General features: G+C 42.6%; 163 protein-coding genes. 64 read left to right on the top strand and 99 right to left on the bottom strand.

Going from position 1 to position 215,691, the window contains the following annotated elements; genetic code table 11:
• Positions 1-171: 171 nt before the first annotated feature.
• Together R2S57_RS05285 and R2S57_RS05280 are read right to left on the bottom strand one after the other, a co-directional pair.
• Positions 172-483 carry a YtxH domain-containing protein gene (locus R2S57_RS05285; RefSeq protein WP_316844018.1) on the bottom strand — a complete coding sequence of 104 codons (312 nt, stop codon included), beginning with the start codon at positions 481-483 and terminating at the stop codon, positions 172-174.
• A 575-nt stretch (positions 484-1,058) separates the two neighbouring features.
• A complete protein-coding gene (locus tag R2S57_RS05280; protein ID WP_316825994.1) occupies positions 1,059-1,439 on the bottom strand; it encodes a response regulator transcription factor in 381 nt (126 codons plus the stop codon).
• A gap of 227 nt (positions 1,440-1,666) precedes the next feature.
• Between R2S57_RS05280 and R2S57_RS05275 the strand changes: the two genes are divergently transcribed.
• Positions 1,667-1,930 (top strand): hypothetical protein, encoded by a 264-nt coding sequence (locus R2S57_RS05275; protein WP_316825993.1) that lies wholly within the window; start codon positions 1,667-1,669, stop codon positions 1,928-1,930.
• A 147-nt stretch (positions 1,931-2,077) separates the two neighbouring features.
• Here the strand turns inward: R2S57_RS05275 and R2S57_RS05270 are convergent, their stop codons facing one another.
• Positions 2,078-2,503, bottom strand: coding sequence for a DUF1810 domain-containing protein (locus tag R2S57_RS05270; RefSeq protein ID WP_316825992.1), 426 nt, complete (start codon positions 2,501-2,503; stop codon positions 2,078-2,080).
• Positions 2,504-3,196: 693 nt separating this feature from the next.
• On the opposite strand from R2S57_RS05270, the gene R2S57_RS05265 reads away from it, so the two are divergent.
• Together R2S57_RS05265 and R2S57_RS05260 are read left to right on the top strand one after the other, a co-directional pair.
• Entirely contained in the window at positions 3,197-4,300 is a 1,104-nt protein-coding gene (locus R2S57_RS05265; protein ID WP_316844017.1) for an ATP-binding protein, read from the top strand.
• Positions 4,301-4,382: 82 nt separating this feature from the next.
• The gene (locus R2S57_RS05260) at positions 4,383-6,359 is read left to right on the top strand and encodes an ATP-binding protein (RefSeq protein WP_316844016.1); all 1,977 of its coding nucleotides are present in this window, start codon (positions 4,383-4,385) and stop codon (positions 6,357-6,359) included.
• A gap of 598 nt (positions 6,360-6,957) precedes the next feature.
• On the opposite strand, the gene R2S57_RS05255 is transcribed toward R2S57_RS05260, so the two are convergent.
• From R2S57_RS05255 to R2S57_RS05245, 3 genes are all read right to left on the bottom strand, one after another.
• Positions 6,958-7,185, bottom strand: coding sequence for a hypothetical protein (locus R2S57_RS05255; protein ID WP_316844015.1), 228 nt, complete (start codon positions 7,183-7,185; stop codon positions 6,958-6,960).
• A gap of 335 nt (positions 7,186-7,520) precedes the next feature.
• On the bottom strand, positions 7,521-8,294 hold the full coding sequence (locus R2S57_RS05250) for a DNA-formamidopyrimidine glycosylase family protein (RefSeq protein WP_316825987.1): 774 nt from the start codon (positions 8,292-8,294) through the stop codon (positions 7,521-7,523).
• A 2-nt stretch (positions 8,295-8,296) separates the two neighbouring features.
• Entirely contained in the window at positions 8,297-8,728 is a 432-nt protein-coding gene (locus R2S57_RS05245; RefSeq protein ID WP_316844014.1) for a DUF3606 domain-containing protein, read from the bottom strand.
• Positions 8,729-8,810: 82 nt separating this feature from the next.
• On the opposite strand from R2S57_RS05245, the gene R2S57_RS05240 reads away from it, so the two are divergent.
• Positions 8,811-9,107 (top strand): hypothetical protein, encoded by a 297-nt coding sequence (locus R2S57_RS05240; RefSeq protein WP_316844013.1) that lies wholly within the window; start codon positions 8,811-8,813, stop codon positions 9,105-9,107.
• A gap of 95 nt (positions 9,108-9,202) precedes the next feature.
• Here R2S57_RS05240 and R2S57_RS05235 read toward each other — a convergent pair whose 3' ends face one another.
• The 5 genes from R2S57_RS05235 to dinB all read right to left on the bottom strand — a co-directional run bounded on the left by R2S57_RS05235 (position 9,203) and on the right by dinB (position 15,670).
• A complete protein-coding gene (locus R2S57_RS05235) occupies positions 9,203-9,832 on the bottom strand; it encodes a hypothetical protein (RefSeq protein WP_316844012.1) in 630 nt (209 codons plus the stop codon).
• Positions 9,833-10,149: 317 nt separating this feature from the next.
• Complete coding sequence (locus tag R2S57_RS05230; protein ID WP_316844011.1) at positions 10,150-10,764, bottom strand: hypothetical protein; 615 nt, start codon at positions 10,762-10,764, stop codon at positions 10,150-10,152.
• Positions 10,765-10,825: 61 nt separating this feature from the next.
• Entirely contained in the window at positions 10,826-11,374 is a 549-nt protein-coding gene (locus tag R2S57_RS05225; protein ID WP_316825982.1) for a hypothetical protein, read from the bottom strand.
• A 181-nt stretch (positions 11,375-11,555) separates the two neighbouring features.
• Complete coding sequence (locus R2S57_RS05220; protein ID WP_316825981.1) at positions 11,556-14,501, bottom strand: DNA polymerase III subunit alpha; 2,946 nt, start codon at positions 14,499-14,501, stop codon at positions 11,556-11,558.
• Between the two features lie 11 nt (positions 14,502-14,512).
• Positions 14,513-15,670, bottom strand: a complete 1,158-nt coding sequence (dinB, locus tag R2S57_RS05215; RefSeq protein WP_316825980.1) for a DNA polymerase IV — start codon at positions 15,668-15,670, stop codon at positions 14,513-14,515.
• Between the two features lie 282 nt (positions 15,671-15,952).
• Here dinB and R2S57_RS05210 point away from each other — a divergent pair, with 282 nt between their 5' ends.
• A complete protein-coding gene (locus R2S57_RS05210) occupies positions 15,953-16,405 on the top strand; it encodes a PA2169 family four-helix-bundle protein (protein ID WP_316844010.1) in 453 nt (150 codons plus the stop codon).
• A gap of 387 nt (positions 16,406-16,792) precedes the next feature.
• Here R2S57_RS05210 and R2S57_RS05205 read toward each other — a convergent pair whose 3' ends face one another.
• The 3 genes from R2S57_RS05205 to R2S57_RS05195 are packed head-to-tail and all read right to left on the bottom strand — an operon-like array spanning position 16,793 to position 19,153.
• Positions 16,793-17,473, bottom strand: a complete 681-nt coding sequence (locus R2S57_RS05205; RefSeq protein ID WP_316844009.1) for an SOS response-associated peptidase — start codon at positions 17,471-17,473, stop codon at positions 16,793-16,795.
• Positions 17,474-17,496: 23 nt separating this feature from the next.
• Positions 17,497-18,741, bottom strand: coding sequence for a Y-family DNA polymerase (locus tag R2S57_RS05200; RefSeq protein WP_316825977.1), 1,245 nt, complete (start codon positions 18,739-18,741; stop codon positions 17,497-17,499).
• Positions 18,725-19,153: a S24 family peptidase gene (locus R2S57_RS05195; RefSeq protein ID WP_316844008.1), complete on the bottom strand. Its 429-nt coding sequence runs from the start codon at positions 19,151-19,153 to the stop codon at positions 18,725-18,727. The genes R2S57_RS05200 and R2S57_RS05195 overlap by 17 nt, the downstream gene beginning before the upstream one ends.
• Before the next feature lie 168 nt (positions 19,154-19,321).
• Here R2S57_RS05195 and R2S57_RS05190 point away from each other — a divergent pair, with 168 nt between their 5' ends.
• Together R2S57_RS05190 and R2S57_RS05185 are read left to right on the top strand one after the other, a co-directional pair.
• Positions 19,322-19,474 (top strand): hypothetical protein, encoded by a 153-nt coding sequence (locus R2S57_RS05190; protein WP_316844007.1) that lies wholly within the window; start codon positions 19,322-19,324, stop codon positions 19,472-19,474.
• 117 nt (positions 19,475-19,591) lie between these two features.
• Positions 19,592-20,029, top strand: a complete 438-nt coding sequence (locus tag R2S57_RS05185) for a hypothetical protein (protein ID WP_316844006.1) — start codon at positions 19,592-19,594, stop codon at positions 20,027-20,029.
• Positions 20,030-20,189: 160 nt separating this feature from the next.
• On the opposite strand, the gene R2S57_RS05180 is transcribed toward R2S57_RS05185, so the two are convergent.
• The 3 genes from R2S57_RS05180 to R2S57_RS05170 form a co-directional block, all read right to left on the bottom strand.
• Complete coding sequence (locus R2S57_RS05180) at positions 20,190-20,576, bottom strand: hypothetical protein (protein WP_316844005.1); 387 nt, start codon at positions 20,574-20,576, stop codon at positions 20,190-20,192.
• 161 nt (positions 20,577-20,737) lie between these two features.
• Complete coding sequence (locus R2S57_RS05175) at positions 20,738-21,484, bottom strand: hypothetical protein (RefSeq protein WP_316844004.1); 747 nt, start codon at positions 21,482-21,484, stop codon at positions 20,738-20,740.
• A gap of 281 nt (positions 21,485-21,765) precedes the next feature.
• Entirely contained in the window at positions 21,766-22,542 is a 777-nt protein-coding gene (locus R2S57_RS05170; RefSeq protein ID WP_316825971.1) for a DUF3560 domain-containing protein, read from the bottom strand.
• Between the two features lie 578 nt (positions 22,543-23,120).
• On the opposite strand from R2S57_RS05170, the gene R2S57_RS05165 reads away from it, so the two are divergent.
• Complete coding sequence (locus R2S57_RS05165) at positions 23,121-23,564, top strand: RidA family protein (protein ID WP_316844003.1); 444 nt, start codon at positions 23,121-23,123, stop codon at positions 23,562-23,564.
• A gap of 110 nt (positions 23,565-23,674) precedes the next feature.
• On the opposite strand, the gene R2S57_RS05160 is transcribed toward R2S57_RS05165, so the two are convergent.
• The 7 genes from R2S57_RS05160 to R2S57_RS05130 form a co-directional block, all read right to left on the bottom strand.
• Positions 23,675-23,947 carry a hypothetical protein gene (locus R2S57_RS05160; RefSeq protein WP_316844002.1) on the bottom strand — a complete coding sequence of 91 codons (273 nt, stop codon included), beginning with the start codon at positions 23,945-23,947 and terminating at the stop codon, positions 23,675-23,677.
• 356 nt (positions 23,948-24,303) lie between these two features.
• Positions 24,304-25,449 (bottom strand): PepSY-associated TM helix domain-containing protein, encoded by a 1,146-nt coding sequence (locus R2S57_RS05155; protein WP_316844001.1) that lies wholly within the window; start codon positions 25,447-25,449, stop codon positions 24,304-24,306.
• Between the two features lie 4 nt (positions 25,450-25,453).
• Complete coding sequence (locus R2S57_RS05150; protein WP_316844000.1) at positions 25,454-26,665, bottom strand: DUF4374 domain-containing protein; 1,212 nt, start codon at positions 26,663-26,665, stop codon at positions 25,454-25,456.
• 37 nt (positions 26,666-26,702) lie between these two features.
• Positions 26,703-29,060: a TonB-dependent receptor gene (locus R2S57_RS05145; protein ID WP_316843999.1), complete on the bottom strand. Its 2,358-nt coding sequence runs from the start codon at positions 29,058-29,060 to the stop codon at positions 26,703-26,705.
• An 86-nt stretch (positions 29,061-29,146) separates the two neighbouring features.
• Positions 29,147-29,833: a hypothetical protein gene (locus R2S57_RS05140; protein WP_316843998.1), complete on the bottom strand. Its 687-nt coding sequence runs from the start codon at positions 29,831-29,833 to the stop codon at positions 29,147-29,149.
• Positions 29,834-29,955: 122 nt separating this feature from the next.
• On the bottom strand, positions 29,956-31,068 hold the full coding sequence (locus tag R2S57_RS05135; protein WP_316843997.1) for a hypothetical protein: 1,113 nt from the start codon (positions 31,066-31,068) through the stop codon (positions 29,956-29,958).
• Between the two features lie 80 nt (positions 31,069-31,148).
• On the bottom strand, positions 31,149-31,697 hold the full coding sequence (locus R2S57_RS05130; RefSeq protein WP_316825963.1) for a sigma-70 family RNA polymerase sigma factor: 549 nt from the start codon (positions 31,695-31,697) through the stop codon (positions 31,149-31,151).
• A gap of 814 nt (positions 31,698-32,511) precedes the next feature.
• Between R2S57_RS05130 and R2S57_RS05125 the strand changes: the two genes are divergently transcribed.
• Both R2S57_RS05125 and R2S57_RS05120 read left to right on the top strand, forming a co-directional pair.
• Positions 32,512-33,252 carry a LytTR family DNA-binding domain-containing protein gene (locus R2S57_RS05125; protein ID WP_316825962.1) on the top strand — a complete coding sequence of 247 codons (741 nt, stop codon included), beginning with the start codon at positions 32,512-32,514 and terminating at the stop codon, positions 33,250-33,252.
• A gap of 235 nt (positions 33,253-33,487) precedes the next feature.
• A complete protein-coding gene (locus R2S57_RS05120) occupies positions 33,488-34,573 on the top strand; it encodes a sensor histidine kinase (protein ID WP_316825961.1) in 1,086 nt (361 codons plus the stop codon).
• 281 nt (positions 34,574-34,854) lie between these two features.
• Here R2S57_RS05120 and R2S57_RS05115 read toward each other — a convergent pair whose 3' ends face one another.
• The 7 genes from R2S57_RS05115 to R2S57_RS05085 all read right to left on the bottom strand — a co-directional run bounded on the left by R2S57_RS05115 (position 34,855) and on the right by R2S57_RS05085 (position 47,620).
• Entirely contained in the window at positions 34,855-35,388 is a 534-nt protein-coding gene (locus tag R2S57_RS05115; protein ID WP_316843996.1) for a sigma-70 family RNA polymerase sigma factor, read from the bottom strand.
• A 340-nt stretch (positions 35,389-35,728) separates the two neighbouring features.
• The gene (locus R2S57_RS05110; protein ID WP_316825959.1) at positions 35,729-36,730 is read right to left on the bottom strand and encodes a hypothetical protein; all 1,002 of its coding nucleotides are present in this window, start codon (positions 36,728-36,730) and stop codon (positions 35,729-35,731) included.
• A 1,044-nt stretch (positions 36,731-37,774) separates the two neighbouring features.
• A complete protein-coding gene (locus R2S57_RS05105; RefSeq protein WP_316843995.1) occupies positions 37,775-40,441 on the bottom strand; it encodes a PQQ-dependent sugar dehydrogenase in 2,667 nt (888 codons plus the stop codon).
• Between the two features lie 25 nt (positions 40,442-40,466).
• Entirely contained in the window at positions 40,467-41,327 is an 861-nt protein-coding gene (locus tag R2S57_RS05100; protein WP_316825957.1) for a sugar phosphate isomerase/epimerase, read from the bottom strand.
• Positions 41,328-41,480: 153 nt separating this feature from the next.
• Complete coding sequence (locus R2S57_RS05095) at positions 41,481-42,944, bottom strand: RagB/SusD family nutrient uptake outer membrane protein (protein ID WP_316843994.1); 1,464 nt, start codon at positions 42,942-42,944, stop codon at positions 41,481-41,483.
• A 27-nt stretch (positions 42,945-42,971) separates the two neighbouring features.
• Positions 42,972-46,253 (bottom strand): TonB-dependent receptor, encoded by a 3,282-nt coding sequence (locus R2S57_RS05090; RefSeq protein ID WP_316825955.1) that lies wholly within the window; start codon positions 46,251-46,253, stop codon positions 42,972-42,974.
• 203 nt (positions 46,254-46,456) lie between these two features.
• The gene (locus R2S57_RS05085) at positions 46,457-47,620 is read right to left on the bottom strand and encodes a FecR family protein (protein ID WP_316843993.1); all 1,164 of its coding nucleotides are present in this window, start codon (positions 47,618-47,620) and stop codon (positions 46,457-46,459) included.
• 132 nt (positions 47,621-47,752) lie between these two features.
• On the opposite strand from R2S57_RS05085, the gene R2S57_RS05080 reads away from it, so the two are divergent.
• Positions 47,753-48,331, top strand: coding sequence for an RNA polymerase sigma-70 factor (locus R2S57_RS05080; RefSeq protein ID WP_316825953.1), 579 nt, complete (start codon positions 47,753-47,755; stop codon positions 48,329-48,331).
• 645 nt (positions 48,332-48,976) lie between these two features.
• Positions 48,977-51,253 (top strand): glycoside hydrolase family 3 N-terminal domain-containing protein, encoded by a 2,277-nt coding sequence (locus R2S57_RS05075; protein ID WP_316843992.1) that lies wholly within the window; start codon positions 48,977-48,979, stop codon positions 51,251-51,253.
• 287 nt (positions 51,254-51,540) lie between these two features.
• On the opposite strand, the gene R2S57_RS05070 is transcribed toward R2S57_RS05075, so the two are convergent.
• The 9 genes from R2S57_RS05070 to R2S57_RS05030 all read right to left on the bottom strand — a co-directional run bounded on the left by R2S57_RS05070 (position 51,541) and on the right by R2S57_RS05030 (position 66,406).
• A complete protein-coding gene (locus R2S57_RS05070) occupies positions 51,541-52,008 on the bottom strand; it encodes an Lrp/AsnC family transcriptional regulator (RefSeq protein WP_316825951.1) in 468 nt (155 codons plus the stop codon).
• Between the two features lie 774 nt (positions 52,009-52,782).
• Positions 52,783-55,584: a M16 family metallopeptidase gene (locus R2S57_RS05065; RefSeq protein ID WP_316843991.1), complete on the bottom strand. Its 2,802-nt coding sequence runs from the start codon at positions 55,582-55,584 to the stop codon at positions 52,783-52,785.
• A gap of 323 nt (positions 55,585-55,907) precedes the next feature.
• Positions 55,908-56,987 carry a TlpA disulfide reductase family protein gene (locus R2S57_RS05060; RefSeq protein ID WP_316843990.1) on the bottom strand — a complete coding sequence of 360 codons (1,080 nt, stop codon included), beginning with the start codon at positions 56,985-56,987 and terminating at the stop codon, positions 55,908-55,910.
• 8 nt (positions 56,988-56,995) lie between these two features.
• Complete coding sequence (locus R2S57_RS05055; protein ID WP_316843989.1) at positions 56,996-58,186, bottom strand: TlpA disulfide reductase family protein; 1,191 nt, start codon at positions 58,184-58,186, stop codon at positions 56,996-56,998.
• Between the two features lie 99 nt (positions 58,187-58,285).
• Entirely contained in the window at positions 58,286-59,767 is a 1,482-nt protein-coding gene (locus tag R2S57_RS05050; RefSeq protein ID WP_316843988.1) for a RagB/SusD family nutrient uptake outer membrane protein, read from the bottom strand.
• Positions 59,768-59,777: 10 nt separating this feature from the next.
• Complete coding sequence (locus R2S57_RS05045) at positions 59,778-63,068, bottom strand: SusC/RagA family TonB-linked outer membrane protein (RefSeq protein WP_316825946.1); 3,291 nt, start codon at positions 63,066-63,068, stop codon at positions 59,778-59,780.
• A 251-nt stretch (positions 63,069-63,319) separates the two neighbouring features.
• Positions 63,320-64,453, bottom strand: coding sequence for a FecR family protein (locus R2S57_RS05040; RefSeq protein ID WP_316843987.1), 1,134 nt, complete (start codon positions 64,451-64,453; stop codon positions 63,320-63,322).
• Positions 64,454-64,570: 117 nt separating this feature from the next.
• Positions 64,571-65,182, bottom strand: a complete 612-nt coding sequence (locus tag R2S57_RS05035) for an RNA polymerase sigma-70 factor (protein ID WP_316843986.1) — start codon at positions 65,180-65,182, stop codon at positions 64,571-64,573.
• A 366-nt stretch (positions 65,183-65,548) separates the two neighbouring features.
• Complete coding sequence (locus R2S57_RS05030; RefSeq protein ID WP_316843985.1) at positions 65,549-66,406, bottom strand: helix-turn-helix domain-containing protein; 858 nt, start codon at positions 66,404-66,406, stop codon at positions 65,549-65,551.
• 358 nt (positions 66,407-66,764) lie between these two features.
• Between R2S57_RS05030 and R2S57_RS05025 the strand changes: the two genes are divergently transcribed.
• The 10 genes from R2S57_RS05025 (at position 66,765) to R2S57_RS04980 (ending at position 76,678) form a co-directional block, all read left to right on the top strand.
• Complete coding sequence (locus tag R2S57_RS05025) at positions 66,765-67,931, top strand: 6-bladed beta-propeller (RefSeq protein WP_316843984.1); 1,167 nt, start codon at positions 66,765-66,767, stop codon at positions 67,929-67,931.
• 1,066 nt (positions 67,932-68,997) lie between these two features.
• A complete protein-coding gene (locus R2S57_RS05020) occupies positions 68,998-69,351 on the top strand; it encodes a hypothetical protein (protein WP_316843983.1) in 354 nt (117 codons plus the stop codon).
• A 55-nt stretch (positions 69,352-69,406) separates the two neighbouring features.
• Positions 69,407-69,949: a YceI family protein gene (locus tag R2S57_RS05015; RefSeq protein WP_316843982.1), complete on the top strand. Its 543-nt coding sequence runs from the start codon at positions 69,407-69,409 to the stop codon at positions 69,947-69,949.
• 6 nt (positions 69,950-69,955) lie between these two features.
• Entirely contained in the window at positions 69,956-70,903 is a 948-nt protein-coding gene (locus R2S57_RS05010) for a DUF5777 family beta-barrel protein (RefSeq protein WP_316843981.1), read from the top strand.
• A gap of 31 nt (positions 70,904-70,934) precedes the next feature.
• Positions 70,935-71,168, top strand: a complete 234-nt coding sequence (locus tag R2S57_RS05005) for a hypothetical protein (protein ID WP_316843980.1) — start codon at positions 70,935-70,937, stop codon at positions 71,166-71,168.
• A 918-nt stretch (positions 71,169-72,086) separates the two neighbouring features.
• On the top strand, positions 72,087-72,815 hold the full coding sequence (locus R2S57_RS05000) for an SDR family oxidoreductase (RefSeq protein ID WP_316825937.1): 729 nt from the start codon (positions 72,087-72,089) through the stop codon (positions 72,813-72,815).
• 49 nt (positions 72,816-72,864) lie between these two features.
• Positions 72,865-73,293 carry a hypothetical protein gene (locus R2S57_RS04995; protein WP_316843979.1) on the top strand — a complete coding sequence of 143 codons (429 nt, stop codon included), beginning with the start codon at positions 72,865-72,867 and terminating at the stop codon, positions 73,291-73,293.
• Between the two features lie 40 nt (positions 73,294-73,333).
• Positions 73,334-73,699 (top strand): hypothetical protein, encoded by a 366-nt coding sequence (locus R2S57_RS04990; RefSeq protein WP_316843978.1) that lies wholly within the window; start codon positions 73,334-73,336, stop codon positions 73,697-73,699.
• 77 nt (positions 73,700-73,776) lie between these two features.
• The gene (locus tag R2S57_RS04985) at positions 73,777-74,592 is read left to right on the top strand and encodes an AraC family transcriptional regulator (RefSeq protein WP_316843977.1); all 816 of its coding nucleotides are present in this window, start codon (positions 73,777-73,779) and stop codon (positions 74,590-74,592) included.
• A gap of 607 nt (positions 74,593-75,199) precedes the next feature.
• A complete protein-coding gene (locus R2S57_RS04980; protein ID WP_316843976.1) occupies positions 75,200-76,678 on the top strand; it encodes a hypothetical protein in 1,479 nt (492 codons plus the stop codon).
• Positions 76,679-76,815: 137 nt separating this feature from the next.
• On the opposite strand, the gene R2S57_RS04975 is transcribed toward R2S57_RS04980, so the two are convergent.
• Positions 76,816-79,200: a TonB-dependent receptor gene (locus tag R2S57_RS04975; protein WP_316843975.1), complete on the bottom strand. Its 2,385-nt coding sequence runs from the start codon at positions 79,198-79,200 to the stop codon at positions 76,816-76,818.
• Between the two features lie 434 nt (positions 79,201-79,634).
• Between R2S57_RS04975 and R2S57_RS04970 the strand changes: the two genes are divergently transcribed.
• The 6 genes from R2S57_RS04970 (at position 79,635) to R2S57_RS04945 (ending at position 87,244) form a co-directional block, all read left to right on the top strand.
• Positions 79,635-80,639 (top strand): hypothetical protein, encoded by a 1,005-nt coding sequence (locus R2S57_RS04970; protein WP_316843974.1) that lies wholly within the window; start codon positions 79,635-79,637, stop codon positions 80,637-80,639.
• A 128-nt stretch (positions 80,640-80,767) separates the two neighbouring features.
• Complete coding sequence (locus tag R2S57_RS04965) at positions 80,768-83,158, top strand: TonB-dependent receptor (RefSeq protein WP_410479064.1); 2,391 nt, start codon at positions 80,768-80,770, stop codon at positions 83,156-83,158.
• Between the two features lie 4 nt (positions 83,159-83,162).
• Complete coding sequence (locus R2S57_RS04960; RefSeq protein ID WP_316843973.1) at positions 83,163-83,966, top strand: DUF4249 domain-containing protein; 804 nt, start codon at positions 83,163-83,165, stop codon at positions 83,964-83,966.
• Positions 83,967-84,336: 370 nt separating this feature from the next.
• Positions 84,337-85,104, top strand: a complete 768-nt coding sequence (locus tag R2S57_RS04955; RefSeq protein WP_316843972.1) for a methyltransferase domain-containing protein — start codon at positions 84,337-84,339, stop codon at positions 85,102-85,104.
• Positions 85,105-85,677: 573 nt separating this feature from the next.
• Positions 85,678-86,697: an SDR family NAD(P)-dependent oxidoreductase gene (locus tag R2S57_RS04950; protein WP_316825925.1), complete on the top strand. Its 1,020-nt coding sequence runs from the start codon at positions 85,678-85,680 to the stop codon at positions 86,695-86,697.
• A 64-nt stretch (positions 86,698-86,761) separates the two neighbouring features.
• Positions 86,762-87,244, top strand: a complete 483-nt coding sequence (locus tag R2S57_RS04945) for a nuclear transport factor 2 family protein (RefSeq protein WP_316843971.1) — start codon at positions 86,762-86,764, stop codon at positions 87,242-87,244.
• 271 nt (positions 87,245-87,515) lie between these two features.
• On the opposite strand, the gene R2S57_RS04940 is transcribed toward R2S57_RS04945, so the two are convergent.
• Together R2S57_RS04940 and R2S57_RS04935 are read right to left on the bottom strand one after the other, a co-directional pair.
• Positions 87,516-88,346 (bottom strand): AraC family transcriptional regulator, encoded by an 831-nt coding sequence (locus tag R2S57_RS04940; protein WP_316843970.1) that lies wholly within the window; start codon positions 88,344-88,346, stop codon positions 87,516-87,518.
• Positions 88,347-88,415: 69 nt separating this feature from the next.
• A complete protein-coding gene (locus tag R2S57_RS04935) occupies positions 88,416-89,360 on the bottom strand; it encodes a metallophosphoesterase (protein WP_316843969.1) in 945 nt (314 codons plus the stop codon).
• A 15-nt stretch (positions 89,361-89,375) separates the two neighbouring features.
• Between R2S57_RS04935 and R2S57_RS04930 the strand changes: the two genes are divergently transcribed.
• Positions 89,376-89,639, top strand: a complete 264-nt coding sequence (locus R2S57_RS04930; RefSeq protein WP_316843968.1) for a hypothetical protein — start codon at positions 89,376-89,378, stop codon at positions 89,637-89,639.
• A 76-nt stretch (positions 89,640-89,715) separates the two neighbouring features.
• Here the strand turns inward: R2S57_RS04930 and R2S57_RS04925 are convergent, their stop codons facing one another.
• From R2S57_RS04925 to R2S57_RS04860, 14 genes are all read right to left on the bottom strand, one after another.
• A complete protein-coding gene (locus tag R2S57_RS04925) occupies positions 89,716-90,714 on the bottom strand; it encodes an alpha/beta hydrolase (RefSeq protein ID WP_316843967.1) in 999 nt (332 codons plus the stop codon).
• Between the two features lie 508 nt (positions 90,715-91,222).
• Positions 91,223-92,389, bottom strand: coding sequence for a TlpA disulfide reductase family protein (locus R2S57_RS04920; protein ID WP_316825920.1), 1,167 nt, complete (start codon positions 92,387-92,389; stop codon positions 91,223-91,225).
• A gap of 36 nt (positions 92,390-92,425) precedes the next feature.
• Positions 92,426-93,835: a RagB/SusD family nutrient uptake outer membrane protein gene (locus R2S57_RS04915; protein ID WP_316843966.1), complete on the bottom strand. Its 1,410-nt coding sequence runs from the start codon at positions 93,833-93,835 to the stop codon at positions 92,426-92,428.
• A gap of 9 nt (positions 93,836-93,844) precedes the next feature.
• Entirely contained in the window at positions 93,845-97,297 is a 3,453-nt protein-coding gene (locus R2S57_RS04910; protein ID WP_316843965.1) for a SusC/RagA family TonB-linked outer membrane protein, read from the bottom strand.
• Positions 97,298-97,637: 340 nt separating this feature from the next.
• Positions 97,638-98,768, bottom strand: a complete 1,131-nt coding sequence (locus tag R2S57_RS04905; RefSeq protein ID WP_316843964.1) for a FecR family protein — start codon at positions 98,766-98,768, stop codon at positions 97,638-97,640.
• Between the two features lie 507 nt (positions 98,769-99,275).
• On the bottom strand, positions 99,276-99,926 hold the full coding sequence (locus tag R2S57_RS04900; protein WP_316825916.1) for an RNA polymerase sigma-70 factor: 651 nt from the start codon (positions 99,924-99,926) through the stop codon (positions 99,276-99,278).
• A gap of 332 nt (positions 99,927-100,258) precedes the next feature.
• On the bottom strand, positions 100,259-101,422 hold the full coding sequence (locus R2S57_RS04895) for a TlpA disulfide reductase family protein (protein ID WP_316843963.1): 1,164 nt from the start codon (positions 101,420-101,422) through the stop codon (positions 100,259-100,261).
• Between the two features lie 247 nt (positions 101,423-101,669).
• The gene (locus R2S57_RS04890) at positions 101,670-102,971 is read right to left on the bottom strand and encodes a RagB/SusD family nutrient uptake outer membrane protein (protein WP_316843962.1); all 1,302 of its coding nucleotides are present in this window, start codon (positions 102,969-102,971) and stop codon (positions 101,670-101,672) included.
• A gap of 86 nt (positions 102,972-103,057) precedes the next feature.
• The gene (locus R2S57_RS04885; RefSeq protein ID WP_316843961.1) at positions 103,058-106,606 is read right to left on the bottom strand and encodes a SusC/RagA family TonB-linked outer membrane protein; all 3,549 of its coding nucleotides are present in this window, start codon (positions 106,604-106,606) and stop codon (positions 103,058-103,060) included.
• A gap of 364 nt (positions 106,607-106,970) precedes the next feature.
• Positions 106,971-108,086: a FecR family protein gene (locus tag R2S57_RS04880; RefSeq protein ID WP_316843960.1), complete on the bottom strand. Its 1,116-nt coding sequence runs from the start codon at positions 108,084-108,086 to the stop codon at positions 106,971-106,973.
• Positions 108,087-108,199: 113 nt separating this feature from the next.
• Positions 108,200-108,781, bottom strand: coding sequence for an RNA polymerase sigma-70 factor (locus R2S57_RS04875; RefSeq protein WP_316843959.1), 582 nt, complete (start codon positions 108,779-108,781; stop codon positions 108,200-108,202).
• A 271-nt stretch (positions 108,782-109,052) separates the two neighbouring features.
• Complete coding sequence (locus R2S57_RS04870) at positions 109,053-109,637, bottom strand: RNA polymerase sigma-70 factor (RefSeq protein WP_316843958.1); 585 nt, start codon at positions 109,635-109,637, stop codon at positions 109,053-109,055.
• Positions 109,638-110,029: 392 nt separating this feature from the next.
• A complete protein-coding gene (locus R2S57_RS04865; protein ID WP_316825909.1) occupies positions 110,030-110,278 on the bottom strand; it encodes a hypothetical protein in 249 nt (82 codons plus the stop codon).
• A 289-nt stretch (positions 110,279-110,567) separates the two neighbouring features.
• Positions 110,568-110,789 carry a hypothetical protein gene (locus tag R2S57_RS04860; RefSeq protein ID WP_316843957.1) on the bottom strand — a complete coding sequence of 74 codons (222 nt, stop codon included), beginning with the start codon at positions 110,787-110,789 and terminating at the stop codon, positions 110,568-110,570.
• A 273-nt stretch (positions 110,790-111,062) separates the two neighbouring features.
• Between R2S57_RS04860 and R2S57_RS04855 the strand changes: the two genes are divergently transcribed.
• From R2S57_RS04855 to R2S57_RS04820, 8 genes are all read left to right on the top strand, one after another.
• Positions 111,063-111,665, top strand: coding sequence for an RNA polymerase sigma-70 factor (locus R2S57_RS04855; RefSeq protein WP_316825907.1), 603 nt, complete (start codon positions 111,063-111,065; stop codon positions 111,663-111,665).
• An 89-nt stretch (positions 111,666-111,754) separates the two neighbouring features.
• Positions 111,755-113,008, top strand: a complete 1,254-nt coding sequence (locus R2S57_RS04850) for a FecR family protein (RefSeq protein ID WP_316843956.1) — start codon at positions 111,755-111,757, stop codon at positions 113,006-113,008.
• A gap of 314 nt (positions 113,009-113,322) precedes the next feature.
• A complete protein-coding gene (locus R2S57_RS04845) occupies positions 113,323-116,652 on the top strand; it encodes a SusC/RagA family TonB-linked outer membrane protein (RefSeq protein WP_316843955.1) in 3,330 nt (1,109 codons plus the stop codon).
• 10 nt (positions 116,653-116,662) lie between these two features.
• A complete protein-coding gene (locus R2S57_RS04840; RefSeq protein WP_316825904.1) occupies positions 116,663-118,060 on the top strand; it encodes a RagB/SusD family nutrient uptake outer membrane protein in 1,398 nt (465 codons plus the stop codon).
• An 87-nt stretch (positions 118,061-118,147) separates the two neighbouring features.
• On the top strand, positions 118,148-119,086 hold the full coding sequence (locus R2S57_RS04835) for an ABC transporter ATP-binding protein (RefSeq protein WP_316843954.1): 939 nt from the start codon (positions 118,148-118,150) through the stop codon (positions 119,084-119,086).
• Entirely contained in the window at positions 119,086-121,503 is a 2,418-nt protein-coding gene (locus R2S57_RS04830; protein WP_316843953.1) for a Gldg family protein, read from the top strand. Before R2S57_RS04835 ends, R2S57_RS04830 begins: the two co-directional genes overlap by 1 nt.
• 6 nt (positions 121,504-121,509) lie before the next feature.
• A complete protein-coding gene (locus tag R2S57_RS04825; protein ID WP_316843952.1) occupies positions 121,510-124,179 on the top strand; it encodes a MutS-related protein in 2,670 nt (889 codons plus the stop codon).
• Between the two features lie 61 nt (positions 124,180-124,240).
• Positions 124,241-127,066: a M16 family metallopeptidase gene (locus tag R2S57_RS04820; protein ID WP_316843951.1), complete on the top strand. Its 2,826-nt coding sequence runs from the start codon at positions 124,241-124,243 to the stop codon at positions 127,064-127,066.
• A 162-nt stretch (positions 127,067-127,228) separates the two neighbouring features.
• Here the strand turns inward: R2S57_RS04820 and R2S57_RS04815 are convergent, their stop codons facing one another.
• The 7 genes from R2S57_RS04815 to R2S57_RS04785 all read right to left on the bottom strand — a co-directional run bounded on the left by R2S57_RS04815 (position 127,229) and on the right by R2S57_RS04785 (position 139,554).
• Positions 127,229-127,411 carry a hypothetical protein gene (locus tag R2S57_RS04815; protein WP_316843950.1) on the bottom strand — a complete coding sequence of 61 codons (183 nt, stop codon included), beginning with the start codon at positions 127,409-127,411 and terminating at the stop codon, positions 127,229-127,231.
• A 693-nt stretch (positions 127,412-128,104) separates the two neighbouring features.
• Positions 128,105-128,983 (bottom strand): ROK family protein, encoded by an 879-nt coding sequence (locus tag R2S57_RS04810; protein ID WP_316843949.1) that lies wholly within the window; start codon positions 128,981-128,983, stop codon positions 128,105-128,107.
• A gap of 135 nt (positions 128,984-129,118) precedes the next feature.
• The gene (locus R2S57_RS04805; protein WP_316843948.1) at positions 129,119-131,302 is read right to left on the bottom strand and encodes an alpha-galactosidase; all 2,184 of its coding nucleotides are present in this window, start codon (positions 131,300-131,302) and stop codon (positions 129,119-129,121) included.
• Positions 131,303-131,895: 593 nt separating this feature from the next.
• Entirely contained in the window at positions 131,896-133,119 is a 1,224-nt protein-coding gene (locus R2S57_RS04800) for a DUF4998 domain-containing protein (protein ID WP_316825897.1), read from the bottom strand.
• A gap of 12 nt (positions 133,120-133,131) precedes the next feature.
• Positions 133,132-134,397, bottom strand: coding sequence for a DUF4959 domain-containing protein (locus R2S57_RS04795; protein ID WP_316843947.1), 1,266 nt, complete (start codon positions 134,395-134,397; stop codon positions 133,132-133,134).
• A gap of 16 nt (positions 134,398-134,413) precedes the next feature.
• Entirely contained in the window at positions 134,414-136,330 is a 1,917-nt protein-coding gene (locus tag R2S57_RS04790; protein ID WP_316825895.1) for a RagB/SusD family nutrient uptake outer membrane protein, read from the bottom strand.
• A gap of 17 nt (positions 136,331-136,347) precedes the next feature.
• Positions 136,348-139,554 (bottom strand): TonB-dependent receptor, encoded by a 3,207-nt coding sequence (locus R2S57_RS04785; RefSeq protein WP_316843946.1) that lies wholly within the window; start codon positions 139,552-139,554, stop codon positions 136,348-136,350.
• A gap of 335 nt (positions 139,555-139,889) precedes the next feature.
• Here R2S57_RS04785 and R2S57_RS04780 point away from each other — a divergent pair, with 335 nt between their 5' ends.
• The 5 genes from R2S57_RS04780 (at position 139,890) to R2S57_RS04760 (ending at position 145,356) form a co-directional block, all read left to right on the top strand.
• On the top strand, positions 139,890-140,807 hold the full coding sequence (locus R2S57_RS04780; protein ID WP_316825893.1) for an AraC family transcriptional regulator: 918 nt from the start codon (positions 139,890-139,892) through the stop codon (positions 140,805-140,807).
• Positions 140,808-140,896: 89 nt separating this feature from the next.
• Positions 140,897-141,547 carry a response regulator transcription factor gene (locus R2S57_RS04775; RefSeq protein WP_316825892.1) on the top strand — a complete coding sequence of 217 codons (651 nt, stop codon included), beginning with the start codon at positions 140,897-140,899 and terminating at the stop codon, positions 141,545-141,547.
• A 332-nt stretch (positions 141,548-141,879) separates the two neighbouring features.
• Positions 141,880-142,245, top strand: a complete 366-nt coding sequence (locus R2S57_RS04770; RefSeq protein WP_316825891.1) for a BlaI/MecI/CopY family transcriptional regulator — start codon at positions 141,880-141,882, stop codon at positions 142,243-142,245.
• 73 nt (positions 142,246-142,318) lie between these two features.
• On the top strand, positions 142,319-143,767 hold the full coding sequence (locus tag R2S57_RS04765) for a M56 family metallopeptidase (RefSeq protein WP_316843945.1): 1,449 nt from the start codon (positions 142,319-142,321) through the stop codon (positions 143,765-143,767).
• 5 nt (positions 143,768-143,772) lie between these two features.
• Complete coding sequence (locus R2S57_RS04760; protein ID WP_316825889.1) at positions 143,773-145,356, top strand: hypothetical protein; 1,584 nt, start codon at positions 143,773-143,775, stop codon at positions 145,354-145,356.
• Positions 145,357-145,896: 540 nt separating this feature from the next.
• Here the strand turns inward: R2S57_RS04760 and R2S57_RS04755 are convergent.
• Positions 145,897-146,388, bottom strand: a complete 492-nt coding sequence (locus tag R2S57_RS04755) for a hypothetical protein (protein WP_316825888.1) — start codon at positions 146,386-146,388, stop codon at positions 145,897-145,899.
• 161 nt (positions 146,389-146,549) lie between these two features.
• Positions 146,550-146,870, bottom strand: coding sequence for a hypothetical protein (locus R2S57_RS04750; protein WP_316825887.1), 321 nt, complete (start codon positions 146,868-146,870; stop codon positions 146,550-146,552).
• Positions 146,871-147,014: 144 nt separating this feature from the next.
• Here R2S57_RS04750 and R2S57_RS04745 point away from each other — a divergent pair, with 144 nt between their 5' ends.
• Positions 147,015-147,362 carry a hypothetical protein gene (locus R2S57_RS04745; RefSeq protein WP_316825886.1) on the top strand — a complete coding sequence of 116 codons (348 nt, stop codon included), beginning with the start codon at positions 147,015-147,017 and terminating at the stop codon, positions 147,360-147,362.
• 360 nt (positions 147,363-147,722) lie between these two features.
• Here the strand turns inward: R2S57_RS04745 and R2S57_RS04740 are convergent, their stop codons facing one another.
• From R2S57_RS04740 to R2S57_RS04705, 8 genes are all read right to left on the bottom strand, one after another.
• Positions 147,723-148,289, bottom strand: a complete 567-nt coding sequence (locus R2S57_RS04740) for a biliverdin-producing heme oxygenase (RefSeq protein ID WP_316825885.1) — start codon at positions 148,287-148,289, stop codon at positions 147,723-147,725.
• 27 nt (positions 148,290-148,316) lie between these two features.
• On the bottom strand, positions 148,317-150,677 hold the full coding sequence (locus R2S57_RS04735; RefSeq protein WP_316843944.1) for a TonB-dependent receptor: 2,361 nt from the start codon (positions 150,675-150,677) through the stop codon (positions 148,317-148,319).
• A gap of 45 nt (positions 150,678-150,722) precedes the next feature.
• Positions 150,723-151,952 carry a S41 family peptidase gene (locus tag R2S57_RS04730; RefSeq protein WP_316843943.1) on the bottom strand — a complete coding sequence of 410 codons (1,230 nt, stop codon included), beginning with the start codon at positions 151,950-151,952 and terminating at the stop codon, positions 150,723-150,725.
• 52 nt (positions 151,953-152,004) lie between these two features.
• On the bottom strand, positions 152,005-152,982 hold the full coding sequence (locus R2S57_RS04725) for a hypothetical protein (RefSeq protein ID WP_316829110.1): 978 nt from the start codon (positions 152,980-152,982) through the stop codon (positions 152,005-152,007).
• A gap of 160 nt (positions 152,983-153,142) precedes the next feature.
• Positions 153,143-153,736: a hypothetical protein gene (locus R2S57_RS04720; protein WP_316829111.1), complete on the bottom strand. Its 594-nt coding sequence runs from the start codon at positions 153,734-153,736 to the stop codon at positions 153,143-153,145.
• Between the two features lie 77 nt (positions 153,737-153,813).
• Positions 153,814-154,779: a hypothetical protein gene (locus R2S57_RS04715; protein WP_316829112.1), complete on the bottom strand. Its 966-nt coding sequence runs from the start codon at positions 154,777-154,779 to the stop codon at positions 153,814-153,816.
• 30 nt (positions 154,780-154,809) lie between these two features.
• The gene (locus R2S57_RS04710) at positions 154,810-155,568 is read right to left on the bottom strand and encodes an HmuY family protein (RefSeq protein WP_316843942.1); all 759 of its coding nucleotides are present in this window, start codon (positions 155,566-155,568) and stop codon (positions 154,810-154,812) included.
• A gap of 5 nt (positions 155,569-155,573) precedes the next feature.
• On the bottom strand, positions 155,574-156,302 hold the full coding sequence (locus tag R2S57_RS04705) for an HmuY family protein (RefSeq protein ID WP_316829114.1): 729 nt from the start codon (positions 156,300-156,302) through the stop codon (positions 155,574-155,576).
• 326 nt (positions 156,303-156,628) lie between these two features.
• Between R2S57_RS04705 and R2S57_RS04700 the strand changes: the two genes are divergently transcribed.
• The 4 genes from R2S57_RS04700 to R2S57_RS04685 are packed head-to-tail and all read left to right on the top strand — an operon-like array spanning position 156,629 to position 159,775.
• The gene (locus R2S57_RS04700; protein WP_316843941.1) at positions 156,629-157,471 is read left to right on the top strand and encodes a hemin ABC transporter substrate-binding protein; all 843 of its coding nucleotides are present in this window, start codon (positions 156,629-156,631) and stop codon (positions 157,469-157,471) included.
• Positions 157,471-158,514, top strand: a complete 1,044-nt coding sequence (locus tag R2S57_RS04695) for an iron ABC transporter permease (protein ID WP_316829116.1) — start codon at positions 157,471-157,473, stop codon at positions 158,512-158,514. Before R2S57_RS04700 ends, R2S57_RS04695 begins: the two co-directional genes overlap by 1 nt.
• Entirely contained in the window at positions 158,515-159,411 is an 897-nt protein-coding gene (locus R2S57_RS04690) for a heme ABC transporter ATP-binding protein (RefSeq protein WP_410479065.1), read from the top strand.
• 13 nt (positions 159,412-159,424) lie between these two features.
• Positions 159,425-159,775, top strand: a complete 351-nt coding sequence (locus tag R2S57_RS04685) for a transcriptional repressor (protein WP_316843940.1) — start codon at positions 159,425-159,427, stop codon at positions 159,773-159,775.
• Here R2S57_RS04685 and R2S57_RS04680 read toward each other — a convergent pair.
• Together R2S57_RS04680 and R2S57_RS04675 are read right to left on the bottom strand one after the other, a co-directional pair.
• Positions 159,756-160,736 (bottom strand): AraC family transcriptional regulator, encoded by a 981-nt coding sequence (locus tag R2S57_RS04680; RefSeq protein ID WP_316843939.1) that lies wholly within the window; start codon positions 160,734-160,736, stop codon positions 159,756-159,758. The genes R2S57_RS04685 and R2S57_RS04680 overlap by 20 nt on opposite strands.
• A gap of 1,060 nt (positions 160,737-161,796) precedes the next feature.
• Positions 161,797-162,513 carry a sulfite exporter TauE/SafE family protein gene (locus R2S57_RS04675; protein ID WP_316824172.1) on the bottom strand — a complete coding sequence of 239 codons (717 nt, stop codon included), beginning with the start codon at positions 162,511-162,513 and terminating at the stop codon, positions 161,797-161,799.
• 850 nt (positions 162,514-163,363) lie between these two features.
• Between R2S57_RS04675 and R2S57_RS04670 the strand changes: the two genes are divergently transcribed.
• From R2S57_RS04670 to R2S57_RS04655, 4 genes are all read left to right on the top strand, one after another.
• Positions 163,364-163,696, top strand: a complete 333-nt coding sequence (locus R2S57_RS04670) for a LytTR family DNA-binding domain-containing protein (RefSeq protein ID WP_316824171.1) — start codon at positions 163,364-163,366, stop codon at positions 163,694-163,696.
• A 268-nt stretch (positions 163,697-163,964) separates the two neighbouring features.
• On the top strand, positions 163,965-166,043 hold the full coding sequence (locus tag R2S57_RS04665; RefSeq protein ID WP_316824170.1) for a sugar-binding protein: 2,079 nt from the start codon (positions 163,965-163,967) through the stop codon (positions 166,041-166,043).
• 16 nt (positions 166,044-166,059) lie between these two features.
• Positions 166,060-168,111 (top strand): hypothetical protein, encoded by a 2,052-nt coding sequence (locus tag R2S57_RS04660; RefSeq protein WP_316824169.1) that lies wholly within the window; start codon positions 166,060-166,062, stop codon positions 168,109-168,111.
• A 52-nt stretch (positions 168,112-168,163) separates the two neighbouring features.
• Entirely contained in the window at positions 168,164-169,357 is a 1,194-nt protein-coding gene (locus tag R2S57_RS04655; RefSeq protein WP_316843938.1) for a DUF5000 domain-containing lipoprotein, read from the top strand.
• A gap of 266 nt (positions 169,358-169,623) precedes the next feature.
• On the opposite strand, the gene lepB is transcribed toward R2S57_RS04655, so the two are convergent.
• The 12 genes from lepB to R2S57_RS04595 all read right to left on the bottom strand — a co-directional run bounded on the left by lepB (position 169,624) and on the right by R2S57_RS04595 (position 184,090).
• Complete coding sequence (gene lepB, locus R2S57_RS04650; RefSeq protein WP_316843937.1) at positions 169,624-170,721, bottom strand: signal peptidase I; 1,098 nt, start codon at positions 170,719-170,721, stop codon at positions 169,624-169,626.
• A 70-nt stretch (positions 170,722-170,791) separates the two neighbouring features.
• Complete coding sequence (locus R2S57_RS04645; protein ID WP_316824167.1) at positions 170,792-172,681, bottom strand: O-antigen ligase family protein; 1,890 nt, start codon at positions 172,679-172,681, stop codon at positions 170,792-170,794.
• The gene (locus R2S57_RS04640; RefSeq protein ID WP_316824166.1) at positions 172,671-173,249 is read right to left on the bottom strand and encodes a hypothetical protein; all 579 of its coding nucleotides are present in this window, start codon (positions 173,247-173,249) and stop codon (positions 172,671-172,673) included. The genes R2S57_RS04645 and R2S57_RS04640 overlap by 11 nt, the downstream gene beginning before the upstream one ends.
• Positions 173,250-173,309: 60 nt before the next feature.
• A complete protein-coding gene (locus R2S57_RS04635; RefSeq protein WP_316824165.1) occupies positions 173,310-176,144 on the bottom strand; it encodes an outer membrane beta-barrel protein in 2,835 nt (944 codons plus the stop codon).
• Positions 176,144-177,394: a 6-bladed beta-propeller gene (locus R2S57_RS04630; protein WP_316824164.1), complete on the bottom strand. Its 1,251-nt coding sequence runs from the start codon at positions 177,392-177,394 to the stop codon at positions 176,144-176,146. The genes R2S57_RS04635 and R2S57_RS04630 overlap by 1 nt, the downstream gene beginning before the upstream one ends.
• Positions 177,395-177,507: 113 nt before the next feature.
• On the bottom strand, positions 177,508-178,644 hold the full coding sequence (locus R2S57_RS04625) for a 6-bladed beta-propeller (protein ID WP_316824163.1): 1,137 nt from the start codon (positions 178,642-178,644) through the stop codon (positions 177,508-177,510).
• A gap of 221 nt (positions 178,645-178,865) precedes the next feature.
• Positions 178,866-179,189 carry a hypothetical protein gene (locus R2S57_RS04620; RefSeq protein WP_316824162.1) on the bottom strand — a complete coding sequence of 108 codons (324 nt, stop codon included), beginning with the start codon at positions 179,187-179,189 and terminating at the stop codon, positions 178,866-178,868.
• 20 nt (positions 179,190-179,209) lie between these two features.
• Positions 179,210-179,530, bottom strand: coding sequence for a hypothetical protein (locus R2S57_RS04615; protein WP_316824161.1), 321 nt, complete (start codon positions 179,528-179,530; stop codon positions 179,210-179,212).
• Positions 179,531-180,495: 965 nt separating this feature from the next.
• Complete coding sequence (locus R2S57_RS04610; RefSeq protein ID WP_316843936.1) at positions 180,496-181,911, bottom strand: arabinose isomerase; 1,416 nt, start codon at positions 181,909-181,911, stop codon at positions 180,496-180,498.
• A gap of 215 nt (positions 181,912-182,126) precedes the next feature.
• Complete coding sequence (locus tag R2S57_RS04605) at positions 182,127-183,026, bottom strand: AraC family transcriptional regulator (RefSeq protein ID WP_316843935.1); 900 nt, start codon at positions 183,024-183,026, stop codon at positions 182,127-182,129.
• Positions 183,027-183,629: 603 nt separating this feature from the next.
• Positions 183,630-183,791: a hypothetical protein gene (locus R2S57_RS04600; RefSeq protein ID WP_316843934.1), complete on the bottom strand. Its 162-nt coding sequence runs from the start codon at positions 183,789-183,791 to the stop codon at positions 183,630-183,632.
• The gene (locus R2S57_RS04595) at positions 183,788-184,090 is read right to left on the bottom strand and encodes a hypothetical protein (protein ID WP_316843933.1); all 303 of its coding nucleotides are present in this window, start codon (positions 184,088-184,090) and stop codon (positions 183,788-183,790) included. The genes R2S57_RS04600 and R2S57_RS04595 overlap by 4 nt, the downstream gene beginning before the upstream one ends.
• Positions 184,091-184,261: 171 nt before the next feature.
• Here R2S57_RS04595 and R2S57_RS04590 point away from each other — a divergent pair, with 171 nt between their 5' ends.
• Together R2S57_RS04590 and R2S57_RS04585 are read left to right on the top strand one after the other, a co-directional pair.
• Complete coding sequence (locus tag R2S57_RS04590; protein WP_316843932.1) at positions 184,262-186,829, top strand: TlpA disulfide reductase family protein; 2,568 nt, start codon at positions 184,262-184,264, stop codon at positions 186,827-186,829.
• Positions 186,830-186,940: 111 nt separating this feature from the next.
• Complete coding sequence (locus R2S57_RS04585) at positions 186,941-187,381, top strand: VOC family protein (RefSeq protein WP_316843931.1); 441 nt, start codon at positions 186,941-186,943, stop codon at positions 187,379-187,381.
• A gap of 184 nt (positions 187,382-187,565) precedes the next feature.
• Here R2S57_RS04585 and R2S57_RS04580 read toward each other — a convergent pair whose 3' ends face one another.
• From R2S57_RS04580 to R2S57_RS04570, 3 genes are all read right to left on the bottom strand, one after another.
• Entirely contained in the window at positions 187,566-189,230 is a 1,665-nt protein-coding gene (locus R2S57_RS04580; protein WP_316843930.1) for a hypothetical protein, read from the bottom strand.
• A 194-nt stretch (positions 189,231-189,424) separates the two neighbouring features.
• A complete protein-coding gene (locus tag R2S57_RS04575) occupies positions 189,425-191,728 on the bottom strand; it encodes a histidine kinase dimerization/phosphoacceptor domain -containing protein (protein ID WP_316843929.1) in 2,304 nt (767 codons plus the stop codon).
• 186 nt (positions 191,729-191,914) lie between these two features.
• Positions 191,915-192,787, bottom strand: coding sequence for an alpha/beta fold hydrolase (locus R2S57_RS04570; RefSeq protein WP_316843928.1), 873 nt, complete (start codon positions 192,785-192,787; stop codon positions 191,915-191,917).
• A 483-nt stretch (positions 192,788-193,270) separates the two neighbouring features.
• On the opposite strand from R2S57_RS04570, the gene R2S57_RS04565 reads away from it, so the two are divergent.
• On the top strand, positions 193,271-193,414 hold the full coding sequence (locus R2S57_RS04565; protein ID WP_316843927.1) for a hypothetical protein: 144 nt from the start codon (positions 193,271-193,273) through the stop codon (positions 193,412-193,414).
• A gap of 4 nt (positions 193,415-193,418) precedes the next feature.
• Entirely contained in the window at positions 193,419-195,368 is a 1,950-nt protein-coding gene (locus R2S57_RS04560; protein ID WP_316843926.1) for a sigma 54-interacting response regulator, read from the top strand.
• A gap of 163 nt (positions 195,369-195,531) precedes the next feature.
• On the opposite strand, the gene R2S57_RS04555 is transcribed toward R2S57_RS04560, so the two are convergent.
• Entirely contained in the window at positions 195,532-196,902 is a 1,371-nt protein-coding gene (locus tag R2S57_RS04555; protein WP_316843925.1) for an alginate export family protein, read from the bottom strand.
• A gap of 334 nt (positions 196,903-197,236) precedes the next feature.
• Here R2S57_RS04555 and R2S57_RS04550 point away from each other — a divergent pair, with 334 nt between their 5' ends.
• Positions 197,237-197,518, top strand: coding sequence for a hypothetical protein (locus R2S57_RS04550; protein WP_316843924.1), 282 nt, complete (start codon positions 197,237-197,239; stop codon positions 197,516-197,518).
• Between the two features lie 7 nt (positions 197,519-197,525).
• On the top strand, positions 197,526-197,897 hold the full coding sequence (locus R2S57_RS04545) for a hypothetical protein (protein ID WP_316843923.1): 372 nt from the start codon (positions 197,526-197,528) through the stop codon (positions 197,895-197,897).
• Here R2S57_RS04545 and R2S57_RS04540 read toward each other — a convergent pair.
• The 3 genes from R2S57_RS04540 to R2S57_RS04530 form a co-directional block, all read right to left on the bottom strand.
• Positions 197,894-199,852 (bottom strand): sigma 54-interacting transcriptional regulator, encoded by a 1,959-nt coding sequence (locus R2S57_RS04540; RefSeq protein ID WP_316843922.1) that lies wholly within the window; start codon positions 199,850-199,852, stop codon positions 197,894-197,896. The genes R2S57_RS04545 and R2S57_RS04540 overlap by 4 nt on opposite strands.
• A 10-nt stretch (positions 199,853-199,862) precedes the next feature.
• On the bottom strand, positions 199,863-202,163 hold the full coding sequence (locus tag R2S57_RS04535) for a histidine kinase dimerization/phosphoacceptor domain -containing protein (protein WP_316843921.1): 2,301 nt from the start codon (positions 202,161-202,163) through the stop codon (positions 199,863-199,865).
• A gap of 124 nt (positions 202,164-202,287) precedes the next feature.
• Positions 202,288-203,304: a sensor histidine kinase gene (locus tag R2S57_RS04530; RefSeq protein WP_316843920.1), complete on the bottom strand. Its 1,017-nt coding sequence runs from the start codon at positions 203,302-203,304 to the stop codon at positions 202,288-202,290.
• Positions 203,305-203,769: 465 nt separating this feature from the next.
• On the opposite strand from R2S57_RS04530, the gene R2S57_RS04525 reads away from it, so the two are divergent.
• The 6 genes from R2S57_RS04525 (at position 203,770) to R2S57_RS04500 (ending at position 211,626) form a co-directional block, all read left to right on the top strand.
• Complete coding sequence (locus tag R2S57_RS04525; RefSeq protein ID WP_316843919.1) at positions 203,770-204,525, top strand: SDR family oxidoreductase; 756 nt, start codon at positions 203,770-203,772, stop codon at positions 204,523-204,525.
• A 9-nt stretch (positions 204,526-204,534) separates the two neighbouring features.
• The gene (locus tag R2S57_RS04520; protein WP_316843918.1) at positions 204,535-205,320 is read left to right on the top strand and encodes an alpha/beta hydrolase; all 786 of its coding nucleotides are present in this window, start codon (positions 204,535-204,537) and stop codon (positions 205,318-205,320) included.
• Positions 205,321-205,338: 18 nt separating this feature from the next.
• Positions 205,339-207,123 carry an amidohydrolase gene (locus R2S57_RS04515; protein ID WP_316843917.1) on the top strand — a complete coding sequence of 595 codons (1,785 nt, stop codon included), beginning with the start codon at positions 205,339-205,341 and terminating at the stop codon, positions 207,121-207,123.
• Between the two features lie 29 nt (positions 207,124-207,152).
• Complete coding sequence (locus R2S57_RS04510; protein ID WP_316843916.1) at positions 207,153-208,163, top strand: MBL fold metallo-hydrolase; 1,011 nt, start codon at positions 207,153-207,155, stop codon at positions 208,161-208,163.
• 29 nt (positions 208,164-208,192) lie between these two features.
• Entirely contained in the window at positions 208,193-209,119 is a 927-nt protein-coding gene (locus R2S57_RS04505) for an alpha/beta hydrolase (RefSeq protein ID WP_316843915.1), read from the top strand.
• A 278-nt stretch (positions 209,120-209,397) separates the two neighbouring features.
• On the top strand, positions 209,398-211,626 hold the full coding sequence (locus tag R2S57_RS04500) for a sensor histidine kinase (protein WP_316843914.1): 2,229 nt from the start codon (positions 209,398-209,400) through the stop codon (positions 211,624-211,626).
• 55 nt (positions 211,627-211,681) lie between these two features.
• On the opposite strand, the gene R2S57_RS04495 is transcribed toward R2S57_RS04500, so the two are convergent.
• The 4 genes from R2S57_RS04495 to R2S57_RS04480 all read right to left on the bottom strand — a co-directional run bounded on the left by R2S57_RS04495 (position 211,682) and on the right by R2S57_RS04480 (position 215,029).
• Positions 211,682-212,521, bottom strand: a complete 840-nt coding sequence (locus tag R2S57_RS04495) for an oxidoreductase (protein ID WP_316843913.1) — start codon at positions 212,519-212,521, stop codon at positions 211,682-211,684.
• 182 nt (positions 212,522-212,703) lie between these two features.
• Complete coding sequence (locus tag R2S57_RS04490; RefSeq protein ID WP_316843912.1) at positions 212,704-213,330, bottom strand: NAD(P)-dependent oxidoreductase; 627 nt, start codon at positions 213,328-213,330, stop codon at positions 212,704-212,706.
• A 5-nt stretch (positions 213,331-213,335) separates the two neighbouring features.
• Positions 213,336-214,151 (bottom strand): inositol monophosphatase family protein, encoded by an 816-nt coding sequence (locus R2S57_RS04485; RefSeq protein WP_316843911.1) that lies wholly within the window; start codon positions 214,149-214,151, stop codon positions 213,336-213,338.
• A gap of 74 nt (positions 214,152-214,225) precedes the next feature.
• Positions 214,226-215,029 (bottom strand): AraC family transcriptional regulator, encoded by an 804-nt coding sequence (locus R2S57_RS04480; protein WP_316843910.1) that lies wholly within the window; start codon positions 215,027-215,029, stop codon positions 214,226-214,228.
• A gap of 193 nt (positions 215,030-215,222) precedes the next feature.
• On the opposite strand from R2S57_RS04480, the gene R2S57_RS04475 reads away from it, so the two are divergent.
• Positions 215,223-215,691, top strand: a 469-nt coding sequence (locus R2S57_RS04475) for a PhzF family phenazine biosynthesis isomerase (protein ID WP_316843909.1), incomplete at its 3' end; no start/stop codon positions are given.

Here is a 215,691-nt window from a genome sequence, read left to right as displayed (position 1 = left end):
GCAGTTATCAGTTTAAACGATTGTCCCATCGCAGATTGCAAAACTCAATGATAAACTGGTTGAAGATATCCAAAAACCAGGTTAAAATATTACCACCTAAACAGAAAAAGCGGCTTATGCCGCTTTTCACTTTTAATTCTTAACTAATTCCGTGATAGCGCTAAATGCCCGCTAAGCCTGCCCGATGGTATTTATGGCCGAATCTTTAACTTCTTCTTTTACCGATGTAGCTTTGTCCCTAAGCTCATCTTTAGTCTCCTCAAAGGAATCAGCAGCCCTACTGGCATAATCTTTTCCGGTTTCCACAAGACGTTCCAATTCTTCTTTGGCACGGTCAATAACCCTGTCCTTAAGATCAGCTAGCGATCTGGAAAGCTTATCGACTGTTTCTTCTCCCTTATCCGGAGCAAATAAGATTCCCAATGCTGCCCCTGCTGCAAGTCCGGCAAGCAATGCAACAACTGTTTTTGAATTATCGTTCATAGTAGCGTGTATTATTTTTTCTTGTAGAACCTGTTATTCAAGGATTTGTTTGATTTTTTTTCTAAAAACCCCTTTATCCTAAATACCACCACACTTTCAGAAAACCAGGTGACTTTTTCAATTGGAGACAATGCGGGGCAATTGCAACCGAGGATCAGGAAAAAATATCTGAGCGCCATTACAGGATAGAAAACATGATCAGTAAAACCACCGCTGGATTTGTGATACGACTTTATACTGTGCTGAAATAATTAAGCTGCACAATGTCAGGATCCGGGTAGGCAGCGAAATGGGAAAGGCGCTGACTTTCATTCCAGTTTGCCATCCAACTCAGTTCAACCAAAACAATGTGAGCACCTGGCTAAAATCCCACTCCAGCGGCAATAATATATTGCCTTAACAAAATGTTGGATAACGTTTCATGTACAAAGCCAAACGAATAGTCTATAACGAAAAGCAAAAGAAACCAATGCGGCAGTATTCCGGCTAATCATCCGAAAGTAACGCAAAAATTCTCCACCGGCATCCTAAGGATTCAGCCAGATAACCCGGGATCTGTAATAGCAAGATAATGCCTATGATCCATAGCTGGCCAACCCCTTAAGGAGTTGATCAATGGTATTAAGCAGCGAACTGCCTTCATATGGCTTACCGATGATAGCATCAGCCTTGCAGTCAATCAGGGCAATCTCCTGATAGCTAAGACCGGTCAGTAATAAGATCGGAATACCTGAACTAGCGGATTTACCCTTTAACTCATCACATATTAATCTTCCATCAGCATCATTAAGTCTAATATCCATGATAATGAGATCCGGCTTAAACCCGGCAACCGCCTGATCGATACGCTCGGCACTTAATACTGTATGAGTCAGAAAATTTTCAAATATCAAAAAAGAATCGAGTGCGCCCAGCATCAGTTCATCATCGTCAATCACAAGAATTCTTTTTTGCATAGTAATGTAGTTAAAGAAATGTAGGGCGTAAATCTAAACGTTTTTATATGATAAAATTACAACCTACTGCTCTAAACAACACTTTGAAGCTTCTGAAAAACATATTAATGTCTTTTTCTGCTTAGCTTACATAATATCAAACAATTCCACTAGCAATCTTAGACCATTAAAGCTAAATCATTGAATACCAATATCAAAGTTCACAATAGCAATCTTTAAACTCAATTATGAAAGAAGCCGATCTATTCGTAGCACTGCAAAAACAGGTACTGGCAAAATGTGGCATAGCAATTATTGATATCAATGATTGCAGGAATATTTCAATCCAGATTTTCGAACAAAACAGAAACTATATTTCCGAAACTACAATCAAACGCTTTTTTGGATTTCCCAGCACCAACGATCAGTTCTCACCCTTCGTAATGGATAGCATCTCACAGTTTATAGGCTTTACAAATTGGGAGGAGTTCCAGCATAAACAGTCGGGATGATATTGTCACCACCCCCGTCCAGTTAAAAACGGCAAGACATTATAATTGAGAACTATCAAATGCAAGTACCGATCAAGATCTACAGCCCCCTGAGGATCATCAGCATACCATTAAACGATATACAATTCCTTAAGGCCTTTTTAAGTATCAATTTTTACCTAAAAAATCAAGCGTCAGTTCATCGCGCTGATCATCAAAATACTTACCCAAAACATTTCCGAACACAGGATCCGAATCATCTACTTTTGCGAAAAGGGTCATACAGGAGCGCAGCTTCAGATCGTCCGGGGAACCGAAGATCCCATAAGCGGTTCTCCCATCAAGAGATAAAACGGCCCGTGAAATTTCAACAAGATGTTTACCCAGAATGGGATGGCGGAGATATTCACCAGCCTCCCTGATATTATCAAGAGCATAATATTCTGATATCTCACTCTTACCCAATCCCTTTAACTGAGGAAATATATACCACATCCAGTGGCTGGCTTTTCTCCCGTCCATTATTTCTTCCAAGGCTTTAAGGTAAGCCTGGTTGTGGGCAGTTAAAAACCTGGTTATTTTATCGTGTTCCATTTGATTAAATTCAGTATAATACAACTTCTTCCACGAGCACTGGGCATCACTTATGTTTCGGCGGAACATGACGCCCAGAAACTACCGTTACCGGCCTTAAGCCGGTATATTATAATACTTCATAACACCAAAAACCTTTCTTACCCCTTCAGCCCATTGCCCGGTATGTTCATCCTAAAAGATTCGTCAAACATCTCAAAATCCAGTCCACCATCACTTATAAAAAAAAACCGCTCTGCCAGGGGTGCCCAAAGCCTGAGCTCCCCTCCCCCCGTTTCCGTTAAAATTTAATCCAATATTTCTTTTGCGTATGTTTATTTCCAATGATGGTTTTGAAAAAAACAAAAAAAATCGATCAAAGTTTTGGAACAATAATCCGGATACGTTAAGAGTCAGGAAAAATAAAATAGCTATCCTGATCGATTTGCCCTCCCTGGGGCAATAAAGGTGTTTAGAAATTGAAGTTACAAGGCTATTGCTTTAGTATGTTGGTAAAAGATTTTTCTTGTTGATACTAAGCAACATCGTTCGCAGATTCATCAATAAAATCTTATAAAAGCTATAAACGCGGTATAAATACGCAGTGTTTTACCCATAACTGCTTCCATGGCCAGATTGACAATTCATAAGCGGATTAATATATTTATCTTCACGGAGAATTTGCATGCAGACCAGCATAGAAGTGCCCTTGATATGGAAGATAGATTTGAACTTGTAGAACAGCTTGCCAAATACAAAAAAGAAAACGAAGAACTGAAGCTAAAAGTTGAGGAACTGACCGACTTTTTCGAAAATGCCTCCATTCCACTCCATTGGGTCGATGGAGATGGGATTATCATATGGGCCAACCAGGCCGAACTCGATGCACTGGGCTATCTGAAAGAGGAATACATCGGTTTTCCGATCAGTGACTTCCATGCAGATCAGAATGTGATCAACGATATTTTGGACCGCCTGATCAGGAATGAAACACTTTACGATTATTCTGCAAGCCTTAAATGCAAGGATGGTTCGGTCAAACACGTACTGATCAATTCAAATGTGCTTAGAAAAGATGGTAAATTCATCCACACCCGTTGCTTTACCCGGGACGTCACCGAAAAGAAATATGAGGAACAGCGGAAGAATGATTTTGTTGCAATGGTCAGCCACGAACTTAAAACCCCGTTAACTGCAATCACCTCATATGTTCAGCTTTTAATGAGAAAGTGGGGCAAGGATACAGATGGATTCAATATGCAGGTGCTATCCAGGATAGAGATCCAGGCCAAAAAAATGGTTGCGATGGCGCACGACTTTTTAAGCCTTGCCAAAATCGAAGATGGCAAGATCCATCTCCGCAGGGAAAAGTTTGACCTGGAATCCCTTGTAAGAGAAATCGTAGTGGATGCACAATTACTGACCACAAAACATAACATCCGATCTGGAGACTTTAAGGGAATCGAAATTGATGCCGACCGGGACAAGATCGGGCAGGTATTAAGCAATCTGGTAAGCAATGCAATCAAATACTCCCCAATGGGCGGAACCGTTACAGTCACATGCGAAAAGTGCCCGGGCGAGGTTAACATTTCCGTAGTTGACCAGGGCATTGGGATCAATAAGACAGATCAAAAAAGATTATTTGACCGCTATTACCGTATAAACGACAATAACCATAAAGAAGTATCCGGATTTGGCATAGGACTGTACCTGGTATCGGAAATCCTTAAATACCATCAGAGCGAAATCAAGGTTGAGAGCGAACAGAACCAGGGGTCAACTTTCCATTTTGCTTTACCGGCAGAATTTAAGTAAGCCATTTCCTCCAGGTTTCCATAAATTTCCAAGCAATATCCACCATAATTTTTATCCCAGTTTCCATATCTTTGGATTATTGATGAAGACTGAAGAAAGACCGCAGGAAAACAATTTTAGCGGAGAGCTGATTATCCAGGTCCTCCAGTTGTCCACTGAGCCCACCGCGATCTACAGCGGTGAAGATATGCGTATCCAGTTTGCGAACGATGGAATGCTCATACTGTGGGGCAGGGACAGCTCCGTAATCGGAAAACCACTGATAGAAGCAATTCCAGAATTAGAGGGCCAGCCCTTTTTACCCATACTCAGACAGGTTTGGCTTACTGGTATCAGTTACTCCGTAACAGAGGCACCGGCCCAGCTCATCAAGAACCGCATGCCGACCATCGGTTACTTTGATTATGAATATAAAGCAATACTAGGCAGTGACAACAAAACATACTGCATTCTAAATACCGCAAAAGACGTCACATCAAACAGGGCTTACCTTGAGCGCCTACAGCAAAAAGAAGAAAAAGAACAGGCCCTGATCGAAGAAATGGCTACCACCATGGAAGAGCTGACCTCCACAAACGAGGATCTGAACAGCTCACTGAAACTGCTGGGCGAAAGCCGGGAACATGTGAGGACCATTATCGAGCAGGCCCCTGTGGGAATCGCGATGCTGCAGGGCCCCGAACACATCATCGAAATCGCCAACCCCGAGATCCTTAAAATCTGGGGACGTGAAGGTATAGAAGTAATCGGACATCCCCACCATGCGGCCAGGCCCGAACTCCAGGGACAACCTGTCAATCTTTGGCTGGACAACGTTTACTCAACCGGCAAGCCAAAGGTCAATAAAGAGTTTCTGGTAAAGCTCCGCTATAAAGGAGGATTGAGAGAAGCAATCGTAAACTCCATCTACCAACCCATTGTCTCATCCGGCGAGGTCACCGGAGTGCTGGTCATCCTCGAAGAAATTACACAACAGGTGTTGGACCGGCGCAGTAGTGAAAAAGACCAGCAGATGCTTGCCCTTGCAATTGATGCCGGAGAACTGGCAACATTTTATTACGAACCCCAGAGCAACCTCTTTTCAGGCAACCACCTGCTGAAATCATGGTTCGGGCTTTCTGCAGAAGAAAACCTTGACCTGTCACTGGCACTCAGTACCATCCTTGATGAAGACAGGGGCCGCGTAACCGCTGCCATCAGCGAAGCACTCCGGGAGGGATCAAACGGCCAATATAATATTGAATACAGCATCAAAAACCCATCGGAAATAAACCTCAGGCTGGTTCATGCACAAGGAAGGGTATTTTATGGCTCTGACGGTAAAGCTGTGAGCCTGAACGGCACATTAAGGGACATCACCGAACAAAAAGAAGATGAACAGCGCAAAGACGACTTCATGGGCATGGTAAGCCATGAACTAAAAACCCCTTTAACTTCCCTGAATGCCTACCTACAGGTACTCCAACGGCAGGCCAACCTTGCCGGAGAGACCACCCAGCAAAGCGTTCTTGTCAAATCAGTCAGACAGGTACGGAACATGAACTCCATGATCAACGGCTTTCTTAATATCTCTAGGCTGGAGTCGGGAAAAATGGTGATCGAAAAAACACAAACCGATCTCAAGAAACTTCTTGCCGAGCTCGAAGAAGAAATGCTTTCCACGATCCATACACATATAATTGCATTCCAGCCCACAGAAAATCTGACGCTGAACGCAGACCGGGAAAAAATTTCACAGGTAATTCAAAACCTCGTGGGAAACGCGGTTAAATATTCACCAATGGGAACCAGGATCACAGTTGCCTACCAGCAGAGGGACCCAGGCAAAGTACAGTTATCCGTAAGGGATGAAGGCATAGAAATTGCAAAAGAAGACCATCAGAAGATTTTCGAACGCTATCACAGGGTACAAAACCCCCGGATCGGATCAATCGCGGGCTTCGGGATCGGACTATACCTCTGCCGCGAGATTATCGGGTTACACCAGGGCACAATCTGGGTGGAAAGCGGCGAAGGAAAGGGCACAACCTTCATTGTTGAACTTCCATTGGAAAATTGACAACAAAATATCAACCCTAATAATTCCAGAATAAGAATAATACAGTATCCCCCTTAGATCTATTCGCCTGCCTGTCTGCCTCTATGTTATAAATAATATCTGAAACTTTACACTCCGGCAAAAGACAAATATTAAGATATTTTTATATTAGCAGTCTAAAACACCAATTGCCCAATGAATTTTTACTACTGTTTGAGTTTCAGCGAAACTGTTGAGGGTTCATGCATGCTCTTTAAGAACCTCGCATGGATCTCCAGGGACGATGAAGATCAATGGTATCAAATTTCAATAGCGGAAAGGGAAATTAATGCAGGCAATATCCAATTCAACAACGGCATAACAAGGAGCGGAGAAATTTGAGAATGGGTAAAATCGGGCATTACAGAGAGTATAGGCCAATCCATTGAGGTACGGGATATTGAAATCGCACTCTACGGCCCAGACAAAATGCTTTTCATCTGGATGATCAAAGATGCCCGTCCCGTGTCATACCAGGCAGATGAAGCGCAATGGGAGGTGAAGCTCAACACCCTTGAATTTTCCTACAATGCACTCCTTAAGATATACCCGTAAGAAACCGGGCTTTTTTGAAGCCCAGCTAAAGCGTCCTGACTTCAAATGCACCATAGCTCACCATTTCTGCATTATGGGATACCTGAAGATTAAGTTTCAACTTTTCGATAAGCCCCTTGGCTGTTTCAATGGCTTCATGAATATTGTTCATACCCCTCACCTCTATGCCCGAACGCATTACCTTGAATTTATTCGGTTCAAACTTATCAATGAATTTCTGGAGGTCTTTAGAAAGAGTGTTTACCGTGCTCATAGTTTAGTATTTACCTTATAATCCCATATGCGCTACAATTGTTTTGCCATTCCCTGAAATTGCCACTCCAAAACAAAGTATCATTCCAATTTTGCTTCCCCTTGGATATTGCAAACAACTCTAAATCTCATTGGCAACCTACTGCCCATTCAAGTACCAACCAATTAGGGGCTCGAACAATACAGCATCTGATCATTGAGAGGGAAAACAAAAAAGACGGTATGCGCTAAAAAATATGCCATTTTAAGTCAAGGGCTGAATAAATAGGCGGATAATACAATAAAATGATGTGACCGAAGAAAGTAGATTAAATAAACAGATCGGTAAAGTGTCGATTATTCAAAAAGTTCCTGCCCTTTTGTATAGTAACTTTTACGTCCGCCGATCTTCTGCGATAAAATCTCCTCTCCTTTTGATGTCTCTTTCAAAGATGCGCCATGCACCTGCATAAAATCCCGAAGTTCACCGGTCAGCCCGTCCCCATTCTCTCTGGCAATCTGTTCAATTGCCCTGTTCAGTACTTTACCGATACTGGCATAAAGTATCTTTGCCATCTTTTCCGGGATGGCCTTAGCGATGGAAAAAGGAGAAATACCGGCATGGTAAAGTATCTCATCACCATAAGAATTACCTATCCCGCGCATCTGGTGCTGATCCATCAACAGCGTTTTGATGACCGTCTTTTTCTTAGTGAGTAAATCCAGAAAATATCCTTCATCCATACCGAGTGCGTCCGGAGTATCCACCGCTTCAGGATTAAGGGTCGTCGTGGCCTGCTTCTGAAGATCGATCAGTGCAAAGGCATCACCTCCCTCGAAATGAAAACCCAGGATCTGAAACCGCGGCGGCTCATCCTGGTCTATCAGCACTAGTTCACCCCTTAACATCAGGTGAAGCCCGAGGACCTGTGATCCAGAAAAAAAAAGCTGCAAGGTTTTTCCTGCCCTTTCCACTTTCATCAGTTCCCTTCCTTCCAACGCTTTTTTCAATTCCTTGCCCGTAACATTCAATTTTTTTGCTACGCTGATTTCAAGCGTTTCCAGCACTTTCCCTTTAAACCTGCGGGAAAGGATCTGGGCAAAGACGGTTAAATCCGGTAGTTCTGCCATAGTTACATCGATAAATATTTTTTGATTTCTGCAATACTGTCGCCCCGCAATAAAGCGGCAGCTTTTAGCTCAACAGTACTGATCTGGAACTGCTCCGCCCAGTAAGCCAGTTCATCCGGATCATTAAGGTTTATTGTCCCGGTATTGGCACCAAATTCCTGCGGTTCCAGGGTATCCCCGTCACTTTCTATTTCATGGCGGTCGATTGCCCTGTCAGTGTCCGGTAAGGATGCCCTTTGCGGTGTATCCCTACTTTCTTTAGCCTGACCTTCCTTTTCAAAATGCTCACGCGCGCGCTTTAATCCTGTAGTTATCGCAATACCCTCCTCCACGCCCTCCTGCAAGAGCGCATTCGCAATTTCCACTGCTTTTTCCCGGAGCTGCAAAGGCTGGTTTTTATATGATGGAGGATAGTCCCCGTTGTACCACGGCATAATCAAAGTATTTGTTCCAGTTTTAAAACAAGTCTTTGGACAACAATGTTTTGCTTAATAAACCACAATATATATGAGCTTTATGGAACAGATGAATGTCAGCGATGAGCAAAAGATAAGTTTTGATTTTAGCAGGTTCAGATTGCCACAATACGTCGGGGAATTCCGTCCACTTCTTTACAAACACGGAGACCGATTTTGTACGGTACTTGGCCCCGACCTACAAAGCGGCATCTTTGGCTGTGGTGATACGCCAGAGGATGCACTGATCAACTGGAACGATGAGCTCAGGGAAAACCTTCGCCATCCCGATCTGAAAAATCCGGTCATGCAGTTTGTTTTGGATACGATCAATACCAAAGCAAAGGATGTCTGGTAAATTGCTAACTGGTGCACGTATTAACCGTTCTTTTAAATCAAAGTAAAGGCTTCGGGATCTGCTCAGTTAAATTATAAAAGAGAATCCTAAATCAATCAGGAATTAAATACTTTGTCCCTTTTATCCTGGATTTCCCTTATTTTGGAAAGGATTATCTTAAACCTCGCGATATCTTCTTCAAAAAAAGACTTCGCATAGGTTTCAGTCTGCTTAGCATTAAACAAGGTCTTGTAACCGTCCTCATACCTGGTGACCTGATAAAAATCATTTTCGATCACCACCCTGTACACATCCGCATTTATGGAAAACTCGAACGGGAATTCTTCATTCATAATCACGATGAGCAAGGCCGTATTAAAAGTTGCAATTTCAATGGCAGATTTCCTGATCTCCGGTATGAGTTTATAGAAATCCGCATCCTCCTGAAGTTCTATTTCCAATACTGCAGAAGAGGGTTCTGTTATTTTAAGGATCTGGGGAAACCTGTCTTTTAACTTTCCGATAAAAAACTGTTTTTCATTTTTAAGCGCCCGTACCAGCTCAGGCTTGAGTTCATAATATGCCGTGTAATTATCATCAATATCTTCGTCCCATGTAAAAAAACCATATTGATCGTTATCAAACCACATCCCCGATCTAAGCCCATCAGAAGTGAAAGTCTGCCCGTTACTGATAACCCTAACATCCCTTCCCTTTACCGAGAGATCATAAATTACATTTTCCATTTAATCTTTATAATACTAATTATCCGTTGATTGTATGTCAGTAAAAGGTATATGGTTTAAGTCTAATTTACTTTAAGGATCCATTCCCGTAACCTTTACCAAACTGCCCGTTGTACTTTATGCCCAACCAGCCCCCAACCGAACCCTGCGTAGCTGAGCGGAATACTCCAGGGGCGGCAGATCTCCGTATTCAAAATGTGCGGAAGGTCCCAGGCTACTTAAAAAACCCCCAGCTGCTGACCATTCATATACCGCAACCGGCCCGCCATTTATCATCATCATCATAAAATACAAAATCTTTTCTACCAAGAAAAAGGCTAATTGATCCCGACAAGGACAAAATAGGCATTTCCAGCCTTTTTGACGACCAGGTCCAAATGCTCTTCGAAATCCACAAGGTTCAAAATTTCATCTTTCAAAAAAGTTGAAAAAACCTCAAGATCGGTCTCATCCGAAATAACCACCTCCAGGGTTTCACTGCCCTTCCACTCTGTGGAACGGATTTCGGGATAAGCCCCTTTGAGCAGGGAAGGAAAGCCTTTTCTGGAAAAAGCTCCTGAAAGCAGGTTTGAAATATCCCAGAGGTAAGGCTTAAGGTCTTCATCATGCGTATTCCACTTCATACCCCGTTCCTCGTCCCGCCACATAGTGCCGATGTAACGGCCATCAAATTTTACACTATAACATTCTCCACCGCTTTCAACCACTGCCTGAACCGGTCCATTGCCGGTAGGGATTTCAAAAACATATCTTTCCATATTCAAATTTGGTTCCTGGGAAACAGAGGTCCCCAACCTACGCTTTTTGCGCCCGAGCAGAAACGCCGCAGTCAGGGAAAAGCCTAAAATACCGCCCAGCAATAATTGACTGCGGTGGCTGAAGCCCCATTTTTCCATTGCCTTAAAATAATGCATAATTCCATTGCCTTCCATAACGATAAGAACAAGTCCTTTGAAGGATAGTTTTGTAAAACACAACACCGTATTTCATAAATCAGGTCACCTCAACCTTGAAATCATCAGAAAACGCTGCATTATATACACTAAAAACAACAGGCCACTCTTCTTCTACAAGTTCCGAAACAAAGGAACTGAAGATTAACCTAAAGCAATCAAACTCAATACCATCCCTACAGACCACCATATAACTGCTGTCATTCTCCATGATCACTTCCTTTACCTGCTCTTCCCAGTGAACCTTGATCTTGTCGGGCAGCAGGTTAAAGTGCTGGCTGTCTATAAACTTTCCGATTGCACTTATGCGTCCCCCATCGAGATTTTCTCCGTTTGCAGATATCCAGATCCCATCAACTTTACTTAAGCTTCCCAAAAGAAAACCATTATATAATACATTCCAGGGCTCGCCTTCCGCAAAGCGCACCAGTTGATAGGCATCCATAGCGTCGCCCTCACCAAAAAGATAATCGAGCACCACCGTTCTGGTGGTCGCTACAAGGTTCTGCTTAAATACGTTCGAATAATGCTCCATTTTGCCCGATACAATTGACCTTAATTTTTTGCCTATCAATTTCAAAATCTCCATTGATTTTTTCTACCCCATTTTAATTTCTGCAACATTTGCATCCGTAGATACGGCAACATTGATCATGTTTTCGCACACTCCGGGCACATCGGTTATCCGGCGTGAGGACACCGGTCTCCGCTGGGTTTTTCACCTTATTAATTTTGGTAGAATAACCAGTATATAGGGTATTTTGTTTGCTTTAATCCATCACCGGGTTTGAAAGGATCGGAAGTTTGGCAAACTGTCTTACCTCAATGCTCGGAAAACCGAAATCTTCTACCACAAGCCCCGAGATCAGATAACATCCATGACCCCGGAAAGGATAAGCTGGGGTAGAATTGGGAAAATGCGTGGTATCAAAAAAACTTCCCTCAGCATCCAGAAAGGTACCGAACCACATTTTTTTGTTGTTCTTGGTATGCACCGTTTTTTCGCATACATAATGACCTACAAGCTTGACCATCTTCCCCACATAAGATTTCAGGTCTGATACCCTAACCGCTCCACGGTATGCTGTTTTCAGTAGATCGAACATGGACATGGAAAGTGGAAAACCCAGCAGTTCAAGTTCATGATAAGCATTCTCGAGCGCTGTATTTACCAGCACCGGCATCGAATAGTTTTTCTTTTCAACCTCGAAGAGTTCCGATGCCGCACTGGGCCTGACCTTCTGCCCCATCATCAGGTGCACCTCCCATAAAAGTTCTTTTTTACTTTTTCCCGTAAACCGCAACGCCCCCACCCGGATCAGGATTACGACCTGCTCAATCCCCATACCTGTCCGTTTGATCAGGTCCTGTGCAGAGAGATAGTCTCCCTTCAGCCTGCGCTCTTCGGGAATGAGTTCCACATATTTCCCCTCCAGCCCCAAAATGCCGACAAAACCCAGAAAGGCATCATCCCCAAAAATCGAAACCGCCGAAAAAGAACGGTTCACGCAGGGCAGATGTACTTTGGCCCCTGATTTAGCCAGCTCATGAACATAAAGCCAGCGGGAATAAAAACCACCATAATTGTTGAGCACAGCAACCATGAATTCCCGTGGATAGTAAGTTTTCAAAAATAAACTTTGGTAACTCTCCACCGCAAAACTGGCCGAATGTGCCTTGGAAAAACTATAGCCTGCAAAACTGGAAACCTGCCTCCAGACTTCCGCTATGGTTTCTTCCGGCCGGCCCAGCTTTCGGGCTTCCTCAAAAAACCGTTCCACCAACCTGTCAAATTCACTTTTGGAGCGGTACTTCCCGCTCATGCCACGCCGAAGGATGTCGGCATCCGTCCCATCCATCCCTGCAAAATGGATACAGATCTTGATCACATCCTCCTGATACACCATTACCCCATAGGTTTCCCCGAGCATTTCCTCCATAACCGGGTGCAGGTACTGCACTTTAGAAGGATCATGGTGGTAGCGTATATAGGCCGGCATCATCCCGGAGCTGGCCACCCCCGGACGGATGATTGATGATGCAGCTACCAGTACCAGATAAGAGTCGCACCGCAGTTTGGTCAGCAGCTGCCGCATTGCAGGGGATTCAATATAAAAGCAGCCGATGGTATCACCGATCTTCAGTTTATTGTTCAGCAACGGATCATCCATGAATTTTCTCACCTGGTGGACATCCACCTTTTTCCCCAGGTTTTCTTCCACCAGCCTGACCGCTTCCTTGATATGGCCGATACCGCGCTGGGAAAGGATATCATACTTATCAAAGCCGATCTTCTCCGCCTCGTACATATCCCACTGTACAGTGGGCATCCCCTTTGGGGGTAGATCGAGCGCGGTATAATAGGTAATCGGCTCCTCAGAGATCAGCACCCCTCCGGCATGTATGCTGCGCTGATTGGGCATGTTCTGCATCATCTGATAAATTGCCATTATCTTTTTAAAGGTTTCATTGTCCCTGTTCACCGCAGCCCGGGCCGGATCGGTGAACCCGTCGATTTCCCCCTTGGGCAGGCCCATCACCTTTCCGATCTCGCGGATCACCGAGCGGTCCTTAAAGGTTGACATCGTGCCCAGCAGCGCAGTATGCGAAGATCCGTACCTTTTAAAGATATAATCCTGCACATCCTCCCTTTCGTCCCATGAAAAATCAAGGTCAAAATCCGGCGGCGAGGTGCGCTGTGCATTCAAAAACCTTTCAAAATACAGATCCAGTTCAATAGGATCCACATCCGTGATGCGAAGACAATAAGCAACCGTTGAATTTGCCCCTGATCCCCTGCCAACATGATAATAACCCCGCGAGGAGGCATAACGGATAATATCCCAGGTGATGAGAAAATAAGCACAGAAATCAAGCTCAAAAATCACTTTGAGTTCATGTTTCACTTTTTTAAACGCATCCTTATTGGTCTTTCCATATCTGTATTCCACCCCCCCGAGCGCCAGTTTTTGAAGGAGCTCCCGGTCATCCTCCTTATTACCGGTAAAAGTTTTCCTGTTCAGGTTCACCCTTCCCCCGGCATATTCCTCCATCGAACAGCTGTCCATCAGCGAACGGGTATTATCCAATATAAAAGCAAATTTGGAAAAGCGCGATTCAATCTCGCCCGGAGGCAAAAAACAGTCCGTAGGAGCGCACCTATCTTCATCCCCAACCATGGTGATCAGGGTATTGAGGTCTATCCCACGGAGATATTCATGCAGGCGGTACTCCAATCTGTTGCAGACAAAAACAGGCTGGAGCACCACAAGTTTTTGTTTAAGGTTTTTAAGCTCAACATTGAACAGACTGTGCAGCTCATCAAAACGGATACCCAGGTATTCATTATCCTTAAGTATCCCCTTATAACCAAAAGGATAGATCATATAAGCGTTTACCATCACCTCAGCCTCGTCCGGAAGTTCTTTTTGAGCCAGGTTATGGTGGCTCAGAAACTCATTGAGTTCACGCATGCCCTCCCTGTTCCTGGCGATGCCGATGTAAAGCAGTTTTTTGTCCCGCCTGAACTCCAGTCCGCCGATCGGCTTGATACCAGCCTCACGGCATCCGCGGATAAACTCCATCACACCCGTGGAGTTGTTGATGTCGGATAAAACCATCTGAGTTACGCCACGGGATGTGGCCTCTTCGATCAGCCTTGGAACCGGCATTGTGCCGTAACGCAGGGAATATTGGGAATGGACATTGATGTACATGATAAAAAATATTAAAGTTCAATGTTCATCGTAGATGCTATCGATATGGATTTGGAACCGAAACGGTGACGGATCTTATCAAGCGCCTGATAAAGAGAATACTGCTCTTCGCTCTGTGAATAAAGGTCGATCTGCTCAAAACCCGTCACCAGATTGGAAAGGCGTACCCCGACCAACCTGATGAGTTTCCTTTTCTGGAAAAGCTGGCGGAAGAGATCCTTTGCTTTGGCAATCAGCACCGAATCCAGCGCGGTATAGGGAATGGATGCCTGCCTGGTAACGTCTTCAAAATCCGAGTAACGGATGGTGAGGGTGATACAGGCGCAGAGTTTTTTTTGCTCCCGCAGCTGGAAAGCTATATCCATTACCATCGCGGTGAGCAGGTTGCCGATCATCGTTACATCGATTGAATCGGATTTAAATGTCGACTGTGTACCGATACTTTTAGCTTCAGAATAGGGAACCACAGGCGAATAATCGATCCCCTTGGATTTCTGCAACAGCGAGAGGCCGTTTTTCCCCAGTAAGGCATTCATGTGATCGGGTGAAACCTGCGAAAGGGTGTAGATTTTCTTGATACCCATATCGCTCAGCTTGATAAAGGTTTTCTCCCCCAGCCCCGGAATTTTACGGATCGACAACGGATTCAGGAAAGGAACAACGCCGGGCTGCTGGATATCGAGCTCCCCATTGGGCTTACACTCATTGGTAGCCATTTTGGAAACCGTTTTATTTACCGATAGACCAAATGATATCGGCAGCCCGGTCTCTTTGATCACTGTTGCCCTGAGCTCATGGGCGTATTTCATACATCCATGAAAACGGTCCATGCCTGTCATATCGATATAATGCTCATCAATACTTGCTTTTTCGATCAACGGCACCCGCTCCTTCAAAATATCGGTAATCTCATGCGAAGCCTTCGAATACTCATCCATATTGCCGCGCAGAAAAACCGCATGCGGACACAACTGTCTGGCCATCCGCGCCGGCATGGCTGAATGGACACCGAACTTCCGCGCCTCGTAACTACAGGACGCCACCACACCACGGTCAGAACTCCCACCGATAATGACCGCCTTTCCGATCAGGTCAGGGTTCTTGCGGACCTCAACAGATACAAAAAATGCATCCTGGTCCATATGGATGATGTGTTTATCGCTGTGCATATCTCAAAGTCTGAACAAAATTACTAATTAAATTAGTAATTAAAATCAATTAAAAGTTATCAACAACTGCAAAAACTAAAATTGTTAGTAATTTATTTCGAAATAACGCCTTCTTGTCTGTGGAAATTAAGTTTAATATCAAAACCTCAAACTACGGCAATGTGGATAACTTATAGTTTATTTATAACAAGAACCCACATCACCTGCCCCATTACTGTAAAGTTATTTCAAAACAATATGAACCAATTACCAGTTCTTTAAGGAAAAACAACTTATAAAAGCATGGAAATCAACAATAAAATCATCGGCGACCTGAAGGGTCTTATATCAATTGTAAACGACGGTAAAGAAGGATACGAGTCTGCGGCAGAGACCACCGAAAACCTGGAGCTCAAAGCTGTTTTTCTGAAATATGCCGCGGAGAGAAAAGCATATGAACTGGAATTGAAAGCCCATCTGGCATCACACGGCGGAGAATCCGATAACAGTGATGGCGGCATTCTGGGCAGCCTGCACCGTGCATGGATCGAGGTTAAAGAAGCATTGAGCAGTAAAGAAGATGCCGCAGTACTTGGCGCAGTTGAAACAGGCGAAAAGGCAGCGATCGAAAAATATGATGCAGTTCTTAAAGATCCATCCACACACGCGGACCATATTGACCTGTTGACCAGACAACGGGACGGGATACAGGGTGCTCTAACAGAAATTACCGCTTTGAAAGGCTCAAGGTCATAATTGAAGTTTATAAAACCTTCAAAAAAAGGAGTCAGGTTAAATACAACTAAGGGCTGCTATCAACAGATCAGCGGCCCTTATCATTATTGAGACAGGCCATCAATCCCATCCATCCCCAAAGATTATACTAGGTTGGCAATTTGATAAACAGCCCTGGCGATCCCACGACCGTATAGCAATAATCCGTAGCTTACATTTTAATGCCCGGCAAACTTTTGGGCTGTTTGCGTAATCCCGACCCTTCAGATCCCATCATGCAATACGTGATCGATACATCAATACCAAAGAACAGGGCATCTCATAAAACAGTTAGAGGCTTAGTAAAAGCGTTAAGCCCCTTCACCCAAACTACCGGTTAAAACACAAGTGATCTGCCATTAGTATAGGCTAGTCAAAAAGCGTCAAGTAAGGCCCGGAAGGATTGTTATTATTTTCATCCTTGTTACGGGCATTGTTTATCTTCGGATCCACCTGCCAGCCTTTTAGCAGTGTATTATCAACAGGATGAAGCGCCTTTAACCGCTGTTCAACCGGAAGTTCACGGTCCAGCCAGACAGCACTTTCGGCCTGCGACAGGATACACGGCATCCGGTCATGAATCTTTCCCACATAATCGTTTGCCTTCTGCATAATCATGGTACAGGAAGGAATCACAATACCTGTGCGTGGATCTTTCCAACTGTCCCAATACCCGGCCAATAACAGTATGCCACCATCTTTCCGTTCAAAAAAATAGGGCTGTCTGGCACCGCCACTCCTGTCCCATTCATAAAAACCCTCCACCACAAAAACACAGTGCCTCCTGCCGATCAGCGGACGGTAGGTCGGCAGGCTGAACATGGTTTCGATCCTGCAGTAAGTGGTTGAGAATTTAGGTACCTCTTTGGATCCCGATGGGATCAGTCCCCATTTAACATAATGCAACCTTCCCGGCCTCGCATCCAAAATCACGGGCATATCCGTTCCAGGGGGACGGTTTGTATCCTTTTCTCTGGTATCTCCGCCGAGGAGCAAACCTGCCTTTGCAGCCATTGCCAGACTTTCTCCGATCAGTGTTCTTCCGCACATATCTTTATTTCCTTTTTTATAAACTATACAACCTTGATGATATCGGCCCACCTGGTGGTGTAGCCTTTTGATAAATATTCATGTTTCAGCCGCCACTTTTTCTCAAAACCTTCCGTGGCCATACGCAGCGTACCCCTGCCGTAAGCAAGGTTCAGCTTATCAAGCACCCCGGATACCACATCTTTTTTCCCATTGTCATGGGGAGAAAATACATTCAGCTGCAGCTCACCCTCGGGAACCAATCCGGTGGCGATCACCCCGGCTTTTCTATATTTTATGCCGTATTTGAAAAGCATTGCAGATACCCGTACCGCTATGCTCACCAGATCGGTGGTACTGTTGCTTGCGATCAGCAGTTTATGGGTATGGCTGGGAAAATGCTGTGGATGGTCTTCCCTATTCTTATTGGTGTAAAGAAAAACCTGCAGGTATAAACACCGCAACTTTTCCGCCCTGAGTTTTTCAGCAAGCCTGCTCGCATATAAGGTCAGGGCCTCGGCAAGGATTTGGGGATGCTCGATATAGTTACGGAACGACCTGCTCACGGTAATCCCCTTTTTAACCTCCCTGACTGCATCCAGCGGAATCGCCGGCCTTCCCCAGAGTTCATTCCACATCCGCTGTCCCAGAACGGTCATATGCTGCTTGAACCACATCTCCGGCATTTCCCTCAACTGCCCCACAGTGGAGATGTTCAGCTCTTCAAACTTTTTGTAATATTGGCGTCCTACCCCCCAAAGATCATGCACAGGAAATTCCTTCACTGCGGCACTGATCTTTTCATCAGTATCCAAAACCATTACCCCTCCAGCTTTTTTAGAGAGTTTATTGGCCAGTTTGGCAAGGGTTTTAGTGGGCGCCACCCCTATGGATACCGGAATACCCGTATTACGGATAACCGAACCCCGGATCTTGGGCGTATAACTTTCCAGCTCGCCGATCCCGCCAAGCCAGCCAAATGCTTCATCAATACTGTAAACATCAAGCCGTGGGAACCAGCGGCCGAGGTTGTGCATTACCCGCTCGCTCATATCCCCATACAGGACATAATTGCTGGAAAAAACATGGATATCAAACTTTTTGATCAGGTCCCTCACCAAAAATTCAGGATCGCCCATTTTTATCCCACAGGCCTTCGCCTCCTCACTCCTGGCAATTACGCAACCGTCATTGTTGCTTAAGACAACCACAGGTTTACCGTTAAGCTCAGGGCGGAAAAGCCTTTCGGCCGAGGCATAAAAGTTATTGCAGTCACAAAGTGCAAACATTGCTGTACCTCCCCCTCCTTAATGATTTAGGCAATACGTTCCTGCATACCGAAGTGACAACGCCCCAGACCTGGAGCGTACCGATTTCCGTTTCGCTGACCGTACCAGAATCGTTTGCGAGCAGGCAAGAACCGTTCTCCTTCAAAAAAAGCCTACAGCTGAAACTCCCGGATATGAAAGCGATAATTATAGCACCGTGATGGGGCGACAATGAACGGTCGACGACCAGTAGATCAGCATCCGATATGCCATAAGCCAACATCGCATCCCCCTGCATCTGAAAATAAAAAGTGGAATGCGGATCTATGACCAGTTTTTCGGCAAGGTCAAGCCTGCCCTCCAAATAATCTGCCGCAGGGGACTGAAACCCCGAAATCTTCTGCTCTGCTCTTTTATCAAACGACCTGATCATAAACCCATTGCCTTAGTGCACACCAAAATTATACTAAAATTTTTAGTAATTAAAATCCTGTTCCAAACAAATCCACAACTGGTTGGAATAATATTTACGATATAATCAAAACCATTCCATCAAGGGCTTTGTCTTTATGGTAGATCGAAAGCACAAACAATATCAGCAATGGAAAAATTATCCTTATCGGAAAACGTGAAAAGATTTATGGACTATGCAATCGATACGGTCAAGGCAATGGATGGTGCACCCGAACACAGCGAAGAGGAAAAATCAGGAGTGTTAGGCAAGTTATCGAAACTAAATGGATACCTGAAATAAATGGAACAGTCCTATCTGGATAATACACCAGGAGAAGACCTTCCACAGCCCGTCAGAGAACATTGCCCAGGCAGGACACAGCTAAGACATCAGCCAGAAATATTATACTATTAAATCATGGGAAAAATTAAAAACCTCATTGCAGGGCTTGGAGGCGCAATAGTACTGAACATCCTCCACGAATCGTTAAAGAACAGTGGCAAAGATATGCCGCATATTGATGAGCTGGGTGAAGAAGCGCTGCAGAAATCGCTCGCTCATTTCGACTCACAGATTGAAAATAAGCAAACCCTTTACCTTACCACCCTGGCAGGGGATTTAGCTGGTAATGCGGTATATTATAGCCTTATCGGTGGAAGAAACAGCCTGATCTGGCCTAAAGCAGTGATTTTTGGCCTTTCAGCAGGGATCGGCGCGGTAAGACTGCCCAAACCTATGGGCCTGGATCCAAAGCACACGGCTGGAAATGATACAAAAGCAGCCATGACCATTACCTATTATCTCATCGGTGCGCTGGTGACAGGTGCTATATTAAAATCGTTGAAACGCGGTTAGGAAAGTTATTGATATATTTTGTTTCAAAAGCATATAATATCAAAGTCCTGGCATTTAAAAATTGTACGGCATATTAATGAGTCAACTAAGCCCCTCTCCTTAGGAGAGCAGCGCCCTAGCTTATTTACCACTTTTTTGACAGGACCAAAACCCCTCCATCTCACTTTATGGCCCTGACCGCCTTGTCGAAAGACAGCACCAAATTCTTCTGATCAATATCTTTTAACAGAACATCATGCACCCCATTGCCGCTCCCCGAGGTAAAATAAACTTCAGCCCTAACCCTCGCCCCTTTTTCGAGGCCTTCTTCAAATAGGGCGATACCGAACAACGTACTATCAACTTTTGAATAAGCGATTATGCTCACCGTACCCAGATCGTAACTCCCGTTATTTTTTAAGGTGACAACACCGTTTTTATAAGTATAACCCACCCCTTTGAGCGTTTTGAGATAGGTTTTATTTTTACTCGTGATAGCATTATAGGTCTGTGCATAACCTGAAAACCCAGCTATAGCCAGTAACAGCACCAAAATTATTTTCTTCATGATCTTAAAAAAATAAACATAATATAAATATTTAAAAAGCACCGGAAACCGTAAGCCCAGATCCACCGGAAACTCCGGCAGAACAATTGCCAGCTATCCGGAACCGGTAGCAGGCCAAAACTATGGGAGAAGAAAACACCGTAAAAATTTCAGCATAAAACTCAGTCGACTTTGGGAAAACACTGTGGCCCAACGGCACCACCCATAAATTCCAGAACGATATTTTTCTTGTAATAAATGTGGCTGCAGCCATCGTTATACCTACCGATCGTTGCCGCATCCAGATCATTTTTAAAGATCAGGTAAGAATATTTGGCCATACTGCTTCTTGAAAAACCGATCTCGGCAACCGTATCATTTTCAATGGAAACACAGTGCGCCCGGTCAAGCAACGTTTTAATGTTTTTTAAAGTCCCTTCCGTCCAGTTCAGCCGATCGCACATTTTTTTGAGTTTAACCGAACCGAATTCCATTCCCCAGTCCTGATCAGTCTCAAGGGAATTGAAATTATCGGGATTTCTGTGGCGGATCTGCATGTCCACGGATGCCGGGGCACTGATTACATTATTTGCCGGCTGAAACTCGATAGTGACAATATAGCCCTTGGGTACAATCTTACCATAACCGGTAATCAGGTCCAGCATAGCTCTATAATTGCTGTCGATATTGGCTACGAGTTCTTTCTTACTGCTGCTGGGCATACTGCCCATAAAAAGTAAAAATTCCTGGCCTTTCTGGTCCGCTGAATTGTAATAGCTTTTGAATTCATTGACACGTTCCACTGTCCCAAGCTTTTTGTAGATCGTCAACAAAAGCGAATCTTTATCGATTGCCTGATTAAAGTGCTGCGCATAAACGCAAAAGCTATAAAAATTGATTATTGCGAGCAATGAGAGAAAACGTTTCATGGGGATTCAGATTGTTTGGTGATAAAATATAAAATTGAACATTCTATCATTCTGCGATAAAGTTAAAAACTTCCTGTCAACTTGAGAAAGCAATCGCAAACTTAATCCCAGATCCTTAAGAGCTCACTAAAACACCAAGACACAAGCTTCAGGATTTTTTTTCCAGCAGACTTACCCACAAAATAACATACGATTGCAGCCAGGCCGTCAACAGCCCGGTTGCAATCGTATATTGTTCAACAGTCAAAGACTGACCCTAAACCCGATTTAAAACTAACAAATCAGACCCTCACCAACTCTGCGATCATCTTACCATAATATAGCGCATTATTACTGATGTGCCGCTGCCATGCCCCCTCAGACCTGCACCAACGGAAACCATGCCCTTTTAAGCGCGCCATCACCTCCTGCGCGGGCTTCCCCTCAAAAAACAGTTGCAAACGGTTAACCTCGCGGTTTTCAAAAACACGAACACCATTGATCAGCATATCGACCGCAGCAGTCAATCCCTGCGCTTTTAATACCTGCAAACGTTTATCAATGCGCCTGATATTGGCACTATTGTTTGTCAAGGTAAAATGGGCAAAGCCCTGCCCGCCAAACTTGGGCTGTATCAGCTCCTCCCACATCCGTTCATTCCCGAACTTCAGATTTAAAAAAGCATCCCTATCATTCTTTCTGATACAGGCATTGGATGCCTTCATAAATTCCTGCATTTCTTTTAAAGCAGCCAGCTTCTCTTCGAGTTTAAGCACAGCATCGGGATCATCCGAAAAAACCGCATCATTATTTTTGATACTTTCGGCCTTGCCTGCATAATAAGCCGCTTTATGATCCGCCTCGACAGACTTTCTCATTGTACCAGAAATCTTATCCCTGTATCTGCGGTCAGCTTTTTCAGAATGATGGCCGATCAGAATCGGCTGCCCCATCGGGATCGCATCCGCCATTTTTTTGCTCACCCCGAAGAGCCTGTCCGATTCAGCTTCATTTTTTAAAGCCCTACCTTGCGCACCTGCGATGCGGTTTTCCTTGCGTTGATGAAAATCATGTTTCATAATCCTAAATGCATTCTTTTGGCTGCACCAAACCTTTTAAAGTTAAAAATCATCTCAGTTCCCTTCTTCTCCATATTTTTCAAAAGATTTTCCAAAAGAAAAAAGGTCAAAAAAGAAAGCAATAAAAGCATGGTAGGAAATACCGCAGCGGTATAAACCCCGCAGGGCGGCGCAGCCGTTATGCCCGCACAGGTATTACCGGACATTAGCTTTGCTTTCCCTTTTTTGCCTTTTTCTTAAAATCGATCCAACTCACTACACCTAAAAGAAGAAGTACAAAAGGGAAGAACAGCGCTAAATTGTAAACCCATGATCCCTTATACCGCAGATATGATTTTTACAAAAAAATAACTGGTGACCCAGTTCAACATCATTGCATCCGTAAACTCTTGCAGTCCGTAAGAAACCCAAATTTTTACCGCCTAAATAAAAAAGTGCTGTAAGGTAATGCCCTAACCCGCGACTAAACACCAAAGAATACTAAGTGGCTAAGAATTTGCAAAAGGCCTTACACATTAAGCCGCGGACAGATCATCCTTAACAGTAAGAAACACTTAAAGAAAACATCATTTAAAAACATGAAAGAAGAAAATAAAACATCAAGCGAAGAAAACAAAAGGTACAGCCAACTTTCAAACACCATCCACGATATCGGCATTTCCGTTAAAGTCGGCTCCTATAGCGATGGGATCGAAGTGAGCCCCAATGCCCGCTGGCTCTATTTATCAGGAATGCTGGGCATGACCACAAATGGCGAAATCCCCGAGAATATAACCCAACAGTCAGTTCTGGCTTGGCAGAACATCATCAAACTCCTTGAATCCGCCAAAATGGATATCAGGAACATCGTAAAAATCACCCAATATATCACCATCCCAGAAAACATCCCCGCCTATTCCAAAATCAGAAGCGGATTTCTTGGAGATTTAAAACCAGCTTCTACATTGCTTTTAACTCCACAACTGGCCCTTGCGGAAATGTTGGTCGAGGTTGAAATCATCGCCGCTAGCCTTGCGGGATAACACCTCATAAATTGTCAGCTTCATCTGGACCGGGGCATTACAGGCATTTTGCAAGCGTGTTGAGAAACTTAAAACGGTTATGGACCATTGATCAATGAGATAAGGTATGATCAGGGATCACCCTGATCCGAACCGGCTTCGAGGATACACTGGATATTGTAGATCATATCCTCACTGGCCCAGCTCCAATCACCTTTAAGGATCAACCCGATCAATAATTCCTCAGCCCCGTAACCACCCAGAGGTTTTCTCTCAGGATCGTTGCGGTAAAACATCATGATACCGTCACCATCGTCGGTAAAAAAGATAAACTGACCGGTAATTAAAGAGCGATGGAAGATTTCTCCATATCCGGTTTCGATTGTCTGATCTAAAGTAGCCATATTTTTTTTTGCCCGGCAAAAACAGGACCGGCTTAAGATGTACAAGGAACCGTGGAATAAATAGCGCAGCGCTTATGCCGCGAAAGTCCTTTTACAGATTAACGGTCCTTTATATTTGCAATCAAAAAAAATAGGGCTACAGGCAATGGAAAAACCTGATGTGAAATCAGGATGGAAATCCGGAAAACAGCAATTTTAATCTTTATTCACCAGAAGAAAACCGGATTATGGATTTTTGCGTATAATTGCAATGTAGGGGGTGAGAGCCCTACATCCGGCGAAAGCCAGAGAGCGTTAATTTAGATGGGGGTAATCATGAATTTGATTATCCCTTTTTTTATTGCCTTTATATTAAACTATTCCCTTTTCTTCCCCTTTTTACCAAACTTACGATTATACCAGATGATAAATCCGGTGACGGGAAGCGACGCGCCGATCAGGCTGGCCAGGCAGGCGATAATTTTCCCGGGTAAACCAAGGATACGCCCCACATGGATATCATAGTTCATCCGCCTAAGTTTCAGCGCTGTGCCACTTTCAGCGAAACTGGCAGAGTAATACGCATCCCGCTTGATCTCCGTAGCGGTATAACGGTCGAAACAAAGGCTCTGGTTAGCGTAATAACTATTCAGTTTCGGGTAGACATCAATCTCAATTGCTGATTTCACATCTGCAGTATCGGGCATCCTGTAAAAATACCCCGCAGCGTCCGGAAAGCGTTTTTGCACCCTTTCTACCACGTTATCTAGCGCAGTTTCAAGCGAAAGCCCTCCCTTCACTCCTGTGCTGTCGGAAAGCGGCGCCGACCATTCGGGAACCGATCCACCGCCTGTAATTTTATAAAGGCCTTTATTATACCACTTGATACCATAGATCATGCCCGTGAGCGAAAGCAATAACAAAATCACTATGGCATAAAACCCAAGCACATTATGCAGGTCGATATTGATCCGTTTCCATTTTGCATCCCACTTGATCTTAAAGCTCTTATTTCGCGTAGACCTGTTCCATTTCTTGGGGTACCACCAGACGAGTCCCGTAATGAGCAGGACCACAAAGACCAAAGTACCATAATTGACCACTAGCCGACCGGTTTTAAAGGGCATCCAAAGGTTACGGTGCCCACTTTCTATCCAGTAAAAAAATAAGGTCAGACGGTCTTCCAACGGCCGCTGATAAATAACCCTGCCCGAATATGGATCTAAAAAAAGAAGAAGCGGATTTTTCCCCCACTTCTTCACCAGTACCTCTACCGCTGAACCGTTCTTATAAAAAACATTGTTCACCGGCTCTCCGGGATAAAGGCGTTGCACGATTTCTCCTATTTCAGAAGGGCTAATGATCCGCCCATTCTGATGCACAACAGTCATGGACGGGCCTGTCAGCTCCCTGATATCGTCTGCAAAGACCCAGACCGCCCCGGTCAGGCAGACCACGAGCATGATCAGTCCCGAGGTGAGTCCCAGCCATAGATGCAGCCAGTTATTTACTTTTCTGAACATCCGGTTAGTTAAACCTTGAAATATAGTTCACGTTATCCACCCCTTTGATCTCAAGGCCTTTGGTCAGGCTTCCGCTAGCAATATCGTAGGTATAGACAAAATTCCCGCTTGTTGAAGAAGCTACGGCAATGTAAGCTTTACCGTTTTCAACCAATACAGGTGATGCGTGCACCACTTTACTCAATGGCAGATCGAGTTTGGTTTTTGTTTTGGCTACAACATCCACCAGGTAATATTCAAATACATCTGTTGCAAAATAGTCTTCAAAAGTTTTTAATAGTTCTGCCTTGCCCATACGTGTGATCGCCTTGCCATTGCCCAGGTCCCAGAAGCCATAAAATTCCCTGTTGCCTGCACTGATTGCCGAAAGGTCAAAAAAGTAGCTGCTATCAAATGCATTCTCTCCAGCCTTAATTTTGTAAACAGCGCTAGGTTTATTTGGTGTTACCGCCCATCTGTCACCTGTGTTGGTCAACATATAAATATCACCGTTCAATAAAGCTGTTGAAGGGATCACACTTGAAAAAGATCCTGCGTAAGCAGAACGGGTATCAGAGCTGATCGTTAAATTGGTCATTGCCGGATAATCCACAGCAGCCAGGTAAGAAATATCATGTGAAGTCCACTCCGAGTTATAAACAGCATATGGGATATACAAACGGCTGCCCCTCAATATACATCCGCTCAGGTAGATTGCCTTATCCCCTGTTATCAGGCCGGTCAGGTTTAAACTTCCGCTTTTGGTTACCGACATATTGCCTGTATTTACAATATTGTAGCTCATCACATTATTAGGAGCAGAAGTGGTACCGTTCCATACGATCAGTGTTTCATCGTTTAACCAGTAAGAATATAAAGCACTTCCGGTAACTGCAACCTGCCCTGCGGAAGAAAGCAGACTGTTCTCATATTTATATTTGATCAGTGTTCCATTGGTAATGGTGTAATAATACCCCTTTTTGAAAAGGCGGGCCGCTCCGGTAATTTCCGCTCCCTTGCCCACGGCAGTAACAGAACCCGTGCCCAAAGTTCCAGCGGTAAGAAAATAAAGCGCTGATGGATTGGTCACCTCACCAACAATGGCAAAGGCATTCCCGTTCTGCGGCTCTCCCCCTGTTTCTTCCCCATCGGTGCTTTTTTTACAGGATGATACGGTTAAGGTTAGTGCAAGGGCGGCAAGGGCAAGTCGGTTTATGGCTTGAAATTTTGTTTTCATGATTAAAATTGATTGTTTGTATATGATAAGATTATAATTATTGGATGAAATAGCGCAGTTTGACCAGAAATGATCTTCCCGGTTTCTGCAGCCTGAAACTGTCATAGGCTGTCTGGTCAAAGATGTTGCGGCACTCCAGTGAAAGATTGTATCTTCCCTGATGGGTGGAATAAGTAAATGTCGCATTATGGATAAACTGTGTAGGGATACGGCTCTTACCGTCTGCAAAACCACGGCTCGGCCAGTTAAGATAGAACCAGTGGGTATACTGGCTGAACCAGTTGAACTGGATCCGGCTGTCTTTCCCCAAAATATCGTTTTTCCCTACGCCCAGATCGGCGTTTCCAAAAAGCCATGGCTGATTGGGAATGCGGTCTTCAAATACGGTGGAACTTTTGTCCGCGTTCAGGGCATCCATATAACTGGCATTGACCGTAAAAGAAAGCCAGTCTTTGTGACTGTACCTCAGCTCTCCATCAACACCGGAGATATTAACCTTTCCTATATTGGTGAAGGAAGAAAACACGCCCCCTGGCACAGCATTGATAAAATCAACAGCATTACGGTAAAAGCCCGATACCTCTGCAGAAATCCGGTGTTCGCCCATCTTATGGTTATAGTACAGGCCAAGGTTGATGTTATCGCTTTCTTCAGGTTTTAGCTGTGGATTGGCCAGTACGGTAATTCCATCGCCAAAGAGTTCTTCCACATCCGGCAGCCGGTAGGCATGTTCATAAGAGGCTTTGATGCCCGCATCCTCAGAAAACCGGTAGCGCGTAGCAATACCATAACCGTAATAGTTTTTGGTCTGGTCAGCTTCCTCTTTCGCATAGCCGCTACCATTGTAATATACCGCCGAGCGGATATAAGAGTGAATATTGTACTGCTTGGCAAAAACCGATGTAGTCAACCTGTCTCCAAAAAAACGGTTCTGGAAAGATAATCCCAGCACTCCCTTATCAAGTTTATTTGGAATATCCAGTGGATTTGAATCCTTATTTGCCCCGGTATAAGTATTGATCCCGGTCCTTTTACCGGCATTGAGCGAATAGTTCAGGCTCAATGCGTTCGAGGGATTGATGGAATAGGACAGATTCCCCCTGATGAGCGCAAACTCATTGGTATACTTAAAGATCGAAAAGGCACCCTGTTCGGCAAAATTCTTATCTACAGAGATCACATCGCCCAACCAGTTGTATTTTGCGGCAGAAGTATCGACTGTGGTCGATTTATCTTTTGCGTAGGAGGCAAAAAGGCTCAGGTCAAGCCCGTTGAAAAACAGGTCTTTTTTTCTGTATTTCAAGCTCGGCATCACAAAGTTGCCCGTAGAATTTACCCGGCCATAAACCAGGTCCTGTTGTGCACCGGTCTGCCTTTCTTTATACCCAGAAGAATAAAGCACACCAACAAGCAGCACATCGGCCCATTTTTTATCACGGAAACCAAACTCGGCCTGTCCCATTGCAGAACGATAAGCATCATGGAAGCGTCTGGCATCCCTGGTTACATTGCCTTCAGCCAGTCTGACCACCACGTCCTTCATCAGATAGTTGTTATCCGCATAATTATAAAATCCACTGGCATTAATGGTAAAACCAGATTTTGTATCGGTATAGCGCCCGCTTAATGCAGCCCTATGGGTATTAAAAGAACCAAAACCGTAACTGGCATCCAGATACTGTTTTACATGCTGATTGGTCACAATGTTCACCGCCCCGCCCAGTGCATCTGCGCCAAGCTCAACAGGAACAACCCCTTTGTACACTTCTATCCTTTCGGCTAAATTGACCGGGATATTGTTCAGCGACATCGAACTCCCAAAATTTTCCATCGGGATCCCGTCGATAAAAAACTTCACCTGTTTTCCCGATAGCCCATTGATCGAAAAATTAAAGTCAGACCCCAGTCCGCCGCTTTCCCTCACCCTGATCCCGGTACTCCTGCTCAAGACCTGGTTAAGGTCTGCGGTGGTATTGGCAAGAGCTTTGGTCTCGATTCCGGTCACATTGAATCCGCTCTCGGTGAGTTTCCTTTTTTCTGTTTTCCCGTTTACGTTCACCGTTTCCATGTCCCTGCTATCGCTGATGAGCACAACATCAAAAACATCCTGTCCGCCGGTGCCCTTAACTTCCACAGTCTGCTTTTTCAACTGATAACCTACCGCACTAACCTCGAGTGTGTAAAAACCGGCTTTATCAACCTTAAGCTCAAAGCTTCCGTCGGCAGCGCTGACTGTGCCGGCCTTTAACGAACGGATCATTATGGTAGCCCCTTCGATGGGCAACCGGTCATTTCCTTTTACTCTTCCGGGAATACGAAACTGGGTGCTTTGTGCATTGGAGAAGAAATTTACGGCACATAGAAGCCCCGTCAGCAGAATTTTATTAATTTGCATTGATTTTAATTGTCATACGTTAAAATTAACCCCGCCAGCGGGGACAGGCCGTACTGTTACCAGCAGTCCGGCCTATTTTATTTTCATTAGATCGACTTTAGGTCCTTATTAATCTGCATCGCAAGGTTCAAGGGCAAAAAGTCCTCCATATAGCGCTGGTCCACCACGATAATATCGGGCGAAATCCTGCTCATCTTCAAGGCCACATAAGTGACACCTTTCTTACATATAAAATTTTTGGGCGCCTTTCCGTTCTGTGAACAGTTGGAGGCAAAGTTCAGGCTGATATCCTTAACCGAATTGTTTTCGATCAGCATTACATCACAAAAAGTGACATTGCCCGATGAGTGTGCGATATTGGCGCTGATATTCCCTTTTGGAAGTGCGGTAAAAATAAGGCCGTCTATATTTTCCCTCTTCGAAACCCCTCCACTGAGGTTATTGATGAGCACCGTCCTTGAGCCGGCAGCATCAGGCTGGGCACCAAAATACAATGCTGCACAGATAAACAAAAGCGCAAAACCTCCGGCAACGACCAGACCGCTGTGCAACAGCCTTAATCTCCTGCGCTTTGAATCATGATGAACGGTCGATTGCTCGATAGCAGCCCAAAGTGACTGTTCCATTCTAAGCTCAGTCAATACATCATGAGAAAAAACAGGCTCTTCTTCGCCTTCTTCCAGCCAGGCTGCAACCGCAGCAGATTCCTCCGCTGTGCATTCGCCCAGGTGGTACCTGCGAAAAGTATCGTTATTTATCGGGTATCTGACCATCTATCTTAACAGTCGCTTGTGGAAAGGTTTACCCCTACGCCTTATTAAGATTCTTTTTAAATAAAATATAAGCTACTGATAATCTGAAAGTTTAATTTAAGATAGACCTTAAATTGATCATTTTAGGAAGGCTGGAGCATTAAAAAGGAAGATAGCGGGGAAACCGCCCCGCGGATGGCAGGTCCTTTTCTCAGATTCCCTTTTTTGACATCAAAAACGTATATCCTGGATTCTCCCTGTTTTTCATTGACAATGAAACTGGCGTGCACTCCATCATAAAAACCGCTCGTACCCCATACGAAGTTGGGCTGAAGTCGGTCTTTAAGCAAAAGTTTCAGTGTTTTTCTTTTCACGTCAGCCAGATAATAATCACCTTTCCCTGTACTGGGAAAAGCGGTCGTCGAGAGGATCACCTGATTTCCACCGGCCTGCGTGATACCCAATAGATGCACTCCCCCCAGTTTTGAAGAAAGATCGAAAAAATAACTTGGATCAAAGCCCGACCTGCCGGCACCAATGCGATAAAAAGCCGTAGGGGCGGTGGGATGGTTGCCATGATAAAACACAGGCGAGGTGAGTATATACATTGCCCCGTCACCACCTTGGAAATAGTTGAACAGGCCGTTTACCCCTGCACCGGGGAAGGCCGATCTAGTATCTTTGGCCAGTGAAATCCGCTTTAAAGAGGGATAATCCATCACAGCCAGATATGAGGTATCACTGCAATGGTCATAATCTTCACCGAAAGAACTATAACCCACATAAAACCGGTTCCCCTTTAAAACACCAAAGTTATCACTTGGATTTTGACCGCTGGCAACAGGCAATGCCAATTTCCCACGCCTGATTACCTTCATATCTTTGGTGTCCACCACTGCAAAAGAAGATATATTTTTCCTGCCACGCCCACTGATGTAAAGTTGATCGTGACCAATCATTGTGGTAAAAGAGATATATTCAAATTCTCCAAGTGTGAGCTTTCCCTTTTCGCTCAGCCCATCGAAAGAATAAGGATATTTCTCCAGCGTTCCGGTCTTTTTGTCCATACTGAGCAGAAAACTATCCTGCGGGATAACAGCTGATCCTAGACGCTCATTGATGGCCGTTCCCTGACCGGTATGCAACACAAGGGATGAATCCAGTGAATCAAACCAGATCATACTGTCATGTTCTCTGGAACCTTTTTCTCCATTGATCAGCAGCAGGTATTTTCCCTTTGTGGATTTCTTTTGCACGCCTGACCTACAGTTCACAATCAGGCTTGCAATCAGACATAAAAACAGAAGACGGTTACAATAACAGGATAGTCTGGGCTTCATTCATTTTTGTATTGGCCAAGCCTCTGGCGGATATAGGACATTGCCTTGGTGATCTGGCTCTCCACGGTTTTTTCTGAAACCAGTAAAGAAGCAGCGATCTCCCGGTTGTTCAACCCATCCTCACGGCTCAGCTTATAAATCAATCTGCAGCGCTCGGGCAACCGCTCTACCAGCACCTTAAGCTCTTGGGAGAGGAAACTGTAAGCAACCTGTTTTTCGGTTACCGATTCAGATTCCCGCACATAAAGCTGGGATTCCCCAAGGTTTCTCTCCTGCTGGATCTTTTCACGAAAGTAACCAGATATTTTGTATTTGATGGAACGGACCAGATATTTTTCAATGGAATCGGTAATGATGAGTTCTCCGCGCCTCTCCCATACCGAGCGAAAAAGGTCATGCACCAGGTCCTGCGCGATCTCACTGTCCCCGATCTTTTGATAGCAGAGATAATAAAGTTTTTTCCAGAACTGTTTATAAATCAGCTCGAAAGTGTCACCATTTACACGGAGCACCTGCTTTTGATCTATTTTCTCTGCTTCAGACAATTTCCTGGATATTGAGCGGCAAAGTTAAAATTATTTAGATCAATTCCAAATAAACAATTTATACATTCACAGACCAACAATTCATTCTTGTTCCCAATCCTACAGCACCTAACAAAAATAAAGTAGGATATCTAAAAATATTAATCTGAATATACAAATCTATAATCATGTAGTACTAACCTTCTTTATTTCTTCCTGCCAAGCCAGATCAGAAAATCTGTTAAGCTGGAGGAGCGCCTTTTAAAAGGGATCCAAAATGGAAGTGAGTGAGTAAAACTTTAAAGATCTGGCGGACCACACGGTCAGCTACCTATGGGCATGTTGCCAAAATTGCTATATTGATCTGCTTTTGTATTGCCACAAAAAAACAGGATAATATTCCATTAGTCAGAAATCTTCCCTGTCAGGGACAGACGCGGCATCCTTTTGGAACAAAAGATACAGCAGATGGCCCGGTCCGCAGGGGACAGCCAAAACAGATAACAAAATATAACTCGGCGGATCAATTATAAACAGCCTCAGTTATGCGCAGGCTATTACACAGGCTTAGACCCTTCCCAGCAACAAAATATCAGCCGGAAACTTAGCGCCAAAAAAAGTATAAATTTGAATTAGCTCCTTAAACAACCAGAATAACCTGGCTCCCAAATTCCTACACCGCATAAAATCCTCAAACCCTTCGTTAATCCTTTTGCCCATATTAATAACGATACGGATCGCATCATGCAAAAACTACATTCACATATCATTGTTATTACAAAAACATTCCCACAAAGAATAATGACTACATTAGCTAATACCTAAACTAACTTATATGAAAAAGATCATCCCCTGTATCATCGTTGACGATGAGCACGGAGCAATCCGTACCATTGGAGACTATATCGGCAGGATGCCGAGGCTGGAACTCACCAACACCTATACCGATCCATTGGAAGCCCTGGCAGAAATGTCACAGCAAAAAATCCCGCACCTGATCTATTCCGACATTGACATGCCGTCATTCACAGGCATAAACCTTGCCGAAAGCCTGAGGGATAGCCCGCACCACATCATCTTTACCACCTCATACCCTGACTACGCCGTAAATGCTTTTGGCCTAAGGGTAAAAAACTACCTGCTCAAACCTTTTGACCTACCTGAATTTGCCAAAGGAACAGAAGCCGTGCTCAAGGAATTCTTCTCCCCGATCACGCTAGAGGAGGAAACAGATGATTCCTTCTTCCTGCGCACCGATCCCGAGAAGACCACACTCACCAGGGTTTTAAAAGATGACATCACCTACATCCAGGGGGCCAACAACAATGTTTACATCTATACGCAGGAAAACTATTACTCCGTCTACATGACCTTTACCGAAATTGAACAGAAACTCGCGGACAGTATAAACTTTTACCGTATCCAACGCTCCTACATTATCAACTCCGGCCATGTAAAAGCCATTTCGGGGAACATGGTAAATGCTGGCAAATACAACGTGCTCATGTCCCCCAATTACAACGCCAAGTTCTTGGACTGGGTCAACCGCATCTGGCTAAAGACGAAAAGAAAGTAACGCTACTGAACACCCGACTGGCTGGTATGAGAAGTCGTTATCAAGGTGATCGTCGTTGTAGTAGGATCTGTTGTAAGACGTTTACTACCTGAATTGGAGCGAAAAATAAACACTGTTTTTTTGCTCAGTCTGGGGCTGTTTTTTGTTTTCATGAAAGGAAACTAGCCCCCTAAAAACCCCTAAGAGACCGCCCGTGGCCAAATGAGGAATCCCCGTGGCCAAATCCCGAACCGACATGGAAAAAATAAAAAAATATATCCATCGTTACCGTCTGCACGTGATATTCTGGTTATGCTTTATAACCTATGAAACCCTTGCACTCTGGACGCTTACCGGAAAGTTTTCCAATAAGGGAAACTATATATTTCACTACATTATCAACATCGCATTATCATACCTTATCGCCGGTTGCATCCTACCCTGCACCGCGGGTGGAAACAAAAAAAAATATCCGATACTGCTACTGCTTATCTCGGCCGCAATGTTAACTTTTCTGACAATAAGCAATTTTACCGACCGGGTACTCGGAATGATGGCCGGCAAAGCTTTTTTTGGAGAATTTAAACTGGACCAGATCTTCGTTGGTGCCACAGTGTGGCGCGGAATATATTTCATGGGTATAGGTACTGCCCTGTTTTTTTACCGGAACAGCAAAAAAGCCGACAAGAAAGCCATTAAATTTGAGAAAGAAGCTATCCAGAAGGAGCTCAACGAACAGCAGCTTGCCCTGGAACTTGCGGTAGCCAAGAACGCCTACCTACGCGCCCAGATCAACCCGCACTTCATGCTAAGCACGCTAAGCTATATCCATGATCGCACCAGGCTCTCAGAGCCTAAGGCTGCACTGGCAGTCCTTTATCTGTCCAAACTGCTGCGTTATGCGCTTGCAAGCGAACGCGGACCAGAAAAAATACCGCTGCACATTGAAATAGAACAGGTCGGAAACCTGCTGAACCTTACCAGGATCAGGAAATCACAGACGCATATCAGTTTCATTTATGATCACAAAAACAGCGGAGCAGAAGTCATTCCCTTCATACTGTTGTCACTGGCAGAAAACATGCTCAAGCATGGCAACCTTAGCTTACCAGATGATCCAGGAGAGATAAAAGTATCAGCCCAAGGCAACACCCTACTGATCGAAACCAAAAACCTGATCAGTGCCGGCATCAATGATACCGGACTTCATACCGGACTTTCCAGCATAGAGCAAAGGTTGCAGCACAGTTATGGCAACCGCGCATCTTTTAGGTACGGAAGAGATGAAGGGGGGCATTTCATTACAACGGCAAACCTGCCATTGTATAATTTAGATACCTGATGCGCTCAGGGAGTATGCTTTTATATCCATTTTTCCCTATGTATAAATAAATAAACCTGGGGCAGTGGTGTTCATAGTTCCTGTCACAGCCTGACCAGCGTGTACATGGATCGCCTGATTTTCAAAACAAGTATCCAGCAATGTAATACCCTTCATCAAATTGAGTTCATAATCCATTTTTATCTGGCCCGGACATGACCAATTTTAGGATGTAACCTAAAAACAAGCTTCTAAACCGATAGGGCAGTTTGATAAAGTTTAACCAGATATGGCCTACCGGATTATTTATCTGCTCCATTAATCATATCCTTAAGCTTTTTCCTTGCTTTGTGCAGGTTGGATTTAGACGTTCCTACACTGATATTTAGACATTCTGCAACCTCTTCATGTGAATACCCATCAATTGCGAATAGATTAAATACGGCCTGGTATGCCCTTGGAAGCTTCCTGACCATCTCCAATAGATCAGAATAGTTTAAATTACTTTCACACTGGTTTACCTCATAAATATCATTGACCTGATCCAGTTCGAGAAAATAAACGGAGTTGATATTTGCCCTATAATTATCGATGGAAACATTTATCATGATCCGTCTCAGCCATGTCCTAAAGCTCCTGGTATGATCAAACCGGTTGATATTGGTAAATATTTTTAGAAAGCCCAGATTGAGTACAGCGACCGCTTCCTCACGATTTTTGGTGTAGCGCTGACATATGCCAAGAGCGTAGCTATAAAAGTTTTTATAAATATATTGTTGTGATTTCCTCTCATTATTTTGGCATTTCTTAATAAACAACAATAATTCTTCTTCCATATTTGACTATTACAGTTTTACCCTTTTTACCATTGCGGACAAAACCTGTCAAAAGCAACCTCCCTTTATTATTTTTTATAAAGAACCATTGCCATCCAACTTTTATTTGCCAGGCAAATCCATTATCCCGCTTATTATTTTTTTTGCAATCGGAGGAAATGGAATTTCATCAGATATTCCACAAAAGAAATTATAGGTATGGCATCTTTTTCAAACGGGCGATTAAAGTGTTTACCTTATTTCCGGCCCTAAAGAAATGATGCCTGTTTTATAATTTTAAAACAGGCACCATTCTCACCAAAAAAAATAGAGCCCTGCCCCTGGATCAGGTATCCATTCTTTATCTATAACTGTTGAGCAGACTATTTTCTGCAGAACTTGTACGGTTAAACAAATATTCTTCGACAATTTTTCCGTTTCTCCATTTCGCAATGGTAACCAATGCACCGATGGTCTTCGCCGAGGTAGCTGCATTCGTGCTTGAGGTTAACCCGATTACCGCAGTCCAGTCTCCCTGGGCAATTTTAACGGGATGGGAGGTTACACCATCACCGGGCTGCAGAAAAGTAAAGACACGTTCCGCGTCAGCAGTATGTTTGTTCAGGCTGGTCGCGTTATTACCGCTCCATTCCACATAAACATTTTCGTCATGTGCACTATTGAACACCGACAGGTTACGCTGTGTCCAGCCTATAAAATCGAGGTTGTCAAAAGTCGTTAAATTTCTCTTCTCCGAATCATCCATGGCAATATAGGCTGCCAACCGCTCCCGGTCGGTTCCGGTTGGAGAAGTATAATTGGCAGAAGTATAGTTATTGGTAGTTGAATAAGATTTAAGGCGGCTGCTATCTGCCCCATCAGTCCGGCTAAATAAATATTCTTCGGTAATCTTGCCGTTTTTCCATTTCGCCACGGTAACCAGTGCAGTAAGCCTTTTGGTAAAACTACCTGCTACAGTTGATTGCGAAAGGGCCACAACAGCAGTCCACTGTCCATTTGCAATTCTAATAGGGTGCGCAATAACGCCATCCCCAATTGCGAGATAATTATAATAATTAAGTAGATCAGACTCGTGCTTGGCTAAATTATCAGCGTCAAAACCGCTCCATTCCACATGTACCTGGGCATCATGCATAGCTTCAAAGACGGGAAGGTTTCTTCCTGTAAAACCGACATAATCAAGTGAATCGAATTTTAACAGGTTGGAATTTTCTATTTTTTCTTCATCAAGATAGACTTTAAGGTCAGCATCTACTTCAGTCTGGTTAGATCTGTTTTTCTTGCAACCACTGATACAAACAATCAGTAGGACAATAACGGCGAGATTTGTTTTATTAATCATAAGTTCAGGTTTTTGTTTCCAATACTGCAAAGAACAAGAACTTTTCGCAGGTTGATTTAGCACTTTTCGTGCAATTTTTAATACTTTTATCGTACTTCAATATTGAAATATCTGCAACAGTGAAATAAAACCGATATGATTCCGCTGTTGGAAACGATAGCTGATTTCTTTAGGGCTTATGATATTTAAAGGAGGGACTGCCCACATCAGAGTAGAAGATCAAAAAGTAAAATTGAATCATATCTCCCCGAGCAGTACAAACTTCTACCGAAGCATCCATGCCGGCTCAGCTCCACCTTATCCACATCGAAAGAGGACAAAAAAAGTAACAGTTGGGTTCCTTTTTATCAGGATTACAAAAACAAGCGGCAAAAGAGAGAAGCAATGGTCAGAAGAACGAGAATGGTGGTGATATTGTTGTTATCAATCATAAGTACGGTTTTTTGTTTTCGCAATCGCAAAGAACACAAATTTTCAACAGATTGATTTAGCACTTTTCATGCATTTTCTGACACTTTTATTCTACTTAAACTTCTGAAATAATGCCGCGGTGAAAGTAAAATCTGCTATTTCATTGCGGAACAATATCTTGCTTCAATAAAACCTACGGTATTGATATTAGACTTGAAAGGGATTTCGCTGGACCAGAGCAGAAGATCAAAAAGGTAAAAAGAGGCAGGATCCGATCTATGGGACACCTACAGTCTGGTGTCGAAAACACCCTATTGATAAGTCTTTCGAAAGAACAATGCTTAATCCTATACTTTTCCACCAATATGGGCAATCTTAAGGTCCGGATTATCCTGTAACGTCAATACCCGCTTTGGTTACAGCTATAGGATCAGGGACACCGGAATTTCGCTTGTTGTTCCAGTAATTGATGCCTAAGATTTAAAGACAAATAGTTTGGCAACAAACTATGATTGACAAGTCCAATCAGGAGAAATGGCAACAGTTTGTTTTCTACTGCCATTTCCCTGGATATGGAAAAGATCTGTGATTTATCGGAATATGATCCGTTTCACGCGATCCTGTTTTCAGGAGTTATTTAATATCAAAATTGATCCCCTTGAGGTTGGACCCTTTCTCTAAAAAAACAAAGTAAATATCAAATACCCCTTTAATGTTGTCAAGACCGATAATATTTTCACCTTTCTTTTCAACTGTTGTACGCCCCAGTATTTTTCCCTGGGGTGAACCGGTGCGGATTTCCACTATACCATTCACATCACCCAGGATTTCAGCAGTTTTAAGTCCTGTGAGATCGAGTTTCCGCAAGAGCAGGTAAGCTCCATTCTCTGATGAAGTTGCTACAGACCTGTCGTTATTAAAGGTAAAGCCACTGTTGCCATTGCTTTCGTTTACAGGGACATAAGGGTTACGCAGCACCACAATGTTTTCAGAGAATTGCGGGGCAAGCTTTCCAACTCCTTTATCCCTATATGCTGCCCTGAAAATAAAACTGCCTTTATTGGCCGCATTGGCCGGAACATTTGTGGTATATGAACCTTTGACCGGCAGGTTATCTGGGGCAGTCTGTTTGTCTCCCAGGCTTAGGATATATTTTACAATCGCATTGACCTCGCTTGGGGGCAAAGTGGCATGCGCGGGCATCATTGCATCTCCCCAGACACCCGATCCACCGTTGATTACTTTTTTTACCAGGCGCTCCTGTGCCCCTTTGTCACCTTTATACTTTATGGCAACCTGGGTAAATGGCGGGCCTAAAGATTTCGCGGTAAGATCATGACAGGCGCTACAGGTACTTTTTTTCATCAAAGCCCTTCCAATCTCAAACTGTGCAGCAGCATCAAAACGTTGCTGGTGCTGCGCGATCGTGGTCATGTCGTAACCCTCTGAGAGGTAATTTATGGATACTGAAACCTGCGAGGGGACAATCCGTTTATCTGCTAAACTTCCATCTTCCTTATCGCTTACCCCTACGGCATAAGAAATGGTGTTTCCCGGAAAGTAAAAGCTTGAATTTCCCTTTACAAAACCGAACTTCACTACAGGGGCTGCGTTACCGGCAGAAATTTCCACCGATTTACTGTTTTTTGCCCCCGAAGGATCGGTAACCGTTAATGTTGCCTTATAAACACCCGCAGCGGTAAGCTGTAATTCGGGATTTGCAGTTTTAAATACTGATTTAAGCCCTTTATCTTTCGTAATACGCCATTCGTATTTTAAAACATCACCGTCGTAGTCTTTTGTTCCGGCTGACGACAATTTAACTTTTAATGGTAAAGCGCCTGAAACTTTATCGGCAGCCACCTGAACAACAGGCTTGCGGTTTCCGCCGTTATATTCTATTTTGATCAGTTCGGCTTCGGGGTTATCTTTAAAATAGCCATTGCCATATTCGAGTATATATAGACTTCCGTCAGGACCGAATTTCATATCAATAGGCCCCTTAAGGGTAAGTTCAGGCATAAAATGTTCCATAGACCTGTAATTCCCCTCCTCATCCATGGTGATAGCCAGGATCCACCCGCGGACCCAGTCGGTAATGAACCATTTGCCTTCGTAATAAACAGGAAAAACATTCCCGGCTCCTTTAAAATCGTTCTGATGGAATATCGGACCGCCCACGGCACTTCTACCGCCACTGCCCATTAAGGGAAAATACTCACTAGCACCATAGGGATACCATACCAAAGAGGTTTCGGTTGGAGGTAGAACGGTCAGGCCGGTATTGTTGGGAGAGTTGTTCACCGGGCGGAGGGGATCGTAAAGATCGCCGGATTTTTTCGTCGCAAAATCATAATACCGGTACGGCAGGTTGTTACCGATAAAATAAGGCCAGCCAAAATTCCCTGCTTTTTTTGCCCTGTTAAATTCATCGTAAGATGCCGGTCCCCTCGATTCTGATGCGTTCGATCCATCAGGCCCCACTTCTCCCCAGTACAGCCAGTTGGTTTTGCTATCCAGGCTCATGCGCCAGGGGTTCCTGTTTCCCATTGTATATATTTCCGGTCTGGTTTTAGCGGTTCCCTTTGGAAAAAGGTTGCCCTCAGGGATCGTGTAAGTGCCGTCCGGTTCAGGGTGGATCCTTAAGATTTTGCCTCTCAGGTCATTCGTGTTCGAGGAAGACTTCTGTGCATCGCGCGCACTTTCACCCGCACGCTCATCGATAGGGGTAAAACCGTCAGAAGATCTTGAAAAAGTATTATCGCCCGTACTCAGCAGCAGGTTATTGTCTTTATCAAACAACATCCCCCCTCCCACATGGCAGCATTCCTCCCTTTGTACGGGTACTTTTAAAACCACCTTTGCCGATCCCATATCCAGTTTGGCACCGGCCCAGGTGTACCTGACCAAATTGTTGACCGATTCACTGCCCTTAACTGAATAATAGGTATATACCCAGCGGTTTTTAGCAAAATTGGGATCCAGTATAAGCCCCTGAAGCCCATCTTCCCCTTCTTCCCTTTTCCCGTTCTTATCTACATATTCTGTGCTCACCGGTATTTCGGCAATGATATCAAGATTTTTCGTGGTAGGATTGTAAACCTTTATTTTCCCTTTCCGCTCTGCATATAATACCCTGCCATCTTTTAATACCTGAAACTGCATCGGCTCCTCAAGCTTTTGTGCCAATACTATTTTGGTGAACCTGTTCATCTCCGGGCCGTGTCCGCTCTGCGCCCGGGCAGCAGAAGAGACAACTGTAATAGAGACAGCGAGCAGGAGGAATCTTTTAAAATTCATTGAAAACATTTTTTATTTTTTATGGTTAGGGTTTTTGGACAGACTGACGGAAGTAAGCTACACTCTTTGCGACATCATCCGTGTTATTATCCCAGTTGTATTCATATTCTGCAGAAATTATACCTTTAAATTTCTGTCTTTTTAATTCTTTTATCACTGCATCAATGTTGGTGGCACCGGTTCCCCAGTGTACATCATGTGCGTTTTCATCTGTTCCGTTCAGGTCTTTGAGGTGCAGGTGCAATACATGGCCTTCCGCTTTTTTGATACACTCGAGCGGATCGAGGCCTGAATGTACCCAATGGCCAAGATCGGCACAAAGCCCCAGGCGTTTGCTTTTCCCTTTTATGGCATTTAAGATAATATCGGGGTTCCAATATCTGGAAGGCTTTGCGTGGTTGTGGATGGCCACATTGATTTTATATTTATCGCATAGATCAGAAAGCAACTGCATATCTTTTTCGTTGGGCTCGGCAGTAATGGTTTCAAGCCCCATTGCCTTGCCAAATTCGAATATCTTGATCCATTCCGCTTCACTATCTGCACCGATCACCCCAAATGCAGCCATTTTAACGTGGTGTTTGTTGAGCAGCTGAAGGACCTGTTTCCTTTTTGCAGGTTCCATATGGTAATCCATTTTCCCTTCAATGCCTCCGCCTATTTCCTGTCCGGGATAGGCTTCAATATAATCCAGTTTGCAACTGGCGGTTTTGTCTACTGCCTCAAAAAAAGTAAAACGGTTAAAGGTAAAAGCCTGCGTACCGAGTTTCCAGCCAAAACGCTCTTCGGGACGGTCGGCTTTGGTGCTGTAGCCCACCGCAATGGTAAGCAAGATAAACCCCAGGCTGTAAACCAATAGGGACAGTTTGTTTCTGTAAAAATTCATGTTGTTTAGTTTGTGTGTTTAAAGATGATTATTAATTATTAGTTTTTTACTGGATTAGGGCAAACAGGAAATTAACCTATTACCCTAACCAAAATATATAAATCAATCTGTCCAGAGGTACAAAACCCTCAAACAGATTCAGGATGACTTCCTTTAATATCCCGGATTCTGCACCAGAACACCGCCGCTTAACTGAATTTCGGTCAGAGGGATCGGTATGTGTTCATTTTTTCCCGCCGTGAAATTGGGCAGCAGGGCCGCGGCCCTTCCCGTTCTAACCAGTTCATAAAACCTGCGGTGTTCGCCGAGCGCGGTTTCCACCCGCATCTCGTGGTAAATATTGTTAAGCGTAACCGTACTGTAAGTGGGAAGTACCGTCTGATCGGTATTGCCGCCACTGTTTCTTGCCCTGGTCCTGATCTGGTTCACCAGATCTGTGGCATGCGGTATTGCGGCATTGTGGAAAGAAGCTTCTGCGGTCCATAACATGACCTGTGCCAGCCCGAATACCCTGTCGTTGGTCGGACCATCTCCTGCACCGCCCCCATTATTTGTGGGGATCTCACTAAGGGCCAGCCAGTATTTCCTGTTCCAGTAACCCGTTTCACTGCCACTTGTATTGGCCGTGGTTCCATCTGGCATGACCTGATTGTTAACAATGACCGTGGCTCCAAACCTTGGATCACCTCTTTCAAATTCATCTACAAGGGATTTGGAAGGCACGGTAAATCCATAACCCCAGGTATTCCTCGGTGCATTGAACAAATTAAGCAGATTACCAACATTCCTGCCCGGAATTGTTGCATTATTTACCTCAAATATAGACTCAGGGCCAAATTCACCAGCCAGTGTCCAGATTTTCGTAACATCATCAGTCAGGTGGTACTCACCGGAAGAAATAATCTGATCCCCCAAAAGCTGGGCTTCAGGCCATTTTTTCTGCCACATGTAAGTTTCCAGTAGTAAGGCCTGGGCTGCTCCCTTAGTTGCCCTTCCTTTGTCTGCCGAAGCCTGTTTGCTATTTTCGGGCAGGTCGTTAATGGCAAGATTTAAATCTTTTTCGATCAATGCCAGAATATCCTTTTCTTCAGACTGTTTAATATTATATTCTCCATTGTCTATCGGCTCGGTAACCATGGGAATCCTGCCGAAAAGCCTCACCAGGTGCAGATAGTAATATGCGCGCAGAAAATAAGCCTCTGCAAGCAATCTGCTTTTCAAACTTTGGTCCATCTCAATCGAAGGCACTTTCTGTAATACCAGGTTCGCGAGATAAACCCCTTTATAATTATCCCTCCAGGCATTGAACACATATCCGTTATCGGCCCTGGCCGTAAATAGCTTAAGATCCTGGATCAGCCCCTGGTCAGAAGCACCGCCTCCGCCCTTGTTTGCATCATCGGCCATGATATCCCCAAAAGAAGTTGGTGAATATCCACCATATGCCTGGTCTTTCAGCTGCCTATAGGCATCATTCACCGCACGCACGGCATCATCACTGGTTTTATAAAAGTTACCCGTTGATAGGTGAGCAGTTGGTGTCTCATCAAGAAACTTCTTACATCCACCGAGGCTGAACATTAATACAGCACTCAGGATTAAATAGTAATATTTCATATTTCTTTATTCAAAATTGAATTTCTATTAAAATGATAGGTTAAGGCCTGCAGAAATCGTTCTGCTCTGTGGATAATTGCCACCATCTATACCGATATCCCGGGTACCACCGGCGCCACTGTACTGCTGCCCCACTTCGGGATCATATCCGGTATACTTTGTGAAGGTAAGCAGGTTCTGTGCCGATAAATAAAAGCGCAGATTTTTGATATTCAGTTTATCCAGCACTGTTTTAGGCAGGGTATAACCCAGTACCACATTCTGCAGGCGCAGGTAAGAACCGCTCTGCAGGTAAAAACTGGACACCCTTGAGTTGTTGTTCGGATCGCTTGCGATCAGGCGCGGAAGGGTATTGCTTGTTCCCGGCCCCGTCCATCTGCCCAGCGCTTCTGTTTCCATGTTATAGTTGGAAATGAAGAACCCGTCTGTATAATACTTGTAAGCAGCATTGATCTTATTGCCATAAACACCAGAGAAAAAGGCTTTAAAGTCAAATCCTTTATAACTTGCCCCTATATTGAAGCCATAGGTAAGTTTGGGTATCGGTGAACCCAGAAAAGTCTGGTCATTCTGGTCTATCACCCCATCGCCGTTCAGGTCTGCGAAACGGATATCCCCCGGGGCAGTGCCCGTTTGTTGTCTGGCATGGCTATCCACCTCCTGCTGGTTCTGGAAGATACCATCAGCGACATAACCATAAAAGGAAGCTACCGACTGGCCTACCTGGGTAAGTTCGGTCTGGCCGGGCTTGATATTCCCACTATAGAGTTTTATACCTGTCTGGTTCAGCTCAAGTACCCTGTTTTTGATCGTTGCAAAAAAGAAGCCGGCATCAAGGTTAAGATCATCGTTAAGCTTGCCATTGTAATCCATCGAAAATTCAATCCCGGAATTCTGCATAACACCTGCATTGCGCGGAGGGCTCTGGGTAAAACCTGAAACAGACAATATGTTCAGGTTTAAAAGCATGTCCTTGGTTGTTTTGTCATAATAGTCGAATGAACCGCTGACATGGTCACCAAAAAGACGGTAATCGAATCCTGCATTCCATTGTTTTACCTGTTCCCATTTGAGATCCGGATTTTCCAGGCCGCCGGGGCCTGCCGTTGGCTGCGAAGTGGCCGGTATACCGAAAGCATAATAGCTGGTATTGACCCTGGCCGAATAATCATAATATCCAACAGGGGCCTGATTTCCTACTACTCCCCATCCTCCCCTAAGTTTCAGGTAGCCAAGGACATTGTTTTTTGGAAAAAAGGATTCGTTTGTTAAAAGCCACCCTACCGATCCGGATGGAAAATTACCATATTTGTTGTTTGCACCAAATTTTGAAGAACCGTCACGGCGGAAGGTAGCGGTCAAGAAATATTTCCCGCTGTAATTATAATTCAGACGGCTCAGATATGAGAGCAGGTCCCAACGCTGCTGGCTCCCGCCAACTACCTGGTTACTTATACCGCCATCCAGATATTGCAGATAAGGGTCATTTCCCGGCTGTCCCTGATTGGACCCATTAAGGTAATTGTAGGTAAACTGCTGTGCTGAGATACCCCCAAGCAGATCAAAATGATGGTCTTTGTTCAGTGTAAACTCATAAGCTACGGTGTTGTCCCATGTCCAGTTGGTAGCCTGGTCTTTCTGCTGGTAAACGCTGGGATTGGGGTTGTTAAAATTTGGCGCCACATTATAGCTTGGGGTAAAGCGCTTATTATCACTGAATTTCAGGTCAACACTGTATGATGATTTCAAGGTCAACCCCTTAATAGGTTTGAACTGAGCATAAACACTGCCCAGTAAACCATACTGATTGTAAGGGTTATTATCGGATATATAATGGATCCTGGCCAACGGATTGATAATGTCCGAATATTTGGTTGCCGTAAAGTTGCCGTTCGCATCTTTCACAGGTATTGTTGGATCGAGTGCAAGCGCGTCATTTACAATATTCGCTCCAAAATCGGTGGCAACATTATGTGACCTTGATTTATTGAAGGCCAGGCTTTCCCCAAACTCAAGACCTGGTTTTGGATTAAAAGTGAGGTTATTGGATAAGTTTACCCTTTTATAATCCGATCCAATGATAGTCCCATCCTGGTCCAAATAGCCACCACTAACCCTGTAGGTGGAGTTTTTACTGCCACCACTGATTGCCACATTGTAATTTTGCATACGGGCGGTACGGAACAGTTCTTTCTGCCAGTCGGTGGTCGAGGTGTAGCTTGAAGGCGGACCTTCAAAAGGCGATGTACGGCCTGCATTGGTATAGGCCTCATTATTTAGCATTACGTAATCCGAAGCACTTACCATGTCCAATGTTTTGCGTACCTGGGTTACACCCTGATAGGAACTTAAAGTAATCAATGCTTCACCGTCCCTGCCCTTTTTGGTTTTAACGAGGATCACACCGTTTGCTCCCCTGGAACCGTAAATGGCCTGGGCAGAAGCATCCTTCAGGATATCGATCGATTCGATATTTGCAGGATCAATGATGTTGATATCATTTGAGGTAAGGGGAATCCCGTCGACCACGTATAAAGGATCTGAGTTATTGATCGAAGTCAGCCCGCGTATGCGCACCTGGGCAACGGCACCCGGGGCGCCGGAGTTTTGGGTGATCTGGACGCCGGCCGTTTTTCCCTGTAGTGCACCCTGAAGGTTGACTACCGACTGGTCTTTTAACTTATCGGCAGAAACAGAAGATATTGCCCCTGTAATGTCGCCTTTGCGCTGCGTTCCATAGCCGATTACAACAACCTCATCAAGTGCAGAGGGCTGGGCAAGTAAAACAATGTTCAGCTCCGAACGGCCGTTCAGCTCCACTTCCTGACTTGCAAAGCCCAGATAGCTGAAAATCAGCACAGCATCCGCATCGTTTAATTTTAATGAGAAGGAACCATCGGTAGCGGTAACCGTTCCGGTATTGCTTCCTTTTACCTTTATGGTCACCCCGGGCAGCCCAACGCCTGCCTGATCGCTGACCTTTCCTTTTACAGTCACTTCGCGTGCTGCAGGAATGGGCCTTAATTTCACAATTACGGTATTCTGATTGATGGTATAAGTCAGCAACTGGTTTTCGAAGCACTTTTCAAGTACTTCTGACACAGGAGCGTTCTGGAGCGAAAGACTTACCGGATTAGCCCTGTCCAGCATATCGCTGTCGTAAAGGAAATTATAATTGCTCTGCTTCCTCAATTTCTTAAAGATGCTTTTCAATGAAGCATCTTTTACGGAAATATTGATTTTTTGTGCGTATCCAGACGCACTTACCTGCAAAAACGAGGCAGTCAACAATATGACTATCAATTTCATAATGAGCAACAATTTATAGAATGAACGGAAATTCCGTGTGCACGAAAATGCACCAATATTTTTATACATTTGGTTAAGGATAAATTTATGATTGATTGTTCGAACTATTGATTATGTTTTCCTTATGCCCTTAAGGCTATAGACCGGATGCAATTCCACTGCATTCGGTCTTGATAAGGACAACATGATAACCTAAATGATATTTATGGCATCACAATTATCCTCCTTTCCTTAATTTGAAAATGAACGGAACCTGTCAGTTCCAGGGATTTTAAAACCTGGGCAACATCCTTAAAGCGGGAAACCGTCCCACCGAAATTTGCCCTTTTAAAGTTTTGCGGAAATACCACTTCTACATCGTACCATCTTGCGATGCGCTTCATGATGGTGTGGATATCTTCATTATCGAAAACAAAATACCCCTCTTTCCAGGCGACAGCTTCTTCGGCATCAACCCCACGGACATCTATTGATGTCGCACCATAACTGAGCATACCTTGTTGACCGGGTTTTAACATAACCTGCCTGTTGCCTGTGCTTAACTGGACCGAGCCTTCCAGCAAGGTTGTTCTGATCGCATTTTCGTCCTTATAGGCCATCACATTGAAGTGGGTTCCGAGAACCTTGACATCAAGATCATCCACACTGACCTTAAAGGGTTTTGCCTTATCCTTTGCCACCTCGAAATAGGCCTCGCCCGTCAGCCGGACGATACGCTCGTTTTTAGCAAAACTTACCGGATATTTTAGCGTAGAAGCAGAATTCATCCATACTTTGGTCCCGTCTGAAAGTACCAGCTGATACTGCCCACCCCGGGGAATGGTTATGGTATGGTAGTCAACTGCATCGCCATTATTGGCAACAACTGCAGCCTTGTTATACCGGATCAGTCCATCATTTATTTTATTGACCTCTATTCCGTTCTGTAAAGAAATTCTTCCGTTTTTAAGACCGTCCAGGGTGATCACGCTACCGTCTGCTGTTGTCAGATAGGCTTTATTTCCACCTGGAATAATTTTTGAACCTTTGTTTTTTACCACCTGAACGGCTTTGGTATCAGTAGCAGGTTTTTGCAGCACCATGAAGGATATCGCGGCAGCTATAATGACAAGGATTACTGCAGCAATTTTTAACAGCCTGAACCTGCCGCGTAAAACAAAGGCCTGCTGATCGGGAATACTGTTCCGGATTTTTTCCTTTAAGATATAATAGAGCCTGTCTGTATCACTTGGATCTGAAAGCAGATCATCACCTGTGAAGGGAATTTCTTCATCATGATGGGATTGCAATGTGTCAATTTCTTCAGCTGTACACTTTCCATCTAAAAACTTTTCATACAGTGCAACAAACTCTTCTTTGTTCATCATTCAGATAAATATTTGGTCCTAATATATAAGTACCAAAAAGATCTTCATACACCCATACTTTTATGATTTTTTTTTTAAATCTTTAATAGCCTGTAATTTTTCAATTATTTTTATAGTTTTAGCCGACCAAATATGCGCCTGTCTAATAAAACTGATTCTGATCTCTGGCTAGCCGTCCAAAACAATGATGGAAAAGCATTTAATGTGCTTTTCGACAGGTATTGGCTAATGCTCTATAAGGTAGCGCTACAGCAGTTAAAGGATGAGGAGAGCAGCTTGGAAATAGTCCACAATGTTTTTGTCAGTTTATGGAGCAGGCGGAAAGAACTGCAGATAACCGCTCTGAAAAATTTCTTGTTTACATCCATCAAATATCAGGTATACAAAAGCCTGAGACCAAAAAAACTCTCGATAGTCTATAAGGCAGATATTAGCGAAGATAATTTTTCTACCGAAATCAACCTTGGGGATTTAAAGATCCGGGACTCCGAGCTTCAACAAAGACTAAATAGCTCCCTAAGCCAGTTACCGGGGCGATGCCATCAGATATTCCGTTTGAGCAGGATAGAACATTTTTCCAATAAAGAGATTGCTGACCGCCTGGGCATCAGCCAAAAATCGGTGGAAAACCAGCTGACCATAGCCTTAAAACATCTACGGGCATCCTTTAAAGATATTGCTTTTCTGCTCTTCATCTTCCACTACCTGTAAGCAGTTATTCAATTTAATATGTATATCCTTTAGCGGCACATCAGAAGCAAATTTTAAAGTCTGCCCGGAAAACTGAACCCGGAACGGGAAACCTCAAGGTCATTTAAAGTGAAAGGATCCCGGGAGGACATTATTTTACATGAATGGATTATCCATCTTTTTGCGCATTGTGTCTATTTCCGGCTTGGGTCAATCAGCGTAATTTAGGCTCCCGTACCCTACCCTGTGCTGGGTGGCTGACCAGATACAACAAATAATTGAGTCTAAGTCCTGATGCACTATGTCAGTTCCCACTAACTGACGGAAAGCATCATTAAGCTCATGAAAAATCCAATGTTTACCATGAAACAAGTTAAATTTTTATTTCAGGATTATTTAAGGACCGGAAAGTATTTTTGCTTTTCAAAAAAAAATATGGGGCTAGTCTGTTCCTCAGGCAGCTGAACACTAATAGCAATCCCCGATACTGGCGCAGGAGAACAGCTCCACAATTGACCCCTTCCGCTTGGCCTCCAAAAAAACAGGTATAAACAACTGTGAAACCTGACCGTGCCGGAGCATCGCTGAACTGAATTTACAGGATAATAAGACCGTAAGAAAATTATTTTTTTTAAAACATACAAGAACAACACCAGGAACAATCAAATGAGAAAAACGTTTTTTACCTCAATAGGCCTATTGCTGATCACATGCAGCAGCTATGCGGTTAATAATCCCAGCACCGATACTTTGCTCTATAAAAATAGTAAAGCCCCTATCCCTGCCCGCGTGGAGGATTTATTGAGGCGTATGACACTTAAAGAAAAGATGTTGCAGTTACAAAACCGGGGATCTGGAAAAATAGACGAGGTCGAACGGATTTTTAATGGACAAAGTTATGGATGTACCCATGAAATGAATATGACGGCCCAGAAATGTGCGGATATGTACCAGGAGCTACAGACCTATATGCGAAAGAAAACCCGGTTGGGCATTCCCATACTTACCGCTGCTGAAGGTATTGAGGGCATCTTACAGAACAACTGTACAATCTTCCCCCAGGCCCTGGCACAGGGCAGTACATTCAATCCGCAGCTGATACAAAAAATGACAAATGCGGCCGGTAGTGAGGCACAGGTAATCGGCATCCACCAGATCCTTTCCCCTGTGCTGGATATTGCAAGGGAACTCCGCTGGGGAAGAGTGGAGGAAACCTTCGGTGAGGACCCGTTTTTGATCGCGGAGATGGGCACTTCATTCATCAGGGGGTACCAGCAGTATAATATTACCTGTACCCCTAAACATTTTGTTGCCCATGGCAGTCCTTCGGGCGGTCTCAACTGTGCGAATGTAAGCGGCGGCGAGCGTGAGCTGCGGAGCCTTTACCTCTACCCTTTTGCCAAGGTGATTGCCAATACTACCCCATTATCCCTGATGTCGTGCTATAGTAGCTATGATGGGGTAGCGGTGAGTGGGTCGTCTTATTACATGACCGAGATATTGCGTGGCGAACTGGGTTTCAAAGGATACGTATACTCAGACTGGGGTTCTGTCGAGCGGCTACAGACGTTTCACCATGCGGTGAACTCAAGAGAGGAAGCAGCGGTGAGGTCATTGGAAGCAGGTGTTGACCTGGATGTCGACGGTGCTTATGAAACCCTGGAAAAAATGGTTGGAGAGGGCAAGCTTGATATGAAATATGTAGATCAGGCGGTACGCCGTGTGTTGAGCGTAAAATTCACCCTTGGCCTCTTTGAGAACCCATTCGGTGACCCTTCCAGAGTAGAAAAAATCGTGCACAGCGCCAAGAATGTCGCTATCTCCAAAGAAGTAGCGGACGAAAGCGCGATATTGCTTAAAAACGACAACAATATTTTACCCTTGAACCTGTCAAAATATAAATCGATCGCGGTGGTCGGCCCCAATGCGGACCAGACCGTATTTGGAGATTATGCCTGGACCGGGCGGGACACCAAGGAAGGCATCACCCTGTTACAGGGGCTCAAAGATGTGGCAGGTAATAAAGTAAAATTCAATTATGCAGAAGGATGTGACTGGTGGAGCAAAGACAGATCAAAGATCGATGAGGCGGTAAAAGCTGCTCAGTCCAGTGACCTTACAATTGTAGCCATCGGTACACGGAGCACCTTTTTGGGCCGCAGTCCGAAATATTCCACTTCAGGAGAGGGTTTTGACCTCAGTTCACTGGAACTTCCCGGAGTACAGGAAGACCTTTTGAAAGCGGTCAAAGCAACAGGCAAACCATTTATCGTTGTTTTTATAGCTGGTAAACCCCTTGCGATGCCATGGGTGAAAGATAATGCAAATGCGGTGATCTGCCAATGGTACGGGGGCGAAATGCAGGGCAGGACATTGGCCGATATCATTACCGGGGCGGTCAATCCATCCGGTAAACTGAATGTGTCCTTTCCGCGTAGCACAGGAAATTCACCGAGTTATTATAACCATTTTGTGACCGATCGCAACGAACCTTTTGATAGCCCCGGCAGTCCCGAGGATCCAAAAGGCCATTATATTTTTGACAGACCGGACCCGCTTTGGAGCTTTGGACACGGCTTGAGTTATTCCAGCTTTAAATATATGGGCTGTAGGTTGGCCGACTCTGTACTTACCTCAAAAGATATCATAAAAATTGATGTTGACATCGAAAATACAAGTGGAATTGACGGACAGGAAGTGGTACAGCTTTATGTCCATGACAAGGTCAGTTCTGTCGCAACCCCGATAAAGCAGCTTAAGGCATTCAAAAAAGAATGGATCAAAAAAGGAAAACAAAAGACTGTGCACCTGGAGATCCCTGTTTGCGAACTTGGTCTGTACAATGTAAGGATGCAATATGTGATTGAACCCGGCGAATTCGAATTACAGATCGGCAGCGCCGCAGACAACATCCACTTCAAAAAAACAGTTACCGTAAGATAATCAAACAATAAGTTGGACCGCCCTTGCAGTTTGCGGAAGACGCTCTTCCAGAAGCTATGGGGCGGCCCATCTTTTCTAAAAAGACAGATAATAAACCAGCTATGGCGGATCTGTTTTTAAACCAGGATCTCGATAAAACCACCTTTTCTAGTCCCCCTTTCATCGCTCCCGCAACCTTCACAGTTATCTCACCCAACAGTACAAAATAGTTCTTTAAGATAAAAAAAAGAAATTTTTGCTCCCATCCCCTTCTCTATAAAACGCGTTTGAACTCAAGTGGTGCGCATTTAAACCGGAATAGCTGTTTCGTGTTTTGTCTGGACAATTACAATTGAAGAGTTCATTGCGCCAACATTATTCAGAAGTCCAAGTTTTTGGGTGAGGAACTCATTATAGGTATTCATATTCCTGGTCAGGATTTTAAGGATAAAATCATAAGAGCCAGTGCAGTGACAACAGTCAACAACTTCGGTAAAACCACAAATTCCCTGTTGAAATTCAGAGATAGCTGCTACAGAGTGATCTGTAATCTGGACATGCAGATAAGCCATCATACAGTCCGGTATTTTACGGTAATCCACGAGTGCCACATAAGATTTGATATAGCCGTACTTTTCCAGCTTCTCTATGCGTTCTTTGATCGGGGTCTGGGACCGGTGAAGTCTGGCAGCTAACTCTTTGTATGTTAAATGTGCATCTTGCTGTAGTAGCTTTAAAATACCAAAATCAGTCTGGTCGGGGCGGAAAGATTCCATTATATTTATTTGGTTTTATGAAAAATTTAGTTAGGTATAATGGTTATCAAATATAGCGGATTTCCTTCCCAAAAGCAAGGTTAACCAACTAAAAAAGAAGATTTTACAAAATAAAATTCGGCCAATCAGAAGCATTTAACGGGGATCAAAATATAATTCCGCAAAAACACCTCAAAACAGAGAAATTCTCTAAAAAGCGGGGTGTTCTCTCATTAAATGGAACTCTTACCGATATTTGTGATAGGTTATCCAGAACATTACGGATGACGGCATAAACGTTTCAAGGTTCGCCTGTAACTGATGCACTTACCAAAGCCCTATAATCAGATTGTAGAAGCTGATTTTTTCATAGGTGGGACAACCTTTAGGCGGATGCCAAGAGGAAGTTTAGGATTAATTAGTTTTTGTAAGACAGTATTTTTTAAGCGGAGTTAGTCCCGATTTTTTGTACTGTTCATTGAAGATGTGAAGGCCGGTAAGTTACCGGCCTTCCTTCTGAAACACCAATTATCAAAAACTATTTTAACACATCCCTTCCACAGTCAGTTCCCACTTAATAAAAAATCAGCAAAACAACAACTGCTCAAGAAAGCCTGTATAATTCCACACATATACCACCAACTAACTGAATATCAATGTATTACCATTAGCACTTTTGCTTATCCCCTGATAAATATAATTACCATACCGCTACCGGACTTTAAACTGGCATCCGCCAAAAAAAACAGGCACCATCGCTAAGACAGCACCTGTTTTTGAGGCAGAAACATTATTTTAATTTTTAGTCTGTCCGGGTAGCAGGATAAATTTGATCAGGTTCTTTTGATCAAAAAAGATTTTTGAGGCCTGCTGAAGGTTTTCTGCATTGATCTTGTCCAGTATAACCGAATGGTCGAGGACTTCAGGCAGGGGCTCGTTATTTTCGATCTGACCTGCCAGATAGTTAAGCCAAAAGCTGTTGTCCTTTAGGGCGAGTTCTACATTCTTGGCGTAAGAGGCCTTAAATTTCTGTATATCAACTTCTGTTATCCCGCCTTTTAAAACCTTATCCATTTCTTCCGAAATACCAGTGATCAGATGGTCCACATTCTTCGGCGCACATCCAAAAACCACGTTGATCGAGAAACGGTTTTGTGGATACTTAACATAGCTGGCCTGGACAGAGGGGCTGTAGACTTCACTTTCAGCTTCACGCAGGCGTTCCAGTACCTTTACGTGAAGGATATCGGCCAATGCTTTCAAAAATAAATTGTTTTGCGGGCTGTATGGATAATCCCCGCTGTATACAAGGCGGACAGAGGCTTTGTTTTCGCTCCCGAGGTAAACTTTCTTGGTGATCCGGCCTTCCGGGATATGTATCCCAAGATCTTTGGCCCTGTGTTTTTGCTTCAGGTCCGGCAAGGCGCCAAGATATTGCGCCAATAAAGGTTTTATTTTTTCAGGGTCAAAATTGCCGACAAAAACAAAGGTGAATCCCGAAGCGTCAGCGAAACGCTCCCTGTAAATTTTCCAGACCTGCTGAAGGTTGATTTTATCCAGGCGCTCAGGCGTTGAGGGCATAGCACGGTAAACATAATTCCCCAGGACAGCATTTATGGTATCGGTAAAATTTGTCACCGGATCAGTCTGGTGGGCCCTGAGATTTTCCTTCGCGCTGCTGATGATGTTTTTAAATAACACTGAATCCACGCGGGGTTTGGTCATCTGGAGGTAAGCCACCTGCATCGCGGTTTCAAAATCTGCAACAGAGCTGCTTCCGGTAACTACTTCTGATCTGGACAGGATATTGGAAACTACATTAACCGAGCGGCCGTTGAGTAATTCCTTTAGCTGGTTGGGATTAAAAGATGCGAGCCCAAAGCGGCTGATCAATGCACCTGCATTGAAGGCATCATCAAATTGTTCATCATCATACAGCGAAGTACCACCGGCTTTAAACCCTTTGAATAAAATCTGGTCATTCTTAAAGGTGGTCGGTTTGAGGATAATACTGATACCATTCTGAAGTTTGAGCTGGGTAATCCCCATTTCCGGCAAGCGCTTTTCAGCGGTTATCTTTCCAGCTTTCGGCAGAACGGCCAATAGCTTGGCATTGACCTGTTCATTTACAAACGGCTGAACTTTCATATTTCCAGCCTCTTTTATCCATGCGTCCACAGTGGCCGAATCGGGTAAAGTAGACTGGTCTTTTTCCGGGGCCAGAACCAGCACGTCCACGTCCGCACTGTTCAGGTACTCATTTAGAATCGCCATAATGTCGCTGAGCTGCACCTCAGGGATATGGCGCTTCACAAAATCTGCTTCCCATTGTATACCCGGGGCGGCGGTACCATGGAGAAAATGTTCTTTATATTCGTTAACAAAGTTTACTGAAGCGGTTTTATCCTGCTCCCTTAAAGTATTCTCAAAGTTTAGCAGGTAGCTCTGTTTCGCCTGGTCAAATTCCTTTTGGGTAAAGCCAAACCTTTTTATTTTCTCCAGAAAACCGAATCCCTGACTGAAGGCCTGTTGAACTTGGCCCTGCTTTGCACTCACCTCAAAAACAAACATATCCAGCCCGCCCATAAAGCTTTGTATACCGATGCTCATATTGTTATATGCCGGATTATCCTGGCGGCTAATTTCCATATAACGCCTTGAGGAGATCAACTGGGAGAGCAGCGATCTTTTGATAAGCTTCAGATAGTCCGCCTCGGTCTTAAGTTCAGCTGCCTGGTGTTTATAAATGATTTCCAGCGTCGTACCGGCCATTTCTTTATCGGTTACGGCCATATACTGTTTTTTTCCTGTTAAGGGTATTTTATAATTGATTCGCTCGCGCTTTGGGCTTAAAGCCTTAAGGTCTGAAAAACTGGCTTTGATCTGGCTTTCCACCTGATCGGGATCAACATCGCCCACAACTATCAGCGCCTGGAGATCCGGGCGGTACCAATCCTGCAAAAAGCGCCTGATTACCGGTTCCTGGAATTTGGTAAGTACCTCATAAGTGCCAATGGGAAAACGCAGGGCATAACGGGAGTTATTGAGCATCATAGGCATATATTTTTTTGACATGCGCTCACTTGCCCCTTTTCTAAGGCGGTCCTCTTCAAGGATAACGCCACGTTCCTTATCGATCTCTTCGGGATCAAGTGTCGCTTCCTGAGCCCAGTCCCTCATAATTTTAATGCCGTTCAAAAGTAATCCAGGATCATCGGTAGAAAGGGGCAGCTGATATACGGTTTCATCGAAACCGGTATGGGCATTCAGGTCTGCACCGAATCTGACCCCTGATTTCTGAAGGTAATCAACAAGCTGGTTTTTGGGGAAATTTTTCGTTCCGTTAAAATTCATATGCTCCATAAAATGGGCGAGCCCCTGCTGGTCATCATCTTCGAGAATTGATCCGATGTTATTGACCAGGTAAAGCTGCACGCGTTTGGCAGGTTCAGTATTTTTCTTGATATAGTAGGTAAACCCGTTTGGCAAAACGCCGGTTTTAACGGATTGATCCAGTGGGATAATTTGTGCTTCTGATGGGCTGCCCAGACATAAAAAGGCAAGAAAACCTAAAAAGCAGTTTCTGTAGAATTTCATTTTTAATTTTTATTTACCGGTTTTTTTTATGTGTTTTTCCGGGTTTCCATTAATCAGGCTGATAACCAGCCAAACAATTAACAGGATGAATAGAAGAATTAAGGAAACGGCACCTAAAGCCCATATGACAGGGCTTAGCTGACTACCGGTATGGTTAAATTTCAGATAAAATGACAAGGGCATCAACACCAACTCTGAGAACAGTAGTATCAGGATGCCTTTTCGAAGGTCATTGGTTTTCATTCGCATAATTCATTGGATTTACTTTCTTGATATTGATTTGCAGCTTTAAGTGATAAAAAAGCAACCGCAGCAGCGGGACATCAGTTTTCGAAAATTTTGGCCAGTTCTTTTTCCAGTGCACCTCCCCTTAAGCTCATGGCAACGATCTTACCACTTGGGTCAATAAGAAAGTTCTGGGGAATGCCCTGTACACCATAAAGCTCCACGGCTTTGTTGGTCACGCTTTGCAGATCAGCAATATGCGTCCATGCGCCAATCCCGTCATCATGTATTGCCTTTAACCATTTCTTTTTGGCTGCAGCAACATCGAGGGAAACGCTTAAAATCTCAAATCCTTTGGGTTTGTATTTGGAGTAAGCCGATTTCAGGTGGGGATTATCTTCCCTGCAGGGGGCACACCAGCTCGCCCAAAAATCAAGCAGCACATATTTCCCCCTGTATGCTGATAAGCTTACCGTTTTCCCTGAGGTATCGGGAAGCGAAAAATCCTTCGCCATACTTCCAATGGAGCTGTTGAGCAGGAACGTTTTGGTATAGCGGATCTGTTTGGCCATTGCTTCACCTTCGTAAGAATTTTGGACTGACTTTGGCAAAAGCCTGAATAAAGGTTCGGCCCTGGCAACATCAATACCATGTCCGGTACTGGCATACCGGGTCAAGGCGTACAAAGCTAATGGGGAGCCGGGATTTTTTTTGATATAACCGGCATATAGATATTCCATTTTTTCTTCTTCCAGCGCTTTTATAGCAACCTCACCGGTTAACAGTTTTGCTTTTTGGGCATACTGCTTTTCCATGGATTTCATATTTTCAAAATCCGACTGGGTTTTTGAACCACTTATAACCGTACTTGAAAGACTTCCCTCATGCGATATTATATACTGTTCTGGTGCCAGAACAACCAGTGCCATGCCCTGGGCCATATCTTTTGTTTTTAGCGTTGCAAAGGTTGCATTCCCCACCCTTCCTTTGAAGGCGTATTTTCCGTCGATAACCTCCGCACTATCGTTAACCATGGGGGCATTAACCATCCCTGTTGAATAGTTCAGGTAAATCCTTTTGAGGTCAAAATTCCGTACCGTACCCGAAATTTTATATTCCTTCTGGCCCATTACCACCATCGGTAAAAATGCGAAGGCTATTAGTATATACTTTTTCATAAGCTGGATTATTTAAAAACTTCAGCGAGCTTGATGTTAAGTGCTTCCCCCCTTAGGTTTTTAGCGATGATAACGCCATTGGGATCAATCAAAAAATTTTGGGGAATGGCAACCACATTATATAGTTTAGCGGCCTGGTTTCCAAATCCCTTCAGGTCAGAAAGCTGGGTCCACTGCAGGTTATCCTTTTCGATGGCGGCGAGCCACGCGGCTTTTTGTGAGGCCGCATCCAGCGAAATGCCCAGGACGTTGAAACCTTTTGCCTTATACTTTTGGTAAGCTTTCACCAGATTGGGGTTTTCCTCGCGGCAGGGTTTGCACCAGCTTGCCCAGAAGTCAATCAGAACATACTTGCCTTTATAGGAAGAGAGGCTCACCGGTGCACCTTTTGTATCATTCATTGAAAACTCAAGTGCCTTACTGCCCAGGGGGATTTTATCGTCCAGCTCTTTTCGCTTTGCAGCTTCCTCAAGACTTGCTTCCGTCCGTTTTTTAAGCACTTCATTAATCCCTTTTCCGATGCTGGAGGTTTTTATTTTTTCTGGGAGGACCATCAGCAGTGTATCGGTCATGGCCGGGGTAACAAAGCCGGACGAAACCAAAGTATATGTTAGAAATGGGGATATAGATGAGTTCGGGTTTTTGCGGATGTAAACAATCATATTGCTCAAAGCGTTTCCAAGAAGATTAGAACTTCTGGTCTGCACTTCTTTTTTCAGGGAATCGTTAGTACTGTAAGATGGGTCCTTGACAATTTTTCCGATTGCCTCGGATTCCTGTCGTGAAAAAGCGCTTATTTTCTGGAGTTCTTCCTGCGCTGAAGCACCGTTACCGGTAGCTTCTGTATTTGACAAACTTGTTATAGAACGGAGTTCTATGGTACCGTTGTCTGGAACCAGGGTAAAATGGTCTTTATCTTTTTTTATGGGTTCATTTTTATTTAGCGCCAGGGTTATGGGAAAGGAAACATCCAGGCTGCCCTTGATGGTATATTTCCCATTGGATACCGAAGCACTGTCTGCTGTTTTTCCAAAGACTTTATCATAGAGTACATAAATTTTTGTGGGCATGGGGTTCAGGTTTTCCAGTTGGCCATTGATCACAAAGTTTTTATTGTCCTGGGCGGTGGCGCTTTTCGAGGCCAGCAATGCCGTCAGAGCGAAGGCGGGCATCAGCATTTTAAGGTTTAACTTTTTCATTCTTTTTGCTATTTTATTAAAGATTAGGGAAAAGAATCCCATTACCAGCGGAACAGTGGCAGCCGGTCCGCTGGTTTAAGGAAGGAATATTCAAGTATTTTAGTATCCCGGATTCTGGACGATTGCGGGGTTCGCCCGGATATCGTCACTGTTGATCGGCCAAAGCGCTTTATTGCTGTTCCATACAATGCCGCCTCCTTTAAGGGCTACTTCTGCACTCATGACCGCATCAATGCTGGCGGTCCTTTTAAGATCAAAAAAGCGGTGACCACATTCTGAAAAAAGTTCTATACGGCGTTCCTGCATTACAGCGCTGAGCAGATCTCCCTGAGTGGAAGCACTGGTCGGGCTTAAACCTGCACGGTCCCTGATCCTGTTCAGGTCAGATTTGGCACCATCCAGGTTATTTAACCTTGCCCTGGCTTCTGACCTGATTAAAAACTGTTCTGCCAGGCGAAAGAGTACAATGTATTCAGTACCGCTGACCGATGATTTATACTTAAATGGAAAATAACCTGTTTCTGCAGATGCAGGCGGGGTGGCCGGTCTGGTCGATGTTCTTGTCCAAAACGTTTTCCTTCTGTCATCGGCCCCGGTTACCGGATTCACCTCGAAGGAACCATAGAGAGATGGGCTCATAGAGGCATTTACGCCATAAGTGAGAAACGATGATGTTGCGGGGATTGTGGCGGGCATGGTATTGGTATAGACCAGATAATCCTTTTCCGGGGATACACCGACCGGAACTAAGGCGAATATTGTCTCAGCACTTGCGGCCAAAAATACTTTATCAATATCCACAGCAGGAAGCAAGATATAAGCAGTGTTTGCGATAACAGCTGTTGCCTGCTCCTCTGCTTTTGCCCACTCACCTGTATAAAGATAAACCCTTGCCAACAAAGATTGGGCGGTAAATTTATTGGGCCTTCCTTTCAGTGTTGTGATAGCGCCTGCACCGTCCCGATATTCAGGGGTCAGAAGGGACTGTGCCTGGGTGAGGTCACTGACGATACTTTGATAAACCTGGGCCCGCGGACTTCGCGGCAACCTGTTACTGATCAAAAAGTCACTTGTCAAGCTCAAAGGAACATCTCCGTACAGATTGACCAGATAAAAATACAGATAAGCCCTTAAGAAATAAGCTTCTCCAAGCCACTGGTTTTTTCTGTTGAGTGTTTCTGAAGCGGTGATCCCCTCAATGGCCAGGTTGGCATTATAGATCTGTTTGTAAAGCTGGATCCATAACTGACCGGCATCTACCGGCTGGAGCAGGTTTGTATAGTAAGGCTGGTTAACCGCGCTTGCGCTGTTAAGGTTCTGAAGCTCGTCAGTGTACAGGCCAGATTTATAGGCTATGCCGGTCCCATCAAACATGGCATTATTGGAGAGATTGCCCAGGATGTTATTTATTGTTGCAGCTGAGGATCTATCGGTAGAATAGGCTGCCTCATTTGCGATACTGCTTGCGGGCAATGGTATTTCTAGAAACTTTTTACAGCCCGAAGTAGATAACAGGGATAACAATCCGATAAAGAAAAAGCTACGGATCAGTTTTTTATTGTTTATATCGTGAATTTTCATGTTCCAGATTTTAAAGGGTTAAGTTAAGTCCAGCGGTAAAAAACCTTAAAGGTGCCATGCCCGCACCCAGGTTTTCAGGATCCAGGTCGCCGTATTTCGAAATGGTGAAAAGGTTAGAACCCTGCAAAGTCAGGTTAAGGCCCTTGATGCGTATTTTTTGCAGAAATGCAGTCGGAAGTGCATAGGAAAGACTCAGGCTATTCAACCTTAAATAAGTGGCATCACTATAGGCACCCGTACTGCTGATGAAATTATTCTGACTGAATAGCGCACCAAGACCGGCAGATGCTTTTGGCACCCCGGTAACATCGCCCGGATTTTGCCAACGCTCCAGGGCAATGACAGAAGTATTGTTCCTTTGCCCGGGGCTGAACTGCTGTGAGCCCAGGAAGTTTTTTCCCATCCTGCTGGTAAGGGAAAAATTAAAATCGAGGGAAATATTTTTGTACCGTAGGGTGTTCTGGAGCCCTGCAAAAAAATTAGGTGTGAGGTCGATAAATTCCGTACGGTCAAGATTTGGATCCAGGGAAACCGGATCGACCAGGGGCCTGAATGTTCCACGGACACCGTTACGGTTGATAAAATTATATAGGCCGGTATTGGGATCTACGCCATCAAAATTAAAAACCTTAATTCCGTTGATCGATTTGCCGATTTCATAATTAAAATTTGTTACAGCCGTTTCTATTCCGGGGTAGGCAAGCAAATTGTTTTTCTGAAAGCTGATGTTAAAAGTCGTCGCCCATGAAAAATCCTTTCCATTGATGTTTTTAGAATTCAGTACAAACTCATAGCCTGTATTTCTGACCTCTGCCGGCGAATTAATCAACCTGGAGTTAAATCCGGTGACTGATGACAAAGGCTGACTGGTCAGCTGGTCTGAAGCGCGGTTGCGGTAATAGGTCGCATCGAAATACAGCCTGCCTTTAAAAAATTCTATCGAAACGCCTACCTCGCCTTTTGTATTGCGCTCCCAGTGCAGTTCGCGGTTGGCCAGGGCATCTGCCTGGAGCCCAAGATTGCCCTGGTAAAGCAGTCCAGACCTGCTATAGGTTGTTAGGTAGCCATAGTTTGGAATATTATCTCCGCCCTGGTTACCATAACTTCCCCTGATTTTCGCAAACGAAACAAATGGAAGGGCATTTTTAAACCACTCCTCCTCGCTGATAATATATGAAGCGCCAAATGACCCGAACCAGCCGAACTGTTTGTTTTCACCGAATTTGGTAGAGCCATCATATCGGGCACTTACGTTAAGGATATATTTGTTCGCCCAGTTATAATTCAGGTTACCAAAGAAGCCAATATACTTATTGGGGGTCTGGTTGTAAACCGTCGTTATATTAGGCTGACCGGTTGCTGTGAGGGCATCTGCAAATGATGGATTATAAACCATATCATCGGAAAGAAAATTGTTTCCGGTCACTTGATTGGAATAAGTCAACTGGTCCTGCAGGGTAAACCCTGTTTTAGCTGAAAGTTTTCCTTTGCCCAGGGCGATTTCGTAACTTACATTGGGATCCACGGTAAAAGTTCTTACCGTATAGAGGTTCATTGTACTGGTGGTAATATAGTTGGTCGATGGATTGTAATAAGCCGATGGCTGTGCCCGGAGTTCTTTTCCTGAGATGTTGTTGTAGCCCACTGTCGCATTAAAGGCCAATCCATTGATAGGTTTATAGGACAGTTGAGCGCTTGAAATCAGGTTATTGGAAACACTTTTATAGATGATGTTCGTTGCCGCGGCAGGGTTCTGGTTGGTCTCCCAGTTCAATCTACCGTTAGGCAAAAAAAGAGGCGGTGCATTGGGGGCCAGTGTGCTGCTGGCACCCTGACTGAAATCAAAAGGTACCGCATCATCGGTAGTCGAATTGTAAGAGGCATTCACGTTGAGTGAAAATTTCTTATCGGGAGTGGTTGTTCCCAGGCTAACATTGATGCCCCCATCACGCGTCGAGCCGCTACCGATCTGGATGCTGTTCTGTTTGCGGTAATTTCCGCTAACCAGGAAATTGATATTCTCGCTGCCACCTGAATAGGAAGCATTTGCACGGTTTACATTTGCATAATTTCCCGAAAATTCTTTAACCCAGTCCGTGTAACGGTCCGTTGGCCATGTGGTCAGGTCCAGGTCCAGGGCCGGATTGGGATTAGTGCCATCGTTCCTCAGCGCCTCGCGTCTAAGCATCAGGTAATCCTGGGTATTGAGCATTTCCGGGGACGATCCGCGGACAGTCAGCCCGGAGGAAACGTTCACGTTCAAAACCGGTTTACCGGCCTTACCTTTTTTGGTAGTGATCAAAATCACACCATAGGCACCGCGGGACCCATAAATGGAGGTCGCATCGGCATCTTTTAAAATATCTATACTTTCTATGATTGAGGGATCGATATAATCAAGTGCATTACCGCCCCTTAATATACTCCCCACGCCTTCGTTTCCGCCAGATATGTAATACTTGGGCAGGTTTCCCGATGGATAGGTAACCCCATCGACAACGATAAGCGGCTGACTGTCCCCGAAAGTGCTCTTTCCGCGGATCAAAACATTGAACGGACTTCCTGGAAGCCCGCTCTGTTGCTGGACAAACAGTCCGGGAACCTGCCCCTGGATGATCTCCAGAACATTTCTTGACGGACTTTTGGCAATATCCTCTGCTTTGAGGGTATACACATTACCAGTGCTGGTCCTTCTGGAGGTTGTCCCATAAGCAAGCACCTGTACCTGGTCAAGGTTACTGATACTCACCTTTAGCTTCACCAATACCGGATTCTTGAGTCCCACTATACTAATTTCCTTCGTTTCATAGCCAACAAAGCTGAACTGCAGGATCTGTTTATCCGGAACAGGTACAATAATGGTATATTCCCCTGCATTATTGGTGAGGGTCGCAATGTTGCTTTCTTTGATGCGCACACTTACCCCTGGCATAGGTTTATCGTTTTCATCGGTTACCCTGCCCAGGAATGCACTGGGGATGTGCTTTATTTCGGATACCTTAATTACTTCTGCGGGCTTTATGACCACTGTATTTCCGACTATTTTATAATAAAGCGGCAGGCCCTGCAGACTTTTATCCATCGCCTGTTGGATGGTCGCATCCCTAAGCTCAACATTAATGACCGATAAGGATTTAATTAGGGCCTTTTTATAAAAAAAGGTATAGCCGCTCTGGCTTTCCAGGGCGTCCAGCAGTTTTTCAAGTTTAATGCTCTTTTCGCTGACATTGATATTCTGACTGAATACTGCCGCGTTTAGGTGCATACAGCCGATGATCATGATGACAGTTGTCAATTTCATTATCATAAATAGTTTTTTGAACCGCACATAATGCGGTTGATACAAAGTAGAAATTTGCATACTTTTGGTTAGTTTGGGTTTACTTGTTTGGTTGAATGATAAGACTGTAATGAGGTTTGCCTAAGCTTTTAGCCGGATCGTGTTGGTAGCACTTTCCGGTTTTTCTGACAGACCGGGTTGTGGTTGTCCCACAACAGGATTAGCTCTGTTTTTTAACGATATTGGTGTTCTCCTTTCAAAATGGGTTAGGTTTAATTAACTATAATTTTTTTGCCTTCGATATCGAACTTAACTCCACCGACTTCTAAAATCTCCAGCACCTGGGAAAGGTTCACATTTCTGGAAATCTTACCCCTGAAGGTATCTTCAGAAATATTTCCCCGGTACTCTACTTCCACATTATACCACCTTTCGAGCTGCCTCATAATGGTTGCGATATCTGCATCCTCAAACTGAAAAATACCCTTTTTCCAGGCGATCGATTCTTCACCATTGGTTCGGGATATCAAAAATTTACCTGAACTGAAAGCGGCCTCTTCTCCTGGTTTCAAAGCCCTGGATACCGCCCCTTTTGCATTTAGGCGAACTGCGCCCTCGAATAGCGTTGTTTTGATCTGTTTTTCATTCGCATAGGCATTTACATTGAAATGTGTACCCAAAACCGTTATTTCCTGCCTGTTACATTCCACTTTAAAGGGTTTTAAGGCGTTTTTGGCGACCTCAAAATAAGCCTCCCCCTGGAGATCTACTTTACGTTCGCTGGATGGAAAGTTTGCAGGGAATTTTAACGAGGAGCCGGCATTAAGCCACACCCTGGTCCCATCGGGAAGTTCAATCTGATAAGCCCCACCCTTTGGGGTGCTGATGGTATTGAAGGTAGGCAGGCCAGATGAATGGGTATCGGCAACGCTGTAAAGCAGTCTTCCCTCGGCTGTTTTTGTGATCCTGACCCCAGATTGGATGGCAAGCTGTCCGTTGGATGCATCATCAAGAACAATTTCACTTCCGTCCCCAAGGGTAAGCAGGGCCCGGTTTCCACCAGGTCTGATGTCATTTTTAAAATGTTTATCTGATGAGGCGATCTGGTTATCCACTTTAGTCCTGTTGAGATAAAAATAAAGACCGAAACTGCACAAAACCAACAGTATTGCCGCCGCAGCGAGGCGCGGAAAAGATAGTAATTTTCTTTTTACAGGCTGGGAATGATTTACCGACAAGCGGTCCCAGACCCGGTCCAGGTTATCTTCAAACCCCGCCTCCTCGATAATCAGGTCTTCCTGAGCGGCAGTTCTAAGATACCAGGTATCCAGGATGGCCATCTCCTCAGGGCTTAACATTCCTGATCTGTACTTTTCCAGTAATTCCTTTGCTTTTGTGGTAGACATATAGGGAAGGTATTTTATTACCTTATAATAGCAATACGGATAAGTATGTCCCTGGTAGTAGTTTTATTTTAAAAAAAAATTAACATTATCTTAAAGCAGGATAAAAGCGTCCCCCCTTTATAAAAAGAAATTAAAAAACACATATAAATCAAGCCTATTGCGAAGGATTTTTATGGCATTGTTAATCTGTTTTTTTACCGTTTTATCAGAAATATTCAGTTCGGCCGCGATCAGCGCGTGTGATAGGTTCTGGTTTCTGCTCATCTCAAAGATTTCGCGCATTTTCTTTGGCAACAGCGTGATTTCCCTTTCAATCAGTTTACCAAGTTCCTTTTCCCTGATGGTATTGTCGGTAATATAGGAACCGCTTTCTATAATTTCCTGCAGCGATTCCATGTGCTTGTTTTGAACTTTTTTGTGCGCGAACACATCCAGGACCCGGTTTTTCACCGACCGGTACAGATAGTAGTTCAATGGGGTTTCTATATTGTACTTTTCAGCACGGGTCCACAGCGCCGAAAAGAGATCATGAACGAGGTCTTCGGCCTCGAGGTCATCCTTCAGCATCCTTAAAGAATGCAGGAACAGAACAGCCTTATAACGGTTATAAATTTCTGTAAAAGCCGACCTGTCCTTATTGCTAAGCAGAACAGCAAGCTCTTTATCACTAAGCTTGTCATAGAAAATCATAGTACTATTGGGATCACTATACTTTTTAGATAATTCCACTGAAATTTTATCATTATAAATTTAAGTGCTGAGTAAAAACCGGAAGTGCAGGCTAAATTTAGCAAAATTAGCACCGACATCTGTAAAACGCTATAAATTAAAAGAAAAATAATGGCATTTCACGCAAATAGTCGATCAATAAGGATTTATTGCCGGAATATAAACGCTGGAATATATGTTATGAAGTCCCTACCCAGCCTGAATACAGTAAACACGGATCGAATCTGTTGTCAATTCATAAATCACTTAATTTTAAACCGTTTTCACTGAAACAGGTGCTCTTATCTTTCTTAACACCTCAGGAAACAGACGGAGACATTTCTATCTCGGGAAAGCCTAAAAGGCGCTTCAAAGCTTATCTGCGCACTATGATATAGCGTGCTGCCGGAACAGTGTAGGTGTAATCCCAGTGAATTTTTTAAAAAACCTGTTGAAATAGGACAGATTCTCAAAACCAAGTTTATAGGCGATTTCCGACACCTGGAATGAGGTATTCAGTAAATAGGTCTTGGCATCCTTCAATACTTTTTCCTGTATTACCGAGGAAGTTGTCTGCTGCCTGATTTCCATAATATTTTTATTAAGCCGGTTAGGGGTAACATTAAGTAGTTCCGCTAACAATGATGCCGAGGGCATGACCTGCTTTTCACCTGCTGCCAACTGTCTCATGTAACACTCTAAAACTTCCAGGAACTGGGTATATAAATATTGGTTTTTATTCCCGGGCGACGAGCAGTCCTCCGCGATGGCAAGATGTATGCGCTTTATCTTTAGCAGATAAATGGCAAGCAACTTTTTAGCCATTTCAAATTTATCGGGCCTGTTGGAGCGCATCTCCAGTATCATCTCATCCACGATAAATTTTAATCCTGCTGCCTCTGGGGGCTGTAAGCCGAGAGGGACAGATTTTAGCGGGTCAAAGAACGGGAAACTGTCAAAATATTTTGGATGGCTGACATCCATGTCAATGAAATTCCTGGTAAAATAGATGACAGTCCCTTTTAATTTCCCAGTCCTCGACCAGGATTCGAGTTTCCCCGGGTAGCTGAAAATTAACCTATTAAGCCCTACTTTTACTTTTTTGTCTCCCTCAATGTGAATTAGGTGGGATGATTCCAGATGGATGATGCGGTAGAAATTTGTCCTGCTTAAGGGCATATGTTTCAACTTTTCACCCTTTTGATCCTCCAATCTGATGCAGGCAAACTCCCCTTCCAGTTCCATATCAATACCATAAGCCTTAAAGAAATCAGCTATCGTTTCCAGTAAAGGAACCATATCGGAGTGTGTTTTCATCGCTGAGGGCATTTCAAATGTTGATGTATGATAAAAGTATTAAAAATTACACGGAAAGTACTAAATCAACCTTAGAAAAGTTTGTGTTATTTGGAAAATAAATAAGACTTTTTCGAATGTTCAACTGATGGAACTGGCGTCGCTTTAAAGCTAGTACTGTTGGAATGATGAACATTTTCAATACATACAGAATGTATTATATAAAGATAAGCTGATAAATAAACAATCCAGGATAGGCAATTTAAATTTTATAATTGAATTAACCTGCCCGGTTTAAAACTTGAAGATGAATAATAATTTAATTAAGATCTGCGGAATACTGTTTTTTTTCTTTGTTCTTGCCTGTTCCAGAAGTCCCAAGAATGAAAAAAGGATAGATAAAGGCTCAAAAATAAACCATGGGGTTATTTCAATACCAGATGTTTTAAAATCTGATATTATAGCGGATGACTTTCTGCTTGACTTTAAATGTGTTGAATTGAAGGGGTACCAAGCTAAGGAAAATACTATAGATTTCAAGCATGTGAAAATTACAGGCAATCACATTTATCTTTTGGATGTAATCCAGAATAAATTTTACTGCTTTAGCCAGGAAGGTACTTTACGGTATGTGGTAGATTTATCCAAATATAAGACAGAGGATAACCTAGTCCTAGAGGCGAGCAGTTTTTTTATAGCGCATGATGAAATCACATTTATAGACACTGGAAATAGAATTGTCGCAACATTCAAAAAAAATAAATTAAAAGACATTAAAAAAACATCATTTTGGGCGTCAGAGGGTGAATTTGTTAAAAAAAATGCTATTGTTATTTATCAGGGCTATGTGAACAGTGATTTTGGTACGCCATATTATTTCGTTCAGACCGATAGCAACTTTAAAGTGGAGAAGCGGTACTTGCCGGTTGCTAAAGATGAAAATGAGGCAAGTCTCAGAACTGGTACGGTTGCAAACCATATTTTTAAAACGGATAATTCATGTAACCTGTTGATTGATCAGGAAAATGCCATTTATAAGTATCCTGATTTCAGTAAGCCAGCATATAAAGTGGATTTTGCCAAATACAACTTTAACCTTCTAAAAGCAATTTCGCAAAACCTGCCTTCACCAAGTAATTATAATTTCGCAAGGATCAGTACGTTTTGGGAAAGCAACGAAAATATTGTTTTTTCCTATTTTCTACAGAAGGAAATGTGTTATACAGTCTACAACAAGAAAAGCAAGCAAGTTCTCAATAGGTTTGGTGTCAGAAATTTCACAGATTTTATGTTATATGGTATTCACGGTAATCACCAGGACTTTTTTTATTTATTAGTCGAGCCAGACCAGTTGAATGTTATACTAAAAAGTAATCAAACAAGTTTCTTGGAATCCTTTACGAAACAATTGCCAGGTTATAATGCATACAGCAAAAACGCTGTTCTGGTATTGTTTAAATTAAGAAATTTTTGACCGTAGGATACCCCGAAAAATACAGCTACTTAAAAAAAAAGAAGTTGCCCATGGCATTTTTTCTTTTTTTGTACGGGATTATTGCATACCCAAAAACCAGTCGAAGCCCATCCATTATTATGAATGCGGCCCATATATCTTTTTTAAAGTTAAACAGGGCGAATTTACCTTAACCCTTACTGACTTAGCCTTTAAAGCAAAATTTTAAAAATATCTGGTGCGCTAAATGTATTATCGATCCCAAAATAGGCTTTCACGAGTAAATTCATAATACTAATTATTATGTGAGGTCACTTAATAACCAAAAATGGCAACAACATGGAAACGTGCAGCGGATTTCCGCCGATGTCAGTATTTTAGTTAATGAGCCTTGCGGTCCTGGGGAAGGGGCCGCTCATAATTAAAGGGTGGTCTTTAGCTTAGCCCTTTATCTAACCGGTCGGTGTGCACCATTGCTCTCCCCTCAGGCAAAGCGCAAACAGAACATGTTGACACTGACTAAGGTTTATCTTTTAAAAGACAGGAGCACGGCCTCTGCTGGCAGAAGTAAATAAACCGGTCTTCCACATTCAACTGTCTGAGCGGGTGATGTCTTTTTTTTAGCCACTCCCATATTACTATCAATCAAATGAGCCAATCGAGCTTCTGCCGTCATTAAAGACATCCAAGTTGCTCCGATTTAAAAGCCGGAGCTTTAAAGCTTACACAAAAGCCATATCAACGCAAACACGGAAAGGTTTTTATACTTTTTTTTTCAATTTTAAGGCAACCAAACCAAAAAAAACCGCGTATTCATTTAAGATTAACACGGATTCTATTTAAAAAGCCACAACTGACGACAAATCGACATGGCTTTTTGGATAAACAAAGAATAAACAACAAAAAAAAAACCGGACATGACTGATAAAAAACAAGTTATCGCGATTCATCCACTGTATTTACGATATTTTATGCACATCACCGATAGCACAAAACAATCCCCCCAAAAACCAAAATCCAGCTGCTCACCGTACAAACAGTATATAATTTAAAAAATGAACCGACTCCCAATTTTAATTAAGCAACTATGAAAAAACAAACTTCAATCTTCCTACTGGCCGCGTTTACTGTCTTACTTTTTGCCTGTTCAAAGAAGCAGGCAGAAGAAATGATACCCGAGGATCCAAGTGCGGTAACCACAGAAAACGTGACCTATTCCAACTTTGCCGGTGCACTTTTCCAAAACAAGTGTTCCAGCTGTCATGCGCCCAACAGCTCTATGAGCAGTATCTGGACACTTAACGGCTTAGCCTCCATAAAGAACGATGCGCGCGTGGCCAATGCAGTTCTGGTTACCAGGACAATGCCGCAAGGGGGCAGTTTAACTACAAATGAAAGGACGTTATTACAGGCCTGGGTTGACAAAGGCATGCCGCAATAATACAGGTCCAATAGCGAAACCAAAATATCCATTAAAAACTTAAACAGATATACCGATGCAAAAATTATTTTTCATGTTAACAGCCCTGTTTGTATGCACAGGCGTAAAAGCACAGATATTGGTAAGTAAAACTGTTACCTCTACATTTTTTTCTTCAACACCAATAGAGGATATAGACGCCTCCAGCAAGGGCGGGGCATCGGCCATAAACACCAAGACCAACGAGATCATTTTCAAGGTCAGTAACAGTTCATTTCAATTTAAGAAAAAATTGATGCAGGAACATTTTAACGAAAACTACATGGAAAGCGATAAGTACCTAACTTCGGATTTTAAGGGTAAAATTGTGGAACCGATCGATTTTTCGAAACCGGGCACCTACCCTATTACAATAAAGGGCAATTTACAGATCCATGGGGTTACCAAAGCATACCAGGTAAAGGGATCGCTGGTCATTACCGGTGAAGAAATAAAGGCTGCCTCAGCCTTTAATGTAAAGCTCGTCGATCATAATATTAAAGTTCCAACTCTTGTTTTCAAACAGATAGCAGAAACCATACAGGTAAAAATGACCGCTGTTTATCAAATTAAAAAATAACACCTTATGAAGTATCATTTAAAATCGCTTTTATACCTGTTTATCCTTTGCTCACCGATGGCTGCTTCTGCACAGGATCCGCTAGAAAATTTCCTGCAGATGCCGGCCGAAAAAAAGAATGTCAAGGCCACCTTTAAAGCCACCAAACTCATTAACATACAGACCAATGAGACCATTTACAAAAATGAAATGGATTTCAGGGTAGATCACCGGTTTGGAGATATTGCTGGCAATGGCGGTGGAATTAAGAACTTTTTTGGACTGGACCAATCAACGGATATCCGCATCGGTTTTGATTATGGTATCAGCGACAGGCTATCGATAGGTTTAGCCAGGGCAAAGGGCGCAGGCATAGTTACACAGTTGTACGAGGGCAATATAAAATACCGGTTATTGGAGCAGACTGCGGAAGAAAAAACACCAGTATCTGTAACGCTATTTGGCAGTACCACCATTGCTGCCGTAAAGGCATCAACCGATCCGACTGCGGTGAATGCCTACAGCGAATTTCAGGACCGGCTGGTATACGTGGTGCAGGGGGTGATCGCAAGAAAATTCAGTACAGATTTCTCAGTGTTGGTAATGCCCTCGTATATCCACCGCAATTTTACGGTGTTCGGGGACCAGAACGATCTGTTTGCGGTATCGGTTGGCGGCCGCATCAAGATTACTAAAAGGATGGCTTTTGTTGCCGATTATACCATTCCTTTCAGGGACAAAGATAAAAAGGCTTATCTGGAAAGTACCTATGGAAATCAATTCTATAACACGCTTGGCGCCGGACTGGAATTCGAAACCGGTGGGCACATTTTCCACCTCAACTTTACCAATGCGACGGCCATACAGGAGTCGCAGTTTATTACCGATACCAATACTTCCTGGCTGAAGGGCCAGTACCGTTGGGGATTTAGCATTGCCCGCAGATTTTCTTTTGATAAGAAGAAAGCAAAGTAGATCAATCAAAGAACAAACAAACGAAACAACCATGCAAAGAACCGAATTTATCAATTCTCCGGGCCTGGGCATTGCCCAGGCCTGCACGCAAACCTGCTTTTCGGCACGTGGCAAAAAAGCGGTTCACCGGAACCCGGCAGACCAGTGGTGGCGTTGCTCCTTTTGGAACTGTGCCTGGTGCAGAACTCAGCTCCCGTTCATTAACCATAGAAACTTCTATTATGATAAACAGCAGTTTACAGGCATGGCTTCCAAGCGAGATTAAGTTCGCTCTGGTTTCCTTTCTTTTTCCCGCGTAAATTTTTCTTCAACTGCAGGGGAAGACACCCTCTTTCCCCTGCAGCTATTTCCCGGTATTTAGTTATCTGAAACAATAAGAGCTTAGCGGGCTGTGATTTTACACTCATTATCGGCCCTACCTTTTCGGCACTGACATGTTTGATTACCTGGGTTTTTATAACGCTTTGCTTCTGCTGCAATTGAACAGTTACAGTTCTGGATATGTAAGTGGAACATTTCGATTTTGACATGTTGATCAGGGCGATAGGCATCCAGGAAAATATGGCACTGGCATTTAAAAGAATCGGACTGCTAGTCGGATAAATTTAAAAGGACCATTGACCGGGATGAATGTTCTCACCGGTATTTACGCATGAGATTGCCTTACGGGCCCAGCTCTCCTAGGTGAAACAAGTTTCAAAAACCTTAAGGCGAAAACCGGACAGACCTGTTATTACCATTAACATTTTACAGCCCAGTAATACGCGGTAAGGGAAAATGATCCATTTTTTAATTCTTTAAGATACCCTATACTACAATTTCCTGATTTACATACGACCTGATGATACGCTGAACAAAAAAAATGACTGTATGAACAAAACAAATTGACATTCTCAACAAAACCCTCCCTGATTGATCTCCCTAAATTTGTACTATACATTTAAACACCAGCAAATGGGACGTAATAATTATCTGGATATTAAAATATCGTTTACAAGTATGGGAAACCCTGGAAATTTAGCACTTCACCCCCACACCGGCTGATAAACTGAATATAAAATGCGTACTGGAGGCGAGCAAAGACATGTTGACATCGACCCCCTGGCCGAAAAATTTTCACAAAACAAACCATACGGGCGATTGGAAGCTACTGTGGGATAAAAATAATTGAGAAAAAAAGAAAATGAAAATCTTAGAAGGAAAAACCGCCGTGATTACAGGCGGGAACAGCGGCATCGGATATGCTACGGCAAAGGAACTTAAAGAAAACGGTGCAGAGGTGATCATCACCGGAAGAAGAAGAGATGCTGTTGAAAAAGCAGCCAGGGAACTGGGCGTAACCGGTATTGTAGCAGATCAGTCAAACCTGGAAGATATAAAGGCACTGGTAAGCGAAGTTACGGGAAAGTCTGGCAAAATAGATATCCTACTGGTAAATGCAGGGATCAGCAAATTCTCACTTATTGAGTTTATGCCTGAAAATATATTTGATGAGATTATGGATGTAAATTTCAAAGGAGCCTATTTTACGCTGAGCAAGTTCATTCCGATTTTAAACGAAGGTGCCTCGGTGATACTGTTGTCTTCAACGTCCGCACATATTTCACCACAACAGGCATCTGTGTATGCTGCAAGCAAGGCAGCATTAAATGCGGTCATGAAAATTGCTGCGCTTGAACTTGCGGGCCGTAGGATAAGGGTAAACGCAGTGAGTCCCGGGCCCATTTCTACAGAGATTATGGAAAAAATAGGCCTTAATCAAAATCTGGAAGATCACATGATCAGCACCATACCGCTGGCAAGGTTTGGAAAACCGCAAGAAGTGGCAAAACTGGTGGCCTTTCTCTCCAGTGGGGATTCCTCTTTCATTACCGGATCGGAGTATCTGATCGACGGCGGCCAGTGCGTATAGTTGAAGATAAAAGGTTCGCCAGTCTCAAACAACACCTGAACATAATAAAATGAAAAACTACAAAAACAGATCAGCAGCAGGGTTACTAACCGATTTTCTTGCCAGCGTATCCGCCGGTGACCCGAAGAAGACAGCATCGCATTTCGATCCTGAAGGCTACCTTGAAGCACCATATGTGGAGTCTCTGGGCCTTCCCTCCAGGATCGATGGACGGGGACCCGTAGAGGCTACGATCTTAAATATATTCAAGATTGCGACACGGTTCCGGTTCAGCAACATCAAAATTGTACTGGAATCACCAACGGAGGTTGTTGCAGAGTATGAAAGTGAAGCACTTTTGCGCAGTGGAAGAATATATAAACAACTGCACATGTGCCACTTAACAGCAAGAGATGGACAGATATTAAGCCAACGGGAGTTTTTGAATACGCTCCTTTTTGCAGATGCCTTTTTCCCGAACCATCTGTTCAGTTATTAGTAGGAATTTATTTTTCAGCAGCAAATAAATATATAAGACAATGGTTATAGTTAAATTCATAATTGCCCCGCTGCTAACCTGTATTTTATTATGCATTGACTGGTACGTCTGGAAAGCGGTAAAAGCGGCCCTCAAAAACAGGGGCACCAGGACAAGGGAAAGCGTAACATACCTGTTCTGGGGAGTGACCTTTGTTGCACTGCGGTTCCTTTGGGGCTATATTTTTATAGATGAGAATCTTTTAAGTGCCGATGCCCGGCTGGTAATGTTAATGGTGGTAATAGCGGTCTACCCTGCCAAACTGTTTTCACTGGCCCTTATCACCTGTACCGATCTGCTCAATCCCCCGAAAGGGATAAAGGAAAAAGCAGTTCGGAAAAAGGCATTGCCGATGCCAAAAAACTGAAAGCAGCCGACTGTACACAAAAACAATAAACGGGTTTCTCTTTGAGAAACCGATCAAAAACAGATAACTTTAATACAATGGAACACATATCGAAATACCTCACCAAGGACATCAAACTTTCCAGTTATGAGGACAAGCTGTTCAAGTCTGAACTGATGTTTGAAGACCACATGCTGATCTGGTTTATTTCAGGTGAAACAAAGATCATCCAGGCTGACCGGACATTTTTTTTCAAGACGGGGGACATTTTCCTGATCCCGCGCAACCAGTTGGCCACGGTCATCAACTACCCAAAAAACGGCCTTCCGCACAAAACTGTGGTTATGCACCTTTCTACCGAACGGCTTAAACGTTTCTATGATAAAATAGACATTACAAGGAGGAGCCAGCCCGAGGAAAAAATTTACAGTTTCCAGAACCATCCGTTCCTGGAAAGCTGCCTGGCCTCATTGATCCCCTATTTCAATATCGAGGGGGAATTTCCGGAGGCGCTTGCCTCATTAAAGATATCCGAGGCAATCAGTATCCTGCGCGCTATAGATCCCGAGGTTGACAATGTACTGGCCAATTTTGATGCGCCGGGAAAAATCGATCTCATCAGTTTTATGCAACGTAACTTTATGTTCAATATGTCGCTGGAAAAATTGGGTTATCTGACCGGGCGAAGCCTGTCGACCTTTAACCGGGACTTCAAAAAACTCTTCAATACCACACCTCAAAAATGGCTCACCGATAAAAGGCTTGAACTTGCCTACCACCATCTGGCGGAAAAAAAGAAAAAACCCACAGAGGTTTACCTGGAAGTTGGTTTTGAGGATCTCTCCCACTTCTCTTTTACATTTAAAAAGAAATATGGGGTATCTCCGAACCAGCTTCCGATGAATGCATATTAATAAATACAGTCCATGGGCTAAAGTCCGTAAAACCTTATCAGACTTAATCAAGGCCTGCCCCTTCCTGCAGAGACAGAACGCTGCCGATCACACCAGCCTGTCACTACAGGAAGCCGGGGGAAGAATCGAACAGCCCTACCAAAAAAGACCCGCTGTAAAAGCAAAAAGCAACTGGCCATATCGGCAGCGTTTGTGAAACACTGAAGCAGGCAACAGCCAACGAGGGACCGCTGTTCAGGAAAAGCATGGCAAACTACCTGGAAGTGACCGCCGCCGGGTGCAACGCACTGCAGAGCGAACTGGATCTGGCCAAACTGAAATGCGATGGGTTTATTGCGGCCCCTGACCTGTACCCTCCATTAGGGGCGGCTGGAACTGAAGTCCAGGCCCTGGGCATTCTATGCAGCTATTATCCAAGGGGATATTCCCGTCATTAAAAACTATATGGATAGGGCGTTAAAATATGGCTTCTGTACAGGCTTAAAATTACCAAATCACCTTATGTCAATGGCACCTTTATCCTGTCAACCTGTATTTTAAAACCTGTCATGGCAAAGCTGCTTTTATTTTATCCAGTTTTGTATACTCACCACAAATAAATAAGAATATGAATATCTGTTATCAATGCGGCCACACCATGGTGAGCGAGGAACATTATCTGGCGCACAAGGGTGAATTTACCGTCGAGCCGAAATTTAACCATTACGAACATATTATACAGAACGCCCTTTACGGACGCCTTAAGCCGAACAACATCCTATGCAAACAGTGTGGGGGCAGTTTCAGCTCTGGTACGGACAAAGATTTTGTCAGTCTTTTCCAGATTATCACAGAAACGTCCCAGCACAGGTTCATAAAAAAGGACCATGGCAAGGGCAGCATCAACACACTCAGCGGTTTTCTCTTCGATAAGGCCGATGAGCGCAAGAAAAAGGATGTCCGGATCCGTGAAAATATCGTTACGCCTAAAGACCCTTTTTATGACTATGACTCGGAGGAGCAGGTTGTTTATCTATATGCAAACAGGGTACGCTCAAAGCAGTACGAGCCTGTAGTCAGGAAAGAACTAGAAAGAAAAGGCATTAATACAGCGGAGCTCACCTTTAAAGTTGTGGAAGATGTAACGGAAATGGGTGTGCTAGGGATATTTTTTTCACAGGGTGTAGAGGATTTCCACCAGAAGTTCACAATGGGGTTCTGCAAGATCGCGGTGGGCTTTGCCACTTACCATAAAGTGGATAGAAACAACCTGAAAAACGTCCTCAAAATAGATGCATCGGGAATGGGCATGCTGGTCAACAAGGGCAATATTTTTCCATTTTTCCCAGTAGGTATGGTAGATGCCCAACTGGAACTTATCCGTCCGGATATCGAGAGGCACTACCCGAGCCATACCCTTATTCTGTTTTCTCAGAAATTCGACGGGGGCAAAAAGCACCTGTACTGTTATATCGATCTGTTCAGCACATTTCAATATTATGTACTTTTAAACGATGATTATACCGGACCGGACATTTACCATAACTACTACCAGGCGGTTGCGAAGGAGGATATAAAGGAACCTGTGGATGTGAGGAAGATCAGGCACAAATACCTCAACATTGTGGTGAGCGATTATAAGATCGACACCAAAAAATTCAAAGGGGCGGATTCTGACATGGAAGCCTATCTCGATTTCCTCCAGGCAGAAATCAAAAACTATAGTTTTGCGCCGGCCCTGGACCTTGAAAAAGAACTGTACGACAGGCTGGAGTTTTTGATGAGCAGTTATGTCGCTGCTGAATCGGGCCTTTTCGTGACAGAAGCTTCCGGAATCATAAACAGGCTTTCTGCAGGGGAAAAACGTGCATTGCTTTTTGAACTGCAGTATTATTTAAGCCGTCCGGACGGGGGCATCGAATTTTACCGTAAAAACTTTCTGGAGGATGACGGATCTGGGAAATTCGAAACGATGTCGACCCCGGTTGAATGTGGGACTGATCTGTCGATAAATAAAGTCAGGAGCATATACTGTACCGGAAAGTTTGAACAGATGAGTAAATGGATTTTTGAAAACAGGCTCATAAAAGACGACCAGCAAGATTAGCCTGAGCACAGGCCTTCCGGCAAGTACTAAACCGGCCTGAGTGCACACCATGCGGATAGCCGGACCTTTCATAAAGCCAAAAAAAATGGCCCGGGCCCGGAACTACCGGGATCGGGCCAAAAAGAAAAGCGCTAATACTAAAATTTCAGGGTAATGTTGCCCGTCACCCTGGTCGGCATCTGAGCGGCAAGGCGGTATGACCAATATTTTTCATCGGTAAGGTTGTCGACCTTCAGGCCGATCCTATATCTTGTTCTATCATAAAAAATGGCTGCATCAAGCACGGTATATGAAGGTATGCTAAATTTAAAAGCAGTGGTATTGGTCTGGTAATATTCACTACCATAAATACCCCCGAACCCGATACCCAATCCCTGCGCAGGACCGGAAATGAGCCTATAGCTGACCCAAAAATTCGCTGTCGTCGGTGAACCTGCAGTGGTAGGGCGCAGCCCCTCAACAGTTGCGTTCGCTTTTTTATATCGGCTGTTGTTATAGGTATAACCAGCTACAATGTTCAGCCCGGGAAGGGGATTGGCGATAAACTCTGCTTCAAAGCCTTTACTGACCTGGCTTCCGTCCTGGATCTGGAAGTTTGCATGATCCGGGTCATCCCGGGTAACATTAGTCACATCGATATCGTAATAGCTAAAGGTGGCGCTGAACTTGTTGAGGTCAAGCTTGATCCCTGCTTCGAACTGGTTGGCCTGGTTTGGCCTGAAGGTTGTACCGTTAAAATCCGAACCACTGACGTTGCTGAAACCGTTCATATAATTACCGAAAAGAGCAACCTTATCTTTTACGACCTGGTACACCATACCGAACCTTGGTGAAAATGCGGTCTGGTTATAGGCACCGGAGGTAGAATCCCTATTTGCGTAATAAACCCCCTTATTGAAATAGCGGTCTATGCGTACACCAGCCATCACAAGCAGCCGGCTTGTCACATTGAGCACATCGGAAACATATCCGCTATAGGTCTGCTCGTTATTGGAAACAAAATTAACAAAGGTAGCGGTATTGAATAAAGGGGCTACCTTGGCAATATTAAAATTATTGTAGGCAGCACCCGGTTTTTTGAAGTTGATAGCAGGCATATTCACGGTAGCATCATTGCGGGTAGCTCTAAGGCTGTAAAAATCAAACCCGGCCACTACCCGGTTTTTAAGTTTGCCGATGTTGAACTTACCGGTGAAGTTCTGCTGTATATCTGTTCCATAGTATGGGTACTCCTGATTGGTTACCGCCTGTCTGAGCGTTGAATCGGTGAGTGCGGTCAGTGCGACCACATATCCGTCAGAAGAGGATCTTGTGCGGGAAACTATAGTCTGAGAAGTCCATGCATCCGACATTTTATATTTTAGCTGGGCAAAGATATTATACTGCTGGCTGGTATAGTTTACGGTATTGTTGGCAAAGGAGAGCTCGTATGGTATCCCCAGTTCTGTGATGCTGGTTGCACTCCCCCTTGTGAAAGGGCTCAATCTGGTTGGTGAGGTGCCTTTATAACCGCTCAGTTCGGCATCAAGTAGTAATGTCAGCCTGTCATTAAGTGTATATGAAAAGCTGGGTGCGATCAAAAAGCTTTTATTGAATCCCGCATCCTGAAAACTGCGCTCGCTGTGCAGTGCGGTATTGATCCTGATAAGCGCAGTTTTTTCTTCATTGACCGGGGTATTGATGTCGGCTGTCAAACGGTTGAGGTCATAACCCCCACCAGAGTAGGACACCTCGCCCTTAAATGAATCGAAAGGCCTTTTGGTCACCCGGTTGAACAGTCCCCCAAAAGAAGATATTGTGCTTCCAAACAGCGTTGCTGACGGCCCTTTTATCACTTCGATACGTTCAAGGTTGGCAGGATCGATGGTCGTAAAGGTAAAACTTCCAACCCCGTTCCTTACCAGTTGAGGTGTTGGGAATCCCCTGGAAATATTGGTTGTCCTGCCCTGGTTCCTTACTTCGGCGATTCCGGCCCCCGGAACATTCTTAAAGGCACTGTTGTAGTCGGTAATGATCTGTTCCTTCATAAGCTCTTTACTGACGATGGTATAAACCTGTGGGTTTTCGATATTCCTGAGCGGCATTTTGGAAACGTCTTCACTTTCTTTCCTTGAAAAACGGTTACCTCCGCCACTGACCACAACCTCTTCAAGCTTTTCAGAAGAGTAATCTATCTTTAGATCAATATCAGCTATAGGGTCTGCCTGGCTGACCTCAAAAGTTGATCTGGCGGATTCAAAGCCGACCATGACCATCTCTATGGTATATTTTCCGAACGGCAGGTTTTTGATCTCAAACTTCCCGGATGAGTTGGTGGAAGTTGATTTTTTAATTTCCCTGATCCTAACGGTCACGCCTTGCGCGGGATTTCCGTCCTGTGATGTAACTGTTCCCCTGACCACCCCTTTTTCTACCCGGGAAAGCTGGGCATCAGCCGGAATAAAAAAGAACATGAAAATCAGGCTGGCCAAGCAGATTTTAGCAAACAGACAATAGCGTGTTAAAGTTGATGATAAGGACATTTAGTAAGATTAATTTTATTTAGACTGATTATAATTTACGCCAAAGAAAAGAATATTTTCATTCAAAACAATAGGTTGAGTAGCCTTTAAATAACTTTTTTTGCTTCTTCTGCGCACTTGACATGCTCAACAAAAAGAAATGACCTGCTGAACAAAACCGCTTTGTTTTGATCGCATTAATTTTGACCGCGTCAGTAATCAGGGACCTTGAGCAGGATGAGGAACGATCAAGCTGCAGGGAAGAAACCGGCAGTCTGCGGACCGTACACATAATGATAGGCGGGTGGGTACCTGCGGAGCAGGCTATATCTTCAAAGTTGGGATATGGAAAACTGGCTATTGACTGTGGGCCGCTCAATGGCAAGTGTTGGGGGGCAAATCCAAAAAGTGAAACCCTTTGGGAATCATAAACACCATTAATAAAAATCAAGGCAATGGCAAACTTAAAAAATTACGACAAAAAGATCATCCTGGCTGTACTCCTATGTTTTATCTTCGGATCAGCTGCATTGAATTCATGCAAAAAGGACAGTACAACAAGCGAAGACATTCCTACGGTGGATTTCAGTACCAGGCTTTCCGCATATAATATCTATCAGGGAACGCTAAGCGACCTGGTACCCCGGATGGAGTACCATCCCGTTTCACTCGCCACTACGCTATACACGGATTATGCCGAGAAACAGCGCCTGATCAGCTTGCCAGCAGGGACGCAAATGATCAGGTCAGGCGACGGGCTACCTTCCTTCCCTGATGGTACCATTATGGTAAAAACGTTTTATTATTACACCGATCTAAGGGATCTGACAAGGGGAAAAAGAATACTGGAGACCAGGCTGCTGATCAAGCGGCTGGACCGCTGGAACCTGGCGACCTATGTATGGAACGATGCGCAGTCCGAGGCTTTTCTCCAGGAAGGCGGTTCAGTGACCAATGTGTCCTGGATCACCGTTGGAGGCAGTGCGATGGCTGTAAATTACCGCATACCCAGCGCAGCAGAATGTAATACCTGTCACAACAGTAACGGGACCGTTATTCCCATAGGGCCAAAACTGAGCAACCTGAGTGTTACACTTAGTAACAACGGGCAGAATGAAAACCAACTGGCTTTTTTTCAGTCCCAGGGTATCCTCAACCGTTTTGCTGTTGACCAGGTTGCCCCGCTTCCCGGCGCATTTGACAGTAGGTTCACGCTTGTGGAACGGGCAAGGGCCTATATTGATGTCAACTGTGCACACTGCCACAACCCAAATGGGATTGCAGGTTTGACCAATCTTCATATGTCCTTTAACCTTCCCCTTGACCGGACAGGCATCAGTGAAAGAAAAACCCGTATCCTGGAAAGGGTAACGGCAGGAGAAATGCCCCTGCTTGGCAAAACGGTAGTCCATCAGGAGGGTTTACAACTGATCAGGGACTATATCGCGACGCTTCCATAGTTTTGGGAAATTCAGTTAGTTAACGAATACTTTCAGAAAAAAGCCCACAGACTCACATCAAAACACTGACTTGCGTGAACATAATGCAGGGTAGAATTATCTAGAACAAAAGACCACAGAGAACTGCTATGATATCAAAAAACCAGATGCGCCATAAATATTTTTCCAGGCAGGGCAATAGAAGACACTTAAGACTTACCGGTTACATTTTCACCGGAATAATGATGTTCACCACATTTAGCTGCCTGGGCCAAAAGCGCTTCACCCTGAGTGGAACAGTAAAGGATGCCCAGACCGGCGAGACGCTGATCGGTGCATCCGTGCGTTTTGAGGAACTCGGGACAGCGGGTTCCCCAACTAACAGTTACGGTTTCTTTTCACTTCATGCGCCTGCAGGAGTATACCGTATCATCTGTAGCTATATCGGTTACCAAGCAGCTACCCAAAAAATCTCCCTGTACAATAACCAGGTGATGAACTTTGAGCTGGGGTCCAAATCCGATCTGGATGAGGTTGTGATCAGCATGAACAGACCGGGCAACGGTCAGATCACGTCCCCACAGATGGGCCTAGAGAAACTGAACATGGCCCAGATCAATATGGTCCCGGTGGTGCTCGGTGAGCGGGACATACTGAAAACGATCACACTGATGCCAGGGATCAAAGGCGGAGGAGAAGGCAACACAGGTTTTTATGTACGCGGCGGGGCTTCAGACCAAAACCTGATTATTCTTGATGAGGCAACGGTTTACAATGCCTCCCACCTACTGGGTTTCTTTTCCACCTTCAATTCCGATGCAATCAAGGAAGTCAGTATTTATAAAGGCGGAATGGGTGCAGAGTATGGGGGGCGGCTTTCCTCGGTCCTGGATGTAAAGATGAACGAGGGAAACAGTAAACAGTTCACCCTCCAGGGCGGCATCGGCCTGATCGCCTCAAGGCTTAAGATGGAGGGACCTATTGTGAAGGACAGGGGCTCGTTTATGATCAGCGGCCGCAGAACCTATGTTGACCAGTTTTTCAGGTTTGCTTCAGATCCGGCCATCAATAACAGTCAGCTATATTTTTATGACCTGAATGCCAAGGCCAATTACCGTTTCAACGACCGCAATGCAATTTACTTCTCGGGCTATCTCGGCCGTGATGTGTTAGGCCTGCGGGATATTTTCGCTACCGACTGGGGAAATGCGACAGCTACATTGCGGTTCAACCATGTATTCAGCAACAGGCTGTTTTCCAACACCTCACTGATTGCAAGCAATTACAATTACGTTATCCAGAGTTTCGACAACGTAGACGAATTTAGGGTTGCCTCCCGCATCACCGATATCAATCTAAAGCAGGATTTCCAGTATATGCCCGGTGGGGATCATAACCTGAAATTTGGGATCAACCTGATCCGGCACCGTATCTCGCCCGGCGATGTCACCACGGGAGCGAGTTCGAGTTTTAATGATACCCATGTCGAACTGCGCCATGGTTACGAGACAGCGGCCTATTTCAGCGATGAATGGAAGGCAAATGGCAGGCTGACACTTCTATACGGCTTTCGTTTAAGCGGGTCGCTGATCGTGGGGCCGGGAACATTCAGGACTTATGACAGCAACGGGATCCCCCTCAGCTCGCAAACTTACGGTTCAGGGGCATTGGTGAAATCATATATCAATCTGGAACCCCGGCTGTCGGTATCCTATGCTTTCAATGGTGCAAACTCGCTGAAATTTTCATACAACCGGAATACACAGAACATCCACCTGCTGAGCAATTCTACAAGCAACACCCCCACAGATCTTTATGTAATGAGTACCAACAACATCAGGCCGGAAATTGCAGACCAGGTTTCTGCCGGCTATTTCCGCAATTTTAAAGATAATACATATGAATTTTCTGCAGAGATATATTACAAATGGATGCAGAACCAGATTGATTATAGAAACGGCGCACAGCTACTGGTCAACCAGGAAGTGGAGTCCCTGCTCACTTATGGAGTCGGCCGGGCTTATGGGCTGGAACTGTTCCTTAAAAAAAGATATGGCCGGTTCAACGGCTGGATGGGCTATACCTATTCGAGGACAGAGCGGAAATTTGATGCGGTGAACGGCGGCACGTATTATCCTGCAAGACAGGACCGCCCACATGACTTCTCATTGGTTGGCATCTATGAGCTGAACAAACGGTGGTCCTTATCGGGAACATTCATCTATGCAACGGGCAACGCGGTTACCTTTCCAACAGGCAGGTATACCGTTGACGGTACAACGGCCCTCTCTTATTCGGAAAGGAACGGTTACCGCCAACCTCCGACACACAGGCTTGATCTCGGTGCAACCTTTGAAGGCAGGGTACACAAGCGTTTCCATTCGAGCTGGACCTTCAGCATCTACAATATATACGGACGCCGTGACCCATATGCGATTGCTTTCAGAGATAGCGAAACCATGCCCGGTAGTACCGAGGCGGTGATGACCAGTATTTTCCCTAACCCCATTCCATCAGTTAGCTGGAACTTTAAATTTTAACACCATGATAAAAAAGATAAGATTTACTATATTTTCCGTTCTCCTGTGTGCACTTTCTGGCTGCGAAAAGGTCGTAGAGCTTGATCTGCGCAATGATATCGGACAGCTGGTCATCGAGGGCAATATCAATAACCTGTCTGAACGGCAAACGGTAAGGCTGAGTACCAACGTTTCTTTTTCGGGCGGGCAAAGCACTGACCCTGTAAGCGGTGCCGAGGTAACGGTAAGCGAGGGTACCCAGAGCGATCATATCTTCCGGGAAACCACAGCAGGAACCTACATCGCCGACGGGTTCAGGGGGACACCCGGACGCAGTTATACCCTACGCGTTATAAATGGGGGAACAACCTATACCGCGGTTTCTGTGATGCCTGCTGTAGTGGAACTGGATTCTGTAAGTTCCAGGATAGATGACTTTGATATACAGGGAAACGACAGACAGGTCAGTGTTCACTACCGGGATCCGGTGGACGGGTCTAACCAATACCGCTTTGTTTTCTATATAGACGGTGTGATGGTCAGACGGCCGTTTGTCAACAACGACATGCTCAGCAACGGCCGCAATGTGCGTTTTGACCTTAGGCTGCTCTCGGAAGATCCCGAAGTCCGTCCAGGGGCCAACGTTAGGGTGGAGATGCAATGTGTTGATCTTCCGGTTTATACCTATTGGTTCAGCTTACGCCAGCAGGGGCTTAATGGTGCCGGAGGAGGCGTCACCCCTTCCAATCCGCCCAATAATATTTCCCCAACTGCACTTGGGTATTTCAGTGCCCATACCGCTCAGATAAAAAGTACAACAGTGAGGTAATAACACCCTGCTTCGCAGCTTACGCATACGTCCAGGCGCTTTTTTAAGGCCCGTTACCATCCCTTGCCGGCTAGCTGACAGTTAGTATGGTCCGCCCGGATCAACAACGGCGTTTTTAATCGATATCTACAGATGCAAAAAAATATCCCCTCTAAGCATTTCCATAGTAATCTTCGGTCGATGATGGAATCCCGTTTTTCCTGTCAATGACAGTTTCAACGTCCTGACAGACATATACAGTTACTTTTGCCCCCTGCAGAAAAACGAAGAAAATTATTAGCATGTTTTTTGCTGTTCGCTTACCAGTATTTTTTTTAACCATACCGCCAAGCGTTAAACAGCAGGGCGGGAAAAATTAAAGCCGAATTTTATGCCATGGAACCCACAGATTTACGACAAATTCAAAAACATCCGTTATCAGCCATTTTATGATCTGGCAGCGCTTGTCAAACCAGCTGCGAACAGCATGGCAATAGACCTTGGGTGTGGCACTGGCGAGCAGACGGCGATACTTGCCGAGAGGTTCAGGGATACGGTGTTCCTGGGGGTCGACTCTTCTGCAGAAATGCTGGAATCATCAAAAAAGCTGGAAAGCGGCAACCTTAGCTTTCTCAGCAATACGACAGAAGAGATTATTGCTTCGGGTAAAAAATGGGATCTTGTTTTCAGCAATGCGGCACTGCAATGGTCTGAAAACCATGTAGAACTTTTCCCGCAGCTACTTGTGCTGGTTAACCCTGGCGGACAGTTTGCTGTACAGATGCCTGTCCAAAAAGAAAACCTGCTCAATAGGATCCTTCTTGAACTGGTGAAGGAAAAACCTTTCTCTGATTTTCTCGGTGGATGGAAACGGGGTTCTCCAGTGCTTTCAATCGATGAATATGCGCAGATTCTCTTTGATGGCGGGCTGGAGGATATCCAGATTGTACAAAAAGTCTACCCCATCATTGCCCATGATTATGAAACGCTTTATAATTTTATTTCCGGATCTTCATTAATCCCCTATTTGGAGCGTCTGGAAGGAGGAGAAAAAGAGCTTTTTATCGCAACATTCAAAGAAAGGATTGCAAAAAACTTTCAGAAGCTTCCCGCGATCTATGCCTTTAAAAGGCTGTTGCTTTATGGAAGAAAACCATAAACGAAGCTTTCCGGACAGATCCCAAAATAATCATCAGATCCCCCGAAGATAAACCCTGCTTCTGCCCTGCATACCGGCGGCAGACCGCGGTCAATCTGAGGGGATTATGTGCTTTGGCTGAAAGGGAAGCATTCTGTTTATGCGGGATTTGTGAATACTCTCCGACCAGGGACGATGTGTATATTTTTCCCCAGGAACCCCTTTTTTCACAAAGAATATAATCTCTTCGATTGTATCTGTTCAATGCCCCTCGATATGCCATTCGGTGCCCTTAACGGACGGTACATGGATTGATCCGAAATACCATGCCCATTGAGCACCGATAATCCCAGAAAACAGCATAAACAATTTATTCAGAAACAATATAGCCGCGGGACCAATGCAGATCACTCCTATTTCATCCCTACTGGTTTCAAAAAGCTTTGTATGGCCCATTAAGGTTGGTGTTTCCGCTGTAGCTTGACATGTTCAACAAACAAACTGACTTTCAAAACAAAAAAAATTGACTCGCTGAACAAAACCCATCCATCTGGATCTACCTAAATTTGTTATATACATTTAAATAAAGACAAAATGGAAAATAATAATTATCAAGGCGCGTTACAGCAGCCGATCGGTTCAGGTTTCAATGCCAGATCAACCGCAAGCGAAGTGATCAGTGGTATTGACCTAAGTGGAAAAATAGCCATCGTAACTGGAGGAAATTCTGGCATCGGTCTGGAGACCGTTAAAGTTCTAGCATCAGCGGGTGCAACGGTGATCGTACCGGCGAGGGATGTTGAGAAAGCAGAGAAGAACCTTCAGGGAATTCCAAACGTGGAAATCGAGGCGATGGACCTGAGCCATTCCGAAACAATAGATATTTTTGCTGAAAAATTTCTTGCCTCAGGCAGGCCACTGCACTTATTGATCAATAATGCAGGTATCATGTGGGTACCATTGCAAAGAGACAGCCGCGGCATCGAATCACAACTGGTAACCAATTATCTTGGGCAGTATCAATTGGTTGCGAGATTATGGCCTGCATTGAAAGCAGCCAATGGATCCCGTGTAGTAAATGTTTCCTCACTTGGACACCACATGGCCCCATTCAATTTCGACGATCCCAATTTCGAACAAAGAGAGTACCAGACACTACAGGGCTACGGACAGTCGAAAACCGCCAGCAACCTCTTTGCACTTGAACTTGACAACCGCGCCAAGGCATTTAATGTAAGGGCTTATTCACTGCACCCGGGTTCAATCGCCGGAACTGAGCTGGCCAGGGACGCCGATATTGAACTGTTCAAACAGATGGGCTTCTTCGATGAAAACGGAAATCTGCGTCCGGAAATTCTTGCTGGGCTAAAAACCATTCCACAGGGCGCTGCAACTACCGTATGGGCCGCAACCAGCCCATTGCTAGATAATATTGGAGGCGTCTATTGCGAAGATGGGGATATTGCCGAGCTTCTCTCGGAAGATCCCAATGTTGAAACCAATGCCAAACTTCATCAGAGCGGCGTACAGGAATATTCCCTGGATGAGCAAAATGCAAAAAAGCTATGGAACCTTAGCATAGAGATGACAGGTATTAAATTCGATGTTAATTAGGGTTGATGCCTTCCATCAGCCCATTTATTAAAATAGATATGAATTACATATTAAAAAACAAATGATGAAAAATCTGATTATCACACTATTATTAACAGGTACGGCACTTACCGCTTCCGCCCAGCGGGCAAAGAAGGCATCCCTTATCTTTTCAGAATATCTGGCAGCGGTTAGCTCTGGAAATCCTAAGGCAGCAGCCTCTTTCTTTACTGAAGATGGTTATATGGAGGCTCCCTATGTAGCGGCTTTTGGGATGCCAGCCAAGTTTCAGGGACATGATGTGATCGAGGCGACAATGGCGGGACTGCTAAAGCTTGCGCCCAACTTCCATTTTACGGGGATGAAGGTTGTCTCTGAAACGCCAAACCAGCTTGTTGCCGAGTACGAAAGTGAAGCCACTACTGCCACGGGCAGACCATATAAGATGCAGTATATCGGGGTGATCACCTTAAAAAACGGAAAGATCTTTTCCCACAAAGAATACCTCAATACAGTTCCCTTTGTAGAGGCACTGTTCCCAAATGGACTTAAGGATCTGATCAAATAGTCTTTAGGGCAACCTTAAAAAAGAAAACTGTTATTATTGCCCGGGGACTGCATCAACATGCAGTCCCTATTTTTACCGGCAACCGCCGGGCCGGGAAAACAGGAAGCCGCAAAGGCTAAGATACACCCAGGGCATCCATATGGTAGGAACCAGAATCCATTTGGCAAAAACAGGCTTTTATTTCAGCAAATTTCCAGGCTGTCAGCAATAGGGGCTTGAAAAACCCTTCTATTCCCTCCAGAAATACCCCGCATAAGGAATCATAAAACATTTACACAACAGGCTTTATCCCAGCGCTACGGCCGCACAGTTCTGTTGGTGCATAGCCAAACTGTTTTTTAAAAATATATGAAAAATGGGACAGGTTTTCAAACCCGGCTTCCAAGAGCACTTCCGCTGGTTTTCTGTGCTCTCGGGCGATCATAAAATGCGCAAGTTCCAAGCGCTTTTGGGTAAGCCATTTCCGGGGCGTAACCTTATATGCTTTTTTAAAATCACGTTTAAAGGTTGTAAGGCTCCTACCGGTAAGATATCCGAATTTCTCTATGGTCATATTGAACATATAATTTTTCTCCATAAACCCGATCAGGTCAGCTTTGCCAGGTTCTTCAAAGTTTGCCAGCACACCATCTATTTCCGGATGAACGGCCCTGATTACGGCGATGGCCTCGATAATCTTTCCAAGTGCAATATGCTTTGGAAGATCCTCTAGCTCAAAATACGGGACTAGGGAATCCAGGCAGCTGGTGAGCAACGGGTGTTTGTCTAAACTGCGGATATGGGGAACCGGCCTGAGGTGGATGGACACCTTCAGATCTGCATAAAACTCACGGAGTATTTCCGCAGTCAGCACCATCACCACAGTCCTATGGGGCAGGCCATCTTTGGGATAATTGAGGACCGTGGACGGATGGTCCTTCGGGATCAGGAATATATCGCCGGTCTTAAAAATCTGGCTGGCTTGTGCCTGAACAATTTTCGTTTCACCTGAAATTAGCCAGATCAGCATGTGGTCATTAAAAACGACCCCGGACTTGAACAGTCTGTCTTTATAACAGGAAAGCTTGATACCGGGGGAAATGTATCTTGAGATATGTCCCATTTTAAATCTAATTTTGGTTCAAAAACTAAGCAATCTACAAATGGGCTCTTTGAGCAGTGAGCGGCTGTTTTAAGAGCCTGAAAGTTCAAAAATGGTTATTTCCGGCGGCATCCCTACCCTGCCTGGATAGCCGAGATAACCAAATCCACGGTTCACATATAACTGCTGGGCACCTTTTTGATATAGTCCAGCCCATTGTTCATAACTGAGCTGTGCAGGAGAATAGCATTCCCCGCCGATTGTCACTCCAAACTGCGTACCGTGGGTATGCCCGCTGAACATCACATCAATATCTGTAAAACCGCTGTTCACTTCCTTGTCCCAATGTGTAGGGTCATGGCTTAAAAGCAGCTTTACGGGCGCATCCTCTGTTCCCTTTTTCGCTTTGGCAAGGTCGCCATTCCCATAAAAAATGGATTCTTTGGCAGAGATATTGTGAACCCCGATGATCGCCAGTTTCTCTCCGTTCAGGGTGATTGTCCTGTTCTGGTCCTGGAGGAGCTCGTAACCCAGTAACTTGTGGGCATGTATGACCGCATCGAGGTTCTTTCTTTTTGCCTGTGGGCTCGCCCATCCCTTATAGGCACCATAGTCATGGTTACCAAGGGTACTATATACGCCAAGGGGCGCCCTTATCTTATCAAAGATATCAATGTAGTCTTTAACCTCTTCTGCGCGGTCATTGACCAGGTCGCCTGTAAAGAAAACCATGTCTGCTTTTTCCCTCAACAGCATCTCCACCCCCCCTTTAACCGCAGTGCGGTTAAAAAACGATCCGGTATGGATATCGGAAATCTGTCCGATAGTCATCCCCTGGAAAGCCTTGGGAAGGTTCCTGATCACTAAGCGTACCCGTCTGAGATGGTAATCGTGTGCCCCGGAAAGAATCCCCCAGGTGAGGGCAACTGCGGGGACCGAGGCAGCGATCAGGGCAGTTTTCATCAGAAAATCCGAACGGCTTATTCCAGTACCTTCTTTATCAACACTTTCAACAGCTCCGTTGGTATTGAACATTTTGAACCTGAGCGATTGAAAAAGTCTCAGTATATCATCGGTCAGGATGAAAATTATGGAAAACAGCTTGGAAAAATAGATGACAAACAGACTGCCAAGTATAAGGGTGCGCATCCTGACCCCCAATACATCCGGATCCACAAAATTATAAGCCCACAAACCAGCGAGTATGACGATTGTCAAACTCCAGAACAGGTATCTCACAATCGTTTGAACCTGCGCCGGGGAATGCTGGAAGACAGCTTTTACCGCCTGCCATACATACCAGTCAATGAGTAAGAGGATGCAGGTAAGAATGGGGATTACAATAAATTTACTGGCTGTCATGATCTATATTTTTTATATTGAGACTATATTATTTGTGCAGGATAAGTTTAGTGGGTAAGAATGGGGAATAAACATATGCATCCAGGTATTTGCAATAGGAAGACAAAAGAAACGACCAGGCCTCTTTGCTCACTTCAAGTTTTGGAAAAAGTACTTCGAAGGCATGAATGCAGCCTTCGAATATGCGGAACTCCACAGCAATACCCTCATCAAGAAGCCTGTCCACGTATTCAAGGGTTTCATCCCTAAAAGGCTCTATGTCCCCAACGAAAGTGATGGTTGGAGGGAGTTTTGAAAAGTCCCGGGCCCTTGCGGCAGCGGCGTACGGCGGGATTTCCTCACCTCTTTCCATTAACCCCTGAAGATAAGCTGACCAGCCCATCTTGTTCGACTGAGCGTTCCATCCGGGAGCGTTATTTTCTTTTGCCGAGAGTGAGTTTTGCCTATCATCGATCATCGGATAGATAGGCATCTGAAAGGCGATCTTTACTTCTCCAGTATCAGTTGCCTTTAAAGTGACAGCAGCTGCCAGCCCACCTCCTGCACTGTGTCCGGCGACGATGAGTTTATTGGGCATGATACCCAAAGTCCCTGCATATTTGTCCATCCACAAAAGGGTATCGTAACAGTCATTAAAGGCCGCGGGGTATGGAGCATCCGGGGCCTTGCGGTAATCCGGGGCGATAATGACACATGGGCTTTTATCGATAAACCTTTTAACGATATCCAGATAGTCCTCGGGATTCCCCATCATCAGGCCACCGCCATGGATATAAAGCATCCCCGGCAAATCCCCTGTATAGTGCAATGGCCTGAAAATACGCAGCCTGATAGCCGGACCTCCGGAGTTACTGGAAATCGACGTTTCCCCACACTGCAGACCTTCAATATCCTTACCTTTGGATCTTGCGCTGATCCGGTTTATCATTTTTATGCCTACCCTGTTCATGAGCAGTTTTGAGGACAACTTCAGTGCCCAATAACTTGACTGCAACTCTTTGTGCAGCATATCCCTGGTTACTTTCATACTTATTTTTTAATTGATTATCTTGGTTTCATTGTCAGTACATTTTATAATCCCAACATCTGTTGAAGACAAAGTAACTGTTACCCCGGAGGCCATGAGCTTACTGTTTTGTCCGATGCCTGCAGCCCCCCATAAGGTTCACAATCTTTGCGTTAAGGAAATTCACCTTAAAGCCCAGTTAACAGTGATCTAACATTAACGGCTGGATCCATTGACTGCTGTAGTTCGCTTTTATAATTCTCCGTTGATACAAAAATAAATGGATCAGATCTTTTCAGTTTTGTTTTAAAGGTCTATTTACTTTGTTTTAAATGCCACAAAATTGTAGCTGTCCCCCGGTGTAACGACTTGGGACAGATATCCTGTTACCTGGCCCGTCATATTCGCTGCCATTAATAAAAAAGCGGCAATCAGTTGGGAAAACTGATGGCCGCTTTTTCCTTATCAAACACCAGCAAGGGATTATCCCCAATTTTACGCTGGTATCGGTCAGATAACCACAGGAGATTTATTTTAAAAATTTCTCAAGTGCCTGCTCCAAAGCCTCTCCTCGGAGATTCGTTGCGATAATCTGGCCCTTTGGATCAATAAGGAAATTTTGTGGTATAGCAGTAACCGCAAAAAGTTTGGCAGCTTCATTTTTCCAGCCTTTAAGGTCTGAGACCTGGGGCCAGGTCAGCCCATCGCTCTTAATTGCGGCATTCCAGGCATTTTTTGCAGATTCACTATCAAGTGAAACGCCTAAAATCTCGAAATTTTTGTTATGATATTTCGCATAAGCTTTAACAACATTTGGATTTTCTGCACGGCATGGGGCGCACCAACTTGCCCAAAAATCAACCAGTACATATTTACCCCGGAACGAAGAGAGTTTGATCGCGTTGCCGTTCACATCATTCTGCGAAAAATCAGGGGCCGGTTTTCCGGCTGATGTTGCCAGTTTTGCCGCAAGTTCTTTCGATTTGTCCTGAAGCTTTGTCAATGTGGCTGTTCTCACCTTGCTTTTTATAGTTGTAGCTGATAAAATCTCAATCAGGGAATCCGCTTTTTGTTTAACTTTTATGATATTCAATAAATTGAATGCCAGCTCAGGCACCAACGGTGATTTAGGATGCTGCACAATAAAGTTGTAATGATCATCAAAATAATTTTTGGTGTCATTTTGATATTTTTTTACATAGCTGGTTCTCATAGCTTCGCGGGTGCGATAGCCAAAGCTGTTTCTTTGTTCCGAAAATACTATACCGGGATTCGTATATTTCCAGTACAGCTCACGGTACTGGTCAAAAAGCTGCCCCGCGGCTCCAGTTTCGACATAGTTGTACAACACCCTGTCCGAAACGATTTTAGTTTCACCCGCGGTAACGATCACCCTGGCCTGGAGATCGAATATGGAAGACATCATGTCCAGCTCGGGGCCGAGCGCTATCTGTAAAGGAAGTGCATCTTCTTCTATCTCGCCTACAAATTTATAAGTTCCGTTTACCACATCTGAACTATCCGGTTTTTTACCTTCATACGCCGGATAGATCAGAAAGACCTTATCGGGCACTGTCTTAAAGTTTTTTAAAACACCGTTGATCACAAATTTGGAGGATTGTTGCGCCAAAGCTGAGCTATACAATATGGCTGAAAGCGTTAAAGTAAATGCGATTCTTTTAATAAAATTTTTCATTTTAAATAATTTATTGAGTTTATTGAGTTTAATGTTCTATTGGTTTTGTGGCATGTCAGGATTGTACCCTAAAATATTTAAAGGTATTTTCAAGACATATCTTGGATCATTGGGCTGCAGGGTTTCAAATACATTGCCATTAGCATCATACCTGTTCACAGCGGGCATTTTGCCTTCTGATGACAAACGGCGCATATCCAGCCAGCGTACCCCTCCGAACGGCAGTTCAAAAAGCCTTTCGTCTGTAATTTTTTGTAGTATGGCCGCCTGGTCTCCGGACTGAAATGCAGCATAACCTGTAGGGGAAAATCTATTTTTGCGTACATCATCCAGTTGCTGCAAAGCGGTTGTAAGATCACCCGAACGTACAGCCCCTTCCGCAATGATCAGTTTCATCTCTGCAACTGAAGTCCCTATGTTGGCATTACCGGCCATGTTCGGGCTGGTGGTCGAAGCAAGATAGGCATAGCAGTAATTTATAGTTCCCCGTTTAGGGTTAGCAGATAAAGTCGACTTATTGATATCTTTAATAAAGTAGGATCTCAGATCACCCGCAGCAAAGGATTGCGCAAAAGAAAGTGTTACGGGCACCGTTGCAACATTTGACATAGCACCTGCCCCACGTGCATAGATTACGTCTTTACGTGTAACCAGGGCTGGCCAGTTGGGAAATCCCGTAGAAGTGATGACGCCTGCATTATAATCCAGCATCATTAGGCTAGGGGCCTGCAAGGAAAGCTCTGCATATTTGCGGGCATTTGCATAATCACGCATATAGAAATAGACGCGGGCAAGCATGCTGTTAGCGGCCGCCACTGAACCCCGGAAGCGGTTGGTGGCATTATCGGCCGGCAGGGATGCCAAAGCCATGTTCAGGTCAGCGATGATATTTTCATATGCCTGTTTTACAGTACTTCTGGGCGGGGTTATGGTAACGATGTCCGAAGAGGATACGAAAGGAACACTCAGATCCTGGTCTGCAGTAGACGGGTTATAAATTTTACCATATAAATTAACCAGGTAAAAGTATTCGTGGGCCCGGCCCAGAAGCGCCTCAGCTTTGAGTTTCTGTTTTTCCTGTGCGCTACCACCCTGGGCATTATCAATGCCGTTTATCACCGCATTATAGTAATAAATAATATTGTAAAAATTAGACCATATACTCGGAGTAAGTGTCGGGTCCTCAAATTGAAGTGCCCAGCGGTACTGCAGATCGGTAACGGTGATGCTATTGAGGTTATAAGGATGGATGTCATAGAGATCCGAAAAACGATAAAGGGTATAAACATGAGTTTCATAGGTTAAGGTCTGACTGTTTAGCCACAGGTCATAGTCCTTTACGGTTTGTAGCAATTGCTTTCCTTTTGGTTCTACATCCAAAAACTTATCGCAACCTGTTACCAGGATTATGGCCAGTACTGCGATGTATTGATATATATATTTCATGGTTGTGAATTAAAAATTAGTAAATATCCCAATGGTATAGGTAGGCGTCAAATAGTTTTTAGTGAATGAACCTGTCGCCTGACTCCAGTTATACCGGTTAAAACCAGTTGTATAAACATTAGTGGCCTGCAGTTTAACTTCAAAAGTGTTGAATCCGAGATTTTTAATAAACTTTGTACTTGCCAGGTTATAGGAGGCGGTCAGATCGCCTAAGGTTAAATAAGCACCGTTAACGGTATAAGAATCCAAATAAGGTGTTACATATAAATAATTAACAGCTAATATTCCGGTGCCGGTACCCATTACTGCATTTGGATTGAGTTCATCACCCGGCTTTTGCCAAAAATTTTCGGCTCCTGTTATTGGACGTACAACACCTGGCGTAGGGTAAGGCACCCGTACATTGAAACCGCTGTAAAAATTTACCATGGCATAGAAATAAAAATTACCGATATCTACCCTGTTGCTCAGCCCACAATTATATTTGGGAATATAACTGCCCTGATCTGTAAAATAATTCAGGCCGGGATTGATATTGGTGTTGAGCCGCACGGCATTACCATTGGCATCATAAACTAAGGGGACGCCCGCATTGTCAAGACCTGCAGAACGAAGACTGAACAGCTGGCCTAAAGGATAACCTTTTATATAACCAGCGGCCATTTGGTTAAGCAGTACCGGGGATGAACCACTGCTATAAGAAGCGCTTTGGTAAATATCAAGTACTTTACTGGTATTACGGGCCAATGAAAACCCGGTATTCCAGTTGAAGTTTGCTGAACTCATCCAATCTGCGTTCAAGTTAAACTCTATACCCTTATTCCGAACACTGGCCTGATTGATTAAAGCACTGGCAACGCCTCGCGTCGCATCTATTTGTGTATTGCCCAAAAGATCCTCACTTGTTTTGATATAATAGTCGATACTGCCATTGATCCTGCTTAAAAAGCTATAATCCACTCCTACATTAAAGTTATTTGTCTTTTCCCAGCGCAGGCCGCTATTGGCCGGGGTCAACAAATTAAGCGCACTCGAGGGAGGTGTGGTTAACTGATTAATTGCCGCTGCTGCAACAATCTGCGGTAAACTGGTTTTCGCAATATTGCCGCTAAGACCTTCTGCTATTCTTAATTTCAATGAGGTGATCCAATCTAAGTTCTGCATGAAATTTTCCTTGTCAATGTTCCATGCAGCACCAATCGACCAGAGTGGCTTATACCGGTATTTGGGATCCTGGCCAAACAGGTTTGACTGATCCATCCTGATACTCCCCGTCACTGAGTATCTGTCCATAAAAGCATATACCATGTTGAAGTAACCTGATACAAAACGGTCGTCGGTATACTGCTGGCTAAAAAGCTGCGCATAGGTTAAACTTGGATTAAGGAGAAAGGCGCCTGAATTGTAGGTAACTACTTTATTGTAATCTACCGGCTGGGAGATGAGTGTTTGATCGTTATAGCCAAAAAACGGTGCAGATGAAGACTGGTTAACTAAACGTCTTAATTCAAAACCTGCTATTGCATTAATAGAATGGTTGCTTCCAATGCGCTTGTTATAATCCAACTGGGCACGTGCGGTAAAGCTTGTCAGGCGTGAATCTGTTTCCTGAAGATAGCCACCGATTGGAATATTGAGCGTTAAAGGATTGGTACCAGCATTTGCATATTTATTAATGTACTGCCTTACCACCGAGGAGTTGGATGAGGCAAGGTACCGCTGGTTGGTAACAGACCTTTCATACACGCTGCCAATACCTAAATTAAAACCACTCCCTAACACATATTTAAAATTAGCAGTGATCCGGTTGTCTATCGTATGCGTATTTGTTTCAATTTCATTCATATCTACCAATGGATAATATTTGTTATCCAAGTAACCCAGCGCTTTTTGATTGTTATTGTGCACTTCATTTGTGTTTGAGCCTGTATATGTTGAAACGGGGTTATTATTAGCATCCTCAAAACGTTCAAATGGATAAAACTGGTTAATATCCGGCACCGGTGCACTCTTAGCGGACCTGTCAAGATATTCTGTTGTCAGCTCGAGTGAGAGTTTTTTAGTAAAGTTAAAAGTGGTACGCCCGCTTAACTGCAATTGTCTGTTACTATTGTTTTTCTGGTTAAGTTCATTACCAAGATAATTACCTGTAAAATAATACAAAGCCTTATCTGTACCCCCGCTTATATTCATATTATACTGATGGGCAAACGCATTCCTGGTAAATAAACGTTCATAATCTTCTGTGTTATTATAGGAGTTTAACTCCAAAAGCTGTTGTTCCATCTGACTTTGGGTAATGGTACCTGCATCTCTCTGAAAAATAATCGCCATGACTGGATTTATGCCAATACCATATTGATAATAAGAAGCTTGGCTACTTGCGGATGTGGGTGCAAGAAGCTTTGCATAATTTGAATAAGTATCTGTAGGCGCCCAGCGGTACCCACTATAGTCTTCTTTTGGCTTCATGCTAACGGTGCTGCGAAAAGCAAAACGGGTATTTCCCAAGTTAGCCTGCTTACGTTGTATAACAATAACCCCATTGGCAGCACGCACACCGTATATTGCCGCTGCAGCCGCATCTTTCAGGATGGTTACTGAGCCAATTTCATTAGGGTTGATATCGCTTAAGGATAGTTCTGTAGGGTACCCGTCAAGTACAATAAGGGGGTTCTGGTTCCCTGTAATCGTTGAAATCCCCCGGATGTTGAACATGCCGTTTTTACTCGTTACGTTATAGGTACTGCTGGTAAATTTCACATCGGGATTAATGACAAGTCCCGGCATTTTATTAACTAAACCTGATAAGAAATCTGTACTGATACGGGATTCATATTCCTTAGTCGAAATTGTATTTGTAGCCCCTGTGACCTGAGTGGGCTTAATGCGTTGATATCCCGTAGATATAGCCACTTCTTTGAGATCACTGATGACCGTACTCAACTTGATCTCTAATGGCATGACTGCATCTTTCAAGCTGACTTCCGAAGATATATATCCGATGTAGGAGATTATCAATACGGCGTTTTCATCCACATCGGCCAAAAAGAATTCACCCTTTTCATTGCACCTGGCTGTTTTGTTAGTCCCCTTAATCTTTATGGTCGCTCCGGCCAGTATTTCGTTATTCTCTCCAATGACCTTCCCCCTGATATCGACTGCGTTGATCCGCGTAATAAGATTTTCGAGAAAGGTGGGTTTCTCTTTTCTGGTAATGGACACTGTTTTACCATCTATATCATATTTAAGGGCAAGCCCTTTAAAGACATTGTTCAAAGCTTCTTCGAGCGTCACATCTGTAACTGCGACAGACACCCGTTGGTTATTCAGTATGATCCTGTTATCATAGAAAATATCATAGCCGCTCTGCTTTCTGATCTCTTTAAGCACCGCTTTAACAGAAGCATCTGGAAGGTTTAGGGTAATGCGCTGGCCAAAGGTGGATGCGCTGACCTGCATAAGGGATGCTATTAATATAACGGTAGTTAAGCGCATAATTAGCAATATTTTATAGTATAGCCAATTTGGCATACTGAATTTCTTCGTATAAATTGTATACATTTACGTAAAGTTTGGTTCTGTGCATCCTGCCTCTAGCGGTCGAAAACTTGTGGCATGCTGCGGTTAAATAGTTGATATTTATATTGATTGTCCAAACACAAACCAGGGGTGCTTCACTTCTGGTTTGTTTGTATTTTAGGTTTCCTGTTATAGCTGTCCTGTTATCTCCTTAAATGGGTTAATGGTAAACAAATCGGTTAATTCTGTTTTTATAGGAGATGATATTTTCGCATAAAGATTATCGGGACACATATAGTTTTTTCCCTTCCAATTTGAAATGTACAAAACCTGATTTCTCAATCAGCTTCAGTACATCTGACAATTTATTATCCCTGGAAATCCAGCCTCCGGTTTCTACACCATCAGGTACGCCACTTTCATAAATGACTTCGAGATCATACCACCGGCCGATCTTGCGCATAGCCTGCCTGAAGTCCAATCCTTCCAGGTTAAAGTCTCCGTCTTTCCAATCGATGATATTCTCGATATTGGCCTTAGCTACCTTAATTGTGGAACCATTACTGACAGCCTGAAAACCCGGTTTGAGTATCTGCTGGCTTCCTCCAGAACTGATCTTAACTGAACCTTCCACCAAAGTGGTAGCAATAGCAGCCTCATCCGGGTAGGCGTTGATGTTAAAATGTGTCCCCAAAACCTCTACCTCCTGTTTTTTCGTGATGACAATAAAGGGATGTGACTTATCCTTGGCAATTTCAAAATATCCTTCGCCCGTTAAGGAAACGCGCCTGATTTCTGCTTTGGCAAAACTGGTAGGATACTTTAACGAAGATGCTGCATTCAAAAACACGGTAGAGCCGTCAGGTAGGCGCACCTGTGTATGCTCACCTCGTGCAGTAGTCAGGGTATTAAATTCCTGGGAGGCAGTTTGAGTATCAGTCACCTGATAGATAATCTGCCCATCTTTGTCTTTGAATATCTTTACGCCGGATTGGCTGGCAATCTTTCCAGCTAAAGCATCTTTAATCAAGATCCTTTCTCCATTTGCCAATGTCAATGTAGCCCCCAGTTTTCCAGGGTCGATGTCATTTGTGTATTTACTGATGAACTGCTGATCCTTTCCAGCAGTATTGAAGCTGTAGTAAAAAAGACCGGCACTGATGATAAGGATCACGGCAGCGGCGGCAACCAACCGGGGCCACCGGAAAATCTGTGCAGGCGCAGCGGGTATCATCAAAGGCAGGTCCAAACGGATGCGCTGAGAGATCATTTCAACCTCATCCTCGGTCAGTCTTGGTTTTTCTGCAGCGGATTCCCTTAGGTACCAGGTTTCCAGCAATGCGGTTTCCTCCAGGGTCAGCCTCCCCTTTTTGTATTTATCTAATAATGCGGTTACCTGCTGTTGATTCATTCGCTTGTAAGCAAAGATTTTTATCCTTCACATACACATGACGGTTATGATATGCCTGCGTTATAGATTTTTTATAAAAAAAGTAAATAAGATGGTTTTTACATGCCAGTAGCCATTTTTACATTGCCTGATGCACATAGCTTTGTTTTCGTTGAATACCTAAAAAGATTTTTTGCCACATGATAGATGGGCTAACAAATGCACGTCCCTAACTTTGCCATTCGCAAGAATACACAGCATCCCTATTACAATTTGGCAATTTACACCGACAGTACCAAAGTCCAAATGCACTAAGTAGCATAAAGCATTCAAAACCATCAAAATTTCGGGCGACCTTTAAAAACATTAGGGCAGCGCTAGTTTGTTTAAGCGGTGGCGGACAGTCTTTTCTGTGGTGATGGCATAATCTATTGAAACAATGACAGATCTGTTTGATAACGGTATCCTATAAAAATCAAATGGCTCTTTCTCCGCGCCGGACACCCAACCCCTATGATGTGGCGGTAATCAGAGCAGCCAAAAAACGTGCAGATAGGAAGCAATTTTCAGCTTCAGGATTTTAATGGCGTTATGTACCTGGAGCTTTGCTGTCTGATCGGATATGTTCAGACGCTCACCGATTTCCTTATAACCCAGTTCATCCTTACGGCTCAAGAGAAAAACCTCGCGCATCTTCCTTGGTAAAGCTGCGATCTCCCTTTCAATCAGCTCGGCGAGCTCTCGTTCACGCAGGCCCGCATCCGAAATGCTATGGCCCTCCTCCATAAAGCGCCCAATTGCATCGGTATAGCGGGCAACGACCTTTTGATGGGATAGCAGGTCGAAGACACGGTTTCTTACCGCAGTATAGAGGTAAGCAGAGAGGGAAGATTTAAAAACCAAACCCGACCGTTTTTGCCACAGGATCAGGAAAATATCCTGGACCAGGTCGCCTGCCTCATCACTGGACTGTAAAAGATGGAAGGCATGTTTGATCAGTAGTTTGTTGTAACGCTCAAAAATCTCGGTATAGGCTTGCTGATCTCCGTCACGAAGCATTTCTGCCAGTTGCCGGTCAGTTAAATTGTTATATATAGCACTGCCCGTACCCATTTGAGCTATTATAAAATGTAAGTTAGCAAGGAATTGATTTAATATAAAGTTAACAAACTTTGGCATAAAAAACCTTTTTTTTTGCGCCCCTGATAACAGATCGACAGAATCAAAACCGCGATGCCTAATTACTTCCCAAGGCGATAGTAATAAAAATGACTTCCCGGAACGCTGTATATATGAAAAGGACCAGGTTTTTAAAGTATCAATGATACCCACACGACGCCATCCTGTCTGCTACCATAAAAAAAAGCGGCCTATCAGTCCGGGAAACTGATAAGCCGCTTTGCTAAATAATCAATACTGCCTGAGGGTGCCTTTATCCCTCACAACCTGCCTATATAGAGGAATCTCTACAGACAAGCCGCTCTGACCTCAGTCAATAATCACGGACAAATTTAATTTAAGAATTTCTCAAGTGCTTTATTCAAAGCTTCTCCGCGGAGGTTAGTTGCTATAATCTGGCCTTTGGGGTCAATCAGGAAATTTTGTGGTATCCCAGTAACCGCATAAAGTTTGGCAGCTTCATTTTTCCAGCCTTTGAGGTCTGAGACCTGTGGCCAGATCAGCCCATCTTTCTTAATCGCTTCGTTCCAGGCATTTTTTGCAGATTCATTATCAAGTGAAACGCCTAAAATTTCAAAATTTTTGTCATGGTATTTCGCATAAGCTTTAACGACATTTGGATTTTCTGCGCGGCACGGGGCACACCAGCTTGCCCAGAAATCAATCAGTACGTACTTACCCCTAAACGAAGAGAGTTTCACTGGATTGCCGTTCACATCATTCTGTGAAAAATCAGGGGCTGGTTTACCTGCTGATACAACCATTTCCTTAGCAAGCTGATCAGATTTTGTCTGTAGTTTGGTTAATGCCTCTGTTCTTATCGTACTCTTTTCATTTACGCTACTAAGTATGGTAATCAATGAGTCTGTTCTACCTTTGTCAACTGATCTATTGCTTGAAAGGTTGTTGGCTAGCAATGGTGTCAATGGTGAGGTAGGATGCTGTTTAATAAACGTATAATAGGCATCCGGTAAATATGCAGCTTCCTGCTGGTATTTTTTATTCGCCTGGATCCTAACGGAATTGCGTGTAAGGAAAAACGGCGATTTTGCTGTTTCCAACCAATCTCTCATTGCCCGGCTACTTTTTTCAGCGAGCTGCTTATATTGACGATCCGCCTCAGCTGATGCCCCGGTTTCAGTAACGTTATACATGAAACCATCAGAAACCACATTGGTTTCCCCCTTGACAATGATCAGGTCCGCCTGAATGTCAAGGTGTTGCCGAGCTGCCATCATCTCGGGTTCCGGTCCGAAGGCTAAGGTAAACGGAATAGCATCATTGCCTATTTCACCTGTAAACTTATAAACCCCATTGACCACATCTGAACTGTCCACTTTTTTACTTTCATATTTTGGATATATCAAAAACACCTTATCTGGCATAGGTTTAACGTTTTTCAAAACACCGTTGATAACAAATCTGGATACATTCTGTGCGGATACAGCATTGCAGGACACTACAAGGAGAGCGAGCGCAATGGATAGTTTTTTCATCGTACTTTTCATTTTACTTTTATTTAGTTTTAAGATTTTATTGATTAACATACTGGTTATGGAAAAACCAGTGGGTTTACGAGAAAGGAAATCACTTTTATTGCCCTGCTGCCAATAGCTGTAGGGGCGACAGACGCTTAAAAAAAGCGTCTCCTTTCTATGACATTGTTTACCCCCGTTTATCGGTATGGTTCGCAACATCCATTTATTCTGCCAGGTTTTTTTAACACGGTTTTTCCTTAGGGATCTAACGTGTGTTCTGCCAGCCGGGATTAAAATAACGCACCTCCTCGGGTATCTGCAGCGTATATTTTACACTCTTCGGCGGTAAAGTAGCAATCACCCTATTCGCTGCATCATAGCGGTTTACCGTTGGCATACGGCCCTCTTTATCGAGCCTGCGCATATCAAACCACCGCATACCGTTAAAGGTCAGTTCAAATTTTCTTTCCGTCAATATCTTTTCGAGGACCTCTTCCTGGTCGCCCGACTGGAATGCCTGGTAAACGGCAGTCGGGAAACGGCGCTTCCGGATGGCGTCAAGCTGCTGCAGCGCGGTAGCAAGATCTCCGCTCCGGGCTGCGGCTTCCGCAATAATTAAGCGCATTTCGCCAACAGAAGTACCCCAATTGGCATAGGCAGTCGCGGATGGCACACCGGCTGGGCGAAACGTTACCTGGTTCCTGGCTGTTGGATTATTGTTGCCTGACGGACTGAAAAAGTATTTTAGACGCAGATCATTTTTATCGAATGACTTGACAAATTCAACAGTAGGTATTTCGGTTGTACCAAACGATACAGCTATTCTGGCATAGAGTGCATCAGGGCGGATCACCAGATAGGAAAAGTTCGCTGAGCTGGTAATGGTATTGTAGTCGATCATTTCGCGGCCGGCCCTATCCAGCGCAATCTGCGCATACTTTGCCGCCTCGCTATAATTACGCATGTAGAAGTACACACGGGCAAGTACGCTATAACCCGCTGCCACTGAACCCCTGTAGCGGTTGGTGGGATTATCGGCCGGCAGATTAGGAAGGGCGGCATTCAAATCCGCGAAGATGTGGTCATAGATAACCTTCACCGTGCTCGGGTCGGGTACCTGGTCGGATACGTCGTTTGACAGGGTGAACGGAACAGCAATATCACTGGCAGCGGTAAGCGCATCATATGGCTTGCCATACAAATTTACCAGGTAAAAGTACTCGAACGCCCGGCCAAGTAGTGCTTCTGCTTTCAATGTTGCTTTTTGCTGTTCGGTACCGCCAGTCGCCTGGTCGATACCCAGTAGTACCGTATTAAAATAGTTAATGGACTGATAATGGTTTTTCCAGATCAGCGGATCGGCGTTTACTGTCGTTGGATTAAACTGATCGGCCCAGGTGTAGATGTTATCGTTAACCGATACCACTGGATCGGGAATAACGGGATTGTCTACGTTGTCGGCCAGCAGATTGATTTCCCGCGCCAATGAGCCTTCCAGTAGTACATTATTCAGCCACTTATCGTAGTCTGTAACCGTAGAGAGCAATTGTACACCCCTAGGCTCCACCTCCAGGAACTTGTTACAGGCCATCACTGGTAACAATAACAAAAGAACCAGTATATATTGATTAAATCGTTTCATATTAAAATTGATTAAAAATTGGTAAATAGGGCAATAGCATAAGTAGGGGTAATATAACCTTTGGCATACGACCCCATTGCAGCACTGTAGTTATACCTGTTCATGGCAACGGTATACAGGTTGGACGCCTGCAGCTTGATTTCGAAATTACTGAAGCCGGCTTTTTTTATCCAGGGGCTGTTGCGTAAATTGTAAGATACTGTTACATCGCCCAGCGTAAAATAATCGCCATCAACAATATACTGATCAGAAAAAGCCAGAACAGTTGCTGTCAAAGCTGATGCTGCAATGGAAGGCAGCATACCGGGTATGTTTTCATCACCGGGCTGTTTCCAGTAGTTAGCAGCCCCTTCCAGTGGGCGCGGGTCGGTCATACTTGGAGCAGGTACCCGTACTTTAAATCCACCATAGTAGTTGATCATGCAATACGCATAGAAATTACCTATATCTACACGGTTACTAAGGCCGGCACTTATGGCTGGAATAGAGCTTCCGGCAAATTCTAAATCGTTAATTCCTCCATTCGGCGTTCCGGGACGTTTGGCATTACCGTTGATATCATAAATAAGCGGATAACCCTGCGCGTCAAGGCCTGCATAACGGTAATTGAAAACCGCGTTTACCGGATAACCTTTCAGGTAAGCTACATTGCTGCCCGCAAGGTAATTCCCAGCGGAACTGGCAGGTGTAAGGGCGCTGTACACTTCCAGCACCCTACTCTTATTTTGCGAGAGTACCAGCCCGGTGTTCCAGTTGAAACTGCGCCGTGAAATCCAGTCCGCCTGAAGGTCAAATTCCATACCTTTATTTCGGAGCGAACCCTGGTTGATCATCGCCACTGTACCTCCCCTGGTAGCATCAATCCTGGTATTCGCCAGAAGATCAGTACTGTACTTCTCATAATAATCAATGTGGCCGGTAATGCCGCGAAACAGGCTGTAATCAATACCAAAGTTGTGGTTGCGCGTCTGTTCCCATCTTAACTGCCCATTGGCATATGAGAACAGGCTTAATGACACAATGTTGGGTACAATGAAATTATTCAAACTGGACTGGGCAATGGTCTGCGGCAATGCATTCCTGGCTACATTGCCGTTAAAACCGGTGGCCGCGCGCAGTTTCAAACTCTTTATCCAGGTAATGTCACGGATAAACGATTCCCTATCCATGTTCCAGGCTGCGCCTACCGACCACAGTGGTTTATAACGGTATTTGGGATCGGTACCAAACAGGTTTGACTGATCGACCCGGATACTGCCTGTCAGGGAATATCTACTCCTAAAGGAATAAACCAGATTGGAATAGCCCGACACATACCGGTTATCAGTGGAAGTCTGTTTGAAGAGATTGGCAGGACTTAATCCAACATTGGCCCTTCCAAATTCCGGAACAGCGGTGCTGCTCAAGAACTGCAGATTAACCGACTGCTGCAGTAAATTCTGATCATTGTAGCCGAAATAGGCTGAGGAGCTTGACTGATCTGTTAAGCGGCGCACTTCGGTGCCCAAAATCACGTTCAACATATGGTCTTTAGCGATCCTGTTATCATAATTCAACTGAGCTCGTCCGGTAATGCTAAGGGTTCGGCCAAAGCTTTGCTGCAAAAAGTCACCGGCAGGAACATTAAATACAATTTTGCCGTCAGAACCGGTCGTTGCATAGCGGTTCATAGCCTGGCGTACCTCGGCAGACTGCTCAGTGGCATAATGCCGGTGCTGTAGCTGGGTGTTTTCATAGATACCACCAAATGTAACATTGAAGCCATGACCAAGCACATATTTAAAATTAGTTGTGAACCGGTTGATCACCGACCTGTCCTTATCGCTCACCTCGTTCAGCTCCTGCAAGGGATAATACATGTTATCTTTTGCTCCCCTTGCCATTTCCATGACGTTTCCTTCTGAAATATTCCTAGATAAAGTAGCTGTAAAAAGTGGTGCACCGGTACTGCTGTCCTGGAACCGCTCATAAGAGTAGAATGAGTTAAGATCGGTTACAGGTGCGGTATTGGTATGCACCTGCTGATAATCCGTAGTTAGTTCCAATGAGAACCGGGGCGAGAAATTAAAAGTGGAGCGGGCAGATAACATCATCCGGTCGTTGTCGTTGTTTTTTTTCGCTAGTGAACTATTGTTGTAATTGGCTGTAATGTAATAGAGTGCCTTTTCTGTACCACCTGAAAAATTAAAATTATAGGCCTTTGTGGTAGGGTTCTGCAGGAACAGTCTTCCGTAATCCTCGGCATTGTTGTAAGCAGCATAGTCCGCAAACTGCTGGTTAGCCTGCTCTGCTGTGATGATACCCGCACCCTGTTTTGCCAAGGTAATTCCAACAGGAGGTACGCCATATAATAAATACCCAAGCCCACTGGGTATATATGCTGACCAGGTTGTCGAACTTGCTGCATATGATCTGTAATTATACCGTTGATAATCCACAGTCGTATTCGATGCTTTTTCCCAGCGGTAACGGCTATAGTCATCTTTGGGCGTTAGCGATGTCGTTGCCCGGAAGGTGAACTGCGTTTTACCCACCATGGCCTGCTTGCGTTCGATCACAATTACGCCGTTAGATGCCCGCACACCGTAAACAGTGGCGGCCGCTGCATCCTTTAATACCGTAACGGTTTTGATCTCGTTGGGATCGATCATATCCAGGGTAAGATCCGTCGGATAACCATCCACCACGATCAGCGGGCTTTTATTCCCGTTGATGGTGGAAAGTCCTCTGATCTGAAACAGGTTGTTCCCTTCAAACTGGATGTCGTTATTGATCATCACCCCGGGCAGTCTGTTCGCCAGGCCGGATAAAAAATTGGTACTGATGCGCGATTCATAATCTTTAGTGGTAATTACCGATATCGCACCGGTAGTCTGTTCCGGCCGGATTCGCTGATAACCCGTATTGATCGACACCCCTACTTCCTCCAAATCGCCCACGGCAACTTCCATCAGGACACTCCCGAGATTTTTTGAAGCCTTAACCTCTTTTGCTGCATATCCGGTATAGGTAAGCACCAAAATGCTTCCCTCTTCCACATTGGCTAAAATAAATTCCCCATTGGCATTGGTCTTAACAGACCTGTTCTTTCCTTTAACTACTATTGTAGCTCCTTCCAGCGGCACGCCCTTCTCATCTAATATTTTTCCACGGACATCAATATCCACGAACGCAGATATTAACCTATCTATAAAGGATGATTCCTTCTGTTTTACAATAACCACTTTGTTATTGATCTCATAAGAAAATGGCTGTCCCCCGAAAATCTGCTCCAACACATCTTCGACTTCAGCACTCTTGACGCTAATACTCACCAGCTTGGCGTTCTTGAGCAGATCATCTTTGTAAATAAAATTATAACCACTTTGGGATTTAATCGCCCTTAATACAGTGCTCAGCGTTGCATTTGTTTTGGACAGGCTGATCTTTTGTGCAAAGCCGGTGGCACTGACCTGCATGATGGCACTTATTAATAGCACGGTAGTTAATCGCATAATCAGCCATATTTTATGGATAAGACCTTTCGGTATACCCGGTTTGTTTGTTTGTTTGTTAAACATTTCATTTAGTTTGCGACAAAGACTTAGCAGCCAAATGAGTGACCGTCAATATTGCTTTCATGGGCAAGATTGCCTAAGTTTGTTTGTCTGGTTCATTGCAGTATGCCTTTGGTGTCCAAGCTGTGGGCATCTGCGGTTCAGTTGATTTTAGTATCAAGGCCAGTTATACCATTTCCCGACTACAATCGGGATCTGGTTTTTCGCTCTAACCTCTAACATCAGTACTCCAGAGGCCGATCTATGTAATCTCACCTCAGGTAAATTCAGCCTTAGCTTTTCTGTCGTATTGCTTTTCCCATATGTTTTTTTTAGTTAATAATCAATTAATTACACCTCGTAAATGAGTATTTTTATCGGCTGAATATTATTTTGATACATAAATTTTCCGTCCTTCAATCTTGAAATGGGCTGCGCCGGACTGCTCTAAAATCTGTAGCACCTTCGACACCCTGTCAAACCGCGATACACTGCCCGTATAGGTATCAGTGGTTTTTTCCATATTGTAGATTATCTCAACATCATACCAGCGTTCAACCATTTTCATGATGTTTTCGATATTTTGTTCGTGAAACATAAACTCATTGTTTTTCCAGGCCACTGCAAGTTGTGTATCTGCTTTGTCAACAGTTATTTTTCCATTATCCAAGGCCACTGACCGCTCACCTGGCCTGATCAGCTTAAAATCCAAAACATTTGAGACTTTTAAACTTCCTTCCAGCAAGGTCGTTTCAATGGCTTCACCCGGATAAGCATTTACATTAAAATGCGTTCCCAATACCTCCAGTTGCTGACCGTTGCTCTCCACGATAAAAGGATGTGCTTTGTCTTTGGCAATTTCAAAATAAGCTTCACCCGTCAAAGTCACATGCCGGATTGCCGTTTTCACAAAGCTTGTCGGATATTTCAGCGAAGAGGCAGCATTAAGAAAAACCAGGGAGCCATCAGGCAGGCGTACCTGGATCTGTTCTCCGCGCGAAGTAGATAGCGTATTGTACTCCAGCCCCCCGGATCCGGCTACCGTTACCTCATAAATGAGCTGTCCGTCAGCATTTTTTGAAATCTTTACGCCCAGCTGATGGGCAATGGTTCCAGACTGCAGCTCACTGATCAATATTTTTTGACCATTTGCAAGGGTCAGCGTAGCGCCCTGTTTTCCGGGAGCAACATCATTGGCGTATCTACTGCTTTCCTGTAGATCGCTTTCCGATGTTTTCATCTTATAAAAAAGACCTGCACCCAGTATGATGACCGCGACAGCCGCTGCCATCAATCGGGGCCGGAAGCTGAACTTTTTATAGTGCAGCGGCAAACCTGCTCTTAATTTTGCAGAAAGCTCGGTTATTTCCTTTTGGCTTAGCCTGTTTTTCTCAACTGCAGCTTCGTTATTGTACCATTGTTCAAGCCTGAGTTTTTCGTGGGAACTGAGTGTACCGTTATTGTATTTTTCGATCAGTTCGCCAGCCTTTTGTGCGTTCATCATGTAGGTTCTGTTTAATGCTTTTGATGTACACATGACACCTTAAGCCATAGGGCGTTATAGATTTTAAATCAGCTACAACAAAAAATAATCATAATCAACTGATTATAAGTAAATTAAAATAAAACCAAAATATGCAGATAATAACTCATTTTGATCCTCAAAGTTTTTACTGCATTATGTACCTGAAGTTTTGCTGTTTGGTCAGAGATGCCCAGACGTTCTGCAATTTCTTTATAACTCAGTTCGTCTTTCCTTCTAAGCAAAAATATTTCGCGCATTTTTGCAGGCAGATTATGAATTTCTTTTTCGATCAAGACGGTCAGTTCCTTCTCGATCATCTGTTCATCGGCTACCGGATGATTTTTTTTCATGAAACCTGCAAGGCTGTCGGCATAACGATTAGCGACCTTTTGATGGGACAAGCGGTTAAAGACACGGTTCCTGGTTGCGGTGTACATATAGGCTGAAAGTGAAGTACTAAATACCAGCGTTTCCCTTCTTTGCCACAGCGATAAGAAAACATCCTGCACCAGGTCCAGCGCTTCGTCTTTATCCTGAAGGAGTTGAAAAGTATGCCGTAAGAGCAATCCATGGTAACGCTCAAAAATTTCAGTATAGGCAAACTGATCCCCGCCAAGAAACATTTCCGTTAGTTGCCGGTCCGTTAAGCAGCTATACTTGTTACCAGTACCCATTTGAACTATTTATAAATCTGGAAGTTAGATAAGGGAATGCATTCATCTAGATTTTATCATTTCTAACATCAGCGTATAAATTATTTAACATACCATGAATAACAGGATATGTATATTTGGGCTGTTTTTTCACTTCTCTTATCTGTTCTCCGTTAGTCATCTATGCGGGTTTAGTGTTTTTGATATACACATGACATCTTTAAGCTGATAGCGTTATAGATTTTAAATCATTTTTATTGCATATTTAAACAAAGAACTGATTATCAACATTTTAAAATAAAACAAAAGCATGTAAATATGAGCTGATTTTAACCCTTAAAATTTTTAATGCATTATGCACCTGGAGTTTTGCAGTTTTGCCGGAGATGCCCAACCGTTCAGCAATTTCATTGTAACTCAGTTCTTCTTTCCTTCTGAGCAGAAATATTTCACGCATTTTTGAGGGCAGATTATGGATTTCCTTTTCTATTAAAAAAGCCAGCTCTTTCCCGATCATCTGTTCATCTGCAATCGGCTGACTTTTTTCCATGAAACAGGAAAGGCTTTCGGCATAGCGGCCGACAACTTTTTGATGGGACAGGCGGTTAAAAACACGGTTCCTTGTCGCGGTGTAGATATAGGCTGAAAGTGAGGTGCTGAATACGAGCGTTTCCCTTTTTTGCCAAAGCGATAGGAAAACATCCTGCACCAGGTCCAGCGCTTCATTTTTATCCTGAAGAAGCTGATAAGCATGTTTCAACAGCAATTCATGGTAACGCTCAAAAATTTCAGTATAGGCCGACTGATCCCCCGTAAGTAACATTTCCGATAATTCCCGGTCAGTAAGGCTGCTATATGTAGTGACGCACGTAGCCATTTGAGCTATCTATAATCTGTATTGGTTAAGAATATATTCATTTAAAATCGATCATTTCTTTATCGGTGCGTATAAACGCTTTCCTAAACGCTGAATAAATCTATGCCGTTCAGATTTCATTCCTGGACCTGGCCAACCGGTATAGTGTGATTTCATTATAATAACATGTTGTCTTTAAAGACAATATATTAAGCGGATTTTGCAGCGAAAACGGATGACCGGAATAGAATAGATTTGGGCTGTTGAACAGATTTAAATGTGCCGTAATCTGTCCCATTGGCAAGGCCAGATAAAAACCCCACGACAACTTTGTCTTTTTCTCTCACTTAGCATATTTACTGACGCAGAGCAGATTCTGGTGAACTATTGCAATCATCTTAGCCCCCACACTTTTAATTTCCAACCTCGCCATCAGTCCATTCAACATGCACCCAGGAATCATGCATTTCCTCAAAAAAAACAGGGTTTCTTTGCGAATAACTGCTATGATAAGGTAAACCCGGTTTTAATAAATTGGAATTTTCCGTTTTCCCTTGTTCAAGATCAGCACCGACTTTAACCCGGCCAGGCCTTTTTTTCTTGCAAATACCAACGCAGGCAATCAGGATGATAATAAGTATGACATTGGTTTTATTGGTCATCAATCATTTTTCGTTTTTCACTATCGCAAAGAACACAAATTTTCAAAAGGCTGATTAGTACTTTTCGTGCAATTTTTAACACTTTTATCTATTTATGGCCGATATATACATAATAAATTTATCGTTCGGTTTGATGAAAGCCTAAAAAGTTATAAGTCGCAGTATTTACATTATCAGGGAATACCCAGTTCAAAATCAGTGTGCTGCTTTATGGACGTGTATTTTGCAATAGTTCCCAAAAAGATAGTTATCCTGAACCTACCATTTATATGCCTGTGGGATATCTCATCTATTCATTCTGCTTTGACCGCACACTATCCCCCGGACTGATTTGGTGGCGATAGTCTGCCACCGGCACTTTAACACAAGCTATGCCTACTGCATCTGGGCCCAGGCAGCCGGAAGATGTCCTATATTCATCTTCAGTCTGGTTAAATGATGAGATGAGGTCAAATCCTGCAAGGATTACTGATGCAACAATGAGAACCGTTCTTTTTGTTAATTCGTTCATGGGTATTATTAATTAAGTTCTTTATAAAGAACACAAACTTTCAATCAGTTCAATTAATACTTTTCGTGCAATTTTTAACACTTTTTAGCATACATTAATATTTTAAATGGCACACGGGCCGGGAATGTGACAATATCCTATTTAACAAATAAGATATTGGAAACTTCATACACGTACCAATATAATGGGAGCAGGCATTCGTTTCACCGAAATACATACTTTGTCCTTTCAATAAATAATATGATATTGCGCTGGGAATTTAACGCGCATAAAATGGCAGCCAATGATTTATGGGAAGAGAGCAACTGGATGGCATCCCTGGCAAAGGGTGATGAATCGGCGCTGTCTTATTTTTTTAAACTTCACCAAAAATCTTTAGGATATTTCGCATCAAGGATGATCGGTGACGAGGCTGAAGCCGAAGACATTGTTGCCGGATGCTTTGTTAAACTCTGGGAACGCAGATCTGATTTTGAAAATGCCCATAAGCTCAAAAGTTTTTTATATGTAAGTTGCCGGAATGCATGCCTGAACCACCTCCGGCATCTTAAGGTAAAATCGGCCGCCCAGCAGGCCTACCATCAGGAACTCGAAGATTCATCGGAAGATATCTTATATAAAATTGTTGAATCCGAAGTACTGCAGGCAATGCACCGGGAGATTGAACTGCTTCCCGAAAATTACCGCGAAGTATTTAAGCGGATTTATTTCGAGCAGCAAAAAACCGATGAAATAGCTTTGGAACTGGGCATAAACGTACAAACAGTGCGTAATTACAAAACCAGATCGGTAGAATTGCTTAAAACGGCGCTGTTAAAAAAAGGTATTTCCTCTGCCCTTACACTGGCCCTTTTGCTACTCGACCGAAGGTTGTAAAAAATATTTTTTATTTCATGGGTTGTTTGCCTGGGTGAGCGTGTTCTACTATTTAAAAAACCATCACTAACAAACCTGACTTCACACTAATGGCCGAAAACCCCTTCCATATTGCGGAACTGATCACTGCATACCTTCAGGATTCCCTTTCTGCTGAGCAGCGCACAGCGCTGGACAAATGGCTTGAGGTCGACGCAAACAGGCTATTTCTTACAGATTTTTCTAAAAAGGACGAGTTACGTGATAAGCTTTCCAGATTTGGAAATATTGATGCAGATGCAACCTGGAAAAAAACGTTAACGGGTCTGGCAAAACTGAACAGTTCGCCTACGGAGAAAGAAACAAAAGTACCGGTTGTAATCAACATCATAAACTACAAGTGGATCGCGGGCCTGGCCGCCGTCCTAATTGTCAGTATCGGAATATATTTTTTCAACTCTTTGCATAACAGCAGTCCCTCGTCAGGTTCTGTGAACCTGATCGTGAATGATATCGCTCCGGGAAGAAAAGGTGCGACCTTAACAATGGCTGATGGTAGAACAATTGAGCTGGACGGCAAAAAAAGTGAAGTGATAACTAGCAATTCGGAGATCATTTATAGCGACGGTACCGCCATAAAAACTACTCAGCAGGATAAAAATCAAAATCCTTCTAATGGAACCCAAATGCTGACGGCATCAACTGCTAATGGCAGGAGCTATATTTTCACCTTACCTGACGGCACCAGAGTATGGCTGAATGCCGCCTCAACCATTAAATTCCCCATGCATTTCGCCGGCAACAGCCGGACAGTAGAGATCAGTGGAGAGGCCTATCTGGAGGTTTACAAAGACCGCGACCACCCTTTTGTTGTCAGGTCAAAAGATCAGCAGCTTGAGGTTCTGGGCACTCATTTCAATATCAGGAGTTATGCGGAAGAAAGCCGTACAAAAACAACCCTTCTGGAAGGATCTGTCAAAATTGCTCCCCTTTCAGGCCAGTTCTCTAGCCCTTCAACATCATCGCCGGGCAGTCAAACGGCTGTTGTGCTGAGACCAAATGAGCAGTCTGTTTTGAAACAGGGAAAAATAAATATATTCCCTGCAGATACAGATATGGAGACCGCATGGATAAGAAATGATTTCCAATTCCGTGGTGAAACAATGGAAAACGTGTTGAAGGATGTTGCACGCTGGTACGATGTTAAAATCATATACCAGAGCAATGATGAAAGATCAACGCCTCTAATCGGTCAGATTTCAAGGGACAGACCTTTGTCGGCAGTTCTTGAAAGGATTGCCTCAGCCAGCCATAGCCGGTTTAAGATCGAAGGAAAGCTGGTCACCGTAATGCCTTACAACTAAAAAAAACAAAATCAACTAAATATCAACCAAACCAAACTCAGAAGAACCATGACAACAAACTTACGACAGGAAAGCTAGGGCTTAAAGGCAGGCTTTAAAGCAGGAAGGCAGTGCTACTAACACCGCCCTCCAAAGTTTGAGCTAACCATCCCACCAAAGGCGGGAAAAATTATTTACTCAACAACCTTATCAACTCAAACCACTACAAAAGTATGAATAAATATGCTTTTAACCTAGGTATGCCCAAACTGCGGCTACCGCACAAATTGTTATTGATTATGAAGCTAGTCATAATAATTCTATTCACCTCTCTAATGCAGGTATCTGCTACGAGTTTTGCACAGTATGTAACCTTAAAGGAAAAAAACGCACCATTAGAATCGGTAATTTCAAAGATCCGGAGCCAGACAGGTTATGATTTCGTTTTTGATTTCCGCTTGCTTGAAAAATCAAAACGGGTCAGTGTGAACTTAAACAAGGAGAACCTCGAATCCGCCCTAAAAATTGTATTCAAAGACCAGGACCTGGACTTTACAATAAAAGACAAAATAATTGTAATCAAAGCCAGGGAGATTTCATTTATGGACCAATTGGAAGCACGTGTCAAATCTGCACTCGCATTCAATCAGAATGTTAATGGAACCGTAAGCGATACATTGGGAAACAAGTTAATCGGAGCATCAGTGTCATTGAGAGGAGCTAAATCCTATAATGCCACCTCTGATAATACAGGGCGGTTTGAATTTCCATCCATACCCGAGGGAAACTATAAGATCAGTGTCACATATGTTGGTTATAAAAAGCTTGAGGAGACTGTAAATGTGAGACAGGGAATGAATTCTTTATTGTACATACTTAAGCAGGGAACCTCCGATTTGGATCAGGTTCAGGTTATCGCATATGGAACTACAACAAAGCGATTTAACGTAGGCGCTGTAACCACAGTGACTGCTGCCGACATCGAAAAGCATCCGGTTTCAAACGTTCTTCTTGCATTGCAGGGTCAAGTGCCGGGAATGGCCTTGACGACCAGCTCGGGTGCTCCTGGTGCAGCCGTGAGAGTTCAAATCAGGGGGCAGAATACCCTGCGTAATGGAGACTCAGGGATCAGTCCTTATGATCAGCCCCTATTCATTGTCGATGGGATACCAATGGCCGCTCAAAATAACAATATAAATACCCTTCCTGGCTTTCTGAGCCCAGGTACCGAAAATTCAACTGGCCTAAGCCCTTTCAGCACGATCAACCCTTCGGATATTGAAAGTGTAACCGTGCTTAAGGATGCGGATGCGACATCTATCTACGGCAGCCAGGGTGCGAACGGCGTCGTTTTGATCACCACCAAAAAAGGAAAAGCGGGCAAGCCACAACTCTCTTTATCTATGAGAACGGGTATAGATATGTCAACCAGTACAGTGACTATGCTGAATACCCAGCAATACAGAGCGATGAGGCTGGAAGCATTTGCAAACGATGGCATAAATATTAACGACCTGCAGGGCACAAACCCCTTTTCATCAACAACTTATGCTCCTGACCTTACTGTGTTCGACCAGAATAAGAATACAGACTGGTATAATTACCTTTTGAGAAACAACCCCATTAACACTAATGTTCACAGTAGTTTTTCTGGCGGAAGCAACAATATGAATTTCATAGTATCTGGAGGGTTAAACCGTCAGGGCTACAATTTCCCAGGCAACCTTTCTAACAGCGTTTATACTTTTCACTCAGGATTTAATTATAACAGTCCCGATGGAAAGCTTGCTGTGGGGATAATTTCGGATTTAGCTTACCAGGATAATCAGGCATCATCTGCGGCATCCGTTGTTCGTAATATTCTAACGCCGCCTAATTACCCGGACTTGTTAGATGCGCAAGGCAGATTAGTTTGGGATTACCGAGGCGTAAGTCTCGACGATTTCCAAACGCTTGGAAAACTGAACAAGGTGGACCGGACCCAATCCACCAACATGAATAACTCTATAGCGATATCTTACGAGTTTTTCCGAAATTTTAAGGCTAATGTCAATGTTGGCTATAACCGAAATAATACGTCGGAATTACAGCAAGATCCGTTATCATCCCAGTCTCCTACTTCAGGAAGGTCTTCGGCGGGTTTTGGCAATAATAATTCCCAGACCATAAATATAGAGCCTCAGCTGAACTATAAGAATAGAATTGGCAAGGGCGACCTTTCTGTGTTAATAGGCGGAACCTACAAAAAGAATGTCCAGGATAGATCGACAATTCTGGGAAATGATTATGCCAACGATGCCTTATTAGGATCTGTAGCAGGAGCAGCTTCTGTCCTTGTTATTCCTGATGACGGCCGGATTTACAAATATACTGGTGTATTTGGCAGAATAGGCTATATCTGGGACCAGAAGTACATCGCGAGCGTTACCGGCAGAAGGGATGGATCGAGTAATTTTGGCCCTAGCAAGAAGTTCGGGAATTTTGGTTCTGCCGGACTTGGATGGATTTTTTCAGAGGAAAAACCAGTAAAAAACTTTCTATCGTTTCTAAGCTATGGAAAACTATCTGCCAGTTTCGGAACAACCGGAACGGATGCGGTAGACCCTTACAGGTACCAAACATTCTGGGAAGCGGCAGATTTTGGAGCGCTATTCCAGGGAACCAGGCCTTATCAACCGGCAAACCTCTATAACCCGAATTACAGTTGGGACCTTAAAAAAACCCTGAATACCAGCATCGACCTTGGATTTCTGAATGACCGTATATTGCTGAATGCTACCTGGTATCAAAGTCGTATCGGAAATCAGCTCATCAATGCACGTCTGCCAGCTCAAACTGGAAAGTCTGTAGTTATAGAAAACTCGCCGGCAACTTTGCAGAATAGAGGCTTAGAGTTCACCTTGAGCACGACCAATATCAAAACCCCAAACTTCAAATGGACGACCAACTTCAATATATCAGGTAATCGCAACAAATTGTTGGCTTTTCCTGATTTGGCAAATTCGGCTTATTTCGGAGAATATGAAATTGGAAAGCCCATTACGACAAAGCCTGCCTTTAGATACAAGGGGGTGAACCCGCAAACAGGTCTATTCGAGTTCTATACAAAAAATGGTGGGACTACATCAGACCCTGGGCAGAACGATCGGGAACTTTTGGTCGATATCACGCCTGAGTTCTTCGGGGGATTGGGAAACACGGTGACCTACAAAAACTATAGTTTGTCTTTCCTGTTTCAATTTTCAAAGGGAATGACTACCAACTGGCTGGCGACTTTATATACCCAGTCCGCTATTCCAGGTCAAATGAGCAATCTTCCTGTGCAAGCATTGTCACGCTGGCAAAAACCAGGCGACATTTCTGAATTACAGAAATTTACCACAAACCCGGTAGCGCAGTATGATGGCCCAGCGCTAAAATTTGTTGGCTCAACTGGAGCCTATACCGAATCGACATACGCAAGACTAAAGATGGTAAGCCTATCTTACTCTCTTCCTAGCGGTTTGCTGAAGAAAATCGGAGTTAAAGGTTTACAGGTTTATGTCAATGCCGAGAACTTATTCGTGATCAGCAATTTTGAGGTTGGAGATCCGGAATCTGTCACGAGTCTATTTACCCAGCCACTTCAAAGGACGATTGTTGGTGGCCTTTCCATTAATCTATAATAATCAGGACATGAAAATACATTATATAAAATCTGCGGCCATCCTCTGTATGGTGTCTGCATATCTAAGCTCTTGTACAAAACTAATTGAAATCCCACCCAATCCAGCGAGTCAAATCCCTGGAACGGTGCTGTTTGCCGACAGCGCTGGTGTTATGAACGCATGGGCGAGCATTTATACCGGCTTTGGACCTAGCACCATGAACTTTTACAGCGGTAGCATTACCATCGCTACTGGGCTAACGGGTGATGAACTTAGTACATCTCCAAGTGCATTCCCTACCGATTTGGCTGTTCAGACGAACAACATGACCGCTATGGACGGACGATCTACTGCGCTATGGAGCGATGCGTACTCGAACCTTTTTCGGATAAATTCATGTTTAGAGAATATCGAGGGCACTCAAGTAATCAGTGCAAAGCTCAAAAATCAGCTGATCGGTGAGGCGAAATTCACAAGGGCATATACCTATTTTTATCTGGTAAACCTATTTGGTGGGGTTCCGATAATCACCACTACCGACTATGAGCGGAATAGACGTGAGCCGCGGGCATCCGTTGATGCAGTTTACGCTCAGATCATGAGCGATCTTACAGACGCTAAACGCCTGGTGATGGATGACTATCCTTCAGCGGGCAGGGCAAGACCGAATAAGATGGTCGTGAACGCATTTTTAGCCAGAGTCTACTTATATCGTGGTCAATGGAACAACGCGGAGGTTGCAGCAACAGATGTTATCTCTTCGGGCGTTTACAGCATGGCTCCCCTAGCCTCAATTTTTCTTAAGGATAGTAGAGAAGCAATCTGGCAGCTACCGTCAAATGCTACCTTTGCCCAAACCGGGGAAGCATTCAATTTTATACCGATAAGCCCTACCAATAGCAGGTACCCAAATTACATTGTCTCACCATTGATGATAAATTCATTTGAAACCGGGGATTTGCGTAAAACGCAGTGGTTAGGGTCAAAAACTGTTTTAGGAAATGCCTACATCTATCCCGCGAAATATAAGCAGAGAACTGTTGACGGAAGCCCGGCGGAAGATTATATATTATTCAGGCTATCTGAAATGTATTTTATAAGAGCGGAAGCATTTGCCCGCCAGGAGAAAAATACCGACGCCATAACTGATTTAGGAAGGATCCGGAATCTTGCACGGGTAGGGCTTGCACCTTATAGTGGCCCGGTAAATTCGGCCGCTATTATAACAGCAATTCTGAAGGAGCGCAGGGTAGAATTTTTCTGTGAAAATAGCCACAGGTGGTACGACCTAAAAAGGACAGGGACAATCGATCAGGTTTTAGGAACCGAAAAACCAGCTTTCTGGCAAAGTACGGATGCCTTATTCCCAATTCCGCAAAGTCAACGAGATTTTAACCCGTTTCTAACTCAGAATCCAGGCTATTAATAATGATATAGTTGCAGTTATGGTGCACCAGGATTTGGTGCGCCCTGACTTGCTATGCAGAATCCCATTTTAAAAAAACATCAACAAATGAAAGAATCAATTGTAAAGATTGAAAATCTGTCGCATCGCTATGCCCTATCCTGGGCGGTACGCGACATCAACATGGAAATTCCTCGAACTGGCATAGTGGGACTACTGGGCTCAAACGGCGCGGGAAAGTCCACTATTATGAACATCCTCTGCGGTGCACTCAACCAAACGGAAGGTCAAATCTACATTGATGGCATCAGCATGCGAGAACAGCCACAAGAAGCCAAGAAACAAATTGGTTTCCTTCCTCAAAATCCGCCCCTTTATATGGATCTAACTGTAGATGAGTACCTGAACTATTGTGCCGGTCTGAGGCTGATGCCCAGCGGGACAATTAAGGAGGCAGTAAAAGAGGCTAAAATTCGATGCAACATCGACCATTTCAGCAAGCGCCTTATCCGCAATCTTTCCGGAGGATACCGCCAGCGGGTGGGGATTGCCCAGGCTATTGTTCATAAACCTAAGCTCGTCGTTTTAGACGAACCTACCAATGGCCTGGATCCAAATCAGATCACCGAGGTTAGGGCTTTAATAAAAGATATTGCAACCGACAGAGCCGTAATTTTCTCTTCACACATCCTATCTGAGGTCGAAGTCCTATGTAGGGACATTGTTATGATCGAGGACGGACAGATTGTATTTTCGGACACTATGGATGCTTTCAATAATTACGTCGAGCCGCATAGCATGCTGATTACTTTGGAGAACCCGCCAGCTCCGGCTGAGTTACTAAAAATAAATGGAGTTACCAACGTGGATTCACTGACTCCGAGAACGTTCCGTGTCTATTTTAATGGAGATCAGGACATAACTGAGGCTGTAGTAACTGCAAGCGTAAACAACGGATGGCGACTTCGGGAGTTAACGCTCGATAAAAGTGCTCTCGATGAAATATTTAAACAACTATCCAACAAATCAAATCAACTTAAGAATTAATGAAAACGATTTTCAGAATAGCCAAAACAGAATTACGTTACTTATTTTACTCCCCTATTGCATGGTTCATCATGATCGTATTTCTGATCCAATGTGCAGTAACCTATACTGGACAACTGGAATATATAGCAAAAATTCAGGAAATGGGCGGAGATTTGAGCTGGATCCGAAGTTTAACAGCTAGCGTTTTTCTTGGTCAGCGCGGGTTATTTACCGGCGTTATAGAGAATTTATACCTATATATACCTCTTCTCACTATGGGCTTGATCAGCCGCGAGACCAGCAGCGGTACGATCAAGCTGCTGTATTCTTCGCCAGTACAGGTTCATGAGATTGTCTTCGGTAAATTCCTGGCCATGATGATTTACAGCCTTTTGCTTGTAGGCATTGTGGGCATATTTATTGCATCTGGTTCGATTCAGATACAATCTGCGGAAACGGGAATGCTTTTAACCGGAGCACTAGGCTTCTTCCTTTTGCTGTGTGCTTATTCGGCTGTAGGTTTGTTTATGTCTTCTCTTACTACTTATCAGGTGGTGGCAGCAGTCTGTACATTTCTGATGATAGGCATTTTATATTATGTAGGAAGGTTATGGCAAGGTATTGATTTCATAAGGGAGCTAACTTACTTCCTTTCCATTGCAGGGCGGACCGAAAAAATGCTAAACGGACTGCTGACGACAAAGGATGTGATTTACTTTGTTGTGATCGTATACATCTTCCTTGGCCTCACCATCTTTAAACTAAAAGGCGGAATGGAATCCAAACCAGTAGTGATAAAATCGGCCCGTTATATTGGCGTTATCATTTCTGCGCTAATCATTGGATATGTGAGCTCTATTCCCAGTCTGATCGGTTATTACGACTCAACGTCCAACAAGGCCAGAACACTTACTGTTGGGGCACAGAAAATTTTAAAAAACATGGGAGATGAGCCATTGGAGATCACAGCCTATCCAAATCTTTTATCAAGGTTTTGGTATCTGGGTGATTTCACCACCTATAATTATAACCTGGCGCGATGGGAACCCTACATGCGTTTCAAAAACAACATAATAATCAATACGGTTCGGTATTATGACACTCCTTTCGATGATCCAACAACATTGACCCCCTATCCAGGAAAAAGTTTAAGGGAGGTTGCCACTATTCATGCTAAATTTTCGGATACAAAAATAGCACGGTTGAAAACACCCGAAGAGATTAAAAAAATTATCGACCTAAAGCCGGAGTTGAATCGTTATGTGATGCAATTGAAATACAAGGGCAAAACCACTTTCCTGCGTGTTTTCAATGACCAGGAGACCTGGCCGAGTGAAACAGAAGTTTCAGCAGCCCTACTCCGACTATTGCCTACCAAAATGCCCAAAATTGCTTTTCTTACCGGCAATCTGGAGCGGGATATAAATAAAGTTGGCGAACGTGAATATAAGATTCTGAACAACGAGCGTACATTCCGTTATTCTTTGATGAATCAAGGCTTCGACGTTACTGAAGTATCGCTGGAAAACCAGGATATTCCTGCCAGCGTCACTACTCTGGTAATCGCCGATCCAAAAATTGAATTTGATCCGGATGCACTTATCAAACTACAGAACTATATTGACAAGGGCGGAAACCTGCTTATCGCTGGAGAACCTGGCAAGCAGAACATAATCAACCCAGTGTTAAAAAAGTTAGGGGTTCAACTGATGGATGGAACACTTATACAGCAGAGCAAGGATTTCGCTCCTAACCTGATAACGCCTTACCTTACAAAATTCGCAGGTGGATTTTCAAAAGCTGTTGCAAAAAATATGAAAGACAGTTTGATTGTTTCTATGCCTGGAACGGCGGGATTAAGCTATAGTAACGAAAGTGGCTTTGATATACAGCCACTGCTGGTTACCAATGGGAAGCTTACCTGGAACAGAAAACGTAAACTAGACCTGGAAACAATGACTTCCGCTGATACCTCAGCTGCCCAGGAAAAAACTCAGGTTCCTCAGGAACAAGGCGACAACACCAACAGCGATCTAGCGGAGCGTAGAAAGAAGGCTCTTGCAATTGGTAGGATAACATACTCACCGGCAGAAGGCGATCTTCGTGGCCCAATTACCACAGTAGTTAGCCTGACACGAAAAATCAACGGAAAGGAGCAGCGAATCATAGTGGCCGGAGATGCAGATTTTCTTAGTAATTCAGAACTTCAGCGAAATAATATGAGAACTGGAAATTTTGTGTTTAACACTTCCCTTTTCAGCTGGCTTAACTACGGAGAGTTTCCGATTGATAGTACAAGACCTGATGTCAAAGACAAAAGCGTTAAGGTTTCGATCGAACAGGTCGGAATGCTGAAGATTTTGTACATATATGCGATGCCCGCAGTATTGTTTTTATTCGGGTTGATTTTATTATTGAGACGCAAGAGAAAATAATTACTGATGACATTCAACACAGACAAGCAAACATTGGACGACCTGAACATTTTTGGCAGGCATGGAAGTAATTCAATCTTCAGCATTTTTAATGTTTGCGCAACAAGAGGCGGTGCATCGGTATTAGAAAAGATGTTCCAATATCCCCTATCCGATGCTGAAGAGATCAACAATCGGACAGAGATTATCAGGCAGTATTCTGATAGCAGTTTGAGCTTTCCCGTTCAAAGTTCCGTTCTCGATGCGGTTCAGGTTTATATGGAGAACACAGATGTGCGCACCAAACTGACTGCTGAAGACGATACTGTTGCCAAAAAGTTTTCGAATGCCCTAGCCAGGGACCTGATGACTACGCAGATTAAAAATGGAATAGAGGGTATTTTTACATTATTAAACCTGACCCAGGAGTTTCTTGGCAAGCTACCGCAGAAAGGTAATAACCAGTATAATCGTGAGCTGGAGGCTACAAAGGCGTTGCTTTCACAGCCAGTTTTTCTGTCTTTACTTGAGAATAAGGCAAAGTTCACATTTGGTGCATTAGTTAAGTTCGACGACCTGCTTCGTTTTCGCAACCGCGACGCCGTTGATAGACTATTAAATTACCTTTATCATGCGGATGTGTACCTCACTGTTGGAAGGGTGGCACGCGAAGGTAACTTCAGTTATCCGACTGCATTGCCCCAAGATGTGCGCATGACATGCATAAACGGCTTGTATCATCCACAGGTTGAACATGCTATACCTAACGATATCCGGATATCGCCAGAAGGAAATGTTATTTTTCTGACGGGAGCAAATATGGCTGGCAAGTCGACTTTCATGAAATCGCTCAGTGTCGCTATGTTCCTAGCCCATATGGGATTTCCGGTTGCAGCAGCGAAGATGGAGTTTGCGGTAATGGGCGGTATTTATACCACAATAAACTTACCGGATGATCTAGGCATGGGTGCCAGTCATTTTTACGCCGAGGTATTGAGGGTTAAAAAGATTTCTCAGGAATTGAAGAACCGGAGACTGTTTGTCGTTTTTGATGAGATGTTCCGTGGAACAAATGTCAAAGATGCAGCAGAAGCAACAATTGCTTTTACGGAAGCTTTTGCGAGGAATCGAAATAGTGTATTTGTGATCTCGACACACATTGTTGAAGCCGGCGATACGCTTAGAGAACGATGCCCAAATATTAATTTTGTGTATTTGCCAACCATCATGAACGGGACAAAGCCAGTTTACACTTACAAATTAGAAGCAGGCATAACCGAAGACCGCCATGGCATGATTATTATCAACAATGAGAAAATTCTTGAAACCCTGCGAGATGGGCTTGAGGGGAACCTCGAGGCAACAACAGAACAAGAAAATGAGGGTTTTATCGCTGACAAGCAAACCCTTCAGGACCTAAACCTGCTGGGTAAATATAAATCAAATTCTATTTATAACCTTTTCAATCAGGTTCAGACAAAAGGTGGCGGCCGGTTGCTCGAACAAATGTTTCACAAGCCCCTAACTGGTCACGAAGAAATAAATTCCCGCAGTAATCTTTTCCGGTTCTTTACGGATCTAAGTTTTAAATTTCCAGTTGACAAGGAAGTATTTAAAATAGCAGAAGCATATCTGAATTCGGGTACGGCGGGTATTTACTCAGTTGCATTGGCTAGATTAATAGTTAAAAAATTCCAACATTCATTTCTGCGGGATCCTGAATTCAATCTAATCGAACAGGGCCTGCTTGCAACTGTGGAGGTTTTGAATTGTTTCCGGGACTTTCTCATTGAAATAAAAAAACAGGACACTAATCCATATACAGTAGAGTTACAAAAGTTGCTAGAAGTATTTGCCGACCCACGGCTGGAGTGGATCACAGCAGAACGGAAAGTAAAACATTTCAGCTTGATGAAAGTCGCTGCCTACGACCATCTGTTGAAAAACACGCTCCACAATCAGATGGAAACCGTTCTAAATAGTCTTTATCGATTGGAAGTTTATATCTCTGTAAGCGGTATTGCAAATGAACGGGGGCTTTCTTATGCAAGCGCGTTACCCAAAAACCATAATAAAATGAAGACTAGTGCTTTATGGCATCCTTCATTGATAAATGGCACAACAAATCCCGTAACCTTTGACGGCCAAAAGAACATGATCTTTTTGACAGGGGCAAATATGGCGGGAAAATCAACCCTGATGAAAGCATTGGGCGTCGCGGTTTACCTTGCCCACATGGGCTTCCCGGTTGCAGCAAAAGACATGGAATTCTCTGTCCGCGAGGGGCTTTACTCCTCCATCAATGTTCATGATGATCTGAACATGGGATACAGTCACTTTTATGCCGAAGTGTTAAGGGTTAAAACTGTTGCAGAGCAGGTTAGCAAAGGAAAAAATCTTATAGTACTCTTTGATGAACTCTTCAAAGGCACCAATGTGAAGGATGCTTATGATGGAACACTGTCGGTGACAGCAGCATTTGCCAGGTACAAAAAGTGTTTTTATATCGTATCCACCCATATTATCGAAGTTGGCGATGCGCTGGATCAAACTGATGAAAACATACAGTTTGCCTATTTACCTACGGTGATGGAAGGAAAGATACCCCGCTATACCTATCAGCTAAAAGAGGGCATCACCTCCGACCGGCAGGGAATGATGATCATTGAAAATGAGGGGATATTGGAAATGCTCTAAGAACAACCCCGGATATTATATTAGAATACCGGAAAAAAAACTTTCTTAAAAAACATGCAAAATGAAAATATATAGAACCTTTAAGCGGCAGGAGCTGCTAACCATATTACTCCTATGGGCGGGCGGCCTAAGTAGCTTTGCTCAAACAGGTCCAATGCAACTGGACCCTGCAGTACGTACAGGCAAACTGGCCAACGGATTCACTTACTATATCAGGCACAATACCGAACCCAAAAACAGGGCAGTATTTTATCTGGCCAATAAAGTCGGATCTATTTTGGAGACTGAGCAGCAAAGGGGGCTTGCCCACTTTTTGGAACACATGAGTTTCAACGGAACTGCCCATTTCCCTAAAAACAGGCTAATCGACTATCTGCAAAAAGCGGGTGTCAGGTTCGGCGCAGACATCAATGCCTATACAAGTTTTGATGAGACGGTATACCAGCTGCCTTTGCCAACCGATGATCCTGAAATTGTTAAAAACGGATTGCAGATCCTGCGCGACTGGGCTCAGGACCTTACGCTGGAAACTTCAGAAATCGATAAGGAAAGAGGTGTCATCCTGGAGGAGAAAAGACTTGGCAAAGGGGCCAAGGAGCGGATGCAGAACGAATATTTTCCTAAGCTGCTTAATGGGTCAAAGTATGCCAGCAGAATGCCGATTGGAACCGACGAGGTGCTGAAGACCTTTAGTCCGGACACTTTACGCTCCTTTTACAAAGACTGGTACAGACCTGATCTTCAGGCAGTAATTATTGTTGGGGATATCGATGTAGATGCGATGGAAAGGGAAATCAGGGCAAAATTCTCCGATCTTAAAAATCCAATTCATGAAAAACAGAGAATAAAATACAGCGGAACGCTCAGTGGCAAAAACCAGGTTATTGCTGTCAGCGATAAAGAGATGACTGCTACCATCGTTCAGGTGATGGTGAAACATACAGCTTCAGAGCTGAAAACTGCTGAAGATTTTAGGCTATCGATCGGGCGCTCGCTGGTAAACCAGATGCTTGCTGGCCGTTATAACGAATTATCCCGTAAACCGGAACCCGAATTCCTCCAGGGAAGTGCAAGCATCGGTCCCCTGTTCGCTGGATTCGATGTCTTTGCTGTCAATGTGATTTCCAAACCAGGGCGGGACAATCTCGAAAAAGGATTTAAATCTGTTTGGAGGGAAAGTCTTAGGGCAAAAAAATTCGGTTTTACCCAAGGGGAGCTTTCCCGGGCAAAAATGAACTACAATAGCCGGATTGAGGCAGTCTATAAGGAAAAAGACAAAATGCCATCACAAAGCTATGTAGATGCTTATCTGCAACACTTTTTAAAAGGACAGGCAACCCCGGGACTGGAAGCCGAAAACAGGTTGATAAAAGAGCTGTTACCGGGAATTTCCCTGCAAGAGCTTAATAGTCTCGCCAAAAACTACATTAAAGATACAGATAGGGACATTTTAATAATGAGCCCCGACAAAGATAAGACTGAGGTACCCGATGAGGCCACCTTAAATCAATGGATCGCCTCGGTTGAATCGGAAACCCTCACTCCATACACCGAAGAAGCGAACTCAAAAAGCCTGTTGGCCGGCAAGCGGACCGGAGGAAAAATAATATCAGAAAAAAAAGACATTAAGATGGGCTTTACCAGTTTAAAGCTGAGTAATGGCGTCAGTATCGTACTCAAACCGACCCAATACAAAACAAATGAAATTTCATTCAGCGGGTTTTCTTCAGGGGGAAGTTCACTTTATCCGGATGCTGATTATCAGTCAGCAGCAAATTCATCCGCTCTGATCAACGGTTTCGGGGTAGGAAATTACAACGCGACCGATCTGGGCAGATTCCTCACAGGACGAAATCTATCTGTCCGTACGGGTATCAGTGAACGCAACCAAACAGTAACCGGTTATGCTGTTCCCCAGGACCTGCCAATGGCGATGGAACTGTTATATGGCTACTTTACAGAGCCACGAAAGGACAGGGCACAATTTGAAAGTATCATCACCCGCTCAAAGGCATCACTTGCAAACCGTGGCGATGACCCCGGCAGCGTATTCCAGGATACCATTTCTGCAGTAATGGGCGGCAACAATATACGCCGTACCGGTCCAAGCATTGCGAAGATCGAACAGATCAACCTTGACAGGGCTTATGAAATCTACAAGGAACGTTTCGCAGACGCAGGCGGGTTTACCTTTACTTTTGTGGGCAGTTTTAATGTGGACAGCATCAAGCCATTGCTCGCAGAATACCTTGGGGCTTTGCCATCCACAAACAAAACAGTCCGCGCAAAAGACCTGAACATCGCCATTCCGAGCGGCCAAATATCAAAAACAGTCTATAAGGGCAGTGAACCAAAGGCTACAGTGGAACTGATCTTTTCAGGCCCTTATGAGTACAATTTAAAAAACAACATCAGCTTAAGCGCACTTAAAGAAGTATTGAGCATCAGGCTGACAGAAAGACTTCGGGAAGAAGAAGGCGGTGTTTATTCACCATCAGCAAGCTATTCGGTTGGAAAATTCCCTAAGCCGACCTATACCTTCGGAATTTCCTTTGGCTGTTCACCTGAAAACGTAGATAAATTAATTGCATCTGCCCTGGATGAGGTCAAAAAACTCAGAACAGAGGGGCCGCCGATCGTGAATGTCGAAAAGTTTGTTGCTGAAGAGCGCAGACAATGGGAAACCTCTGTGAATACCAACAGTTATTGGTTAAACTATCTGACCAACTGCTTACAGACCGGTGAAAATTTCGATGTTAACAATAGCTATAGCAGTTTGTTGGGTAAAATAACGCCGGACAACATCAAAGCTACCGCAAATAAATATCTGAGTGGGGACAACCTGATCAAATTTATTTTGCTTCCATCGGTAAACTCCGGTAAATAAATAAGATGCTTTTACGCATGAATTCAATTCAGGTAATAGTTAGTGATGACTCAGCGGGCGGTGGATGCTGCCCGCTGTTTTTTCAATGGTAAAGGTGGCAACAGGCATGGAGCCCATATATGCTCAGTTTAATAATCCAGATAAATATCGATTACGCAATTATCAAGATGTTACCGCCACATCTTGTGTGATATTTCCACTATCATTTCCCAAATACATAATGGCAAAACATATACCAAAACCTTCATAAGCATAGGGATCAGTACCTGCATTGATGATATCATTAAAAAACCGGTATTTCCCAGGATCCCGTTCAAGGAACTCAAGACTAATCCTTATATTCATATTTCACGCGGGAGTAGATCAGGTAAGCGATCGGACCGAAAAAGGGTATAAATATTATAATCATCACCCCTATAAAATGGCGCATCCGATCAACCACATGTTGGCTTAAATCAAACAGGGCCTGCCAGAGGCATAAGAATAATAATGCTTAAAATAATGATTTCTGTTTTTCCCATATCTAAATATAATCCTTTATTCTCTCATCTCACCCCTGAAAACCAACGTTTTTATACCCTCCAGCCTGTCGGATAATAAAATGATCCCTTTTGCTGACTACTTTCCTATTCTTACTGTCATCACTCTCTGCATAAACCAAGTATCCATTCTTACTGTTCTGATTGGCCAGTTTCGGTATGACAGCTGCATTATATCACCTCTTAACAATTTTAAAATCAAAGCTTTCCAGAATGCAGATGACAGCTAAAGCCATCCCCGGAAAAACCTATCCCCTGTAAGGGGACTATATATGAACATTTCCCCGGGCAGACTCCCAAGTTTTCTTTTTGCACTTCGCAAAACTCAGATATGTTAAAAGTAAAATTTCAGGTGGATAGAAATAACGGTTAAATAATTGGCAATATGAAATGAATCAAGTTTACAATATCCCTGAAATAATCTAAGAACATGATAATGGTAAAAATGATCTCAGGGATTCCTGAAAAGGCCCCTGGAGACAATCCATATCCCACATGATCAGTTGCGTCCCGCTGGTGAGCGCGCAGCTCCTGCGCCGATCAACGCAGCCCCTTCCCCTAACAATGTATGCTGAACAGGGAAACTGTATCCCATCATTTCCTTTAACTGTTTTCTTGTATCTTCCAGAAAATACTCTTGGGCAAGTGCAATATTTCCACCGATCACCGCTGCAGTCGTATTTTTTTTTCTGATGAACTTATAAAGGAACAGGGAAAGATTATAACTGAACTCAGCGAATATCTCAGTAAAATGAGGAGAACCGATCTGCTCAGAGACAAGTTCTTTCAGATCCCTGACCACTGTCCCACTCAGCTCAAAGTAACGTTTAACGAACCACCTTGTGGAAAGGTAGTCTTCCGCTATTCCCTCCAGAAAAGGCATCTGCCATAGTCCTGCATCCTCGACCTCACCATTGACAGTATATGCGCTTCCAAGTCCGGTGCCCAGGGTAAGCCCGACTGTATCCTCAAATCCTACAAGGCTGCCACTGAAAATCTCCCCTTTAAGAAAACAGGCAGCATCATTCTTAAAATAAATAGAGGACGGGAGGATTCCCAGGCGTTCTGCAAGCATCGTTTTGAGATGAAGCCCGTAGAGCGTCCTATATTTATCCTGATCTTTGATGTAACATATCCCCCTATCATAATCCATGGGGCCTGGCATGGCAATGCCGATCTCAAGTAGTTTGGATGGGGCAAAGCCTATCGATTTCCGCATTACAGCGGCCCAGGCATCCAGTATGGCCCCGGCCCCAGCGCCGGAATCCACACGGTCTCGTGCATGGCTTTCAGGAATCTCTTTTTTGGCATCCAGGTCAATGAGTGAGGAGGTAATGTGTGAACCTCCGATATCAACACCTAAAACAATATTTTTCACAACTTATCTCTTTTAAACTGGTTTACATGTTTTATCTGACAAGAGTCTGTCTGACTCCCGTTTTTTCTTTTTATGATGGATGTGGACGCTCATAAAACTTCCCTAATCCACGCTGTTTATTTCCTTTAAAACAGACTATTTCACTTCAACAAGCCTGATTATGGCACTGGTCCTGGATGAGCTGATATCCGGGTTAAATCCTACCTTCATCAGAAAATCCCCAGAATAAACCTTCTGGGCATCTATGGTTGAACCCGTCCCTGGAAAAAGGTTTGTTTCAATGAATCTATAACGTTTACCGGCATCAAGCCCCAACAGTTTGACCGGAAAACGGCTCCCTTCCCCGTACCGGCTGTTCACCAGAAAGCTGAATATGACACCGGAAGATTTATCCGGGCTGAGATAGAGCATGGAAGCCACGCTAGCAGACCTTGGGTCAGAAAGCCGGTACTGGTCGCCCTGATAAATAATGGACTTAAGTTCATTGTAGTTCTTAACCGCATCCTGACAGAATTTGAGATCCTTTTCATTTAGGTTGGCGATTACGATATCAAAGCCAAGTTTTCCCATCATTGCCACATCAGTCCTAAACTTTATAGGCTGCTTGCCCCAGTCGGTAACATGGTTGGAGCTGGCCATAGCCGGATAGAAATATGAATATTCCCACTGCATAAAAATCCTTTCGAGTGGATCAGTATTGTCACTGGGCCAGAATTCCGTAAAATATTTCAGGGCTGCATAGTCTACCCGTCCTCCACCGCCTGAGCAAAGCATCATCGGAACCCTTGGATATTTGTTTCTGATTTTTTCAAGCACCGCATAAAGGCCCCTCATGTATTCGATATAAAAGTGCGACTGGTTTTTCAGATGGGCGGAATAGGCGTTATATATAACTGCATTACAGTCCCATTTGATATAGGCCAGTTTTGGGTTTTTGGAGAACAGCCCGTCAACCACACCAAATACAAAATCCTGTACAGCGGGATTGGAAAGGTCAAGCACGAGTTGGTTACGGAAGTAGAACTCCTCCCGGTTAGGCTGTTTAACCACCCAATCCGGATGTCTGCCATAGAGTTCACTTTTGGGGTTTACCATTTCAGGCTCTATCCAGATCCCGAACTTAACACCGTTTGCACCGGCTTCCCTGACTAGGGAGGCAATACCGTTGGGCAATTTTTTTCTGTTTTCCTCCCAGTCACCCAGGCCTGCAGTATCGCCGTTCCGGGGAAACTTGTTTGCGAACCATCCGTCATCAAGCAGGAACATATCCACGCCAAGCTTTTTGGTATCCCGGAGCAGTACAGAAAGTTTCTGTTCATCAAAATCAAAATAGGTAGCCTCCCAGTTGTTCAGCAGCGCCAGCCTGTCACCTTTACCGTCCAGGAGCTTATAATTCCTTGCCCAGGACTGCAGGTTCCTGCTTGCCTCTCCTTTCCCCTTTGATGATAAGGTATAAAGGAATACCGGGGTATCAAAACGCTCACCCGGCTTAAGCGAATAAGTAGAAGCATAGTTGTTGATCCCGGAGATAATCCTAAGATTATCCTGATGGTCAAGCTCAAGATCAGTCCTGAAATTGCCACTGTATTCTGTGGCAGCAAAAAGCACAGTACCTTCATTTTCTGTAGCAGGGCTGCCCATGGATACCATAAATACCGAGGGCTGAAAAAGATTTGTACGTGTGCCTAGTTTTGAGTCGAGTGTTTTGATCCCGTGGGTAATCCTGGATTCCTCAGGCTGCATCTCCCGGGCCCAGTCCCCATGGTACTGGGTGAGGTAAAATCGCTCTGATTTAAGGTGGAGGTTGGCAGAAGCAAATTTTTCAAGCAGTACATCTCCTTTTTCCCCATGCCTGATGGTGCTCCACTGCTCGATTACGTTATCCTTAAAATACGATTTATAAAACAGTTGCACTTCGAAATCATAAATAGGGTCCCTGAGCAGGACAGTAAGCAGGCTCACATCACTGTTCTCTTTCTCTACCGTATGTCTGACGTATCTTAAATCAAGAGAACTGTTCCCGTCGGCATGTTTAACGGTAATGGCCGGCTCGGCAAGGTTTCTTGAACCTGAAGCTGTATAGGCAGCATCAAGCACCCCCGAATAATCCGTTGCCTGTTTAAAAACGCTGGTTGTTTGAATATATTCGTCGCTGAACATCAGCTTCGGGCCAAAGTAGATCATTGCGAGATTTTTATCCCTATCAGCCCGGAGCACCACTGCATTGTCCCTGGTCTCAATGGGAATGGTAACTTCCTGTGCCGTGGCAATAGTTGCAATACACATAAGAAAAGAGGTTATCGGTATTGTGAATTTCATATATTGTTCGTCGGTTAAAGTAATTGGATCTGTGAAACTCTGGATACTGCAACCTCAAGCATAATCAAGATCTTTGCATTAGATATGGCCTTGACTGGCACGGTTGACAGAGGGGTAGACTGATATGCTTATTTTTTCATCTTCATGCCCTTTCCTCTTCTGCGCAGACCTTCAAAGCATCCCATATTCATGTTCATTTATATATCCCCTTTGCGATTGACACCACAAAACCCCGGAAAATCCCATCACATTTTTGGGGGTGTATATAGGTTTGTGACAGTCAAAAAATATGGCCAGGACAGACTTTGCCAGCCCTTTATATCTGTTGCCAAAACGGGTGCTTTTCCAAACCACTGTTAAACTAAGGACAAACGCGGACCTCCAAAAATGGCTTTGAACAACCCTGGTTATATAGTCCACCCTACCGGGCATCTCGGTCCAACCATCCAAACCAGGATCCCGGTGTTTCCTATATGGAGACTCCGGGAGCTGGTTCCTGTAGTTCAGGAAATGGACAGACTTAGAAACGTTAAAATAATAAGGATAAATCGAATAACGTTTAAAGCCATATTTATTGGTATTTCAGTCAATCATTATAAGCTACGGAGCTTAACGCTTTTGAACTGGATGTAGGTGAATACATCGGAACTGGCCACCCAGCCCAGCACAACAGTCGTACTCTGTGTCAGTGTAAAGTTGAGGGTATGGGTGCCACCCAAATTCCCGTTATTCCCCTGAAACCTTGCTAGCACGCCACCCAGGTTGGTGATATCGGGCATTACGGTTCCCTGGGCCACTACGATATTAACATTAAATGTTCCACCATAACCTTGTGTAAGACAGTCAAATGCATAAGATCCTGGCGGCAAGGTAACCGACTGATACACCTTTGCATTGTCCAGTCCGGCATCTCCCCAGTTTTTTGATTCAAGATGGATTACCCCACCCCCATCAGTTGACCATCCCCCGCCTGTATCATTATTCTGGTTGACCGCATTGGCATTATACTGCCAGTCTTTGGGAAGTCCCCATTTTCCGGTACCGTTATCACTTCTTAAAAACGGCGCACCTGGATTCTTGATATAGAAAGAGGTAACGTCACCTATCCTTCTCACTTCCGGATAAGTACTTGGGGCCGACACGGTAAAGATGTCTATCCCCCCCCTAAGTGGGATATAGGATGATTGATAGGTAATAGAAGTCCCAAAACCAAAATCCTTCAATGTGATCTGGTTACTATCAGGGCTGAGCACAACAGATTTTACTGCGCCCGTGTTTTCGGTATAGGAAATGGTGGTCCCCAGGTTGATTGAATCGGGCCTGTTGAATTTCAGTTGGACCGAACCGTTTGCAAGGTTAACCACATATGGGGTATCTGCATTGTATCCACGGTTAAAAATCCCGCTCTGGTATATCGGTCCGAAAACACGGACACCATTGATGTTTATGGGTATGGACACATGTCCGTTCTTGTCATGGGAATAAACGGTAAAAGAATAAGTACCCTCCCTTAAATTAGGCACGATCACTTTGACAGTATCGGTACTGGCGAGCCTGGTAGCAGGTACAACGAGTGAATCGAGGTTATTGTTCCAATAGATGACATAACGCTGGATATTCGGATCCGGGCTGGGGTTCCATACCAGCTGGGTCCTTAAGTTCCCGGCGCGGAAATCAGGCTTGGCTATCACGCCCGGATACACAATTTCGCCATCTCCCAAAAGCTCTTTATATTTCTGGTCCTTATCAGAACATCCTGCCCCAAAAATGGCCGTCAGTAGCCATAGTGACAATATATTTTTCAATTTAGCATTCATTTCTTTAAATATTTATTGTGCAATACCATAAAAAGATAATTCCATCATGTGTGCATAATCCGTTCCTCCCCAGGTATCCTTGATGACAAAGCGGATGTATTTTGTTGACGGGCTGTTGAACGGAACATTGAAGTCTACGCCGTTATTGATAAACTGTGCATCAGCTGCGTTGGTATTGCCGGGCAAAAGTCCCGACGGTGGGTTAGGGAAATGATAATCCCCAAGCACTACCCAGTCACCTGAAACTGTCCCCACAGCACTTCCCCCTGGTGTTACCGCATCCTGCGGATTATCTTTTGAGGATCCCCAAACCGTAAAATCCCGCGGATTTCCATACCCATATGAAGCACTGGGCCTCGCCCATAGCATAAAATGGCTAAGCTTATATAATTTACCCACCGCAAATGTTACCTGCATCGCTTTTGGAAGCGGACCAACGGTGGTATGCCATCCCTTGGTGCCCCCGGCTTCGGTAGTCAGTCCGTCCCACAAAAAGGGAACTTCCCATCCATAACCGATGGTAGCATCTGTAAACTGGCGATACACCGAGAACCTGCTTTTATCCAACAGTTCCTCATGAAGCGGGGTAAGATCGACAAACAGGGTATCAGAGACATTCCCGAACTGATCGGTAACGGCAACACCGAATTTTTTCTCTACCGCTTCATAGCCCCTGATTGAATAATCGATACTGGCACTATTGAGAAAAGTCTGGTTTTGGATTTCCAGTCTGTTATTTGCCGGTTCAATGGCAATCATATTGAGACCGACCGAACGTCTTGCCGGATTATCTGCCTTAATGTTGATGCCCCCAAAATCCGGGGTGATCCGGAGTGAATTTCTGATCAGCTGAAAATAAGGAATGTCCGGATGTACGGTAACAACAACAGGGTCTGACTTGACCTCTGCCCTGCTGACTGCATGAAGTGTTACGGTGTAGTCCTGACTTCTCTGGAAACCCTCAACACGGATAGTGTCGAGAAAAAAGCTCGATTTAGTCTGCCTGACAACAGTATTGTTGATTTTATACTCCGCCATCACATACAGTAAGTTGTTTGTACTTGGAAGGGCATAGCTGATCACTGCGCCTCCATTAAAATTTTTAACCGTTACGTTGCTGACCGGTCCGGGTTTCGCGGTATCGGATGACAGCGGTTCCCTATCCCCGTCGCTTTTTTTGCAGGAAAGCAGGCAGGATGCTGTAATGACCAGTATCCAGATCAGGAGCTGAAACGGGCGAACGGCGCGGCACCGTTTAATATCTTCTAAATAATTCATATGTATTGATTTATAACTACCAAAAAGGGTTTTGAACTAAATTGTTATTGACTACCAGCGATGTGCTTGATATAGGAAAAAGATAATCCCTGGTATTGAATACCGGAGTGAGGATATTTCTGGCCCTGTAATAATTGACTGCCTGATCCTCGTATATGCTCCATCCCTTGAGCGGTACGCTCAGCACTTCCTGGAGTTCTTTCCACCGCCTCAGGTCCCATCCGCTCTGTGCCTCAAAACATAGTTCTATCCTTCTTTCCTGGTGTATGATACTTCTGAGTCCTTCTTTGGTTGAAGGTTTGGATGGATTTCTGGAGTTCAGCCTCCATGAATCAACTACCCCATCCAGACCTGCGCGTGCCCTGATCTTATCGATCAGCGCTATTCCTTCTGCATTCGGCCCGTTCACTTCATTGAGTGCCTCAGCATATAGCAGATAAAGCCCGCCCATGCGCATTATCGGCATGGAAAAATCCACCCACTGGAAGCCGTCATCGAAAACAGTCAGGTAATTGGCCAGTTTTTTTGGCCAATAGCCGGTAAGGTTACGTTTTTGATTGGTTTTTGGTCCTGCAAGTGAAAAAACACCCCTTGCCTCTACACCTCTTGACAACTTTGCATCGAGCACCCCGTTACCGAACCAGATCCCGCCATCAAAGCCCAAATCTGCATAATATCTCGGTTCCCTGTCAAAATTGGCCTTCACGGTCTGATATCCCTGGGCGATATACCAATGGTTTGCAGCATCTCCGGTACGCAGTTGATTGCGATTGGCAAAATCCCAGTTGATGTCCTCATTGATCGGCACACCTTTGTTGCTGTAAAAAAGTTCAGTGGTGTTGATGGGAACGGCAAAGTAGGCCGGGTTCTGTGAATCGTTCTGATTGGCGCGCTGTGTCATTCTTGGGATCACATATTCCTGTCCATGCCATATATTGCTCAGCGACCAGATCAGTTCAGGATTGGTATCCCAAGTCTGGGTAAGTGCATTTTGCGTGGTAAGCACTCTTTTGAGCGAATCCGGAAGGTTGGATACATTCGGTGCGGGAACAAAATTATCATTCAATCTTAATCCAGCAGACTCACAGGCATCGATTGCAGCCTTACAGGCTACCGCTGCCTTTTGCCATTTACTGGCGTCGTAAGCGGCAGGAAAAAGCTGCACACCGTTTTTGTCCCTAAAATTTGCATAATCCGGATTTCCGTTAAAGAGCGGACTGGCCATGGTCATCAGTAGTTCTGCCTTTATCGCCAGTGCTGCCGGCTGGGTCACCCTTCCTAGTTCACGGGCCTGGTTTTCAATAGACCTTGGAAGATCCGGTATGGCTTCGTCAAGAAGTCTAACAATATAGGCGCTTACCTCATCAACAGAGGAGCGTCTCACCCTTACTTCATCGGGACTGGCCTCCACGGGGAGGTTTACATCTACAATGGGAATAGGCCCGTACAATCTCAACAGGTAATAATTAAAGTAAGCTTTAAGGAATTTTGTCTCAGCTATCCACCTGGCCTTTTCAGTTGCAGAGAGATCGATAGGTTTATCGATATTCTCCAACATCGTATTGCATTTTCTTATGGCCTTGAACATTCCGACGCCGTTATTGGTACCATCCCAGAAGTTCAGTCCGGGATTCCCGCTGCTCTGTGTTCCTGTAATCAGGTTAAACCCTGTCTCATCGAAAGGATGACTCTGGAGATCAAGCGGATAAATGATTTCCGAAGAGCTTGTAAAAGCCGGGCTCCTGGAAAGGTCATTAAGCAACTGTAATGAATTATAGCAGGTAAAAAGGTAATTTTCTGCCTCGTTCCTGTTTCTGAACGCATAGTCAAGGGTACCCACATTGTTGGGTGTAACATCCAGGTATTTTTTGCAGGAAGCAGAGCAGACTAATGTCAAAACTGCCAGGCCGATCTGTTTATATTGTAGTTTCATGATCTTTATCTTTTGGTTTATAGATTGATGTTCAGTCCAACATTGAAGACACGCTGTATAGGGTAATTAAATCCATTGCCCAGAAGTTCCGGGTCCCAAAGTTTAAATGAGCTCCAGGTAACCAGGTTCAGTCCATTAAAATAAACCCGACAGCTTCTCAGCCTAAGTTTTCTGGTCAGTTCAGTGGGGAGAGTATAACCGATTTCAGCTGATTTTAACCTAAGGAACGAACCGCTCCTCAACCACCAGGTACTTGCCTGGAGATTGTTCTCTATATCAGCACGGTTTATGCCCATACGGGGATAAAGGGCATACAGGTCCTGGTTTCCTTCGGACCAATGGCTATCTGCGAACTGCTGTATAAGCTGTGTATTTCCATATATATATGCTTCTGTGCTCTGTACAAAGGGGCTGACCGCATTGGGATTGATAAAAAAGGATACCCTTGCCTGTCCCTGAAAAAATGCGGAAAGATCAAAATTCTTGTAACGGGCAGATATTCCGTAGCCGTAAACGATCTCTGGAACCTGCGGGTAGCCAAGAAAAGTCTGATCAAGGTTATCTATGCGCCCGTCCCCGTTGAGATCCCGGTACTTGATATCCCCGCCTTTAGGCGCCTTGCCATTGGTGGAGAATATCTGGGTTGGAGAAGATTGTGCTTCTGCATCATCGACAAAAAGACGCTCGGCGACCAGGCCATAACCGATGCGTATCGGCTGGCCTGTAAACTGTCTCCAGGGCTCTGCGTAAGTCGGCTCCTCATAAAATGTATATTTGTCGGTCGCCAGTGTAAAATTACCCCTGCCGGTAATGGACAGGTTGCGACCGAAATTCTGCTTATAGTCAGCCGAAAGGTCGATACCTTTGGAGTTCGCTTTTCCAAGATTGGCATAAATGTCCGATTCAAGACCCACTGTGGTAGGTATATAAGAACGTCTCTGAAGGATATTATAACGGTTATAATTGTAAGCCTCCGCTGTTATGTTCAAGCTTTTTAAAACGGTAAATTCCAGTGCTACGTTTGCCTGTCTGGATGTTTCCCAGGTAACATTCGGATCCGCGTAGTTACGGATAAATACCCCGTTTTTGCTATAGCCCCCATTGGTACCGAAAGCTGCATAGGCCCCTCCATTGAGGTCCACATCAGACAGGTAGAAAAAGCGTCTGTCACTGATGGCATCATTGCCCACCAGGCCGTAACTTCCCCTCAGCTTGAAGCGTGAAAAAATTCCGGAAAGCGGTTTAAAGAATTTTTCGTTAGAGACCAGCCATCCTGCCCCGATAGTGGGAAAGAAGCCATACCGGTGATCATCCGAAAACCTTTCTGAACCATTGTATCCGAAATTGAATTCAGCAAAATATTTACTACCGTAATTATAGGCCAATCTTCCGGCGAGTCCCATGTTTCTATGGGGAAGTGCATCAACAAGCAGGTTTGCATTTGAATAAACGGTCTGTTGCCTTGTAAATATAGCTGTTGCAGAGACGTTATGGTCACCAAACTGCCTGTTATAGTCAAGATTTCCCTGCATGTATACCTGATTACTGATGGTCGGATTTCCCTTAAAATATTCAAGGTATTCGATAGCATCGCCCGGTGTCTGGTTGAGCCATGTCAGGGTATAGGTATTTGCCCGTTTGTCGTAATTGGCAATATTGTAATAGAATGGCTTATAGGCCAGGCTGGATTCAAAATAAGAAAACCGGTTGGTACTGAAAATACCGTGAAAGGCAAGTCCCGGGGTCAGAAATTCCAGCTTTTGATTGAGCTCGACCTGGGCCAGCATTCTTGATTCTGAAGAGCTTTTGTTCCCCCTTAGCAAAAGAGCATAGGGATTGTTGTAAGCCACCCCGATCTCAGAGGGTGCACCGAAGAGGATATGCTGGGTATTGGCATTTGCGGCATCCGGGGCAAAAAAAGCGGGAAAAAGCACGGGGCTTGTATGGGTTGCTATTTTGTAAACATCGGAGCTGAACGAATTGTCAGCAGTCAATGGCCCAGTATATTCACTGAAAGTCCCTGAAAACCTCAATACCACTTCGGTGGTCTTGGTCAGGTCCAGATTAACATTGGAGCGCAACTGATAATTCTGGAACTTTACGTTGCTGTTATTATTGTTTGCATCATCCTCTGCAAGGTTTCCATGATCCAGATTATAGGATCCGGCAATATAATAGCGCGCAAAAGGTGTACCGCCACTGATACTCATATTTGCCCTTTGGGTAGTCGTACGTTTCTTCAGCAGTAAATCAAGCCAGTCCACTGCAGGATATACGTATGGATTGTATCCAGGAGCTCTATTAATAGTATTTATGGTATTGTTGATCTTGTCCTGGTTGAAGGGTACTGGCAAAAGCGGATCTCTGGAAAGGGATGCCTGATTGTACAGGTTCATGTAGGTAATCGGATCAGCAAGTTTTAGGGTCTGGGCAGATTCAGAAATTGAATTTTCCAGCCTGACATTAATGGTCGGCTTACCGATCTTGCCCTGCTTAGTGGTCACCAGGATTACTCCGTTGGCACCCCTTGCACCATACAGCGCGGTTGCGCTGGCATCCTTAAGAATGGAAAAACTGGCCAGGTCATCGACCTGCAGCCTAGCCAGGTCATTAGTGGTAAGTTCAATGTTATCGATAAGGATCAAGGGATCCACTTTATAACCAAAAGTAGTAACCCCACGGATAAAGAAACTGGAATTATCCTGTCCGGGCTGTCCCGAACTCTGATAGGCAATAATACCTGATGCCTGCCCTGCGAGTGAATTGGTCAGGTTACTGGAGGGGATCTTCATGTCCCCTACCCTTATTGTGGTTACCGAACCTACAACTGATTCTCTGCGCTGTTTTTGTCCGAGCGCAGTGATGACCACCTCTTCGGCCAACAGATTGGCCTCGATGAGTTTAAGATTAACCGATTCGGTCGATGCACTTACGGTGATCCGCTGTTCTGTGTAACCCACATAGGATACCTTCAAGACTGAGCCGACAGTCACCTCAAGCAAAAACCGACCGTTCATATCTGTCTGGGTGCCAACTTTGGCCTGCGATTCACTAATGATGCTTACCCCTGGAATCGGACGGCCGGCAGTATCGGTGATCTTACCGGTTATCACTTTTTTCACCGGTGACTGACAAAAAGTCATATTTGCAGAAAGCAAAAAAAGCATAGATAGTAAGGGCAGGCAAAAATACCTCCCTTTAAGCGATGAGTAGATTTCTTTCATTGAACCGGTATTAAATGTGGGATAAAGGATAATTGGGCGTTGCAGCCTGTGGAATTTTTTAGATACACATGTGGCGCAAGAATCCGGGAACTACCGGAAAACCGGTTACAGTCGGGCCTGTACCTTGGCATCAGCCTTTTAGGGCTGGTTGGGATGACAATCATAATAACTTAGTTTATAATTTGGTTCTGTAAACTTATCGGTAAAACCTTTTTCTAAAAATGGATAAATTCCAAAAAATGATGGACTATCCCGCCATATCTTCATAACTGTAATTAAAATTTATATGTTTAAAAACAGAGTAAATTAACTTTTTAGACATAATTAAAATTTTCATGGATAATTTGATGGACGATGGTACACATGCGAGCCGAAGAGGTATTAAGGAAGGCTTTGTAGGCCAGCGAATGGTTGTACTCCCGCCCAATATCAAGCACAGGATCAAGTCCAATCCCGTAATCAGCCATCTTTTCATCACCGCTATCGGTTACTTCCCAAAGGCAAAACAACATGACCGGACCAGAAAAAGCGGAAGTTCACAATATATACTGATCTACTGTGTGGAAGGTATAGGCTACATTTATCTGGGAGAGATCTGCTATACGCTTTTCCCGAACACTTACTTTATTATCCCCAGAAATACCGGTCACCGCTACTATAGTGACACTGTAAATCCATGGAGTATATATTGGCTACACTTTACAGGGGAGGTTGCTGACCAGATCTTTAGCCGGTTTTCACCCAACGGGAGGCTTGAGGTGCAGAGTATCCCCTATGATGAGAACAGGATAAAAGTTTTTGAACAGAACTATTCCATTCTCGAACACAGTTTTGAGGACAAGGAACTGGAGGTCATGAATGTCAGTCTTCTGCATTTCATCTGCTCGCTTATCTATTACCGGGAGATCAATCCCGAAGCCTTCAATACCGATCAGGTAAACCGTTCAATTTCCTATATGAAAAAAAACATAGAAACCAAGTTCAGGGTAGAGGATCTCGCCAACCAGCAGCATATTTCGGTTTCACATTATTCCAGGCTGTTCAAACAGAAAACCGGCGCTTCACCGATCAATTATTTTAACCAGTTGAAAATACAGAAAGCCTGTCAGTTCCTCTATTTCACTGAGTACAGTATTAAAGAAATCTGTGCCCAGTTGGGTTTTGATGATCCATATTATTTTTCCAGGCTCTTTAAAGAAATTATCGGCTCTGCCCCTTCCCAATACAAAAAGAGGCACAAGAGACATCTTTAATGTTCGCAGGCCTATCCGGAAAATCAAGCACAACAGAAATCCCCAAACGAGTCACATTTTAAACCTACTTCCAAAATAATCAATAAACAATGAAAGCAAAAAAATCCTCAAGAAGCTTAACCGTCCTTGTTGCCGACGACCATCAAATCATACGGCGCGCTTTAAAGTCGCTGATTTCAGAGTTATGGCCCAGTGTTGAAATCATCCACGCACCGACATTTGAGCAGATGCTAAAAGGGGTTGAAAAGCAGCCCGACCTCATCATTATCGATGTAAATTTACCGGGAGGCCAGAACACAGGAACGATCGGTCAAGTTAAACTGATCCAGCCAAATGCAAAAATTCTGGTATTTTCATCTTTGAACGAGAATATTTATGCTGTACCATACCTAAAAGCAGGTGCGTCAGGCTATCTGACAAAGACCTCAGATGAATCCGAAATCGTCGTGGCTATAACCACAATTCTCGCCGGTGGCCGCTATTCAAGCAGAAATGTCAAAGAGAGTCTGCTTGACAGCATTATAAGCAGTAAAACCGACGATCCTTTTATCAGGCTTTCAGACAGGGAGTTGCAGGTAGCAGAACTGCTGATAAAAGGTATTGGGGTGCAGGGCATTTCTGATAAGCTCAATCTGCAGATGGCAACAGTAAGTACATATAAACTGCGGATGTTTGGGAAGTTAAAGATTAAAAGTATTATAGAGCTATCTGAAAAAATGAATATATACGAAAGAAAATGAGCCTCCACTTCATGACAGGTAAGACCCTAAATTCATTATAAAGATGGTCATTCCAAAAATGTTTACTGGCATTGGAAATAATCTTTTCGTAAGAGAATAGCAAACATTGGCATTTCCGACATTTTCAGTCTGCCATTAAAACTTATATACACAGTCATCCTACACAAGGAATACCTTTATATAGGCTATCCATCATTCAGTTAAAAATAAAAAGAATAAATACCTAGAAATCAGCTAATTAAAAACAAAACTACAAAAAATAGTTATAAAACTATAAAATATAGTTGCAAAACTAGATCATATAGTTACATTTACATAAAATAAACTGAACCATGAATAAATTAACAGCGAAAGAAGAAGAAGTAATGGGATATTTCTGGGAACACGGCCCATTGTTCGTTAAACAGCTACAAGAGTTATACAACGAACCAAAACCCCATTTCAATACCCTATCCACCATGGCGCGTTCTTTACAGGAAAAAGGTTTTCTGGGTTACAAAGCCTTTGGGTCAAGCCATGAATATCATCCGGCTATTTCTTTGGAGGGATATAACCGTGGTACGCTCCAGAGCGTTGTAAGTAAATATTTTAACAGCTCATATAAACGGGTGGTATCAGCATTGATCGAAGAGGAGAACATCAGCATTGAAGAACTGAAAAAACTAATTGAAGAGGTAGAAAAAAAACAAAAAAAATAAGATTATGGGCCTATTCTTTATTCACATCATCAAGTCCTCCTTTTGCCTGATCGCATTTTACCTAGCTTACAAAATGTTCCTCAGCAGGGAGACCTTCCACCGCGTAAACCGTTTTATCCTGTTAAGCATCATTGTAGCTTCCATGATCATTCCGGCCATGCAGCTAACCATATCTTCACCCAGTGTAGCGGCATTGCCTGTCCGTGTACAAAATTTCGAGCAGTTATTGTTCAAACAGCCAAAGCAACCGGGGGGACTTACCAACGGGCTTGCCGACATCATTTATCCAGTGCTGTTCTGCATCTATTTTATAGGTTTTCTGGTACAGTTGATCGTCAGCGGCATAAATTTTATCCGTATATATAAATTGGCAAACGGAGCAAAACACGTCCCCTTCGGTAATTACATCATTGCCGTTACCTCCCAGGAACACCCTGCATTTAGTTGGGGCAGGTATATCGTTCTTTCGGAAAAAGAGTATGCCGGTAACCCTGAGATCATTATACAACATGAACTCATCCATCTTGAAAGACGCCATTCGTTAGATCTTTTACTCACCGAAATAACCATCATCTTATTCTGGTTCAATCCGGCGGTCCGGTTATTGACCCAAGAATTAAAGGACACTCACGAATTCGAAGTCGACAGTGCACTGATCAGCCAGGGGGTTGATGCCAAAGCATATCAGCTACTGCTCATCAGAAAGGCTGCGGGCGAAAAAATATATTCCATCGCCAACACCTTTAACCAGAGCAAACTCGGTGTACGGATCAAAATGATGCTCAGACAGCCTTCAGCCCCATGGGCCACATTGAAATACCTCTGCATTGTTGTACTTAGCACTTTTTCAATAATTGCTTTTGCAAAACCTGGCATAGCAGAAAAAATTCAGGCGATGTCAACAGAGAAACTGGGCAGTTTTATAAAAAAACAGGTTAGTAATATATCTGATCCCGTTAAGGAAGAACTTCCTGTTAAAAGTGAAAAACAGCTACTGAAAAAGGCTTTGGCGCCTTTAACCGTTTCAGATGACACCCCCAAAAGCCCTGCTCCCGCGACAGATCAACAGGAAATCATTAACGGTAAAGAAGGCACGCCGATATGCATAGTTGATGGTAAACCAATCACTTGTGCAGACTTTAAACTCATCAACCCTGATGATATAAAAACTGTAACGGTATTAAAGGAAAAAGAAGCCAGGGATGCCTTTGGAGAAAAAGGAAAAAGTGGTGCCATTGTTATCTCACTGTTCAAAGACCGCCAGCCGACCGCCAGCAACAATGCAGAATCACTGCTGAAATTTATGTTGTCATCGGCCAATAAACCTAAATGTATATTTTTCCTGAAGGGAACCAAACTCAGTGACGAACAACAGGTAGTGCTCAATAGAGTCCTGCCCTCAATGGCCAATATCAACAATTTCATCGAAAGCATCGTCACCATTACAGGCAAAGAGGCCTCGAGTAAATATGGTGACCAGGGCATTAACGGAGTTTTAGAAATCCACCTAAAAAGTAGATAAATCACATGAAAAAAATTATGGTATGCATAGCGTGTATTACGCTTGCCCTGGCCTGCCATGGCCAAAAAAACAACGTAATAGAATTAAATGGCAACTGGAGCTTTAAAAAAGGTGACAACCTTAAATGGGCAAAAACTAAAGTAAACACCGTAGCCTGGGACAATAGGATATTGCCAATTTGGGATTGGGACCTAAACTACCTGGGATACGGTTGGTACAGAAAAGAGGTTACCTTAAAAGAGCAGGAAACTTACTTTTTTAACCTCGGACAGGCAGATGATGATTGCGAAGTTTTCTTTAACGGCGAACCGCTTAAACTATACATCAGCAAACGGCCAGGCAATGATAATGCCGATACAAGCAAATGGAACCAGTGGAAGAAATACCGTTCTTACTATATCCCTGCAAAACTGATAAAACCCAATCAAAAAAACTCCGTCGCCATAAGGGTATGGAACACTCTCGGTGCGCAGGGCGGCATCCGCTATGGCAATATATTTATCGGCAATACAGTCTTTTACAACCGGTTACCAGTAGAAATGCAAGGCAACTGGTTAAAAACCGACGGTAGCAACGAATGGCTGATCGGCATTTACAACAACAGAATTGCCTACAAAGGTAAAGTTTGGGAATACGGCAATATTAAAAAAGAAAACGACGGTTTCGCCATCAGCATGAGTAATGCAGGAAAAACAGAAACCATTTTTGCAAAAATGGATGCGGCTACAGGAAACTTTTTCCTGGGCCCGGACATTAAAAGTTTGGAACTTTGCAATCTTAGCGAAACCACAAAACCGTTGTCAGAAAACGGGAAACTGCAGCATTACATACAGGCAGATACCACCTCCGGAACCGCATATTTCAGTGGATATGTAAAGGACTTTGTTCCTGCAAAAGGATTTGATGCCGTGATAGAATTAAGGGCATTAAATGGCCGGCAATCAGTTGAAAAACGGATGCCAGTTAACGCAGATGGTACTTTCAGTATGGATATTCCACTTCATGGCGCACATCAGCTTTTACTTCGCCTGCCCAACATATCCGAAACGATCCCCGCCTACGTGGCACCGGGCAAAAAAACTTTTGTAAGTATTGACCCGGAAGAATTTAAGATCAGGGTTACCAATGATTATTATAACCGCGACCGGCCGACCCTCTACATGGGAGATTTCGTTTTACAGAATAAACTTATACTGCAAACAACCTGGTTGAATGGCCTGGCTGAGAATGATAAAAAAATATGGGACAAATTTATTTACACAGCAGGACAGTATGCAGCAGCCGGTTATGCAGATGAACAGCTGAATGATATCGCAGCCTATATCGGCAGGAATTATAGCAAATACGGAGATACTGCTGCACTAAAAACCGCAAAGCTGTGGTCGGCACGTACCCTGATCTCCTCACCTGAAAACGCAACCTTTAACAGTACTTTTAACCTGATATTACAAAATCTCGGAGAACACCTTGAAGGTTTGCAGTATCTGGTAAAAGCCTTAAGGATAGCCGAGAAAACCAACAATGCCGAACAGGTAAGTGCATATAAACAACAGATCAAGAAATACGTATCTGATATCATCAAAAATTAATCTTTTTTAAAGGAATATTCAAAAGAAACAGGCAAATAAAGTTGTATCAATAAGTGCAGGTAACATTTAATACAAATATCGCCCACCTTTCCAATAAATTATCGCCGACCTCTCCTATGTCCCGTTCAGCCACAGTTTATCAATCAGGCAGAACGGGACTATTTTATCTTCAAAAGCAAAAACATCCAGTATTTTTTCGCTGAAAAATATTTCCGTTGGTATTCAGATTGATATTGGTATTACGGTACTAATCGTTCTACCCCCTTTTTTGATGGAGTATGCAGCCCAAATGCTTCCCTTTGAATATATCAGGTGACCAAATTCCAACCTAAACAGATAATCCAAAAATGGATAAAAAAGATTGGAAATAATGAGAACCATTCATTCTCTGATTCATTTGGCCGATCCCAGATTTCACCTCAGGATTGACCAATAATCATAAATAAAATCTGTAGGCATTTTTATCAAGGACTTACGGTTAAAGAAGTGACAACGAAGCATTGTTAATGAAATATACAATCAACAGTCAATAATCCCAGGCTAGTATAAGATGCCTGTCAGCTTTCTTTTTTCCCGTAGACCATTGACATCAAGGTTATAAGTAAAATCCTGTGAAAAATCATGGCTGTAGACCTTGAGATTTATTTTTACATCTTCTTTAAACAGCTGCGATACATGTCTGCAAAAAATAGGCTTAAATGATATAAGATTTACCTGTGCAGTACAAACTACTATTACCTCTCCATCAGAAGTCTTCTCTGCCTTGGTAATGAGTCTTGGCCAGCGCTGCTTGATCCTTAACGGGATAGATTCATAATAGTTCTTTTCAATATATGTCCCCGCACCAGCTATCAACCCTTTTGGAATTATTTCGCCCGACAGCTGTTTCCATGTGCCATAAATCCTTGAAATCCTGGCCATGGTAATTTCTCCATCACAGATCAGCCAGAAATCTAGCGACTCATCCTGGATCAGACGTAAAAAGGTCTGGTTTCCGTAAATATCCTTAAAGTGATAGTCTAGTTCGGTCATAAAATTATCTTAAATGCGAAAATACAGATCGGCAGATAGAGCGGCGATTAATATCCATCCACAAAAGAAATGTAAATATTGTTGATCAGTTTGGTTGTCTCAAACGACAAACAAGACATCCGGTCAATCAGATGACAACCTCTGATTATCCTAGGGGTAAATTAAAGCCCGTGATTCTCGCTGGATACCCCTACGGCATTGGCCTTCCAGAGAATGTAACCCAATCTGCCGCAGCATTCCGCTACCATGTATTCAATATCTGCCGGCACATCATTTACAATCCGGAAACGGATTTTATATTTTGGATTATAACTGAGATAGATAACCAGATCTTCAGCGGAAAAGCCTCTGCCTGAAAGTGATTTCAGATGGTTATCCCTAAGCTCTTTGGCAGCTCTCTGCAAGCGCTCATTCATCACCTTGGCAAGTGCCTTTTCAGGCTTAAAATCTGTCTCTAATATAGCCAGTACTGTTACAGTCATAAAACAAATTTAATCTCACAGCCCGGAACCACAAACCTAAAAACATAAGCTACTGATGCTCAGGGAGAATATTTTTGAACTTCCGAAGGACGATGTGGATAATTATATATCAATATAAGGTGGGCCATTGTTATTTTTGTAGCGATGCCAACACAATACAAATTAGTTTATCTCTTCGAAAATGCACAAACCTTGATTATGGAAATCAAGCTTATCGGTGTTTCTTCAGAAAATGACCTTTCCAACCCCCAACATTGGTTATATTTTGACAAACTATCATCTTCACTGGTTAAATTGTGGTTCCGTTCTTCAGATTCCTCTGCCGAAATAGAAGAACGTTACTTTGAGCAGGGCTATCTCAAGTTCAGCAGTACTGAGGCTACCTTTATAGAAAAATTTAATTCATCCCAGCATAAATTGATTAATTATACCAAAAGGGCAGTAAGCCCCCATACCCATACGCTTATTACCGGATACCTCAAACAACCATAAAAAACCAACGCATTAATACATCCAGTATATAACCTAAATCAAAGCAACTGATAAAAATCTTGCTGAATGTCAAATACTGAATTCATCAGTGAATGCCATATCTGCTACCGTAATAATATACAAACCATTTCAAAAAAAATGTATTTACGTTGTTACCGTATGTCTATGGGAAAGGTTTCTGTCAACATGTATTTTTAACCGCTTCCCTTTACGGCTTTACCAAAAACTAGACGACAGGACATCCAGGGTCAGTTCAGATGATGAACTTAAGGTTGCTGCTATAATTTCTTAAAAAAAGTCTTAATCTATACCAGTTTTGTGCCTCAGCAACTGGCATAGATCATTTTACCTTACCGAAGTTTAGACAGGTTGCACATTCACTTTCTCAAACACATAAGCAAAATGTTTGAACGTTTCGTTTGCAGCTTCAATGGCTTGTTCTTCATTCTGTTCCGTTTTGGCCTGTGCATTTAAAACCGTTACAAAATTGCCCCACATCATTCCAGTGGCTTCGCCGTAACCCGAAAAGAAAGAAACGCCGTTGGTTACCCCGCCTTTTTCGAGCATTTTCACAATAATGCTTCCACCCATAATCGAACCCTCCAATACATATAAGGCACCTAATGCCTCTACAGCATTTTCAATTTTTGGTACAGTGGTATATGGCAGATCGGTGATATCGCCACCCAGTTCTAAAATATCAGCTTTAATAAAGCTGGAGTTTCTGCGTTGGGCATAATCAGGCAGGATAGATTCGGTAATGTATGGTTTTATGCTTGCTTCAATATGGCTGAAATAAGCATAAAAATGTTTTAACAGATCGGCATAATCTGCATTGCTTCTGATGGCTTTTAGTTTTAAAACAATCTGTTTCTCCAGGTTCTGGTGCTCGGCTTTTGTAGCCTCTTTAATATTAGTACTTAACATGTTTTGTAATTTATGGTGATTGAATAATTAATCTTTATATAAACGATAGGTTAATCCGGCCAGCAGTACACGCCCCGGCTGACCGGGCATTAACCGGTCGGTATAATTTAAAATATTGTCGGCCGTAAGCCTGATACTTAAATGCTGTTTCATCAGTTTTTTTTCGAAAGCGGCATTGAGCATAAAAAAGCCATTTACAAAGGTGTCGTAACGATCGATAAACTGGTTTCCGTTACGGTCGCCGAATGGATATTTGCCCCTATAATTTACGCGGATGTTTAAACTGGCATCCCATGGGCGATAGTTATAAAATGCCTTAAAATTAGCCATGTGACGTGATCGGTTTTCAATTCCCCAATAATCTGAAGGTTTTGGCGCATAAGAATTTCCTGTTGCCGGATCGTGGATATTTTGGTTATAAGGATAATGACCAGCCTTAATGCTGTCGATTACGCTGAGGTCTTTCGCAATCAGGTATTGATAACCCGCACTTAATTCTAAATTTTTAAGCGGACTCACGGCAAACGATACATCTATACCTTTATTTACCGCTTCAGGAAGATTTTGATAAGTATAAATATTCCGGTTTCCACTACCTGTTGCCACTTGGATGCTGTTGATCTGGTTGCGTAAGCTGTGGTGAAATACGCCTGCCTCTACTTTTACATTATCTTTAGGTTTCCACTCGAAACTTAAATTTAACGAAGTGCTCCGTTCTGCCTGCAAATTCTGATCGAGCTGATTCAATAAAAACTGTCTGATCTCGCTGATCTGCCCCTGCTGATCCAGCTGGTTTAGCGTTTGTCTTAACACTTCGTTACCAATGACCAGGTAATTGGCGGCCGGATTATAAAAAACAAGGTACCTCGTTTTAAAATCTGGCGCTTTAAATCCAGTTCCGGCTCCCGCTTTAAAGGTTAAACCAGGTACAATTTTATACTGTAAACCTAAACTAGGGTTCAGTTTGCTACCGTAGGCATTGGTTAAATCGTAACGCAGGCCCGCAACCAATCCCAATTGTTTGTTCAGCTGCCAATCACCTTGCAAAAAGGCAAAACCGGTACTTACCGAACCCGGATTAGTGAGTGACACATCATTCATGGTTTCGATACTGCCACCTAAACCGCCCGTAAATTTAAGTTCATCGCTGATACCATAAGCAAATTGCTGTTCGAAACGGTGCAGGTTCTGCACAAAAACATCTTTGGTAATGCTGCTGTTCGTTTGCTGCCAGTCTACACTTTGATCGGACCGGAAATTGGTAAAATAATAACGGCTCATGCTGCGCAATCCCGAATTGAAATTATGATCAAAAGTGGCCGAAAGGTTTAAATCCTGCTCATCCTGACTATCGCCGGAAATAATGCCCAAACCAAAATCTTTAGCCATAAACGATTTCCTCAACCCATACCTGCCGCTAAAACCAAGTGTACTTGTTGGTGTTAAACGGTACCTCAGCCTGCCTTGCAATGCATAATTATCGTAAGGTGGTGCTGTTGTCCCCTGCTGAATGTATTTTGGATTGGTATTAAAACCATCCGTGCGATAATAATTGGCAGAAATATTGGCCGATCCCCTTTGTGAAGCGAATGGTGTTTCGCCTTCGAGGGTAATATCGGCAATGTTTAAACTCCCGTAATTTGCTGCGATAAGTGCCTGTGGCTGTAAAGCGCCATAGCGGGTAACGATGTTAATCGCCCCGCCGAGCGCCTCGCTTCCGAAGAGACAGGAAGATGCACCTTTAATAATTTCGATCCGTTCGATATTGGAAACGCTGATCCTGGATAAATCAAAATTTCCGCTGTTGCGACCAACCATGGGTTGCCCGTCAATTAAAATCATCACGTATTCGCTGCTAAAACCCTGCATCTGCACACCTACTGACCGGGCACCACCGCCAATGTTATTTACAATCGCAATCCCGGTTTGTTCTTTCAATACCTCATCAAGCCTTCTGCTACCCATCAGTTCGATGGTGCGCCTGCTGATTACGGTAACAGGCATGGCGCTGCGCTCTAATTTCATCAGGTTATCCGGGGCAGCACGGTTTTCGGATACGGCAACCTCGTTAAGTTCGAGTTCATCGCCTGATAATTTAATGATCAGGTTATTGGCAGCTATACCAATTTTAATATTATTCTGGTAACTGGCCTTACCAACCATGGTTACCGTAATACTGTAACTACCTGCAAATATCTTGTTGAAAACAAAATTACCTTTGGCATCAGTTTCAGTGGTATGTCCGTCAGGTTCCAGGCGTATGGTTGCACCGCGTAAAGCTTTACCCTGTTCATCGCTAACCGTGCCTTTTAAACTTCCATAATCCTGTGCGGTAACGTTTAGATGAAAAAATGCAAGGAAAAATATGATAGCGGATAGTTTAAACATGTTTACTTTTATTGCTTCAGAATCAGGCTTTTAACCTTTTTCCTATTATCTTCTTAATCTTAATCTGTTTTCAAACATGATACTTTCTACACCTGTTAGCAGAAGAAGATCTGTTTTATTGACTGTAATTTTATCTGTTGTGGCCAGTTTGCTTACAGCCAGTTTTTTTGTTCCATTGATGAGTTCCAAGGCTGCACTGAGGCAACTTTCGGTTGGATCCCCCAGAACCGGGTTATCTACACCTTTTACGGCAACATCAGGCTGCATGCCCGTAAAATAATCCGACCAGCCATTGGCATTTTTAATTAAAAAACTGCTCAGGTAAACACTGTACTGATCGATGTTGATGCCGAAAAAGCCTACAGGTTTGCCATAGGTTTTCTCTCCGATGAGTTTGACATCGAAATAGGGTTTCAAGCTACTGATCAGCATTTCGCTGGCCGACGCGGTATTACCCGAAACGATGAAATAAACGGATTCAATAGTCTGTAAACTTCCTTTTTTATTGAATTTATAGGTATTGCCCGCTATGGTATAATCTACATCGGCCATGGTGGCATTACGCCCATTGTAAACAGCCATTTTCCCATTGGCATCTAAATAAGGTTGATGCTTTAGTATAGCAGCAGTACCGTTCTGCATGGCCGGGTTAAATACCTCGCTGTACATCACCTTACCATTCAAACTGGCTGGTATAATTAAATCCGCCACATATTCTGCAGTTTCTAGATAACCACCGCCGTTGCCCCGCAGGTCGATTACAATAGCTTTTGGATTGGCAGTTGCGAGTTCGGCAAAGGCCTGATCTAATACCGCTTTACTACTGCTTAATGAAGGGAATGAACCCAATGCCAGATAAGCGACAGTCTTATTTCCACTTGGAATTATTTTACTGGTAAGCACGGCTGTACTCGGGATTCCTACCCCTGCGGTACTTCCGGGAATACTTCTCCCCAACTGCAGATTAGAATATTTTGGATTTTCGAAATAAACAGGCAATTCGTAGGGGCTCCCGGTAGCTGCGTTTATTTTAAGTTGCGAAATATCGAATAGCTCCTTCCTAAAAGTAGTAATATCGGAACCGATCCCTACATATTTTTGCCTTGGGTTAAACTCGGCATAACCTGGCAACGCATCATTCCATAGGTATACCTGTTTCGCATACAAAAAGATAGAATCGAGCGTAAACTGACTGCGTGTGCCCGTTGTTGGCGAAATAATTTCGTCCGCATCATCAACAGAAACCTGTGCCTTTTTACAAGCAGAGGTTCCCATTAGAATCAGCGTTAAGAGCGTGGTATATATTTTTAAGTTGTGCTTCACTTCCTTAATTTGTGATCGTAATCAGCTCATCAAAGTAGCCAAAAGCTGAGCCTGCCGCATAATACTCTCCACCAGGGAAATTGTAGATATAAAGGTCGTACTGACCGGTAGGCAAGTTTTCTGGTACTTTTAAAGTTAATTGACCTGTTTTCGCCTCTTTAATCGGAAGTTCGTAAATCTGTTGATTATCCAGATTCCGGATGGTAAACTTAGTGAGCTGTTCAATCCTGTTTGTGCCGTTTAATGTAAATTCTTCCCCGAGTTTAAAGGTTTTCTTTAAAACAGCTATTTCTTCCAGGCTTACACGCGGGAAACCAGAAGATATGCCAAAAGTGCGTTCTATAATAACAGTTCGTTGTCCGGAAACAACCTTCAATTTATAAATGCCATCCGGTGTTGTGCTGCCCAAAGTTACATTTATGGCAATTGGGGTAATTGTTCCGATGGCAAGCTCTTTTTCAGTATTATCGGCTGTATTGATCAGGTAAACCTTTGTCTGATTCTTATCAGCAATGATATTATCACCACCAATAGCGATGTTATTCCCCCTTAACGCGTAATTTTTTGTATTGTAAACTAAAACCCCGCCGGTTACATTTATTTTAAGTAACGGCTGATTGATTACCTTTTTAATCAGATATTCTTTAGTGGCACCATTCTGCGCAGTTACCACAAATTTGGTTGTTTCTTTAAAAGCTATGCTTTGTCCTGAAGCCGGACTAACCGTTGCCCTTTCAGATAATACAATATCTGGCACAATATTATCTGGCACTGCCTGGTTGGATGGCCAGTATATAATGAGGTTCTTTTCGTCTATTACCGCTTTCAACGGATTTCCGGCTGCATCTTTTATTGTAAAGCTTACAATGTCGGTATAAGGAAAATCTTCGTATTCCTTTTTACAGGAACTAAATATGCTTAATAAGCATAAAAGAAAAAGATAATATGAACTGGCAGAGAAGCGTTTATATATTGTATTCATAATCTATTATTGTTAGGTTTGCATTTTTAAAGCCCGCAAATATGGTCTTACCAAAGGCTGATATTTTTAAAACGATTCGGGGATTATCCCCTTAATTTGGGTATTTATGATTTATAGAGCGGTATTAGTGGTATCGCTCTTTTTTTAACTGAAGGTTTGTTTATTTCAATCTTTTGATGTGGAAATTAACAGTGGTATTGTAAGTACCAGAAGTGGTTACCCCATCAAGCTGAACTGCATAAAGTTGTGTTGAGGCAGAAACAGAAGTGTTATTACCTACAAGTGCATATCTTTTAGCAACAGGTGTAATGGTGCGGAAAGTTCTGTCGTAATCGTACCAACCCGTTACAGCCGGAACAGAATTGTTGATTCCTAAAGTACTGATACCTCCTAGTGTAACACTTGCAACATCTGTTAATGTAATGTTCGCTACATCGGTGATGGTTGCAGAATCATAGTAACCCAATTGGTAGGTTCCAACCACAGTGATGTTTCCATCAAAGTTATTGTCGAAGTTTACCTGATTAGTAGTACTTGATGGTGCATTATTTAACAAATCGTAGCCAACTGCTGTCCAGGATGTTGGAGAAGTAGACGAATTGGTTACTACGCCTGCCTGTGTACCGCCTACAGGTATAACTGCCTGGGTATTCTGTAAAGCAAGTTTATTGTCTGGTTGAGCAGCATCTTTTTTACAGGCGGTTCCTAATATGGCTAAAGTTGCAATTGCAAACGTAAGTTTTAAAAATTTCATTTTCATTTTTTTAAGATTTATGATTTTTTATATAAATGGGAATAATCTCCCGAATCGTTTTTCAATGGTATAGGTTGTTATTTAGCAGTTACGGTAACGGCCCAGTTTAGTGTGAGCAATGGCCAGGTACCAAATGCTGCTGTTGGTGTATATACGCCTGGCGGCACAGTTTCAGGAATCCGGATTACCGCCTCTATTCTGTTGTAGGATACAATTGGTAAAAGCGTTTTCTGCCCGTTTACCATGATGTAGAACTCTTTAAAATCGTTAAATACAGTTGTGGTGGTTACAATTTTAAAGGTTTCACCCTGTTTAGCGGTTACCGGACCATAGTTTATCCCTGATCTGCCAAAAACTACATTTACAGGATTCTTCATTTCTGCAGTTAAAGCCTGTACCTTAACCCTGATTTTGTAAGCGCCCGGCTCCAATGTCTGTGGAGCCATCAACCGCCCGTAGGTATAAGTTTTAGTGCTGCCTATCATAGAAACAGTTACTGCCGGAGCGCCAAATGATGGAGAGGGCAAAAATTCGTATTCTTTATTGTTGGCATCTACCAGATATGCCTTGATCTTTTTGATATCCGAAACATTAAAATTGCCCTGAAGCGCAATATCTGCACCACCTATGGCAATGTTAGCAGTATTGGTAGCCGTTGACAGTTCGGTTAGTACCAATGGCGATTCCTGATTTAATTTAATAATCAGTGTATAGGTTGAGGTACTTTGATCGGCAGCTATTACAGTATAGATCTTTTTGGTATCCAAAACTTCTACCGGAGCAATGGCTTCTTTGAGTTTAGCCCCGGCCGAAAGTTTGATTACAGGCTCTATTACATCCAGTTCGTAATAATATGGCAGATAGAGCGTAATGGTTTTATCGGTTTCATCAATGGCCCCGAAAATATCTCCATCCGATACGGCAACCTTAAATTCGGTGATTTTATTTGCAGGAAGCGGATCCAAACCAATTGTTTTTTTGCAGGCGGCAAGCGTGGCAACTGTTAATATAATACAAAGCAGTTGCGTTAATTTATTCTTCATTTTAATGATTGTATTGATTTATTTGTGAGCTTATTTGATTTCGAATTTTGTACTTCCTTTTGGCACAATTACATATTCAAAAGTGAAATACATGTGTGGGGTGGTCCTGAACCATTTATCGGCCGTAAAAGCATCCTTATAACAGCTGATCATTTTGATCTTGGCATAATCGCCTTTGGCAGTACGGATGATTATAGTTCTTTTCTCGGGCATGGCGTAGGCCACATGCTGTTTATCGTAACTGCCATCCCCTCTTTTTGTTCCTCCAAAATCATAGAGGTACCAACCGATGCCTTCACCAAAATCTCCTTCATCGTCGGTACCAATGGTTTTAGTGATGCTCAATGTGCCGTCTGTCGGTATATCGGTAACCTGATCAAATGGTTTTTGTATGATGGTAATCGCACCTGTACCTGTGCTTCCGGCGCCAAGGCTAGTACTCGACTGACCATTATTACTGCTTAAAAAGCTATTGTAAAGTCCGCTAAAGCAGATATCCCAACGATTGGTTTTAGCGTATAATAAAGGAACAATTGCTTTAGTTTCTAAACTGAATAATACAGCTGTTGGTGGCACGGTGGGGTTTGCATCATCCGTTTCTACAGCTAAATTTTCTATACGTTGTAGCTTAAAGTATGGTGTACCACCTTCAGTTTTGGTAGGTACTTCCTTTTCAGGTTCGGGCGCAACAATTTCATCTTTTTTGCAACTGGCGAAAAGTACTATGAATACAAAACAGATTAATGCCCATTTAACCAGGTTTTTGTTTATGGTAATTGATTTATTCATCTTCTTTATTTGGTCTGTAAGTTTTTGCTACCATCCTGCTGTACATAATATTTAAAGGTGTAATAAGGCGCAGGCCAGTTTAAATCGGTAACACTAGGCGGATTGCCCTTGTAAGCATTGATTAACTGTAATTTGGCGTATTTGCCGTCGGGCAACCTGATGGCGTAGGTGCGGTTGGGGATAGCCTGCATAATGTGGGTATTGAGACTATAAAAAAACCATCCCTTTGATGCTGCAGACGATGCCCAGCCTATTTTGGTTACTTCACTGGCATTAAAGGCCTGATCGGATGGTGCCTGGTTAACCGTATCGTAAATTTGTTCCAACTGTAATACTGCGCTTTTTGCTGTTCCGCCGAAACCAGGGTTGTACTGATAATCTTTATCGTTAACATAAACCTCACTGTTGTAAGGACCGGTGAAAGCTAAATCCCAGTCTTTTGTTTTCAGCCACTGTGCCGAATCGGCTGCATTATGGATCCAGATCTGTTTCTGATCCCTGAAGCGGAAAAGAAAAGTATAAAACGGACGTACTTCTTTACCAGGAGTTCCACTGCCCATGGCGGCCTGTGTATCGCCGGCAAGATCGGTAATTACCACACTTTTGCCATCCTGTAAAACTTCATTCGGATCCAGTTCATCTTTCTTGCACCCACCAAAAGCGACCGTTAAAAGCAAAAGACCAGCAGTAATCGCTTTTTTATTGAACCGGCAAGTGTATTTTGTGTACTTCATTACGGATATTATTTTTAATCATTCTAAATAAGAACACTGCAAACATCCATATTAAGCGCCATAAATGGTTTGTGCAATCCGTATTTTAATTTGTGCAATCCGTATTTTCTTTTGTTCAAAGCGTATTTTTTTAGTCTCTATTTTGCACAAATTGGTTAATTAAATCTTACATAAAACTCATCAAATAAATGATTATAAGATTGTTAACCAACTATATCAGTAACTCTTTCTTCAAAAAAATACATTATGGCTAAATTCCTAACGAGGCTCAAATACTTGTATTTAGATTAATTAAACACTTTTTTTGTCCCGATAACAAAGCCTACATGAGTATAAAAAAACATTACATTATATTAGTTACTCTTTCTTTTTCCCTTATCCTGCAGCAAGCGGCCGCACAGGCGAAACGTATTATTAGCCTAAGCAGTGCCATTAGCGAAACGGTAAATGCATTAGGTTACGGTAAAAGTATTTTAGCTACCGATGTAACCAGTGTTTCGCCCGAAGAAATTAACAGATTACCAAAAGTGAGCCGCAACAGGTCGTTCTCTGTAGAAAGCATTACCGCTTTCCGTCCTGATCTTATTTTGGTACCCGAAGGCGATTTCTCTAAAGAAAACCTCTATCAGTTTAAGTCACTCGGCATTAGGGTGGTGAGCATCCGCCAGGAATTTTCGGTTGAAGGGGCTACGAAATTTATCAGGCAGATTGCCGCAGCCATTGGTGATAAAAACCGTGGTGAACAGCTTGCACAAAAAACAGAGAACAGCGTTAATAGCACTTTAAGCCAGTTAAAAAAGGGAAATAAGACTCCGAAAATATTGTTTATTTATGCCCGGGGTGTGGGCACCATGAACGTGGCCGGAAAAGGCAGCAGTATTGATGCGATTATTAAATTGGCCGGGGGTAAAAATGCCATACAAGAATTCAGCGATTTTAAACCCTACACCACTGAAGCGCTGATTAAAAGTAATCCGGATATCATTCTGATGTTCGATTTTGGGTTAAGCAGTTTAGGTGGCAAGGAAGCCTTTTTAGACCTCCCCGGCGTAGCTTATACCAATGCAGGAAAAAACAAAAGGATAGTAGAAATGAACGGACCATTGCTCATCAACTTCAGCAACCGTTTACCCGAAGCCATTAAAACATTAAATAACCGTATTTTATAATGAAAAGAACCGTTATTTATACCTGCCTGAGTGCAGGATTACTGGTTTCCATCTGCTTTTCCCTTGCACTGGGCGCCATGCGCATCCCTTTAAAAGAAGTAATCGATACCCTGACCCATACCATGGGTTTTACTGTTTTTGGTGGTACAAATCACGGAATAAATGAAGGCGTAATCATGATGATCAGGCTACCGCGTACCTTAATGGGTGTACTGGTTGGTGCTGCACTGGGCATATCCGGCGCAGCCATACAGGGCATATTCAGGAATCCTTTGGCCGAACCGAGTTTGGTAGGTATATCAGCCGGAGCATCTTTAATGGCGGTATTGATTATTGCTTTCGAGACTTTGTTATTTTCGAGCCTAAGTCAGGTATTGGGTTATTATTTATTGGCTTTTGGTGCTTTTGCCGGTGCAGGCATTACCGCTATGCTGGTGTATAACCTTTCGAAAGTAAACGGGCAAGCCAATGTTTCAACCATGCTTCTTGCAGGTATTGCCATTAATGCCATGGCAGGGGCTTTAACCGGACTGGTAACCTATCTGGCCGACGAGCAGAAACTCCGCAGCATTACCTTTTGGATGATGGGCAGTTTGGGTGGTGCTACCTGGCAAAATGTAAGCTGTTTGTTCCCTTTTGTGCTTATACCCATAATCGGACTCCCTTTTCTATCCAGGGGATTGAATTTATTTGCCATCGGCGAAAGTCAGGTAGAACTGATCGGGCTAAACCCCAACCGCATCAAAATATTGGTGGTGGTACTAGCGACTATGGCCGTTGGGGCTTCTGTAGCCGTTTCGGGTATTATCGGCTTTATCGGATTGCTTATCCCCCATCTTACGCGTTTGCTGGGCGGTGTAGATCACCGTTTTGTGCTTCCGGTTTCGGCATTAATGGGGGCTTTGGTGCTTACCCTGGCCGATATGGTGTCGAGATTGATTTTTCAGCCCATCGAATTGCCTATCGGCGTGGTTACTGCTTTAATGGGTACACCCATATTTTTATATATCCTCATTAAAGACAAAAAGAAATTAGTTAATTAAATACCGGTTATGCTTAGAGTAGAATCCATCAGCTATAAATTAAATAACAGGCCGCTGTTAAAAGATATCTCATTCAGTATCAGGCCGGGCGAAATGGTTGCGCTTTTAGGATCAAACGGTGCGGGTAAATCAACCCTGATGCGTTTGCTTTCGGGCGAACGAAAACCCGATACCGGACGTATTATGCTGTATGGGGAAGACCTTGCGGCTTATAACCGGAAAATTTTGGCTACCAAGAGGGCTTACCTGCAACAACATAATCCCATTTCGATGGCCTTTACTGTAAAAGAAGTGGTAATGATGGGCAGATATGGTTTAAAAAGTGGCTCATCAGCAAAAAACGACCAAACAGCACTACTCGAAACCATGAAACTATGCGGTTTAACCGATCTTTCCGACCGATCAATGCTAAGCCTTTCGGGTGGTGAACAACAGCGGGTGCACCTGGCCAGGGTTTTGGCGCAGTTGTGGGATAATAAAGATGCTGTATTGCTTCTAGACGAACCAACCAATAACATGGATCTTCAGTTTCAGCACCAAACCCTGGCTATTGCTGCTGCGATGGCAAAAAAAGGCTATATGATTATTGTGGTACTGCACGAGGTTAACCTTGCCGCGCAATATGCCAGCCGGATCATTATTTTAAAAGATGGGCGGAAATGGTGGGACGGTACCCCGGTACAGGTACTTACTCCACAACACATATATACGGCATTTGGCATCCATGCACAGGCCTATACCGACCAAAGCAGCCTGAAAACTGTTATTGTACCGAAAGAAATTAAACTGGATGCAGCAAAATTCAATTCCAACCTGCAAGTGCTCCACCAACCCGTTTATAAGTTAAAAACTACCGAAACCGATGAATTAATTAACCTCCAATCCGTAAAGATTTAAATCTCCGCTAACTATGAAAAACATTCAAAAACTATTCAATACCGCGCAAAGTATCAGCCAGCTACCTCAATCGGCCTGTACCGATGCCTTTAAAGAAACCATTTTAAAAACCATAAACGATTATTGCAGGTTAAAACGCCTGTTATTTTCGGAAAAAAGATTATGGATCGCCTTTAAATTACTGGAAGTAAGCGATTTTACCCATCCCGAATCACTTTGGCTGATGCTTAAAGAAGATAAAATGCCCATCAGCATCGGTTGTGTGTACAGCAACCTCAAACTAATGGAAGCGGCCGGAATAGCCGAAGCACAGAGTGCTGGATCGCGGTTAATCCTTTACAAGATCAGAGCCGCACATCACTAGGTAATATACCGTAATATTTTTTAAAGGCATTGGTAAAACTGGCCTGGTGTTTAAAACCGATATTAACACCAACTTCGTACATGTTTTTACCTTCTTCCAAAATCAACCGTTTGGCTTCTTCCATCCGTAACCGGGTTACGAAATCGTAAATGGTACTGCCAAAATATTTTTTAAATCCTGTACGCAATTTAAACTCATTGAGCAGGATCATTTTAGAAAGCTGTTTGTGCGTTGGCGGATCGATATAATCGCGTTCTAAAATCTCGCGGGCTTCTTCCAGTTTGGGGATATCACGGTCGAGGAGCGATTCCCTGCCTCCCTGTATATGCTGACTAAATTGTTCCAACTGGTACATAATCAGCTCGGTTATCCTGGCATCGGTAAAAAGGCGTTTTAATTCGCCATCCTGTCTGCAAGAAATAATCGCTTCTATGGATCTGCGCATTTCGGGCGTCATAAAAAGATCGTGTTCGGCAAAAGATGTCGAAATTCCTTTTTCCATTTCCTGTACAAACTGCTCGTGCAGTGGTGAATAAAGATCAACCAAACGCAGGTAATAATCCTTTGATAAAACGATCAGGAAATAAACAAATTCTACATCGGGTTTAACATCGTAAGCTTCTTTGGCAGAAGGTATATAACGGATATTATGCCGGCTGCGCCCGTATTTTGCCGATTGTTTGCCGTTGGGATTTGAGCTGTTTTTATTGCTAAAAATAAACTGGCTGGTAATGGCCTCACCTTCTACTTCGGTGAGGATGCGGGCCGGACCATCGAATTTCATTTCCGAATGCACCAAAAACAGACCATTTGTTGAGAGCTGATAATTTTTGATCCCCACAGGGGCATCTTTTATGGTAATTGATTTTTCGGATAATCGGTGATCGGGAACATACTTATCTGGAATCTCTTCCATGAACAGAAAATCTTTCTGATGCTCTATTCTTGCCTTTACAATCATTTTCCGGTTAATTAATATTAATCATAGATTAGACAAATATAGTAATATTATTTATATCAATTCTAAATAAGAAACTTTATATAGTTCTATTCGTGGAAAATCATGTGAACAGAACCCAGTACTTTAACAATTAAATTTAGGACGGGACAAACTGATATAAACTGGGTTTTTCATAATAGGTTGAATGAAAATTTTACCACTAGGTTTATAACCTGGTTTCTTCTTCTTTATAATTTCAGCAATTGCCAATACAAGAAGAATAATCGGCTAAATTCAATAAAAAGGTATTGGAAAATAAACAGAGAATAACCATACATTTGCAACAAACAATAGAAACAACACAACAATAAACAATATAAATAGCACAACTAAAAACAATAGAAATAGCACAACCACAAACTACACAACAATAAAAAAATCTAATTGATGTTATTGCATTTATTAGAAACGAAGCAAGAACTCTAAAGCAGGAGATGTTAATGCATTAGGTCTTAATAGACTGGCTAGAATATCATCAGAACAAATTAAAAGGCAATGGCGACACCAAAGGAAAAATTTGCAGAAGCATTATAAACACTAAAAAAACTTCAGAAAGATGGCTCGGAAGGAATCCATACAAAGGAAATCCCGAGCCGTTCCCAACGGGAGATTCTGTTGAATAATGGCTTTATAAAAGAAGTTTCTGAAGGCTGGCATATCTCATCCGACCCTTCTGAAGCTCCTGGAGATACAAAATCCTGGTACAGTTGTTATTGGGATTTCTGTGCTAAATTCATTCGGCACAAGTATTAAGAAAACTGGTGTCTTTCTGCGGATCAGTCGCAAAATGAGCACTCCACTAAAAGTTATAGAATCTGAGAAATTAGATTTAATATCGAAAAATTCGCCCCCCTTTCGATCTAACTCATTATCAAAACATTTTTCCCTAGCAACAGGGATAAAAGCGGATACCTGCCAGTGAATAATGCCGGGAAGCCTAAATAGCGGGTAGCCGGCAAGTTGCCCACACAAGAAAAGGATTTGATCAAAATCACAAAAGGTCATAAACTAGAAACCATTTCTATGCAGCATACCCCGTTAGCAAAGTATTCACAATCAAAAAGACACCAATCGCAATAAGCCCGAAATAGACATACTTAAAAAAAGTACCTCCGCTAATTTGATGATTAAGATAGCGCCCTAAAAATATTGCTGGAAAAACAGCAGGCAAGGAGGTCAAAAAATATTTCAGCACCTCCAAGGTAATCAGCCCTTTCGCAGAATACCCGATGGCACCTATAAAACTTACCGGTAGGAAATAAGCCTGGAGCGTTGCCCTGAAATGTTTGGCACTCCAGTTCCTCATATTTCCGTAAACAACAAGAGGTGGTCCATTTACCCCATATGCCCCACCCAATACCCCCGATAAAAAACCGCATATAAAAAGCCATGGCTTACTATCTGTTTTAAGGGAAAGCGCGTTCTTGCCAAAAACGGCATATAACGCATATAAAACAATCAGTAGCCCTAAACCGATTTTCACCCAGAACTCATTGCCATAAATTAAAATCAGCAAGCCAAACGGTATACCTAAAATGGCAAAAATGATCAACCATTTGGCGCTGTTAAAATGTATCTGGCTATGATCCTGTACAACCACAACAAAGGCAACCAAAATTGAAATCAAAACAGACAAGGGAACAGCAACCTCTAGCGGAATAAAATGTATAAATAAATGAACTCCATATTTCCTATAAAAATACGATTTTTTATGCGTAAAACTCCCCCAAAAGCTCAATAATGCAGTATAATAGAACTATCCGAAGATGAGACATTAGTCTACTATGAATGGTGTCAGTTATAAAGAAAGCGCCACAATCCTGAAGCCTTAGTTTAGATAAAAAGTGCAGACCATATAGGTTTGCAGCGCGAATATTAAAAAACAGTTCCGAAATAGAGGAAGTTTAGGCTAAAAGCGTTGTTAGCATAATCAGTCCCTTTCGCTATTTCCTCATTACAATGAGTCGAACACAGGTTTCTCTCTAAATCTTATTCAACTTTGCTCGATGAGGTTCCAGATCGGACTTCCGGTTACCACCTTTTTACCCAAGCTTGCATAGATGTGATCGTCAAGCCATATCTATGTGGGTTATGCTTCATCCTGATACCCGGGAGATTGGAATCACACCAATACAGAACTACCGTTAAACGCATCAAGCGTTCTACACTTTCCTGCTGTCTCAGCAGTTTCGGTGTAAACGGATCGCAGACCAAAAATGAAGAAGAACCACTTTAAAGCGGAATGGGGTGACAGCTTAAACGCGGAACGGGCAGCCTTTTTGCCGAAATGCCCATTCAGTGCCCTCATCGGTGATGGCACAGGCATTTCCACTTTGAAAATCTTATTTCATATCCGGAAAATAAATTATTGGAACGCCGTATATCAACTACAAAATTGTATTTAAAAAAATGATTGTATAATCCATCTTTTTGCCCGAAATATCTATTTTTAAAGCTACTTATTCAGTCTATTTTAGCGTACCCCCCATGTACATTTTACGGGGCGACCTGACCAGATATCAAAGTTATCTACTTCCCTTAATTATAGCGCTGATACTAGCAGGTAAACGGAAAATCTAAATGAAGCTATGAAAAAATTAATTGTTAACTCTCACGACTCACTCCGTGTTATTGCACACTCTGATATCACTTTTTGCAAATCCGACAACTGCTATACCAGCATATTTCTGAATACAGGTGAAGAGTTGGTAATGTGCAGATCTATTAAAAAAATATCCGAAGCCCTCGAGGGTACCTCATTTATCAGGGTAAACAGATCCTATCTGATCAATAGAGAATCGATCAAACTCGTTGATAAAAAAAACAAGCATGTGGAACTCAATGGTGGTGAATGTATCCCCTACACTACTTCGCTTGCAAATCTTGTAAACATGATCTCTGATGGTATGGCCGTGCTATAGTATAAAAATCTTATTCGATAATATTAGCTGGCTGTCAGAGCGGAAATAATGCTGTTTCGGCTTCCGCCCGGATCCTTTGGAACCCTTAAGCAAAAAACAGTCTTTCAGCCATAATTGATGGAGAAAACAGGACAGATTATCAATTGATCTGACATATTAAAATTGCTAAAATTTTCCCGGTAACCAGACCTTAAACAGATTTCACCTGCCTTTTCAACAATGCAGACGTTGGAGATATACCACTTTATTTATCATCAATCCATTTAAAATGCCCCATCAAAAAAAGCAACATGTCCTCATCGCACTTTTAAGTGTTTTAATGCTGCTATCCTGCAAAAAAGACAAGGATGGCATCGGCAGGCTCGCTCCGGCGATTATGAAAACAGCCGGCGATTTACATATTACCGGTCTTTCCTATCTTATCTGCAACCATGACCGCATCTTGTATTCCCGCTTTGCGGATGATGGACTGAAGTTGGATCCAAATGCATATAACGACATTATCACTAATTTTTCAGGTCCGGTCTTACTTAACAGGATGATGAAAGATAATCAGATAAACGCTGGAACAGGACTGGAAAAAATTGTTCCTTCCCTAAAACCAGATTCACTGACGGTCAGTGATCTGGTTTTTATCAAAGCGGACCGCATTTCCCCTTTTTTTGATAGCATACCATTGATGAACAGCACAATCCGCAGCACGATCGCATCGGTAGGTACGAAAAACGGCGATCTGCTGGATAAGTTCACTCGGGCAACATTGAAGTTGGAAAAAAAACAGGATCTCAGGTCACTCTTTGAAAATGCTTTTTTAGTATCAAATTATTTCGACGACGCTTTCACAGAATACAGTTACAGGGATACTGCAATCCAAAATCTGTCGCCTACCTGGTATACACGAAATATTGTTGGTTTTTTCGGCTGGAATGTATTCAAGTTCCACCGGGAAACACTTTTGTGGAAATCCTTTACGGTCTCGGGAAAGAGTGTCCTTATATTCAAATCACCGGACAGGGATTTATTCATTTCCATTGCTTATGATAAAATAGATGTGCTGGAAACGGATTTTCTCCATAAAAAAGACCTGCTACAGTCCCCCATGGCACTCGTAATACTTAAATACCTATTCCTCCCCGGGAAAGTGGGTGATATCGACTATGACCAGGGGGAGGGAGGATTAACATCGGCATTTACCAGGGTGAAAAACCTGGAAGGCTATATTTTTCTCACAAGGGAACTGCTCGCCTATGCGAGGTTCGAGCAAAAATATGGCAGTATCCGTAAAGCGGATAAGCTGTATGGTATCTATAAAAGGTCCTTGGATAATTCTCCGTTAACGGCATATGTAAATAAATCACCCCTGGCAGAAATCAACTACGTGCCTGATAACCTGGATGCTGTTATCCCTTTTAATATCACCGCAGATACGGTTGTCCGGTTTTTTGGGGCGGGACAGGTGATTACCAAGGATGATTATATTACCAGCCCCGAAAATTATGACCATATACAGATCTATCTTAACAAAAACGTTCCTCCTGATGAGATCAGCTATGAAGATCTCCGGCTTTTCCAGTACAACTATGGACTTAAAACGGTAAGTGGCATAAAAGATAGGCAGTTCCCAGACAGTTCCCTGTTGGATCCGGGGATAAAGTTTGCCTTCAGTGACCCAAATGATACCTGTTATACTTTAGAGGCAAGGATTCCCTGGAAGTCAGTATATGGTAGGTCCTTAAGAAAGAAAAGCCTTGGCGCAAACATTTTCATAGGTGACAGTGACCTTGATGAAAATTACCGTAAAAGTATGGTTTCATGGGTGGTCAAATCTGATGAATATTGGAATGATGCCTCTAAGTACGGGCAGATTATGTTTTCAGAGAAAGGAAAAGCCGGTGATCCAAGAAAAAATTATTGTATAAGATCCAATGCAGCACCATTGATAGACGGGGTGATGGATAAAATCTGGGAGATGGCAGACTTTTCAACCGTAAACACTCCTTATATAGGAAAAGCGTCGGCCTTCGATAGTTCAGCCAGATTCAAAACCCTATATGATAATGAATATATTTATTTTTTTGTACAGGTAACCGATAACTGTAAAAACCCTGCCGGTATTACAACAAAGGATAAATGTTGGATAACAGATCCCCGGACTGGGGAAATTATCTGGAAAATGTCGGCCCCTGCTTCCAAGGGCATGCCTTCTTTTTTTGTTGACAACAGTATACATCTCAAAAAAGGCAAATATCAGTTGCATTACAGATCGGATAAGGGCAGTTCATTCGAAGGTTTTTATGGGCCTAACCCCATTTATGGTTTTTATGGTGCACAAATTTATCTTTTATAATCATATCCATTCAGACATGAGACCACAACTTAACCTTTTGCTCTTTTTTGCGTTAAGCATATTTATCTCCTGTGGGCGCAATTACGGTAGCGCTATGGATAACGCTCTTGAATCCGCCGGAGATAACAAAAATGAACTTATAAAGGTACTCGACCATTATTCCGCCCCGGGTGACAGTTTAAAACTTAAGGCTGCAGAATTTCTGATCCTAAATATGTCCGGGCACAGCGGTTATCAGAAGAGTTCTATAGGTATCTATTCAGATATGTTTTCGATCATAGATACGCTTTCCTATATGAAAGATAAAGTAACAAACGATGATAAGATCCATATCGGTGATTCAGTAACCAAAAGAATTGGGCTTCCGGATCCCGATTCGATGAAGACCGTTCCGGATAACCGGTTGGTTTCCTCAGGCTATCTGATCAATAATATCGATTTTGCGTTCAGTGCCTGGAAGAATGCCCCCTGGGCAAAAAAAGTCAGCTTCAATGACTTCTGTGAATATATACTTCCATACCGTATAAGGGAGGAACAGCTGCAATATTGGCGCCCCCAGCTCTACACCGAGTACCTTCCGATGCTCAACAGGATACCTGAAAACAAAAATATAAAACCTGTATTTGACAATCTAAACTGGAATCTTAACACGGAAACCAATTTTACTGTTTTTTTCAACAGATATTATCCTTTTGCCCAAAGCATCAGTGATGTTCTGGCCGGAAAAATAGGTGGCTGTGAAACCACGTCATTTTATTCAGCTACTGTAATGAGATCGCTCGGTTTACCCGTGGCAGTGGATTTCATCCTCCACTGGGGCAGTACAAATAACAGCCATTTCATGGTAAATGCAATTGACCAAAGTTTCAGGCCACAATTGATCACAAATGAAAATATCCAGAGAAGCACCTGGAGTGTAGTTGATTTTTCCTCTGACTATATAACCGAAAGACATCGTTTTACCAATAAGGATACCCCTTTCGGAATGTATGTACAGCATGTCAAGACCATTCCAAAAGTTTACAGATTTACTTTCAGTGCCGATAGGGAATTGGAGGAATTGAACAAAACAGTACCCAAGGACTATCTGGCGCCGGATTTCCGAAAAACAAATCTTAGGGATGTAACGGACAAATTTGTAAAAACATCTTTCTTTTCCCTTAAAGTGAAAGATGAGTTCCTAAAATATAAAGCTGCTTACCTGTGTGTATTTGACATCAACGGATGGAAGCCAATTGCCGTAAAAAAGATGAACGGCGAAAATGTAATTTTTGACAATCTGGGATGCAATGTGGTTTATTTGCCCGCAGTATTCGATAAAGGAACGGTCATTCCGATTGCCCCCCCTTTCTACTCTGATACATCAAATGTTATTACCAGTTTTACGGCAACAAACAGCAGTAGGGCTAAAATAAGGCTTTTGAGAAAATATCCCCTGCATTCTTATACTGCATATCATACCGAAACTTTGAAGGAAGGGCGGTTCGAGGGTTCGAATTCAATGGACTTTACCAAGGCCGATACATTGTTTACCATAAAAAATTATCCATTTTATATGAACGAGGTACAGATACCAAATGTGAAAAAATTTAGGTTTCTAAGGTATGTTGCGCCGCCGGGGGGAAGCTGGGAGGCTGACAACATTGCTGAAGTACAGTTTTACGGTGGTACCGGAAAAGAGCTGTTAAAGGGAAAGATCATTGGGAAAAAAGGGGTGTCCGGCCATGAGATCGAAAAAGCATTCGATGATGATCTGGATAGTTATTACCAGAATGAGCAGGGTAAAGATGGATGGATCGGTATTGATCTGGGCACAATGGAAGAAAAACGGGTATACTCCATTAAATTTTGTCCCAGGAATGATACCAACTGCATTTTGCCCGGGGTAGACTACGAGCTTTATTACTGGGACAAAAAATGGATTTCACTTGGCAGCAAAACGGCAGACAGTTATCATCTGGATTACAATAAGGTACCAAAAAATGCATTGTTCTGGTTAAAGGGCCTAAACGGAGGAACCGAAGAAAGAATTTTCACTATTGAAAATGGCCAACAAAAATGGTGGTAGCATTTTCTCAACTGAATGAATAAGAAAAAATATGAAAAAAGCGCACTCAGTTATGATAAAAACATGGCTTGGTTTAACTGCCCATGCCCTATTGTTTTCAACTTTTTCCTGTAAATACATGGATGGCCACAAAGCTAATCCGATAAGGGAAGTTAGTGTAATCAATACCTTCGGATCGGCCAAAATAACCTTCAAAGTAGCCAGACAATCTGATTTCTCCTACATAATGGCCAGTTATCCTATAAACAAAGAAAAAATACGCCAGGTTAGGTCAGACCTGAAGGGCACTCTGACCGTTGACGGTTTCAGCAGTTCCGCTGAATATACCGTAATCCTTCAGGCAGTCGGTCGGGAGGGTAATATATCAGATCCGGTAAAGGTGAAGGTACATCCACTTATGCCCTATCATCAATCTGTATGTTCAGCGCTGAGATTGAGGCCAGCATATGGGGGGATCAGTGTATCCGGTGAGAATAAAGCCAATTCGTTATTATCGCTTCATTTATTATCATATAACGACACCTTGGAGCGGTATGTCGAAAAAGATGTTTCCATACTTGCCATAGGCAAATTGGATCTTTATTATGGAAATATGGGCCGGCAAACGCAGAGAATAGCCGTATACATCTCTGATAAATTCGGTAATGCCTCAGATACGGTATACAAAGTGATGAAGCCGTTAAGGGAGGATAAACTGGACAATACCAGGTTCTATAACTATCCACTGCAAAATGATGGACGGATCGGGTTCGACTGGTATTTCAGATACCTATTCGATGGAAATCTGGGCGAACCGGGCTGGCATACCGAGAGCATGCACATGGGGGGGCTTATGATGGGCACGGTAGGGCTTGGCACTCCTTCCATGATCAGCCGTTTGGTATTATACAACAGGCTTCCAGGCATTTACCAGGACCAGAATCCAAAGAAATTTACCGTATGGGCGTCCACAAAAAAAGAACCCAAGGATTTTCGGGATTGGCCAATATCAACTACCCCCGAGGGTACTGTACTTGGAGATTGGATAAATCTGGGGAATTTTGTGCTTCCCATGCCCCAATCAGGGCTTCCTCCCACCCAGGCCAATAATGATGACCGCGCGGCCGGTGCCGGCGGCTTTAGTTTTAAGCTTAAAACAGAACTGAATGGTGCCAGGTATATGCGTTTCCAATGTACGCAAACCTGGGGAGGGCTTGATTATGTTAATGCCAATGAGATCACGTTATTTGGCAGAGGAACAAATTGAGCAATGGGGTAAACTAAACCTATTAAATATAGGAACGGTTTCTGATCTATCGGGCCATTGTAAAGTCTTGTTCTGCCAAAGGGCAGTTGATATGGCAGGACAATAACCTTTAACTGCATCTCCCCCTATCTATCCACATTTCAATCTTTACCTGTAATAAAATATCCCGGTGGACAAGGCTTACCACTGGGACAATCGAAATTGAAAAATTCCCCGGAAATCCCCGTTTAGTAGCAACCCCATATCTTTTTAACGTGCCAACTGAATCAGAATCTAAAGGAAAATACGACTTTCCCCTCTATCTGTTCTTCGGAGATGAACCCCCAGTATCTCGAATCATAGGAGCGGTGCCTGTTATCCCCCATAAAAAAATAATAATCACGGTTGAACCTGTAATCTTCCAATTTTTGGCCATGCAGGTATAGTTTCCTTCCAATTAGTTTGACATCTTTTGTTTCGGATAAGATCGCCTGATAGTAGAGGTAAATGTTGCTGCCGGTCAGTTTGATATATAGATTTTTCGCTGGTACAGTAAGAGGTCCAAAACTGTCACCGGTCCATTTGGAAAGCGATTCTTCCCTTAACTGTTTAGGCATATCACAGAAAAAACGCCAGCCGATAGGAACATATGCGATTTTACCGCCTGCGGCCATACTATGAAACTTTTGTTTTTGATCCCGGGTCAGGTAGGCACTTATACTGGAATCTTCATTCACCTCATAAAAGATATCATTTTTTAGGGCATATTTTATGAACTCTTCCCTCTGCCCGATAGTAAATCTATATCTGTTCTTCACTGTTGGATTTTGGTGCAGTTCTTTTCCGTCAACGCTGATGCTATCACCGGCAAGGATAATTTTATCCCCTGGCAGCCCGATGCATCTTTTAACAAAAAATGAGCTTGTGTCCTTTGTTTTTTTAAAAACGATGATGTCCCCACGCTTAACGCGTGCTGTACCTGAAAGCCTTAGATAAGGCCAATCGCGCGACTTTATGGAAAGATTGTTCAGCCAGGGGATATCGGCTATGCCCCTGGGAAATTTTGGGCCATACACCAATTTGTTTACGACCAGTTTATCATCCGGAAAGATGGCGTTTTCCATCGATTCGCTGGGAACTTTATAAAAATCAAGGATAAACAGCCGAAAGATGATTACATAAATCAATCCCAAAACTGCAGTAACTATAAATCCTGTCCAGTCGCCCAGTTTAAATGAAACAACCGTATATACTGTCAGTATCAACAACAACAACAGGCAGGCCATCCAGAATAGGTTTAGAATTGCCAGGCCCAATGAGGCTATTGCAAATAGCAGAAGAATAATTAACCTGTGTTTTTTTTGCGAAAAAAGTTTTATACCCATCGGATAGAAGAAACTATAATTATGATATTTGATTTCCAGAAGTATGTACTGTAAATTCCAGCCCGCTGTATTATTTATTTATGATCGATAAAATTTTGGTTGTGTCAAAATTCCGGCCGGCTACAACCTGTGCCATCTTTGTTTTTATTTCCCTGGTTGCCGGGGAATTGATTTTGACGGCCATCTTCAAAATGTTATTGGCAGATTTTACAGCACTTTCCTTATTATTCAGTTCCAGGAGGGAAATTACCTGGAGATATCTGGGATAAAGTCTTGAAGGGATCATATCGGAGGCCTTCATATATGATGCCAGGGCGAGGTCAGGACGTTTCAACTTTCTGAAACAGTTTCCACGGGCTATCTGTAGCGGATAATTATCAAAATAGTATTGTGCAGAATCAAGCAATTTCAGGGCCGGTAACGGTTCATTTGCCTTTAACAACAAATTACCATACTGCATAAGGAAAAGTCCATCTGTTTTCAGGAAAGGGTGGGCCGAAACAAAAAATGGAACGGCGTCCACGAATTGCCCGCTATCAGATATCTGGGATCCCGTTCCCCAATTCCGATAACTGCGTACCATCTTATTTAAGTATAGTGCAAATAGCACAGAAAAGACCAGGTATATAGGAATAAAAGAATATTTAAGAAGATTGAATCTGGCTTTTCCTATTCCAAAAGAAAAAATTTTAGTGTCTGAAGAAGCTAAAAAAGCCAGGGAGCATACTACATTTAATTTAATGGGAAGGATCTGCTCTGAATAGGAAAATAACGCAAAAACGATCTGCGCCGATAGCACTGCTTTTGTTATTATTACCAATGCATTCTTTTTCCTTATAAACATGATGCGGACCATGATTACCAGAATTGCAACAGCCCCAATAATCCCATTTTCAGATAAGTAGACCATAAGGATATTAAATGGGTACTTGATTTCTCCGGCAATATCTCTGTATGGGCTGGATGGGTGCCCACGGAAATATTCAGACTGATAAGCCATATACTTAGAACTGAAGTTATCAAATCCGCTACCGAAAATGGGATTATCGGACACCATTCTGCCAGTTATCTCCCATACCAGCAATCTTCCATCACTTGAATCACGGTTTATATAATACAGTAAAAAAGTAACCGACAGCATTACAAGTCCCAGTAATATAAAAATATAGATCTTCCTTATGGAGAATTTTCCCGAGAGATGAAAATATGGCAAACGGTGGAAAAACAGTGAGCAGAATATCACAAGCCCCAACCAGGAGGCCCTTGATTTGCAAGCGGAAAGCACTAAAAAAAAGCATACCATGCAACAGATAAGAAAGCCTGGAAATATTCTATCGACTATTCCCCTGGAAAGCCCAAAAGATCTCAAACCGGGCCTGAATGCTAAATCATCCCTGGATAAATATAGTCCAATGGTAACACAAAACCCATATAATACATACCCAGACAGTGGCCCCGGATTAAAAAACGTTCCTGTTATCGGGAAATTCCCACTTAAACTGGGATAAAACCCGTACAGTTGCAAAAGTCCATAGAAAGCCTGGATGAGGCAGCCAACAACGCATGCGTATAAGAAATAAATATACAGCTTGGGATTAAACCTTAAAAATAAATAAAGTAGCGACAATCCTATTAACTCGATCAGCCTAGGGGAAAATCCCGAAACCGTGTGGGCAGAATATCTTCCCAGGCCTATCAACAATATCAGGATAACCAGGATAACATCCGTCAGGGTAAAGGAAAGAACAGCTTTCTCTCTTGGCAATGGGCTGAACAGGCAAAATCCCACTACTATAATCACGCCATAAGAAAAAAATGCTATCTGTCCGGCCCTAACCTGATAAAGATCGGGAACCGTTATAGAGGCAGTAAGTGATAAAAGAATGCTTATACCAATGCAGATGCAGAATTTGACCAACCTAGAGCGCACATTTTCTGTTATGGGTACATTAAAAAACATCAACTATCCCTTTCAGATAATTCCTGGTCTGGGCCGGATATTCCAATGGCCTTGTTAAAAATATAAACCCTGATGAATTATCCCTCCCCGAAAATACAGAGTAATATGAAATCCCCTCTTTATCGATGGCAGAAACCTGGGACGGACAATAGAAAAAATTCGAGATTTTTTCCTGATATAGCCTTTTATATTTTAAATATTCTGTCATATTCGGTTCATCGACCAGTACTACAAGGTTCTCTTTCCCTACTCCTTTGGCGATATAGCTTAAATTACTAAATATCGAATCGATACATTCATGACAGTCATTCCGCAAAAACCTGAACACAAGCAATTTTTCTTTCTTTAGCTTATTCAGGCTATCGACTATATCGGGTGAAAATTGTACACGGTCAAAAATATGTTTCTTATCCGAGTTGGTATCAATACTGCGGCTAAGCTCATTGATCATAATATTTTCTTTATTTCTTAACCAGGTCTGATATATACACAGGGATAAAAGTGCTATAAAGCAAAAGGTTACAAAAAAATTTTTCTTTAAAAAAAGTAGTTGCTGATTTAGTTTCATATTAAATATTGTTTAGTTCTTTACTTAAAATCACCAAAAGATCAAATTCCGCGAACCATCTTATTTTTTACGGTTTTTCTTCCCAAACTGCCTTGGATAATAAGATACCGTTGCCATAAAATAATGTTGCAGGACATTTTGGCTCCCGATCGTAAAACTGTTCAAAGCACCGTAGTTGATTACACTCCTGTTCTGCCGTAGCAGGTCAAGTGCGGAAAATTTGGTTTCCAGATTATTCCCCTTTAACAACCGGTAGGTTAGTGCGGCGTTCCAGATGGCAAATTTGATCGCATCACTGCCTGTGGCAGTACTATTGTTAAATGTTATGTTACTGTTTAATATCAGTTTTTTTGTTACGCTATAACCCGAGCTTAAAGTTGTAGAAACATTTGTTCCGCTGTATGAGGCCATAAATGTTTCCTGTGAGGATTTATAAGTGGAATAGGACTGTACTCCTTCAAGGGCAAAACAATCCTTGTAGGTGAAATTAAATTTGATGCTTGTATTCGTATTCAGACCCTTTGCATATGCATAAATCCCGTTTACATAGCCAGGATTTCTGGATATGTTCAAAGTGTTGTTCAGGCTGATCTGAAGTTCTGATGTCTTTAACTTAAGGGCTTTTCGGATACTTCCACTAAAATTTAAATATTTGCCGGTACCCGCATTTACCAGATAGCTCACTCTCCTGTTATCATCAGCAATCAGCAGACTATCGGCGAATACCCCTTCTGTTATACCGCCCGCAAGTTCGATTTGGTAATTCAAGGTGTTTTTTGTTTGCTGGGCCTCATGGGAAAAACCAAATGATAGTGCCCTGGTTACCGATTCCCTTAGGCCAAGATTCCCTTTTTGTATATTATAAATATTTGCACTATCTATCAAAGGAGCTAATTCCTGTAAGCTCGGGATGCGGATGGAGGTATTAAAACCCAATGAATAGCTCTCATTGAAATCGCCATACTTCTCATGGGCAAACCGGATATTTCCATTGGGGGCAAATTGGCTATATTTGCGCCTGATATTTTGGAAGGATTTATCGGAACGGTTATCCTGATAGATGAGTTTCTGCTGCAATGTGCCGCTGATAACCAAACTTTTGGAGAACCTATTCGACAATACGGAGGATATTGACCTGCTTAAGGTAAAATTGGGGGTTTCTTCTATGGTATAAGCCTGTGTCTGGTTACTTAGATAGGCATTATTCTGATAGTCGGTGATAGAATCATTGGAATCCCCTACGACATTGGTATTTTTTCTGTTATTGATGCTGATCGTGTTACCCACAGAAAAATCCAGCCCCAGAAAATCTGTTTTTCCGAATAGCAGTTCTTTAAGGTTGTTAAATTCAAAATTCAACTGCGGATTTACACTGTTATAGCCGGTCTGATATTTCCGGTTAAACCTTTTATTTGAATTTGGACTGGAAAACGATATAAAATCAGTTTTATTAACCCTGTTTGACCGGTCATTATCCAAGTTCAAGGAAAAATTCACACTCAAACCTTTAAACCGGTGAAAGAATTTGGTAAAATTTTCGCTTAGGACATACCTGATGTCTAAACTGTAATTACTGCTTTTGCCATTCGCCGAATCACTTCCAATACTCGAACTAACACGTTGGTTTTCAGAATTGAACGACCCGACAACTGACTCATTTACGCTTTGATAGCTATTATCTTTAAAGGACTGGTTGATGGTCAAAGCATGGATGGTTCTCACCCATTCATATTTTGAGTCGAAATTCTTATTTGAACTGTATGAGTTACGTGCATTGAGATGTTCCTCAAGAATTTTTCCATTCAATTGCGTGGTTGTTGTAGTCTCAGATGAAGATGAATTGTCGTTATCCCTTGTTTGGGCAAAGTAATTCAGGCTTAAAATATTATTGGCACCATATATTGGCCTATCCAAAAAATTGTATGTCATGTTTGCGCCAAGTGCCCTGGGCCGGGTTATGCCGGGAATCATGAAATCCGGACGGTATTCTAATCCGGTACCTGCACCTTTGAAGGTACTATTGGCCAATAGGCTACGCACATCGTAGGCTATTTTATTGATGTTGTTATCTGCACCTACTATGGAAATCTGCACCTTTGAATTAAATGCATTAAGATTGGCGTCGGATTCATATCGCTTATTGCTTCCATACCCTGCTCCGATTTTGCCAAAATATCCAAAGTCCCTGCCCTTTTTTAGCTTGACATTCATTTCAACAGCAGAATCCAGGGGATTAATATTGCCGGCTTTCTTATATACCTGAATTTTTTCGACAGCATTTTTCGCGAGGTTCTGAGTAGCAATCTTATAATCACCGCCGAAAAACTCTTTACCGTTGACCAGTAAACTCCTGACTTCCCTTCCATTAACAGTTATTTTACCATCTCCCCAAAGTACAATGTTGGGTATCTTTCTAAGCAGATCTTCTACCACTGCATTACTATCTAACTTAAATGCCGCCGCATTAAACTCCAGGGTATCGCCGTTCATGCTTATTGGCGGTACAGAAACGACCACCTCCTTTAGTGAAATAGTTTTTTGATTCAAGATAATGGTTTTCAGGTCAATGGACCCCGAGACAGGTATGGTAAAGGTTCTGTATTCCGATTGGTAACCAACATTGCTTATCAGCAGCTTTAATGGTCTATCAACAGGGAGATTTTTAAAGTTGAACTCACCGTATGTGTTGGTTATCTGGTAACCAATTAGTGAACTGTCCTGTTTTAGGGCATTATAAACAGATACTGTCGCAGATTTTAGGACATACCTAAACGTAGTATCCCTCACAATACCTTTGGCAGCTCCTGTATTTACCATATTTTTTTGTTGGGCAGCTACGATTACGGAAATACCTGCCAGTATCACGGATAGGATAAACGAACGGTAAAACTGCATTATCGTTTCGGTTTTGGCTTGAGCCTAACAATAACAGGATTGCTACTTTTATTTTGTGTCCTGAAATACTCGGTCAATACAGGATTGTATTTGATTTTTTTTTCTGCGTTCTGCTCATTAAGGGCAAACATGGCCAATGAAGAATAACTATTGTACAGCAAACCATCCTGATAGAGATGGAAACCTCTATTCTTATACTCATCCAACACACCCAGATCAGTTACCGGCAGAAAAGAGGAAAGAGCGTCGGGCTCAAGGTCCCCAATGGACATTAACTGATTATCCTTTAAATTATAAATAAAGGCTTTCCGGTCGAATCCAAAACTGCTGAAATTAAAGAATAAATTATCCCCACATGTATAAGTATTGAAAATCCCATAAAATTTATCGCGGTTTTTCATAAGATACTCCATCCTTTTACCCTTATAGCTGGAGTTTTCGATAAATCCGTCCGGTAGGGAATACTTCTCAGGCAGTATAAATCTGTATGCTAGTTCCGCTTTTTTCTCCCCTATCCTATAAATGTTGTTTTCAAAGTACCTGGTATAGAATACTTCGCTGCTACTGCCATAATCAAAGAAAACCTTTCCACTGTTTATCAGGTCATCATTTATGATTTTATTCAATGCAAATGGGAAAAAAGCAGTCAAAAACCTGTTCTCGCTGTTATACAGCACGAGTTCATAGTAAGAACTGTCCATATTCGATTTTATCAGCTCGTTTGATCTGACCACTATTCCGCTTCCGGGAAACCTATAAACGATATCCCACTCTTTTTTATTGGCAGGTTCTTTTTTGACCAGGCTTCCATCCAGATCGAAAAATACGGAGGATTTACCTGCCTGTATAGTTATAAGAGATTTGCTTCCTACCTTCCTGATCTGGAAACCATAAAACATCTGGTCCTCCTGTTTGCCAATGGTATTGATTTTACCTTGATTTATTTTGGCAATGAACTTTCCGTTCCTATCAAAAATAAAAATGTTCTTGGTATCTTCATCAAAGATCACAAATCTGTTTTCTGCGATTTCCAGTTGCTTGATTTTTCCAAAAACGCTCTCTTTTTTACTTTCTAAGGGAATAAATTCTACTTCATCGAAAATGTCTGAAATCGATGTTCCCCTTGCATCACCCGGATCAATCCTCAAAGTAATTACTTGTGAGCTATCTATTTTAACTTTCTGGGCCAAAGTCGACGACGAAAATAAAACCCCGAAAATGAGTGCGGCTTTTTTAATTTTGGTTAACATAGATTAGATGAATTGGAATAGATCATTAAATTACACCTTTTATATACATTATTAGAATAATATTGTCCATATATCCGGACAATGTCCATTTTTAAACTATCCCAATACATGTGCTATTTTAATTTATATACAATTAAGACCGGATTACTATTATTATTGAGTGTTGAATCTATTGCCTTAATGTAGGGAGGCACTTTAGCCCAGTCTTTAGGGCTGGATTTATAGACATTCATTTGGGATTTGAAGAAAATTGCCTGTCTGGTTGAAAGGATATAATCATCATTTCCATCATGGCCGAAAAGGTTTTCGAAATGGATCAGGTCATGCTTATTTTCGATAAAGCTGAAGGACTCGGCTTTACCATCCTTTTTGGAATACACGACAATGCTGTTTTTTCCGTAACTGAAAACCAGGAAGTTTTTGGTTTCCCTGAAATTACTGATAAAAAAGCCGTATTCATTTTTCATTGCTTCATTGTAAATATCTGAAGCAGGAAGATTTTTATCGAGTAATGAATCCGGCATATTTTTTTTTCCAAAATTGATCCTATAGGCAGGAATAATCTTGTCATCCGAATATTTGTAAATTACGGGGCTATATGGAACGGTAACATATGTACCCAGGCTATTAAGTACATTTGGAAAGACAGTCGAAAAAAAATTAAATTTTTCGGAAATGGCGTCCTTATGAATAAATTCATTTTTATCCCCACTATTCAGATCAAGCACATTAGCGGTATAACTGCCTGTAGGGTTAATTGTCAGCAATTTGCCTTTTGCAGGAATATCAATATTTTTATAATACCCCTCAAGTGGCGTTTCTGAGAGAAATTTGCCTTCCATATTATAATAAATTAGCTTGTATGGGCGATGAGTGTGTACAAGTATACGTTTTGAAGCTTTATCAATTGCAAAATCCATGATTCCGATATATTTTCCTTTATCAACACCAATGTCATGGATCTTGGTTATAAATTTGCCATTCCAATTAAATATAAATACACTATTTGTTGCCCGGTCAAGAATGTAAATACGGTTATCAAAAATTGATATCCGGTTGATGTTACCGATTAGGGATGCAGCGCTGGTCTCTAAAGAAATGACTTTTGAAGAGTCGAAATATTTATCGAAATTTCCTATCGCATTTTCTGGTGCAACATCAACCTTGATTTCTTTCCCCATATCTTCATGGTTGCCACCTTTACAGGAAATAAGGAAAAGGCATGCAACAATAATAATTATTCTCTTCATCTATTGTAATTTATTTTGGGATAGTCTGTTAGTGTTATCGTGTTTAATATTCTTACTTAAAATCAACTATGGCCATATTTCTATGTTTCACCGAAAAAAGGAATATCATCGGTAGGCCTTATGAATAGTTGAACAGGCAATGATTATTCATTGCCTGTTCTTTTTCTTTGGAAAAATATTATCTGAAAAATTATTATTTGTGTCAGGAATATTTATTTCAATTAACTACACACAATCTTTTGATTACTAATAGTATGACTAGGCGTACAAGAAACACTACCAGTTCCTATACAGTTTACAGTAACAAAATCACTCGAATTCTTACACACCTTTCCGTCAACAATCATAGAAGTAACAGTAGATCCAGTTTCTTCATTTTTTACAGCAACTTTTCTTGGACCACTAGTGTCCTCGAAATTTGCTGATGCAGAGTTTTCTACAAGCGAAAGATTTATTCCGAAATGGGCACTTTTGTCAATCTGGATATTATAAAAACCTAAGGCCGCAATCATGGCGATAAAGGCAAATTTAGTTATTGTTTTCATGTATTTTTTCAATTTATCAGTTAACAGGTCGAATGCTCGTTGCTTTTTACAACAGATGGGGTACATCTCTGACTGCCCTCTCCAAGACAGCTTACAATAACCTGATCATAAGTTACCACGCATGTCCCACCTCCAGGCTTTGTTATTGTGTTTTTAACATGGGAGGTAATTTCATCTTTAAGAAAATAGCCTTTACTTTCTTCGGCCTCAAAATTGGCAGATGCGGAGTTTTCTACAAAAGATAGGCTCGCTTCAGATTTTGTAGCCTTATCAATCTTCAGATTGAAAAAACCAAGAGCTGCTATCAATACGAACAGCGCCGTTTTAATCGTTGTTTTCATGTTTTTTTTGATTAAGATTTTTATAAAGATATATAATGTTACCTGTCTTGAAATAACGTTTACGACTGTATTATGATTACACCATGTTTATCTATGAAAAGGCTATATTCTGTACTGAATACAAGCATCTCTAATATTAAACATTTAGTTGATCCCTCCAACTCACGTTCTATGCGCGAAACAATATCAATAGTATAGAGCTAGAATATTTTCGCAAAAACTACTCTCCTCCCATTTTTTCCAGGGTTTGATATTGGCCCGATATATTTAAGATTAGGATAGAAAAACCAATCCAATTAACCCCTTTCCGTCAAAACACTAACGTAAAGACAAACAATAATTTACAGTGAATATATTTCTGGCGAGACGGGGTCAATCTATTCTGGTTTATCCACCAGAGCATAGTACACCGACATTTCGCTCTTACCCAGCTCTTTCAGTTGAGGGAATATTAATTAAGAAGTTTGTAATTTGAATAAATTGTTGCATACAAAACAATCATATTTTTGTATCTTTATGATAAAGAATTTGCACTAAAAAAATAGAGGTGAGTTTTTGGCTGAAAGGAACCAAAAATGATTTTAATTATCTGATAAACAAGCGATTAAAGGAAAGGTTCGACTCCCTTCGGCTCCACAGATAATAACTCAGATATTAATTTATGTGGGTTATTTGTGTTTTAAGGCCCTTTTAAAAGTATTTTAACAGACGCTAACCGTCACTAATAGTTTAATTAAAAGTACCCAAACCGTAACCGGCTTAAAAATACCCCCCATACACCATGAGAGTTTCAGTAAGGCTCCAATATTATAAATCAAAAACTTATTCTGAGAATGTAAGCCCAATAATTTTACTTTATTCAATAAATGGTGTGCGGAAAAAGAAATTTATAGCAATGTGCCACGTAATTAAAATTTAAACTGATTTAATTTACCCTTCATACTAGAACAATGTTAGTAATATGATCAGCAAACCCTAACAACTTCCATCTCCAACAATTCACCTAGTTTTCCAATCTTGTCGGCAATATGTCCGATGCCAACTGCGCAATGATGAGCTGGTCCGTTTAGATTCCAGTTATTTACAAATTTACGTGCACCAATACTAAATCTGTAGCGACTGTTTGTATTACCGATCTGGAGAATAGGACCTGCGACAGATTCTCCCTCCGCTACTAAAAGCATAAGCTTGCCATCTTTGGTCTCAGCTACTGATAACAAGGTAACAGGTCCATTTTTTACTGACATTTCCACAGACAATCCCCTTCCAACTTTCCCATGATACACTTTAAGCGGCCTAACCTTGGTTTTTCCTTCAGCAATTGCAATATGGCCGGGACCGTCGTGTCCCATTAAGACAATATCATCCTTAAAATCCATTGCATAATACTCTGTAAAAGAACCACCAGCACCAAAACTGTCCATGATTTTCATCGCCTGAACATTCTTTATTTCGTATTCTCCCGCCACAGGGATTCCGCGGGCAGTGAGCAACGAATTTCCTAAAATAATCGAACTGATGGTGTCTTCATTTTCTTTATTTCCCGTCCCCTTGTAATAGTACGCAAATGAGCCCAGTTTATATTTTTCGGCAAGTATATCCAATGCAACAGACGTTCTTGATGATTCTTGGAGGTCATCCAGAGAACAATCAGCCTGTACATCGAACTGCTCCTTAAAATGCTCAATCCTTTTTACAACTTCATTTTCCGGAACTGTTTTTCTAAGTGATGCCAGTTCCTCTACCTCAAGCATTTCAATATGCCCTCCAAAATATGCATATTGCTTGGTCATATCTGTATAGATATCGAGCATACCGCTATAATAATGTCCCAAGCAGCCCATCCTGTTGTACGACATTATATTTTTAACCTTGGCTGCCTCAACCCAAACCGATACTTCATTCCAAAATTCCTCATCCCCTTCAAGCATTCCGGTAACCTGGTGAAACTTGATTCCTGTACGGTTAAAAACATTTGCAATTTCAGGAACAGGACAGGCTGAGCAAAAAGCCAGCCACTCACCAGTCATTTTTACACGATCCCCCATCTGATTAAACGCTTCATAATTTATAGCAGCTTCGGGCGATGCGTTTAAGATAATAACAGGAACTTTTGCCTTTTGCACCACGGGCAGAACCGTGGAAGAAAGTGCATATGTACTTACATAAAGGAATATGATATCTACATTTTCACTTCGGAAACGGTCGCCTGCATCAAAGGCTTTATCAATATTGTCTACAATTCCTAGATTGATGACATCCGGATGAAATGTGGTGATTTTTTTTTCAATAGTAGAAAGATATTTTTTTAATCTATCTTCCAACCCCTCGAACTGATCCCAATAGGTATCAAGGCCAATACCGAAAAGACCAATTTTCAATGAATTTTTGCGCATCTTTATTTTTTTTTCTATTTTTTTTTGACAGTTAATTTTTATTTGAAATTTACCAATGCCACGTTTTGCTGGAGTGGCTACGCTATCGGGAAGGTTTTCTCAATAGGTGCTTTTTAATTGGAAATTTTTATACACTTTTTGATTATTGACGTTCATATTTTGATTTTTATTGCGACGATAAAACTGCTATTAACAAGGCATTATTCTTTCCCGCACAGAAATTCTTTTCTATACCTCGATGGTGAAAGGTTCATCTTTGATTTGAACAGTCTGGAAAAATAATATTCAGATTCGAAACCGCTCTGATAGGCGATATCACAAATACCCAGATCGGTTTCGAGAAGCATTTTAGCTGCTTTTTGGATTTTGAGGTTCAACTGGTACTGACCAGGCGATTGACCGGTAATTTCCTTAAATGATTTCCTAAACCACGCATAGCTTACATTGTGTTTCTCTGCCAGCTTTTCTGGTGAAATATCACTATTCAGATTTTCGTGGATACTATACTTGATATTATTGATAATCTGAGATTTGCGGCTGCTCGACTGCAATTTTAGAAGGGCTGAGGCATACACTAGTCCCAAAAGCTGAATGGTTAAACATCCAGCCAGCTGATTACTGCCCATTCCATTAAATTTTATTGTATCAATCAGCTGGATAAAAATATTAATAAATTCGGCATTAAAGCCCATATATATCAGGGGGTGTTCGGGACTAAAACAATCCTGTTTCATCAGGTGATTGGCATAACTCCCACCAAAACCTACCCAGTATTCGCTCCAGCCATTTTCCTCATCCGGTTTAAACCTATGCCATATACCTGGGTACAGAAAAAAAATGGTTCCTGGCTGCACATTTACCTGGCCTATAAATTCCGCTTCAAAAGTGCCTGTTCCCGATGCAATATAAACCAACTGGTATTCGGAAAGTATCCTCCCTTTGGCATAATCGAAAAAGTACTCGTTGGGATGTAAGGGATCTGGATATATTTTACCTGCGGGGTGGATATAATGCCCCACATTATGTATCGAAATCCCCCAATCAGGCTGATTAGCATCAGCTCCGGTGCCTGGATTTATGTATTTGCGGAAAGTATCCATAATCTGGTTAGTTCAAAGGTCTAATTTAAGCAAAACACGCACACACAAAACACATTTTGATAATTAATATCAATTTGTACATTAAAAAAACCAAAACGTGCAAACTTCCAAAATAATGAGACAACGACTAAATCGTTCTACTTTCACAAATAACAATCTACCGGTGAAGCATATATCGACTGGCACAAAGGAACAGCTATCAGTGAAACTTGAGATCGAAAATACAGGCAATATGGATGGAGAATAGGTTGTACAGCTTTATTAAAGCTACTCTCTCTTTTTTTTCCAAATCGTTTAAGAAAATAACAGGGATGTCTCCAAGGGTTTATAAAAAACAAATTTATATTGTGGGTTTTACTTTATAATCAATCTTCAAAACTCAAATTGATATACTTGTAGCAGGCCTCCTGCATGAGTATTTACGAAAACACATATGATTTGCTGATTTTAAACTAAATTAGGTCACCTTTTAAATTTGCCTAAACATGAATATTGTAAATGCCAAAGGCGAAATCCGACTTTGGGTATAAAATATGAAAACAACGAATCATTACCATGAAAATATTTAAGATAGCACTTGGCATACTGCTGATCAGCATACGATTATCCGCCCAGGTACAAACAGATGTCGTTTCTGTCAAGGTGACTTAATTCGATTTCAAATTTACCCATTCCATAATGAATTACAAGAGCTACATGACCAGCCTCTGGGCTTAAAGCAATCGCATTCTTTTTACCTCTAAAAACAATTTCTAATCCTTTCATTTCAATAATCCCTCAACTAACAAGTCATTTTTCATAGCTAGGTATATATTTAATAAACTTTGGCGATCACGCGCTTCCGTAAAACACGGCTCAGCACTTTCTGCAATATTTTCAGATGCAACAATCCGTATGGAGTCGTTAGTATTCAATGAGACATCTAGCCATTCTACCCTTGTAAATTGATCATCATCAAAACCAGTTACCTGAAGATTATCGGTTGAACAACTAACAATGATAATTCCACTGTTTACGCCTATAACTATTTTTTTCTCATTATGAAAAATTTCGAATCCTCTCATATTAAATCTAAAATATGGGTTTAATTTGTATGTTTCACTAAAAGGGTTTTGCGTCGCTTTGGTGAAAGTATATTTAAAAATACTTCGGTTCCTTTTATCCCATAGGAAGATAGGAGTTTTAAAAATTAAAAGAAAACACTATCTTCAAATCATCTAATCCAAATATACCTCATGAATAAACGCTCACTTTTACTGGTTTTGCTTGTGCAATTCCTTATTTCTTCAGCTTTTTCAAAATCAATTATCCCTAAACAATTACAAGGCTTCTGGAGTTTTCAGGTTAATAATAAAGGCGATTGGAACGGCACATTAATCGGCGGTGACTATGTAGAACATTTCTATGAAATGTGTAAGGTAGACAGCCTGAAAGAAAAGGACGGCATTTACAAAGTATGGCTTACCAGTGAGCGAAAAGCCCCATTAACATTAGAAATCAAGAAACTTGGCAACAATAAGGCCTCACTAAAGTATGGTCATTGGCAAAATGAAAAAATATGTAGCTGGCAAGAAACCGACCCCGATATCAAGTTTTTCGGAGCTAAAAATATACCGCCAACTTTAAAGCAAAGCTGGATTTATCCGGCCAAACAGCAGAATAACTTTTCAATAACCAAACAATTTAAGCTTCAACAAAACGGCAAAAAGTGGAATATACTTTGGGCTGGCAGCTATCTGGAAAAGGAATACCGCTTATTGGTGAAGGATCAGAAAACCTATAAAATGGTTTATATTGTAAAACAGCCAAATACCTTAAAAGTGAATAACGTTGATGGCGAAATGATTTATGAAAAAAAGGCCAGTAATCCATTGATTTATGCTTTTCTTGGCAATTGGATAAATGAGGAAACCAACGAATGGCAATATGGCTTTTTTCAAGACTTCGCCATTTATAATCAGGAAGCGTACACCTATCAAAAGTTATCAAAAAAAGGAAACAACATTAGTCTTCAACTTTTAGGCAAGGGTAAAGAAAGAAATGTTCAAATTAACATTAAAAACGATAGCGTAGCACAATTGACCGACAGCGAAGGAACGAAAAATGTTTATCTGTACAAGCATAATCTAAAGCCTGCTAAAACACAGGATACCAGCTCTTTTTCAAATAATCACTTCAGTAAAGTAGATACTGCAATCATCTCCGGCTACCTAAGAAATCCTTCCTCCAATCAGCCTTTTTCTGTCATTTTAAGAGATGTTTTGACCGAAAAAGATTTAAAATATTATGGTGACCTCGATAGCAATGGCTTTTTCGAAGTAAAGGTGCCAGTATTAAATACCACTTCTGTTGTGTTAGATTGGGACCGTACAGGCTCTGGCCGTTGGGATGTATTAGAACCTGGTGAACGATATTTCTATTTTGAAGATGCTCAAGCCAAACAAAAACTAACCATGGGCAATCATGCCAATTTTCACAATGAAATGGTTAACTACAGTTTCTACGCCCCTTTTAGAATAACGGATGAAGAATGGAGAAAAAAAACATCTAGTAAAACCTTAGAATTTCTGAATATTAATAGGGCAGAATATAAAAAATCGATACAAACTTTTGATAACTACTTAACCAATAACCCAAAAGCCAGTAATAAATTTAAATATTTTGTGCCTGAATTTAACAAATATGAAGTTGGTTATCCATTAATACAGCGTATGTATCATTTAGATAGTACTGATCATTACCGGTTTCCCGAAGCCTATATCAGTTTTTTAAAAGACACACTCTATAAAAACACACCTCCGAAACCATTTACCCTGATCAGGGAATTCGTTTTTTTTAAAAATGATCTTTTTTCGTATTTAAGGGACCGTGATACTTCATCTGTAAAATGGAATGACGTGATAGAAGAAATGGTATTGAATAATAGTTTCGATACTACACCAGCGCAAAGAGAGGCTTTACTCACCGAAGTAAAAATAAATAGATTTAACGAGTCGAAAGAGCGGAAATCTCCGCTCAAAAGAATGCCTAAAGCTCAAATGGAATTAGCCTCATCGTTTAGAAAAAGCCATTTTGAAGAGATCAATAATGCTGCGAATAAAAAATTGATGTTAGTGTCGCAGCAAAATTATTTAAAGTTTACCAATAGCATTGCTGATGAGGATTTGAGGGATCTTTATTTTGCACTTAATACTTATGGCTTTTTTAATAGTCATAGTGCTTCTATGCCAGATGATGTTTTTAAGCTTTCTATGTCAAATATTAAAAACAGTATTTATCGCAACCGCTTAAGTAATATGCAGGAGTCGTATTTAAAACTGGCGAAGGTTGCCCCTGAATATGTAGAGAGTTTAAAAAGGACAGATCATTTAAAATCTTCAAAAAATGCAGATTCTATATTTGCAGCGTTAATCAGGCCGTACAAAGGCAAGGTCATTTATGTTGATTTCTGGGGTACCTGGTGTGGCCCATGCAAAGGAGAAATGCCTTATGTTAAAGACGTTAAAGACGCGCTTAAAGGCAAAGACGTAATTTTTATGTATTTCGCCAATAACTCGCCCGAAGAAAGCTGGAAAAATATAATAAATGAAAACAAGCTTACCGGAGAAAATGCCGTGCATTACCGATTACCTAGCGAACAGCAAAGCATACTGGAAAACAGGTTATCCATTACCAGTTTTCCAACCTACATTTTGATTGATCGGGATGGTAACATCAACACGATGAAACCACCACGACCGAGCGATAATAAAGTATTGGTTGCCGCTATAGATAAACTTTTAGATAGTAAAACGGAGAAGTAAATCACATTACCACTATCTAAATAATAGTACCTTTCTGCATGAGAGAAATGTTTATTACATTCACAACGGGAATATCGAATAACGTAAACAGAAAAAAATAAAAATAAACTGATGAGAACAATCAATCCCTGGATCAACTTCAATGGAAATGCTGAAGAAGCATTCAATTTTTACCAGTCAGTTTTTGGCGGAAAATTCACCAAAATTATTCGTTTCAAAGACTTAGCAAGCGATGATTTTCAAGTGCCAGAAAATGAGGCAAATAAAATCATGCACATTTCCCTGCCCATAGGCAAACACAATGTATTGATAGCCAATGATGTTCCCGAATTTATGGGACGGGTAAATGAAAACGAAAACAGGTCTAAAATATCAATAAGTGCTGAAAGTCGGGAGGAAGCAGATAAAGTATTTAACGGGCTATCCGCAGGCGGAACGATTGAGGGACCTATTGGCGACAGTCCATGGGGTACCTACGCCGGAATGTTTAGAGATAAATATGGGATTGAATGGATCGTTGAATTTGATCCAAATGATAACGGGCAAATTTAAGCTAGAAAGTATTAGCTCCTGATATGCTGCCAAATCCAATACATGAAGTCAAGTATTTACATGTAAAACTGAACTTTAAAGGTAAAAAGATACATCAATTGTTCAATTGGAATCTCTCCCGGTCTACAAACCACAAAACCCACAATAATGGGTTTTGTGGTTTATACGCATCATCATTAATCTTCTACTGATCTGTCATCTTAAGAATCAATGCGTCACCCTGTGGTTTTACACGAAAAACACTACCATTTGATGGTTTTTCAAAACTACCTTTCGCAGCCACCAATTGATAAGCATGATTGTCGAAAACATAGTTCATATGGTCTGCCAGAATATCGGTTAATGGTAATTGATGTGGATTTGTTGCATTGAAATCGAGAAACCAGCTTGCCTGGGGCTTGCCTTTTAACCTTACCACAACCGACTTTTCTTTAAGATCGATCTCAAAACTCCCGTTTGAAACAGGCCACGAAATATGTGCGGTGCTTTTGCCCTGATTTGTGAATATTGGATCGCCACCTTTTATGGCTTGCTCCTGCCCTCCAGTATTGTCCATCAACAGAAGACCTGCCGGGTTACCCGCTTTGCCCCATAAAAAACCATCTACCACAGGAAGCGTATAAAAAAAACTTTGGTTGGTGGTGGTTACCGCATTCAGGTATTTATCTGGAACGGTCTCATTAAATAAATGGATATCTGTGATGCGCAGGCTCCCTTTTTCCCAGAGCAGATTGATTCTGTAGAACCGGCTATTGTACCATATCGTTTTTTTATCGCTATTCCCCAAATCTTTGGTCACTGTAAAAGTTGTTGCCGGGGTTACCTTATAATTTTTCTTAAACCACTGGCCAGACTGCGACATGGTTTCTACCTGAACCTTGCCCTGTTCCCTGAGCTGGGCAATGATTGGCATCTGTATTTCCAGCCCTTTTTTCATGGCGTCCCAGGTAAACGAATTTTCCTGACCTGCCTGTGTGTAATTAAAACCAAGTGATGGATCGTTAGAAAAAGTCTGAAAAAACCAGTTAATCCATTGGAGATTACCTCCCGCATGCCCATATACGGGCTCCAGGGTCGTTACGGTACTTCCATCTGCATATTGCCTGATCGGGTCGCTACCAAGCAACCTAAAAACCGGGACTGGAAGCTGTTTTTCGGCATGCTGTGCGGGCATGTATGCATTAACGCGGCTTGGGTAATAGGCCTGGTTCCAATATCCGCCCCACAATGTAAAACCATCAGTCCCCACCTGATCTTTGCAATTTGCCGATGCTATGATTTTGTATTTATCGTACATATAATTTAGTGAATGTGCATCAATCACCCATGAAGCGACCGATTTAGGATAATACCCAAATATCTTTTTAAAATCGGCAAAATAAACGTCGATAATCTTTTCGCGCTCTGCGGGAGTGTATCCTACAGAAAAACCAATATCCGAATGCCAGTCCCAGGCGTATTTTCCCCGCCATTTTATACCTGCCTTTTCGATCAGTGGCTGTGGAAGTTCCCACCATGCACCAATTTCGAACGATGCTTTGGGAAGCGAGGACAATAGTTTTTGATATCGGGGATCCATCAGGGCATCATATTGGAGAAGAAAAGTACCCGGTAGATTGTACTTTTTCATGATTTCAACCTGGCTCACCACCGTTTGATAAAGCACATCCTGGATAATCTGGGCGTCTCTGGGCTCGAGTAGCCGGATAAAATTTACGATGTTCACGATCTTCCGTTCATTTTTGGGAGGAGTATCGCGCTGCTTGCGGATCAGACTATTAAACGAAGACAGTGTGACCAAAAGCATCAGACCGATAGTGAGTAGCTGGATTTTGTTTTTATTTTGCATTATATTTTGTAATGTGCTGATTAATAAATTAAGAAAGATCTCCGCGGAAACCATTGCATCTGTATGAGGTTAACGAAAAAAACAAACGCGCCGGTCAGTTCGAAAGGTAAACCTAAATAATTCCAGGAGCTAAAAAAAAGATTTTCAGTATATATGTTAATCTAATTAAACTCATAATGGTTTTCTATTATCGCTTACTCATTTAGAATAGGGTCAATTAAATTATCCATTTTAAATGTAACGCATACAGATGTGCCTTCAGCACTTTCAATACTAAGTTCTCCTCCAATCTGTTTACTCAAGCCCCGCATCAGATTCATTCCCATAGAATTATTGGCCAGGGGATCTAAATCCGGTGGAAAGCCCGAACCATCATCCTGAATTTTTAAACAATGAAAGCCATCGGCCATTCGCAAAAAAGAAATCGTTACCGTACCATAGGCATTATCCATAAATGCATATTTTATGGTATTGGTAATGGCCTCATTCATGATCAACCCCAGAGGCAAGGCCTGATTTACATTTAAATGATCAAAAACGACATGCTTTTTAAAATGTATACGGTTACCTAAATCAAAACTATCCTTCACATAATTGATCAGTTCATCAATATATTCAGCCATATTAATAAAACCGGGGCTATCAGACTGATAGAGTTTTTGATGGATGAGGGCTACGGAATGCATCCTGTTTTCACTATTTCGTATGGCCCGCAATGCTTCCTTATTTTTAATAAAGACCGATTGGCTCTGAAGCAGTCCCATCACAATCTGAAGGTTGTTTTTCACCCTATGATGAACTTCTTTTAATAACCATTCCTTTTGCTCCAGGAGCTGATCCTTATCATCTACTAATATATTGAGCGCATTGTTTTTGCGTTGGTTTGCGAGGTACGACCTGTATAATAAGGTCATAAAAAAAGCCAGTGCTATGATTGCACCCAATGTTAGATTCCGGATCACATAGGCTTTAGAAGTCTTCTCCCGTTCCAACTGGGCATCTTTTTTTAATATAATAATATCATTTTCTTTTTTTTCAATTTCATACTGGATATTGAGCCTGGCCAGTTGATTACTTTTGGTCACATTAAAGGCAGAGTCGCTCAATGCTTTATACCGCTTTAAATGGGCAATAGCAGAACTCAAATTACCTTCTGCAGAATCTATCTTGAAATAAGACAGTTCGTCATCAATCAGTGTCGAAAAAGCCATGGTATTTATAGGAAGGTGATTGTATTGATCCCGCAGTGCTTTCCTGGCCAATGCATATTTATTTTGCTTCAAATAAAACGAACTCAACACCTTGTATCCCCAGGTTTCCAATGAAGCACTTTTACGGTAAAAATCAATCATCGACAGAAATGACCTTTCTGCATCCGGATATTGTTTAAATGCTTCAAAACACCTACCTCTGATTTCGGCGGCTAAGCCATATTGAAGCGTATCTGCCGGTGGGTATTGTTTCATCAGCCTGCGCGAAACTGCTGCTGCCTCCTTAGCCTTGCCTCCTGAAATCAACGACCTCACCAGTTCATTCAGATAATTATAAGTAATATCTAAAGCCTTATCTTTATCCCTGTTTTTCAAAGCCAGCGTAATGGCCTTCCGATAATTTTCTGCTGATTTGTTAAAATTACCCAGATCGGTATAGATAAGCCCCAACTGACCATAGTATGGAACTGTGCCCACAGTAGTGGTATCTCCTATCGCATTGGCACTCCTGATACTGGCAAAACTATTGGCTAAACTTTGATCAAGTTTACCCATATTCCTATATATAACCGAAAGATTATAGTAGGTTAAAGAAAGGTTATGGTCATGATAGCCAGCTTTTTGATATAATTTGATTGCTTGAATGAATTGATTTTCTGCGCTATCCAGATTGCCAGCGATATTGCCAAGGTTCTCTTTATTGTAAATGCCTTTTTCCATCATCACATCCCCAACTTCTTTCCACTGTTTTAATTCAGTATACATGACAAGGGTCTTTTTCAAATAATAAGGAATCTCGGGGTCCCTCGGTTCTCCGTTTTTTAATTTTATGCCCATTCTAAACCACGTGCGTGCCTCACGCTTTTGATCACCAAGCCGCTGGTATTCACTGATAATCTGTTTATAAATTGATTTTCCTGCTGCAACTTCTTTTTTCAAAAAGTATACCTCTCCTATCCGGCACATGCACTCATATCTAAAATTGGCCTTCATCTTGAGCGAATCAACTAACTTCAGCGCATATTTGAAGTACAACATGGCGCTATCGAGGTTAATTTTGTAATTGCCGGGTTTATTGAGCATCTGATATTTACCAAGGTTCCAAACCAGCTCAATCCTAACCGAATCCGACAGCTCCCCCTGAAGTGCCTTTTTTGTTAAGGCGGCTTCTTTTCTGTTCAGCGGTAAAGTAAATTGCCCGTACGCAGCAAAACTGCATATATTAAGCGCCGTAAGGAGCAATATAAAACGAATTGTGGTATCGAAACCAGCTAATATTTTTGGCAAGGGAATATCTTTTTAATGACAGCTAAATTTACAGAGAATATAATCATTGTCTTTATAATTCATCAGCGAAAATCCAGATGAAATACGCTACCATACCATTATTTATTCAGTAAAAGAGGGAAACAGATATTTTGCCCTTTATTGGTCATAAAAAATGGGCCTATATAGACCCATTTTTTTCAGGGATTACCTGGAGATTTCAATAAATATTTCAGATACCCTTTCAGGCATGGAGAGAAAAGGTGAATGGCCGGTATCAACAGTATAAGTATTGGTAATACCTGCTGCATTGGCCATCTGTTTTTGGAGTTCCAAACTTATGGCCTGATCCTTACCGGTAAAAACATAATATTTTGCAACCGCTCCAAAGGCTGTAGAAGTAAGTTTAATCTTATCCCCAAAAGGAATGGCGGGTTCGGGCTTATAATTCGTAATAACCAGTTTTTTCATGGTTTCGGTGGCATCCTGGCAAAAAATATCGGTAAGTTTAGCTTTATTCACATCCAAAGTAAGCTGATCTGAAGAGGGAATTAGATTTGGTCCTAATAACGAACTTTTATCCTGAAATGCCAGGTCAAGAAGCGACTGGCCGTTCTGCGGAACAAATGCACCTATAAATACCAGTTTTTCTATGCGTTCGGGAATTTGTTCTGCCACTGCAGATACCACCACCCCACCCATACTGTGCCCTACCAGGATCACTTTTCCTGTTAGCTTTTCTATCATAGAGATAATTTTATCACGATAATTAATGATGGATACCGAGGAAGCTGGTGTTTGGTCTGCTCCATGTGCAGGCAAGTCTACAACGACAACTTTATTTCCCTTTTTTTCCAGCTCAGCCTTTACATCCGACCAAACGTATGCCGATTGCCAGGCCCCATGCACCAACACAAACGTTTTTCCAGTATTATTCTGTTCCTTGGAACAGCCGGTAAAACAAAATACCAATACCATCACACAGGCCATCAACATTTTAGCGACGGTGTACGGTCCATTCTTTGATAATCTCCTGGTAGGTTGTACCAAAGCAATCATCTTTTTTTCAGGTGTTTTCATAACTTTATTTTTGATTTAAATGCCTCAGTTATTAATCTTTGATGAGTCACCTTATGATTACCCAAATACAGTCCAATTACACAAAACACTAACATTCAACACAATACACCAAAAACATTAAATAATACTACTTTATATCGTCAACAGTTCATGATATTTAATAAATCCAATGGAATTCTTAAGCAGCAGACCGTACATGCTCCGGAATAAAATAACGGGTAATTTGCCTCATTAACCATCTAACGCAACGATATATCGTTGCAAAAACAACGGAATACCGTTGCGCAATCTGTCTGATCATAAATTAGAAAATGAATAAATAAAAAAGATATTCAAATCCTATCTTTAGCCTAATTAAAGAAGGAATACTTGTTTCTCAGGTTTGTGGCCGGATTTGTGAATGACCAGTAGTAAAAATTTATGTCTTAGTCCAGCATTTCACCAGCTTATCAGAGATTATTGTTACGATTAATGATTAAAAGAATGACCAGCAATTACGTTTTCGCGACCTTACATTTGTATTTAACTGCCACACTTTCCAATATCCAATACCAGATTACCAAAGATGCACAAGAACTTTGCAGGCGACTGCCTGGAGGTTTTGAAAGCAAAACTGAACTTAATTAGCATTATGAAGAAAAAAAAGATCCTCGTAGTTGAGGACGAATTTATCATTGCTGATGTCTTGGTTAACATCCTAAAAACTGCAGGTTATGAAGTCTGTGGCATTGCCGATAGTGTTAAAGAAGCGCTTGACATGATTGCCGAATTCGAACCCGAATTTGTATTGCTCGACATTTATTTAAAAGGTAAGCTTACCGGAATCGATCTGGCCCATCGTTTAACGGAAATGAATATGCCATTTATTTACATCTCAGCTAATTCTAACCAAAAAGTATTGGAGGCAGCAAAGGTAACCAACCCTTATGGATTTGTGGTTAAACCTTTCCGCGAAAAGGATGTACTTATAGCGCTTGATATTGCAGTTTACCGGCACGAAAACCACCTGGAAAACGGAATGCGGCAAAATGCGGTATTGCAAAAAAAAGCTGCAGAAATATTGGCCTCAGCCTTGAATTGGGAACTTAAAATTTTAGAAATCTCCAAAACCCTTCAACCTTACATTCCCTTCGAATTCTTATCGTTAGGAACAAAGCAAGAGGACGAAAGCAGTTTTTATGAACTTTGCTTCTCGAGGATAGGTTTTGATGAGTACCAGTTAATTGGCTGCGCAGAATTGATGGTGATTACGAACCGAAAACAGCACGAATTAGCCAGATTAAAGGCAAATGATACGACTCATCAGATGGCTACATGGTATGATGAAAATGAACTTGGTACATTACTGGAAAAACCGTCGTTAAAAAAATTGTATACCGAGAGATACAAGCTCAACTCTCACCTGTCATTTCCAATCCCTTTAGGTGAAGGGAAACAGTGTTATTTTAATTTTTACAGCCGTAGGCCAGATGCCTACCAGGCCGATCATTTGGTACTGTGCAACCGCTTACAGCCACTATTAACAACATTTATGGAAGGCATGTTGCATGCCCCTAGCAGCCCTTTGGTGAACGAGGTGAGCAGCTACACGGTAAAACATCAAAAAACAACTATTGAACAAGCTAATCCCTTTGCTGGCATTATTGGCAGTAGTCACTTGCTTTTAACCGTTTTTGACCATGTGGTTCAGGTGTCAAAATCGGACTCTTCGGTATTGATTTTAGGGGAGAGTGGTACAGGAAAAGAAAAGATTGCCGAACGTATTCATTCGCTATCGCTTCGTAAAGACAAACCTTTTATCAGGATCAATTGCGCGGCACTGCCCAGCTCTCTGATCGATTCAGAGTTGTTTGGTCACGAAAAAGGTGCTTTTACCGGAGCACACGAGCGCAAGATTGGCCGTTTTGAACAAGCACATACAGGCACCATTTTCTTGGATGAAATCGGCGAACTTCCATTGGAATCGCAATCTAAATTATTACGGGTACTGCAGGAAAAGGAAATCGAACGTATCGGTGGCCGCGTAACCATTAAAACCGATGTTCGTATCATTGCGGCAACCAACAGGAATTTGGATAAAGAAGTAGCAGAAGGACGTTTCAGACTCGATCTTTTTTACCGCATAAACGTGTTTCCGATACTGATGCCGCCACTTCGCGAACGCAAAGAAGATATTGCCGACCTGGCAGTTCATTTCCTGAATATTTATTCGCGCAAAATCGGCAAAACGATAAGAGGAATCACGCCACAGGTTTTAGACCATATGAAGCAATACCATTGGCCTGGCAATATCCGTGAACTCGAAAATTTAATCGAAAGAAATGTTTTACTCACCAGAGATGATATGATCAACAGCATGGTACTCCCTACCCAATTGGAACAACCTGTTTCTGCTATGCCTACCGAAGCAAGTGTAACGACCATGAGTGAAGGCGAGCGCGCGCATATCCTCGCCGCACTGAAAAGATGTAATGGTAAAATCTGGGGTGAAGGTGGAGCAGCCAACTTATTAAACCTACCGCCTACCACCCTAAATTCTAAAATGAAAAAACTGGGTATACGTAAGGATTTTGGTGCTTAACAGTCAGTAGTAGCGGTTAGTTTTTTATCAAAACATTTATTGGGTTAATAAAGGTATAAGCAGGCTGTCATTTCGACCGCAGTGCGCTAAAGGTGCTCCTTCGGAAGAGATATCTTTGGACCATGCTAAAAATTTCTCTCCCGATACCTCCTTTCGATATCCCTTAAAATTTAAACGTAACCGTCGTACCAACCATTAAAATATCCTTGCCCGGCCCAGCTTCTTTTAAATAATCGCCCGCATCGAACCAGGTTAATTCCTGTCTGAAAAACAAGTACCTGTTCGCCGTAAATTCTAAAGCACCACCCAACTGACGCCCAATAACCTTTGAATTTCCTGCTTTACCGGCATAGAGCAGTTTGCCGTTTACAGCATAAAGTCCATCATTTCGGTCCATACGCCAAAACAGATCGTAGTCTGCTGCAAACACCAGTTTCTTCGACAGGTTAAATTGTACATATGGGTGTACATCAGTCAAGTTGTAAGGCCCTATCAATGCAGCCAATCCAAAATACGCACCTTTAGGGAATAATGGATTAAAGGTATTTAATCTGCCATCAGCATTATTTTTATCTCCGCTGATCACTTCTGTTTTTAAACCGATCTGCGGTTTGAATTTGTGCTGATATAAGGTGTAGGATATATTTGCAGACATTGTCCAGGCTGAAATCTTACTGGCTTCAAGATCACCAAACTGATAGAGCCCTTCAACATCATATTGCCAGGCAGGTGTGGTTTCCCATACTCGTGCGCCTACTGAATGCCGTGTTTCAGCACCTTTTCCATCATCATATGCCGCAGTTTTTTTATGTAGCCCCAGATAATACAGGTCTAAATTTTTAATAAAAGGAATTTTCGTAAATACACCGTAAGCTCCCCAAAACTGGGTAGCGTCGCTAAAACTGTCATCAAAAATATTTGATTTTGCCGGAACATAATGCGAATAAAAGAAATCAAGTTTATAGTTTTTATTGCCGTATATTATCTTTGCAGCATCGAAAGACTGGCGGTTATTTGGTGCTTCACGCACCGCAACCAATCTTTGCGACCCGTATGATAATTCCTGGCGGCCTACCCTTAAAGTGATGTTCTGTTTGTTGTTCAGCTGGCCAGTATATTCTACAAAGGCCTGATGCAGATCTAAAGGATTTTGATCTACCGGCGAAGGTGCCTCCTCCTGGCCACTGGCCATACTGCTCTGCAACTGAACAAAAGTGCGGAAGTGTTTGCCTGCATGAAAATCGACATGCCCCAAGTATCGGCTCAATATAAATCCGTCACGATCTTGAGGTGCTTCGCCCCAATCCTGGTTTTTAAAATAAAAATACTGATAACGCACCTCTCCGCCAAAACTAAAGTAGGTTGATTTATCTGTTGATACAGGATTGAATTTGAGCTTATGGTACCAGTTCACTGAAGTATCCTGGGCCAGATACGCATAGTTCTCATCGTAACGCAATTGTTTAAATGGAACTTCCTGTGCCATCCCAGTACAAGAAGCAAAGATGAAGAGTAAAAATACAAGGGTTTTCATAATCGTAATGAATTTAATTCGGTTTACGATTCATTGCCAACACTTATGCCACCACCACAACAAACTAATTAATAGCACCTTACCTAAAAAACATATATTCCAATTGCTTTATTTCGGAGTTTTTTACGGTTTTTTTATGATATAGCGTTATTGCACAAATAAGCAGTAAAAATTACTCAGCGATCAAACTAATACAATTCACTTTATGTCGTTAACCACTGATATAAATTTGCGATATAACGTTTCGTTTCGGAAACCAAAACAACTATAAATAACACATAATCAATTAATTATAAAAATGGAATGTAAATTGAAATGATTGCTAAAAAAGATCATGAAAACACAATCATTAAAGAAACTTAACCCCACAATCACCAATTGGGTAATCAGTCTGCATCAAAAAGGATATACAGACGATTTTTTATCAATCACTCCTGAAAAACTGCAATGCGTTCAAAATGGAGAAAGTTTTGCCCTGGTCGATCTCCGAATTAATTTAGTGGACTGCAGTTTCGATAACCTTACGCATACTTTCCAGTATATCCATACGATAGAAACGCAGGTAGGTTGCCGGGGATTATTGATCATGAACGGAATTTTACCACTCCACAACTGAATGCCGGATGAAAAGACAACCGATACTTACTCAGGCGGAATCTACTCAGTTGCGAAATCTGCTGGCTAATTGCCTTACCAATATATTCATCAATGATACCATCTGTAAATACCTGGTAACTGATGGTTCTGAAACAGAATTACAGATTTTAAACTGCTGTAACGAGCACAGCCCCGAACTTCCCCAGATCAAAATGGCCTATGCTATCTGGGGAAGAATGGACTTAGCCGATCGGCATGCCGTGTTGGGTAAATTTCAATGCCTTTATACAGGTTTATCCGTTACGGGCCCGGTTAAAACAAAAACATTGCTCTTTTGTGCACTGTTTGTTCACGAATTTACATCAGTTTTTGCTGAGGCCATGGAGTGGCCAGATTAATAACCGGTAACATGCTTTCGGGTAATCCCTAAACGTTTCATTTTGGAATTGAGCGTGGTAGAGGGTACTTCAAGTAATTCGGCAGCGCCTCCGGGTCCTGAAATGCGGCCATTGCATTTTTTCAATACCGATAAGATATAATCCCGTTCATTATCATCAATTGATTTGATCCTGGTGCTTTCAACAGGCACTTCTGTATCTGTTATTTTGTTTGGCATCACAATATGATCGATCAACAATCCCCTGTTTAGCAATACACTCCGCTCAATCAGGTGTTCCAACTCCCGAACATTACCCGGCCAATGGTAGGCCGCAAGTTCATCAAGCGCCTGAGCCGATAATGAGATACCAGGTTTACCAGCCTTCTCCCCATATCTCTTTACGAAAAATGCTGCAAGTTCTGGCAAATCTTCTTTCCGCTCTCTAAGAGATGGCAATAATATGGGAAAAATATTTAACCGATAATATAGGTCTAGTCGGAATTTACCTGCCGAAACTTCCTTTTCGAGGTTACAATTGGTGGCTGCAATGATCCGCACATCTACTTTTAAAGTTTCCCGTCCGCCAAGTCTTTCAATTTCTTTCTCCTGTAAAACCCGCAGCAGTTTTGCCTGCGATTCTAGCGGCAATTCACCAATCTCATCCAAAAAGATCGTTCCACCATTGGCTTGCTCAAATTTACCAATGCGCCGGTCAACCGCTCCTGTAAACGCACCTTTTTCATGACCGAATAATTCAGACTCAATCAAGTGGGTTGGTAATGCGGCACAATTAACGGTTACCATTGGTTTATTTTTTCGTGCAGACATTGCATGGATTGATTTGGCAAATCTCTCTTTACCCGTACCACTCTCACCTAAAATCAATACCGAGGTATCCATAGGAGCAACTAATGTAAGGTGATCTAAAGCGGTGAGCAGTAAATGGCTGTTGCCGATGATGCCTTCAAAACCATGCTTTGCAACAGGTTTCTCCACTTTATTTTTAACCACCTGTTGAACAGGAATTGTTTGAGCAACTTCTTCATGCCCTGTGCCTGTATGTAAAACCCCATCGATGGCATTCATCATAGGTTTCTGCAAACGTTTTGTGAGTGCCAGATGACGGCTGTTATAGGTGTCGTTCTTCCTGCTGTAAAATGAAACTGTAAAACCATTATGCCCTTCAACTGGGATAAACAGCGTTAAATTCGACATCATCTTAAACACTTTGTTAACCAGGCTTTTTTCAGGATTTTGTTTGCAGATGGTAATAAAATCGATTTCGTTATTATATGTTGTTTGGCTATCGTCTGGAGTAGGCTCCTGTATTTTTAACAACTCCTGTTTTTTAAGGCCAGCGATATTGAGTAACTCCTCGAAACCTATGCACTGATATTCGTTAAAGCCCAGACGTAAAAAACCACTCCCCCGGTAAGGCAGGCTATCCATGTTTTTCATGCCAATGGCCAGATAATCGAAAGGAATGTGCGGCTGCAAAAGTTTGGCAATTTTCAACAGTTTCTGTGTCCAGGTACCTGTATCGGTGATGATATCCATTAAAGTCCCCTGCAAAAGCATCTCACTGTTTTTGCGCACCAACATATTTTGTTCGTGCAGATATTGTGCAACTTCCAGGCTCACCAGTACATCTTTCTCTCTGAAGGGTTTAACCATAAAGCCATAAGGACTTGTGGATTTGGCTTCTTCCAGTATTTTTTGATTGGAATTTGCCGATAAGTACACAAAGGCAATATTTTGCTCAGCCAGTTCCTTAGCCAGATCAATACCGGTTAACAGGCCCTTTAAATGGATATCCAATAAAACCAGTTCAGGTTGATATTTACCGATCATTTCTCTGGCTTCTTCTACCGAATCGGCAATGCCACAAACTTCATATCCGGCATTTTCTAAAATGATTGATAAATCATTGGCTACAATAAATTCGTCTTCAACAATTAGTATTTTTTTACTCATCACAACTTGGTTAAACTACTTTTACGATTATTTCATTTATAAATTCAACGGTTACAGTTAGTCCGTTGCTGCTTTCAATGTTCAGCTTCCCGCCCAGTTGTTTACTAAGCCCCCGCATCAAACTCATCCCTAACGACTTACCCTTACTAATCTCAGTTTTGGCCTCGATCCCCACCCCATTGTCGTGAATACTAAGCACAAATGAATTTTCAGTCACTTTTTTTAAGGTAATGCTAATTTTTCCTTCTTTATGATTGGGGAAGGCATATTTGATCGAATTGGTAATGGCTTCATTCAATATTAAACCTAAGGGTACCGCACGTGTTACATCTAACTCGGCATGAGCAATATCCATTTCAAATACAATACGGGAGCCCGTATCGAAACTGTCGCGGAGATAGGCAACCAGGTCCAAAATGTAAGCATCAATTTCAACCAGCGCGAGGTTTTCAGATTGATATAGTTTTTGATGAATCAGGGAGATGGATTGCATCCTGTGCTGGCTTTCGCGGATAGCATTATAAGCAATATCGTTGTCCAGATAGCTAGACTGTATGTTGAGCAGGCTGATTACAATCTGCAGGTTATTTTTTACCCGATGGTGAATTTCTTTCATCAACCATTCTTTTTCTGCCAAAAGGTTGTCTTTTTGATAAACCAGTTCGGTTAATGACCCGTTTTTATCATCAATTTCTTTGCGCTGGGCTCTTAACTGGCGATTGATCTTTTGTTTTAAACTGTAACTGTTATAGCTTAGTCCCAACATCACGAATAGTAATAATGCCCCACCAATAATTAATTTCTGGGTGGTCCTCTCCTGTTCAAGATTTATTTGTTGTAGCTGCGCCTGGTTGCTCAATAGTTTGATACGGTCGTTTTTAACGGCTAACTGCTGATCTTTTTTTTCTGTTTCGAACTGAATCTCGAGCTGAGCAAGCTGTTTACTTCTTCTTTCATTGTAAAGCGAATCTTTGATCACGCAGGCTTTTTTATAATTTCTATATGCGCCTGCATAATTGCTTTCAGCAGAATCCAGCTGAGATTCGTGCCGATAGGCAATGGCTAATGCAACCGGATTATGATGCGCTTTGGCCAGTCTCTTTACAAATGCCAAATGCATACGTGCCGGTTTATCTTGTACCGTTGCTACATAATATTCCGTTAAAATACTTTGAATTTCTTGCTGGGAATTGTCATTCTGATCAATTTTATGGCTAAAAGCTTCCACCCAATTTAGGTAAGTCCTGGCTTCATCAAATTTTTTCAACTTGATATAACATTTCAGCAAAGTGTAATACACTCCGATATTTTCAGCCTTTATTGTTGGTGAATATTTTTTTTCCACCTTTTTTAACATGGCAATACATTCGATCGTCCGTCCGGTACTGATCAAAGTGCCCGCAATATTGACATATAAGTTTATTTGAGTGGGCATATCCTTGTTTTTTACAGCTATACTGAGCGATTTTTTATAAAACATTCGCGCGCGGTCGAACTGTTTCATATAATAATAGGTTATGCCCACACGGTTGTAAACTGCACAAGCCTGCATGGTGGTATCCTTGCTTTCTTCTGTCATTTTTATCGCCAACAAACCATATTCCAACCCTTTATCGAGGTTACCCATCGCTGAGTATACACTGCCCAGTAAATCATAAAGACTTTCCTTATCTATTACCTTAACATATTTAACTAAAGTTAAGGCCTCTTTTAAATACAGGATCGATTGGGGATAGTTAGCCTGAACATAATAAAAATCGCCTAATACCTTTAAAGTGGCTTCCTCCCTGTGTCTTGCCGCCGATTGTTTAAATAATACGAGCGCCTGCTTATAATAAGCAATCCTGATCTTCAGGTCAGTGCCGCCAAAATATTGGTAAAGTTCTTCCATATTCAAAACAGCCTCCGCAGCCTCTCTAAAGAATTTATTATCGACAAATACCTTTTCTGCCTGGGATAAGTAATCTTTTGCCCGAATACTGTCTTTTCGATTGCGAAAGGCTTTTGCCAGCGCTACATAACTGCTCCCTAGGCCCCGTTTATCGGCAAGCGAAAGACTTAATTTTTCGGCTGCACCAGCATAGGCCAATGCCTTGGCGATATGAGGCAAAGGCTTGGGTATATTGTTATAATAATCACTTAATTGCAGTAAAATAGAAATACGGGTACTATCTGACTTACTTTTCTGTAATCGCGCGCTCAGTACTTTAACCTCTGGTGCCTGAGCCAGTGCATGATATCCCAGTACCCACAAAAAACAGGATAATAAAACAGCACATCCATATAAACTCCTCTCTTTTTTACCAATCATATTCCCTTTATTATGCTCAACAGCAAGCATCTACAATTCCAACTCCTAAAAAGTAATACACTCACAGCAAGCACATTACATAAAAAATCTATTTATTATGACTTAAAATTTTCGTCAGTTGACGTTATTTCGTCATTTGGCCTATAGTCATTGTGGTTAAATCTGCTGGAAATTCGATGATAATGGATAAACCATTTTCATTTCCGAGAGCTAGGCGGCCGCTAATCTGTTTGCACATCCCCTTGATGAGGTTAATTCCCAAAGTTTGACATATATCGATATCGAATTCAGGTGGCAATCCTGGCCCATCGTCTGTAACCCTCAATTTCAGGGCATTTCCATTTATACAATTCAGTTCAACTTTAATCTGGCCCGTACTTTCGTCAGGGAAGGCATGTTTTATGGCGTTGGTTATCCCTTCATTAAGGATAAGACCGATAGGCACCGCACGCAGTACATCAAGATCAATATCATCAACAGCTAATGTAAAGGCAATCCGGTTCTTGGTTTCAAAACTTTGCTGGAGGTACTGAATCAATTCCTGTGTATAATCTTTCATATTGATGAGTGCCCGGCTTTCAGACTGGTATAATTTCTGGTGTATGAGCGATATAGACTGCATCCGATGCTGACTTTGGCGGATTGCTTCTGATGCTCTTTGATCATTCAGATAGGCCGATTGTGTATTAAGCAAACTGATTACCACCTGTAAATTATTTTTCACACGGTGATGGATCTCTTTAATCAATAGTTCCTTCTCTTCTAACAATGCATCTTTCTGTTCTGCCAGATGTTGCAAAGCATTATTTTTTTGGTTGATGGCATGCTGTTGATTTTCAAGGTGTAAATTGGCCTGTCTCTTTAACCTATACTGTAAAAAACTGATCAACAGCAATAAGGCCGCCGTAATGACCACACCCACCGTAATTTTACGGATGAAACTGGCTTGCTCAATATTTCTGCTCATTAGGCTATTTTGACTAGTAAGCAGGTGGATATTTTTTTCCTTCGAACTGATTTCCAGATCCTTGTTAACGGTTTGGTATTTCAGTTCCAGTTCGCTAATCTGCCGTTTTTTGGAAACTTCAAGTATAGAATCTTTTACATGGTGATAGGCTTTCAGGTATTTGAGCGCCGACAAATAGTCGTTTTGAGTGGTATCGGTTTGGCTTTTTTGTAGTAAAAAATGTAATCTTGTCGAATCATTGCATCCAATTGGCTCCTGCGCGAAAGCGACCAGCCTTAAACTCCAACATAAAATTATTGTTAAAAGTATCCTCATTGAGCAAAGGGCTTTACATAAAGCAAGCCAAAGCCAGTAAAGCCATCTTTTTAAAAAAGAAGCCTGTTCAGTATTAATTTAGCACAAATTTCACCCCTCAATCCATTAAAACAGACCGCTAAATATCGTTGTAGAATTTGCAACAACGAAATATCGCTGTACAAAAAAATTGGGCCTTACTTACCTTATGTCGTTGTCTGTTTTCAGAAGATAACGATATAAAGTAAGTTCTGATCTTGAAAAAACAACAAACACTTGATTATCAGAATTTTAATCAAATGGCTTATCTCTTGCCAATAGTGGTTCATATCAAATACTTCGCATATGAACACACTTCAAGAACAAACAACGCTTATTACAGGCGGTAATAGCGGAATAGGTTACGCCGCAGCAAAACTTTTTAAAGCTAAAGGAGCCACTGTTATCATTACAGGCAGGGATGCAGAAGCCATTACCAAAGCTTCACAAGAACTTGGTGTAAGCGGATACGTTTCAGATCAGGCCGACACTTCTGCTATTGATCAACTCGTAGCAACAATAAAAGCCGATTTCGGCACCCTCGATACTGTATTTTTAAACGCAGGTGTAGCTGCTTTCTTACCCTTTGAGCAAGTAACGGAAGCGCACTTTGATCATATCATGGATATTAATGTAAAAGGCGTCTTTTTTACCCTTCAAAAATTATTGCCCATACTGAATGATGGCGGCTCGGTAATTTTTAACACCTCTGTAAATGCCAGCGTTGGCATGCCTAATTCAGCGGTATATACAGCAAGTAAAGCTGCATTGATTGGCTTGAACCGTGTGCTGGCTACCGAACTTGCCCCCAGAAATATACGTGTCAATTGCATTTCACCAGGTCCGGTAGAAACGCCTGTTTATCAAAAGCTTGGAATGAACGCCGAGGAAATCGGTGCTTTTAGCACCATTTTAAGCAATAAGATTCTATTCAAACGGTTTGCCCAGGCCGAAGAAATAGCGCAGCTAGCCAGCTTTCTGGCATCAAAAGATGCTGCTTTCATTACCGGTACCGAAATGATTATTGATGGCGGGCTTACTGTAAATCCTGTGATAAACTAATACTTAGAAATGATGAAAACTACCGAAACTAAAACCATTGTTTTTATTACCGGAGCGTTTGTTAGCAGCGACTGCTGGAACGACTGGAAAGACTATTTTGAAGAACAGGGCTACAAAACGCATGTACCAGCCTGGCCTCATAAAGATGCACCTGCCTGTACGCTGCGCCAAAGACATCCGGATGCAGATGTGGCAGCTTTGCGCCTGACTACGCTAACCGATTACTTTACCAATATTGTAGAAGCATTACCCGAAAAGCCCATTCTGATCGGGCATTCTATGGGTGGCCTCATCACCCAGCTACTTGTTCAGAAAGGACTGGCCACGGCAGGCATTGCGATCCACTCTTTACAGCCCCAGGGTATTTTCACCTTCAAGTTTTCATTTTATAAAGCGGGTTGGGCTGCCTTAGGATTTTTTACTGATAGCCAGAAAACCTACCTCATGTCGTTCGCCGAATGGCAGTATGCTTTTACCAATGGTATGCCCTACGAGGAGCAAAAAGAAGCTTATTATAACCTGCTTGTTCCCGAATCGAAATTATTGATAAGAGATGCCACTACCAGCACGGCAAAAATAGATTTTAACCGTCCGCACGTGCCATTATTGTTCCTTTCCGGTAGTGCCGACCGCTTTATACCCGCATCGCTCAATTACACCAACTATAAAAAATATACACACCGCGAGTCGGTAACAGCTTACAAAGAGTTTGCCGGCCGCAACCACTTTGTACTCGGCCAACCGGGCTGGAAAGAACAGGCTGATTTCATTTTAAACTGGCTTAGCAAAATTTAAATCTTTTAAATAAAAATTATGAAAAATTTACTTACGGGCAGTAGAAAGCTGTTGTGCCTCTTGCTCATTTCATCGGTATTACAGGCTGCTGCCCAGCAAAAGGCCGACCTGATCCTTTACAATGGCAAAATCGCCACAATGGCTAAGCCAGAAGAATTTAAACAGGCTATAGCCATTAAAAACGGACTAATATTGGCCACAGGCAGCTCACAAAGCATCATCAATTCTTACCAAAGCTCCACGACTAAATTGGTTAATGCCGGAGGAAAAACGGTTATCCCCGGATTAAACGATAGCCACATGCATGCGATCCGTGAAGGCCTCAACTTTAATATGGAACTGCGTTGGGATGGTGTAAAAACATTAAAAGGTGCCATGGAAATGCTAAAAGAGCAGGCCGCGAGAACACCACCCGGTGTTTGGATTAAAGTGGTGGGTGGCTGGAACGAATTCCAGTTTGCCGAAAAAAGACAACCTACCATTGATGAGATCAATGCAGCGGTTCCCGATAAACCTGTATTTATTACTTACCTGTACGGTAAAGCTTTTCTGAACAAGAAAGGTATCGAAGTGCTGGGCTACGATAAAAACACCAGCTACCCAGGCAGCATTGTTGAACTGGATAAAGACGGCAAGCCAACTGGTCTTTTGTATGCAAAGGAAACGCCTATGGCCATTTACAGAACCCTTGCACTCACTGGTACACTTAGCCCTGAAGAAAGGATCAATAGCTCCCAACATTTCTACCGCGAAATTAACAGTTTTGGGATAACCAGTGTATTGGATGCTGCAGGAGGCGCACAAAACTATGATGCAGATTACCAGGCTTCACTTGCCCTCGCCAAAGCCGGAAAGCTAACGGTAAGAACCTCCTACTATTTATTTGCACAGCAAAAAGGAAAAGAATTTACCGATTATGAAAAATGGATTGCACTCACCCATCCGAATCAAAATGACCATATCCTGATGGCCAATGGTTATACGGTGGAAGGCGCAGGTGAAAACCTAACCGCTACCGCAGCCGACTTTGAAAACTTCCTGGAGCCCCGCATTGTGCTATCGCCGGATATGGAAACCGATCTTGAACCTGTGGTTCGGTTACTGGTTAAAAACCGCTGGCCCTTCCGCCTACATGCTACTTATGGCGAGTCTATCGACCGGATGCTCAACGTGTTTGAAAAGGTGAACAAAGACACTCCTTTTAATGGTCTTCGCTGGTTTTTCGATCATGCCGAAACGATTACAGATCCAGAACTGGCGCGGGTAAAAGCACTTGGTGGTGGAGTTGCGGTGCAGTTCCGCATGTATTTCCAGGGCGAATTGTACACCAAAATGTATGGGCAACCCAAAACACAATTGCCACCTATTAAAAAAATGCTGGCTATGGGTGTTCCGGTAGGCATGGGTACTGATGCCCCGCGCATATCGACTTATAACCCGTGGATGGCGCTACATTGGTTGCTTACCGGCAAAACGATCGGCGGCATGCAGTTCTGGCCAAAGGAACAGGTACTCGACAAATTCACAGCATTACAGCTATATACTTCGGGCAGTGCCTGGTGTTCGGGCGAAGAAAACTTAAAAGGTAAACTGGTTAAAGGCATGTATGCCGACATGGTGATACTGTCTGACGATTATTTCCGCGCCCCTACCGAAAAAGTTAAACAGATTACCGCACTGATGACCATTGTAAATGGTAAAGTGGTATATGCATCAGGAAAATATGCCGCCCAAAGCCCTGCCATTCCTGAAGTAATCCCAGCCTGGTCGCCGGTAAAATATTTCGGAGGCTATCAAAAATAAATCAACATTAAAATCTTAAACAATCAAAAATGAAAAAGTTAATATTAAAACGATCTGGCCTGAGCCTATTGCTACTCTGCTTATACCGCATTGCATCTGCTCAAATGCCAATGCCCCCTGTTGTACCGATCTGGGATGCCAACAAAGTAACGCTGGAACTGCAAAAAATCAGTACTGATATCTACGCCATTATTCCCACTACCGCCAAAACGGAAACAGACAAAGGTATCCCGCAGGCCACAACAGGTGGTTTTATTATCGGTGAAAAAGGCGTCTTGCTGATAGAAGTGATGTTAACCAAACGCCTGTACGATCAGGAAATTAAACTCATCCGTTCGGTTACCAATAAACCTATTCTCTTTGCGGTGAATACCAGCGATCATGGCGACCATTGCTTCGGGAATTACCTACTGCCTGCCTCAACGCTCATTATTCAAAATGAATTCGCCAAAGAGAACCTGGAGAAAAACTATGTAGGTATTAAACAATTTATGGTAACCTTATTCGGTGCAGGCAGAGGGATCGAAAATACAGTTTTTCGTCCCGCTGATCTGGTTATCCCTAAAAACAGCAACCTTAAAGTAGACTTAGGCGGCGGTAAAATCATTGAACTGCTCAATGTGGGTACCGCACAATCTCCTGCTGATCTGTTTGTATGGATGCCCAACCAAAAGGTTTTCTGGGCTGGCAATCCCTTCATCGCTGAAAGTCCTGCCATTCCATGGCTGTTTGATGGTTTCTTCCTGGAACCTGCAGCTAACCTGAAAAAGATGTACGACTTTTTGCCCGACGATGCCATCGTAATCCCCGGACATGGCCGCATCACCAACAAAGCTGGGATAAAATATACCATCGATTATGTGCAGGAACTTAAAAAAGAGGTAGAAGCCGCAGTAGACAAAGGCCTTAACCTTGAGCAAACCAAAGCAGCTGTTAAAATGAAAGCATACGATAAGGGTTACGTGCTGTTTAACTGGTTGCACTTCAATTTTAACCTGCCAAATGCTTATAAAGACATTAGCGACAACAAGAAAAAATAAAAGTATACAAATCAAAAAACAATAAAATCATGAAAACTACAAGCAAAATTAAACACCTCATTATTACCCTGCTGTTTACTGCAGCTATTGGGAATGTACTGGCAGCCGCACCTGCCAACCCGCCTTCGAATTTTAAACATCAGTATGCCACTGTAAACGGCGTTAAAATCCATTATGTAATTGGTGGTAAGGGCGAGCCATTGCTACTGGTACATGGCTTTGGTCAAAACTGGTATATGTGGAACAGACTCTTGCCCGAACTGTCCAAACATTTTACTGTAATTGCACCCGATATGCGCGGCGTGGGCGAATCGGGCAAAACAGCTAAAGGTTACGATAAAAAGAACATGGCTGTAGATATGCATGAGCTGATGAAGAAATTAGGTTATAAAAATATCAATCTTGCAGGTCACGATATTGGTTTGATGGTTGCTTACGCCTACGCCGCACAATTTCCTTCAGAAGTTAAAAAACTGGCCTTAATGGATGCCCTATTACCTGGTATTGAGCCCGTATGGAGTCAGGTTAAAGCCCAGGCCTGGTGGTTCGGCTTTTTTGCCCAGCCCCATGCCGGCGAATTGGTATCAGGTAAAGTAGGTCTGTTTTTTACAGATTTCTGGCCAGTTGTCGGTTTTCAAAAAAATGCCTTTACCCTTGCCGAACGTACTGAATTTATCCGTGCCTACTCCGTACCGGGCGCCACTACAGGCGCATTCCATTGGTTTGGTTATTTCAATCAGGATGCAAAGGATAATGTTGAATTTGCCAGGCACAAATTACCAATGCCAGTACTGGCCATGGGTTCTGATCATTTTGCAGCACCATTTCTGGCCACCCACACCAAACTGGTAGCAGATCATGTACAAGAATCAGTCATTAAAGATTCCGGGCACTGGGTAGTACAAGAAAATACACCTCAGGTTCAAAAAGACTTATTGAATTTCTTTATTAAATAGGTTAGCCTGTTCACAAATATCCATTTAAGGCATCTTGTACCAGCTACAAGGTGCCTTATTAATATATGGCTTTTTCTAATATCCTCAAATGCAGATCGACAACGATATACCGCTGAGTCTCGAAATACCAATAACCCATAAAAAAAGCAATACAAACTGAATATCAGCAACTTATACTCCAATCACATCACCAAATATTTTGTGGATTAACATTTGTCTTTCTTTCACAGGATCATCAAAGCTGATCTTTTTACCTAACCTCTTATTTCCGACCTGTGATGAATAAGTTTTTGCCAACAGCTACCATATTATTGTTGATAGTAGTTCAGGCTTTTGCCCGGCAAGGCGGGCAACAATTGCGTTGGCAGTTGCAAAAAAGCAAACCTGATTCGAACCGCTTAAAAATTTTGAATGATCTCGGTGAGTATTATAAAACAAGGCGACACGGTAAAAATCCGGCAGACCGTGATTCGGCGAGAATTTATTTCTTAAATGCACTGAAGCTGAGTGATCTGTTAAAGGATGATTCGGGTTACGGAAAAGGAAACATCTGGATGAACCTGGGCGAAGTTGCCATAGACGATCACCACATTCCGGAAGGTAAAGCCTGGTTTATGAAAAGTATTGCGCTTTTCCGATCCAAAGGCAATCTCGAAAATGAAGCCAAAGCCTTCGAAAGGTTAGGAAGTTCCCTGCGAGACCTCACCAACGATGGGGTGAATGTTGCGAATTATTATAACAGGGCCATTGTCATTTATCAAAAGTTGAAGAATTCTGATAAGGTGATCTGGCTCAGTTTTTTAATGGCTGCCGATAGAATGTATCTTGGCAAACCAGAATTGGCAGAGAAAGCTTGCGCCGAACTGATTACAAAATATAAAAACACCCGTTTTCGAAATTTGGAAATGGCCTACTACCTGATCTCATTTCTCAGCCGGTACAATGGGAATCTGAATAAGGCATTATTTTATGCTTTGGGAGGTGTACGCCGCATGAGTTTAGCCAACGATACCTCAAGGGCAGAAACACTCTATGGAGAACTTGCACAGGTTTATCAAGCCACGGGCGATACGGATAAAAGCATTTATTATTATAAAAAAACAATTTACATCCGGGAAAAGATAAATGCCCGGCAGCAATTTATCTTTAGAACAGCAGGTTTCGTGATCCAACAACTGATTATGCAAAATAAAGCAGCAGAAGGCCTCAAGTATATCATTGGCCTGGAAAAAAGGCATCCGCCCGATAGCGAATACGAAACAGCGATTGTTGCACAGATCAAAGCTTATTGTTATGAAGCTTTAGGTAGGCTTAATGAAGCAGAAAAAGCTTACCAGGTGATGATTAAAGGCCTCGGGAAAGACATCAGCGAGATTGGGAAGATCGCACACTTAGATATTGCAAAATTTTATGTCAGTCAGAAAAAATTTAAACAGGCTGCCTATTATTCCGAAGATTTAAATGTTGGCGATGCCCTGGTATCGAAAGACCTTGAGTTGCTACGCTTTAAAATAGATTCGGCAGGTGGGCGGTTCCAATCTGCTATTGGTCATTTTCAACGTTATAAAGTGATCAACGATTCTATTTTTACCCTATCAAAAACAAAACAGATCCAGCAACTGCAAATAGAATATGAAACAGAGAAAAAAGATAAAGACATTAAAATCTTAAAAAGCGACAGCCTGATCCAACAGGCAAAAGTGCAGAAAGCCAATGCTATGCGGAATTTAACTTTGGGAGGTGTCGTACTATTGGTATTATTTCTGGTTTTACTGTATAATAGTTACCGTTTTAAACAACGGAAAAATGAATCCCTGAATCAACTCGTTACAGAAAAAGACCATCTGCTGGTAGAGAAAGACGGCTTGTTATTGGAAAAACAATGGCTGCTCAAAGAAATTCATCACCGTGTTAAAAACAACCTGCAGATTGTGATGGGTTTGTTGCAGCGCCAATCGGCTTATATCGACAACCACATTGCGCTTTCAGCCATCCAAAATAGCGAAAACAGGATGCGTTCTATTGCACTCATCCACCAAAAACTCTATCAATCAGAAAGTTTAAACCTGATCAGCATGCCTGAATATATCGACGAATTGATCCAGCACCTGAAAGATAGCTTTGATTTGGGTAGCCGGATTAATTTTGAGAAAAATGTGGATGCATTATTCCTGGATGTGTCGCAGGCTGTGCCATTAGGGCTCATTTTAAATGAAGCGATTACCAACGCCATTAAATATGGTTATCCCGGTCAGACGCCAGGTATTGTTCAGGTTTTATTAAACAGGGCAGATAACAACCAAAATATACTGCAGATTAAAGATAACGGTGCAGGTTTACCAAAAGCATTTAATCTGGAACAAATCGATTCGATGGGTATGAATTTAATGAAGGGATTAAGCAAACAACTGTGTGGCAGTTTCGAAATCGTGGATGATAAAGGGCTGCTGATTAAAATCTGCTTTAAAACAGAAACTTTTGTTGCTACGGCCGAAACAAGCACCTAAATAAATACCAATAAAAAAAATGCCCTTAGGAAAGCTATTCTAAGGGCATTTCTAATCAGGCAAAATCGGTCGAAATGCTGATGGCTTCGTTCTTTTTCATTTCTGTTTCCAACATGCTGATCTTATAATTGGCATACTGTACAGCATCCGAACCCAATAACAAACGTAATGGTGGCTCATCTATCTGTGCCGTGCTGATGATCACCTCTGCAGCCTTCTCTGGATCACCAGGCTGTGTACCCGGTATTTCCTCGGCATGTTTGCGTTTGATCTCTGTAATAGCGGTATAAGCATCAATCGATTTTTCGGGTAAAATAACCGATCCGGCATTGAGGAAGTTGGTCCGAAAATAACCGGGTTCAATAATGGTTACGCCGATGCCAAAAGGTTGAACTTCCTGTGCCAATGCTTCAGACAAACCTTCTACCGCAAATTTTGTGGCGCAATAAATCCCCCAGCCTGCACCTGCAATTAAACCAAATACAGATGAAAGATTAAAAATATGTCCCGAATTCTTTTCGCGCATAAAGGGTAAAACCGCCCTGGTTACATTCAGCAAACCAAATACATTGATATCGAAATTTTGCTGTACTTCTGTTTTCGACGATTCCTCAATCCCACCCAATAAGCCATAACCGGCATTATTGACCAGCACATCTATCTTTCCGAATTTTTCGATCGCCGCCAATACGCCTGTGGTAATACTGCTTTCATCTGTAAGATCTATCTTCACCGCTAAAAACCGATCGTTTCCGCTATTAACATCAGTAGGGATTGATGTGATATTTCTTGATGCCGCAACAACATTATAGCCTGATGCCAATGCTTTTTTAACCAGTTCAAGGCCTATGCCTTGTGAGGTTCCGGTGATAAACCATGTTTTCCTATTGTTCATTTTTTCGTGTTTTTAGTTAATGGCCTGCATTCAATCTTCAAACCAATTTCATAAACAATTAAGATACAAGCACTTAAAATAAAACCTTTATAAATCTCTTAGGATATACCGTAATTGATTTCGTTGAATAACGGAATATCAACATATTTACTTACAGCCAGTAAACAAATCAACAACTTGATTTAGGAAGTCAATGCAGGATATTGCTGAAGCATGCTTTGATTTTCCGCTTCCTGCAATAAAAAGTCTGCTACATCGGCCCTCGAAATTTTTCCGATTTTGATCCCTTGATATAAATCTGGTAATGCTTTATACGTTTTCGTCAATGAGCCATTCGTAAGCATTCCTGGTCGAACAATTTCCCAATTAAGTGTGCTAGCAGCAATGATCTCTTCCATTTTTGTTTTATCGATGTATTGATGTTTAAGGAAAAGCCTGATCACCGTACGCATAAAAAAACTTAGAAAGCCGGCACTTTTACCTGCACCAAAACCCGTAATAATCAATATTGGTGCTTTAAAGCCTGTTTCTAAACCTGCTTTTACCAGCGCCATAGCAGTATCCGAAAAAAGTGTATTCGGCTTTTTGTTCCTGGTGCCAATAGTCACGATTACCGCTTCCGCACCAATTATTACCTTTTTCAGATCCTCCACTGAAGTAGCACTACCATTAACCTTATTTAAACGGGAATGATCGGGAATACTTGCTGTTTGCGTAGACAAGGCTGTAACATCATGTCCTTTCGCCAATGCCTGCTGAACGGCGGCAAGGCCTGTGCCGGCCGAGGCACCTATTATCGTAATTTTCATTTTCTTTAATTTAGAATATTTCCTGCTGTTTCTTCGATCAATCTTCTTCCGGTTCCAGGAGAAGAAACAAGCAAACTCTCATCACCCCATTTCCAGCTTTCTCCCTTAGCATTTAAGATTTCAGCACCTGCTTCTCTGGCAATTAAGATACCAGCGAGCCAATTGAAGGTATCTAATCCCAATTGATGAAATACATCGATCCTACCCGCACCAACATAAGCCAATTGCAGACCATGAGGGCCGTAATTGCGCACCACGCCATACTGGTTTAACAGCGCTGTAACGGCAGTACCGTGCTTTTGGTTAAAACCAGGGATGGCGGGATCCTGATGCCCATATTCAAAAACAGCAAGCATGATATCCGGATCTGTTTTCGCAAGTGGTTGGATGGGATTACCGTTCATAAATGCGCCCGACCCTTTCTCAGCCCAAAACATTTCGTTGGCCAGGGGATCATAAATTACCGAAAAGTACAGTTCTCCATCGCAGATCAAAGCCAGGTTGATGGTCCATCCCGGAATATGTTGCAGATATTGTATAGCGCCATCCATGGCATCACAAACCCAATATTTGGACAGCGGCAGTGCTTGTTTCTGTCCATCGTGATCAAATTCGTCAACTGTATTCCATGCCGTTTCCGGAAATTCATCATTCAATCCGGCTTTCAAAACAGCCATACAGCGCTCATCTATGGAATTTAGTGCGCTAAAGAATTGTTGTTTATTGATTGGAATGGCGTTAAGCTTATATTCTTGAAGAAACAGATCTCCCGCTTCCCTAACCACCTCTAAAATGGTCGATACTTTTATTTTCTTTTTCATCTTTGCAATTTTTACAAGGCAAAGAACGCAGATAAAAGGAATTAAAAATAGGCTAAAACCTTGTATTGATAGTGCTAATCGCGGTATTGTTGACGAAACTGAAGTGCGGTAAAACCGGTAACTTTTTTGAATAATTTGCCAAAATACACCGGTTCTTCATAACCCAGCTGATAAGCAATTTCCTTCGCTGTAAATTTAGTAAAACAGAGGAGCCGCCTGGCCTCAAGCATGCAATATTGCTGGATATAAGCCGACACCGCATCGCCAGTTAATTTTTTTAAGGTATCCGATAAATGCGCTACAGAAATATTCAGCTCAGCAGCATACCATGCAGGCTGTTTTTGTTCTTTATAATGCATTTTAAGCAGTTGCCTAAAAGCCTGTTCGATTATTGCGCCACGGTTGACTTTTGTTTTTCCAATGGCATTTACTTTTGAGATTTCAGCAGCGAGCAGTCCAAGGAACGCGTCGAGTATGGAATGATTGGCGCGCACATGATATAGATTTTCTGCTTCTGTTTGCAATTTCTCCATCTGTCCCATTAAAATGGCTATATGTCCATAAAAAGCAGAATGTTGATCTAATGCCAGAGGTCTGCGAAAAGCTTTTTCCATGATCAATTGAAATTCTTTATCCATCAGTGCCGGGTCTACACTCATTCCCCAACCTGCCATATCGCCTGAAGAAACAACATGATGGATCTGACCTGGAAAAATCATGACCATGGCAGGTGATGTTATGGCATGATCTTCAAAATCGATGTTAATGACGAAATTTCCGGCTGTGGCCACCATTAGCAGATAATGGTCATCGCGATGGGGTTTTGAATGATCGTGTTCAGTAACAGGATCAGCATGCTGCATATTTTTGATTATCATGCCTGCTTTAGCCAAAGGCGATATCGGGAATTTGATAATAGCTGATTGCCGGTTTTTCAATTTGTAAGAGATGGTTTAGCAAATGTATGGAGATCAATTTTACAAAAAATATTGATATTTGGGGCTATTTTAGCATAAGCTTTCGGATAACATCTGTGTGAAAAACCTTGTATCCAACAAATAAGAGATTTATATGAAGTTAGACCTATATCAAATTGATGCATTTACCGATGAAATATTTCGCGGAAACCCGGCATGTGTTGTTCCGTTAAAAGAATGGCTTCCTGATGAAATACTTTTCAAGATTACACAAGAAAATGCAGTTGCAGAAACTGCTTTTTTTATAGACAAAGGAACACACATACACCTGCGCTGGTTTACACCAGAGATCGAAATGGATTTATGCGGACATGCCACCCTGGCGGCCACTCACGTACTACACACCATTATGAACTATGGCAGAAAAGAAATCATTTTTGAAACAGCAAGCGGGGCATTAACTGTAACCATAAATGAAGATGTTTACGCATTGGATTTTCCTTCCAGAAAACCGATAGCGGCTCCACCCCCTGAAATAATTGTAAAGGCATTAAATATACAACCACTATACGTTTTGAAATCAAGGGATTATATCCTGGTATATGAAACTGAACAGCAAATAA

The sequence above is a fragment of the Pedobacter psychrodurus genome (genome assembly GCF_032678585.1).
Lineage (GTDB): Bacteria > Bacteroidota > Bacteroidia > Sphingobacteriales > Sphingobacteriaceae > Pedobacter > Pedobacter psychrodurus_A.
Note: the sequence above shows the minus strand (reverse complement) of the source record. Positions and strands in the feature narration are given on the sequence as shown.

Bases quoted from the DNA above. Each gene is read 5' to 3' on its own strand.
- R2S57_RS05285 (WP_316844018.1), bottom strand. From the start codon at position 483: ATGAACGATAATTCAAAAACAGTTGTTGCATTGCTTGCCGGACTTGCA.
- R2S57_RS05280 (WP_316825994.1), bottom strand. From the start codon at position 1,439: ATGCAAAAAAGAATTCTTGTGATTGACGATGATGAACTGATGCTGGGC.
- R2S57_RS05275 (WP_316825993.1), top strand. From the start codon at position 1,667: ATGAAAGAAGCCGATCTATTCGTAGCACTGCAAAAACAGGTACTGGCA.
- R2S57_RS05270 (WP_316825992.1), bottom strand. From the start codon at position 2,503: ATGGAACACGATAAAATAACCAGGTTTTTAACTGCCCACAACCAGGCT.
- R2S57_RS05265 (WP_316844017.1), top strand. From the start codon at position 3,197: ATGGAAGATAGATTTGAACTTGTAGAACAGCTTGCCAAATACAAAAAA.
- R2S57_RS05260 (WP_316844016.1), top strand. From the start codon at position 4,383: ATGAAGACTGAAGAAAGACCGCAGGAAAACAATTTTAGCGGAGAGCTG.
- R2S57_RS05255 (WP_316844015.1), bottom strand. From the start codon at position 7,185: ATGAGCACGGTAAACACTCTTTCTAAAGACCTCCAGAAATTCATTGAT.
- R2S57_RS05250 (WP_316825987.1), bottom strand. From the start codon at position 8,294: ATGGCAGAACTACCGGATTTAACCGTCTTTGCCCAGATCCTTTCCCGC.
- R2S57_RS05245 (WP_316844014.1), bottom strand. From the start codon at position 8,728: ATGCCGTGGTACAACGGGGACTATCCTCCATCATATAAAAACCAGCCT.
- R2S57_RS05240 (WP_316844013.1), top strand. From the start codon at position 8,811: ATGGAACAGATGAATGTCAGCGATGAGCAAAAGATAAGTTTTGATTTT.
- R2S57_RS05235 (WP_316844012.1), bottom strand. From the start codon at position 9,832: ATGGAAAATGTAATTTATGATCTCTCGGTAAAGGGAAGGGATGTTAGG.
- R2S57_RS05230 (WP_316844011.1), bottom strand. From the start codon at position 10,764: ATGGAAGGCAATGGAATTATGCATTATTTTAAGGCAATGGAAAAATGG.
- R2S57_RS05225 (WP_316825982.1), bottom strand. From the start codon at position 11,374: ATGGAGATTTTGAAATTGATAGGCAAAAAATTAAGGTCAATTGTATCG.
- R2S57_RS05220 (WP_316825981.1), bottom strand. From the start codon at position 14,501: ATGTACATCAATGTCCATTCCCAATATTCCCTGCGTTACGGCACAATG.
- dinB (WP_316825980.1), bottom strand. From the start codon at position 15,670: ATGCACAGCGATAAACACATCATCCATATGGACCAGGATGCATTTTTT.
- R2S57_RS05210 (WP_316844010.1), top strand. From the start codon at position 15,953: ATGGAAATCAACAATAAAATCATCGGCGACCTGAAGGGTCTTATATCA.
- R2S57_RS05205 (WP_316844009.1), bottom strand. From the start codon at position 17,473: ATGTGCGGAAGAACACTGATCGGAGAAAGTCTGGCAATGGCTGCAAAG.
- R2S57_RS05200 (WP_316825977.1), bottom strand. From the start codon at position 18,741: ATGTTTGCACTTTGTGACTGCAATAACTTTTATGCCTCGGCCGAAAGG.
- R2S57_RS05195 (WP_316844008.1), bottom strand. From the start codon at position 19,153: ATGATCAGGTCGTTTGATAAAAGAGCAGAGCAGAAGATTTCGGGGTTT.
- R2S57_RS05190 (WP_316844007.1), top strand. From the start codon at position 19,322: ATGGAAAAATTATCCTTATCGGAAAACGTGAAAAGATTTATGGACTAT.
- R2S57_RS05185 (WP_316844006.1), top strand. From the start codon at position 19,592: ATGGGAAAAATTAAAAACCTCATTGCAGGGCTTGGAGGCGCAATAGTA.
- R2S57_RS05180 (WP_316844005.1), bottom strand. From the start codon at position 20,576: ATGAAGAAAATAATTTTGGTGCTGTTACTGGCTATAGCTGGGTTTTCA.
- R2S57_RS05175 (WP_316844004.1), bottom strand. From the start codon at position 21,484: ATGAAACGTTTTCTCTCATTGCTCGCAATAATCAATTTTTATAGCTTT.
- R2S57_RS05170 (WP_316825971.1), bottom strand. From the start codon at position 22,542: ATGAAACATGATTTTCATCAACGCAAGGAAAACCGCATCGCAGGTGCG.
- R2S57_RS05165 (WP_316844003.1), top strand. From the start codon at position 23,121: ATGAAAGAAGAAAATAAAACATCAAGCGAAGAAAACAAAAGGTACAGC.
- R2S57_RS05160 (WP_316844002.1), bottom strand. From the start codon at position 23,947: ATGGCTACTTTAGATCAGACAATCGAAACCGGATATGGAGAAATCTTC.
- R2S57_RS05155 (WP_316844001.1), bottom strand. From the start codon at position 25,449: ATGTTCAGAAAAGTAAATAACTGGCTGCATCTATGGCTGGGACTCACC.
- R2S57_RS05150 (WP_316844000.1), bottom strand. From the start codon at position 26,665: ATGAAAACAAAATTTCAAGCCATAAACCGACTTGCCCTTGCCGCCCTT.
- R2S57_RS05145 (WP_316843999.1), bottom strand. From the start codon at position 29,060: ATGCAAATTAATAAAATTCTGCTGACGGGGCTTCTATGTGCCGTAAAT.
- R2S57_RS05140 (WP_316843998.1), bottom strand. From the start codon at position 29,833: ATGGTCAGATACCCGATAAATAACGATACTTTTCGCAGGTACCACCTG.
- R2S57_RS05125 (WP_316825962.1), top strand. From the start codon at position 32,512: ATGAAAAAGATCATCCCCTGTATCATCGTTGACGATGAGCACGGAGCA.
- R2S57_RS05120 (WP_316825961.1), top strand. From the start codon at position 33,488: ATGGAAAAAATAAAAAAATATATCCATCGTTACCGTCTGCACGTGATA.
- R2S57_RS05115 (WP_316843996.1), bottom strand. From the start codon at position 35,388: ATGGAAGAAGAATTATTGTTGTTTATTAAGAAATGCCAAAATAATGAG.
- R2S57_RS05110 (WP_316825959.1), bottom strand. From the start codon at position 36,730: ATGATTAATAAAACAAATCTCGCCGTTATTGTCCTACTGATTGTTTGT.
- R2S57_RS05105 (WP_316843995.1), bottom strand. From the start codon at position 40,441: ATGAATTTTAAAAGATTCCTCCTGCTCGCTGTCTCTATTACAGTTGTC.
- R2S57_RS05100 (WP_316825957.1), bottom strand. From the start codon at position 41,327: ATGAATTTTTACAGAAACAAACTGTCCCTATTGGTTTACAGCCTGGGG.
- R2S57_RS05095 (WP_316843994.1), bottom strand. From the start codon at position 42,944: ATGAAATATTACTATTTAATCCTGAGTGCTGTATTAATGTTCAGCCTC.
- R2S57_RS05090 (WP_316825955.1), bottom strand. From the start codon at position 46,253: ATGAAATTGATAGTCATATTGTTGACTGCCTCGTTTTTGCAGGTAAGT.
- R2S57_RS05085 (WP_316843993.1), bottom strand. From the start codon at position 47,620: ATGATGAACAAAGAAGAGTTTGTTGCACTGTATGAAAAGTTTTTAGAT.
- R2S57_RS05080 (WP_316825953.1), top strand. From the start codon at position 47,753: ATGCGCCTGTCTAATAAAACTGATTCTGATCTCTGGCTAGCCGTCCAA.
- R2S57_RS05075 (WP_316843992.1), top strand. From the start codon at position 48,977: ATGAGAAAAACGTTTTTTACCTCAATAGGCCTATTGCTGATCACATGC.
- R2S57_RS05070 (WP_316825951.1), bottom strand. From the start codon at position 52,008: ATGGAATCTTTCCGCCCCGACCAGACTGATTTTGGTATTTTAAAGCTA.
- R2S57_RS05065 (WP_316843991.1), bottom strand. From the start codon at position 55,584: ATGAAATTCTACAGAAACTGCTTTTTAGGTTTTCTTGCCTTTTTATGT.
- R2S57_RS05060 (WP_316843990.1), bottom strand. From the start codon at position 56,987: ATGAAAAAGTATATACTAATAGCCTTCGCATTTTTACCGATGGTGGTA.
- R2S57_RS05055 (WP_316843989.1), bottom strand. From the start codon at position 58,186: ATGAAAAAGTTAAACCTTAAAATGCTGATGCCCGCCTTCGCTCTGACG.
- R2S57_RS05050 (WP_316843988.1), bottom strand. From the start codon at position 59,767: ATGAAAATTCACGATATAAACAATAAAAAACTGATCCGTAGCTTTTTC.
- R2S57_RS05045 (WP_316825946.1), bottom strand. From the start codon at position 63,068: ATGAAATTGACAACTGTCATCATGATCATCGGCTGTATGCACCTAAAC.
- R2S57_RS05040 (WP_316843987.1), bottom strand. From the start codon at position 64,453: ATGTCTACCACAAAAGCAAAGGAATTACTGGAAAAGTACAGATCAGGA.
- R2S57_RS05030 (WP_316843985.1), bottom strand. From the start codon at position 66,406: ATGGAACTGGAAGGGGAGTTTGCCTGCATCAGATTGGAGGATCAAAAG.
- R2S57_RS05025 (WP_316843984.1), top strand. From the start codon at position 66,765: ATGAATAATAATTTAATTAAGATCTGCGGAATACTGTTTTTTTTCTTT.
- R2S57_RS05020 (WP_316843983.1), top strand. From the start codon at position 68,998: ATGAAAAAACAAACTTCAATCTTCCTACTGGCCGCGTTTACTGTCTTA.
- R2S57_RS05015 (WP_316843982.1), top strand. From the start codon at position 69,407: ATGCAAAAATTATTTTTCATGTTAACAGCCCTGTTTGTATGCACAGGC.
- R2S57_RS05010 (WP_316843981.1), top strand. From the start codon at position 69,956: ATGAAGTATCATTTAAAATCGCTTTTATACCTGTTTATCCTTTGCTCA.
- R2S57_RS05005 (WP_316843980.1), top strand. From the start codon at position 70,935: ATGCAAAGAACCGAATTTATCAATTCTCCGGGCCTGGGCATTGCCCAG.
- R2S57_RS05000 (WP_316825937.1), top strand. From the start codon at position 72,087: ATGAAAATCTTAGAAGGAAAAACCGCCGTGATTACAGGCGGGAACAGC.
- R2S57_RS04995 (WP_316843979.1), top strand. From the start codon at position 72,865: ATGAAAAACTACAAAAACAGATCAGCAGCAGGGTTACTAACCGATTTT.
- R2S57_RS04990 (WP_316843978.1), top strand. From the start codon at position 73,334: ATGGTTATAGTTAAATTCATAATTGCCCCGCTGCTAACCTGTATTTTA.
- R2S57_RS04985 (WP_316843977.1), top strand. From the start codon at position 73,777: ATGGAACACATATCGAAATACCTCACCAAGGACATCAAACTTTCCAGT.
- R2S57_RS04980 (WP_316843976.1), top strand. From the start codon at position 75,200: ATGAATATCTGTTATCAATGCGGCCACACCATGGTGAGCGAGGAACAT.
- R2S57_RS04975 (WP_316843975.1), bottom strand. From the start codon at position 79,200: ATGTCCTTATCATCAACTTTAACACGCTATTGTCTGTTTGCTAAAATC.
- R2S57_RS04970 (WP_316843974.1), top strand. From the start codon at position 79,635: ATGGCAAACTTAAAAAATTACGACAAAAAGATCATCCTGGCTGTACTC.
- R2S57_RS04965 (WP_410479064.1), top strand. From the start codon at position 80,768: ATGATATCAAAAAACCAGATGCGCCATAAATATTTTTCCAGGCAGGGC.
- R2S57_RS04960 (WP_316843973.1), top strand. From the start codon at position 83,163: ATGATAAAAAAGATAAGATTTACTATATTTTCCGTTCTCCTGTGTGCA.
- R2S57_RS04955 (WP_316843972.1), top strand. From the start codon at position 84,337: ATGCCATGGAACCCACAGATTTACGACAAATTCAAAAACATCCGTTAT.
- R2S57_RS04950 (WP_316825925.1), top strand. From the start codon at position 85,678: ATGGAAAATAATAATTATCAAGGCGCGTTACAGCAGCCGATCGGTTCA.
- R2S57_RS04945 (WP_316843971.1), top strand. From the start codon at position 86,762: ATGAAAAATCTGATTATCACACTATTATTAACAGGTACGGCACTTACC.
- R2S57_RS04940 (WP_316843970.1), bottom strand. From the start codon at position 88,346: ATGGGACATATCTCAAGATACATTTCCCCCGGTATCAAGCTTTCCTGT.
- R2S57_RS04935 (WP_316843969.1), bottom strand. From the start codon at position 89,360: ATGTTCAATACCAACGGAGCTGTTGAAAGTGTTGATAAAGAAGGTACT.
- R2S57_RS04925 (WP_316843967.1), bottom strand. From the start codon at position 90,714: ATGAAAGTAACCAGGGATATGCTGCACAAAGAGTTGCAGTCAAGTTAT.
- R2S57_RS04920 (WP_316825920.1), bottom strand. From the start codon at position 92,389: ATGAAAAATTTTATTAAAAGAATCGCATTTACTTTAACGCTTTCAGCC.
- R2S57_RS04915 (WP_316843966.1), bottom strand. From the start codon at position 93,835: ATGAAATATATATATCAATACATCGCAGTACTGGCCATAATCCTGGTA.
- R2S57_RS04910 (WP_316843965.1), bottom strand. From the start codon at position 97,297: ATGCAGGTCAGCGCATCCACCTTTGGCCAGCGCATTACCCTAAACCTT.
- R2S57_RS04905 (WP_316843964.1), bottom strand. From the start codon at position 98,768: ATGAATCAACAGCAGGTAACCGCATTATTAGATAAATACAAAAAGGGG.
- R2S57_RS04900 (WP_316825916.1), bottom strand. From the start codon at position 99,926: ATGCCAAAGTTTGTTAACTTTATATTAAATCAATTCCTTGCTAACTTA.
- R2S57_RS04895 (WP_316843963.1), bottom strand. From the start codon at position 101,422: ATGAAAAAACTATCCATTGCGCTCGCTCTCCTTGTAGTGTCCTGCAAT.
- R2S57_RS04885 (WP_316843961.1), bottom strand. From the start codon at position 106,606: ATGTTTAACAAACAAACAAACAAACCGGGTATACCGAAAGGTCTTATC.
- R2S57_RS04880 (WP_316843960.1), bottom strand. From the start codon at position 108,086: ATGATGAACGCACAAAAGGCTGGCGAACTGATCGAAAAATACAATAAC.
- R2S57_RS04875 (WP_316843959.1), bottom strand. From the start codon at position 108,781: ATGGGTACTGGTAACAAGTATAGCTGCTTAACGGACCGGCAACTAACG.
- R2S57_RS04870 (WP_316843958.1), bottom strand. From the start codon at position 109,637: ATGGCTACGTGCGTCACTACATATAGCAGCCTTACTGACCGGGAATTA.
- R2S57_RS04865 (WP_316825909.1), bottom strand. From the start codon at position 110,278: ATGACCAATAAAACCAATGTCATACTTATTATCATCCTGATTGCCTGC.
- R2S57_RS04860 (WP_316843957.1), bottom strand. From the start codon at position 110,789: ATGAACGAATTAACAAAAAGAACGGTTCTCATTGTTGCATCAGTAATC.
- R2S57_RS04855 (WP_316825907.1), top strand. From the start codon at position 111,063: ATGGCAGCCAATGATTTATGGGAAGAGAGCAACTGGATGGCATCCCTG.
- R2S57_RS04850 (WP_316843956.1), top strand. From the start codon at position 111,755: ATGGCCGAAAACCCCTTCCATATTGCGGAACTGATCACTGCATACCTT.
- R2S57_RS04845 (WP_316843955.1), top strand. From the start codon at position 113,323: ATGCAGGTATCTGCTACGAGTTTTGCACAGTATGTAACCTTAAAGGAA.
- R2S57_RS04840 (WP_316825904.1), top strand. From the start codon at position 116,663: ATGAAAATACATTATATAAAATCTGCGGCCATCCTCTGTATGGTGTCT.
- R2S57_RS04835 (WP_316843954.1), top strand. From the start codon at position 118,148: ATGAAAGAATCAATTGTAAAGATTGAAAATCTGTCGCATCGCTATGCC.
- R2S57_RS04830 (WP_316843953.1), top strand. From the start codon at position 119,086: ATGAAAACGATTTTCAGAATAGCCAAAACAGAATTACGTTACTTATTT.
- R2S57_RS04825 (WP_316843952.1), top strand. From the start codon at position 121,510: ATGACATTCAACACAGACAAGCAAACATTGGACGACCTGAACATTTTT.
- R2S57_RS04820 (WP_316843951.1), top strand. From the start codon at position 124,241: ATGAAAATATATAGAACCTTTAAGCGGCAGGAGCTGCTAACCATATTA.
- R2S57_RS04815 (WP_316843950.1), bottom strand. From the start codon at position 127,411: ATGAATATAAGGATTAGTCTTGAGTTCCTTGAACGGGATCCTGGGAAA.
- R2S57_RS04805 (WP_316843948.1), bottom strand. From the start codon at position 131,302: ATGAAATTCACAATACCGATAACCTCTTTTCTTATGTGTATTGCAACT.
- R2S57_RS04800 (WP_316825897.1), bottom strand. From the start codon at position 133,119: ATGAATGCTAAATTGAAAAATATATTGTCACTATGGCTACTGACGGCC.
- R2S57_RS04795 (WP_316843947.1), bottom strand. From the start codon at position 134,397: ATGAATTATTTAGAAGATATTAAACGGTGCCGCGCCGTTCGCCCGTTT.
- R2S57_RS04790 (WP_316825895.1), bottom strand. From the start codon at position 136,330: ATGAAACTACAATATAAACAGATCGGCCTGGCAGTTTTGACATTAGTC.
- R2S57_RS04785 (WP_316843946.1), bottom strand. From the start codon at position 139,554: ATGAAAGAAATCTACTCATCGCTTAAAGGGAGGTATTTTTGCCTGCCC.
- R2S57_RS04780 (WP_316825893.1), top strand. From the start codon at position 139,890: ATGGATAATTTGATGGACGATGGTACACATGCGAGCCGAAGAGGTATT.
- R2S57_RS04775 (WP_316825892.1), top strand. From the start codon at position 140,897: ATGAAAGCAAAAAAATCCTCAAGAAGCTTAACCGTCCTTGTTGCCGAC.
- R2S57_RS04770 (WP_316825891.1), top strand. From the start codon at position 141,880: ATGAATAAATTAACAGCGAAAGAAGAAGAAGTAATGGGATATTTCTGG.
- R2S57_RS04765 (WP_316843945.1), top strand. From the start codon at position 142,319: ATGTTCCTCAGCAGGGAGACCTTCCACCGCGTAAACCGTTTTATCCTG.
- R2S57_RS04760 (WP_316825889.1), top strand. From the start codon at position 143,773: ATGAAAAAAATTATGGTATGCATAGCGTGTATTACGCTTGCCCTGGCC.
- R2S57_RS04755 (WP_316825888.1), bottom strand. From the start codon at position 146,388: ATGACCGAACTAGACTATCACTTTAAGGATATTTACGGAAACCAGACC.
- R2S57_RS04750 (WP_316825887.1), bottom strand. From the start codon at position 146,870: ATGACTGTAACAGTACTGGCTATATTAGAGACAGATTTTAAGCCTGAA.
- R2S57_RS04745 (WP_316825886.1), top strand. From the start codon at position 147,015: ATGCCAACACAATACAAATTAGTTTATCTCTTCGAAAATGCACAAACC.
- R2S57_RS04740 (WP_316825885.1), bottom strand. From the start codon at position 148,289: ATGTTAAGTACTAATATTAAAGAGGCTACAAAAGCCGAGCACCAGAAC.
- R2S57_RS04735 (WP_316843944.1), bottom strand. From the start codon at position 150,677: ATGTTTAAACTATCCGCTATCATATTTTTCCTTGCATTTTTTCATCTA.
- R2S57_RS04730 (WP_316843943.1), bottom strand. From the start codon at position 151,952: ATGGGAACCTCTGCTTGTAAAAAGGCACAGGTTTCTGTTGATGATGCG.
- R2S57_RS04725 (WP_316829110.1), bottom strand. From the start codon at position 152,982: ATGAATACAATATATAAACGCTTCTCTGCCAGTTCATATTATCTTTTT.
- R2S57_RS04720 (WP_316829111.1), bottom strand. From the start codon at position 153,736: ATGAAATTTTTAAAACTTACGTTTGCAATTGCAACTTTAGCCATATTA.
- R2S57_RS04715 (WP_316829112.1), bottom strand. From the start codon at position 154,779: ATGAAGAATAAATTAACGCAACTGCTTTGTATTATATTAACAGTTGCC.
- R2S57_RS04710 (WP_316843942.1), bottom strand. From the start codon at position 155,568: ATGAATAAATCAATTACCATAAACAAAAACCTGGTTAAATGGGCATTA.
- R2S57_RS04705 (WP_316829114.1), bottom strand. From the start codon at position 156,302: ATGAAGTACACAAAATACACTTGCCGGTTCAATAAAAAAGCGATTACT.
- R2S57_RS04700 (WP_316843941.1), top strand. From the start codon at position 156,629: ATGAGTATAAAAAAACATTACATTATATTAGTTACTCTTTCTTTTTCC.
- R2S57_RS04695 (WP_316829116.1), top strand. From the start codon at position 157,471: ATGAAAAGAACCGTTATTTATACCTGCCTGAGTGCAGGATTACTGGTT.
- R2S57_RS04685 (WP_316843940.1), top strand. From the start codon at position 159,425: ATGAAAAACATTCAAAAACTATTCAATACCGCGCAAAGTATCAGCCAG.
- R2S57_RS04680 (WP_316843939.1), bottom strand. From the start codon at position 160,736: ATGATTGTAAAGGCAAGAATAGAGCATCAGAAAGATTTTCTGTTCATG.
- R2S57_RS04670 (WP_316824171.1), top strand. From the start codon at position 163,364: ATGAAAAAATTAATTGTTAACTCTCACGACTCACTCCGTGTTATTGCA.
- R2S57_RS04665 (WP_316824170.1), top strand. From the start codon at position 163,965: ATGCCCCATCAAAAAAAGCAACATGTCCTCATCGCACTTTTAAGTGTT.
- R2S57_RS04660 (WP_316824169.1), top strand. From the start codon at position 166,060: ATGAGACCACAACTTAACCTTTTGCTCTTTTTTGCGTTAAGCATATTT.
- R2S57_RS04655 (WP_316843938.1), top strand. From the start codon at position 168,164: ATGATAAAAACATGGCTTGGTTTAACTGCCCATGCCCTATTGTTTTCA.
- lepB (WP_316843937.1), bottom strand. From the start codon at position 170,721: ATGGGTATAAAACTTTTTTCGCAAAAAAAACACAGGTTAATTATTCTT.
- R2S57_RS04645 (WP_316824167.1), bottom strand. From the start codon at position 172,681: ATGTTTTTTAATGTACCCATAACAGAAAATGTGCGCTCTAGGTTGGTC.
- R2S57_RS04640 (WP_316824166.1), bottom strand. From the start codon at position 173,249: ATGAAACTAAATCAGCAACTACTTTTTTTAAAGAAAAATTTTTTTGTA.
- R2S57_RS04635 (WP_316824165.1), bottom strand. From the start codon at position 176,144: ATGCAGTTTTACCGTTCGTTTATCCTATCCGTGATACTGGCAGGTATT.
- R2S57_RS04630 (WP_316824164.1), bottom strand. From the start codon at position 177,394: ATGTTAACCAAAATTAAAAAAGCCGCACTCATTTTCGGGGTTTTATTT.
- R2S57_RS04625 (WP_316824163.1), bottom strand. From the start codon at position 178,644: ATGAAGAGAATAATTATTATTGTTGCATGCCTTTTCCTTATTTCCTGT.
- R2S57_RS04620 (WP_316824162.1), bottom strand. From the start codon at position 179,189: ATGAAAACAATAACTAAATTTGCCTTTATCGCCATGATTGCGGCCTTA.
- R2S57_RS04615 (WP_316824161.1), bottom strand. From the start codon at position 179,530: ATGAAAACAACGATTAAAACGGCGCTGTTCGTATTGATAGCAGCTCTT.
- R2S57_RS04605 (WP_316843935.1), bottom strand. From the start codon at position 183,026: ATGGATACTTTCCGCAAATACATAAATCCAGGCACCGGAGCTGATGCT.
- R2S57_RS04600 (WP_316843934.1), bottom strand. From the start codon at position 183,791: ATGAAAGGATTAGAAATTGTTTTTAGAGGTAAAAAGAATGCGATTGCT.
- R2S57_RS04595 (WP_316843933.1), bottom strand. From the start codon at position 184,090: ATGAGAGGATTCGAAATTTTTCATAATGAGAAAAAAATAGTTATAGGC.
- R2S57_RS04590 (WP_316843932.1), top strand. From the start codon at position 184,262: ATGAATAAACGCTCACTTTTACTGGTTTTGCTTGTGCAATTCCTTATT.
- R2S57_RS04585 (WP_316843931.1), top strand. From the start codon at position 186,941: ATGAGAACAATCAATCCCTGGATCAACTTCAATGGAAATGCTGAAGAA.
- R2S57_RS04580 (WP_316843930.1), bottom strand. From the start codon at position 189,230: ATGCAAAATAAAAACAAAATCCAGCTACTCACTATCGGTCTGATGCTT.
- R2S57_RS04570 (WP_316843928.1), bottom strand. From the start codon at position 192,787: ATGAAAACACCTGAAAAAAAGATGATTGCTTTGGTACAACCTACCAGG.
- R2S57_RS04565 (WP_316843927.1), top strand. From the start codon at position 193,271: ATGACCAGCAATTACGTTTTCGCGACCTTACATTTGTATTTAACTGCC.
- R2S57_RS04560 (WP_316843926.1), top strand. From the start codon at position 193,419: ATGAAGAAAAAAAAGATCCTCGTAGTTGAGGACGAATTTATCATTGCT.
- R2S57_RS04555 (WP_316843925.1), bottom strand. From the start codon at position 196,902: ATGAAAACCCTTGTATTTTTACTCTTCATCTTTGCTTCTTGTACTGGG.
- R2S57_RS04550 (WP_316843924.1), top strand. From the start codon at position 197,237: ATGAAAACACAATCATTAAAGAAACTTAACCCCACAATCACCAATTGG.
- R2S57_RS04545 (WP_316843923.1), top strand. From the start codon at position 197,526: ATGAAAAGACAACCGATACTTACTCAGGCGGAATCTACTCAGTTGCGA.
- R2S57_RS04540 (WP_316843922.1), bottom strand. From the start codon at position 199,852: ATGAGTAAAAAAATACTAATTGTTGAAGACGAATTTATTGTAGCCAAT.
- R2S57_RS04535 (WP_316843921.1), bottom strand. From the start codon at position 202,163: ATGATTGGTAAAAAAGAGAGGAGTTTATATGGATGTGCTGTTTTATTA.
- R2S57_RS04525 (WP_316843919.1), top strand. From the start codon at position 203,770: ATGAACACACTTCAAGAACAAACAACGCTTATTACAGGCGGTAATAGC.
- R2S57_RS04520 (WP_316843918.1), top strand. From the start codon at position 204,535: ATGATGAAAACTACCGAAACTAAAACCATTGTTTTTATTACCGGAGCG.
- R2S57_RS04515 (WP_316843917.1), top strand. From the start codon at position 205,339: ATGAAAAATTTACTTACGGGCAGTAGAAAGCTGTTGTGCCTCTTGCTC.
- R2S57_RS04510 (WP_316843916.1), top strand. From the start codon at position 207,153: ATGAAAAAGTTAATATTAAAACGATCTGGCCTGAGCCTATTGCTACTC.
- R2S57_RS04505 (WP_316843915.1), top strand. From the start codon at position 208,193: ATGAAAACTACAAGCAAAATTAAACACCTCATTATTACCCTGCTGTTT.
- R2S57_RS04500 (WP_316843914.1), top strand. From the start codon at position 209,398: ATGAATAAGTTTTTGCCAACAGCTACCATATTATTGTTGATAGTAGTT.
- R2S57_RS04495 (WP_316843913.1), bottom strand. From the start codon at position 212,521: ATGAACAATAGGAAAACATGGTTTATCACCGGAACCTCACAAGGCATA.
- R2S57_RS04490 (WP_316843912.1), bottom strand. From the start codon at position 213,330: ATGAAAATTACGATAATAGGTGCCTCGGCCGGCACAGGCCTTGCCGCC.
- R2S57_RS04485 (WP_316843911.1), bottom strand. From the start codon at position 214,151: ATGAAAAAGAAAATAAAAGTATCGACCATTTTAGAGGTGGTTAGGGAA.
- R2S57_RS04480 (WP_316843910.1), bottom strand. From the start codon at position 215,029: ATGATAATCAAAAATATGCAGCATGCTGATCCTGTTACTGAACACGAT.